This window comes from Pseudomonas sp. SC3(2021) (assembly GCF_019856535.1).
Classification (GTDB): Bacteria; Pseudomonadota; Gammaproteobacteria; order Pseudomonadales; family Pseudomonadaceae; genus Aquipseudomonas; species Aquipseudomonas monsensis.
Window position 1 is genome coordinate 2,165,064 of the sequence record NZ_CP082236.1, and the last position, 230,686, is coordinate 2,395,749.

At 59.6% G+C, this 230,686-nt stretch carries 187 protein-coding genes, 7 tRNA genes, 3 rRNA genes and 6 pseudogenes (2 of these 203 only partly in view); 108 read left to right on the forward strand and 95 right to left on the reverse strand.

Annotated features, from left to right (window positions below; translation table 11 throughout):
• Positions 1–320: the 5' portion of a methionine adenosyltransferase gene (metK, locus tag K5Y35_RS09595; RefSeq protein WP_123469475.1), read on the reverse strand. It extends 871 nt beyond the left edge of the window; the window shows 320 of its 1,191 coding nt (coding positions 1–320); the start codon lies at positions 318–320; its stop codon lies beyond the left edge, outside the window.
• Between the two features lie 18 nt (positions 321–338).
• The gene (locus K5Y35_RS09600) at positions 339–1,334 is read right to left on the reverse strand and encodes an ArsR/SmtB family transcription factor (protein ID WP_123469473.1); all 996 of its coding nucleotides are present in this window, start codon (positions 1,332–1,334) and stop codon (positions 339–341) included.
• A gap of 258 nt (positions 1,335–1,592) precedes the next feature.
• Here K5Y35_RS09600 and tkt point away from each other — a divergent pair, with 258 nt between their 5' ends.
• The 6 genes from tkt to fba all read left to right on the forward strand — a co-directional run bounded on the left by tkt (position 1,593) and on the right by fba (position 7,953).
• Positions 1,593–3,590, forward strand: coding sequence for a transketolase (gene tkt, locus K5Y35_RS09605; protein ID WP_123469471.1), 1,998 nt, complete (start codon positions 1,593–1,595; stop codon positions 3,588–3,590).
• A gap of 151 nt (positions 3,591–3,741) precedes the next feature.
• A complete protein-coding gene (gene epd / locus K5Y35_RS09610) occupies positions 3,742–4,794 on the forward strand; it encodes an erythrose-4-phosphate dehydrogenase (RefSeq protein WP_222834138.1) in 1,053 nt (350 codons plus the stop codon).
• 12 nt (positions 4,795–4,806) lie between these two features.
• Positions 4,807–5,970, forward strand: coding sequence for a phosphoglycerate kinase (locus K5Y35_RS09615; protein WP_123469465.1), 1,164 nt, complete (start codon positions 4,807–4,809; stop codon positions 5,968–5,970).
• A gap of 34 nt (positions 5,971–6,004) precedes the next feature.
• Positions 6,005–6,226, forward strand: coding sequence for a hypothetical protein (locus tag K5Y35_RS09620; RefSeq protein WP_025109191.1), 222 nt, complete (start codon positions 6,005–6,007; stop codon positions 6,224–6,226).
• Between the two features lie 57 nt (positions 6,227–6,283).
• On the forward strand, positions 6,284–6,616 hold the full coding sequence (locus tag K5Y35_RS09625; RefSeq protein ID WP_123469463.1) for an MliC family protein: 333 nt from the start codon (positions 6,284–6,286) through the stop codon (positions 6,614–6,616).
• Between the two features lie 272 nt (positions 6,617–6,888).
• Positions 6,889–7,953, forward strand: a complete 1,065-nt coding sequence (fba, locus tag K5Y35_RS09630; RefSeq protein WP_007913760.1) for a class II fructose-bisphosphate aldolase — start codon at positions 6,889–6,891, stop codon at positions 7,951–7,953.
• 63 nt (positions 7,954–8,016) lie between these two features.
• Here the strand turns inward: fba and K5Y35_RS28015 are convergent, their stop codons facing one another.
• From K5Y35_RS28015 to K5Y35_RS09650, 3 genes are all read right to left on the reverse strand, one after another.
• A complete protein-coding gene (locus K5Y35_RS28015; RefSeq protein ID WP_315985727.1) occupies positions 8,017–8,829 on the reverse strand; it encodes a hypothetical protein in 813 nt (270 codons plus the stop codon).
• A 603-nt stretch (positions 8,830–9,432) separates the two neighbouring features.
• Positions 9,433–9,795, reverse strand: coding sequence for a DUF6124 family protein (locus tag K5Y35_RS09645; RefSeq protein WP_186748650.1), 363 nt, complete (start codon positions 9,793–9,795; stop codon positions 9,433–9,435).
• Between the two features lie 521 nt (positions 9,796–10,316).
• Positions 10,317–10,985 (reverse strand): polysaccharide lyase family 7 protein, encoded by a 669-nt coding sequence (locus K5Y35_RS09650; RefSeq protein ID WP_123469457.1) that lies wholly within the window; start codon positions 10,983–10,985, stop codon positions 10,317–10,319.
• A 319-nt stretch (positions 10,986–11,304) separates the two neighbouring features.
• Here K5Y35_RS09650 and K5Y35_RS09655 point away from each other — a divergent pair, with 319 nt between their 5' ends.
• The 3 genes from K5Y35_RS09655 to K5Y35_RS09665 are packed head-to-tail and all read left to right on the forward strand — an operon-like array spanning position 11,305 to position 14,288.
• The gene (locus K5Y35_RS09655; RefSeq protein ID WP_123469455.1) at positions 11,305–13,428 is read left to right on the forward strand and encodes a putative bifunctional diguanylate cyclase/phosphodiesterase; all 2,124 of its coding nucleotides are present in this window, start codon (positions 11,305–11,307) and stop codon (positions 13,426–13,428) included.
• Between the two features lie 44 nt (positions 13,429–13,472).
• Entirely contained in the window at positions 13,473–13,967 is a 495-nt protein-coding gene (locus K5Y35_RS09660; RefSeq protein WP_123469453.1) for a M48 family metallopeptidase, read from the forward strand.
• Positions 13,968–13,991: 24 nt separating this feature from the next.
• Positions 13,992–14,288, forward strand: coding sequence for a helix-turn-helix domain-containing protein (locus K5Y35_RS09665; RefSeq protein WP_007913779.1), 297 nt, complete (start codon positions 13,992–13,994; stop codon positions 14,286–14,288).
• An 843-nt stretch (positions 14,289–15,131) separates the two neighbouring features.
• On the opposite strand, the gene K5Y35_RS09670 is transcribed toward K5Y35_RS09665, so the two are convergent.
• A complete protein-coding gene (locus K5Y35_RS09670; protein WP_128616479.1) occupies positions 15,132–15,584 on the reverse strand; it encodes a GNAT family N-acetyltransferase in 453 nt (150 codons plus the stop codon).
• 256 nt (positions 15,585–15,840) lie between these two features.
• On the opposite strand from K5Y35_RS09670, the gene K5Y35_RS09675 reads away from it, so the two are divergent.
• The gene (locus tag K5Y35_RS09675) at positions 15,841–16,578 is read left to right on the forward strand and encodes a substrate-binding periplasmic protein (RefSeq protein WP_128616480.1); all 738 of its coding nucleotides are present in this window, start codon (positions 15,841–15,843) and stop codon (positions 16,576–16,578) included.
• Between the two features lie 142 nt (positions 16,579–16,720).
• On the opposite strand, the gene yccS is transcribed toward K5Y35_RS09675, so the two are convergent.
• The 9 genes from yccS to betI form a co-directional block, all read right to left on the reverse strand.
• Positions 16,721–18,904, reverse strand: a complete 2,184-nt coding sequence (gene yccS / locus K5Y35_RS09680; protein ID WP_222834139.1) for a YccS family putative transporter — start codon at positions 18,902–18,904, stop codon at positions 16,721–16,723.
• A 223-nt stretch (positions 18,905–19,127) separates the two neighbouring features.
• A complete protein-coding gene (locus K5Y35_RS09685; RefSeq protein WP_186748750.1) occupies positions 19,128–20,306 on the reverse strand; it encodes an NAD(P)/FAD-dependent oxidoreductase in 1,179 nt (392 codons plus the stop codon).
• Between the two features lie 157 nt (positions 20,307–20,463).
• Positions 20,464–21,801, reverse strand: a complete 1,338-nt coding sequence (gene dbpA, locus K5Y35_RS09690; RefSeq protein WP_230679399.1) for an ATP-dependent RNA helicase DbpA — start codon at positions 21,799–21,801, stop codon at positions 20,464–20,466.
• A gap of 316 nt (positions 21,802–22,117) precedes the next feature.
• Positions 22,118–23,545, reverse strand: a complete 1,428-nt coding sequence (mdtD, locus tag K5Y35_RS09695) for a multidrug transporter subunit MdtD (protein ID WP_123469443.1) — start codon at positions 23,543–23,545, stop codon at positions 22,118–22,120.
• Between the two features lie 223 nt (positions 23,546–23,768).
• Positions 23,769–25,106 carry a TldD/PmbA family protein gene (locus K5Y35_RS09700; protein WP_123469441.1) on the reverse strand — a complete coding sequence of 446 codons (1,338 nt, stop codon included), beginning with the start codon at positions 25,104–25,106 and terminating at the stop codon, positions 23,769–23,771.
• Complete coding sequence (locus K5Y35_RS09705; protein WP_123469439.1) at positions 25,106–26,548, reverse strand: TldD/PmbA family protein; 1,443 nt, start codon at positions 26,546–26,548, stop codon at positions 25,106–25,108. Before K5Y35_RS09705 ends, K5Y35_RS09700 begins: the two co-directional genes overlap by 1 nt.
• Positions 26,549–26,830: 282 nt before the next feature.
• Entirely contained in the window at positions 26,831–28,534 is a 1,704-nt protein-coding gene (gene betA / locus K5Y35_RS09710; RefSeq protein WP_222834140.1) for a choline dehydrogenase, read from the reverse strand.
• Positions 28,535–28,741: 207 nt separating this feature from the next.
• Positions 28,742–30,214, reverse strand: a complete 1,473-nt coding sequence (betB, locus tag K5Y35_RS09715; RefSeq protein WP_123469433.1) for a betaine-aldehyde dehydrogenase — start codon at positions 30,212–30,214, stop codon at positions 28,742–28,744.
• A 108-nt stretch (positions 30,215–30,322) separates the two neighbouring features.
• Complete coding sequence (betI, locus tag K5Y35_RS09720) at positions 30,323–30,916, reverse strand: transcriptional regulator BetI (protein WP_077574838.1); 594 nt, start codon at positions 30,914–30,916, stop codon at positions 30,323–30,325.
• A gap of 482 nt (positions 30,917–31,398) precedes the next feature.
• On the opposite strand from betI, the gene K5Y35_RS09725 reads away from it, so the two are divergent.
• From K5Y35_RS09725 to K5Y35_RS28145, 3 genes and pseudogenes are all read left to right on the forward strand, one after another.
• On the forward strand, positions 31,399–33,339 hold the full coding sequence (locus K5Y35_RS09725; RefSeq protein WP_261991827.1) for a BCCT family transporter: 1,941 nt from the start codon (positions 31,399–31,401) through the stop codon (positions 33,337–33,339).
• A gap of 173 nt (positions 33,340–33,512) precedes the next feature.
• Positions 33,513–33,635: pseudogene (locus K5Y35_RS28140) on the forward strand (hypothetical protein); the annotation flags it as partial.
• A gap of 173 nt (positions 33,636–33,808) precedes the next feature.
• A pseudogene (locus K5Y35_RS28145) lies at positions 33,809–33,931 on the forward strand (hypothetical protein); the annotation flags it as partial.
• 367 nt (positions 33,932–34,298) lie between these two features.
• Here K5Y35_RS28145 and choV read toward each other — a convergent pair.
• From choV to K5Y35_RS09740, 3 genes are all read right to left on the reverse strand, one after another.
• Positions 34,299–35,477, reverse strand: coding sequence for a choline ABC transporter ATP-binding protein (gene choV, locus K5Y35_RS09730; RefSeq protein ID WP_123469427.1), 1,179 nt, complete (start codon positions 35,475–35,477; stop codon positions 34,299–34,301).
• Positions 35,474–36,319: a choline ABC transporter permease subunit gene (choW, locus tag K5Y35_RS09735; RefSeq protein ID WP_123469425.1), complete on the reverse strand. Its 846-nt coding sequence runs from the start codon at positions 36,317–36,319 to the stop codon at positions 35,474–35,476. Before choW ends, choV begins: the two co-directional genes overlap by 4 nt.
• Before the next feature lie 66 nt (positions 36,320–36,385).
• On the reverse strand, positions 36,386–37,330 hold the full coding sequence (locus tag K5Y35_RS09740) for a choline ABC transporter substrate-binding protein (protein WP_123469423.1): 945 nt from the start codon (positions 37,328–37,330) through the stop codon (positions 36,386–36,388).
• A 434-nt stretch (positions 37,331–37,764) separates the two neighbouring features.
• Here K5Y35_RS09740 and K5Y35_RS09745 point away from each other — a divergent pair, with 434 nt between their 5' ends.
• Entirely contained in the window at positions 37,765–39,141 is a 1,377-nt protein-coding gene (locus tag K5Y35_RS09745; RefSeq protein ID WP_222834141.1) for an L-serine ammonia-lyase, read from the forward strand.
• Between the two features lie 564 nt (positions 39,142–39,705).
• A complete protein-coding gene (locus tag K5Y35_RS09750; RefSeq protein ID WP_064589578.1) occupies positions 39,706–40,809 on the forward strand; it encodes a GlxA family transcriptional regulator in 1,104 nt (367 codons plus the stop codon).
• 114 nt (positions 40,810–40,923) lie between these two features.
• Here the strand turns inward: K5Y35_RS09750 and K5Y35_RS09755 are convergent, their stop codons facing one another.
• The 6 genes from K5Y35_RS09755 to K5Y35_RS09780 form a co-directional block, all read right to left on the reverse strand.
• A complete protein-coding gene (locus tag K5Y35_RS09755) occupies positions 40,924–41,187 on the reverse strand; it encodes a hypothetical protein (protein WP_008083190.1) in 264 nt (87 codons plus the stop codon).
• A 394-nt stretch (positions 41,188–41,581) separates the two neighbouring features.
• Positions 41,582–42,745, reverse strand: coding sequence for a gamma-butyrobetaine dioxygenase (locus K5Y35_RS09760; protein ID WP_222834142.1), 1,164 nt, complete (start codon positions 42,743–42,745; stop codon positions 41,582–41,584).
• Between the two features lie 23 nt (positions 42,746–42,768).
• Positions 42,769–43,245 (reverse strand): thioesterase family protein, encoded by a 477-nt coding sequence (locus tag K5Y35_RS09765; RefSeq protein ID WP_123469415.1) that lies wholly within the window; start codon positions 43,243–43,245, stop codon positions 42,769–42,771.
• A 538-nt stretch (positions 43,246–43,783) separates the two neighbouring features.
• Complete coding sequence (locus tag K5Y35_RS09770; RefSeq protein WP_222834143.1) at positions 43,784–44,749, reverse strand: L-carnitine dehydrogenase; 966 nt, start codon at positions 44,747–44,749, stop codon at positions 43,784–43,786.
• A gap of 90 nt (positions 44,750–44,839) precedes the next feature.
• Complete coding sequence (locus K5Y35_RS09775) at positions 44,840–45,727, reverse strand: 3-keto-5-aminohexanoate cleavage protein (RefSeq protein ID WP_016983621.1); 888 nt, start codon at positions 45,725–45,727, stop codon at positions 44,840–44,842.
• Between the two features lie 112 nt (positions 45,728–45,839).
• Positions 45,840–46,784, reverse strand: coding sequence for a choline ABC transporter substrate-binding protein (locus tag K5Y35_RS09780; protein ID WP_222834144.1), 945 nt, complete (start codon positions 46,782–46,784; stop codon positions 45,840–45,842).
• A gap of 207 nt (positions 46,785–46,991) precedes the next feature.
• On the opposite strand from K5Y35_RS09780, the gene K5Y35_RS09785 reads away from it, so the two are divergent.
• The gene (locus tag K5Y35_RS09785; protein ID WP_128614060.1) at positions 46,992–47,936 is read left to right on the forward strand and encodes a GlxA family transcriptional regulator; all 945 of its coding nucleotides are present in this window, start codon (positions 46,992–46,994) and stop codon (positions 47,934–47,936) included.
• 139 nt (positions 47,937–48,075) lie between these two features.
• Here the strand turns inward: K5Y35_RS09785 and K5Y35_RS09790 are convergent, their stop codons facing one another.
• From K5Y35_RS09790 to K5Y35_RS09805, 4 genes are all read right to left on the reverse strand, one after another.
• The gene (locus tag K5Y35_RS09790; protein WP_123469407.1) at positions 48,076–48,492 is read right to left on the reverse strand and encodes a DUF3010 family protein; all 417 of its coding nucleotides are present in this window, start codon (positions 48,490–48,492) and stop codon (positions 48,076–48,078) included.
• Between the two features lie 29 nt (positions 48,493–48,521).
• On the reverse strand, positions 48,522–48,845 hold the full coding sequence (locus K5Y35_RS09795; RefSeq protein WP_222834145.1) for a helix-turn-helix domain-containing protein: 324 nt from the start codon (positions 48,843–48,845) through the stop codon (positions 48,522–48,524).
• On the reverse strand, positions 48,829–49,041 hold the full coding sequence (locus K5Y35_RS09800; protein WP_261991469.1) for a type II toxin-antitoxin system RelE family toxin: 213 nt from the start codon (positions 49,039–49,041) through the stop codon (positions 48,829–48,831). The genes K5Y35_RS09795 and K5Y35_RS09800 overlap by 17 nt, the downstream gene beginning before the upstream one ends.
• 254 nt (positions 49,042–49,295) lie before the next feature.
• Positions 49,296–49,697 carry a lysozyme inhibitor LprI family protein gene (locus K5Y35_RS09805; RefSeq protein ID WP_222834146.1) on the reverse strand — a complete coding sequence of 134 codons (402 nt, stop codon included), beginning with the start codon at positions 49,695–49,697 and terminating at the stop codon, positions 49,296–49,298.
• 233 nt (positions 49,698–49,930) lie between these two features.
• On the opposite strand from K5Y35_RS09805, the gene K5Y35_RS09810 reads away from it, so the two are divergent.
• The 9 genes from K5Y35_RS09810 to K5Y35_RS09850 all read left to right on the forward strand — a co-directional run bounded on the left by K5Y35_RS09810 (position 49,931) and on the right by K5Y35_RS09850 (position 65,812).
• Complete coding sequence (locus K5Y35_RS09810; protein ID WP_027610650.1) at positions 49,931–50,908, forward strand: dipeptidase; 978 nt, start codon at positions 49,931–49,933, stop codon at positions 50,906–50,908.
• Positions 50,909–51,013: 105 nt separating this feature from the next.
• A complete protein-coding gene (locus tag K5Y35_RS09815) occupies positions 51,014–51,544 on the forward strand; it encodes a DUF5943 domain-containing protein (protein ID WP_008083165.1) in 531 nt (176 codons plus the stop codon).
• 15 nt (positions 51,545–51,559) lie between these two features.
• Complete coding sequence (gene dgcA, locus K5Y35_RS09820; protein ID WP_222834147.1) at positions 51,560–53,620, forward strand: dimethylglycine demethylation protein DgcA; 2,061 nt, start codon at positions 51,560–51,562, stop codon at positions 53,618–53,620.
• Between the two features lie 163 nt (positions 53,621–53,783).
• Positions 53,784–55,733, forward strand: a complete 1,950-nt coding sequence (gene dgcB, locus K5Y35_RS09825; RefSeq protein ID WP_222834148.1) for a dimethylglycine demethylation protein DgcB — start codon at positions 53,784–53,786, stop codon at positions 55,731–55,733.
• The gene (locus tag K5Y35_RS09830) at positions 55,733–56,953 is read left to right on the forward strand and encodes an electron transfer flavoprotein subunit alpha/FixB family protein (RefSeq protein WP_123469397.1); all 1,221 of its coding nucleotides are present in this window, start codon (positions 55,733–55,735) and stop codon (positions 56,951–56,953) included. Before dgcB ends, K5Y35_RS09830 begins: the two co-directional genes overlap by 1 nt.
• 15 nt (positions 56,954–56,968) lie before the next feature.
• Positions 56,969–57,739, forward strand: coding sequence for an electron transfer flavoprotein subunit beta (locus K5Y35_RS09835; RefSeq protein ID WP_123469395.1), 771 nt, complete (start codon positions 56,969–56,971; stop codon positions 57,737–57,739).
• A 1,273-nt stretch (positions 57,740–59,012) separates the two neighbouring features.
• Complete coding sequence (locus K5Y35_RS09840) at positions 59,013–62,465, forward strand: GMC family oxidoreductase (RefSeq protein ID WP_222834149.1); 3,453 nt, start codon at positions 59,013–59,015, stop codon at positions 62,463–62,465.
• Positions 62,466–62,673: 208 nt separating this feature from the next.
• Positions 62,674–64,542 carry a hypothetical protein gene (locus tag K5Y35_RS09845; protein ID WP_222834150.1) on the forward strand — a complete coding sequence of 623 codons (1,869 nt, stop codon included), beginning with the start codon at positions 62,674–62,676 and terminating at the stop codon, positions 64,540–64,542.
• Between the two features lie 25 nt (positions 64,543–64,567).
• Positions 64,568–65,812 (forward strand): metallophosphoesterase family protein, encoded by a 1,245-nt coding sequence (locus K5Y35_RS09850; protein ID WP_222834151.1) that lies wholly within the window; start codon positions 64,568–64,570, stop codon positions 65,810–65,812.
• Between the two features lie 122 nt (positions 65,813–65,934).
• On the opposite strand, the gene gbcA is transcribed toward K5Y35_RS09850, so the two are convergent.
• Positions 65,935–67,230: a glycine-betaine demethylase subunit GbcA gene (gbcA, locus tag K5Y35_RS09855; RefSeq protein WP_123469387.1), complete on the reverse strand. Its 1,296-nt coding sequence runs from the start codon at positions 67,228–67,230 to the stop codon at positions 65,935–65,937.
• Between the two features lie 284 nt (positions 67,231–67,514).
• Here gbcA and gbcB point away from each other — a divergent pair, with 284 nt between their 5' ends.
• Positions 67,515–68,615 (forward strand): glycine-betaine demethylase subunit GbcB, encoded by a 1,101-nt coding sequence (gene gbcB, locus K5Y35_RS09860; RefSeq protein WP_007962605.1) that lies wholly within the window; start codon positions 67,515–67,517, stop codon positions 68,613–68,615.
• Positions 68,616–68,803: 188 nt separating this feature from the next.
• Here the strand turns inward: gbcB and K5Y35_RS09865 are convergent, their stop codons facing one another.
• A complete protein-coding gene (locus K5Y35_RS09865) occupies positions 68,804–69,628 on the reverse strand; it encodes an SDR family oxidoreductase (protein WP_222834152.1) in 825 nt (274 codons plus the stop codon).
• 194 nt (positions 69,629–69,822) lie between these two features.
• Positions 69,823–70,863, reverse strand: a complete 1,041-nt coding sequence (locus K5Y35_RS09870; RefSeq protein ID WP_016986284.1) for a low specificity L-threonine aldolase — start codon at positions 70,861–70,863, stop codon at positions 69,823–69,825.
• 126 nt (positions 70,864–70,989) lie between these two features.
• Here K5Y35_RS09870 and K5Y35_RS09875 point away from each other — a divergent pair, with 126 nt between their 5' ends.
• From K5Y35_RS09875 to fdhA, 8 genes are all read left to right on the forward strand, one after another.
• Positions 70,990–71,700, forward strand: coding sequence for a TraX family protein (locus tag K5Y35_RS09875; protein ID WP_222834153.1), 711 nt, complete (start codon positions 70,990–70,992; stop codon positions 71,698–71,700).
• 284 nt (positions 71,701–71,984) lie between these two features.
• Positions 71,985–73,238: a serine hydroxymethyltransferase gene (glyA, locus tag K5Y35_RS09880; RefSeq protein ID WP_128615056.1), complete on the forward strand. Its 1,254-nt coding sequence runs from the start codon at positions 71,985–71,987 to the stop codon at positions 73,236–73,238.
• Between the two features lie 20 nt (positions 73,239–73,258).
• Positions 73,259–74,509, forward strand: a complete 1,251-nt coding sequence (locus tag K5Y35_RS09885) for a sarcosine oxidase subunit beta (protein WP_003206307.1) — start codon at positions 73,259–73,261, stop codon at positions 74,507–74,509.
• 14 nt (positions 74,510–74,523) lie between these two features.
• Entirely contained in the window at positions 74,524–74,853 is a 330-nt protein-coding gene (locus K5Y35_RS09890; protein ID WP_008086922.1) for a sarcosine oxidase subunit delta, read from the forward strand.
• Positions 74,850–77,867 carry a sarcosine oxidase subunit alpha gene (locus K5Y35_RS09895; RefSeq protein WP_123469378.1) on the forward strand — a complete coding sequence of 1,006 codons (3,018 nt, stop codon included), beginning with the start codon at positions 74,850–74,852 and terminating at the stop codon, positions 77,865–77,867. The genes K5Y35_RS09890 and K5Y35_RS09895 overlap by 4 nt, the downstream gene beginning before the upstream one ends.
• Positions 77,868–78,048: 181 nt before the next feature.
• Positions 78,049–78,681: a sarcosine oxidase subunit gamma gene (locus tag K5Y35_RS09900; RefSeq protein ID WP_123469376.1), complete on the forward strand. Its 633-nt coding sequence runs from the start codon at positions 78,049–78,051 to the stop codon at positions 78,679–78,681.
• Positions 78,682–78,929: 248 nt separating this feature from the next.
• The gene (gene purU / locus K5Y35_RS09905; protein ID WP_064589552.1) at positions 78,930–79,787 is read left to right on the forward strand and encodes a formyltetrahydrofolate deformylase; all 858 of its coding nucleotides are present in this window, start codon (positions 78,930–78,932) and stop codon (positions 79,785–79,787) included.
• Positions 79,788–79,987: 200 nt separating this feature from the next.
• The gene (gene fdhA / locus K5Y35_RS09910; protein ID WP_064589551.1) at positions 79,988–81,187 is read left to right on the forward strand and encodes a formaldehyde dehydrogenase, glutathione-independent; all 1,200 of its coding nucleotides are present in this window, start codon (positions 79,988–79,990) and stop codon (positions 81,185–81,187) included.
• A 73-nt stretch (positions 81,188–81,260) separates the two neighbouring features.
• On the opposite strand, the gene K5Y35_RS09915 is transcribed toward fdhA, so the two are convergent.
• On the reverse strand, positions 81,261–81,473 hold the full coding sequence (locus K5Y35_RS09915; protein WP_222834154.1) for a cold-shock protein: 213 nt from the start codon (positions 81,471–81,473) through the stop codon (positions 81,261–81,263).
• A 73-nt stretch (positions 81,474–81,546) separates the two neighbouring features.
• On the reverse strand, positions 81,547–81,735 hold the full coding sequence (locus K5Y35_RS09920) for a hypothetical protein (RefSeq protein WP_222834155.1): 189 nt from the start codon (positions 81,733–81,735) through the stop codon (positions 81,547–81,549).
• A 215-nt stretch (positions 81,736–81,950) separates the two neighbouring features.
• Between K5Y35_RS09920 and K5Y35_RS28150 the strand changes: the two are divergent.
• A pseudogene (locus tag K5Y35_RS28150) lies at positions 81,951–82,049 on the forward strand (hypothetical protein); the annotation flags it as partial.
• Between the two features lie 255 nt (positions 82,050–82,304).
• On the opposite strand, the gene K5Y35_RS09925 reads toward K5Y35_RS28150, so the two are convergent.
• A complete protein-coding gene (locus tag K5Y35_RS09925; RefSeq protein ID WP_222834156.1) occupies positions 82,305–82,979 on the reverse strand; it encodes an anti-sigma factor domain-containing protein in 675 nt (224 codons plus the stop codon).
• The gene (locus K5Y35_RS09930; protein WP_222834157.1) at positions 82,976–83,611 is read right to left on the reverse strand and encodes an RNA polymerase sigma factor; all 636 of its coding nucleotides are present in this window, start codon (positions 83,609–83,611) and stop codon (positions 82,976–82,978) included. Before K5Y35_RS09930 ends, K5Y35_RS09925 begins: the two co-directional genes overlap by 4 nt.
• A 147-nt stretch (positions 83,612–83,758) precedes the next feature.
• Here K5Y35_RS09930 and K5Y35_RS09935 point away from each other — a divergent pair, with 147 nt between their 5' ends.
• Entirely contained in the window at positions 83,759–84,316 is a 558-nt protein-coding gene (locus K5Y35_RS09935; protein WP_222834158.1) for a DUF2780 domain-containing protein, read from the forward strand.
• Here K5Y35_RS09935 and K5Y35_RS09940 read toward each other — a convergent pair whose 3' ends face one another.
• A complete protein-coding gene (locus K5Y35_RS09940) occupies positions 84,317–85,204 on the reverse strand; it encodes an acyltransferase (protein WP_222834159.1) in 888 nt (295 codons plus the stop codon).
• A 307-nt stretch (positions 85,205–85,511) separates the two neighbouring features.
• Here K5Y35_RS09940 and K5Y35_RS09945 point away from each other — a divergent pair, with 307 nt between their 5' ends.
• From K5Y35_RS09945 to creD, 4 genes are all read left to right on the forward strand, one after another.
• Positions 85,512–86,015 carry an ATP-dependent zinc protease gene (locus K5Y35_RS09945; RefSeq protein WP_095189559.1) on the forward strand — a complete coding sequence of 168 codons (504 nt, stop codon included), beginning with the start codon at positions 85,512–85,514 and terminating at the stop codon, positions 86,013–86,015.
• 73 nt (positions 86,016–86,088) lie between these two features.
• Positions 86,089–86,769, forward strand: a complete 681-nt coding sequence (creB, locus tag K5Y35_RS09950) for a two-component system response regulator CreB (RefSeq protein WP_123469366.1) — start codon at positions 86,089–86,091, stop codon at positions 86,767–86,769.
• A complete protein-coding gene (creC, locus tag K5Y35_RS09955) occupies positions 86,769–88,187 on the forward strand; it encodes a two-component system sensor histidine kinase CreC (RefSeq protein ID WP_128613986.1) in 1,419 nt (472 codons plus the stop codon). The genes creB and creC overlap by 1 nt, the downstream gene beginning before the upstream one ends.
• Positions 88,188–88,295: 108 nt before the next feature.
• Positions 88,296–89,666: a cell envelope integrity protein CreD gene (gene creD, locus K5Y35_RS09960; protein WP_186746501.1), complete on the forward strand. Its 1,371-nt coding sequence runs from the start codon at positions 88,296–88,298 to the stop codon at positions 89,664–89,666.
• A gap of 246 nt (positions 89,667–89,912) precedes the next feature.
• On the opposite strand, the gene K5Y35_RS09965 is transcribed toward creD, so the two are convergent.
• The 8 genes from K5Y35_RS09965 to K5Y35_RS10000 all read right to left on the reverse strand — a co-directional run bounded on the left by K5Y35_RS09965 (position 89,913) and on the right by K5Y35_RS10000 (position 99,333).
• Complete coding sequence (locus K5Y35_RS09965; RefSeq protein WP_186746503.1) at positions 89,913–90,542, reverse strand: glutathione S-transferase; 630 nt, start codon at positions 90,540–90,542, stop codon at positions 89,913–89,915.
• 209 nt (positions 90,543–90,751) lie between these two features.
• Positions 90,752–90,931 carry a hypothetical protein gene (locus K5Y35_RS09970; protein WP_222834160.1) on the reverse strand — a complete coding sequence of 60 codons (180 nt, stop codon included), beginning with the start codon at positions 90,929–90,931 and terminating at the stop codon, positions 90,752–90,754.
• Positions 90,928–92,052: a PepSY-associated TM helix domain-containing protein gene (locus K5Y35_RS09975; protein WP_222834161.1), complete on the reverse strand. Its 1,125-nt coding sequence runs from the start codon at positions 92,050–92,052 to the stop codon at positions 90,928–90,930. The genes K5Y35_RS09970 and K5Y35_RS09975 overlap by 4 nt, the downstream gene beginning before the upstream one ends.
• Before the next feature lie 74 nt (positions 92,053–92,126).
• The gene (locus tag K5Y35_RS09980; RefSeq protein WP_222834162.1) at positions 92,127–94,553 is read right to left on the reverse strand and encodes a TonB-dependent siderophore receptor; all 2,427 of its coding nucleotides are present in this window, start codon (positions 94,551–94,553) and stop codon (positions 92,127–92,129) included.
• A gap of 231 nt (positions 94,554–94,784) precedes the next feature.
• Positions 94,785–95,759 (reverse strand): FecR domain-containing protein, encoded by a 975-nt coding sequence (locus K5Y35_RS09985; RefSeq protein WP_222834163.1) that lies wholly within the window; start codon positions 95,757–95,759, stop codon positions 94,785–94,787.
• On the reverse strand, positions 95,756–96,232 hold the full coding sequence (locus tag K5Y35_RS09990) for an RNA polymerase sigma factor (RefSeq protein WP_256591901.1): 477 nt from the start codon (positions 96,230–96,232) through the stop codon (positions 95,756–95,758). Before K5Y35_RS09990 ends, K5Y35_RS09985 begins: the two co-directional genes overlap by 4 nt.
• 462 nt (positions 96,233–96,694) lie before the next feature.
• On the reverse strand, positions 96,695–97,402 hold the full coding sequence (locus K5Y35_RS09995; protein ID WP_123469350.1) for a PolC-type DNA polymerase III: 708 nt from the start codon (positions 97,400–97,402) through the stop codon (positions 96,695–96,697).
• Positions 97,399–99,333 carry a DUF294 nucleotidyltransferase-like domain-containing protein gene (locus K5Y35_RS10000; RefSeq protein WP_302467484.1) on the reverse strand — a complete coding sequence of 645 codons (1,935 nt, stop codon included), beginning with the start codon at positions 99,331–99,333 and terminating at the stop codon, positions 97,399–97,401. The genes K5Y35_RS09995 and K5Y35_RS10000 overlap by 4 nt, the downstream gene beginning before the upstream one ends.
• A 259-nt stretch (positions 99,334–99,592) precedes the next feature.
• Here K5Y35_RS10000 and K5Y35_RS10005 point away from each other — a divergent pair, with 259 nt between their 5' ends.
• Positions 99,593–100,039, forward strand: a complete 447-nt coding sequence (locus K5Y35_RS10005; RefSeq protein ID WP_123469346.1) for a response regulator — start codon at positions 99,593–99,595, stop codon at positions 100,037–100,039.
• Between the two features lie 466 nt (positions 100,040–100,505).
• On the opposite strand, the gene K5Y35_RS10010 is transcribed toward K5Y35_RS10005, so the two are convergent.
• Complete coding sequence (locus K5Y35_RS10010) at positions 100,506–102,683, reverse strand: malate synthase G (RefSeq protein WP_222834164.1); 2,178 nt, start codon at positions 102,681–102,683, stop codon at positions 100,506–100,508.
• A 497-nt stretch (positions 102,684–103,180) separates the two neighbouring features.
• On the opposite strand from K5Y35_RS10010, the gene K5Y35_RS10015 reads away from it, so the two are divergent.
• Complete coding sequence (locus tag K5Y35_RS10015) at positions 103,181–103,699, forward strand: glycine cleavage system protein R (protein WP_123469342.1); 519 nt, start codon at positions 103,181–103,183, stop codon at positions 103,697–103,699.
• Between the two features lie 223 nt (positions 103,700–103,922).
• On the opposite strand, the gene rarD is transcribed toward K5Y35_RS10015, so the two are convergent.
• The 5 genes from rarD to K5Y35_RS10040 form a co-directional block, all read right to left on the reverse strand.
• Positions 103,923–104,810, reverse strand: coding sequence for an EamA family transporter RarD (rarD, locus tag K5Y35_RS10020; RefSeq protein ID WP_123469340.1), 888 nt, complete (start codon positions 104,808–104,810; stop codon positions 103,923–103,925).
• Between the two features lie 204 nt (positions 104,811–105,014).
• Positions 105,015–105,989, reverse strand: coding sequence for a serine/threonine protein kinase (locus K5Y35_RS10025; protein WP_222834165.1), 975 nt, complete (start codon positions 105,987–105,989; stop codon positions 105,015–105,017).
• Between the two features lie 165 nt (positions 105,990–106,154).
• Positions 106,155–108,056, reverse strand: a complete 1,902-nt coding sequence (locus tag K5Y35_RS10030) for a PhoX family protein (protein ID WP_222834166.1) — start codon at positions 108,054–108,056, stop codon at positions 106,155–106,157.
• A 71-nt stretch (positions 108,057–108,127) separates the two neighbouring features.
• Positions 108,128–108,892 (reverse strand): TOBE domain-containing protein, encoded by a 765-nt coding sequence (locus tag K5Y35_RS10035; protein ID WP_123469334.1) that lies wholly within the window; start codon positions 108,890–108,892, stop codon positions 108,128–108,130.
• A gap of 187 nt (positions 108,893–109,079) precedes the next feature.
• Positions 109,080–109,814: a ComF family protein gene (locus K5Y35_RS10040; protein WP_222834167.1), complete on the reverse strand. Its 735-nt coding sequence runs from the start codon at positions 109,812–109,814 to the stop codon at positions 109,080–109,082.
• Positions 109,815–109,905: 91 nt separating this feature from the next.
• Between K5Y35_RS10040 and bioB the strand changes: the two genes are divergently transcribed.
• The 11 genes from bioB to K5Y35_RS10090 all read left to right on the forward strand — a co-directional run bounded on the left by bioB (position 109,906) and on the right by K5Y35_RS10090 (position 122,647).
• Entirely contained in the window at positions 109,906–110,961 is a 1,056-nt protein-coding gene (gene bioB / locus K5Y35_RS10045; RefSeq protein ID WP_128616182.1) for a biotin synthase BioB, read from the forward strand.
• Between the two features lie 161 nt (positions 110,962–111,122).
• A complete protein-coding gene (gene bioF, locus K5Y35_RS10050; RefSeq protein ID WP_123469328.1) occupies positions 111,123–112,301 on the forward strand; it encodes an 8-amino-7-oxononanoate synthase in 1,179 nt (392 codons plus the stop codon).
• On the forward strand, positions 112,294–113,025 hold the full coding sequence (locus tag K5Y35_RS10055) for an alpha/beta fold hydrolase (protein ID WP_222834168.1): 732 nt from the start codon (positions 112,294–112,296) through the stop codon (positions 113,023–113,025). The genes bioF and K5Y35_RS10055 overlap by 8 nt, the downstream gene beginning before the upstream one ends.
• Positions 113,018–113,827, forward strand: a complete 810-nt coding sequence (gene bioC, locus K5Y35_RS10060) for a malonyl-ACP O-methyltransferase BioC (protein WP_222834169.1) — start codon at positions 113,018–113,020, stop codon at positions 113,825–113,827. Before K5Y35_RS10055 ends, bioC begins: the two co-directional genes overlap by 8 nt.
• Entirely contained in the window at positions 113,824–114,504 is a 681-nt protein-coding gene (gene bioD, locus K5Y35_RS10065; RefSeq protein WP_123469322.1) for a dethiobiotin synthase, read from the forward strand. The genes bioC and bioD overlap by 4 nt, the downstream gene beginning before the upstream one ends.
• Positions 114,505–114,624: 120 nt before the next feature.
• Positions 114,625–114,921, forward strand: coding sequence for a pyrroloquinoline quinone biosynthesis protein PqqE (locus K5Y35_RS10070; protein ID WP_222834170.1), 297 nt, complete (start codon positions 114,625–114,627; stop codon positions 114,919–114,921).
• Positions 114,922–115,195: 274 nt separating this feature from the next.
• Positions 115,196–117,001: a phenylacyl-CoA dehydrogenase gene (locus K5Y35_RS10075; RefSeq protein ID WP_123469318.1), complete on the forward strand. Its 1,806-nt coding sequence runs from the start codon at positions 115,196–115,198 to the stop codon at positions 116,999–117,001.
• A 96-nt stretch (positions 117,002–117,097) separates the two neighbouring features.
• Positions 117,098–117,232 (forward strand): hypothetical protein, encoded by a 135-nt coding sequence (locus tag K5Y35_RS27860; protein WP_261991486.1) that lies wholly within the window; start codon positions 117,098–117,100, stop codon positions 117,230–117,232.
• 198 nt (positions 117,233–117,430) lie between these two features.
• Entirely contained in the window at positions 117,431–118,720 is a 1,290-nt protein-coding gene (locus K5Y35_RS10080; protein ID WP_123469314.1) for a GGDEF domain-containing protein, read from the forward strand.
• Positions 118,721–118,810: 90 nt separating this feature from the next.
• Positions 118,811–120,607, forward strand: a complete 1,797-nt coding sequence (locus tag K5Y35_RS10085) for an acyl-CoA dehydrogenase C-terminal domain-containing protein (RefSeq protein ID WP_222834171.1) — start codon at positions 118,811–118,813, stop codon at positions 120,605–120,607.
• 261 nt (positions 120,608–120,868) lie between these two features.
• Positions 120,869–122,647 (forward strand): acyl-CoA dehydrogenase C-terminal domain-containing protein, encoded by a 1,779-nt coding sequence (locus tag K5Y35_RS10090; RefSeq protein WP_123469308.1) that lies wholly within the window; start codon positions 120,869–120,871, stop codon positions 122,645–122,647.
• Between the two features lie 227 nt (positions 122,648–122,874).
• Here the strand turns inward: K5Y35_RS10090 and K5Y35_RS10095 are convergent, their stop codons facing one another.
• Positions 122,875–123,789: a LysR family transcriptional regulator gene (locus K5Y35_RS10095; RefSeq protein WP_123469306.1), complete on the reverse strand. Its 915-nt coding sequence runs from the start codon at positions 123,787–123,789 to the stop codon at positions 122,875–122,877.
• Positions 123,790–123,958: 169 nt separating this feature from the next.
• Here K5Y35_RS10095 and K5Y35_RS10100 point away from each other — a divergent pair, with 169 nt between their 5' ends.
• From K5Y35_RS10100 to K5Y35_RS10105, 3 genes and pseudogenes are all read left to right on the forward strand, one after another.
• Complete coding sequence (locus K5Y35_RS10100; RefSeq protein ID WP_222834172.1) at positions 123,959–125,242, forward strand: aspartate aminotransferase family protein; 1,284 nt, start codon at positions 123,959–123,961, stop codon at positions 125,240–125,242.
• A gap of 165 nt (positions 125,243–125,407) precedes the next feature.
• Positions 125,408–125,545: pseudogene (locus K5Y35_RS27865) on the forward strand (helix-turn-helix domain-containing protein); the annotation flags it as partial.
• Positions 125,546–125,654: 109 nt separating this feature from the next.
• Positions 125,655–125,813, forward strand: coding sequence for a YqaE/Pmp3 family membrane protein (locus K5Y35_RS10105; protein WP_003228885.1), 159 nt, complete (start codon positions 125,655–125,657; stop codon positions 125,811–125,813).
• 148 nt (positions 125,814–125,961) lie between these two features.
• Here K5Y35_RS10105 and K5Y35_RS10110 read toward each other — a convergent pair whose 3' ends face one another.
• The 13 genes and pseudogenes from K5Y35_RS10110 to K5Y35_RS10170 form a co-directional block, all read right to left on the reverse strand.
• Positions 125,962–127,773 carry an alpha/beta hydrolase family protein gene (locus K5Y35_RS10110; RefSeq protein WP_222834173.1) on the reverse strand — a complete coding sequence of 604 codons (1,812 nt, stop codon included), beginning with the start codon at positions 127,771–127,773 and terminating at the stop codon, positions 125,962–125,964.
• Positions 127,739–128,878: a pyrroloquinoline quinone biosynthesis protein PqqE gene (pqqE, locus tag K5Y35_RS10115; RefSeq protein WP_177490424.1), complete on the reverse strand. Its 1,140-nt coding sequence runs from the start codon at positions 128,876–128,878 to the stop codon at positions 127,739–127,741. Before pqqE ends, K5Y35_RS10110 begins: the two co-directional genes overlap by 35 nt.
• The gene (gene pqqD, locus K5Y35_RS10120; RefSeq protein WP_128613999.1) at positions 128,871–129,146 is read right to left on the reverse strand and encodes a pyrroloquinoline quinone biosynthesis peptide chaperone PqqD; all 276 of its coding nucleotides are present in this window, start codon (positions 129,144–129,146) and stop codon (positions 128,871–128,873) included. The genes pqqE and pqqD overlap by 8 nt, the downstream gene beginning before the upstream one ends.
• Positions 129,143–129,895, reverse strand: coding sequence for a pyrroloquinoline-quinone synthase PqqC (gene pqqC / locus K5Y35_RS10125; protein WP_123469296.1), 753 nt, complete (start codon positions 129,893–129,895; stop codon positions 129,143–129,145). The genes pqqD and pqqC overlap by 4 nt, the downstream gene beginning before the upstream one ends.
• A 134-nt stretch (positions 129,896–130,029) precedes the next feature.
• Positions 130,030–130,941 carry a pyrroloquinoline quinone biosynthesis protein PqqB gene (pqqB, locus tag K5Y35_RS10130; RefSeq protein WP_128613998.1) on the reverse strand — a complete coding sequence of 304 codons (912 nt, stop codon included), beginning with the start codon at positions 130,939–130,941 and terminating at the stop codon, positions 130,030–130,032.
• 81 nt (positions 130,942–131,022) lie between these two features.
• The gene (gene pqqA / locus K5Y35_RS10135) at positions 131,023–131,097 is read right to left on the reverse strand and encodes a pyrroloquinoline quinone precursor peptide PqqA (protein ID WP_003422658.1); all 75 of its coding nucleotides are present in this window, start codon (positions 131,095–131,097) and stop codon (positions 131,023–131,025) included.
• 156 nt (positions 131,098–131,253) lie between these two features.
• Entirely contained in the window at positions 131,254–133,671 is a 2,418-nt protein-coding gene (gene pqqF / locus K5Y35_RS10140) for a pyrroloquinoline quinone biosynthesis protein PqqF (protein ID WP_222834174.1), read from the reverse strand.
• A 38-nt stretch (positions 133,672–133,709) separates the two neighbouring features.
• Positions 133,710–134,504 carry a carbon-nitrogen hydrolase family protein gene (locus K5Y35_RS10145; RefSeq protein WP_123469290.1) on the reverse strand — a complete coding sequence of 265 codons (795 nt, stop codon included), beginning with the start codon at positions 134,502–134,504 and terminating at the stop codon, positions 133,710–133,712.
• A gap of 12 nt (positions 134,505–134,516) precedes the next feature.
• Entirely contained in the window at positions 134,517–136,199 is a 1,683-nt protein-coding gene (locus tag K5Y35_RS10150; RefSeq protein ID WP_123469288.1) for a flavin monoamine oxidase family protein, read from the reverse strand.
• 222 nt (positions 136,200–136,421) lie between these two features.
• On the reverse strand, positions 136,422–136,883 hold the full coding sequence (locus tag K5Y35_RS10155; RefSeq protein WP_007910086.1) for an Lrp/AsnC family transcriptional regulator: 462 nt from the start codon (positions 136,881–136,883) through the stop codon (positions 136,422–136,424).
• Between the two features lie 533 nt (positions 136,884–137,416).
• Positions 137,417–137,620 (reverse strand): annotated as a pseudogene (locus K5Y35_RS10160) (integrase core domain-containing protein); the annotation flags it as partial.
• Positions 137,621–137,632: 12 nt separating this feature from the next.
• Positions 137,633–138,682: an IS110 family transposase gene (locus tag K5Y35_RS10165; protein ID WP_222834175.1), complete on the reverse strand. Its 1,050-nt coding sequence runs from the start codon at positions 138,680–138,682 to the stop codon at positions 137,633–137,635.
• A gap of 226 nt (positions 138,683–138,908) precedes the next feature.
• Positions 138,909–139,867, reverse strand: a pseudogene (locus tag K5Y35_RS10170) (IS3 family transposase); the annotation flags it as partial.
• Between the two features lie 413 nt (positions 139,868–140,280).
• On the opposite strand from K5Y35_RS10170, the gene K5Y35_RS10175 reads away from it, so the two are divergent.
• Together K5Y35_RS10175 and K5Y35_RS27870 are read left to right on the forward strand one after the other, a co-directional pair.
• Positions 140,281–140,454 carry an antitoxin VbhA family protein gene (locus K5Y35_RS10175; protein ID WP_261991491.1) on the forward strand — a complete coding sequence of 58 codons (174 nt, stop codon included), beginning with the start codon at positions 140,281–140,283 and terminating at the stop codon, positions 140,452–140,454.
• A gap of 159 nt (positions 140,455–140,613) precedes the next feature.
• Positions 140,614–141,615: a hypothetical protein gene (locus K5Y35_RS27870; RefSeq protein ID WP_261991492.1), complete on the forward strand. Its 1,002-nt coding sequence runs from the start codon at positions 140,614–140,616 to the stop codon at positions 141,613–141,615.
• A gap of 250 nt (positions 141,616–141,865) precedes the next feature.
• Here the strand turns inward: K5Y35_RS27870 and K5Y35_RS10185 are convergent, their stop codons facing one another.
• From K5Y35_RS10185 to rpsU, 8 genes are all read right to left on the reverse strand, one after another.
• On the reverse strand, positions 141,866–142,123 hold the full coding sequence (locus K5Y35_RS10185; protein WP_222834177.1) for a hypothetical protein: 258 nt from the start codon (positions 142,121–142,123) through the stop codon (positions 141,866–141,868).
• Between the two features lie 15 nt (positions 142,124–142,138).
• Positions 142,139–142,633 carry a helix-turn-helix domain-containing protein gene (locus tag K5Y35_RS28155; protein WP_222834178.1) on the reverse strand — a complete coding sequence of 165 codons (495 nt, stop codon included), beginning with the start codon at positions 142,631–142,633 and terminating at the stop codon, positions 142,139–142,141.
• 362 nt (positions 142,634–142,995) lie between these two features.
• Positions 142,996–144,057, reverse strand: a complete 1,062-nt coding sequence (locus K5Y35_RS10195; RefSeq protein ID WP_222834179.1) for a tyrosine-type recombinase/integrase — start codon at positions 144,055–144,057, stop codon at positions 142,996–142,998.
• 127 nt (positions 144,058–144,184) lie between these two features.
• Positions 144,185–144,261: transfer RNA gene (locus K5Y35_RS10200), tRNA-Ile, on the reverse strand.
• Positions 144,262–144,276: 15 nt separating this feature from the next.
• Entirely contained in the window at positions 144,277–148,023 is a 3,747-nt protein-coding gene (locus K5Y35_RS10205; RefSeq protein WP_222834180.1) for a bifunctional diguanylate cyclase/phosphodiesterase, read from the reverse strand.
• 126 nt (positions 148,024–148,149) lie between these two features.
• On the reverse strand, positions 148,150–149,997 hold the full coding sequence (gene rpoD / locus K5Y35_RS10210) for an RNA polymerase sigma factor RpoD (protein WP_108592083.1): 1,848 nt from the start codon (positions 149,995–149,997) through the stop codon (positions 148,150–148,152).
• Positions 149,998–150,064: 67 nt separating this feature from the next.
• On the reverse strand, positions 150,065–152,029 hold the full coding sequence (gene dnaG / locus K5Y35_RS10215; RefSeq protein WP_123469284.1) for a DNA primase: 1,965 nt from the start codon (positions 152,027–152,029) through the stop codon (positions 150,065–150,067).
• Positions 152,030–152,510: 481 nt separating this feature from the next.
• Positions 152,511–152,726, reverse strand: coding sequence for a 30S ribosomal protein S21 (gene rpsU, locus K5Y35_RS10220; RefSeq protein ID WP_002551877.1), 216 nt, complete (start codon positions 152,724–152,726; stop codon positions 152,511–152,513).
• A 199-nt stretch (positions 152,727–152,925) separates the two neighbouring features.
• Here rpsU and tsaD point away from each other — a divergent pair, with 199 nt between their 5' ends.
• Positions 152,926–153,951, forward strand: coding sequence for a tRNA (adenosine(37)-N6)-threonylcarbamoyltransferase complex transferase subunit TsaD (tsaD, locus tag K5Y35_RS10225; RefSeq protein ID WP_123469282.1), 1,026 nt, complete (start codon positions 152,926–152,928; stop codon positions 153,949–153,951).
• A 23-nt stretch (positions 153,952–153,974) separates the two neighbouring features.
• Here tsaD and plsY read toward each other — a convergent pair whose 3' ends face one another.
• Positions 153,975–154,544 (reverse strand): glycerol-3-phosphate 1-O-acyltransferase PlsY, encoded by a 570-nt coding sequence (gene plsY, locus K5Y35_RS10230; RefSeq protein WP_123469280.1) that lies wholly within the window; start codon positions 154,542–154,544, stop codon positions 153,975–153,977.
• 74 nt (positions 154,545–154,618) lie between these two features.
• Here plsY and folB point away from each other — a divergent pair, with 74 nt between their 5' ends.
• Together folB and folK are read left to right on the forward strand one after the other, a co-directional pair.
• A complete protein-coding gene (gene folB, locus K5Y35_RS10235; RefSeq protein WP_064390789.1) occupies positions 154,619–154,975 on the forward strand; it encodes a dihydroneopterin aldolase in 357 nt (118 codons plus the stop codon).
• Positions 154,966–155,484 carry a 2-amino-4-hydroxy-6-hydroxymethyldihydropteridine diphosphokinase gene (gene folK, locus K5Y35_RS10240; RefSeq protein ID WP_123469278.1) on the forward strand — a complete coding sequence of 173 codons (519 nt, stop codon included), beginning with the start codon at positions 154,966–154,968 and terminating at the stop codon, positions 155,482–155,484. The genes folB and folK overlap by 10 nt, the downstream gene beginning before the upstream one ends.
• A gap of 81 nt (positions 155,485–155,565) precedes the next feature.
• On the opposite strand, the gene K5Y35_RS10245 is transcribed toward folK, so the two are convergent.
• From K5Y35_RS10245 to K5Y35_RS10295, 11 genes are all read right to left on the reverse strand, one after another.
• Complete coding sequence (locus tag K5Y35_RS10245; protein ID WP_222834181.1) at positions 155,566–156,795, reverse strand: multifunctional CCA addition/repair protein; 1,230 nt, start codon at positions 156,793–156,795, stop codon at positions 155,566–155,568.
• Positions 156,796–156,858: 63 nt separating this feature from the next.
• Positions 156,859–158,421 carry a SpoVR family protein gene (locus K5Y35_RS10250; RefSeq protein ID WP_123469274.1) on the reverse strand — a complete coding sequence of 521 codons (1,563 nt, stop codon included), beginning with the start codon at positions 158,419–158,421 and terminating at the stop codon, positions 156,859–156,861.
• Positions 158,418–159,689, reverse strand: coding sequence for a YeaH/YhbH family protein (locus K5Y35_RS10255; protein ID WP_007910114.1), 1,272 nt, complete (start codon positions 159,687–159,689; stop codon positions 158,418–158,420). The genes K5Y35_RS10250 and K5Y35_RS10255 overlap by 4 nt, the downstream gene beginning before the upstream one ends.
• Before the next feature lie 117 nt (positions 159,690–159,806).
• On the reverse strand, positions 159,807–161,729 hold the full coding sequence (locus K5Y35_RS10260; RefSeq protein ID WP_003228848.1) for a PrkA family serine protein kinase: 1,923 nt from the start codon (positions 161,727–161,729) through the stop codon (positions 159,807–159,809).
• 294 nt (positions 161,730–162,023) lie between these two features.
• Positions 162,024–162,353, reverse strand: a complete 330-nt coding sequence (glpE, locus tag K5Y35_RS10265; protein ID WP_123469272.1) for a thiosulfate sulfurtransferase GlpE — start codon at positions 162,351–162,353, stop codon at positions 162,024–162,026.
• A 33-nt stretch (positions 162,354–162,386) separates the two neighbouring features.
• Positions 162,387–163,268: a symmetrical bis(5'-nucleosyl)-tetraphosphatase gene (locus K5Y35_RS10270; RefSeq protein ID WP_222834182.1), complete on the reverse strand. Its 882-nt coding sequence runs from the start codon at positions 163,266–163,268 to the stop codon at positions 162,387–162,389.
• Positions 163,268–163,648 (reverse strand): Co2+/Mg2+ efflux protein ApaG, encoded by a 381-nt coding sequence (gene apaG, locus K5Y35_RS10275; protein WP_222834183.1) that lies wholly within the window; start codon positions 163,646–163,648, stop codon positions 163,268–163,270. The genes K5Y35_RS10270 and apaG overlap by 1 nt, the downstream gene beginning before the upstream one ends.
• Positions 163,649–163,760: 112 nt before the next feature.
• The gene (gene rsmA, locus K5Y35_RS10280) at positions 163,761–164,579 is read right to left on the reverse strand and encodes a 16S rRNA (adenine(1518)-N(6)/adenine(1519)-N(6))-dimethyltransferase RsmA (RefSeq protein ID WP_123469266.1); all 819 of its coding nucleotides are present in this window, start codon (positions 164,577–164,579) and stop codon (positions 163,761–163,763) included.
• Positions 164,576–165,565, reverse strand: coding sequence for a 4-hydroxythreonine-4-phosphate dehydrogenase PdxA (pdxA, locus tag K5Y35_RS10285; protein ID WP_123469264.1), 990 nt, complete (start codon positions 165,563–165,565; stop codon positions 164,576–164,578). Before pdxA ends, rsmA begins: the two co-directional genes overlap by 4 nt.
• Positions 165,562–166,884 (reverse strand): peptidylprolyl isomerase SurA, encoded by a 1,323-nt coding sequence (gene surA, locus K5Y35_RS10290; RefSeq protein ID WP_222834184.1) that lies wholly within the window; start codon positions 166,882–166,884, stop codon positions 165,562–165,564. Before surA ends, pdxA begins: the two co-directional genes overlap by 4 nt.
• The gene (locus K5Y35_RS10295) at positions 166,859–169,699 is read right to left on the reverse strand and encodes an LPS-assembly protein LptD (RefSeq protein ID WP_123469262.1); all 2,841 of its coding nucleotides are present in this window, start codon (positions 169,697–169,699) and stop codon (positions 166,859–166,861) included. The genes surA and K5Y35_RS10295 overlap by 26 nt, the downstream gene beginning before the upstream one ends.
• Before the next feature lie 130 nt (positions 169,700–169,829).
• Here K5Y35_RS10295 and K5Y35_RS10300 point away from each other — a divergent pair, with 130 nt between their 5' ends.
• The 3 genes from K5Y35_RS10300 to K5Y35_RS10310 are packed head-to-tail and all read left to right on the forward strand — an operon-like array spanning position 169,830 to position 172,286.
• A complete protein-coding gene (locus K5Y35_RS10300; protein WP_222834185.1) occupies positions 169,830–170,849 on the forward strand; it encodes an aminoglycoside phosphotransferase family protein in 1,020 nt (339 codons plus the stop codon).
• Positions 170,846–171,517 carry an N-acetylmuramate alpha-1-phosphate uridylyltransferase MurU gene (murU, locus tag K5Y35_RS10305; protein WP_222834186.1) on the forward strand — a complete coding sequence of 224 codons (672 nt, stop codon included), beginning with the start codon at positions 170,846–170,848 and terminating at the stop codon, positions 171,515–171,517. The genes K5Y35_RS10300 and murU overlap by 4 nt, the downstream gene beginning before the upstream one ends.
• 1 nt (position 171,518) lies before the next feature.
• Positions 171,519–172,286 carry a TerB family tellurite resistance protein gene (locus tag K5Y35_RS10310; RefSeq protein WP_123469256.1) on the forward strand — a complete coding sequence of 256 codons (768 nt, stop codon included), beginning with the start codon at positions 171,519–171,521 and terminating at the stop codon, positions 172,284–172,286.
• 136 nt (positions 172,287–172,422) lie between these two features.
• Here K5Y35_RS10310 and K5Y35_RS10315 read toward each other — a convergent pair whose 3' ends face one another.
• Positions 172,423–173,406 carry an alpha/beta hydrolase family protein gene (locus K5Y35_RS10315; protein WP_222834187.1) on the reverse strand — a complete coding sequence of 328 codons (984 nt, stop codon included), beginning with the start codon at positions 173,404–173,406 and terminating at the stop codon, positions 172,423–172,425.
• A 73-nt stretch (positions 173,407–173,479) separates the two neighbouring features.
• On the opposite strand from K5Y35_RS10315, the gene K5Y35_RS10320 reads away from it, so the two are divergent.
• From K5Y35_RS10320 to trpE, 10 genes are all read left to right on the forward strand, one after another.
• On the forward strand, positions 173,480–175,876 hold the full coding sequence (locus K5Y35_RS10320) for a PAS domain S-box protein (RefSeq protein ID WP_123469252.1): 2,397 nt from the start codon (positions 173,480–173,482) through the stop codon (positions 175,874–175,876).
• 85 nt (positions 175,877–175,961) lie between these two features.
• On the forward strand, positions 175,962–176,591 hold the full coding sequence (locus K5Y35_RS10325) for a response regulator transcription factor (RefSeq protein ID WP_123469250.1): 630 nt from the start codon (positions 175,962–175,964) through the stop codon (positions 176,589–176,591).
• A gap of 352 nt (positions 176,592–176,943) precedes the next feature.
• Positions 176,944–178,068: an ABC transporter ATP-binding protein gene (locus K5Y35_RS10330; protein WP_123469248.1), complete on the forward strand. Its 1,125-nt coding sequence runs from the start codon at positions 176,944–176,946 to the stop codon at positions 178,066–178,068.
• 48 nt (positions 178,069–178,116) lie between these two features.
• Complete coding sequence (locus K5Y35_RS10335; RefSeq protein WP_128616097.1) at positions 178,117–179,160, forward strand: ABC transporter substrate-binding protein; 1,044 nt, start codon at positions 178,117–178,119, stop codon at positions 179,158–179,160.
• 181 nt (positions 179,161–179,341) lie between these two features.
• Positions 179,342–180,589 (forward strand): ABC transporter permease, encoded by a 1,248-nt coding sequence (locus K5Y35_RS10340; RefSeq protein ID WP_123469244.1) that lies wholly within the window; start codon positions 179,342–179,344, stop codon positions 180,587–180,589.
• 12 nt (positions 180,590–180,601) lie between these two features.
• Positions 180,602–181,426, forward strand: a complete 825-nt coding sequence (locus tag K5Y35_RS10345) for an ABC transporter permease (RefSeq protein ID WP_123469242.1) — start codon at positions 180,602–180,604, stop codon at positions 181,424–181,426.
• 286 nt (positions 181,427–181,712) lie between these two features.
• A complete protein-coding gene (locus tag K5Y35_RS10350; RefSeq protein ID WP_222834188.1) occupies positions 181,713–182,861 on the forward strand; it encodes an iron-containing alcohol dehydrogenase in 1,149 nt (382 codons plus the stop codon).
• 113 nt (positions 182,862–182,974) lie between these two features.
• The gene (gene rpe / locus K5Y35_RS10355; RefSeq protein ID WP_003228808.1) at positions 182,975–183,649 is read left to right on the forward strand and encodes a ribulose-phosphate 3-epimerase; all 675 of its coding nucleotides are present in this window, start codon (positions 182,975–182,977) and stop codon (positions 183,647–183,649) included.
• The gene (locus K5Y35_RS10360; RefSeq protein WP_186746567.1) at positions 183,646–184,464 is read left to right on the forward strand and encodes a phosphoglycolate phosphatase; all 819 of its coding nucleotides are present in this window, start codon (positions 183,646–183,648) and stop codon (positions 184,462–184,464) included. The genes rpe and K5Y35_RS10360 overlap by 4 nt, the downstream gene beginning before the upstream one ends.
• Before the next feature lie 70 nt (positions 184,465–184,534).
• Positions 184,535–186,016: an anthranilate synthase component I gene (gene trpE, locus K5Y35_RS10365; RefSeq protein WP_222834189.1), complete on the forward strand. Its 1,482-nt coding sequence runs from the start codon at positions 184,535–184,537 to the stop codon at positions 186,014–186,016.
• Between the two features lie 172 nt (positions 186,017–186,188).
• Here trpE and estP read toward each other — a convergent pair whose 3' ends face one another.
• Complete coding sequence (gene estP, locus K5Y35_RS10370) at positions 186,189–188,099, reverse strand: esterase EstP (RefSeq protein ID WP_222834190.1); 1,911 nt, start codon at positions 188,097–188,099, stop codon at positions 186,189–186,191.
• A 407-nt stretch (positions 188,100–188,506) separates the two neighbouring features.
• Here estP and K5Y35_RS10375 point away from each other — a divergent pair, with 407 nt between their 5' ends.
• The 4 genes from K5Y35_RS10375 (at position 188,507) to K5Y35_RS10390 (ending at position 191,828) form a co-directional block, all read left to right on the forward strand.
• Positions 188,507–189,100: an aminodeoxychorismate/anthranilate synthase component II gene (locus K5Y35_RS10375; RefSeq protein ID WP_123469233.1), complete on the forward strand. Its 594-nt coding sequence runs from the start codon at positions 188,507–188,509 to the stop codon at positions 189,098–189,100.
• Positions 189,101–189,109: 9 nt separating this feature from the next.
• Positions 189,110–190,159, forward strand: a complete 1,050-nt coding sequence (gene trpD, locus K5Y35_RS10380) for an anthranilate phosphoribosyltransferase (protein WP_096817925.1) — start codon at positions 189,110–189,112, stop codon at positions 190,157–190,159.
• Entirely contained in the window at positions 190,156–190,995 is an 840-nt protein-coding gene (trpC, locus tag K5Y35_RS10385; protein ID WP_123469231.1) for an indole-3-glycerol phosphate synthase TrpC, read from the forward strand. The genes trpD and trpC overlap by 4 nt, the downstream gene beginning before the upstream one ends.
• 134 nt (positions 190,996–191,129) lie before the next feature.
• Complete coding sequence (locus tag K5Y35_RS10390) at positions 191,130–191,828, forward strand: biotin/lipoate A/B protein ligase family protein (protein WP_222834191.1); 699 nt, start codon at positions 191,130–191,132, stop codon at positions 191,826–191,828.
• A 10-nt stretch (positions 191,829–191,838) separates the two neighbouring features.
• Here the strand turns inward: K5Y35_RS10390 and crp are convergent, their stop codons facing one another.
• Complete coding sequence (gene crp / locus K5Y35_RS10395; RefSeq protein WP_008088598.1) at positions 191,839–192,483, reverse strand: cAMP-activated global transcriptional regulator CRP; 645 nt, start codon at positions 192,481–192,483, stop codon at positions 191,839–191,841.
• Positions 192,484–192,720: 237 nt separating this feature from the next.
• On the opposite strand from crp, the gene K5Y35_RS10400 reads away from it, so the two are divergent.
• Together K5Y35_RS10400 and speD are read left to right on the forward strand one after the other, a co-directional pair.
• Entirely contained in the window at positions 192,721–193,143 is a 423-nt protein-coding gene (locus K5Y35_RS10400) for an OsmC family protein (RefSeq protein ID WP_123469228.1), read from the forward strand.
• Between the two features lie 238 nt (positions 193,144–193,381).
• Entirely contained in the window at positions 193,382–194,176 is a 795-nt protein-coding gene (gene speD, locus K5Y35_RS10405) for an adenosylmethionine decarboxylase (RefSeq protein ID WP_123469226.1), read from the forward strand.
• 118 nt (positions 194,177–194,294) lie between these two features.
• Here speD and coq7 read toward each other — a convergent pair whose 3' ends face one another.
• The 6 genes from coq7 to hemJ form a co-directional block, all read right to left on the reverse strand.
• Complete coding sequence (coq7, locus tag K5Y35_RS10410) at positions 194,295–194,942, reverse strand: 2-polyprenyl-3-methyl-6-methoxy-1,4-benzoquinone monooxygenase (RefSeq protein ID WP_123469224.1); 648 nt, start codon at positions 194,940–194,942, stop codon at positions 194,295–194,297.
• 210 nt (positions 194,943–195,152) lie between these two features.
• On the reverse strand, positions 195,153–195,491 hold the full coding sequence (locus K5Y35_RS10415) for a histidine triad nucleotide-binding protein (protein WP_003228789.1): 339 nt from the start codon (positions 195,489–195,491) through the stop codon (positions 195,153–195,155).
• An 80-nt stretch (positions 195,492–195,571) separates the two neighbouring features.
• Positions 195,572–196,360 carry an SDR family NAD(P)-dependent oxidoreductase gene (locus K5Y35_RS10420; RefSeq protein ID WP_128616089.1) on the reverse strand — a complete coding sequence of 263 codons (789 nt, stop codon included), beginning with the start codon at positions 196,358–196,360 and terminating at the stop codon, positions 195,572–195,574.
• A gap of 61 nt (positions 196,361–196,421) precedes the next feature.
• A complete protein-coding gene (locus tag K5Y35_RS10425) occupies positions 196,422–197,372 on the reverse strand; it encodes a DUF805 domain-containing protein (RefSeq protein ID WP_123469219.1) in 951 nt (316 codons plus the stop codon).
• 75 nt (positions 197,373–197,447) lie between these two features.
• Complete coding sequence (locus tag K5Y35_RS10430; RefSeq protein ID WP_222834192.1) at positions 197,448–198,419, reverse strand: NAD(P)H-dependent flavin oxidoreductase; 972 nt, start codon at positions 198,417–198,419, stop codon at positions 197,448–197,450.
• A 33-nt stretch (positions 198,420–198,452) separates the two neighbouring features.
• Positions 198,453–198,881 carry a protoporphyrinogen oxidase HemJ gene (gene hemJ / locus K5Y35_RS10435; RefSeq protein ID WP_053124346.1) on the reverse strand — a complete coding sequence of 143 codons (429 nt, stop codon included), beginning with the start codon at positions 198,879–198,881 and terminating at the stop codon, positions 198,453–198,455.
• 134 nt (positions 198,882–199,015) lie between these two features.
• Here hemJ and argC point away from each other — a divergent pair, with 134 nt between their 5' ends.
• Both argC and erpA read left to right on the forward strand, forming a co-directional pair.
• On the forward strand, positions 199,016–200,050 hold the full coding sequence (argC, locus tag K5Y35_RS10440; RefSeq protein WP_123469215.1) for an N-acetyl-gamma-glutamyl-phosphate reductase: 1,035 nt from the start codon (positions 199,016–199,018) through the stop codon (positions 200,048–200,050).
• A 168-nt stretch (positions 200,051–200,218) separates the two neighbouring features.
• Complete coding sequence (gene erpA / locus K5Y35_RS10445; RefSeq protein ID WP_003228776.1) at positions 200,219–200,569, forward strand: iron-sulfur cluster insertion protein ErpA; 351 nt, start codon at positions 200,219–200,221, stop codon at positions 200,567–200,569.
• A 75-nt stretch (positions 200,570–200,644) separates the two neighbouring features.
• Here the strand turns inward: erpA and K5Y35_RS10450 are convergent, their stop codons facing one another.
• Together K5Y35_RS10450 and K5Y35_RS10455 are read right to left on the reverse strand one after the other, a co-directional pair.
• Positions 200,645–201,736, reverse strand: a complete 1,092-nt coding sequence (locus K5Y35_RS10450; protein WP_222834193.1) for an anhydro-N-acetylmuramic acid kinase — start codon at positions 201,734–201,736, stop codon at positions 200,645–200,647.
• 3 nt (positions 201,737–201,739) lie between these two features.
• The gene (locus K5Y35_RS10455; protein WP_222834194.1) at positions 201,740–203,164 is read right to left on the reverse strand and encodes a peptidoglycan DD-metalloendopeptidase family protein; all 1,425 of its coding nucleotides are present in this window, start codon (positions 203,162–203,164) and stop codon (positions 201,740–201,742) included.
• A gap of 212 nt (positions 203,165–203,376) precedes the next feature.
• On the opposite strand from K5Y35_RS10455, the gene tyrS reads away from it, so the two are divergent.
• The 26 genes from tyrS to tuf (K5Y35_RS10585) form a co-directional block, all read left to right on the forward strand.
• Positions 203,377–204,576: a tyrosine--tRNA ligase gene (tyrS, locus tag K5Y35_RS10460; RefSeq protein ID WP_123469209.1), complete on the forward strand. Its 1,200-nt coding sequence runs from the start codon at positions 203,377–203,379 to the stop codon at positions 204,574–204,576.
• 553 nt (positions 204,577–205,129) lie between these two features.
• Positions 205,130–206,666, forward strand: a 16S ribosomal RNA gene (locus K5Y35_RS10465).
• An 81-nt stretch (positions 206,667–206,747) separates the two neighbouring features.
• Positions 206,748–206,824, forward strand: a tRNA-Ile gene (locus K5Y35_RS10470).
• Positions 206,825–206,854: 30 nt separating this feature from the next.
• Positions 206,855–206,930: transfer RNA gene (locus K5Y35_RS10475), tRNA-Ala, on the forward strand.
• A gap of 246 nt (positions 206,931–207,176) precedes the next feature.
• Positions 207,177–210,067, forward strand: a 23S ribosomal RNA gene (locus K5Y35_RS10480).
• A 150-nt stretch (positions 210,068–210,217) separates the two neighbouring features.
• Positions 210,218–210,333: ribosomal RNA gene (gene rrf, locus K5Y35_RS10485) — 5S ribosomal RNA — on the forward strand.
• Together the 16S, 23S and 5S rRNA genes with 2 tRNA genes alongside form the textbook arrangement of a ribosomal RNA operon.
• A 132-nt stretch (positions 210,334–210,465) precedes the next feature.
• Positions 210,466–211,419: a bifunctional biotin--[acetyl-CoA-carboxylase] ligase/biotin operon repressor BirA gene (birA, locus tag K5Y35_RS10490; protein WP_222834195.1), complete on the forward strand. Its 954-nt coding sequence runs from the start codon at positions 210,466–210,468 to the stop codon at positions 211,417–211,419.
• On the forward strand, positions 211,409–212,158 hold the full coding sequence (locus K5Y35_RS10495; protein WP_222834196.1) for a pantothenate kinase: 750 nt from the start codon (positions 211,409–211,411) through the stop codon (positions 212,156–212,158). The genes birA and K5Y35_RS10495 overlap by 11 nt, the downstream gene beginning before the upstream one ends.
• 7 nt (positions 212,159–212,165) lie before the next feature.
• Complete coding sequence (locus K5Y35_RS10500; RefSeq protein ID WP_222834197.1) at positions 212,166–212,612, forward strand: hypothetical protein; 447 nt, start codon at positions 212,166–212,168, stop codon at positions 212,610–212,612.
• Between the two features lie 143 nt (positions 212,613–212,755).
• Positions 212,756–212,840 (forward strand) — tRNA-Tyr (locus tag K5Y35_RS10505).
• Positions 212,841–212,865: 25 nt separating this feature from the next.
• Positions 212,866–212,939 (forward strand) — tRNA-Gly (locus tag K5Y35_RS10510).
• 26 nt (positions 212,940–212,965) lie between these two features.
• Positions 212,966–213,041 (forward strand) — tRNA-Thr (locus tag K5Y35_RS10515).
• Between the two features lie 85 nt (positions 213,042–213,126).
• Positions 213,127–214,320, forward strand: a complete 1,194-nt coding sequence (tuf, locus tag K5Y35_RS10520) for an elongation factor Tu (protein WP_024164425.1) — start codon at positions 213,127–213,129, stop codon at positions 214,318–214,320.
• Positions 214,321–214,373: 53 nt separating this feature from the next.
• Positions 214,374–214,449: transfer RNA gene (locus K5Y35_RS10525), tRNA-Trp, on the forward strand.
• A gap of 45 nt (positions 214,450–214,494) precedes the next feature.
• Complete coding sequence (secE, locus tag K5Y35_RS10530) at positions 214,495–214,863, forward strand: preprotein translocase subunit SecE (RefSeq protein ID WP_064589465.1); 369 nt, start codon at positions 214,495–214,497, stop codon at positions 214,861–214,863.
• A 9-nt stretch (positions 214,864–214,872) separates the two neighbouring features.
• A complete protein-coding gene (gene nusG, locus K5Y35_RS10535) occupies positions 214,873–215,406 on the forward strand; it encodes a transcription termination/antitermination protein NusG (RefSeq protein ID WP_007957598.1) in 534 nt (177 codons plus the stop codon).
• 117 nt (positions 215,407–215,523) lie between these two features.
• Positions 215,524–215,955, forward strand: coding sequence for a 50S ribosomal protein L11 (gene rplK / locus K5Y35_RS10540; RefSeq protein ID WP_003228756.1), 432 nt, complete (start codon positions 215,524–215,526; stop codon positions 215,953–215,955).
• Positions 215,955–216,650, forward strand: coding sequence for a 50S ribosomal protein L1 (gene rplA / locus K5Y35_RS10545; RefSeq protein ID WP_024014523.1), 696 nt, complete (start codon positions 215,955–215,957; stop codon positions 216,648–216,650). The genes rplK and rplA overlap by 1 nt, the downstream gene beginning before the upstream one ends.
• Positions 216,651–216,849: 199 nt before the next feature.
• The gene (gene rplJ / locus K5Y35_RS10550; protein ID WP_003228752.1) at positions 216,850–217,350 is read left to right on the forward strand and encodes a 50S ribosomal protein L10; all 501 of its coding nucleotides are present in this window, start codon (positions 216,850–216,852) and stop codon (positions 217,348–217,350) included.
• Positions 217,351–217,424: 74 nt separating this feature from the next.
• Positions 217,425–217,790 (forward strand): 50S ribosomal protein L7/L12, encoded by a 366-nt coding sequence (gene rplL, locus K5Y35_RS10555; RefSeq protein WP_007962228.1) that lies wholly within the window; start codon positions 217,425–217,427, stop codon positions 217,788–217,790.
• A 221-nt stretch (positions 217,791–218,011) separates the two neighbouring features.
• Positions 218,012–222,085 (forward strand): DNA-directed RNA polymerase subunit beta, encoded by a 4,074-nt coding sequence (gene rpoB, locus K5Y35_RS10560; protein WP_123467463.1) that lies wholly within the window; start codon positions 218,012–218,014, stop codon positions 222,083–222,085.
• A 64-nt stretch (positions 222,086–222,149) separates the two neighbouring features.
• Positions 222,150–226,349: a DNA-directed RNA polymerase subunit beta' gene (rpoC, locus tag K5Y35_RS10565; RefSeq protein WP_007962225.1), complete on the forward strand. Its 4,200-nt coding sequence runs from the start codon at positions 222,150–222,152 to the stop codon at positions 226,347–226,349.
• Between the two features lie 215 nt (positions 226,350–226,564).
• The gene (gene rpsL, locus K5Y35_RS10570; protein WP_003186084.1) at positions 226,565–226,936 is read left to right on the forward strand and encodes a 30S ribosomal protein S12; all 372 of its coding nucleotides are present in this window, start codon (positions 226,565–226,567) and stop codon (positions 226,934–226,936) included.
• 107 nt (positions 226,937–227,043) lie between these two features.
• Positions 227,044–227,517: a 30S ribosomal protein S7 gene (rpsG, locus tag K5Y35_RS10575; protein ID WP_016772941.1), complete on the forward strand. Its 474-nt coding sequence runs from the start codon at positions 227,044–227,046 to the stop codon at positions 227,515–227,517.
• Between the two features lie 30 nt (positions 227,518–227,547).
• On the forward strand, positions 227,548–229,653 hold the full coding sequence (gene fusA / locus K5Y35_RS10580; RefSeq protein WP_064589462.1) for an elongation factor G: 2,106 nt from the start codon (positions 227,548–227,550) through the stop codon (positions 229,651–229,653).
• Positions 229,654–229,684: 31 nt separating this feature from the next.
• A protein-coding gene (gene tuf / locus K5Y35_RS10585) for an elongation factor Tu (protein ID WP_024164425.1) crosses the window boundary here: on the forward strand, positions 229,685–230,686 show its 5' portion. It continues 192 nt past the right edge of the window; the window shows 1,002 of its 1,194 coding nt (coding positions 1–1,002); the start codon lies at positions 229,685–229,687; its stop codon lies off the right edge, out of view.

The following is a 230,686-nucleotide window of genomic DNA, read 5'->3' on the forward strand; positions in this document are numbered from 1 at the left end:
CCCTGGTTGATGTCAGGGGACTGCTTGCCGATGATGTTCATCACGCCGCAGGTCGCGCCGTCGAAGCCGACGTCGGAGCTGGTGTAGCCGATGTCGCAGATCACGTCGCGAACGATCTGCTCCAGGTCGACCCAGGCGCTGGTGGTCACTTCACCGGCAACGATGGCAACGCCGGTCTTGACCAGCGTTTCCACAGCCACGCGTGCGTGTTTGTCCTGGGCAATAATGGCGTCCAGCACCGCATCGGAAATCTGGTCGGCGATTTTGTCCGGATGTCCTTCAGACACGGACTCGGAGGTGAAGAGGGAGTATTCGCTCATCTCGATGTTTTCCTGAATTTACCGATGGTGAGTGTCGCCAGCCGGTCGCAGAAAGTGGCGAACCTGGATCTGGAAACCATTACGTAAGCCTACATAGAGGCTGTCCCCGGGAACGAGCCCCGCAGCGGTGGCCCAACGGGCCAAATCGTCCTGTTCAAACCCCAACCACAGATCACCGCAGGCCTCCCTGGCCCAACTCTGGTTGTGGCTACATAACTCTGTCACGAGCAGGCTACCGCCCGGTTGCAGCAGGCCGGCCATGTGCTTGAGCGCTTCGGCCGGCGCGGCGAAATGGTGCAACACCATATTCAATACGACGCAATCGGCCTGAAGGCTGATGCCATTCAATGCATCGGCCAATTGCAGGCTGACGTTAGCCAGTTGTTCACGTTCACATACCTGACGCGCCAGTTCGAGCATCGCCGGGCTGTTGTCCAGCGCGGTGACGGTGCCGAAGCGGCGGGCCAGTTCCGGCAGGAAAGCACCGTCGCCGGGGCCGACTTCAATGGCCGTGGCAGCACCATTGAAGTTCAGTTTGTCGAGCAGGGCCAGCACGCTGTCACGGTATTGCGGCAGGCCTGCGATCAGGTCTTGCTGGGCGCGAAACTTCTCCGCCACACGTGCGAAAAAATCCTGGCTGGCGGCCTCACGTTGTCCGTGTACCTGAGCGATACGCGCCTGCACGTCATCCGGCAGTGCCAGATTGTCGACTTCTTCTAACAATGCCGCGTGCAGCTTGCCGCCGAGCAATTCGGGGTGGGGCAGGGCGCGGCGATAGAAAATCGCGTTGCCTTCGCGGCGTGTCGCCACCAGATCGGCCTGGGCCAGCACCTTGAGGTGGTGGCTCATGCCGGACTGACCGATGCCGAAAATCTGCGCCAGCTCCAGGACCCCGAACGAGTCGTTGGCCAGCGCGCGCAATACATTCAGGCGCAGCGGGTCGCCACCGGCCTTGCACAAGGCCGCCAGCTCGTCGCAATCGTCATGTCGAATGGAAGGCGCGCGTAAGTTCATGGGGCAGCAGTCTAGTGACGGGGCTAAATCCTCGCAAGAGCAATATCAAAAAGTTTTGATATTGCTCGATAGATGGCACTTCTCACCGGCTGGTTAACTCTACAAACGAACAGCGGAAAGGTTTCACCAGCGGAAACCGCCGTTAACCATGGGAAAAACGCCTCCGGATGACTATCTGTCATTGCCCCGAGGCGCTCCGGTGAGGGAAAATGCCCTCCTTTTTTCCGTTTCAATCTATTCACACCCAGGAGATCAGCGATGCCTAGCCGTCGTGAGCGTGCCAACGCCATTCGTGCCCTCAGCATGGATGCCGTGCAAAAAGCCAACAGCGGCCATCCCGGTGCCCCTATGGGTATGGCAGATATCGCCGAAGTGCTTTGGCGCGACTACCTCAAGCACAACCCGAGCAATCCATCGTTCGCCGACCGTGACCGCTTCGTGCTGTCCAACGGCCACGGCTCGATGTTGATCTACTCGCTGCTGCACCTGACCGGTTACGACCTGTCGATCGACGACCTCAAGCAGTTCCGTCAACTGCACAGTCGCACCCCGGGTCACCCGGAATTCGGCTACACCCCGGGCGTTGAAACCACCACCGGCCCGCTGGGTCAGGGTCTGGCCAACGCTGTCGGTTTCGCCCTGGCAGAAAAAGTCCTCGGCGCGCAGTTCAACCGTCCTGGCCACAACATCGTCGACCACCACACCTACGTGTTCCTGGGTGATGGCTGCATGATGGAAGGCATTTCCCACGAAGTCGCTTCCCTGGCCGGTACGCTGGGTCTGGGCAAGCTGATCGCCTTCTACGATGACAACGGTATCTCCATCGACGGCGAAGTCGAAGGCTGGTTCACCGATGACACCCCGAAGCGTTTTGAATCCTACAACTGGCAAGTGATCCGCAATGTTGACGGTCACGACCCGGAAGAGATCAAGACCGCCATCGAAACCGCGCGCAAGAGCCCGCTGCCGACCCTGATCTGCTGCAAGACCACCATCGGTTTCGGTTCGCCGAACAAGCAGGGCAAGGAAGACTGCCACGGTGCCCCGCTGGGTGACGCGGAAATCGCCCTGACCCGCCAGGCGCTGAACTGGAACTACGGCCCGTTCGAAATCCCGGCCGACATTTATGCCGAGTGGGATGCCAAGGAAAAAGGTCGCGCCGCCGAAGCCGAGTGGGATCAGCGTTTCGCGGCCTACTCCGCTGCGTTCCCGACCGAAGCCAACGAGCTGATCCGTCGTCTGAGCGGTGAGCTGCCGGCTGACTTCGCTGAAAAAGCCTCGGCGTACATCGCTGAAGTCGCGGCCAAGGGCGAAACCATCGCCAGCCGTAAAGCCAGCCAGAACACCCTGAACGCTTTCGGCCCGCTGCTGCCGGAAATGCTTGGCGGTTCGGCTGACCTGGCCGGTTCCAACCTGACCCTGTGGAAAGGTTGCAAAGGCGTCAGCGCTGAAGATGCCAGCGGTAACTACATGTACTACGGCGTGCGCGAGTTCGGCATGACCGCGATCATGAACGGCGTGTCCCTGCACGGCGGCCTTGTGCCTTATGGCGCGACCTTCCTGATGTTCATGGAATACGCCCGCAACGCGGTGCGCATGTCGGCGCTGATGAAGAAGCGCGTGATCCATGTCTACACCCACGACTCCATCGGTCTGGGCGAAGACGGCCCGACGCACCAGCCGATCGAACAACTGACCAGCCTGCGCACCACGCCGAACCTCGACACCTGGCGTCCAGCCGATGCCGTGGAATCGGCCGTGGCCTGGAAAAACGCTCTGGAGCGCAAGGACGGCCCATCGGCGCTGATCTTCTCGCGTCAGAACCTGCAACACCAGGAACGCGATGCCGGCCAGATTGCCGACATCAGCCGCGGTGGCTACGTGCTGAAGGACTGCGCAGGCGAGCCTGAGCTGATCCTGATCGCCACGGGTTCGGAAGTCGGTCTGGCCGTTCAGGCCTTCGACAAACTGACCGAGCAAGGTCGCAAGGTGCGTGTGGTGTCCATGCCGTGCACCAGCGTGTTCGATGCTCAGGACGCCGGCTACAAGCAATCGGTGCTGCCGTTGCAGGTCAGCGCACGTATCGCGATCGAAGCGGCACACGCCGACTTCTGGTTCAAGTACGTGGGCCTGGAAGGTCGCGTGATCGGCATGACCACCTACGGTGAGTCGGCGCCGGCTTCGGCATTGTTCGAAGAGTTCGGTTTTACCCTGGAAAACATCCTGGGTCAGGCTGAAGAGCTGCTGGAAGACTAAGTCCGACAGTTGTGTTGTCTGGGCTGACGCCTTCGCGAGCAAGCTCGCTCCCACATTGGAATGCATTTCCCTGTGGGAGCGAGCTTGCTCGCGAAAGCGTTGGTTCGGGCAACGTCGCACTGCCTGATTCACCACGGTAATCGAGAACCCCATGCCTCAACCGCGTCCCTACAAAGTTGCACTCAACGGCTACGGCCGGATTGGTCGTTGCGTCTTGCGTGCGTTGTTTGAGCGAGGCGAAAAAGCCGGGTTTGAAATTGTCGCAATCAACGATCTGGCGGACATGGCCAGCATCGAATACCTGACACGCTTCGACTCCACGCACGGCCGCTTTCCCGGCGAAGTGCGAGTAGATGGCGACTGTCTGCATATTAATGGCGACTGCGTGAAGGTTCTGCGCAGTGCCACCCCCGAAGGCATTGATTGGGCGTCGCTGGGCGTCGATCTGGTGCTCGAATGCTCCGGCGCTTACCACACCCGTGAAGACGGCCAGCGGTTCCTCGACGCCGGTGCGCCACGGGTATTGTTCTCGCAGCCGATGGCCAGCGAGGCGGATGTCGACGCCACCATCGTCTACGGCGTCAATCAGGACTGCCTGACCGGCGACGAACTGCTGGTGTCCAACGCCTCCTGCACCACCAACTGCGGCGTGCCGCTGTTGCGCCTGCTGGACAAGGCGATCGGCCTCGATTACGTGTCGATCACCACGATTCACTCGGCGATGAACGATCAACCAGTGATCGACGCCTATCACCACGAAGACCTGCGCCGCACCCGTTCGGCGTTCCAGTCGGTGATTCCGGTGTCCACCGGTCTGGCGCGTGGTATCGAGCGCCTGTTGCCGGAACTTGCCGGGCGAATTCAGGCCAAAGCCGTACGCGTGCCGACGGTCAACGTGTCCTGCCTCGACATCACGATGCAGACCGCCACGGCGACCGATGCCAATGAGGTCAACCGGATCCTGCGCGAAGCCGCCTCCAGCGGCCCGCTCAAAGGTCTGCTGGCTTACACCGAGCTTCCCCACGCAAGCTGTGATTTTAATCATGACCCACATTCGACCATCGTCGATGCCAGTCAGACCCGTGTTTCCGGCCCCAGGCTGGTGAACATCCTGGCCTGGTTCGACAACGAGTGGGGGTTTGCCAACCGAATGCTGGACGTTGCAGAACACTATCTGCAAACAGCAACTTCAAAAAAACCGTAGGAAGTGCGACCCATGACCGTGTTGAAGATGTCCGACCTCGATCTGCAAGGTAAGCGCGTATTGATCCGCGAAGACCTCAACGTCCCAGTCAAGGACGGTGTTGTCACCAGCGATGCGCGTATCCTGGCTTCGCTGCCGACCATCAAGCTGGCCCTGGAAAAAGGTGCGGCCGTGATGGTCTGCTCGCACCTGGGCCGTCCGACCGAAGGCGAGTTCTCCGCCGAGAACAGCCTCAAGCCAGTCGCTGACTACCTGAGCAAGGCCTTGGGCCGTGAAGTGCCGCTGGTGGCCGATTACCTGGGCGGTGTTGACGTCAAGGCCGGCGACATCGTGCTGTTCGAAAACGTGCGCTTCAACAAGGGCGAGAAAAAGAACGCCGACGACCTGGCCCAGCAATACGCCGCCCTGTGCGACGTGTTCGTGATGGATGCCTTCGGCACCGCACACCGCGCCGAAGGTTCGACCCACGGCGTGGCCAAGTTCGCCAAGGTGGCCGCTGCCGGCCCGCTGCTGGCCGCTGAACTGGACGCACTGGGCAAGGCGCTGGGCGCACCGGCCAAGCCGATGGCGGCCATCGTTGCCGGCTCCAAGGTCTCGACCAAACTCGACGTACTCAACAGCCTGAGCCAGATCTGCGATCAACTGATCGTTGGCGGCGGCATCGCCAACACTTTCCTCGCAGCGGCCGGTCACCCGGTCGGCAAGTCGCTGTACGAACCGGATCTGCTCGACACCGCGCGCGCCATCGCTGCCAAGGTCAGCGTGCCACTGCCGGTTGACGTAGTCGTTGCCAAAGAATTCGCGGAAAGCGCCGAAGCGACCGTGAAGCTGATCGCTGACGTCGCGGCTGACGACATGATCCTGGACATCGGCCCGCAAACCGCAGCCAACTTCGCCGAACTGCTGAAGTCGTCGAAAACCATCCTGTGGAACGGCCCGGTCGGCGTGTTCGAATTCGACCAGTTCGGCAACGGCACCAAAGTGCTGGCCCAGGCCATCGCTGAAAGCTCGGCATTCTCCATCGCGGGCGGTGGCGACACTCTGGCGGCGATTGATAAATATGGCGTGGCTGAGCAAATCTCCTACATTTCCACCGGGGGTGGCGCGTTCCTCGAATTCGTCGAAGGCAAGGTGCTGCCGGCCGTTGAAGTCCTGGAAAGCCGGGCCAAGGCCTGAGGCCGCCCGTTTGGCCAGGCAAAGGAGTGTTTTCATGGTCAAGTCGTTAGCGCTGTTGTTGCTGACCGGTACGCTGGCGGCCTGCGGGAGTAACCCGAAGGCCGAGGCGACGCCTGCGCCGGGTGCGGCGCAGAAAGGCTGCTATCAGGCCGACTGGCAGGCCGAAACCAACCCGGTGCTGAACAAGCGCTCGGGGCCGGACGGTCTGGACAAATACGAGACGCAAACCCCGGCCAAGGAACATGGTTGTCCTTGACCGGTCTGACTCTATAACTCAGGGCTGACGGCGTGCGCCTTCAGTCGAGGAACACGGATGAAAGGCTTGATCGCCATTGCGGCGTTGGCATTGTTGGGCGGTTGCGCGCAGATGAACCTGTTCCAGCCCTCCGCCCCGGCGGATAACTGGACCACCTGGACCTGCGACAGCCAGGCCAAAGTGCTGTGGCGCTACGCCGATGCCGGCCAGAAGGAAGTCGACGTTCGACTCGGCGGCGGTGATCAGGTCTATCGCCTGAAAGAAGAGCCGGGCGCCTCGGGTACGCTGTACAGCGACGGCATGCTGGCGTTTCACCTCAAGGGTGACGAAGGCCTGGTGTACTGGGTCGCCACCAATGACCTGATCGGCCGCGGCTGCAAGGCGCAGTAATTGACACACCACAGATCCAATGTGGAAACCGATCCAACTGTGGGAGCGAGCTTGCTCGCGAAAGCGGTGGATCAGCTTGCATCAATGTTGAATGCCAAGTCGCATTCGCGAGCAAGCTCGCTCCCACAGGTGTTCTGTGTCGTTCAGAAGATTTAGGTAACACCGAATCACCGGACCGGGCCTCGACCCCCGATCTGCAATCACTTGAATAGCCGCCGCCGCTCCGGCAGGCTGGCACGATTAACGACCCTCAACCGGGAGAGAGACACACAATGGCACTTATCAGCATGCGCCAGATGTTGGACCACGCAGCCGAGTTCGGCTACGGCGTTCCAGCCTTCAACGTCAACAACCTTGAGCAGATGCGCGCCATCATGGAAGCCGCTGACAAGACTGACTCCCCGGTGATCGTCCAGGCTTCGGCCGGCGCCCGCAAATACGCTGGTGCACCGTTCCTGCGTCACCTGATCCTGGCCGCGATCGAAGAATTCCCGCATATCCCGGTGTGCATGCACCAGGACCACGGCACCAGCCCTGACGTCTGCCAGCGCTCGATCCAGCTGGGCTTCAGCTCGGTGATGATGGACGGCTCGCTGGGCGAAGACGGCAAGACCCCGACCGATTACGACTACAACGTCCGCGTTACCCAACAAACCGTGGCCATGGCTCACGCCTGCGGCGTTTCGGTAGAAGGCGAGCTGGGCTGCCTGGGTTCGCTGGAAACCGGCATGGCCGGTGAAGAAGACGGCATCGGCGCCGAAGGTGTTCTGGATCACAGCCAAATGCTGACCGATCCGGAAGAAGCCGCTGATTTCGTAAAACGCACTCAGGTCGATGCCCTGGCCATCGCCATCGGCACCAGCCACGGCGCCTACAAGTTCACCAAGCCACCTACCGGCGACGTGCTGGCGATCGACCGCATCAAGGAAATCCACAAGCGCATCCCGAACACCCACCTGGTGATGCACGGTTCCTCGTCGGTGCCACAAGAGTGGCTGGCGATCATCAACCAGTACGGCGGCGACATCAAAGAAACCTACGGCGTACCGGTTGAAGAAATCGTCGAAGGCATCAAGTACGGCGTGCGCAAGGTCAACATCGACACCGACCTGCGCCTGGCGTCCACCGGTGCGATGCGTCGCCTGATGGCCACCAACCCGAGCGAATTCGACCCACGTAAGTTCTTCGGCGCCACCGTGACCGCAATGCGTGACGTGTGTATCGCTCGTTATGAAGCGTTCGGCACTGCCGGTAATGCTTCGAAGATCAAACCGATCTCGCTGGAAGCGATGTACCAGCGTTATCTGAAGGGTGAGTTGAACGCCAAGGTCAACTAAGCCTTTGGTTTCTCCTGTGTTATAAAAAAACCCGCCGTGAGGCGGGTTTTTTGTGCGCTGTTGTTACCCTTTTGTGAAGTTCATATTGTAGGTTTTACCCACATTCGGCCCGCCTGATACAACCTTGACAGTACCGCTCAACTTATTGTCGTTGGCGTCGGCCGATTTCAAGCTGATGGTGAGTGAGCTGTCGCCATGTCCATATTCATCTCCATCTGAGGCCTTTGCTTTGGCTTGAAGATTAAAGGACCTTGAGTTCTTCGCGGTATAGCTTCCAGTGACGGTAAAGTTAAGCCCGTAATATTGCATTTTGCCGTTATTTAACTGTCCATTTTGTTGGCTTGGTTCGTCAAATGTAAGCGTGGCGCAATTGCTTTCACCTGTATCAGAGACTGTACCTTGGTAAGTAGGCATTATGTTCACCATTCGTTCGCGATATTTAAGGTTCGGGCTACACGTCAGTCCGAAGTGGATTTTTTTTCGTATCACGTTGATGAGGTTAAGTTGATGGCGTTTTTTTGTAACCTGATAGAAGTGACAGTTTCTTATATCAATTCGCAATGCTTTGATCGGGGGATTAATAAAGTCGGTATAAGGTGTGGGCCAAAAAAAGCACAGATTTATTATTGTCATCTTCGATTTTGCGTAAGCGTGCGCACTATTTCGCAGGTCGCCTTCTAGAGTGCTGAGAAATCCGCATCCCGTGATGTTCTCAATGTCGTCTGTGAAACGCGAACTGCCCGTCAAATGCCCGCGTTGAGGCGTCCCTCCTATCAACTGCAATTCGGAAGGTGGCGTGTGACTTTCCCACAGGATGCCCGAGCGTCCTTCGCGCTTATTGCGATAGCGCGTCATGCGGCCTGCCAAGCCTTTCATCAGCGGTCCAAACGCGGAAGTTGAACTCTATATTCCATAGGTCGGATCGTGCGGTGGCTAATTCGAATTCGATATTGATACCTGTCAGGTTTGACAGTGGTCGTTTTTATTGTTTGCGCACAGGCTTGGGGTTTAACTTGGTAATGGAGGACTGACTCATGAGCGAAAATTTAAGTTTTTTAATATGTACTAAGACTGAGGCGGGTTATTCGAATTTTATTTGTTACACCTGTTACTTCTGACAGTGGTCAATGCTGAAAAGCTACGTGATTATATGAACTCATTCACGAGAGGGTTTCGAGATGGAAAAGTATGTGTTTGATCCGCAAGATGGGTTCCTGCAGAACGCGCAGGGTGAACAGTACGCACCTAATCAGAATCCAAATATGGGAAAAGTCCCAATGACAGCGCCAGTGTTGGATGAGCAATTCAACAAATGGCTCCATGCACCTGGAAATAGTTGCACTTGTGGGTGTAGTGGAGGTTGGAGCGCCTCGGCAGGCAGTCTTATTGAGTAAATTGAACAGCGCTTATGGGCGTCCCACTTTTTTATTGGATTTTCCCTGAAGAAACCCGCCTTGTGGCGGGTTTCTTCGTGGAGGGCTAGTGCTCCAACTCCACATGATCGAGTGCCTGATTCACCGCCAGTTCCCCCAGCATGACCACTTGTGCAATGCCCAGTGCAGTCTTGCGGTGCGAGGTATCGAGCGTTGCGGCGAAGTTGTTGAGCATTTCGCTGGCGGAGCCCAGGGTTTCGCTGGCGTTGGCCAGCAGGGATTCGGTGTTGTACTTCGGGTTGGCGAGGTACATGGGGTCGGGTTTATGCGTGCTCGCCATGATGAGGGCGGCGGGGTTGAGGTAATGGTCAAGGGCGCGTTCGGCGGCGTCGCTGAGTTTTTTTGAGTCGAGGGATTCGTAAGGGGAGGCCGGGTCGGTGACCGGCGGGTGAGGCGTTGATTTAGTCATAAGCTGAAAACTCCTGTTAGAGCCGCTTCGCCTTCTCTACTAAAAGAAGGGTGGCAGCTGTGCGCAGGTTAGTAGACCGGGGAGTATTCAGCATTTACCGGCGCGCCGAAGCGCCCTGCACACAGCCACCATCAAGTCGGACAGCAATCACCGACGGATGCGCTTTGCACATTACTGAAAACACCACGGGCTACTAAACCCGATCACTGGAAATCAGTGACGCGAATCAAGTTACCGACGGCCCGCCAGGCGCACAAGCCGGCGGATTCTGGCGTACCCGTAGGCATCGACGCAAGCTGTTGTAGGCATCCGGAAGTAACCGCATGAGCCTTTAAACAAAGGTGTTTAAGTGGCGTAGGCGAGGGCCTTGTGGCGAGGGGATTTATCCCCGATGGACTGCGCAGCAGGCCCCAGCTTTCAGTGCAGGGCGGGGGCCGCTGCGCGACCCAACGGGGATAAATCCCCTCGCCACAGGTTTTTACCAGACCCCGAGCATCGGGGGGGCAGTGCTAGTCATGTTGTTATTTGTCGTGGTCGATATCCAGTTTGGAGAAGGTCACCTGGCCACCTTCGCTGGTGTAGCCCGTGTTGTCCTGCACATACACGCCGGCCTTGAAGTACAGCGGCTTGTTGCGCCACGTGGCGCTGATTTGTGAATCCCACTGGTAACCCGCCGCACTCACACCCAGTGCGCCGCCGGGGCTCAAGTGGATGAGGTAGTTGAATTCGTTGTTCAGTTTGATCCCGGTGGCGAGGGTGATAACGCGGCTTTCGTCGTCATCGGGGTGCATGCGCACCTTGATCACCAGGTTGCCGGTCGCGGTTTTGGTCTTGTACTGGTATTCGAGTTTGACCATCGGCTTCTGGCTTTCGTAGGCGTGGATCTGGCCAATGACGATCTTGCCGGAACTGGGGACCTTGTTCACCGCGAGGGTGGCGCGCAGCAGGTTGTCGGCGTCGGGGTAGTACCAGTTGCGCAAGGTGCCGTTGCTGAAGGTTTCGCGCAGTTCGGTGCGCGGGTAGATGGCGTTTTCGGTTTTTGACCCGGTGACCGGTGACCAGAAAAACAAGGTGCCGGTGTCGGAATGGAAGTATTGATCTTTGAAGCCGTTCACCAGTTTGGAGGTTTCGACGGTGTATGGCGGGCTGCCAACGGGAACGCTGAGGTTCCAGGTTGCGAGATCGATCATGTCGGTTCTTCCACTCGGTTCATCCTGTACGCGGGTGCCAGAAGCTCTAGCTCGCGCCTTTTGGGGCGGCCTTTATAAGCGTAGAGAGATTTTTTGTTAATGCCCGCTTGGCGGATGATTGACGTCAACATCCTGTCGAAATGCCATCTCTGCCGGTTTCCGGGGGCTTCAGCGGTGACCGTTAGTCGGCAAACTCACGCTTTGGTTAAATGATGGCTTGATGACAGCTTCTGCTTTTTCGGATCCACGACTAGAGTGAAGGCTCGATGTGTGTACGGTTTTACCGGAATCGCCCTGAAGTCCCGACAAGAGAAGCAGCATGGAATGCGCGCAACCCCCGCCAGGTGAAGGCAGCTCTGTCCTTTTGATCGTTGATGATTACCCTGAAAACCTGATCAGCATGCGCGCGTTGCTGCAACGTCAGGATTGGCACGTCATCACCGCAGCCTCGGGTTTCGAAGCGCTCAATCTGCTGCTCACTCACGATGTCGATCTGGTGCTGCTGGACGTGCAGATGCCGGGCATGGACGGCTTTGAAGTGGCGCGATTGATGCGCGGCAGCCAGCGCACGCGCCTCACGCCGATTATTTTCCTGACCGCCAATGAACAATCCCAGGACGCCGTGATCAAGGGCTATGCCAGTGGTGCGGTGGATTACCTGTTCAAACCCTTCGACCCGCAGATCCTCAAGCCGAAAGTGCAGGCGTTGCTGGAACACCAGCGCAATCGCCGGGCCTTGCAGCGTTTGTCCCATGATCTGGAAGTGGCCAGGGCCTTCAATGCGTCGGTGCTGGACAACGCGGCCGAAGGCATTCTGGTGCTCGGCGAGGATGGCTTGATCCGCTTCGCCAACCCGGCGATTTCACGGTTGCTCAACGCGCCGGTGAAGGAGCTGGAGGGTAAGGAATTTCTCGATTACTTGCAGAAACCGCACATTCCGTTGTGGGCCGATTCTGAATTCAAGGGCAGCTACAAACGCGGCGAAACCCTGCGCCTGCATGACGCTTTGCTGCGTACTGCTCCGGGCCAGCAGGTGCCGGTGGCGCTGTCCTGTGCGCCGTTACCCGCCGAGCAGCAGGCGATGGTGGTCACGGTGCTGGATATGTCGGTGGTGCGTCATCTGCATCAGCAGCTGGAATTTCAGGCCGTCACCGATCCATTGACCGGGTTGCTCAATCGTCGCGGTTTTTATCAGACGGTGGAAAACCTGTTGTTGCGTGGCGAACGTAATGACAGCAGTTGGGTGTTGCTGTACCTGGACCTCGACGGTTTCAAACGCGTCAATGACTCGCTCGGGCATGATGCCGGTGACCGCGTACTGCGCTGGGTGTCCGAGCAATTGAAGGCGTGTTTGCGCCCGTTCGATATTCTTGCGCGCATGGGCGGCGACGAGTTCACGGCGCTGCTGGATCTGGAGTTTCCCGAGCAGGCGGCGAAGATTGCCGAGAAGCTCATCGAGCGTGTGTCGATCTGTCAGCAAATCGAAGGGCTGGACATCGCCCTCGGCGCCAGTATCGGCATCGCCACTTATCCCGATTGCGGATCGAATCTGGATGGCTTGCTGCGTGCCTCCGACATAGCCATGTACGAAGCCAAGCGCGCCGGGCGTCAGCAATATCGTTTTTACGATCACGAAATGAACGGCCGGGCCCGCTCACGACTGATGCTCGAAGAAAGCGTGCGCAGCGCCATTGAGAACCGCGACTTCAATCTGGTCTATCAGCCGCAAGTGGCGATCGACACCGGGCAGATTCGTGGCTTCGAGGCGCTATTGCGCTGGCAGCACCCGAGCGTCGGCGATGTGCCACCGGGCCTGTTCCTGCCGTTGCTGGAGGAGGCGCGGCTGATCAGCCGCCTCGGCAGCTGGATTTATCATCGTGGCGCCGGCCAGCGCAAAGCCTGGGAAACCCTGTTCGCCGAAGATCTGGTCCTGGGGGTGAGTTTGAGCAACACCCAGTTCAGCCTGCCGAATCTGGTCACCGAATTGCGTCAGGTCATGGAGCGACATGCCTTGCAGCCGCGGCAGCTGGAGGTCGAGGTGACCGAAGAAGCCTTGATGCAAAACCCCGATGAAACCCGCAAGCAACTGCGCCTGCTGCGTAATCTCGGGGTGCGTGTGGCACTCGATGACTTCGGCTCCGGACCCTGTTCGCTGGCGCATCTGCGTGATCTGGAACTGGATACGCTCAAGCTCGACCGCCATCTGATTGCGCGCTTGCCGGACTCCCAGCGCGATGCGTCGCTGGTCAGTACGGTGATCAATCTGTGCAAACAGTACGGTTTGCTGGTGATCGCCGAGGGGGTCGAAACCATTGAGCAGTACCAATGGCTGCAAGCTCATGGCTGTGAATACGTGCAGGGTTTTCTTGTGGCACGGCCATTGATCGCCGAAGACGCCGCCAGTTTCGCCGAGCCCTTCGACTGGAGCGCGCTGCCCGGTTGAATTCGCTACACTGGCGCACCTTTTTGCGAACCGTGTCGCCCGTCATGACTGTGTTGAAGTACCTCCAGGCCTATCCCGCGCCATTGCAGGACCAGGTGCGCCAACTGATTGCCGAAGGGCGTCTGGGCGATTACCTGAGCCAACGCTATCCGGGGCGCCACGATGTGCAGAGCGACAAAGCGTTGTACAGCTACGCGCTGGACCTGAAGCAGGAATACCTGCGCAACGCGCCCGCTATCGACAAGGTGCTGTTCGATAACCGCCTCGACCTGACTCACCGCGCCCTCGGCCTGCACACCACGGTGTCGCGGGTGCAGGGTGGCAAGCTCAAGGCGAAGAAAGAGATCCGTATCGCCTCGTTGTTCAAGGACGCCGCGCCGGACTTCCTGAAAATGATCGTGGTGCACGAACTGGCGCACTTCAAGGAATCGGATCACAACAAGGCGTTCTATAAATTGTGCGAGCACATGCTGCCGGGGTATCACCAGGTCGAGTTCGATCTGCGGGTGTATCTGACGTGGCGGGATATGCAGGCTTAACAGTACGCAACCAGGAAGGTGTGGATGGACGTCAGCAAGACCAAAAGCAGTTTCTACCGCCGCTTGTACGTGGCGTACCTGATCGACAGCGGTCTGGCGCCGAGTGTGCCGACACTGACCGAAGTGACTGGCATGCCCCGGCGCACGGCGCAGGACACGATTGCCGCGCTGGCGGATCTGGATATCGTCTGTGAATTCGAGCAGGAAGAGGGCGCGCGTAATCACGCCGGGCGCTATCGGATTCGTGAGTGGGGGGCGATTGATCGCGGGTGGATCGAGCGTAATTTGCGGCAGATCAAGGCTGTTCTGGAGTATCCCTGAAAAAAGCCCCTCACCCTAGCCCTCTCCCGGAGGGAGAGGGGACCGATTGGGGGATATTGGAGAGGTACGCCGACCTGAAATTGTCGCTGTGAATCCATAATCGACGCGGTTTTTCAGGTCGATGTCTGACGCAAGACAATAAGGTCAGTCCCCTCTCCCGGAGGGAGAGGGGACCGATTAGGGGATATTGGAGAGGTACGCCGACCTGAAATTGTCGCTGTGAATCCATAATCGACGCGGTTTTTCAGGTCGATGTCTGACGCAAGACAATAAGGTCAGTCCCCTCTCCCGGAGGGAGAGGGGACCGATTGGGGGATATTGGAGAGGTACGCCGACCTGAAATTGTCGCTGTGAATCCATAATCGACGCGGTTTTTCAGGTCGATGTCTGACGCAAGACAATAAGGTCAGTCCCCTCTCCCGGAGGGAGAGGGGATTGATTGGGGGATATTGGAGAGGTACGCCGACCTGAAGTTGTCGCCTGTGAATCCATCATCGACGTGGTTTTTCAGGTCGATGTCTGACGCAAGACAATAAGGTCAGTCCCCTCTCCCGGAGGGAGAGGGGATTGATTGGGGGATATTGGAGAGGTACGCCGATCTGAAATTGTCGCTGTGAATCCATAATCGACGCGGTTTTTCAGGTCGATGTCTGACGCAAGACAATAAGGTCAGTCCCCTCTCCCGGAGGGAGAGGGGACCGGTTGGGGGATATTGGAGAGGTACGCCGACCTGAAATTGTCGCTGTGAATCCATAATCGACGCGTTTTTTCAGGTCGATGTCTGACGCAAGACAATAAGGTCAGTCCCCTCTCCCTCTGGGAGAGGGCTAGGGTGAGGGCTGTTCAGGAACGACGCATCCCGATATGCGGAATGTCATCCTCCAGATACTCCTCACCCGCCACCACAAAGCCGTACTTGCCGTAATACCCCTGCAAATGTGCCTGTGCCGACAGGTAGATCGGCACCTGTGGCCAATGCTTCTCGGCCTGTTTCAGCGCCTGTTCCATCATTTCGTGGCCGAGCCCTTTGCCGCGCCCCTGCGGCGCCGTGACCACGCGGCCGATCACCACGTCACCGCCCTGGGATTCCGGGTCCAGCAGGCGCAGGTACGCCACCAACTGATCATTGTCCCAACCCATCAAATGGTAGGTGTCGCCCTCCAGATCCTGACCATCGAGATCCGGATACGCACATTTCTGTTCGACCACGAACACTTCCGAGCGCAATTTCAGAAGCGCGTACAGCTGCTCTTTACCCAGGTCGCTGTGATGTTTGCAGATCCACTCGATAGTCATTTGCCGATTCCTTGAACGTGTCGCCCGATACTAAGCGCACGCGCCAAAGATGTCTGTATGGCGTAAGAGTCTGTGACAAAGGTCAAAATGCCATCATTCCTTTCTCGCAGCCTTGTCTTCTTTGTGTAATCTGCTGGTGAGCGCTGTGCACTGGCTTCAATGAGCTAATGTTAGGGCCTGGGTTTCGCCGGTACGGGGCCTTGGGGTTTTGACTGAAAAACACGTCGGGCAGCCCGCCCGCTAAGGATTTTCAAGCATGCCGCGACTGCATCGAGCCGTTGCTCTGGTCGGATTGCTCTTGCTGGGCCAGAGCGCTGCAGCGGAAAAGCTGCGGCTGGTGTTTGATATCTGGCCACCCTTTACGGATGACACGCTGGTCAACGGCGGTCTGGCCACCGACATTGTCAGCACCGCGCTGGCCCGGGCCGGTTATGCCAGCGACTATGAACAAGTGCCGTGGGCACGGGCGCTGCTGGGCGTGGGCGAAGGGCGTTATGACGTGCTGGTCAACGCCTGGTACAACGACGAGCGCACCAAACTCGGCCAGTTCTCCGGTGAGTATCTGCTCAACCGTATCCGCTTTCTCAAACGCAAAGACACGCCGCTCGACTACAACAATCTGCAGCAACTGCACACGTATCCGATTGCGGTGGTGCGTGGTTACGCCTATTCGGCGCCGTTCGACGCCGACACGGCGCTGCAGAAAGTCCCTGTGCATAACTTCGCCATGGCCGTGCGCATGCTCGCGGCGGATCGGGTCAAACTGACGCTGGAAGACGAGTACGTCGCGCGCTATTACCTGGCCCGCGAATCACCGAAAGTGCGCAACGCCTTGGAGTTTCTGCCCAAGCCGTTGAGCGAGAACAGCCTGCATATTCTGGTGAGCCTGAAGAATCCGCAGCATGAGCAGATTGTGGCCGGGTTTGATAAGGCGATTGCGGCGATGAAGGCGGATGGCAGTTATGACAAGTTGTTGAGGCAGCATGGGATGTGAGAATCCAGGAATCGTGGTGCCTGTGCTGACGCCTTCGCGAGCAAGCTCGCTCCCACAGTGGTTAAGGTTGACCACAAAACGGTGGTTCACCAATTAACCTTGTGGGAGCGAGCTTGCTCGCGAAAGGGTCCGCCCGGCCACCTCAAACCTCACTGGTGTCCTTGATCAGGTGCGCCGCCAACGTCCGTAACGGCCCCAGCTGCCGGCAGATCAGCGCCAGTTGCGTCTGCACCAGTCGCTGTCCTTCATCAATCTCGTCCGGCATCTGCTCCAGCTCATTGGCCAGCGCTTCTTCTTCATCGCTTTGAATCGCCACTGGTTGCTTGTTCGCCAATCCCTGGGCGATTTCATCAATGCTGGCGGCCAGCTTCACCCCGGCGCCGTCGATCAGGTGTTCACGCACTTCCGCCGGTAGCTGAGTCTCGCGATGCGCACCCAGCCCTGACAAATAACTGAGCAAGGTGTGCGACAGCACCAGAAAACGGAAGCCAACGTCTGCTTCCTTGCGGAAATGCCCCGGCTCCATCAGCATGTTTGCCAGCGTGGTCGAGAGTGCCGCGTCGGCGTTGTGCGCGTTGCGTCGGGCCAGGCGATAGGCGAGGTCGTCGCTTTTGCCGGCGGCGTATTGCTGCATGATCTGGCGCAGATAGATGCTGTTGCAGGTCAGGGTGTTGGCCAGCACCTTGTTCAGGCGTCGACCCTGCCAGTCCGGGAGGAACAGGAACACCGTCAGGCCGGCGATCAGGCTGCCGAGCAAGGTATCGAACAGCCTCGGCAGGAACAGCCCGTAGCCGTCGCCAACCTGGTTGAAGCAGAACAGCACCATGATGGTGATTGCGGCGGTCGCCAGGGTGTAGCGGGTGGTGCGGTTGATAAAGAACACCACCCCGGCGGCAATCGCGAAGCACGACTGCACCAGCGGGCTGGGGAACAGATCGAACAGTGCCCACGCCACGGTCAGGCCGATGGCGGTGCCGAGAATCCGCTGCCCGAGTTTGCGTCGCGTCGCGCCGTAGTTCGGTTGGCAGACGAACAGCGTGGTGAGGATGATCCAGTAGCCTTGCGACGGGTGAATCAGGTGCACCATGCCGTAGCCGATACTCAACGCCAGTGGCAGGCGCAGGGCGTGGCGGAACAGCAAAGAGGTCGGTGTCAGTTGCGTGCGCAAGCGCACCCACACGTCCCTGAGGTTGCGTGGCGAGCGGTCGAGCAGGCTGCTGTCAGTCGCATCGGCCAGGGCATCCGGGTTGCTCGCATCGCTGAGCAAACGGTCGAGGGTGCCGAGGTTGGCCGCCAGTGCGCGCAGCGAACGCAGCAGGCCGCGCCACGCCGGGTTGCTCTGGATACGCAGGTGTTCAAGGGAGGCGTCGAGGTCGCTCAGGGCTTCGGCGAAGCTGGCATCGTAGATGAACGGCTGGCGCATCTGGATCGACTCGGCCAGGGCCCGGCAGGCTTTGCCCTGCTGGCGCAGCAGGCGCTGGCAGCGGAACAGCACGTCGCTGTGGAAGAACGCTTCGGCCAGCGCGTTGTACGGATAGTGCGAAGAACTGGCGCGTTCGTGGATGTCCTGGGCGAGGAAGTACAGCTTGAGGTAGCGGCTGACTTTCGAACCCGGACGACCATTGCCGACCCGGTGCAGGATGATTTCCTTGGCGCTGTTCAGTGCTGCCACGACGCGACCGTTTTGCTGTGCCAGTTCCAGGCGCCGGGCTTCGACGTCCATCTGCCGGATTGGCTCGAACAGCGATGATTTCAGCTTCAGGTAAAAGCCCAGTTCGCGGAACAGCCGCGCCAGACTTTGCTGCACCGGCTGGTTGGAAAACATCGCCTGCCACAGTACCGAGAGCAAGCCGTACCACGCGGCACCGGCCACCAGCAGCATCGGTTCGTGCCAGAAATCGGTGACCGCGCCGCCGCGCTGATCGACGCCGATCATCGTGTATACGGACAGAATCAACGTCGCCGAAGCAATCGCGCCATAGCGCTCACCGAGGGCGCCGAGCATGGTCAGGCCGAAGCTGGCCAAGGCCAGGGCGATGGCAAATACGACGGGGTAGGGGAAGAGCAATTCCACCGACAGCGCGGCGATGCTGAAACACACCAGCGTCACCGCCAAGGCGTTGAGGCGGCCCTGCCAACTGTCGTCGGTCTCGGCCAGGGCGCTGGCGATGATCCCCAGGAACAACGGGATCAGCAGGCCCATTTCATCCTGATACCAACACAGCGCCATGCTGCCGGTCAGGGCGATGAACACCCGCACGCTGTAGCTGAATTTATCCAGCGCCCACAGGCGCCGCAAAGACTGACGAAACGAGGTCGAGGACATGAAGTGCGAAGGCCTTCCGAGGCGATGCCGCTAAATTGAGCCAGTAATGACGCCGACGCAATGGCGCCGAGCACATCTGACAGCAAAAAGTGTTCCTTTTACATACACCACAAACCACTGTGGGAGCGAGCTTGCTCGCGAAGGCGATGTGTCAGTCACCACAAAGTTGACTGAAAGACCGCATTCGCGAGCAAGCTCGCTCCCACAGGGTTTTGTATTTGGATCAGGCGTACTGCGCGGCAGCGTAGCCAGAGGCCCAGGCCCACTGGAAGTTGAAGCCGCCCAGGTGGCCGGTGACGTCGAGCACTTCGCCGATGAAATACAGGCCAGGGCTTTTCAGTGATTCCATGGTCTTGGACGACACTTCGCGGGTGTCGACGCCGCCCAGCGTGACCTCGGCCGTGCGATAGCCTTCGGTGCCGGCCGGCACGACTTTCCAGCTGCCCAGCTTGTCGGCGATCTGCGCCAGTTCGGCGTGGGTGTACTGTTTCATCGGTTTGGAGACGAACCAGTTGTCCGCCAGCAGGTTGGCCATCTTCTTGGTGAAGATCTCGCCGAGCAGGGTTTTCAGTTCGCTGTTCGGGCGTTCGGCCACTTGCTGTTGCAGCCACGCGGCCGCGTCGTGGTCCGGCAGCAGATTGATCTCCACGGTGTCACCCGGCTCCCAGAACGACGAGATCTGCAGAATCGCCGGGCCGCTGAGGCCACGGTGGGTGAACAGGATGTTCTCGCGAAAGCTCTGGTCGTTGCAGCTGACCAGGCAATCCACCGATGTGCCGGACAGCTCGGTGCACAGTTCCTTGAGCTGATCGGTGATGGTGAACGGCACCAGCCCGGCGCGGGTCGGCAGCAGTTCATGGCCGAACTGTTTGGCCACCTGATAACCGAAACCGGTGGCGCCCAGTGTCGGGATCGACAGTCCGCCGGTGGCGATCACCAGCGACTGGCACTGCAACTGGCCGAGGGTGGTGTCGAGCAGGTAACCGCTCTCGACCTTCTCGATGGTCTGGATCGAGGTGTCCAGGTGCAGCTCGACGCCGACCTGATCGCACTCGTCGAGCAGCATGCCGAGGATGTCGCTGGATTTGTTATCGCAGAACAGCTGGCCGAGTTTTTTCTCGTGGTACGGCACACCGTGCTTGCCGACCATGCCGATGAAATCCCACTGGGTGTAACGCGCCAGTGCGGATTTGCAGAAATGCGGGTTGTGCGAGAGGAAATTGCCCGGTTCGGTGTACATGTTGGTGAAATTGCAGCGGCCACCGCCGGACATCAGGATTTTCTTGCCGGCCTTGTTCGCATGATCGAGCAGCAACACTTCACGCCCACGCCCGGCGGCGGTCAGTGCACACATCAACCCTGCGGCGCCAGCGCCAATGATCACGACTTCGGTAGAGCGCAAAACGGTGTCCTCACACAAATTTCAAAATCACCGGCGGCCCATGTGGGAGCGGGCTTGCCCGCGATGAGGCCTGCACATTCAACATGGATGTTGTCTGTCAGTCCGTCATCGCGGGCAAGCCCGCTCCCACAGGGACCTTCCTCGGATGGAAGATCGTTTACAAAACACGCACGCGCAGCGAACGGCCCTTGATCTTGCCGTTGTTCAAACGCTGCAGCGCCTGCATGACCACGGTGCGCTCAACCGCCACATACGACTGGAAGTCGAAGATCGCGATCTTGCCGACCTGGGCGCCCGGGATGCCGGCGTCGCCGGTCAGCGCGCCGAGGATGTCGCCCGGACGCACTTTGTCTTTACGGCCGCCGGCGATGCACAGGGTGCTCATCGGTGGCTGCAATGGCGCGCCGCCCTGGGACTTGAGGTTGTCCACCTGATCCCAGTTCAGCGGGGCTTTCTGCAGCTGTTCGATGGCTTGCGCGCGATGGGCTTCGGACGGTGCAACGAGGCTGACCGCGATGCCTTTCTCGCCAGCGCGACCGGTACGGCCAACGCGGTGAATGTGGATTTCCGAGTCGCGGGCCAGCTCGACGTTGATCACCATGTCCAGCGCGTCGATGTCCAGGCCACGGGCGGCGACGTCGGTGGCGACCAGAACCGAGGTGCTGCGGTTGGCGAACATCGCCAGCACCTGATCGCGATCACGCTGTTCCAGGTCGCCATGCAGGCCGACGGCGGAAATGCCTTTGGCGGTCAGGTGATCGACGGTTTCCTGCACCTGCTGCTTGGTGAAGCAGAACGCCACGCAGGAGGCCGGGCGGAAGTGGTGCAGGACTTTGGTCACCGCGCTCATGCGTTCTTCCGGAGAAATCTCGTAGAAGCGCTGTTCGATCTGCGTGTCGTCGTGGAACGCTTCGGCTTTCACCGTTTGCGGATCACGCATGAATTTCGACGCCAGTTGCTTGATGCCCACCGGGTACGTGGCGGAGAACAGCAGGGTCTGCCGGCGCGACGGGGTCTGTTCGATGATGTCTTCGATGGCGTCGTAGAAACCCATGTCGAGCATGCGGTCGGCTTCGTCGAGGATCAGCGTGTTCAGGCCGTCGAGCACCAGCGAACCCTTGCGCAGGTGTTGCTGGATACGCCCCGGGGTGCCGACGATGATGTGCGCGCCGTGCTCCAGCGAAGCGATCTGCGGGCCGAACGACACGCCGCCGCACAGGGTCAGGACCTTGATGTTGTCTTCGGCGCGGGCCAGACGTCGGACTTCCTTGGCGACCTGGTCGGCCAGCTCACGGGTCGGGCAGATCACCAGTGCCTGGCAACCGAAGTAACGCGGGTTGATCGGGTTGAGCAGGCCAATGCCGAACGCGGCGGTCTTGCCGCTGCCGGTCTTGGCCTGGGCGATCAGGTCCATCCCCTTGAGGATCACCGGCAAGCTCTGCGCCTGGATCGGCGTCATCTGGGCATAACCGAGGGATTCGAGGTTAGCCAGCATGGCGGCGGACAGCGGCAGAGTATTAAAAGCGGTGGCGATGGTGGTCACGGGACTGGCCTGCAAAACAAAATGTCGCGCAGTGTAGCAGCCCCGTGCCACTTTCTTCGAAAGTTCTGGACGAACAGTGTGCAATGCACATCAAACCCAGTGGCAAGCAGCATTCCTTGTGGCGAGGGGATTTATCCCCGCTGGGGTGCGCAGCAGCCCCGAAAAGGCTGAACTCAATCTGCCTGATGCACTGAGGCGGCAGGTTTTGGGGCTGCTGCGCACCCCAACGGGGATAAATCCCCTCGCCACAAAAGCCCTGCATCACACATCAGTGTTCGATGTGTTCTTCCGGACGCTTGGCCCGCCGGCCGTCTTCTTTCGACAGTTGCGAGAAAATCGTCGCGGCGAGCATCGCCATGATCCCGACGGTGACGAAGGTCAGTTGGAACGCGCCGAGCACGGTTTCCACGCCATCGTTGCCGATCTCTGCCGTAAAGCCACCGAGCAACGCACCGGCGCACGCCACCCCCAGACTCAACGACAATTGCGCCACCACCGACAGCAAACTGTTGCCGCTGCTGGCGCTGGCGTCGTCGAGGTCGATCAGGGTCACGGTGTTCATTGCAGTGAATTGCAGCGAGTTGATCGCGCCAAGCACGGCCAGCAGGCACAGCAGCAGCCAGTACGGCGTCTGCTCGCTGACCAGGCCCATGCTCGCCAGCATGATCCCCAGTGCCAGGGTGTTGCCGGTGAGCACGATGCGGTAGCCGAGGCGTTCGATCAGCGGGCGTGCCATCCACTTGGCAAACATCGCCGCAGCGGCCAGCGGTAACATGCTCATCCCGGCCTGGGACGGCGAATAACCCAGCGCCACTTGCAGCAGCAACGGCACCAGAAACGGCAGGGCACCGCTGCCCAGTCGGGCGAACAGGTTGCCGAGAATGCCAACGGCAAAGGTGCGGGTCTTGAACAGCGACGGGGCGAACAGCGGATTTTCCACGTGCCCGGCGCGCAGCCAGTACGCCGCCAGACAGGCCAGACCGGCGAACAGCAGCAGCATCACCCGCAAGTGCGGCAGGTGCAATTCGCCAAGGCCTTCCATGGCGATGGTGATGAGGATCATCGCCGCGCCGAACAGCAGGAAACCGAGACTATCAAACCGTGTGCGCTCGCTGCCGCGCAGGTCGGGAATGAACTTCCACACCGCGTAACAACCGATGACGCCGACCGGCAGGTTAATCAGGAAGATCCAGTGCCACGTCAGGTACTGCACCATCCAGCCGCCCATGGTCGGGCCGATCAACGGGCCGAGCAGGCCGGGAATGGTGATGAAGCCCATGATCCGCACCAGTTCCGAGCGTGGATAGGCGCGCAGCACCACCAGGCGTCCGACCGGCAGCATCAGCGCGCCGCCCAGGCCCTGAATGACCCGCGCGCCAATCAGCATGCTCAGGCTGCTCGACAGCGCGCAAAGCAGCGAGCCGAAGCTGAATAGCAGAATCGCGCCGAAGAAGATCTTCTTGGTGCCGAAGCGGTCGGCGATCCAGCCTGAGGCCGGTATCAGCAGGGCCACGGTGAGCATGTAGGCGATGATCACGCCTTGCATGCGCAAGGGGTCTTCGGCCAGATCCCGAGCCATGGCCGGCAGGGCGGTGTTGAGGATGGTCCCGTCGAGGGACTGCATGAAGAATGCAATGGCGACGACCCACGGCAACCAGCGTGCGGTGATGGCGTCGAGAGGCGGGCGGTTGGGCATGGAACCTCTTGTGGGTGTTATCCGAAATTTCTGTTCTGACTGAAACCCTGTGGCGAGGGGATTTATCCCCGTTGGGGTGCGCAGCGCCCCTTATATCCCCCACCTCGGTGAATCAGGTGGATCGCAACCCACCTTCTCAGGGCCGCTGCGCGACCCAACGGGGATAAATCCCCTCGCCACAGGGCCTTGTACTCAAGCCCCTGTGTATTGGGGAATAGCGTGTTTACAGGGTTAGGGTCAGGCGGCTCACCAGCGCCCCCGGCAGCAACGCCGACGAAGTATTGCGCTGGCTGTACGTACTCGCCGACAGCAACAACTCACGCTCGGCGGTCAACGCTTCCAGCTGCGAACCCAGCAGGCTGTAGGCGCTGTCGTCGAAACGCATGGTGCTGACCGGCGCCTGGATCTCGCCGTTCTCGACCCAGAAGGTGGCAAACCGGGTCATGCCGGTCAAACGCGCCGCTGGTTGATCGGAGAAGTTCAGGTACCACAGGTTGCTGATGTACAGCCCGGTGCCCAACTGCTTGAGAATCTCTGCCTGCGACAGGTTCCCCGCCGCCATGTTCAGCGCACTCGGTGATTCGCCGCCGCTGGCGCCATTGGCGGTCAGGCCGTATTCCGCCGCACTGCGCGAGCCGACCAGTTGATCGCCCGCCTTGCCGTCGACGATCAGCCGCAAATCACTGCGCGGATAACCCTCGCCGGAAAACGCCGGGCTCAACGATTCGCTGACTTTCTCGTCCAGCGACACCAGCGGACTGAACGTCTGATCGCCGACATACAGTTTTTGCAGCGGACTGCTTTTGCTGGCAATCGACTGCGCCGAGAAACCGCCCCAGCTCAACATGCCCATGATTTCTTCCAGCGCCGCCGGTGCCAGATACGCGCGGTACTGTCCCGGCGCCAGCGTGCGCAACGGGCGGCCGAGAAATGCCAGTTGCTCGCGGGCCTGCTGGAAGCGTCTGGCGAACCCTTCGCTGCTCCAGTCATGCCCGGCGTAGCTGGCCTTCACCGCTTCGCCATTGTCGTGAAACAGGCTGAAATCGAAGTTGAAGCTGTTGGCCTGGTGCCAGCCGAACGCCCCCGACGAACTGGCGAAACCGCGGCTGATGGGACCGGCGGCGTAGAAACCGACCAGATCCAGACCCTCAGCGGCGGTGCAGATTTCCTCGACCACCTGCTCGGTGTCCGGCAGCGGATGTTCCTGCACGTTCTCGCTCTGCCAACCGTTGTGGTTGAGCAACAAGTACGGATCCTGCGGCAGCAACGGCAACGTTTCGCGCAATTGATGCAGGCCCTCGGCGAGGCGTTGCAGGTCGGCTTCCTGATCGCCGGACAGGGTGATTTGCAGATCGGCGTGGCGGCCATCGTTGATCAGCTTCAGGACGATATTGGCCTGCTGCACTTGCCCGGCCTGCCGCACCTTGGCGTGATTGAAACGCACGAATGCCGAGGACTCGGCGGCGAAGCTGAGGGTGAATTGTTCCGGCTCGCGCACGCTGTCGCGCAGCCAATTGACCATGACCTTGAAGGCGTCGGACTGACTCTTCGAAATGCTCATCAGGCGTCTCCCCCAAACACATCAACGTTGCTGAATACGCAGGCCGGCGAAGCGTGGCCGACGCGAATCACCTGGTTCGGTTCACCCTTGCCGCAGTTCGGTGTGCCCAGCACCTTGACGGTGTTGGCATCGCCGACGGCGCGCAGGCTCTTCCAGAAATGCGCGGAAATCGCCCGGTAGTTCGGGTTTTTCACCACGCCTTTGAGTTCGCCGTTTTCGATCAACTGACCCCACTCGCAGCCGAACTGGAATTTGTTGCGCGCATCGTCGATCGACCAGGAGCGGTTGGTGCTCATCAGGATGCCGTGCTCGATGCCTTCGATCAGTTTGTTCAGTGGCTGATCGCCCGGCTCGATATTGAGGTTGGCCATGCGGTCGATCGGTGGCCGGTTCCAGCCACAGGCGCGGCTGTTGGCGACGCCGTCGAGACCGGCGCGAAATTGCGACAGTGCACCGCCCAGAGGACGCAGCAGCAAACCATCGCGAATCAGGAACTGTTTGCTTGCCGCCGTGCCGTCGTCGTCATGGCCGTAGCTGGCGAGTTCTTCGGGAATGCCCGGATCGAAGGTCACGTTAAGTAATTTCGAACCGTATTGCAGGCTGCCGAAGTCGCTGGTTTTGACGAAACTGGTGCCGGCGTAGTTGCGCTCGTCACCGAGGATGCGGTCCAGCTCCAGCGGGTGACCGATGGACTCGTGGATCTGCAGCATCATCTGATCCGGCATCAGCAACAGGTCGCGCGGGCCTTGCGGAGTGTTCGGCGCGAGCAGCAGTTGCAGGGCCTGATCCGCCACTTGCGGGCCGGCGCCGACCAGACCGCAACGGCTGATCACATCGGCGCCACCCTGCTGGCCGAAGTTCTCGCGGCCGAGGCTGCGGGTCTGGCTGTCGTTGCCGTCGTAGGCAGTGACATCGAGGCTCGGGTAGACGAAGCGCTGGGCCTGGCGCAATTCGGCACCGGCGCTGCTCAGGTAGATCTGCTCGACATGGGTAATGCCGATGCTCACTTGCCAGTTCACCAGGCGCTCATCCTTGGGCACCGAGGCGGATTCCGCGCCGAGCAGCTCGAAGCATTCGCTCAGGGACGGGAAGGGTTGTTCGAGATTGGGCGAGAAGTAGTCGGCGCGGTCGCTCGACACCGGCTGATCGCGCAGGTCGAGCAAGGCGTGGGGCTTGAGCCGCCGGGCCTGTTGCTCGGCGCGTTCAAGGGCGGCTTGCAGGCCTTGCTGCGACAGGTCGTTGGTGGCGGCATAGGCCTCGACCCCGTTGACGCGCACGGTGAGCATCGCGCCTTCGTCGCGGCTCAGGCTCGGCGGCTCGGCGACGTTCTTGCGCACCGACAGGTATTGGCCGGACTCGCGTACATACCGCAGGGAAAAGAACTCGGCGCCCGTGCGCAAGGCAGCGAAGCGCTGCTTGAGCTGGGGGTGGAAATCGAACATTCGGGAACCTCCTTGTTATGGAGTTGCGGGGTGCAGCGATTCGGCGGGGAGGGGTGAAACGATTGCGCGAGGTCTAGAGTAGGCCTGCGTGGGGGTAGGATCAAGTGAAGAGGGGGTGTAGGGGGATTTACTGTGCAGCGGGGGGATTTGTGCTGAATGGCCAGGCCTCATCGCTGGCAAGCCAGGCTCCCACAGGTTTTTGGTGAACACAATTTCTGTGAACGACACAAAACCCTGTGGGAGCTGGCTTGCCAGCGATCAGCCTTGACGCGGTATTACGACTTACTGAGCAACAGGCGTGATATCACGCATCGGCTTGCCCTTCACTGGCGCACCGCCCGCAACGTAGTACGGCGCGTTGCTGCGCGGCAGTGGTTTGCGGCCACGGATCTTGTCGGCGATTTTCTCGGCCATCATGATCGTCGGCGCGTTGAGGTTGCCGGTGGTAATGATCGGCATGATCGAGGCATCGACCACACGCAGGCTCTGCATGCCGTGCACGCGACCTTCGCCATCCACGACGGCCATGTCGTCGGTGCCCATCTTGCACGAGCAGGACGGGTGGAACGCGGTTTCGGCGTGCTCGCGGATGAACTTGTCGAGCTGCTCATCGGTTTGCACGTCGATGCCCGGGCTGATTTCGCGACCACGGAAGGCGTCCAGTGCCGGCTGCTGCATGATTTCGCGGGTCAGGCGGATGCCGTCACGGAATTCCTGCCAGTCCTGCTCGGTGGCCATGTAGTTGAACAGGATGCTCGGGTGCTGGCGCGGATCCTTGGATTTGACCTGGATGCGACCGCGGCTCGGCGAACGCATGGAACCCATGTGTGCCTGGAAACCGTGCTCTTTCACACCGTTGCTGCCGTTGTAGTTAATCGCCACCGGCAGGAAGTGGTACTGGATGTTTGGCCATTCGAACTCTTCGCGAGTACGGATGAAACCGCCGGCTTCGAACTGGTTGCTGGCGCCGATGCCGGTGCCGTTGAACAGCCACTCGGCACCGATGGCCGGCTGGTTGTACCAGAGCAGCGACGGGTACAGCGAAACCGGTTGAGTGCAAGCGTATTGCAGGTACAGCTCAAGGTGATCCTGCAGGTTTTCACCGACGCCTGGCAGGTCATGAACGACCGGGATGTCGAGGCTTTCCAGCAGTTTCGCCGGGCCGACGCCGGAACGCTGCAGAATCTGCGGCGAAGCGATGGCACCGGAGCACAGCAGGACTTCCTTGCGTGCTTTGGCTTCAACGCGTTCTTCAGCCGAACCGACCAGGTAACGCACGCCGACCGCACGCTTGCCTTCGAACAGGATCTTGTCGGTCAGGGCGTGGGTGACGATGGTCAGGGTCGAACGCTTCTTGGCGACGTCGAGGTAGCCACGGGCGGTGGAAGCACGACGGCCGTTCGGCGTCACGGTGCGGTCCATCGGGCCGAAGCCTTCCTGCTGGTAGCCGTTCAAGTCTTCGGTGCGCGGGTAACCGGCCTGCACGCCGGCTTCGACCATGGCGTGGAACAGCGGGTTGTTGCCGGCCTTCGGCGTGGTCACGCTGACCGGACCGTCGCCACCGTGGTAGTCGTTCGGGCCGATGTCGCGGGTTTCCGCTTTGCGGAAGTACGGCAGGCAGTCGAGGTACGACCAGTCTTCCAGGCCTGGCAGTTTCGCCCAGCCGTCGTAGTCCATCGCGTTGCCACGGATGTAGCACATGCCGTTGATCAGCGAGGAGCCGCCGAGGCCTTTGCCGCGACCGCATTCCATCCGGCGACCGTCCATGTGTGGCTCTGGATCGGTTTCGTAAGCCCAGTTGTAGCGACGACCCTGCAGCGGAAACGCCAGGGCAGCCGGCATTTGCGTGCGGAAGTCGAAACGATAGTCCGGGCCGCCGGCTTCGAGCAGCAGAACGGTGACGCCTGCGTCTTCAGTCAGACGGGTCGCCAGGGTGTTACCGGCCGAGCCGGCACCGATGATGATGTAGTCGAATTCTTGGGACATTGAATGCACCCTCTTTGATGTTGGTCAGGTGTACTGTGACCGCGCACCTGTGGCGAGGGGATTTATCCCCGTTCGGCTGCGCAGCAGTCGCAGAGTCAGCGACTGGGTTCTGTCTGGAGAATTGCAGTGTCTGGAGGGGGGCTGCTTTGCAGCCCAGCGGGGATGAATCCCCTCGCCACAAGGGCCCCATCCAGATTCTGCGTCAGATCAGAACACCGAGACGTAATCGCCCAGCTCGACCTGTACCGATTTGATGCGTGTGTAGTTGGTCAGCGAGCTGATGCCGTTTTCACGGCCCACGCCCGACTGCTTGTAACCGCCCACCGGCATTTTCGCGTCGGACTCGCCCCAGGCGTTGATCCAGCAGATACCGGCTTCCAGCTGATGAATCACGCGGTGCGCGCGGTTCAGGTCTTTGGTCACAATACCGGCGGCCAGGCCGAAGTCGGTGTCGTTGGCGCGGCGGATCACTTCTTCTTCGGTCTCGTAGGAGAGGATCGCCATCACCGGGCCAAAGATTTCTTCACGGACGATGGTCATCTCATCGGTGCAATCGGTGAACACGGTCGGTGCAACGAAAGCGCCTTTGGCGAACTCGCCGTCGGTCAGACGCTCGCCGCCGCACAGGACGCGGGCACCTTCTTCTTTACCCTTGGCGATGTAACCCAGCACGCTTTCCATGTGGGCGAAGCTGACCAGCGGGCCGAAGTTGGTGTTTTCGTCTTCCGGGTTGCCGATGCGGATGCGCGCTACGCGCTCGACGATCTTGGCTTCGAAAGCGGCTTTCAGGTGGCTCGGTACGAACACGCGAGTGCCGTTGGTGCAGACCTGACCGGAGCTGTAGAAGTTGGCCATCATTGCGGTGTCGGCGGCGCGATCCAGGTCGGCGTCGTCGCAGATGATCAACGGCGATTTGCCGCCCAGTTCCATGGTCACGTCTTTCAGCGACGAAGCCGAAGCGCTGGCCATGACTTTCTTGCCGGTGTCGGTGCCGCCGGTGAAGGAGACTTTCTCGATGCGCGGGTGCTCGGTCAGCCAGGTGCCGACTTCACGGCCGCTGCCGGTCAGCACGTTGAACACGCCATTGGGCAGGCCGGCTTCGGTGTAGATTTCGGCCAGTTTCAGGGTGGTCAGCGAGGTGACTTCGCTTGGCTTGAAGATCATCGCGTTACCGGCCGCCAGGGCTGGTGCGGATTTCCACAGAGCGATCTGGATCGGGTAGTTCCACGCGCCGATACCGGCGACCACGCCCAGCGGTTCGCGACGGGTGTAGACGAAGGAAGTGTCACGCAGCGGGATCTGCTCGCCTTCGATCGCTGGCACCAGGCCTGCGTAGTATTCCAGCACGTCGGCGCCGGTGACGATGTCGACGTATTTGGTTTCGGAGAAGGCTTTACCGGTGTCCAGGGTTTCCAGCGCGGCCAGTTCATCGTTGCGCTCGCGCAGGATGTCGACGGCGCGACGCAGGATGCGCGAACGCTCCATGGCGGTCATCGCTGCCCAGATTTTCTGGCCCTTTTCCGCGCTGACCACGGCACGCTCGACGTCTTCCTTGGTCGCACGTTGCACGTTGGCGAGGACTTCACCGTTCGCCGGGTTGATGGCTTCGAAGGTGGCATCGCTGCCAGCGTCGGAGTACGCGCCATCAATGTAGAGTTTTTGCAGTTCGAAACGGGCCATAGTGTCCTCGCAAGTGCATGAGTGGTTGGCGTTGGTCACCGGGTGAGCCATGTAGCTGTGGCATCGCTGGTCGGTAACAGTTCAGGGGCTGAGCGTTTTCTGTGTGCTCTAGCTCACCTTCTTGGCCAATTGGAAATCCATGTATTCGTAAGCGATCTGTTGCGCCTGCGCCGTGTCGAAAGCGTCTCCCGACAAAGCGCCGCGCAACCACAAACCGTCAATCAACGCTGCCAGTCCTCGCGCTGCGCTGCGCGCATCTTCGAGCGGCAACACACGGCGGAACTCGCAGCACAGGTTGGAATACAGACGGTGATCGTTGATCCGCTGCAACCTGTGCAAAGACGGCTGGTGCATGCTGGTGGCCCAGAAGGCCAGCCAGGTTTTCATTGCCGGGCCATTGACCTGGCTGGCGTCGAAGTTGCCTTCGATGATCACCTGCAGATGCGCCCGTGGGCTGCTGTCTGCCAGCGCCTGACGGCGTGCGGTGACGTTCTCGCTGAGGACATTCATCAGATACCGCATCGTGGCGGCAATCAGGCCATTCTTGTCCTGAAAGTAGTGACTGATGATGCCGTTCGAGACACCGGCCAAACGGGCGATCAGCGCAATGCTGGCGTCCCCCATCCCGACCTGATCGACCGCCTGCAACGTGGCTTCGATCAGTTGTTGGCGGCGGATGGGTTGCATACCGACCTTGGGCATCTTGCACATCTCCTTAGGCCTTCCGGCGGACGAAAAACGGCTACCGGATTGAGGGCCAGTCTATTTTGTTTTGATTGAACGTTCAATCAACAAAGAATAAGATCTGCGACAAATCGTCGCGATTTACATATTTTTCCTACGTGTAGATGGCGATAAACCGACATCCGAAAATGCTTGAAACCTGCGTGGGGCATGGCGCGGTTCGCGATTCGATGGACGTGTTGAAAGGGCAAGACGCTCAGGGCCAGGTTTCGGATGAACGTCCAGACCTCGGCCACGAAAGCGATTCGCAGCGCCATTTCGGCAGGTTCGGGCTGTTTTCGGGGTGTCTTTATATCACCCGCCGGTCGGCTGCCAACTAACCGATTGGTCGGGTTCCGTGTTGCCTTGTGTTCTTCTCTCGCACTGCCTGGAGCATTTGTGCCATGAGTTCTGCCTCGCTTATAAAGACCCCGCCCGAGAAGGTGACGGTCAACGGTTGGGTGTTCTACACCTCTACCGCGCTGATTCTGTTGTTGACCGCCATTCTGATCATCGCCCCGCAAGAGGCCGGCAGATTGTTGGGTATCGCTCAGGCCTGGTTGTCGCGCAGCTTCGGCTGGTACTACATGGTGGTGATCGCCGCCTACCTGGTGTTTGTGGTGGGCCTGGCGTTTTCTTCCTACGGCAAACTCAAACTGGGCAGCAAGGACGACACCCCGGATTTCAGTTACGGCGCCTGGGCGGGGATGCTGTTCTCGTCGGGTATCGGTATTTCGCTGCTGTACTTCGGCGCGTCCGAGCCGCTGGACCACTACTTCAATCCGCCGGAAGGCGCAGCGGCCACCAACATGGCCGCGCGTCAGGCGGTGCAATTGACGTTCCTGCACTGGGGCCTGCACGGCTGGGCGATCTACGCGCTGGTCGGTCTGGCCGTGGCGTACTTCGCTTACCGTCATAACCAGCCGTTGGCACTGCGTTCGGCGTTGTATCCGCTGGTGGGCGAGCGTTGGGTCAAAGGCGCGGCCGGTCACGCGGTGGACGGCTTCGGCATGTTCGTGACCCTGCTGGGTCTGGTGACCAACCTGGGGATCGGTTCACTGCAAGTGTCTTCCGGCCTGGAAAACCTGTTCGGCATGGAACACAGCAATACCAACCTGCTGATCGTGATCATCGTGATGAGCACCGTGGCGACCATCGCTGCGGTGTCGGGTGTGGAAAACGGCATCCGTCGTCTGTCCAACCTGAATATTGTGCTGTTCAGCGGTCTGCTGATTTTCGTGCTGTTGTTTGGCCCGACTTTGCACCTGCTCAACGGCTTCGTACAGAACATCGGCGATTACCTCAACGGCGTGGTGCTGAAGACTTTCGACCTGTACGTCTATGAAGGCGACAGCGCCAAGTCCGACCGCTGGTTGGGCCTGTGGACTCTGTTCTACTGGGCGTGGTGGATTTCCTGGGCACCATTCGTTGGCATGTTCATCGCGCGTATCTCCCGTGGCCGTACCGTGCGTGAACTGGTGGCCGGCGTGCTGCTGATTCCGCTGGGCTTCACCTTGGCCTGGCTGTCGATCTTCGGTAACTCGGCACTGGATCTGGTGATGAACCAGGGGGCGGTGGAGCTTGGCAAGACGGCGCTGGAACAGCCGTCGATGGCGATTTATCAATTGCTGGAACACTACCCGGCGTCGAAAGTCGTCATCGGTGTGTCGATCTTTGTCGGTTTCGTGCTGTTCCTGACCCCGGCCGACTCCGGCGCGGTGATGATGGCGAATCTGTCCTGCAAGGGCGGCAACGTCGACGAAGATGCGCCGCACTGGCTGCGGATCTTCTGGTCGGTGGTGATCACGCTGGTGACCATCGGTCTGCTGTTCGCCGGTAACTTCGAAGCCATGCAAACCATGGTGGTGCTGGCCGGTCTGCCGTTCTCGGTGGTGCTGGTGTTCTTCATGTTCGGCCTGCACAAGGCGATGCGCCAGGACGTGCAGATCGAACAGGAGCAGGCGCAACTGGCTGAGCGCGGTCGTCGTGGTTTCAGCGAGCGTCTGACGCAGCTGGATCTGCAGCCGAGCCAATCGGTGGTGCAACGCTTCATGGACAAGCAGGTCAGCCCGGCGCTGGAAGACGCGGCCGCTCAAATGCGTGTTCAGGGGCTGGAAGTGCAGACACTGCTGGGCAAATCCAAGCGCTGCATGGGCGTGCGTGTCGAGATGGAAGAGGGCAACCCTTTCGTCTACGAAGTGAGCCTGGACGGCTACCTCGCGACCCCGACCGAATCGGCTCAGTCCGATGAGGCGCGTCAGCGTTACTACCGCGCCGAGGTGTATCTGCACAACGGCAGCCAGGATTACGACCTGATGGGCTTCACGCAGGATCAGATCACACGCGATGTGCTTGATCAGTTTGAAAGCCATCGGCAGCTTCTTGGGCGGGTGTACAGCTAAGGTCAAAAGCTGACCCTCACCCCAACCCTCTCCCGAAGGGAGAGGGAGCTGACCGAGGTGTCTTGCGCTAAACGCCGACTTGAAAGATCGAGTCGATTCTGGATTGGCTGCAGCAGATCGGGGGCTTTTCAAGACCTGGGTTCGACTCGATTTCTCAGGTCGATGTAGCTTAGGTGTATCTGCACAACGGCAGCCAGGATTACGACCTGATGGGCTTCACGCAGGATCAGATCACACGCGATGTGCTTGATCAGTTTGAAAGCCATCGGCAGCTTCTTGGCCGGGTGTACAGCTAAGGTCAAAAGCTGACCCTCACCCCAACCCTCTCCCGAAGGGAGAGGGAGCTGACCGAGGTGTCTTGCGCTAAACGCCGACTTGAAAGATCGAGTCGATTCTGGATTGGCTGCAGCAGATCGGGGGCTTTTCAAGACCTGGGTTCGACTCGATTTCTCAGGTCGATGTAGCTTAGGTGTATCTGCACAACGGCAGCCAGGACTACGACCTGATGGGCTTCACGCAGGATCAGATCACACGCGATGTGCTTGATCAGTTTGAAAGCCATCGGCAGCTTCTTGGCCGGGTGTATAGCTAAAGCCAAAAGCCCCCCCTCACCCCAGCCCTCTCCCCAAGGGAGAGGGGGAAAGGGAGCAGATCGGGGGCTTTTCAAAGCCTGAGTTCGACTCGAAATTTCAATGCCAGTCAAAAGCCCCTCACCCCAACCCTCCCGAAACGTCGGACCGCCCGTAGGGTGAGGGAGCTGACCGAGGTGTCTGGCGTTGTACATCGACCTGAAAGATCGAGTCGATTATGGATTCGGTGAAGCAAGATCAGGTCGGTGTAGATCTGCAGCATCCCCCGGTCGGTCCCCTCTCCCTTTGGGAGAGGGCTAGGGTGAGGGGCTTTTCCCTGACCCAATAAAAAAGGGATCGCTCACCGCGATCCCTTTTTTTATCCCTGCCTTAACCGAGGTTCTTGCCCAGCAACGCGTGATACAACTCACTGTCGCCCAAGATCCCCACCACATGGTTGTTGTCGTGCAGCACCAGTTTGTTGCCGGTCTGGTAGCGAATCTGCAGCGCGTCACGCATACCGATGTTCGAATCCACCAATGTCGGCTTGCGCTCCAGAGCCTCCACGGCTTGGCCCGGTGCCCAGTTCTGCAGGTTCAGCACCGAACCGTTTTGCCGCGCGCCTTTGATGGTGTTGCCTTCGGCCAGGTCCAGCCACGAATCGCCGCCCGGATCGAGGCACACTGAGCCGTTGATGCGTTTGCAGTTGTCCAGCGTGCGCATCAGGCTGCGGCCGCAGAGCACGTTGAGCGGGTTGGTGTGGGCAACGAAGGTGCGCACGTAGTCGTCCGCCGGGTTCAGCACGATCTCTTCCGGCACGCTGTACTGGATGATCCGGCCGTCTTTCATGATCGCGATGCGGCTACCGAGTTTCAGCGCTTCATCAAGGTCATGGCTCACGAACACGATGGTCTTGCTCAGCTTGCGTTGCAGTTCCAGCAGTTCATCCTGCAGACCCTGACGGATCAGCGGGTCGAGTGCCGAGAACGGTTCGTCCATCAGCAGGATATCGGCGTCCATCGCCAGTGCCCGGGCCAGGCCTACACGCTGCTGCATACCGCCGGAGAGTTCGTCAGGCTTCTTGTTGCGCCATTGGGTCAGGCCAACCAGTTCGAGCTTTTCATCGACGAGCTTCTTGCGTTCCTTCTCCGGGCGACCCTGCATTTCCAGTCCGAAACTGATGTTCTCGCGCACCGTCAGCCACGGCATCAGGGCGAACTTCTGGAACACCATGGCGATGCGTTTGGTGCGCATCATTTTCAGCTCGGCCGGGGTGCAGGAGGCGATGTCGATCTGGCGGTTTTCATGCTCGACGAACAGCTTGCCGCGGCTCACGGTGTTGAGGCCGTTGATGCAGCGCAGCAGGCTCGATTTGCCGGAGCCGGACAGGCCCATCAGCACGCAGATCTCGCCCTTGTTGATGTCCAGCGTGGCTTTTTCCACACCGACAATCTGTCCGGTCTTTTTCAGGATCTCGTTGCGGGTCATGCCCTGATCCAGCAGCTTGAGTGCCTCGCGTGGATCCTTGGAGAAGATTACGTCGACGTCTTCGAAGCGAATTATGCTCATGCGTCACCCCCTACTTTGGCGTCGGGTTGTTTGCAGATACGGTCGAGCATGATCGCCAGCAGTACGATCGCCAGGCCCGCTTCGAAGCCCAGGGCGATATCAGCAGTGTTCAGTGCGTTGACCACCGGTTTGCCGAGTCCGTCGGCGCCCACCAGTGCCGCGATCACCACCATCGACAGCGACAGCATGATGCACTGGGTGATGCCGGCCGCGATGCTCGGCATGGCGTGAGGCAGTTCGATCCGTGAAAGCAATTGGCGACGCGAGCAGCCGAAGGCCTTGCCGGCGTCCATCAGTTCTTGCGGGACATCGCGGATGCCCAGGTAGGTCAGGCGGATCGGCGCAGCGATGGCGAACACCACTGTGGAGATCAGGCCCGGCACCACACCCAGCCCGAAGAGGGTCAGGGTAGGAATGAGGTAAACGAAGGTCGGTACGGTCTGCATCAGATCGAGTACCGGACGCATCAACGTGTAGAACATCGGTTTGTGCGCGGCGACGATGCCCAACGGCACGCCGATGACCACGCAGACCAGGGTCGCGAACATGACCTGGGCGAGGGTTTCCATGGTTTCCTGCCAGTACCCCAGGTTGAGGATCAGCAGGAACGAGGCGATTACAAAAGCAGTCAGTCCCCATTTGCGCTGGATGAAATGCGCGAGCAATGCAATGAGGCCGATCAAGACGAAGGGATTGAACCAGGTCAGCGCAAACGTCACGCCGTGGATCATCGTTTCCAGGGTCACGGCGATTGCGTCGAAGGTGTTGGCGCCGTGTTGCGTCAACCATTCAACGAAGCCCGCGATGTACTGGCCTAAAGGGATTTTCTGATCAATCAGCATGGTAGTGAACGTCCGCATGCAAGGAAATAAACAGCCCGGACGGCTTACGCCGTCCGGCATAAGCGATTACTGCAGTTTGGCTTTCACGGCCTCCAGGCCAGGTTTACCGTCAATGGTGGTCACGCCAGCGAGCCAGGTATCGAGCACCTGTGGATTCTTCTTCAGCCAGGCCTTGGCAGCCGCGTCAGGCTTCATCTTGTCGTCGAGGATGTTGCCCATCAGTTCACTTTCCATGTCGACGGTGAACTCCAGGTTCTTCAGCAACTGGCCGACGTTGCTGCATTCCTCGGCGTAGCCCTTGCGGGTGTTGGTTGCCACGGTCGCTGCACCGAAATCGGGGCCGAAGAAATCGTCGCCACCGGTCAGGTATTGAATCTTGAAGCGCTTGTTCATCGGGTGCGGTGCCCAGCCGAGGAAGACCACGGCGGTGTCGCGTTTCTGCGCCCGGTCGACCTGCGAGAGCATCCCCGCTTCGGACGATTCCACGACCTTGAAGCCGGCGTCCTTCAGGCCGAAGGCGTTCTTGTCGATCATGCTCTGGATCAGACGGTTGCCGTCGTTGCCTGGCTCAATGCCGTAAATCTTGCCGTCGAGTTCTTTCTTGAATTTGGCGATGTCGGCGAAGTCGTGCAGACCCTTGTCATACAGCGCCTGAGGAACGGCGAGGGTGTACTTGGCGCCCTTCAGGTTGGTGCGCACGGTTTCCACGGTGCCGGCATCGCGGTAGGCCTTGATGTCGTTTTCCATGGTCGGCATCCAGTTACCCAGGAACACGTCCATGTTCTTGCCGTCGGCCAGCGACTTGTAGGTCACGGGCACGGAGATCATGGTGGTCTTGGTCTTGTAGCCGAGGGCGTTGAGCACGACGCTGGTGGTCGCGGTAGTCGCGGTGATGTCGGTCCAGCCGACATCGGAGAAGTTAACGGTACTGCACTGCGCCGGTTCTGCGGCTTGAGCCAGTAACGGCAGACTCAGCATGGCGGCCAACAACAACGACGGGGAACCTTTCATGGATGGACTCCTTGGTGTTTTTTTTGGCAGTGTTCCGACTGGACCACCGCACTTATAGGTTGCGGTTGGATGGCGTTCTGGAGACAGCTCTACCACGGCGCCTTGCAATCGAGTCATAACGATCATGTACCAGTGAAAATCTGACGCCTACAGGGTGGGTCGTATCCAGTACAGGGATGGTCGCATCCAGTGTCAGTGACGTCGTTTACAGCTTTTTTCAGCCCCGTTTGGCCATCTGAACCGCATAAAAACGGCGAAAACCGGGGACGAAAGCGGCACGGCGTTGGTGGGCATGAGTGCGTCGGTGTCAGACGCCGTGCGCCCCGACAAAAGCCTGATGATGCGGGCATTCCGGCGGATCGCAGCTTGAGCGTAGCAGCTCCGCCAGCGGGCGCTTCAAGCCCGGGAACGGCATCCTCAGGAGCTCTGCAGCAATGGCTATCAGCGTTTTCGACCTGTTCAAAATCGGCATCGGCCCGTCCAGTTCCCACACCGTCGGGCCGATGCGCGCCGCGGCGTTGTTCGTCGAGTCGCTCAGGGACAAACACCTGCTGGAACAGGTGCGTCGTATAGAAGTGCAACTGTTCGGTTCGCTGTCGGCCACCGGTATCGGGCATGGCAGCGACAACGCGGTGATCATGGGCCTGATGGGCGAGTGGCCGGACGCAATCGACCCGTCGCAGATCGGCCCGCGCATCCAGGCCCTGCGTGAAACCCATACCCTGTTATTGGATGGGCGCTTGTCGGTGCCGTTTGTCTGGGCGCGCGACATGCGCCTGATCGACGAGAATCTGCCGTTCCACCCCAACGCGATGACCCTGATTGCCGAAGGCGATCACGGGGATATTCATCGCGACACCTACTATTCGGTCGGTGGCGGTTTTGTGGTGGATCAGGCGCAGGCCTCCAGCGGTGTGGTCGATCTGGATCGCACTGAATTACCGTATGACTTTTCCAGCGCGGTCGAGCTGCTGGAACTGTGCAAACAGAACAACCTGCGCGTCGCTGAACTGATGATGGCCAACGAAAAGGTCTGGCGCAGCGAAGAGGAAATTCGCGCCGGGCTGATGAAACTGTGGCGGGCGATGCAGGATTGCGTCGAGCAGGGCCTCAAGCACGAAGGCATCCTCCCCGGTGGTCTGAATGTGCGCCGGCGCGCGGCGAAGTTGCATCGCAGCCTGCAGGAATTGAACAAGCCCAACGTGATCGGCTCGACCCTCAGCGCCATGGAATGGGTCAACCTGTTTGCCCTCGCGGTCAATGAAGAGAACGCGGCCGGTGGGCGCATGGTCACCGCACCGACCAATGGTGCAGCGGGGATCATCCCGGCGGTGTTGCACTACTTTATGAAGTTCAGTGAAGCGGTGACTGACGCCAACGTCGTCGACTACTTTCTGGGTGCCGCGGCGGTGGGCATTCTGTGCAAGAAGAACGCCTCGATCTCCGGTGCCGAAGTCGGCTGCCAGGGCGAGGTCGGTTCGGCCTGCGCAATGGCGGCGGCGGGGCTGGCGGAGATTTTGGGCGCGACGCCGGAGCAACTGTGCAACGCGGCGGAGATTGGCCTGGAGCATAACCTCGGGCTGACCTGCGATCCGGTCGGCGGGCTGGTGCAGGTGCCGTGCATCGAGCGCAATGCGATTGCGGCGGTGAAGGCAATCAACGCGGCGCAGATGGCGCTGCGTGGGGACGGTCAGCACTTTATCTCGCTGGACCGGGTGATCCGCACCATGCGTGATACCGGTGCCGACATGCATGACAAATATAAAGAGACGTCGCGTGGTGGGCTGGCGGTCAGCGCGGTTGAGTGCTAAGTCAGCGCCACCGAGGTGAATTCTTCGCGAGCAAGCTCGCTCCCACAGGAGAACGCATTCCAAATGTGGGAGCAAGCTCGCTCCCACAGGTGAACGCATTCCAAATGTGGGAGCGAGCTTGCTCGCGAAGGCGTCAGACCAGTCAAAACTGCTCGCTAACGGAACACACATAACCGCAGGCGCCACCTTTTAGCGCGTCGCAATCAGATAAGAGTCTTTCCCAGCCACAGTGCGCCTTTTGCACCACGTACCGTCCGTCACCCGTGCCTGCGGTGACACTCACCGTAAACTGCGCGCAGGCCCGTTCCCACAAGTGCTACCGATTTGCTCACACGCCTCGGGGCAGGGCGCTCAGCGACACTAATGGCACTTCGAAACACCTTTCGTCGGACGTCTTGAATAGACGCGTCGCGACGTCGTTTTCAGGAGTTATTGAACAGCCATTCAATTTTAGGCATGGCAATTGCTCTGTCATAACAAAGCCCGTCTCCCACGCGAGAACGCTGGCAATAACAAGAGCCTCCGCCTGAGGCCATCACCCGCTTTGTGTGAGGAGATACCGCGATGACGTCGTTCAACTCCGGGGCTCAACCCCAGAACCGTGCGCCTCAATCCATCGGCTTTCTGCTGCTGGACAATTTCACGCTGATTTCCCTGGCCTCTGCGGTAGAGCCGCTACGCATGGCCAACCAATTGTCCGGTCGCGAGCTGTATCGTTGGAGCACCCTCACCGTCGATGGTGGTCAGGTGTGGGCCAGTGACGGTCTGCAAATCACCCCCGATGCCTCCATGCACAAAGCGCCACCGCTGGACACCGTGATTGTCTGCGGCGGGATCGGCATTCAACGCACCGTGACCCGTGAGCATGTGTCGTGGTTGCAAAGCCAGGCGCGCCAGTCCAAGCGTCTTGGCGCGGTGTGCACCGGCAGTTGGGCTCTGGCCTGCGCCGGCCTGCTCGACGGTTTTGATTGCAGCGTGCACTGGGAATGTCTGGCGGCGATGCAGGAAGCTTTCCCGCGCGTGGCGATGAGCACTCGCTTGTTCACCCTCGACCGTAACCGCTTCACCAGCTCTGGCGGTACTGCGCCACTGGACATGATGTTGCACCTGATCAGCCGCGATCACGGCCGTGAGCTGTCCGCCGCGATCTCGGAAATGTTTGTCTACGAACGCATCCGCAACGAACAGGATCACCAGCGTGTGCCGCTCAAGCACATGCTCGGCACCAACCAGCCGAAGCTGCAGGAAATCGTCGCGCTGATGGAAGCCAATCTGGAAGAGCCGATCGACCTCGACGAACTGGCGGTGTATGTCGCGGTGTCGCGTCGGCAGCTGGAGCGCCTGTTCCAGAAATACCTGCACTGCTCGCCGTCGCGCTACTACCTCAAGCTGCGCCTGATCCGCGCGCGGCAGTTGCTCAAGCAGACGCCGATGTCGATCATCGAAGTGGCTTCGGTGTGTGGTTTCGTTTCGACGCCGCACTTCTCCAAGTGCTACCGCGAATACTTCGGCATTCCGCCGCGTGACGAACGCGTAGGCTCCAACACCACCCAGCAAGTGGCGATGATGCCGCTGCCGCAGGCGATCGTGATGTCGCCGCTGTCGGGGCCGATGTCGGCGTTGAGTCAGGCGCGTAATGAGTCGACATTTGCCAGTGTGAGGCTGTAGACCGGGTCGCCCTTATCGCTGGCAAGCCAGCTCCCACAGGTTCTTTGGTGATACAGATATCTTGATCACACCGAACAGCCCTGTGGGAGCTGGCTTGCCAGCGATGGCGGCCTGTCAGGCGCTATGGCTTTGCTGGTAATCCGCCAATGCCGGCAACAACTGCTTGTCGATTGCCTGGCGCACCGCAGGCTGGATACTGGCGCCGCTGGTGTACATGTCCTTGACCATCTTGCGCAGTTCAAAGGCGCGAACGTTATCCAGACCACGCACCGCGCACTCGCAAGCCTGCTCGGCGGTAGTGCCACTGGGTACTTGAATACCCAACGCCTTGAGCTGGCCCAGCAAATCTTCCTGATCGATCAAATCGGCATACATCATGACGCGCATCCTTCTTCGGTAACGGAGGTCGTGGCTCGATTCTGGTAGCCATGCCGGAGCACGGCAAGGGCGATTTGTCGCAGTGGCTGCGACGGCTATGAACAGGTCGTTTTCGGCTAACTCAGTGCCAAGGGGAGTGGGCACACTGGCGCAAGCTCGCTACAGACGGTTTGGTCACCTTCGGCTGGCAGCTCCTCAACAGTACCCTCTGCCCCGATCCTGTCACGGCTTGTATCGGGGCTTTTTTTGGTCTGTGAATCAGAGATGTTCGCGTTGTTTTTGCTGACGCCATCGCTGGCAAGCCAGCTCCCACAGGTTTTGGGCCTTGTCACCTATCTGTTGTCGGCGCCGGCCCTGTGGGAGCGGGCTTGCCCGCGATGAACGATGACGCGGTTTACCTTTGCAGCACCAGAATGCGCGACAACAACTCATCCCGATCGACATAGCAACCCTGGAAATGCCGCGCCCCGGTGGCCGGGTCAAACGCATTGCGCGCATGCAGCGTGCGGCGGTTATCGAAGCACCACAGCTCCCCTGGATTAAGCCGCTGCATCAGCCGAAACCGTGGCTCGCGGGTCATCGCGATCAAGCGTCGATAGGCGCGATACAGCAGCGGCATCTGCTCCACCGATGTATCGAATGCCCCGCGCAGAAAGTTCGCCATGCGAATCTCCGCAACCCGCCCCAACGCATCCAGAGCAATGATCGGCGCCAGGCAGCGATAGTCGCTGTGGCGATCCTTGTTGCGGAATTCCACGGGGATTTCGCACAGCGCGTGAAACAGCTGCGGCGCTTCCTGACGCAAGGCGTCGGCAATCGCAAAACCATCGACAAAAATACTCTCGCCACCCGCGGCGTCATTCACCAGGCAATGCAGAAACTGCAGCCCCGGTTGCAGCTCGCGAGTCGGCAAGTCCGTGTGCAATGGCAGGTTGAAAGCGGTGTAGGCGTTGCTGTCGGCATCGGCCTTGGATTGCACGTTGAACAGCACGCCGAAATTGCTCTCGCGGATGAACGAAATACGCTGCGCGATCAGCTTCAGCGAGCCCGGTTCGGTGGGCACACCGCGCACCTGGGTCAGGCCGATGTCGCGCACCGCGATCAACCATTGCAGCAGGGCGCTGTTGTCATTCATCAGCGCGGCGTAGTCGAACACCGGCAACTGCAAATCGCTGCGCCACAGGCAGGCTTTGGGCTTGGCGGCCAGACGTTCGGCCCGGGACGTGTCATCGTAGGCGTGGGCGCGCAGCCACCCGGGGTCGAAGCGGCTGCGGTGGCCGTCCTGCCAGTCGATGCGCAGGCAGCCGTCGCTGTCGATGTGGGTACTGGCGGGGGTGAGGTCCGGCGCGGCGTCGATGATCTCGAACACTTGCTCGCGGGTAACACTGTAGACGCACTGCTCGCAGGGGCAGTTGTCCCGCAACCAGACATGATGAAACGGGCTGAAACGACCGTCAGCCCATTCGATGGCAACGCGATCCGCCAGGTTCTGCACGCCACCGAGCGCGCTGATCAACGGATAAGTACGGAAGTCGGCAACAGCGGCAGCGGTGTTCATGGCGGCTCCTTGCGATAGATGATTTACCGGGCAGGTGGCAGGGCGATGACCCGGCCGATGTAAGCGGGAGCGGGCAGGTCTTGTTGCTCGACGACGATGGCTTGCAGCCGGCTCAGGGTGTCCGGGGTGAACGGTGCCGAGCGCGGGCCAGCGAGGTCGACGTGCAGCAGCATCTGTTCGTTGCCGGCCAGTTCCTGGTCGCCGCCAACCAGGTGCAGGCTGTGATAAAGGTGCAGGCGTTTGCTGTCATGGCCGATGATTTGCGTGCGCACTTCGACTTCGGCGTCGAGCTTCACTTCGTGCAGGTAGTTGAGGTGCAGTTCGAGGGTGAACAGTGAATGGCCGCTGGCTTCGCGGTTGTTGCTGTCCATGCCGAGACGGTCCATCAGGGCGTCGGTCGCGTAGCTGAAAATCAGCAGGTAGAAGGCGTCGCGCAGGTGGCCGTTGTAGTCGACCCAGTCGGGGATGATGGTGGTTTGGTAGGTGGTGAGGGTGGGCATGATTGGGTTCCGGTAGTTGGCGAGTCGTCAAGATCAAGAGCTACCCCCTCACCCCAGCCCTCTCCCCCAGGGGGGAGAGGGGGAAAGGGAGCAGATCGGGGGCCTTTCAAAACTTGAGTTCGGCTCGGTGGTGCAAGTCGGCTTAGCTCGCATGAACACCTCGGTCAGTCCCCTCTTCCCCAGGGGAAAAGGGAGCAGATCGGGGGCCTTTCAAAACTTGAGTTCGGCTCGGTGGTGCAAGTCGGCTTAGCTCGCATGAACACCTCGGTCAGTCCCCTCTTCCCCAAGGGGAAAGGGAGCAGATCGGGGGCCTTTCAAAACTTGAGTTCGGCTCGGTGGTGCAAGTCGGCTTAGCTCGCATGAACACTTCGGTCAGTCCCCTCTTCCCCAGGGGGGAAAGGGAGCAGATCCGGGGGGCTTTCAAACTTGAGTTCGGCTCGATAGTTCAGGTCGGTGCAGCTCGCATGCACACCTCGGTCAGTCCCCTCTCCCTCCGGGAGAGGGCTAGGGTGAGGGCCGCGATGTCATGCCAGCCCCATCACTCGCTAAAACTCATCCCATGCTTTTCCTTGGTGCTCTTCACCGCCTCCAGCACCGCCAGCAGACAATCATCACGATAGCGCTCCAGCGCCGAAATGCTGTGCCGGCCCAACTGATCACTGGTGCCATCGACTACATCGTCGATCAGCCTGTCGGTCAGCTCAGGTGCTGGCAGATAGGTCCACGGCAACTGCAATGCCGGGCCGAATTGCGACATGAAGTGACGCATACCCGCGTCACCGCCGGCCAGGGTGTAAGTCAGGAAGGTGCCCATGAACGACCAGCGCAGACCGGCGCCGAATCGGATTGCATCGTCGATCTCGCCAGTGGTCGCCACGCCATCGTTGACCAGATGCAGTGCCTCACGCCACAGCGCTTCGAGCAGACGGTCAGCGATGAATCCCGGCACTTCCTTGCGCACGTGCAGCGGGCGCATGCCGAGGGATTCGTAGACTGTCATCGCCGCTTGCACGGCTTCGGGCGCGGTGTTCTTGCCGCCGACCACTTCCACCAGCGGCAACAGGTAAACCGGGTTGAACGGGTGGCCGACCACGCAACGCTCAGGGTGGGTCGAGCTCTCGTAGAACTCGCTCGGCAACAGGCCCGAAGTGCTCGAACCGATCAAGGCATTGGGTTTGGCCGCCGCGCTGATTTTGCTGTGCAGCTCGAGTTTCAGTTCCAGACGTTCCGGGGCGCTTTCCTGGATGAAGTCGGCATCACGCACGCATTCCTCGATGGTCGCGACAAAGCGCAGACGATCCTGCGAAGCGCCGGGCGCCAGGCCGTTTTTCTCCAGCGCGCCCCAGGCATTGGCCACGCGTTTGCGCAGTGCGGCCTCAGCGCCGGGCGCCGGGTCCCAGGCCACCACGTCGAGGCCGTGGGCGAGGGCGCGCGCAACCCAGCCGCTGCCGATGACACCGCTGCCAAGGGCGGCGAAGGTTTTGATGTCGGTGATAAAGCTCATGGTGATTTCCTGAGAAAGTTCGGTGATCCCTGTGGAAACTCTGTTCTTGTGGCGAGGGGATTTAAGTTCACAGGGGATAAAGGGTGAGGTTCAGCCGCGCTGGGTCAGGCCCATTTTCTTGCGGCCTTCGGCCGGGGTCAGCACCCGGGCGCCGAGGCGGCTGAGGATCTCGGTGGCGCGCTCGACCAGTTGGCCGTTGGTCGCCAGCACGCCCTTGTCCAGCCACAGGTTGTCTTCCAGCCCGACCCGCACGTTGCCGCCGAGCAACACCGCTTGCGCGGCCATCGGCATCTGCATCCGGCCGATGCCAAACCCGGCCCACACCGCGTCGGCGGGCAGGTTGTCGACCATGGCTTTCATGGTGGTGGTATCCGCCGGTGCGCCCCACGGGATGCCCAGGCACAATTGGAACAGTGGGTTATCGAGCAGGCCTTCCTTGATCATCTGCTTGGCAAACCACAGGTGACCGGTGTCGAAAATCTCCAGCTCGGCCTTCACCCCCAGTTCGGTGATGCGCTTGGCGCCGGCGCGCAGTTGTGCCGGTGTGGACACGTAAATGGTGTCGCCGTCGCCGAAGTTCAGGGTGCCGCAATCAAGGGTGCAGATTTCCGGCAGCAGCTCTTCAACGTGAGCCAGACGGGTCAGCGGGCCGACCAGATCGGTGTTCGGACCGAACTCCATCGGGTTCTCGCCCGCGCCGATTTCGAGGTCGCCGCCCATGCCGGCGGTGAGGTTGACGATGATGTCGACGTCGGCTTCGCGGATGCGCTCCATCACCTCGCGGTAGAGCGCCACGTCACGGCTGAACTTGCCGGTCTGCGGGTCGCGCACATGGCAGTGCACAACCGTGGCGCCGGCCTTGGCTGCTTCAACGGCAGCAGCGGCGATCTGTTTCGGGGTGACCGGCACGTGGGGGCTCTTGGCGGTCGTGTCGCCAGCACCGGTGAGTGCGCAGGTGATGATGACGTCGTGGTTCATGGTGCGGTTTCCTTCAGGCGTGATGGGTCTGTTCGCAGCGCTGTTTCGGGCTGCGAAGCGTCAGTCAGTCCCCTCTCCCCGGGGAGAGGGTGAGGGGCTGTTCAATCGAGGGTTATTTGCTGGTCAGTTGCAGGTTTTCAGCAGCCGGTTTGCCGTCGAAGGTGGTCACCCCGTCGAGCCAGCGCTGCTTGTCTTCCGGGTGATCCTTGAGCCACTGCCTGGCCGATTCGAAGGCGTCTTTGTGATCGAGCAGCGGTTGCATCATCCGGCTCTCGTCTTCGGCGGTGAACGTCAGGTTGCTCAGCAGACGGCCGACGTTCGGGCATTGTTCGGCGTATTTCGGCGCGGTGACGGTCCAGACGGTGGCCATGCCTTCGTTCGGGCCGAGGGCGTCGTCGCTGCCGGTGAGGTAAGTCATTTTTACGTTGACGTTCATCGGGTGCGGCGCCCAGCCGAAGAACACCACGGCCTCCTTGCGGCGCACGGCACGGTCAACGGCGGCGAGCATCCCGGCTTCGCTGGATTCGACCAGCTGGAATTTGCCGAGGCCGAACTGGTTCTTGGCGATCATTGCCTTGATCTGCGTGTTGGCGCCCGAACCCGGTTCGATGCCGTAGATCTTGCCACCCAGTTCTTTCTCGAATTTGGCGATGTCGGCGAAGGTTTTCAGGCCCTTGTCGGCCAGATAGGTCGGCACGGCGAGGGTGGCGCGGGCGTCCTTCAGGCTCGGCGCCGGCAAGACCTTGACCTGGTTGGCCTCGACGAACGGGGTGATGGTCTGGGTCATCAGCGGGTTCCAGTAGCCGAGGAACAGATCCAGGCGCTGATCGCGAATCCCGGCGAAGATGATTTGCTGGGAGGCGCTGGTTTGTTTGGTGCTGTAGCCGAGGCCGTCGAGCAGCACCTGGGTCATGGCACTGGTGGCGATCACGTCGGTCCAGTTGACCACGCCCATGCGCACGTTCTGGCACGAGGCGGGTTCGGCCGCCATGACGCTGGCGCTCAAGAAAGCGGTACCGCTGAGTGCAAGAACACAGCTGCTGATCAGTCGTTTCATGTCGGGTTCCTCGGCAGGTCGTTTATTGTGGTTCCCGGCGTCTGATGCGCCGGTGATGCCAAGTTACGCAGCTACGCTCCCGTAAAAACGCACTGCGGCGACTGGCATTTGCACTGTAGCGACCTGCGCGCTTGAACGCTGACGACAATCGGCGTATCAACGATCCACGCTCCCCTCCCTCTCGTTACCCGCGAATCGAGTGCGCCCATGTCCCAGGATTTCTACTTTCTGCTGATGCCGGGGTTCTCCGCCATCGGCTTTATCTCTGCGATCGAACCGCTGCGGGTGGCCAACCGCTTTCGTGGCGAGTTGTATCGCTGGCACGTGCTCAGTGCTGATGGCGGGGCGGTGCTGGCGAGCAATGGCATGTCGGTCAACGCCGATGCGGCGCTGGAACCGTTGAAGAAAGGTGCGACGTTGTTGGTGGTGGCCGGATTCGAACCGCTGAAGTTCGCCACGCCCACCCTCGAGCACTGGTTGCGACGGCTGGACAACGAAGGCGTGACCCTCGGCGCCATCGACACCGGCAGCTTCGTGCTCGCTGAGGCCGGTTTGCTCGATGGTCATCGCCTGACCCTGCACTGGGAGGCCATTGACGCGTTCAAGGAATCGTATCCACAGCTCAGCGTGACCCAGGAACTGTTCGAGATTGACCGCCGGCGCATTACCTCGGCCGGCGGCACCGCGTCTATCGACTTAATGCTCGATCTGATCGCCCAGGCCCACGGCCCGCAACTGGCGATTCAAGTCAGCGAGCAGTTCGTATTGGGGCGGATCCGCCCGCGCAAAGACCACCAGCGCATGGAAGTCGCTACGCGCTACGGCATCAGCAACAAGAAACTGGTGCAGGTGATTGGTGAGATGGAGCAGCACAGCGAGCCGCCACTGACCACGCTGCAATTGGCGGATTCGATCAAGGTGACGCGGCGGCAGCTGGAGCGTTTGTTTCGGCTGCACTTGAATGACACTCCGAGCAATTTCTACCTGCGCCTGCGCCTGGAAAAGGCCCGGCAGCTACTGCGCCAGACCGATATGAGCGTGCTTGAAGTCAGCATCGCCTGCGGGTTTGAATCTCCGTCCTACTTCACCCGCAGCTATCGCGCACGCTTTGCGCGCTGCCCCCGTGAAGACCGGCGTACCGCCCAGGCCTGATCTTGAGACCAGCAAATAAACCTGTGGGAGCGAGCTTGCTCGCGAACGCGGTAGATCATTCGAAAAAACTGTCGACTGACACTCCCTCTTCGCGAGCAAGCTCGCTCCCACATGGATTTACTGTGCTTGCGCGAACAGGTTACTTCTTCACCAGCGCCGAACACGCCGCTTTGTAAGCCTCATGCTGATACTTGTTCAGCGTCCCCGGCAGCTCGAAATTATGCTTCTTCGCCTGCGCGTTGATCGTCTGCGGCGACAACAACGTCACCTCACACCCGTCCAGCAGTTGAAACACACCCTCGATCTTGAACGTGGTCGGCCCACCGGCAAACTCGCCCTTCTTGCTGCGCTTCTTGATCGCAATCCGGTCAATCGAATGCTCGCGCACAAACGACGCGACCTGCGCCGCGAAGCGTTTGACGTTGGCCGCCTCGTCATCATCGTCGAGGGCGATTTTCTTGGTATTGAGCGCCACATGGCTCAGCGTTGCCCCGTCGAGAGCGGCCACGGCGATGATCGCTTCGCTGCCTTTGATTTCGATGCCGCAGATGTTCATGGGGAATTCCTTGAAGTGAAGAGGGCAGCTTACAGCTCAAGCTGATTGGCGGTGATGCCAAACGCCGCTGCAATTTTCTCGCGCGTGGCCTTGCGAGGCTTGGCGACTGTTTCCTGCTGAGCAAACGCCGGTTGTGAAATACCCATGCGTTTGGCGACTTCTTCTTGAGTCAGATTGAGGTGTTCGCGCCAGGCACGGATCGGTGTTGCCCCGTCGACCATGCGACTGACAACCTCATGGGGAATCAGGTCGGGCTGCATTTTTTGCGCAACGTACTGCGCGTACGGAATGACCACAAAGGCTGGTTTGCCCTCGGCGTCATTAATGATTTGGATGTCAGTAGGTGCGTTCATCGCGTTTTTTGACCTCTTGAATACTGACCACTTTGATTGCTCCGTCCCAGTCGAACATCACTCGATAATTGCCGACACGCAGGCGGTAGGAGTAGTCATGGCCAATCAGTGCTTTGACATTGCCCACATCAGGCATGTCGGCAAGCGCCGTAACAGCATCCCGAACCTTTACCTGATGCACAGAATGCAATTTCAAGAGTTACTTAACGGCCTTTCGTGTCCAGTGGATGCTGTTCATGGAAGAATATAAGTCTTTTATAAGATTCGCGAATATTTACTTATATTTTCAAGGCGACCAATCAAGAACTGTTGTCAGCATATTGCGTGAAAGGCCCGTAGATCGGAGCTTTCACGCAATAGGTGTAGGCGAAGTCGGCATGTGCCGTAAGAAGAAGAGTTTCACGAGGCAAATGCAAAAAGCAGTGCCAATTTTCCTTCAAATTTTGAGGACTATTCCTGCCCAATCGACTCCAAAAACTCCGACCGTTCATCACTCATCCGCGCCACGCAATCATTCTGCGCAATCGTGAACGCCTTGCTCCCCGCCGTAGCCGGAAACGCTTCCACCGCACAATCCGCGTCCCGCGTCTTCAACCACTGCTGCTGAGCAGTCTTCATCTTGGCGGTGATGTCGGCCAATTGCGTCGGGTTCTTGCCGTACGCGGTCTGCATGCGTTCGGTCAGGCTGGCGTAGTTGTCCTTGAGCAGGTCTTCGGCGGTGGTGCGGCTGTAGGCCGAGCATTCCAGGGTCTGGATGTCGTTTTCCACCGCGTCGCACGGGTTGTTGTCGGTCTCTTCGGCGGCGTGTACGCCGGTCGCAATCAGGGCCAGGGCCAGGAAGATCGATTTCATGTTGTCGCCGCTCTAATCCAGTGGTGTATCCAAGATGCGCCAGATTCTGGCTCAAGCTGGCGGGCTTGAACAGGTAGCTGATCGGAGCGTCCGGCGACCCTTTGTCGCGGATTGACGCTTTCGGCAATTCCCCTGTCGTTTTTGCACCCGGTCGCCCCTGCACCGAGGCATATGCTGGCCCCAAAGCGCCGGCAGACGATTCGGCGCATGAATCGCCAATAAGGGGACGCCTGATGAGCCCAGCCGAATTACACGCCGACAGCATCGTTATCGACGGTCTGATCATTGCCAAATGGAACCGCGAGCTGTTCGAAGACATGCGCAAGGGCGGTCTGACGGCGGCCAACTGCACTGTGTCGGTGTGGGAAGGCTTTCAGGCGACTGTGAACAATATTGCCGCCAGCCAGAAACTGATCCGCGAAAACAGCGACCTGGTGATGCCCGTGCGCACCACCGCCGATATCCGTCGCGCCAAGGAGCAGGGCAAGACCGGCATCCTCTTCGGCTTCCAGAACGCCCATGCGTTTGAAGACCAGATCGGCTATGTCGAGGTGTTCAAGCAGCTCGGCGTCGGCATTGTGCAGATGTGCTACAACACCCAGAACCTGGTCGGCACCGGTTGCTACGAGCGTGACGGCGGCCTGTCGGGCTTCGGTCGCGAAATCGTCGCCGAGATGAATCGCGTCGGCGTCATGTGCGACCTGTCCCACGTCGGTTCCAAGACTTCTGAAGAAGTCATCCTCGAATCGAAAAAACCGGTCTGCTATTCCCACTGCCTGCCGTCGGGTCTGAAAGAGCACCCGCGCAACAAGTCCGATGAAGAACTGAAGTTCATTGCCGACCACGGCGGTTTCGTCGGTGTGACCATGTTCGCGCCGTTCCTCGCCAAGGGCATCGACTCGACCATCGACGACTACGCCGAAGCCATCGAATACACCATGAACATCGTCGGCGAAGACGCCATCGGCATCGGCACCGACTTCACCCAGGGTCACGGCCAGGACTTCTTCGAATACCTGACCCACGACAAGGGCTACGCCCGGCGTCTGACCAGCTTCGGCAAGATCATCAACCCGCTGGGCATCCGCACCGTCGGCGAGTTCCCGAACCTGACCGAAACCCTGCTCAAGCGCGGCCACTCCGAGCGCGTGGTGCGCAAGATCATGGGCGAAAACTGGGTCAACGTCCTGAAGGACGTCTGGGGCGAGTAACGCTTACTCAAGACCGCCGCCGATCTGCCCCCTCTCCTGAGGGAGAGGGCTGGAGTAAGGGCTGCGGCCAACACTGAATCTAATTTTTTCTGGAGTTAAGTTTCCATGGCCAAGATCGCCCCGCAATTGCCAATCGAAGTCGACAGCGAAACCGGTGTCTGGACCTCCGACGCCCTGCCGATGCTGTACGTGCCACGCCACTTTTTCGTCAACAACCACATGGGCATCGAGGAAGTGCTGGGCGCCGAAGCCTATGCCGAAATCCTCTACAAGGCCGGCTACAAGTCCGCCTGGCACTGGTGTGAAAAAGAAGCTGAATGCCATGGCCTGGAAGGCGTCGCGGTGTTCGAGCACTACATGAAGCGCCTGTCGCAACGCGGCTGGGGCCTGTTCAAGATTCAGGACATCGACCTCGACAAAGGCACCGCCAGCGTCAAGCTCGAACACTCGGCGTTCGTCTACGTCTACGGCAAGGTCGGACGCAAGGTCGACTACATGTTCACCGGCTGGTTTGCCGGGGCCATGGATCAGATTCTTGAGGCGCGCGGCAGCAAGATTCGCACGGTTGCCGAGCAAGTCTACGGTGGCTCCGAAGAAGGCCACGACGACGGCCTGTTCACCGTCAAGCCGTTGTAAGTCGAGGAACCCGCCATGGCTTTCGAAGCAATGTTCCAGCCGATCCAGATCGGCAAACTGACCATCCGCAACCGCGTGCTCAGTACCGCGCACGCCGAGGTCTACGCGACCGACGGCGGCATGACCACCGACCGCTACGTCAAGTACTACGAAGAGAAAGCCAAGGGCGGCATCGGCCTGGCGATCTGCGGCGGTTCCTCCAGCGTAGCCATCGACAGCCCGCAAGGCTGGTGGAAATCGGTGAACCTGGCGGACGACCGGATCATCCCGCACTTCCAGAATCTGGCTGACGCCATGCACAAGCATGGCGCCAAGATCATGATCCAGATTACCCACATGGGCCGCCGCTCGCGCTGGGACGGTGAGCACTGGCCGACTCTGCTGTCGCCGTCGGGCATCCGTGAACCGGTACACCGCGCGACCTGCAAGACTATCGAGCCGGAAGAAATCTGGCGCGTCATCGGCAACTATGCCACCGCCGCTGCACGGGCCAAGGCCGGTGGTCTGGACGGTGTCGAACTGTCCGCCGTGCACCAGCACATGATCGACCAGTTCTGGAGCCCGCGCGTCAACAAGCGTACCGACGAGTGGGGCGGCAGCTTCGAAAACCGCATGCGTTTTGGCCTCGAAGTGCTCAAGGCTGTGCGCAAGGAAGTCGGCGACGATTTCTGCGTCGGCATCCGTCTGTGCGGTGATGAATTCCACCCGGACGGCTTGTCCCACGAGGACATGAAGCAGATCGCCAAGTACTACGATGACACCGGCATGATCGACTTCATCGGCGTGGTCGGCTCGGGTTGCGACACCCACAACACCCTGGCCAACGTTATCCCCAACATGAGTTATCCACCGGAGCCGTTCCTGCACCTGGCCGCCGGGATCAAGGAAGTGGTCAAGGCTCCGGTGCTGCACGCGCAGAACATCAAGGACCCGAACCAGGCCACGCGCATCCTTGAAGGCGGTTATGTCGACATGGTCGGCATGACGCGCGCGCACATCGCCGACCCGCACTTGATCGCCAAGATCAAGATGGGGCAGGTCGATCAGATCAAACAGTGCGTCGGCGCCAACTACTGCATCGACCGCCAGTACCAAGGGCTGGATGTGCTGTGCATCCAGAACGCCGCGACCTCCCGCGAATACATGGGCGTGCCGCACATCATCGAGAAATCCAACGGGCCGAAACGCAAAGTCGTGGTGGTTGGTGCCGGCCCTGCCGGGATGGAAGCTGCACGCGTGGCGGCCGAACGCGGCCACGACGTGACCCTGTTCGAGAAGAAAGAATTCATCGGCGGGCAGATCACTACCGCGTCGAAAGCGCCGCAACGAGACCAGATCGCCGGCATCACCCGCTGGTTCCAGCTGGAGCTGGCGCGGCTGAAAGTCGACCTGCGCCTGGGCACTGCTGCGGATGCGGCGACCATTCTCGACTTGCGTCCGGACGTGGTGGTGCTGGCGGTGGGCGGGCATCCGTTCCTTGAGCAGAACGAACACTGGGGCGCCGCCGAAGGGCTGGTGGTCAGCAGCTGGGACGTGCTCGACGGCAAGGTTGCGCCGGGCAAGAACGTGCTGGTCTACGACACCATCTGCGAGTTCACCGGGATGTCGGTGGCGGACTTCCTCGCCGACAAGGGCAGCCAGGTCGAGATCGTCACCGACGACATCAAGCCGGGTGTGGCCATCGGCGGTACGTCGTTCCCGACTTACTACCGCAGCATGTACCCGAAAGAAGTGATCATGACCGGCGACATGATGCTGGAGAAGGTCTACCGCGAAGGCGACAAGCTGGTGGCGGTGCTGGAGAACGAATACACCGGCGCCAAAGAGGAGCGGGTGGTCGATCAGGTGGTGGTGGAAAACGGCGTGCGTCCTGACGAAGAGCTGTATTACGGGCTCAAGGACGGTTCGCGCAACAAGGGCCAGATCGACATTGACGCGCTGTTTGCGATCAAGCCGCAGCCTTCGTTGAGCACCACCGGTGACGGCTACTTGCTGTTCCGCATCGGCGACTGCGTGGCGCAGCGTAATACCCATGCTGCGATCTATGACGCGCTCAGACTGTGTAAAGACTTCTAAAGGCTTGCACACAACCCTGTGGGAGCGAGCTTGCTCGCGAAAGCGGTGGATCAGTCGACATCGATGTTGAATGTCAGTCCGCCTTCGCGAGCAAGCTCGCTCCCACAGTGACCGAGTAAGGCATCTCGACCTGCAAGACCCGAGGTCTTTGGGAGCTTCACCTATGTTGAACACCCTTCTTCCAATCCTGTTGTTCGCAGCCATCGCCCTTGCGGTGCTGGGCGCGTTGCGGCGGGTGGCCATGTGGCGTCGGGGCCGAGCCTCGAAGGTCGATCTGATTGGCGGCCTGTTCGCCATGCCCAAGCGCTACATGGTCGACCTGCACCACGTGGTGGCGCGGGACAAATACATCGCCAACACCCACGTCGCCACGGCCGGCGGTGCGGTGGCGTCGATCGTGCTGGCGATTCTGGTGCACGGTTTCGGCCTGCATAACCGCATACTCGGTTACGCCTTGCTGCTGATGACGGCGGTGATGTTCGTCGGTGCGATCTTCGTTTATCTGCGTCGGCGCAACCCGCCGGCGCGGCTGTCGAAAGGCCCGTGGATGCGCCTGCCGAAAAGCCTGCTGGCGTTCTCTGCCTCGTTTTTCCTGGTGACGCTGCCGGTGGCCGGCATCCTCCCGGAAAACTTCGGCGGCTGGCTGCTGGCGGCGATTCTCGGGATTGGCGTGCTGTGGGGCGTGTCGGAATTGTTCTTCGGCATGACCTGGGGCGGGCCGATGAAGCACGCCTTCGCCGGTGCCCTGCATCTGGCCTGGCACCGTCGCGCCGAACGCTTTGGCGGCGGCCGTTCCACGGGCTTGAAACCGCTGGACCTCAACGATCCAAGCGCGCCGCTGGGCGTGGAAAAACCCAAGGATTTCACCTGGAACCAGTTGCTCGGTTTTGACGCCTGCGTGCAGTGCGGCAAGTGCGAAGCGGCGTGCCCGGCGTTCGCTGCCGGCCAGCCGCTGAACCCGAAGAAACTGATTCAGGACATGGTCGTCGGCCTCGCCGGCGGCACTGACGCGAAGTTCGCCGGCAGCCCGTATCCCGGCAAGCCGGTAGGCGAACACAGCGGCAATCCGCATCAACCGATCGTCAACGGTCTGGTCGATGCCGAAACCCTGTGGTCGTGCACCACCTGCCGCGCCTGCGTCGAGGAATGCCCGATGATGATCGAGCATGTCGACGCCATCGTCGACATGCGCCGTCACCTGACCCTGGAAAAAGGCGCGACCCCGAACAAGGGCGCCGAGGTCCTCGAAAACCTCATCGCCACCGACAACCCAGGCGGTTTCGCCCCGGGCGGGCGGATGAACTGGGCGGCGGACCTGAACCTCAATCTGCTCAGCGAGAAGAAGTCCACCGACGTGCTGTTCTGGGTTGGTGACGGCGCCTTCGACATGCGCAACCAGCGCACCTTGCGCGCGTTCGTCAAAGTGCTGAAAGCGGCCAAGATCGACTTCGCCGTACTCGGCCTGGAAGAGCGCGACAGCGGTGACGTGGCCCGCCGTTTGGGCGATGAAGCGACTTTCCAGTTGCTCGCCAAACGCAACATCCAGACCCTGGGCAAATACAGCTTCAACCGCATCGTCACTTGCGATCCGCACAGCTTCCACGTGCTGAAAAACGAGTACGGCGCGTTCGACGGCCACTACCTGGTGCAGCACCACAGCACCTACATGGCGGAAATCATTCAGGCCGGCGCGCTGAACCTCGGTCAGCACAAAGGCAACAGCGTGACCTATCACGACCCGTGCTACCTCGGCCGCTACAACGGCGAATACGAGGCGCCGCGTGAAGTGCTGCGCGCCCTCGGCATTGAGGTCAAAGAGATGCAACGTTCCGGGTTCCGCTCGCGCTGCTGTGGCGGTGGTGGCGGCGCGCCGATCACCGATATTCCGGGTAAGCAGCGGATTCCCGACATGCGCATGGAAGACATCCGCGAGACCGGCGCCGAGCTGGTAGCCGTGGGTTGTCCACAGTGCACGGCGATGCTCGAAGGCGTGGTCGAACCACGGCCGCTGATCAAGGACATCGCCGAACTGGTGGCCGACGCGCTGCTCGAAGACGCCGCGCCGGACAAGCCTGCGGCCCCGGCCAAACGTGAACCTGCGGAGGCCCACTGATGAGCGACATTATCCGCCGCGACCCACGCGCCGAATGGATTGCGCGTAACCGTCTGCACCCGCTGCACGCGGCCATGCAACCGGCGCAACACAGCTGGATGGGCCCCAACGGCATCATCCGCAAGAATTTGCACGGCATCGGTTTTATCGGCCCCAACGGCATCAAACGTATCGACCGCAGCGGCGCGCAGCAGGGCGGGGCGGTCAAACGCTCGGCCACCGTTGAAGTGCAATTGCCGCTGCATCAGGTGCCGGCGCCGGCGTTCTACATCAGTGTGGTGCCGGACATGGTCGGCGGCCGCCTGAGCAGCCACGACCGCGACTTGCTGGGCCTGGCTCATCAACTGGCGGGCAAGGACGGTGCAGTGTTGGCCGTGGTATTCGGCGAGCACAAGGAAAACGCTTTCGCTACCGCAGGCGTAGATCGCTTGCTGGTGCTGGAGGGCGAGGAATTCAGCGGTTATGCACCGGAGCAACGGGTGCAGGGTCTGCGGGCTGTGGATAACCAGTTCAACCCGCGTCACTGGTTGCTGCCGGACAGCCGCAGCGGTGGCGGTGAACTCGGCCGCCGTTTTGCCGCAGCATTGGGCGAACGCCCGGCGACGCGGGTCTGGCAGGTCAAGGATCAGGAGTGCATCGGCCGCGCCGGTGCGGGCCTGCAAGACCTGGCGCGGCCGGTCGCACGCTTGATCCTGGCCTCGGCCGAGTGCGCCGAACCGGTCAGCGAAACCCGTCACGAAGCACTGCCCGTGGAGTTATCCACAACGGTGGCGCGCAGCCTGTCGCGAATCGAAGATCTCGGGGCCGTGGCGGTGGACCCGGCGGCGATTCCGATGGCCGAAGCCGAGTTCATCTTCTCCGGCGGCAACGGGGTCAAGGACTGGCAGTTGTTCCACGAAACGGCTGCGGCGCTCGGCGCCACCGAAGGCGCGTCACGGGTGGCGGTGGACGATGGCTTCATGGCGCGGGATCGGCAGGTCGGCGCGTCCGGCACCTGGGTCACCGCGCGGGTCTACGTGGCTGTGGGTATCTCCGGGGCGATCCAGCATCTGCAGGGCATCGGTGCCTGCGACAAGGTGGTGGCGATCAACCTCGACCCCGGTTGCGACATGATTAAACGCGCCGACCTGTCGGTGATCGGCGAGAGCGCGGAGATTCTTCAAGCCTTGATCGCGGCGGTAGCGGCTTACCGCAACGACGCCAAGCGCGATGCGGCTTAAGGGAAGGACACAGTTATGAACACCAATGTCATCAGCCTGGTCTCCATCGGCGCCCACCCGACCTCGGGCCGGCCACGCCGTGCCGAACAGGACGCGCGCGCCGTGGAATTGGGCCTGCAACTGGCTGGGGATAACCTGCAAGTGCTGCATGCAGGCGATGTCGCGGAACCGGCACTGCGCGCCTATCTGGGCATGGGACTTACGCAGATGCATGTGCTGGAGCAACCCGCTGGCGCCGATGCTCTTCCGGCGCTGACCGCGTATCTGCGCGAGGCGGGCGCCCAGGTGGTGCTGACCGGCAGTCAGGCGGAAACCGGTGAAGGCTCCGGCATGCTGCCGTTTCTGCTCGCCGAAGGGCTGGGCTGGCCGCTGGTGGTGGGGCTGGCGCAGGTCGAGTCGATCAACGACGGTTCGGCGCTGGTGCTGCAAGCCTTGCCCCGTGGGCAGCGGCGGCGGTTGAAGGTGAAGCTGCCGTTTCTGGCGACGGTGGACAACGCCGCGCCAAAGCCTCGGCAGAGTGCCTACGGCCCGGCACGCCGTGGCGTACTGAACGCTGAAGACGTGGAAGTGCTGGACGATGAACTGCTGGCCGTCGCCACGCTGCAGCCGGCCAAGCCCCGGCCCAAGCGTCTGAAGGTAATCAAAGCCAAGAGCGGTGCGGACCGAATGAAGGCTGCGACGGCCAAGGCCAGTGGGGGCGGTGGGCAGGTGCTCAAGGGCGTTACCGCGCAAGCCGGCGCCGAAGCCATCCTCAAACTGCTGATCGAAGAGGGCGTTGTCCGCTGAAGAGCCCCTCACCCTCTCCCGGAGGGAGAGGGGACTGATCAGAGGGGATTGGCCATCTACATCGACCTGCGACTGCACAGTGACCTTGACTTAGCCAAGCTTGAGTTCACGTTAGTCCTTCAGGTCGATGTATCTCGAACAGGCGACTGTGTCGGCTCCCTCTCCCTCCGGAGGGAGCGGGGACTGATCAGAGGGGATTGACCATCTACACAGACCTGCGACTGCACAGTGACCTTGACTTAGCCAAGCTTGAGTTCACGTTAGTCATTCAGGTCGATCTATCTCGAGCAGGCGACTGTGTCGGCGCCTTCTCCCACCGGGAGAGGGCTGGGGTGAGGGGAGCGGAGCGGTTTACCCACAATCCCTGTTGGCGGATCTGTGGATAACGTGTTCGCCCCTCCCTGCATCCCGCGCCAATCAAGCCCTGCAGCCATCCGATCAAAAAACAACCAGCCTAAGTCGCGGTTTTTTCTGGGTTTTTCCGCTGAATGACTCGGCAAGTTGCCCCCAATCTCTGTTGGCGCTTCTGTGGATAAGATGTTCGCTATACGCTGCGAGCCTTATAGATCGTGGCTTGTAGAGGGTTGATTAAAAAATGATCAAGTGCCCGTGAAAGACCGGCGAATCTTCTCCAGACCCCCGGATTTTCCCACTCTGCAGCGCTTTTCCACAGACCCGCAAAACTTACCCCCGTTCTCTGTTGGTGCTTCTGTGGATAAGGTGTTCGCCATCCTCTACACGCCTTGCAAAACGTACGTTACAGGCTGTTGATCAAATACTGATCAATCGTTGGGGCAAAGCCTTCTTCTGCATAAGTCACGCTTTTTCTTCACAAATCAGCAGGTTATTTTCGGCGTCATCCACAGTTACCCCCATTTGCTGTGGGTGGCTATGTGGATAACTTGTTCGTCGAACCCTGCAAGCCGCGCCGGCCATAGTCCAAACGGCGATTGATCACATTTCATACAGTTCTAAATCGTCGCCTTGACTTCGAAACCTGCGCTGTCTTCACTGCAATGGCACAAGGACAGCCGTTACTTATCCACATCAGGTTCTGGGAGAACGCATGATGGATAGCCGCCCACGCCGCCATCCCCCCTCGCCACGCAAGCGCACGTTACGTCGTGCGGCCAATCAACACGCTCGTCTGTAGCGACTTCTGCTCCAACCGCTGTGCTGTCGCCGGGTTCGTCTCGGAGACCAGGTGCCCGTTCGCCCATTGATTGCAGGCAACCGCAGAGTTGCCCCATCTGCCTGAGAGAGGAACACCCTCATGACACGCATCGCAACGCCCATCAGCGAAATCAAGGAACACTACGACGTGATCGTCATCGGCTCCGGCTATGGCGGCGGCATTGCTGCGTCGCGCCTGTCCCGGGCCGGCAAGCAGGTGTGCCTGCTCGAACGCGGGCGGGAAATCCAGCCCGGCGAATACCCCAATACCATGATTGCCGCGACCGAAGAGCTGCAGGTGCATGACCCGGATGGTCATATCGGTTCGCGCACCGGGCTGTTTGATTTGCACGTCAATGCCCAGCAGAACGTGGTGGTCGGTTGTGGTCTCGGCGGTACGTCGTTGATCAACGCCAACGTGGCCCTGGAGCCTGAGCCCGGAGTGTTCGATGACCCGCGCTGGCCGCAGGCGGTGCGTGAACATCGCGATACCTTGCTCAAGGACGGTTATGCCCGTGCCCGGGAAATGCTCAAGCCCAATCCGTACCCGAATACCGCACCGAACCTGCCCAAGCTCGACGCCAACAAAAAGTCCGCGGACTACCTCAAGCAGGGCGCGCATTTCTACAAGCCGCCGATCAACGTGACCTTCGACAAACTGCCGAACAACCTCAACCACGTCGGCGTCGAACAGCTGCCGTGCAACCAGTGCGGCGACTGCGTCTCGGGCTGTAACAACAAGGCCAAGAACACCACGCTGATGAACTATTTGCCGGACGCCTGGAACCACGGCGCGGAGATTTTCTGTCAGGCCGAGGTACGTCATCTGGAGCGTGACGGCGATGGCTGGATCGTGCATTTCCAGTATCTCGACAGCGGGCGTGAGAAATTCGACGCGCCCACGTTGTTCGTGAAGGCTGACATCGTCGTGGTCTCTGCCGGCACCCTCGGCTCCACCGAGATTCTGCTGCGCTCGCGCGACAAGGGGCTGGTGATGTCCGGCCAGCTCGGCGAGAACATGAGCGGCAACGGCGACATCCTCGGCTTCGGCCACAACTGCGAGCAGACCATCAACGGCATCGGCTTCGGCGCGCATCCGGCCAAGGAAATGCAGCCAGTCGGCCCGTGCATCACCTCGGTCATCGACATGCGCACCGAAGGTGACTGGCGCAGCCGCATGGTTATCGAGGAGGGCTCGATCCCCGGCGCACTCGGCCGGCCGATGGTACCGGCCATGGCCGGGTTCGCCGAAATGATCGGCAAGGCCACCGATGACAGCTTCAGCGGCAAGGTGAGGTACAAGGAGCGCGAAGCCGAAAGCTTCCTGCGCGGCCCGTATTACGGCGCGCTGCACAACATGCAGACCTACCTGATCATGAGCCACGACAGCGGCCAGGGCCGGATGATTCTCGACAACAAGGACCAGTTGCGCATCGACTGGCCGGGCGTCGGCGAGCAGGAAAACTTCAAGCTCGGCAACGAACGTCTGTACCAGAGCACCAAGGCCTTGGGCGGGGTCTGGGTGAAGAACCCGATCTGGACCAAGCTGCTCAAGCACAGCATCGTCTCGGTGCATCCGCTGGGCGGTTGCGTGATGGGCGAGGACGCCGGGCAAGGGGTGGTCAATCACAAGGGCCAGGTGTTCAGCGGCGCGGCCGGCACTGATGTCTACGCCAGTCTGTACGTGACTGACGGCGCGGTGATCCCGACCTCGCTGGCGGTCAATCCGCTGTTGACCATCTCCGCGGTGAGCGAGCGCAACATGGGCCTGCTCGCCGCCGACCGTGGCTGGCACATCGACTACACGCTGCCGTCGGCACCGCGCAAACAGGTGGCACCACCGACCCTCGGCGTGCAGTTCACCGAAACCATGAAAGGCTATTTCTCCCGGGCTTTCACCGCCGCGCAAAGCACCGATCTGAAGGTCTACGAAGCCGCGGCCAAACGTGGCGAGGCGGACAATTCGCCGATCGACTTCACCCTGACCATCACCGCCAACGACCTCAACCGCATGATCAAGGAGCCGGAACACGCCGCGACCATCGTCGGCACGGTCAACGCCCCGGCGCTATCGCCGCAACCGCTGACGGCCAGCAATGGCGTGTTCAACCTGTTCGAGCAATTCGAGCAGCAGGTCGACACGCGGCACATGAAGTACGACATGAAACTCAGCGCCGAGGACGGCAGCGACTATTTCTTCAGCGCCTTCAAGACCGTGCCGGAAGACAACGGCGTGCTGAACATCTGGCACGACACCAGCACCTTGTACGTGACGCTGTATCGCGGGCCGGACAAGTCGGGCGAGGTGATCGGCTCCGGGGTGATGCACATTCATCCGACCGATTTCGCCAAGCAGATGACCACCATGAAAGTGCTCAACGCGCGCAACGAGCGTGAGCGTATCGAAGGCCTGGCGCGTTTCGGCAAGTTCTTCGCCGGGATTCTCTGGGAGAGTTACGGTGGGGTCTTCGTTGGCGATATCTACTTCAACCCCGACGCGCCGCCACGCTTGAAACGGCCGCTGGATGCGCCGACCCCGGCGGTGCATTTCTTCCCCACCGAGGACGGTGTCGAGCTGCGCCTGACCCGCTATCAGGCCGGCAGCAAGGGCCCGGTCATGCTGGTGCACGGCCTGGGAGTGGGGTCGAATATCTTTTCCACCGACACCATCCAGACCAACCTGCTGGAGTTCCTGTGCAAGCACGACTACGACGTCTGGCTGCTGGATTTTCGCGTGAGCATTCTGTTGCCGGCGAGCAAGAAGGAATGGAACGGCGACCAGATCGCCCAGTACGACTTCAAGGCTGCCATCGCGCAGATTCAGCAGCAAACCCAGGCCAAAGACGTGCAGTGCGTGGTGCATTGCTACGGCGCGACGACTTTCTTCATGTCACTGCTGGCGGGGCTGCAAGGCGTGCGTTCGGTGGTCTGCTCGCAGATTGCCGCTGACACCGTGGTCGCCACCGCCACTGGACTGAAGGCCGGGCTGCACCTGCCGGGGATGCTCGATGCAATCGGCATCAAGTCGATGACGGCCTACGCCGACAGCAAGGAAAACTGGTTCAACCGGCTCTACGACAAGGCCCTCAATGGCTATGCGCGGATCGAGGCGCAGGGTTATTGCACCAACCCGGTATGCCACCGCATCACCTTCATGTACGCCTCGCTGTATCGCCACGACACCCTCAACGAAACCCTGCACGACAACCTGCACGAGCTGTTCGGCGAGTCGAATATCGAGACCTTCGAGCACCTGGCGCTGATCGTGCGCAAAGGGCACCTGGTGGATTTCAAAGGCAACGATGTGTACATGCCGCACTTCGACCGGCTGACGATGCCGATCTGCTTCATCAGTGGCGCCGACAACCAGTGCTACCTGCCGGAAAGCACCCTGAAAACCTACCAGCGCGTCTGCGAAGTCCATGGGCCGCAGCGTTACAGCCGGCATGTGGTGCCGGGCTATGGCCATATCGACTGCATGTTCGGCAAGAACGCAGTGGTCGATGTCTATCCGATCATCCTTGAGCACCTGGAGAAAACCGCCCTCGGCTGACACCTGTCATTGATCTTTTGTGCAGAGAAAGTCCTTCGTGGCGAGGGGATTCATCCCCGATGGGTCGCGCAGCGGCCCCAAGTCAGGCCGCGCGGTGTTTCTGACAAACCGCAGGCGATAGTTTGCGACTGCTTCGCAGCCGATCGGGGATAAATCCCCTCGCCACAGGAATGGGTTCGATCCAGTTATGTAAAAGGAAATGGATGATATGGACAGCTACATCCGCTGGTTTCAACGCTTCATCTGGATCGGCATTGCGATGAACATGGTGTTCGCGATCCCCGCGCTGTTCGCGCCGGGGTTGCTGACATCGGTGGTCGGTCTGCCGCCGCAACTCTCCGACCCGTGGCTGGAAAACGCCGGGATGCTGCTGGTGGGCATCAGCGTGTTTTACATGCCGTCGGGCTTCAACGCGCCGCGCTACGTGGTGCATTCCTGGCTGTGCGTACTGACGCGACTGATCGCGGTGGTGTTCTGGATCTATCTGATCAACACCAGCAGCCAGGGCTCGGTGTTCGTGCCGATGTTGATGGGCGATCTGAGCTTCTTTCTGATCCTCGGCATTCTGTTGTACCTCGGCACCACGCCCGCGAACCGGCCATGGGCATTGCTCTGCGATGGCTGGCGCGAGTGGCGCGCAGCCTGGGCGCGGCAATGGCAAAGCCACAGCTTCAAGGTCGGCACTTTGGTTGTGCTGGCCGTCCTCGGTTTCATCGGTTACGAAACCTGGTACCAGATGCTGCGGGTGGTGCCGGAGCAGGAATACGCTTCCGACGAAGATCACTACAAATACGCTGCCATCGGCCTGGGCATCGAAGCACGGATCCCGTATTACCTGTTCGCCGTGCTGCCGCAAATGTGCCCGGAAAAGATGCCCAAACCCGGCGGCTGGGAAGTCTTCGGTTTTCTCTATGAGAACGGCAAGGACCTGCCGATCGGCATGGCCAAGCGGCAGATCGGCTACCCGACCGTCGAGCCGAACTGCGCGCTGTGCCACACCGGCTCGTACCGGGCCAATGCCAGCGACGTCGCGGTCAACGTGCCGAGCGCGCCGGCCAATACCCTGCAACTGCAGGCGTTCCAGTGGTACGCCTACGATTGCGCCAGCGATCCGAAATTCACCACCGACGCGGTGATGGCGGCGATCAACGGCAAGTTCCAGCTGGGCTTTTTCGAGAAGCTCTACAACCGCTACCTGATCATCCCGATGGCGAAAAGCGCCTTGCTCAAGCAGAAGCAGGCCTACGCCTGGCAGAAGCTGCGCCCGCAACAGGGCCCGGGCCGCACCGACACCTTCAACCCGACGAAAATGGTGGTGTTCGGCTTCCCGGATGACTCGACCATCGGCACCGTCGACCTGCCGCAAGTGTGGAACCAGAAACCACGGGAATCGATGTACCTGCACTGGGACGGCAATAACAACAAGATTCACGAACGCAACTACGCCGCCGCGATGGCCGTGGGCGCGACGCCGGAATCGGTGCTGCCGCCGAGCTTCAACCGGGTGACCAACTGGCTGCTCGGGCACAAGGCGCCGGCGTGGCCGTGGGCACTGGATCAGGCGAAAGTCGCCCAGGGCAAACCGGTCTGGGAGGCCAATTGCGCCGGTTGTCATGATTTCGGCCGCGCCGACACCGGGCAGGTCACCACCAACATCGACCAACTAGGCACCGATCCGCATCGGCTCGACTCGTTCACCACCGGTCTGGTGACGGCGTTCCACACCTTCAAGAAACCGCCGTTCGACTTCGGTGCGTATCGCAAGACCCAGAGCTACAGCAACACGCCGACTGACGGCATCTGGCTGCGCGCGCCGTACCTGCACAACGGGTCGGTGCCAACCCTGTGGGACCTGCTGCAACCGCCGGAAAAACGCCCGGTGGTGTTCTACACCGGCTCCGACGTCTACGACCCGGCCAACGTCGGTTTCGTCACCAGCGGCGCCCAGGCCAAAGCCTCGGCGGACTTCAAATACGACACCCGGCTGGAGGGCAACCACAACAGCGGTCACCTGTATGGCACGCAGCTGTCGGACGCCGACAAGCGTGCGTTGATCGAATTCATGAAAACCCTGTGAGCCCTTTTGGATAGAGGATTACGCCATGTCAGCGGTCGGTCATCTGAAACACGAATACGACAAGGTCAAAGTGCGCATTCACGGCTTGTTCACGCGCATGGAGATGGCCTGGATGAAGCTCGTCAGCGAACTGGAGCCGCACGAGTTTCAGGCCATCATCAAGCTGCTGCAGCGCGGGCACGATCAGGCACAGTACGTGCTGAAAAACGGCGAGTTGCCGGACGACGAACCGAGCGTACCCTGGGAGCTGTCCCACGGTTTGTCGATCCTGCGCATCGGCGGTGCCGCGCCCTTGCCGCAGTCGAGCGATCAACTGCAAACCCGTGTGCTCAAGGACGGCAGCCTGCTCGGGTGTCGCAAGTGGGAACTGCTGGATCTGCTGTGGAGCGAGGCGCTGCTCAAATGGATCGAAAACCTGCGCCATCACGCAACCTTCGGCACCGACCCGGCGGTGGTGCAAATGGAGCGCGACGTGACCCTGGCCATCGCCGGCGATTGGGGCACCGGTCCCTTCGACAGCCACGCACCGGCGGTGTCGGTGGCCAACCAGATGCAGCTGGCGCAGGCGGATTTCACCATTCATCTGGGCGACGTTTACTACGCCGGCAGTCACTCCCAGGAGGACGTCGACATGGCCGGTTGGCCGATGGGCAGCCATGGCTCGTTCACCCTCAACTCCAACCACGAGATGTACAGCGGCGCCCACGGCTACTTCAAGGAACTGGCCAAGCGTTTTCCGGGGCAGCAGGGCACCAGTTACTTCGCCTTGATCAATGACGACTGGCTGGTGGTCGGGCTGGATTCGGCGTATGCCTCGGATGCGATGAACCTGTACATGGACGGCACCCTCAACGAACCGCAGATCCAGTGGCTGAAAGGCCTGCCGAAACGCAAGAAAATCATGGTGCTCAGCCATCATCAGGGCTTCGATATTTCCGGGCACAACAAGACTGCGCTGTATCAACCGGTGTGCGATGCGCTGGGGCGGGAGCCGGATTATTGGTATTGGGGGCATCTGCATAACGGCATCGTCTATGCGCAGCAGGGCGGTTTGCATGCGCGCTGTGCCGGGCACGGGGCGATTCCCTATGGCAATGCCAGCGAGCTGAACGGACATTCGCGGGTGTTGTGGTCGGAGACGCAGGATGCCAACGATCCGGCGTATCCGCTGCGGGTGTTGAATGGCTACGCGAAAATCAGGTTGGTGGGGGAGGATATTTTTGAGGAGTTTATTGGCGAGGATGGGTCGGTGAGGTGGTCATCCAAATAAGGCGGTGACTCGGCCGGCCTCTTCGCGAGCAAGCTCGCTCCCACAGTGGTCTGCGGTGTTAACAGAATTTGTGTACACCGCCAGTCCCTGTGGGAGCGAGCTTGCTCGCGAAGCTTTTGCTTTTAGCCCTGGACAGGCACTCCTTTGAGGTACGGCGCCGGCTCGGCGCCGAGGTTGCTTAGCATCCGCTCGCTGTACCAGTCGACGAAGTTGACCACGCCAAACTCATAGGTCTTGGAATAAGGCCCAGGCTGGTAAGCGGTGGAGTTGATCCCGCGCTGGTTCTCTTCGGCCAGACGACGATCCTGATCGTTGGTCGCGTCCCACACCTGGCGCATGCGCTCTACGTCGTAATCCACGCCCTCGACCGCATCCTTGTGCACCAGCCATTTGGTGGTGACCATGGTTTCCTGGGCGCTGATCGGCCACACGGTGAAGACGATGATGTGGTCGCCCATGCAGTGGTTCCACGAGTGCGGCAGGTGCAGAATGCGCATCGAGCCGAGGTCGGGGTTCTTGATCCGGCCCATCAGTTTCGCGCAGCCCTGTTTGCCGTCCATGGTCATCGACACGGTGCCCTTGAGCAGCGGCATGCGCACGATGCGGTTGCGCAGGCCGAAACTGGCGTGGGCGTAAGGGATTTTCTCGGCTTCCCAGGCAGCGGCGGAGGCGGCGACGTGATCCTTGAACGCCTGATCGGCGCGCGGGTCAGTGACGTCGTCCCATTCCAGCAGGGTTTTCAGCAGTTCCGGGTGCGACGCGTTGCAGTGGTAGCACTCGCGGTTGTTTTCCAGCACCAGTTTCCAGTTGGCCTTTTCCATCAAGGTGGTGGTGATCGCCACCTTGGTGTTCTCCATGTCGTACGGTTCCATGTAGTGGTTCAGTGTCGACAGGAAGTCATCAATGGCCGGTGGATTGTCTGCCAGGCTGATGAAGATGTAGCCACCGGCGGTCTTCACGTTCACCGGTTTGAGGCCGTACTGCTTCATGTCGAAATCGGCGCCCATTTCGGTACCGGCAAACAGCAGGCGACCGTCCAGTTCATACGTCCACTGGTGGTAGTGGCAGACCAGTTTGGCGACCTTGCCTTTTTCACTGGTGCACAGGCGCGAGCCACGGTGGCGGCAGACGTTATGGAAGGCATGCACCACGCCGTCGCCGCCACGAATGACGATGATCGGGTTCTTGCCGACCTGCAGGGTCAGGTAATTGCCCTTGGCCGGGATCTCGCAGGTCATGCCGGCGATCAGCCATTCCTTCTGAAAGATCTCCTGCATGTCGATATCGAACAGGCGCTCGTCGCTGTAAAACGGCTGCGGCAGCGAAAAGGTGCGCTCGCGCTCCTGGAGCATTTGTGCGGTGGCCTTGCGTGCGGGTTCCAGCGGATCGCCCAGGCTGATTTTTGCGGTGACGTCCATCAATGTGATCCTCGAGGCCATTCTGTGTGGCCGATGAAAAGTGGCTGATCAGGGGTGCTACGCAAGGTGTAAAGGATTCGTCTTGGTGTGAGGCGAGTGTGGGGCCGGCGCTGCCCGGAACCTTATCCATGGGCGACATGGTGCAATCTGTTCCCGACGCGCAACCCCCGGCGGTTGGGGGCTGGTCGCGATAAGTATGCCGATGTCGCGGATAGGTAAACGGGCGGTCCGCGCTATACGCAGAATCGCCACATGAAGGCCGACAGTCGGCCGTGGAGAACAGCATGTCCAACAGCTTCCTGAATCCGGTCACCACCCAGACCTGGGCCAATGGCCGACACATCGTCCGTTGCGTCAAAGTCATCCAGGAAACCTGGGACGTGCGCACCTTCTGTTTCATGGCCGACCAGCCGATCCTGTTCTTCTTCAAGCCCGGGCAGTTCGTGACCCTGGAGCTGGAAATCGACGGTCAGCCGATCATGCGTTCGTACACCATTTCCAGTTCGCCGTCGGTGCCGTACAGCTTCTCGGTGACCATCAAGCGCGTGCCGGGCGGCAAGGTCTCCAACTGGCTGCACGACACGTTGCATGAAGGCCAGGAGCTGGCGGTGCACGGGCCGGTCGGGCTGTTCAACGCCATCGACTTCCCGAGCCCGAAAGTGCTTTACCTCAGCGGCGGCGTGGGGATCACCCCGTGCATGTCGATGGCGCGCTGGTTCTACGACACCAACGCCAACGTCGACATGACGTTTATCCACAGCGCCCGCTCGCCGAAAGACATCATTTACCACCGCGAGCTGGAACACATGGCCTCGCGGATCGACAACTTCAGCCTGCACCTGATCTGCGAGAAGCATGGTCTGGGTGAGCCGTGGGCCGGCTATCGCGGCTACCTCAATCACAAAATGCTCGAACTGATGGTGCCGGACTTCCTCGAGCGCGAAGTGTTCTGCTGCGGTCCGACGCCGTACATGACCGCGGTCAAGCGCCTGCTCGAAGCCGCCGGCTACGACATGTCGCGCTATCACGAGGAGTCCTTCGGCGCCACGCCACCGGAAGCCCGCGCCGATGCAGTGGAGCAAGCCGAACAGGCCGCCGAGGCGCCGGAAATAGATGCGGCGGATCTGCATCAGGTCGAATTCACCGCGTCCGGCAAAAGCATTCGCGTGGCCCCGGGCGAAACCGTGCATGCGGCGGCGGCCAAGCTGGGTTTGATGATCCCGAAAGCCTGCGGCATGGGCATTTGCGGCACGTGCAAGGTGATGAAGCTGGGCGGCGAGGTGGAGATGGAGCACAACGGCGGGATCACCGAGGACGATGAGGCGGAAGGGTTTATTCTTTCGTGCTGCAGCGTGCCTAAAGGCGACGTGCGTATCGAATTCTGATCGGTAACCCTCACCCCAGCCCTCTCCCGGAGGGAGAGGGGGCCGACCGAGGTGTCTGGCGTTCTACATCGACCTGAAAGACCTTATCGAATATGGATTCGGTAAAGCAGTTTCACGTCGGCGTAATTCTCAAATATCCCCCAATCAGTCCCCTCTCCCTTTGGGAGACGGCTAGGGTGAGGTGCTTTTCAGTCGATAAACAAATCCGGCATCAGTGCCGCGGCGCTTTCTCGATCAAAGCGATATTGATCGAACTCAGCCACGCCGCTCTCACGCAAAATCTCTTCATCAATCAACAATCGCCCAGTGATCTGCCGCCCGCTGCTGCTCAGAATCACATGCGCCGCATCCGCCATGATCGCAGGCGTGCGCGCCTGTTTGAACGACTCGCGATTGCCCAGCTGAAACTCGATTGCCGCTGTGGCAATCATCGTCTGCGGCCACAGCGAATTGACGCTGATCCCGTAACTGGCGAATTCCTCGCTCATGCCTACGGTCAGCATGCTCATGCCGTACTTGGTCACGGTGTAGGGGCTGAACTGCGCAAACCATTTGCTCGCCAGGTTCAGCGGTGGTGACAGGTTGAGGATGTGCCCGGCCGTTTTTTTCAGATAGGGCAGGGCCGCCTGGCTGCACAGCAACACGGCGCGGGTGTTGATCTGGTGCATCAGGTCGAAGCGCTTGAGTTCGATGTGTTGCACGCCAGTCAGCTTGATCGCCCCGGCGTTGTTCACCAGCGCATCAATGCCGCCGAAATGCTCGTTGGCCTGGGCCAGTGCCTGACGCACGGCGTCTTCATCACGCACATCCACTTGCAGCGCCAGGGCCTTGCCGCCGGCGGCTTCGACTTCGGCGGCGACGCTGTGGATGGTGCCGGGCAGCTTGGCGTGGGGTTCGGCGCTTTTAGCGGCGATGACGATATTGGCCCCGTCCTTCGCGGCGCGCAGCGCAATCTCACGCCCGATGCCACGGCTGGCGCCGGTGATGAACAGGGTTTTGCCTTGTAACGACATGCCGATGCTCCTGCTTATTGTTAGGTGAGCGGAGGCTCGACAGACACTGTAGACCAAGTCTTTCTGGGCACGAGGAAGGAGGATTGAGGATGCTTGGAGGAGTGGCGGTTGTGGCAAGGGGATAAATCCCCTTGCCACAGGGGGCTCCCCTCATGACAGGGAGTCCCTCACAGGGAGTTCATTTGCTCAAAAAATCAGGCGGACATGACTTCGCGGATGTCGCGGGCCAGTTCGCGTACGCGTTCTTCTTCGGTGTCCCACGAGCACATGAAGCGCGCGCCGCCCTTGCCGATGAAGGTGTAGAAGCGCCAGTTCTTTGCAGTCAGGGCGGCGATGGCCGGTTCCGAGAGTTGCAGGAACACGCCGTTGGCCTGGACCGGGAACATCAGTTCCACGCCCGGGATGTCGCTGACCAGTTCGGCCAGCAATTGCGCGCAATGGTTGGCGTGGCGGGCATATTTGAGCCAGGCGTCGTTTTCGAGGATGCCGACCCACGGTGCCGAGAGGAAGCGCATTTTCGACGCCAGTTGCCCGGCCTGTTTGCAGCGATAATCGAAGTCTTCGGCCAGTTTGTGGTTGAAGAACAGGATCGCTTCACCCACCGCCATGCCGTTCTTGGTGCCGCCGAAGCACAGTACATCGACGCCGGCCTTCCAGGTCAGGTCGGCCGGCGAGCAGCCGAGGAACGCGCAGGCGTTGGAGAAACGTGCGCCGTCCATGTGCAGGTGCAGGCCCAGTTCCTTGCAGGTGGCGCTGATGGCGCGGACTTCTTCAGGGGTGTAGACGCTGCCGACTTCGGTGGCCTGGGTCAGGGTCACGACGCGCGGTTTCGGGTAATGGATGTCCTGGCGCTTGAGCGCGACTTCTCGGATCGACTGCGGGGTGATCTTGCCGTTTTCAGTGCCGGCGATCAGCAGTTTCGAGCCGTTGGAGAAAAATTCCGGGGCGCCGCACTCGTCGGTTTCGACGTGGGCGGTTTCCGAGCAGATCACGCTGTGGTAACTCTGGCACAGCGACGACAGCGCCAGCGAGTTGGCGGCGGTGCCGTTGAAGGCGAAGAACACTTCGCAGTCGGTTTCGAACAGGTTGCGGAAATGGTCGGCCGCGCGTGCGGTCCATTCATCGTCGCCATAAGCGCGCTGGTGGCCGTGGTTGGCCTGTTCCATGGCAGCCCAGGCTTCAGGGCAGATACCGGAGTAGTTGTCGCTGGCGAATTGTTGGCTCTTGTCGGTCATGGCCGGCTTCCGTGGTCGAGACTCTTGTGAAGGCTCGTGGTCAATGATGATGCGCACTTTACCGAAGATCTTCCGGGGAGCACACGGGATGTCGCTATCAGAAAATTACCAGTTTGTGGCCCGATTATGCACGTGACTAAACGCGACGGCGCGCTGGATCTACTCAAGTGGCTGGCGCTGCTGAGCATGCTGCTCGATCACCTGCGATATGTCGGGATCAGCGTCGATTGGCTGTATGTGCCGGGGCGGATGGCGTTTCCGTGGTTCTGCCTGGCGATGGCGGCGAATCTTGCCCGCGCCAGTGCGCAGAAGACCGAGTGGCGCTATCTGGGCTGGTTGTTGCTGTTCAGCGCAGTGAGTGAAATTCCCTACCGTCTGTACATTCCAGATCCCGACACCTTGAACGTGATGCCGACCCTGGCGCTGGGTTTGTTGGTAGCGCGGGGCTGGCAGGATCCCTCGATCATGTCGCGATTACTGGGTGTTGCTGCGCTGGTACTGGCTGCTGTGTTTCCGGAGCGACTGATGTTCGGGTTCTTCGGCGTTCTGTTGCCGTTGGCGTTGCTGATGGTGTTTCGCCGTCCGTGGTATTTCAGCCTGCTGCCGGGATTGTTCTGTCTCGCCGCCAACCAGTGGCAAGTACTGTACGACTCGGCGAGGTTCGGCAGTAGCGTTGCGATCCTTGGGATTGCCATTTGTCTGTTTGCGCCAATGCTCGGGCTGTTCCTGTTGCGACATGGGCGACATCTGCAGCCACCGCCAATGCGGCGCTGGGCGTACGCGCTCTATCCCGCGCATTTCCTCCTGCTGCTCGCCGTCCGCCAACTCTTTACATAACCCTGTGGGAGCGAGCTTGCTCGCGAAAGCGGAGTGTCAGCCAGCACTGATGCTGACTGACACCGCCTCTTCGCGAGCAAGCTCGCTCCCACAGGGTTCTTCGTCATATTGAGGATTGTGTTTGTCAGGGCATTTCCGGCCATGTCGTAAACGCACCTTTGCGTGGCGTCCGTAGGCATTTGAGCTGTCTGCGCCGGTCATACCATCGGCATCAAAGGGCACTGCCGTGATTGCCGGTGCCTTACCGAGACGAATGGCGCACAGATGCCGCTGGGAGAGACGCGATGTTCAGCAAGCAAGACCAGATCCAGGGTTACGACGATGCACTGCTGGCGGCGATGAATGCCGAGGAGCAACGTCAGGAAGATCACATCGAGCTGATCGCGTCAGAAAACTACACCAGCAAACGTGTCATGCAAGCCCAGGGCAGCGGTCTCACCAACAAATACGCCGAAGGCTATCCGGGCAAGCGCTACTACGGCGGCTGCGAGCATGTGGATAAGGTCGAAGCGCTGGCCATCGAGCGCGCCAAGCAAGTGTTCGGCGCCGATTACGCCAACGTCCAGCCGCACTCCGGTTCGTCGGCCAACAGCGCCGTGTACCTAGCGCTGATCCAGCCGGGCGACACCATCCTCGGCATGAGCCTGGCCCACGGCGGTCACCTGACCCACGGCGCCAAAGTGTCGTCCTCGGGCAAGCTCTACAACGCTGTGCAGTACGGTATCAACACTGACACCGGGCTGATTGATTACGACGAAGTCGAGCGTCTGGCCGTCGAGTGCAAGCCGAAGATGATCGTCGCCGGGTTCTCCGCGTACTCCAAGACCCTCGACTTCCCGCGCTTCCGGCAGATTGCTGACAAGGTCGGCGCGCTGCTGTTCGTCGACATGGCCCACGTCGCCGGTCTGGTCGCCGCCGGTCTGTACCCGAACCCGCTGCCGTACGCCGACGTGGTCACCACCACCACGCACAAAACCCTGCGCGGTCCGCGTGGCGGGCTGATCCTGGCCAAGTCCAACGAAGAAATCGAGAAGAAGCTCAACGCTGCGGTATTCCCTGGCGCCCAGGGCGGCCCGCTGATGCACGTGATCGCCGGTAAAGCGGTGTGCTTCAAGGAAGCGCTGGAGCCAGGCTTCAAGGCCTATCAACAGCAAGTGATCGACAACGCCAAAGCGATGGCCAGCGTGTTTATCAAACGTGGCTACGATGTAGTGTCCGGCGGCACTGATAACCACCTGTTCCTGGTCAGCCTGATCCGTCAGGGCCTGACCGGCAAAGATGCGGACGCCGCCCTCGGCCGCGCCCACATCACCGTCAACAAGAACGCGGTGCCGAACGACCCGCAATCGCCGTTCGTGACCTCGGGCCTGCGCATCGGCACCCCGGCGGTCACCACGCGTGGCTTCAAGGTCGCCCAGTGCGAAGTGCTGGCCGGCTGGATCTGCGACATCCTCGACAACCTCGGTGACGCCGACGTTGAAGCGAATGTGGCCAAGAACGTCGCGGCACTGTGCGCCGACTACCCGGTTTATCGCTGAGCGGTTTGGAGTAAATGACTATGCAACGCTATTCGGGCTTCGGCCTCTTCAAACACTCCCTCAGCCACCACGAAAACTGGCAGCGCATGTGGCGCACGCCGACGCCGAAGAAGGTCTACGACGTGGTCATCGTCGGTGGCGGCGGGCACGGTCTGGCGACTGCCTATTACTTGGCGAAAGAGCACGGCATCACCAACGTGGCCGTGGTCGAGAAGGGCTGGCTGGGCGGCGGGAACACCGCACGCAACACCACTATCGTTCGCTCCAACTACCTGTGGGACGAGTCGGCGCACCTGTACGAACACGCGATGAAATTGTGGGAAGGCCTGTCCCAGGACCTGAACTACAACGTGATGTTCTCCCAGCGTGGCGTCTACAACCTGTGCCACACCCTGCAGGACATCCGTGATTCCGAGCGTCGGGTCAGCGCCAACCGCCTCAACGGCGTCGACGGCGAGCTGCTCAATGCCAAGCAAGTGGCGGACGAGATCCCGTACCTCGACTGCTCGAAAAACACCCGCTACCCGGTGATGGGCGCGACCGTTCAGCGTCGTGGTGGCGTCGCTCGTCACGATGCCGTGGCCTGGGGCTTTGCCCGTGCCGCCGACGCCTTGGGCGTGGACTTGATCCAGCAGACCGAAGTGATCGGTTTCCGCAAGGAAAACGGCGTGTGCATCGGCGTTGAAACCAACAAGGGTTTCATCGGCGCCAAGCGCGTCGGTGTGGTGACTGCCGGTAACTCCGGGCACATGGCCAAGCTCGCCGGTTTCCGTCTGCCGATCGAGTCCCACCCGCTGCAAGCGCTGGTGTCCGAGCCGATCAAACCGATTATCGACAGCGTGATCATGTCCAACGCCGTACACGGTTACATCAGCCAGTCCGACAAGGGCGATCTGGTGATCGGCGCCGGTATCGACGGCTACAACGGCTACGGCCAGCGCGGTTCGTACCCGGTGATCGAGCACACCATCCAGGCCATCGTCGAGATGTTCCCGGTGCTGTCGCGGGTGCGCATGAACCGCCAGTGGGGCGGTATCGTCGACACCACGCCGGACGCTTGCCCGATCATTTCGAAAACCCCGGTGCCGAACATGTTCTTCAACTGCGGTTGGGGCACCGGCGGCTTCAAGGCCACACCTGGCTCGGGCAACGTGTTTGCCGCCAGTCTGGCCAAGGGTGAAATGCACCCGTTGGCCGCCCCGTTTTCCATCGACCGTTTCCACAACGGCGCTCTCATCGACGAACACGGCGCTGCTGCCGTCGCCCACTAACAGGAGAAATCCCCATGTTGCATATCTTCTGTCCTCACTGCGGCGAACTGCGCTCCGAAGAGGAATTCCACGCATCCGGCCAGGCGCACATTCCGCGCCCACTGGATCCTGCCGCCTGCACTGATGAAGAGTGGGGCGACTACATGTTCTTCCGCGATAACCCGCGTGGTCTGCACCACGAACTGTGGGATCACGTCGCCGGTTGCCGCCAGTACTTCAACGTCACCCGCGACACCGTGACCTACGAGATTCTCGAAACCTACAAGATCGGCACCAAGCCGCAATTCACCGACAAGGCTGATTCGGCAAAAACAGCCACGACGGCGCTGGGAGAGAAGGTATGAGCCAGACCAATCGCCTGTCCAACGGTGGACGGATCGACCGCAACAAAGTGCTGAGCTTCACCTTCAACGGCCAGACTTATAAAGGCTTCGAGGGCGACTCGCTGGCCTCGGCGCTGATCGCCAATGGCGTCGACATCATCGGTCGCAGCTTCAAGTATTCACGGCCACGCGGGATCTTCGCCGCCGGTGCCGAAGAGCCGAACGCCGTGCTGCAGATCGGTGCCACCGAAGCCACGCAAATTCCCAACGTGCGCGCCACGCAACAGGCGTTGTACCAAGGCCTGGTCGCCACCAGCACCAACGGCTGGCCGAGCGTCAACAACGACATGATGGGGATTCTCGGCAAGGTCGGCGGCAAGCTGATGCCGCCGGGTTTCTACTACAAAACCTTCATGTACCCGCAATCGTTCTGGATGACTTACGAGAAGTACATTCGCAAGGCTGCCGGCCTGGGCCGTTCGCCGACTGAAGTCGATCCGGACACCTACGACTACATGAACCAGCACTGCGACGTGCTGATTGTCGGCGCCGGCCCTGCCGGTCTCGCCGCCGCCCTGGCCGCCGCACGCAGCGGTGCCCGGGTGATTCTCGCCGATGAGCAGGAAGAGTTCGGCGGCAGCCTGCTCGATTCCCGCGAGAGCCTCGACGGCAAACCGGCGATCGAGTGGGTGGCCAGTGTCATCGCTGAATTGAAGAACACCCCGGACGTGCTGCTGTTGCCGCGCGCCACGGTCAACGGCTACCACGACCACAATTTCCTGACCATTCACGAACGCCTCACCGACCACCTCGGTGATCGTGCGCCGATCGGTCAGGTGCGTCAGCGCATCCACCGCGTTCGCGCCAAACGTGTGGTGCTGGCGACCGGCGCTCACGAGCGTCCACTGGTCTACGGCAACAACGACGTGCCGGGCAACATGCTCGCCGGCGCGGTCTCGACTTACGTGCGCCGTTACGGCGTGGCACCGGGCAAGAAGCTGGTGCTGACCACCAACAACGATCACGCTTACCGCGTCGCTCTGGACTGGCTCGACGCCAGCCTGCAAGTGGTGGCCATCGCCGATGCGCGCAGCAACCCGCGTGGTGCGCTGGTGGAAGAAGCCCGTGCCAAAGGCATCCGCATCCTCACCGGCAGCGCCGTGATCGAGGCCCGTGGCAGCAAGCGCGTGACCGCTGCCCGTGTGGCGGCGATCGACGTTAAAGCGCACACCGTGACCAGCCCGGGCGAATGGCTCGACTGCGACGTGATTGCCAGTTCCGGCGGTTACAGCCCGGTTGTGCACTTGGCTTCGCACCTCGGTGGCAAGCCGATCTGGCGTGAAGATATCCTCGGTTTCGTACCGGGCGAAGCACCGCAGAAGCGTGTGTGCGTCGGCGGCATCAACGGCGTGTATGGCCTCGGCGATTCGTTGGCCGACGGCTTCGAAGGTGGCGTGCGCGCTGCGGCCGAAGCCGGGTTCCAGACTGTCGAAGGCGTGCTGCCCAAAGCCCTGAGCCGTGTTGAAGAACCGACCCTGGCGCTGTTCCAGGTGCCGCATGAGAAGGGCACCGCGCGCGCGCCGAAGCAATTCGTCGACCTGCAGAACGACGTCACCGCCGCCGCCATCGAACTGGCGACCCGCGAAGGTTTCGAGTCGGTCGAACACGTCAAACGTTATACCGCGCTGGGCTTCGGCACCGATCAGGGCAAGCTTGGCAACGTCAACGGCCTGGCGATTGCCGCCCGTTCGCTGAACGTGACCATCCCGCAGATGGGCACCACGATGTTCCGTCCGAACTACACGCCGGTCACCTTCGGCGCCGTGGCCGGTCGTCACTGTGGGCACATCTTCGAACCGGTGCGCTACACCGCGCTGCATGCCTGGCATGTGAAGAACGGTGCCGAATTTGAAGACGTTGGTCAGTGGAAGCGTCCGTGGTATTTCCCGAAAAACGGTGAAGACCTGCACGCCGCTGTGAAGCGCGAATGCAAAGCCGTGCGCGACAGCGTCGGCCTGCTCGACGCCTCGACCCTGGGCAAGATCGACATCCAGGGCCCGGATGCCCGCGAGTTCCTCAACCGCGTGTACACCAACGCCTGGACCAAGCTCGATGTGGGCAAGGCCCGTTACGGCCTGATGTGCAAAGAAGACGGCATGGTCTTCGATGACGGTGTAACGGCGTGCCTGGCGGACAACCATTTCGTCATGACCACCACCACCGGCGGCGCGGCGCGCGTACTGCAATGGCTGGAGCTGTACCACCAGACCGAATGGCCGGACATGAAGGTCTACTTCACCTCCGTCACCGACCACTGGGCGACCATGACCCTGTCCGGACCGAACAGCCGCAAGCTGCTCAGCGCCGTGACCGACATTGATCTGAGCAACGAAGCGTTCCCGTTCATGACCTGGAAAGAAGGTCTGGTCGGCGGCGTGCCGGCGCGGGTGTTCCGTATCTCGTTCACCGGTGAGCTGTCGTACGAAGTCAACGTGCAGGCCGACTACGCGATGGGCGTGCTGGAGAAAATCGTCGAGGCCGGCAAGCAGTACAACCTGACCCCGTATGGCACTGAAACCATGCACGTGCTGCGGGCCGAGAAAGGTTTCATCATCGTCGGTCAGGACACTGACGGCTCGATGACCCCGGACGACCTGAACATGGGCTGGTGCGTGGGTCGCACCAAACCGTTCTCGTGGATCGGCCAGCGTGGGATGAACCGTGAAGACTGCGTGCGTGATCAGCGCAAACAACTGGTGGGCCTGAAGCCGATTGATCCGAACGTCTGGCTGCCGGAAGGTGCGCAACTGGTGTTCAACACCAAGCAGGCGATCCCGATGACCATGGTCGGCCACGTGACCTCCAGTTACGCGCACAACTCCCTCGGCTATTCGTTTGCCATGGGCGTGGTCAAGGGCGGTCTGAAGCGCATGGGTGAGCGGGTGTTTGCACCGCTGGCCGATGGCAGCGTGATCGAGGCGGAAATCGTTTCTTCGGTGTTCTTCGATCCGAAGGGTGATCGGCAGAACATCTGATGCTCTGGAATCCTGTGGGGTGGCGGATATCGCCTTCGCGAGCAAGCTCGCTCCCACAGGTTTCGGGTTGTTAATGGGATTTGTGTCAGGCATCAGTCCAGTGTGGGAGCGAGCTTGCTCGCGAAGGCGGAGTAACAGCCACCACAGGGGCCGGAACCAACAGAATTGATATAGGTGCTTTATGACCACAGCCAACGTGTACCAACAACGCCCGACCACCGGTGCCCGTGCCGAGTCGTCGCTGCACCATGCCGACCTCGCCAGCCTGGTCGGCAAGGGTCGCAAGAATGCCGGCGTCACCGTGCGTGAAAAGAAACTCCTCGGCCACCTGACCATCCGTGGCGATGGCCACGATGCAGCCTTCGCCGCTGGCGTGCACAAGGCCTTGGGCATCGAATTGCCCGGCGCCCTGAGCGTGATCGTCAAAGGCGAATCCAGCCTGCAATGGATGGGCCCGGACGAGTGGCTGTTGATCGTGCCGAGCGGTGAAGAATTCGCCGCCGAGCAGAAACTGCGCGAAGCGCTGGGTGATCTGCACATCGCGATCGTCAACGTCAGCGGCGGCCAGCAAGTGCTCGAACTGAGCGGGCCGAACGTGCGTCAGGTGCTGATGAAATCCACCAGCTACGACGTGCACCCGAACAACTTCCCGGTCGGTAAAGCGGTTGGCACGGTGTTCGCCAAGTCGCAGCTGATGATTCGCCACACCGCTGAAGACACCTGGGAGCTGCTGATCCGTCGCAGCTTTTCGGATTACTGGTGGTTGTGGTTGCAGGATGCATCGGCTGAGTACGGGTTGAGCGTTCAGGCTTGAAGTGAATTGCGTTGAGCGTGCTTGCGTGTAGGGCTGGAGATTTTTTCCCCCTCACCCCAGCCCTCTCCCCCAAGGGGGAGAGGGGAAAGGGAGCCGATCTCGGGTGTTTTTGCGATCTGTATTCACCCGCGAGATTCCAGGTCGATGTAACTCGACAGACACTTAGGTCAGTCCCCTCTCCCTCCGGGAGAGGGCCAGGGTGAGGGGGAAACCTGACACCCCGCACAAAGAACAGGAGTCACCGCACCATGAGCCGCGCCCCAGACACATGGATTCTGACCGCCGACTGCCCCAGCGTCCTCGGCACTGTGGACGCGGTGACGCGTTTTCTGTTCGAGCAGGGTTGCTACGTTACCGAGCACCACTCGTTCGATGACCGCCTCTCCGGCCGTTTCTTCATTCGCGTGGAATTCCGTCAGCCCGACGGTTTCGACGAACAGTCCTTCCGCGCCGGCTTAGCCGAGCGTGGTCAGGCCTTTGGCATGGTTTTCGAACTGACCGCGCCAAACTACCGGCCAAAAGTGGTGATCATGGTCTCCAAGGCCGATCACTGCCTCAACGACTTGCTCTACCGGCAGCGCATCGGCCAGTTGTCGATGGACGTCGCGGCGGTGGTGTCCAACCATCCGGACCTCAAGCCGCTGGCCGACTGGCACCAGATTCCCTACTACCATTTCCCCCTCGACCCCAACGACAAGCCGTCGCAGGAGCGTCAGGTGTGGCAGGTGATCGAAGAGTCCGGTGCCGAGCTGGTGATCCTCGCCCGCTACATGCAGGTGTTGTCGCCGGAGCTGTGCCGCAAGCTCGATGGCAAGGCGATCAATATTCACCACTCGCTGCTGCCGGGGTTCAAGGGCGCCAAGCCGTATCACCAGGCCTACAACAAAGGCGTGAAACTGGTGGGCGCCACGGCGCATTACATCAACAACGACCTCGACGAGGGGCCGATCATCGCCCAGGGCGTCGAGGCGGTGGATCACAGTCATTACCCTGAGGACTTGATTGCCAAGGGGCGGGATATCGAGGGCCTGACGCTGGCGCGGGCCGTTGGGTATCACATCGAAAGAAGGGTGTTTCTCAACGCCAATCGCACGGTCGTTCTCTAGATCGCCATCGCTGGCAAGCCAGCTCCCACAGGGATTTGTGTCGTATACAAAATCTGAATCCAACCCGAATCCTGTGGGAGCTGGCTTGCCAGCGATGAGGCCATAACAGGCAACACAACAATCAGCATCTGTACCCGAGCACTTAACGCGCTGCCTGCCTGGGCAACGCGGTTCCATAAAAACAACAGCGAGGTGAAAGCATGTCTGGCAATCGTGGTGTGGTGTATCTCGGCGCTGGCAAGGTCGAAGTACAGAAAATCGACTATCCGAAAATGCAGGACCCACGCGGTCGCAAGATCGAGCACGGGGTCATTCTCAAAGTGGTTTCCACCAACATTTGTGGCTCCGACCAGCACATGGTGCGCGGCCGTACCACGGCGCAGACCGGTCTGGTGCTGGGCCACGAAATCACCGGCGAAGTGATCGAAAAGGGTTCCGACGTCGAGAACCTGAAAATCGGCGACCTGGTTTCCGTACCGTTCAACGTGGCTTGCGGGCGCTGCCGTTCCTGCAAGGAGCAACACACCGGCGTCTGCCTGACCGTCAACCCGGCCCGTGCCGGCGGCGCTTACGGTTACGTCGACATGGGCGACTGGACCGGTGGCCAGGCCGAGTACGTGTTGGTGCCGTACGCCGACTTCAACCTGCTGAAACTGCCGGATCGCGACAAGGCCATGGAGAAAATCCGCGATCTGACCTGCCTCTCCGACATCCTCCCGACCGGCTACCACGGTGCCGTTACCGCTGGCGTTGGTCCGGGCAGCACCGTTTACATCGCGGGCGCCGGCCCGGTCGGCCTGGCCGCTGCCGCTTCGGCGCGCTTGCTGGGTGCGGCGGTGGTGATCATCGGCGACGTCAACACCATCCGTCTGGCCCACGCCAAGGCGCAGGGTTTTGAAGTGGTCGACCTGTCGCAAGACACGCCACTGCACGAACAGATCGCTGCACTGCTGGGCGAGCCGGAAGTCGATTGCGCGGTGGACTGTGTGGGCTTCGAAGCCCGCGGCCACGGCCACGACGGGGTGAAAGCCGAAGCCCCGGCCACCGTGCTCAACTCGCTGATGGGCGTGGTGCGTGTGGCGGGCAAGATCGGTATCCCGGGCCTGTACGTCACCGAAGATCCGGGTGCCGTGGACGCCGCCGCGAAAATGGGCAGCCTGAGCATCCGCTTCGGCCTCGGCTGGGCAAAATCCCACAGCTTCCACACCGGCCAGACCCCGGTGATGAAGTACAACCGCCAACTGATGCAGGCGATCATGTGGGATCGCATTAACATTGCCGAAGTGGTGGGTGTGCAGGTGATCAGTCTGGATCAGGCGCCAGAAGGTTATGGCGAGTTCGATGCCGGTGTGCCGAAGAAGTTTGTGATTGATCCGCATAAGTTGTTTAGTGCGGCGTAACAATACCAACCAAAAAAACGGCGCCTTCGAGCGCCGTTTTTTTAAGTAAATGCCGAGCTTCCATACGACATTTCTACTCGATTCTTACCTCTGCCGCTTGCATACCTTTCTGCCCAGGTTCAGCTACATAACTTACGATCTGCCCCTCTTTTAAGCTTTTGAAACCGTCGGATTCGATTGCCTTGAAGTGAACAAACAGATCCGCTCCTCCATCAAGCGGAGTGATGAACCCAAAACCTTTCTCATCGTTGAACCACTTAACTGTTCCCTTTGTTCTGTTTGACATTTTTTGCTTTCCGTTTTGATTGATTTTGTGAAACTCACGAAGTAGCCGAACTACGAAATCATCTAAGTGGCTTTCATTCGTGATGAGCCAATCTGATGTCCACGGCGTAGTACTGACCGTTATCACCCCGCATAAGGTCATAAGTAACCTTCTGCCCCGCTTTGATGTATTTGATGATCGGATCGTCCGGGCTGATGCAAAAGATGATCGGCGGGACATCTGATTCGAGCAGTTGATCGCGCGGACTGAGTTGCTTCTCCATCACCGTATCTCCCGTTGAATGACCGTTAGTTGCACCTCGCTTTCTTCGAACAATTGACACACCAGCAGCCTATTCCAGCCCGGATAGCTAGACACCTGTCAGATCTGACAGGGGTCTAGTTCTTTTTGAAATATTGATTTTCACGACAAGTAATTAACGACCTAAAAAGATCGCTGCCTTCGGTTGTTTCGCGGGTTTGAGGTCCTGCGCGGGAGATCAGCCTCGATCAGGCACCGGAAGGGCATGGCGAGTTCGATGCGGGCGTGCCGAAGAAGTTTGTGATTGATCCGCATAAGTTGTTTAGTGCGGCGTAAGGCTTGAGCGCAATACAAAACGGCGACCTCGGGGTCGCCGTTTTTTGTTGCAAGCCCAGGTCAAAAGCTACCCTCACCCCAGCCCTCTCCCAGAGGGAGAGGGGGCCGACCGAGGGATGCTCACAATTTACGCCGACCTGAAAATACCGCTGTGAATCCATAATCGGCTCGGTATTTCAGGTCGATAAAACTCGAGAGAACACCACGGTCAGTCCCCTCTCCCTCTGGGAGAGGGCCAGGGTGAGGGGTTTTGCTTTACAGCGCTGCCAAAGCACCCTGATAAAGCACCGGCCCCGTCGGCTGCCCGGTCGGTGAACCCCCTTTAGGCTCAAGACTTACCGCCAGCGCAATCGGTTTGCCGATCAAGGCTTTCTGCGCCTCGTTCAACTCAACCTTGCCTTTGCCTCCCGCCGGGATCACACCCAGCGAAATCGGCTTGCCATCCGCCGGAATCGCCCACAGCTCCAGGCTGCGGCCCGGATCGACTGCCGCCAATGTCAGCGGCTCGACTTGCAGATAATCCGCATGCGCCTCGACCTTCAACGCCGGTTGCGCATTGGCGGTCAGCAGGGTGGCGCGGTAGCGGGCGTCGTCGCGGTTGTACAGGGAGCCGAGGAAGACCAGCACCACGATTGAACACAGTGCAGCGGTGACGCGCAGCCAGTTCCAGAACGGCCGCTTCTCGGGAACATGCAGCACTTGCGGTTCGATGCGCGCGGTGACGCCTTGCCATACGCGCTCCGGCACCGGAACTTGCGGCAGCGTTTCGGTGAGGCTGGCGAGGCTTTCCTGCCAATGTGCCAGTTCGACCCTTAATGCCGCGTCGTCCAGCAGCAATTGCTCGAAGCGTCGACGCGCCGCCGGGGCCATCAGGCCGATGGCGTAATCGGCAGCGAGGGCGCGGCGCAGGGCTGGGGTCTGGTAGTTCATGATTCAAGGCACCTGCGCAGACGTTCCATGCCACGGCGAATCCACGATTTCACCGAACCCAGCGGCGCGGCCAGGTGTTCGGCCAGTTCCGAACAGGACAGGCCCTGAAAGTAAGCCACCGTGATCGACTGGCGTTGCTGGCCGTCGAGGGTGTCCAGGCAGCGGTGCAGCGCGTTGGCTTCCCGGCTGCTGTTCAACAGTTCATGCGCCGAAGGGCCTTCGTCGGCGAGGGTGTCCTGTTCGACATCGGTCAGTGGCCGGTCGCGATGTTTGCGCAATTGGTCGATGGCCTGATTGCGGGTGATGTTGATCATCCAGGTCATCGGCGCCGACAAATGGGCCTGGAAGCGCGAGGCGTTGTTCCAGATGCGCACGAAGCTTTCCTGCAGCACTTCCTCGGCCAGATCGGTGCGGCCCATAAAACGCAGGGCCACGCCGTGCAGGCGCGGGCCGACGCTGCGATAAAGGGTTTCGAAGGCACGCCGGTCACCCAGTGAGCACTGGGCCAACAGCTGGCGCAACTGATCGGTGTCGGCGGTGGAAATGACGTTTCTCCAGGCAATGGTCGCACGACGAGGTCTGATCTCGAGCTGTCCACAGGCTAGTTCAGCAACAGCGCTTGTGCCATTCATGACAGGTGTCCGCAGTTTCACGTTTTATATACGTGGCTATCCTGAAAATGGATGCGCCGGCGAGGAACATGCCGGCCGAAACCCGGTCAAACCGGCAGTTTTGCCGCCCATTGAAGGGCGGTTACCACAGCGCAAGAGGATGTCTGAATGAAGATTTCACGCGGTATTGCCTTGGCTTCACTGATGACCCTTGCAGCGAGCCCGGTGTTCGCCGGTTTCAGCCTGGACGACGTGACCAAGGCGGCTTCAAGCATGCAGGGCGGCAACGCTGCCACCGCCGCCGCGCCGACTTCGGAAACCGCCGGTCTGCTGCAAGCCGTCACCGGTCTGGGGGTCACGCCGCAACAAGCCGTGGGTGGCACCAGCGCGATGCTGGGCCTGGCCAAGAACCAATTGAGCAGCGCCGATTATTCGCAGTTGGCCAAAGAAGTGCCGGGCATCGACAAGTTGTCGGGCGGTGGCGGCAATCTGGCGGCGTTGAGCGGTTTGCTCGGTCAGTCCGGCAAATCCGCTGGCCTGGAAAATGCGCTGGGCAACGTCAAGGACACCAATGACCTGAACAACGCCTTCGGCGCACTGGGCATGGACAGCGGCATGGTCGGCCAGTTTGCCCCGATACTGCTCAAGTACCTGGGTGATCAAGGCGTCGGCGGCCCTCTGCTGCAAAGCCTGGGCAGCATCTGGGGCGCCGGCACCGGTAGCTGATCAGCCGCGCTCGCCGCGCAGTTCGGCAATGCGCTGGTCTTTCTCGGTCCAGAGCTGGTTGACCCAGTTCTGGACCGTCTGGCGAAACGCCGGATCATTCTCGTAATCGCCCTGCCACAACGCCGGGTCGAGTTCGCGGGTCTTGATATCGACGATCACCCGCGGCACGTTGCCGCTGATCAAATCCCAGAAGCCCGGGATGTTCGCCTGTGGATAAACCACTGTCACATCGAGCATCGCATCCAGCTGTTCACCCATCGCCGCCAGTACAAACGCCACGCCGCCGGCCTTGGGCTTGAGCAAGTGGTTGAACGGCGACTGTTGCTGCGCACTTTTCGCCGCGGTGTAGCGGGTACCTTCCAGATAATTCACCACGGTCACCGGCTGGCGCTTGAACAGCTCGCAGGCCTGCCGGGTGATCTCCAGATCCTTGCCGGCCAGTTCCGGGTGTTTGGCCAGAAAGGCCTTGGTGTAGCGCTTCATGAACGGGTAATCCAGCGCCCACCACGCCAGCCCCAGGAACGGCACCCAGATCAGCTCCTTCTTGAGGAAGAACTTGAAGAACGGCGTGCGCCGGTTCAGGGTCTGGATCAGTGCCGGAATGTCGACCCACGACTGGTGGTTGCTGACCACCAGATAGGAGGTGTCACCGCGCAGGTTTTCGCCGCCGCGAATATCCCATCGGGTGGGGATGCACAGGCGGAAAATCAGCTTGTCGATCTCGGCCCAGGTCTCGGCGATCCACATCACCGCCCCCGACGCATAGTCACGCCAGCGCCCGGGCGCCACCAGTTTGAGCAGGGCAAAGACCATCAACGGCCCGATCAGGATCAGGGTGTTGAGCAACAGCAGCAGGGTGACGAAACAGCCGGTGAGCAGGCGGCGCATAGGCAACTCTATGACGTTGGATGGGCGCGCCATGATAAGTGGCTTCGGACGACAGGCCAAATCGCGGGTGACAAATGTTTCACTTTTGGCTGGGTATGCTTGGGCCAGATATTGTGTTGAACGGGCTGGCCGCATCGCTGGCAAGCCAGCTCCCACAGGCTTATCGGGTGTGCGCAAGAATTACATTCGCTGAAGCTCCTTGTGGGCGCTGGCTTGCCAGTGATGCGGTCTCAGCGGCGAACGAATTGCTTGCTGGCTGTCTAAAATCTCGCGTCTGACGCCCTCATTTTCCAAGGAAGCCCTCTACGTGAAATCCCTCCTTGCACTGTTTGCCCTCGTCGCCCTGCCGGTCATGGCCGCCGAGCCGACCCTGTACGGGCGTTATGAATACATCGCGCTGCCGGAAATCGGCGGCGAAGTGCTCAAGGCCAAGATGGACACCGGAGCACTGACCGCATCGCTGTCGGCCAAGGACATCGAAACCTTCACCCGCGATGGCGATGAATGGGTGCGCTTCCGCCTCGGCACCAAGGACGCGAGCAACAAGGTCTACGAACACAAAGTGGCGCGGATCAGCAAGATCAAAAGCCGTTCCGATGAAGAAGACGAGGGCGACAGCACCGAAGTCGCCAAGCGCCCGGTGGTCGATCTGGAACTGTGCCTGGGCAACGTCAAGCGCACCGTTGAGGTCAACCTGACCGACCGCAGCAACTTCAACTACCCGCTGCTGATCGGTGCCAAGGCCCTGCGCGAATTTGGCGCAGCGGTAAACCCGGCGCGGCGCTTCACGGCGGACAAGCCAGACTGCTGAGCCAAGTGGTCTCATTGACGTAACGTCAGGCTTGGGGCACCGTTCGCGCACCTAACCCACGGGCTCGGACGCCATGCCTCATATCCTGATTGTCGAAGACGAAGCGGCGATTGCCGACACGCTGATTTTTGCCCTGCAGGGCGAGGGGTTCACCACCACGTGGCTGAGCCTCGGCGCGGCGGCGCTGGAGCATCAGCGGCAGACCCCGGCCGATCTGATCATTCTCGACATCGGCCTGCCGGACATCAGTGGCTTCGAGACCTGCAAACAGCTGCGGCGCTTCACTGAAGTGCCGGTGCTGTTCCTCAGCGCCCGGGATGCCGAGATCGACCGTGTGGTGGGCCTGGAGATCGGCGCCGACGACTACGTGGTCAAGCCGTTCAGCCCCCGGGAAGTCGCCGCCCGGGTGCGGGCGATTCTCAAGCGCATGGCGCCGCGACCGCTGATCGAAGCCACCTCGACGCTGTTTCGCATCGACCTCGAACGTGTGTTGATCACTTACCGTGGCCAGCCACTCAGCCTGACCCGCCACGAATTCCGTCTGCTGCAATGCCTGCTCGACCAACCGCAGCGAGTCTTCAGTCGCGAGCAATTGCTCGACGCGCTGGGCGTTGCCGCCGACGCCGGTTACGAGCGCAGCATCGACAGCCATATCAAAAGCGTGCGCGCCAAACTGCGGCTGGTGCAGGCCGATGCCGAGCCGATCCAGACCCATCGCGGCCTCGGTTACAGCTACAGCCCGGGGCACAGCTGATGTCGCTGGGGCTGCGGATCTTCCTGGTGTATGTGCTGTTTGTCGGCCTGACCGGTTATTTCGTGCTCAACACGGTGATGGAAGAAATCCGCCCGGGCGTGCGTCAGTCCACCGAAGAAACCCTGGTCGACACCGCCAACCTGATGGCGGAAATCCTGCGCGACGATTTCAAGGCCGGCACCCTCAGTGAGAATCGCTGGCCGCAGTTGCTGCGCGCCTATGGCGAACGCCAGCCGCAAGCGACCATCTGGGGCTTGCCGAAGAATCAGGTCAACCACCGCATCTACGTCACCGACGCCAAGGGCATCGTCGTGCTCGATTCCAGCGGCGTGGCGGTCGGTCAGGATTACTCGCGCTGGAACGACGTTTACCTGACCCTGCGTGGCGAATATGGCGCGCGCTCCAGTCGCAGTGATCCGAATGACGCCAGTTCCTCGGTGATGCACGTCGGCGCGCCGATCCGCGATAACGGCAAGATCATCGGCGTGGTCACCGTGGCCAAACCCAACAGCTCGTTGCAGCCGTATGTCGATCGCACCGAGCGCCGCTTGCTGTTTTACGGCGCCGGGTTGATCGGGCTCGGCCTGCTGTTTGGCGCCTTGTTGTCGTGGTGGCTGAGCCGTGCGTTGCACCGTTTGACCGGTTACGCCCAGGCGGTGAGCGAGGGCCGGCGGGTAGAAGTCCCGCATTACCGCGGGGGTGAGCTGGAACAGCTGGCGACCGCTGTGGAACAGATGCGCACCCAACTGGAAGGCAAGGCCTACGTCGAGCGCTATGTGCACACCCTGACCCATGAATTGAAGAGTCCGCTGGCGGCGATTCGTGGCGCGGCGGAGTTGCTGCAGGGCGACATGCCGCCGGTTCAGCGCCTGCGTTTTGTCGGCAACATCGACAGCGAAAGTGCGCGGATGCAGCAGTTGATCGAACGATTGCTCAATCTGGCGCAGGTCGAGCAGCGGCAGGGTCTGGAAGAACGCGTCGCCGTGCCGTTGGCGGCACTGGTCGATGAATTGTTGCGGGCGCAGACGGCGCGGATTGAAGGCAAGCAACTGCGGGTCGAGCAGACGATTGCGGCGGATCTGCTATTGATCGGCGAGCCGTTTCTGCTGCGTCAGGCGTTGGGCAACTTGCTGGAGAATGCGCTGGATTTCACCCCGTCGCAGGGGTTGTTGCGCTTCACCGGCGAGCGGGTTGGCGAGCAGATCGAATGCCGGTTGTTCAATGAGTCGGCAGCGATTCCTGACTACGCTTTGCCGCGTTTGACCGAGCGTTTTTATTCGCTGCCGCGTCCGGACAGTGGGCGAAAAAGCACGGGGTTGGGGCTTAACTTCGTTGAAGAAGTGGTCAAGTTGCATGGTGGGTCGATGCAGATTCGCAATGTCGAGAACGGGGTTGAGGTGACATTGCGCCTGCCTTGATACCGAGTTGCGACCATCGCGAGCAGGCTCCACACAATCTCCATATTTCCCCCACATTCCCCTCATACAGCACCAGCAGACTCTGCCCATCCAAACAGGGAGAGTCCCATGAACAAGAATCTGACGATCAAGCTCGGCGCCATCGCCCTGCTGATCCTGCTGTTGTTGATCCCGCTGCTGATGATCGACGGCGTCATCGACGACCGCCAGCAGTTGCGCGACGGCGTGCTCGAAGACATTGCCCGCAGCTCCAGCTACAGCCAGCAACTGCGCGGGCCGGTGATGGTAGTGCCGTATCGCAAGGTGGTTCACAACTGGAAGCTCAACGACAAAACCAATCAGCGCTACGACGAACCAGGCGAGGAACGCGGGCGGTTGTACTTTTTGCCGGAGCGTTTCGAACTCGACGGCCAGGTGCAGACCGAACTGCGTGCCCGGGGGATTTACGAGGCGCGGCTGTTCCACGCCGATAACCGTATCAACGGCCATTTCTCGTTGCCGGCACAGCTGGGCATCAAGGAAGACTTCAGCGATTACCAGTTCGATGCGCCGTTTCTCGCGGTCGGCATCAGCGACATTCGCGGCATCGAAAATGCGCTGAAACTGGAACTCGATGGCCAGCGCCTGGACTTCGTTCCCGGTACTCAAGTCGGTTGGCTCGGCGAAGGTGTGCGGGTCACGCTGCCGCTGCTTGATACCCGTAAAACCACGGAGCTGGGTTTCGCCTTCGATTTGCGTCTGCAAGGCACTGGTTCGTTGCAGGTGTTGCCAGTGGGCAAGAGCAGCAGCGTCAGCCTTGCCGCCAACTGGCCGCATCCAAGCTTCATCGGCAACTTTTTGCCGGCCAAACGGGAAATCAATGACGCCGGTTTCAGCGCCGACTGGCAGACCACCTTCTTCTCGACCAACCTGCAAGACGCCATGAGCCGGTGCGTCAGCGGCAATGATTGCGAGGCGTTCAACGGTCGCAGCTTCGGCGTGAGCTTCATCGACCCGGTGGATCAGTATCTGAAGAGTGACCGGGCGATCAAATATGCGCTGCTGTTCATTGTCCTGACGTTTGCCGGTTTCTTCCTGTTCGAAGTGCTCAAAAGCCTGGCGGTGCACCCGGTGCAATACGCATTGGTGGGTGTGGCGCTGGCGTTCTTTTATCTGTTGCTGCTGTCGCTGTCGGAGCACATCGGGTTTGCCCTGGCGTATCTGTTGTCGGCCAGCGCTTGTGTGTTGTTGATCGGGTTTTATGTCTGCCACGTGCTGCGCAGTGTGCGTCACGGTCTGAGTTTTTCGGCAGGACTGGCGGCGTTGTATGGCCTGCTCTACGGATTGCTGAGCGCCGAGGATTACGCGTTGTTGATGGGCTCGTTGTTGCTGTTCGGCCTGCTGGGGGTGTTCATGGTGCTGACGCGCAAACTGGACTGGTACGGGATCGGGCAGAAATCGGCCAGGCCGTTGGAGTTTGATGTGGGGGCGATGCAATGAGCGGGTTGCGTGAGGAACAGCGAGAAGTGCAAGTATTGGTGACGCTGATATTTGCGTCACTGCCGCCGGCACCGCGTGGGTGCCACCGCTGGCAAGCCAGCTCCCACAGGATTTGTGTTGAATCAGAATCCTCTGTCATACCCAAATCCAGTGTTGGAGCTTTGCTGAGTCAGGCGTCTCTGCCATAGCCACAACCCCTGTGGGAGTTGGCTAGCCAACGATGAGGCCGGAGCAGGCTCCGCCTATTCAGGGCTTGGGCATCGTCGCGATCATGGACGGTCGCTGACTCACTTCAAAGAACCAGTTGGCCAGTTGCGGGTTGGCATCTCGCCAGCCCAGGTCCGGGAAGCGCAGGTCGAGGTAGCCCAGCGCGCACGCCACGCTGATCGCCGCCACATCAAAGTGGCTGGTCAGCTCGGCAATTGCGTCGCGCTCCAGCACGGCGAGGGCGCGGCGGATCTTGTCGCGCTGGGCTTCGAGCCATTCGTCCCAGTGTTTTTCCGGAGCACGCAGGACCAACTCATAACGCACCATCACCGACGCATCCATGATCCCGTCGGCCATCGAGGCCAGAGTCAGGCGGCGCCAGCGGGCCGCGCCTTCGCGGGGAATCAGTGGGTTGCCGACGTGCTGCTGGTCGAGGTATTCGAGGATCACCCGGCTGTCATGGATGACGTTGCCATCGGCCAGACGCAGGGCGGGGATCTTGCCCAGCGGATTGTCGATATTGAGCTCGGTGCTCGGGCTGACGGGGCTGAGCACGCAGTCTTGCAAGGCGACGCGATCCTGCTGGCCGGTCTCGTGCAGCAACACCATCACTTTGCGCACGAACGGGGAGAGCGTGTTGTGGTACAGGGTCATGCTGGGGGCGGACATTGGCAAACCTCGGTGATCGTCGAAGAACAGGAGGTTAGCCTAGCCACAAGCCGCGAGGCTGGCGAGGGAATTTAGGGTGCCTTGAAGGTCGCCATCGCTGGCAAGCCAGCTCCCACAGGTTTTTGCAGTGAACACACATTTCGGCTTCACCAGAAGTCCCTGTGGGAGCTGGCTTGCCAGCGATGAGGCCATCACCGACAACACAAAAACTACCCGCGCTGCAGCAATCCCCTGATCGCCAAAAATGCAGGAACACCGAGTCCGACCCAGCTCAACGCATCCCAAACCCCGTCCCCCAACAACGCCGCAAACAATCCCGCCGCACTGAGCAACGCGATCACGATCGGCGTGCTGAACACTTTCCAGAAACTCGACTGACGCGGCTTCATGCACAAGCCCCCAACTGCAGTGGTTTCGCCGCTTTACGCCGCACCACCCAGAGGTACACCCCGCTGCCGAGGACGATGATGGTCAGCACATCGAGCGTGGCCCAGAGGATCTTCATCGGCATGCCGCCGTAGTCACCGAAGTGCAGCGGCTGCGACATGCCCATGGCGTCCATGTACCACGGGCGTTCGGCCACGGCGGTGACTTGCAGCGTCGTGGCGTCGATCAACACCGGCGTCAGCAGGTGCGAAGTCAGGTGCGTGCCGCCCTTCATGAACACCGAGTAATGATGCTCGCTGGAAAAACGCGTGCCGGGAAAGGCAATGAAGTCTGGTTTCATCCCCGGCGCGACGTCGCCGGCGATGTCGAGCAAGCGTGTGGCGGGGGCCAGCTGCGTCAGGGGCGGCGCATCGCGATACGGCGCGATCAGGGTGTTCAAGGTGTCCTCGCGCCACGCCGCGATTATCAGGTCGGCGCAGGCACTGATTACCCCGGTCACGCCCACCACCAGCGCCCAGGTCAGGGTGACCACGCCGATCAGGTTATGCAGGTCGAGCCAGCGCAGGCGGGTGGATTTGTCCTGGCGCACGGTGCCGAATTTCAACCGACGCATGAACGGCAGGTACAGCACCGTCCCCGAGACAATCGCCACCACAAACAGCAGCCCCATGAACGCCAGCAGCAACTTGCCCGGCAACCCGGCGAACATGTCCACATGCAGACGGAGGATGAACAGCATCAAGCCACCGTTGGCCGACGGTGTTTCCAGTGCTTCGCCGGTGCGTGCATCGAGCATGAAGGTGTGCGATGAGTTCGGTTCGGTGCCGGCGGTTTTCGCCATGATCGTCAGCACGGCGTTCGGCTCATCGTCGTCGAAACCGAAATACTGCACCACGTCATCCGGGCGATGTTTTTCGGCGGCTTGCACCAGTTGCGCCAGATTCAGGCGTGGCGTGTCGGCCGGCATCTCGCGCACTTGGGGCGCATCGCCGAGCAGGTGCTCGATCTCGTGGTGGAAGATCAACGGCAGACCGGTCAGTGCCAGCATCAGCAAAAACACCGTGCAGATCAGACTGGTCCAGGTGTGGATGAACGACCAGCGGCGAATTGTTTTACTTTTCATTTCATGACCTTCAAAAACACCAAAGCCGTCCACGGAGGACGGCCTGGTCACAGGGCCTGTTTCAGCTCAGACGCTTACCACTTGTAAGTGGCGCTGGCGACGACACTGCGCGTGTCGCCGTAGTAGCAGTAGAAGCTGTCGCAGGTGGAAATGTATTCCTTGTCGAACAGGTTGGTCGCGTTGAGTGCCAGCGACGCGCCTTTGAGGCTGTTGTCCAGACGACCGAGGTCGTAATGCACGCTCGCGTCGAACACGGTGTAGGCGTCCGCCTTGCCCAGCCAGGTATTGGCCTTGTCGCCGTAAGTGTTGCCGGTGTAACGCACGCCGCCGCCAATGCCGAAGCCGTCGAGTACGCCGGCGTGCCAGGTGTAGTCGGTCCACAGCGACGCTTGCTGATTGGGCATCAGTTGCAGGCGATTGCCCTTGTCGACGCCGTTCTGCACTTCGGACTTGGCCAGGGTGTAGGCGGCAATGACTTTGAGGTTTTCGGTCACGTCCGAGGTCGCCTCCAGCTCCAGGCCTTTGACTTTCACTTCGCCGGTCTGGCTGGTGACCGACACGTTGTTGACGAAGGTGTTCACCGAAACGTTTTTCTGGGTCAGGTCATACACCGCTGCGCTCAGCAATGTCTTGCTGCCCGGTGGCTGGTACTTGATGCCCAGTTCCCATTGCTTGCCTTCGGTCGGCTTGAGCGAACCGGTGGAGGTGGCATCGGCGCCGGAGGTTGGCTGGAAGGATTCGGCATACGACAGGTACGGCACAAACCCGTTGTCGAAGACATAGCTGAGCGCTGCGTTGCCGCTGAATGCCTTGTCGCGCTGGGTGTTGGTGGCATCGCCCTTGTTGATGAATCGGGTGCCGGTATGCACCCAGTCTTCACGGCCGCCGAGGGTCAGGCGCCACTGGTCGAGGGCCATCTGATCCTGGATGTACAGGCCGGTCTGGTAGGTCTTCTGGTCGTAATCGTAAAACGCGGTGGAGCGCGCTGGGCGCACGATTGGCTGACCGTAGATCGGGGTGATCACGTTGGTGGCCAGGCCGTCACCGAAGATCGAGGTGTAGTTGGTGTTGCTGCGCTGGTGATCAAGGCCCAGCAGCAAGGTGTGGCGGATATCGCCGGTGGCGAAGTCGGCCTGGAAGTTGTTGTCCACGGCGAACTGGCTGATGTCTTCGTCGACGCTGGTGCTGGTGCGATTGACGTTGCCCTGATCATCCACTTGCGCGAACGGATAAGAGCCCGGCGTCAGCGACTGGAACGACAGGTCCGACTTGGTGTAGCGCAGGTTCTGCTTGAACTGCCAGACGTCGTTCAGGCGATGTTCGAAGGCGTAGCCCAGCGCGTAGTAGGTGCGGTCGTAATATTCCCAGTCCGGATCGCCGAGGTTTTTGTGGTGGGAAATATCACCGAACGGCGATTTGATCTTGGTGCCCTGCACCGGCAGGAACTGGCTGGTGATGCCGGTATCGTCGCGAGTGAACTGGCTCAGCAGAGTGAACTTGGTGTCGTCGTCGATGTTCCAGGTCAGGCTCGGCGCGATGTTGTAGCGCTTGTTGTCGACGTGATCGACCTGGGTGCCACTGTCGCGTACGACACCGCTGACGCCATAGAGGAACTGGCCGGCGTCGTCGATCTTGCCGGTGCTGGCGAAGTTGATCTGGCGATGGTTGTCGCTGCCGTATTGCAGTTGGATTTCGTTGCTGGCGATGTCACTTGGACGGCGGCTGACCATGTCCAGCAGACCGCCCGGCGGGGTCTGGCCGTAAACCGAGGAGGCCGGGCCGCGCAGCAGGGCGAGGCGGTCGAGGTTCCAGGTTTCCTGTTTCGGGTTGGCGTACACGCCCTTCGGCAGCGGCAGGCCGTCGAGGAACTGGGTCGGTTCGAAGCCGCGCACACGCAGCCAGTCGGCGCGGGTATCGCTGCCGTAGCTGCTGGCGGTGATGCCCGGCATGTAACGCACGGCGTCGTCGAGGCTGTGTACGCTGCGGTCGTCCATTTGCTGGCGGGTCGCGACGGAGATCGAGCGCGGTGCCTCGACCAGCGCGGTGTCGGTCTTGGTGCCGGCGGCGGTGCGCGTGGCGGTGTAGCCCTCGACCGGACCCCAGGCGCTTTCGAGGTTTTCCACGCCGATGACCGAGGTTTCCGGCAGGGCCAATGTCCCTTCGGGCACGGCCACCAGGCTATAGGTGCCGGCGCTGCTTTGTTCCAGCTGCAGGCCGGTGCCACGCAGGGCTGCACGCAGCGCACCGGCGGCGTCGTACTGACCATTGACCGGCGCCGAGGTCTTGCCCGCTGCCAGCGCCGGATTCAGCGACAGGGCGAGACCGCCCTGGCTAGCGATCTGGTTCAGGGTGGCCGACAGCGGCGCCGCCGGCAGGTTGTAGGCGCGCACGCTGGACGCTTGTTCAGCGGCGAGCAGCGGGCTGCTGATCAGCGGGGCGCCGAGGGCAATGGCGACGGCCAACAGACTTGGGCGCAACAAGGTGTCTAGCGAACGGGACATGCGAAGGCTCCTGAATGGAAATATTTCTCAATTGCCTGTGTGCCGAACGAGAATCGAAAAGTGATAGGGCTGGATGAAAATAATTTCGATTAACTGAAAGTGGAGGCTGTAGGGGCCCCATCGCTGGCAAGCCAGCTCCCACAGTTTTCAGTGCTGTTCACAAAATTGATGCTCACTGCCGATCCCTGTGGGAGCTGGCTTGCCAACGATGGCGGCGGCTCGGGCACCGCGTTACTCAGGCTTGGTATCGGCCTTCGCCACGGTGACCCAATACGGCGTGTGCTGCTCGATCTGCACCGGCAGGGTCGGCAGCAGGGCGCTCAAGGCCTTGTCGGTGTCATGCAGCGGGAAGCTGCCGGTGATCCGCAAGTCCGCCACTTCCGGTGCCACGCCCAAGTGTCCGCGCCGATAACGACTCAGTTCCTGCACCAGGTCGCCGAGTCGCGCGTTGTCCACCACCAGCATGCCGCGGGTCCAGGCATCGGCGCCGGGGTTGAGTGCGACAATCGAATCCAGCCCGTCACGGCGCAACAGCACTTGCTGGCCTTCGCGCAGAATCTGTTCTTCGGGGTTCGCTTGCGCATGCGCCGCCACCGCCGACTGCAACACGCTCAGGCGTGTGCCGCTGTTCTCGCGCTTGACCAGGAACCGCGTCCCCAGTGCGCGCATGCTGCCCTCGCGGGTTTCGACGATGAACGGACGCGCATCACCATGACCGGTTTCGACGAGGATTTCGCCTTCCTGCAACACGATCAACCGGCGCTGCTCATCGAAGCGCACATCCACCGCACTGTGGGTGTTGAGGTTAAGCACGGTGCCGTCGGCCAGGCGCACGGTGCGCTGTTCGCCGGTGGCGGTGCGTTGATCGGCGAGCCAGTAATCCAGCGGCAGATAACGCTCGCTGGCGAACAGACCGAGACCGATGAGCACCATCACGCTGGCCAGTCCGCTGCCCAGTCTGCGCACCCGGCGGCGAATGCCTTCGCGCGATTGCAACAATGCGCTGCGGGCCGGGCCTTTGGCGGCACTGAAACGCTGATCGAGCATGCCCAACTGGCGCCAGGCCCGGGCGTGTTCTTCGTTGGCCGCGTGCCATTTGGCGAACTCTTCGCGCTCCAGCGCAGTGCTCGAATCGAGCGTCAGTTGCCAGGCAATTGCCGCATCCAGCACATGGGCCGGCACCGGTCTGGAACTGGCCGGGCTCATGTCGGCTCACCGTACAGGGCGATGTAACACTGACGAATGCCTTGAGCCAGATATTGCCGCACGCGCGGCACCGAGACGCCCAGCTTGTCGGCGATCTCGGCATGGCTGAGGCCGTCGAGGCGGTTATACAGGAAAGCGGCGCGCGCCTTGGTCGACAAGGTGCCGAGCAGGCGGTCGATGGCCTTGAGGTCTTCGAGGATCAATTGCTGTTCTTCCACCGAAGGTTGTTCGCCTTCGGGGATCAGCATCAGTTCGGTGAGGTAGGCCTGTTCCAGTGCGGCGCGACGGAAGTAGTCGAACAACAGCCCTTTGGCGATAGCCAGCAGAAACGCCCGGGGTTCGCGGGGCGTCAGCAGCCCGTCGCGACCGAGCAGGCGCACGAAGGTGTCCTGGCTCAGGTCTTCGGCACGCTGCGGACAGGCCACATTGCGCCGCAACCATGCCAGCAGCCAACCGCGATGGTCGCGATACATCGCACCGACGAGTTCACTGTGAGGGCTTGGGACTGACGACACCAGACGCACCGATTGGGAAATATTAACCAACGAGAATTGTTCGCGATTCTGGCAGAGGTGGGAATGGTTAGCAATTGGCCACTGGTCAGGTGGGTGTTTAAAAGGCAGACCCTCACCCTGGCCCTCTCCCGGCGGGAGAGGTGACCGATCGGGGGATACTCTGGAGGTCTACCGACCTGAACGCTTTTCGGTGAATCCACAATCGACTCTGTCTTTCAGGTCGATGCAAGGCTGCAGACACCACAGTCGGCTCCCTCTCCCGGCGTGAGAGGGGGCTGATCGAGGGATATTCTGGAGGTCTACCGACTGAACGCCTTTCGGTGAATCCACAATCGACTCGGTCTTTCAGGTCGATGCAAGGCTGCAGGCACCACGGTCGGCCCCCTCTCCCTCCGGGAGAGGGCTGGGGTGAGGGTGTTGTTAAAAAGACGGCGCCTGTTGCCGCCGCTTCCACTGGCTCAGCCGCTGCTGCAAATTCAACGGACTGTGAATCTGTTGCTGGCGCGCCCGGCTGAACAGAATCAACGCCAGTTCCGCCGTCGCCAACGCATCGGCACTCGCGTTGTGCCGCTCGAACACTTCGAGCCTGAACCACTCGATCCACTCATCCAGTCCGGCTTCGCGGATGTTCGCCTGCGGGCACAGCAGCGGCGCCATGTCGGCTACATCCAGAAACACGTTCTGCAGCTTGTAGCCCAAGTGCTCCTTCAACGCGCGCCCGAGCATGTGCTGATCGAACGGCGCGTGAAACGCCAGCACCGGGCTGTCGCCGACAAACGCCATGAATTCCAGCAACGCCTCGGCGGGATCGCTGCCCGCCGCAATCGCATTCGGCCCCAGACCATGAATCAACACACTGGGGCTGAGCTTCAGCTCCCGGCATTGCAACGTGCGTTCGAACTGTTGGCTGAAGTCGATCGCGCCGTCCTCGATCACCACCGCACCGATCGACAAGACGCGATCCTTGTTCAGGTTCAGCCCGGTGGTCTCCAGGTCGAGCACCACCCAGCGCTGTTCGCGCAGGCTGCATTCGCTCAGTTCGCCGATCGTCGGCAACTGCGCCAGGCGTTGCTGCACATCCGTCGTCAGGGCAGGGCCGGCTGGACGCAGCCACGAGAACAGGCTCATAGCTGATACCGCAAGGCCAGGCTGCTTTGCAGGCGTTGCGCCTGGCGCAGGGATTCACGCAGGATGCGCCGGTCCAGATGATTGAGGCTGTCGGGATCGACGCGGTTGGAATACGGCAGATTCTCCCGGGTCTGGATCTGATGCTGTTGCATGCGCGTCTGCTGGATGAAGTGATAGGCCTCTTCATACGCCGCGCCATCCAGTGGTTCGATGACGTGCTTATCCACCAGTTGGCGAAAACGTTCGAGGGTGTTGTTGGTGTCGATGCCGTTGGCCAGCGCCAACAGTCGAGCACCATCGACAAACGGCGTCAGGCCCTGGATCTTCAGGTCCAGCGTGGCTTTTTCACCGTTCTTGCGTGCCAGCACAAACTCGCGGAAACGTCCCACCGGCGGGCGATTGCGCAGGGCATTCTCGGCCAGCATGCGCTGGAACAAACGGTTGTCGCCGACCTGCTCGAGAATGCCGCGGCGCAACTGCTCGCAGCTTTTTTCATCGCCCCAGACCACCCGCAGGTCGAAGTAGATGCTCGAACCCAGCAGGTTTTCCGGCGTGGCCTCGCGGATGAACGCTGCAAAACGCCGCGCCCATTCCGCCCGCGACAGACACAGTTCGGGGTTGCCGGCCATGATGTTGCCCTTGCACAGAGTGAAGCCACACTGCGCCAGGCTTTGATTGATCTGCTGGGCAATCGGCAGCAACTTGCCGCGAATCTGCGCCGCATCCGCGGCATCGCGGGCGTCGAACAGAATGCCGTTGTCCTGATCGGTGTGCAGCGTCTGCTCGCGGCGGCCTTCGCTGCCGAAACACAGCCAGCTGAACGGCACGCCGGGGTCGCCTTTTTCCGCGAGGGTCAACTCGATCACCCGGCACACGGTGTGGTCGTTGAGCAGGGTAATGATGTGGGTGATCTGCGTCGAAGACGCGCCGTGGGCGAGCATGCGCTCGACCAGTTGGCCGATCTCGCCGCGCAGGGTTATCAGTTGTTCGACGCGCTGGGCGCTGCGGATGGTCCGGGCCAGGTGCACCAGATCAACCCGTTGCAGCGAGAATAGATCGCGCTCGGAGACTACGCCGCACAGGCGCTGATCCTTGACCAGGCAAACGTGGGCGATGTGCCGCTCGGTCATGGCAATCGCCGCGTCGAAGGCGCTGTGATCCGGCGACAGATAGAACGGCGACGGGGTCATGTGCCGCGCGAGCGCTTCGCTGAAATCGCCAATCCCTTCAGCCACCACATGGCGCAGATCGCGCAGGGTGAAGATCCCCAGCGGCGCCTTGTGTTCATCCACCGCGACGATGCTGCCGACCTGCTGGTCGTGCATCAGCTTGACCGCTTCACGCAGCGGCGTGTCGGGACTGCAGGTCACCGGATGACGCATGGCCAGCTCGCCGAGGCGGGTGTTCAGCGAATACTGGGTGCCGAGGGTTTCCACGGCTTTCTGCTGGACTTGCTGGTTGACCTGATCGAGCAGGCTGCTGACCCCGCGCAAGGCGAAGTCGCGGAAGGTGTTGGAGAGCGCGAACAGTTTGATGAATGCCGGTTTGTTCAATTGCAGGCAGAAGGTGTCTTCGCTCGCCAGGTGCGCCGTGCGGGTCGCCCGTTCGCCTATCAGTGCGGCCAGCGGGAAGCATTCCCCGGTGGTGATCTCGAAAGTGGTTTCGGTGCCGGGCTTGGTGATGTGCTGACGCTCGCCGACCACACGGCCCTGTTTGACGATGTAGAAATATTCGACCGGCCCGTCGGCGGGCTTGATGATGCTCTCGCCCTGAGCGTAGAAACGCAGCTGACATTGCTCCACCAGATAAGCCAGGTGGGCATGTTCCATCTGATTGAAGGGCGGGAAGCGCTGGAGGAATTGCAGGGTTCCCTGAATGTTCTGCAACACCGCGGTTTTCCCTGCCTGGGTGAAGGCGTCCGCTTTACTCATAACCATTACCGCAGTCTTTTTTGAATTGTTGTTGTCGGATCGTTGCCGTCATGGTCGGCCCCTGCGAACGGGGTGCCCATTGGACGTAAGTCTAGGTTTGAGCTGCCGTTGGGCACATTTGGGAAGTGCCCTACAAAAACAGTCGGAAATTCGCCCGCCGGCCTCTTGGAAAAAAATCCGACGAAGTGCACATTGAAGCTCTGCTTAGCGATGTCTGACGACTGTGCCAGGTGATTGATTTGAACACGTAGAGAACGCTATGTCCGACCACGATATTTTGAGCGATGCCGAGCGAGAAGCGCTCAGTGCAGTCATGCTCGAGCCTGACTTGCCACCGCAGCGTGTGCTGATCGTCGATGACGACAAGGACGCCCGGGAGCTGTTGTCGGAGATTCTCGCGTTGGATGGCATTCGTTGCATGACCGCCGCCAGTGGCGAGACGGCGCTGAAGATGCTCGAGGAAAAACCTTCGATCGGGCTGGTGATTACCGATCTGCGCATGGGCCATGTCGGTGGGCTTGAGCTGGTCCGTCAGGTGCGAGAGTCGGTAAGGGCGGCGATGCCGATCATCATCGTGTCCGGCGATGCCGATGTGAAAGACGCAATTGCGGCGATGCATTTGAGCGTGGTGGATTTTTTGCTCAAGCCGATTGATACGGGCCAGTTGTTGGCGTTGGTGAAACATGAATTGGGGATCGAGCCTTAGAAGCCCCTCACCCTAGCCCTCTCCCGGAGGGAGAGGGGACTGACCGCGGTGAATGTTTGAGGTACACCGACCTGAGATTCCCGAGTCGAACTCCGGTTTTGAAAGCACAAAGATCGGCTCCCTTTCCCTTCTACCCTTGGCAACTCCTGAGCCGAGCTCAGATTTTGAAAAGCACAAAGATCGGCTCCCTTTCCCTTCTACCCTTGGCAACTCCTGAGCCGAGCTCAGATTTTGAAAAGCACAGAGATCGGCTCCCTTTCCCCTCTACCCTTGGCAATTCCTGAGCCGAGCTCAGATTTTGAAAAGCACATAGGTCTGCTCCCTTTCCCCCCTCTACCCCTTGGGGGAGAGGGCTGGGGTGAGGGGGATGGATCTCAAGGCCACCACAAAAATCCAATCCACAGCACAAACAAAAAAGCCCTGATCTTTCGATCAGGGCTTTTCCATGTCCGGCATTCAGCGCAAGTTACAGGCCGTTGGCCTTCTTGAACTCGCGACGACGACGGTGCAGCACCGGCTCGGTATAGCCGTTGGGCTGCTTGGTGCCTTCGATCACCAGTTCGACCGCCGCCTGGAAGGCGATGTTGCTGTCGAAGTCCGGCGCCAGCGGACGGTACAGCGGGTCGTTGGCGTTCTGACGGTCGACCACCGGCGCCATGCGCTTGAGGCTTTCCATCACTTGCGCTTCGGTGACGATACCGTGGCGCAGCCAGTTGGCGATGTGCTGGCTGGAAATACGCAGCGTGGCACGGTCTTCCATCAGGCCGACGTCATTGATGTCCGGCACTTTCGAGCAACCGACACCCTGGTCGATCCAGCGCACCACGTAACCGAGAATGCCCTGGGCGTTATTGTCCAGTTCGTTCTTGATTTGCTCCGGCGTCCAGCTCGGGTTGACCGCCAGCGGAATGGTCAGGATGTCGTCCACCGAGGCGCGGGCGCGTTTGGCCAGTTCGGCCTGACGGGCGAACACGTCGACCTTGTGGTAGTGCAGCGCATGCAGCGCAGCAGCCGTTGGCGACGGAACCCAGGCGGTGTTGGCACCGGCCAGCGGGTGCGCGATTTTCTGCTCGAGCATCGCGGCCATCAGGTCGGGCATCGCCCACATGCCTTTACCGATTTGCGCGCGACCTTGCAGGCCAGTGCTCAGACCGATATCGACGTTCCAGTTTTCGTAGGCGCCGATCCACTTCTCGGCCTTCATGTCGGCCTTGCGCACCATCGGGCCGGCTTCCATGGAGGTGTGGATTTCGTCGCCGGTGCGGTCGAGGAAACCGGTGTTGATGAACACCACGCGCTCGCTGGCGGCCTTGATGCAGGCCTTGAGGTTGACCGTGGTGCGGCGCTCCTCGTCCATGATCCCGACTTTCAGCGTATTGCGCTTCAAGCCCAGCACGTCTTCGATGCGACCGAACAGCTCGTTGGTGAACGCCGCTTCTTCCGGGCCGTGCATCTTCGGTTTCACGATGTAGATGGAACCGGTTCGAGTGTTCTTGCGCGAGGTATTGCCGTTGAGGTTGTGCATCGCCGCGAGGCAAGTGACCAGACCGTCGAGGATGCCTTCCGGCACTTCGTTACCGTGTTTGTCGAGGATCGCGTCGATGGTCATCAAGTGGCCAACGTTACGCACGAACAACAACGAACGGCCGTGCAGGGTCACTTCAGCGCCATTCGGCGTGGTGTAGCTGCGATCCGGGTTCATGGTGCGGGTGAAGGTCTGGCCGCCCTTGGCGACTTCTTCGGACAGGTCGCCCTTCATCAGGCCGAGCCAGTTGCGGTAGATCACCACTTTGTCGTCGGCATCGACGGCGGCCACGGAGTCTTCGCAGTCCATGATGGTGGTCAGTGCCGCTTCCATCAGGACGTCTTTGACGCCGGCGGCATCGGTCTGGCCGACCGGGGTGCTGGCGTCGATCTGGATTTCGAAGTGCAGACCGTTGTGTTTCAGCAGGATCGCGATGGGCGCGTTGGTGTCGCCCTGGAAGCCGATCAGCTGAGCATCGTTACGCAGGCCGGTGTTGCTGCCGCCCTTGAGGGAGACCAGCAGTTTGCCGTCAACGATCTTGTAACCGGTGGAGTCGACGTGGGAGCCGGCAGCCAGTGGCGCGGCTTCGTCGAGGAACGCACGGGCGAAGGCAATGACTTTGTCGCCACGCACCTTGTTGTAGCCTTTGCCTTTTTCCGCGCCACCGTCTTCGCTGATCGCGTCGGTGCCGTAGAGGGCGTCGTACAACGAGCCCCAGCGGGCGTTCGAGGCATTGAGAGCGAAGCGGGCATTCATCACCGGCACCACGAGTTGCGGACCGGCAGTACGGGCGATTTCATCATCGACATTTTGCGTCGTTGCCTGGAAATCAGCCGCTTCTGGCAGCAGATAACCGATCTCTTGCAGGAAGGCTTTGTAGGCTACAGCGTCGTGCGCTTTGCCGGCACGTTCCTGATGCCAGGCATCAATGCGAGCCTGGAAGTCATCGCGTTTGGCGAGTAGGGCTTTGTTCTTCGGTGCCAGGTCGTGAATGACCTTGTCGGCACCTTCCCAGAATTGTTCGGCGGTGAGGCCGGTACCGGGAATGGCTTCGTTGTTCACGAAGTCGAACAGGACTTTGGCGACCTGCAGGCCACCGACTTGAACGTGTTCAGTCATTGCTTGCCTCACTCTGCTCAGCTATTTCGCTTTTCAGCTCTTCAATTTGACAATGAAGCCTCTGGCCATTTAAACCACAAACCTTCCGACCAGTACATGCCATTGCTGGCGGCTGGGCTGGGACCAATCAACGGCTTGGGGCCTTGCTGACGGGGCTTTCAAGGTTGCGAACGTGCCTTGGGCAGACATCGATCCAGCGTTATGTAGTGCGCGCTGCGGCATACTACATGATGAGTTGCGCTTGTGAAAATCAGACTAATAACGTCGTTCTGCGACCTCATGTCGCATTGCGGTCACATCGCGGAACGGGATGTTCTCAAAAAACCATTGGATTGTTCCAGTTAAATATCAAAAGTTGTACACATAAATACGGTTCGCCTGCCAGGGCACCGCTAGGCACGCACCCTCGCCACAAGTACACCGCACTGCAAGCCGATTTGGGCCCCTTGCCTATACTTGCCTTTCTATAACAAAAGTCATGACAAGAGGGCTGCGCCATGGACCATCTCGTACTCACTGTTTTCGCCCCGGACAAGCCCGGGCAGGTCGAGCGCATCGCCCAATGCATCGCCGAGCACGGTGGTAACTGGCTGGAAAGCCGCATGTCACGCATGGCCGGGCAGTTCGCCGGAATTTTGCGGGTGGGCGTGCCGGCGGAGGCTTACGACGAATTAGTCGATTCCCTACAAGCACTGTCGGCGCAGGGCATTCGCGTGCTGATTGCCGAAAGCGGCATCGAGCAATCCTGCACCTGGAAACCGATCGCCATGGAGCTGGTAGGCAATGATCGCCCCGGGATCGTGCGTGACATCACCCGGCTGCTGAGCGAGCAGGGCGTCAACCTTGAACGTTTGGTGACCGAAGTGCGCCCTGCACCGATGAGCAGCGAACCGCTGTTCCACGCCGAGGCGATTCTGGCGGTGCCGCTGACCCTGTCCCTGGACGTGCTGCAATCGCGTCTGGAAACCCTGGCCGATGATCTGATGGTCGAACTGGTGTTACGCACAGAGGTTTAAGGCGTATTCGGGTTATCCAGTTTTAACGTGCACCTGCCTGTGGATAACCTGTAGAGACCGGGCGCAGCGCCAGGCCGGCCGGGGCTTGCGGAGAACTGATCAAAAAACCGCCAGCATTCAGTGACTTGCGCACAAACGGCGGGGATCACGCTGTGGATAACCTTGGGAAGGAATGTTGCAGGCCACGATAACCGTGGCCTGCAAAGCTTTGTGCGTTTTTTGATCAACTGCGTCGACGCAAACTGATCACGGCGTCGACGCTGTAAACGGCCAGACCCGCCCAGATAAAGATGAACGCGACCAGAGTGCTCGACGACAAGTGCTCGCCGAATAGCAATACCGCTTGCAGCAGCACCAGGGTTGGCGCCAGGTATTGCAGGAAGCCGATGGTGGTGTAGGGCAAATGGCGGGTGGCGGCGTTGAAACACACCAGTGGTACCAGCGTGACCGGCCCGGCGGCGACCAGCCACCAAGCGGCCGAGGTGGTCCAGAACTCGGGTTGCGCGCTGGTCGCGGTCTGGTTGAACAACAGCCAGGCCACGGCGATGGGCACCAGCATCCAGGTTTCCACCACCAGCCCCGGCAGCGCCTTGACCGGCGCCTGCTTGCGGATCAACCCGTAGAAACCGAAGGTCAGCGCCAGCACCAGCGACACCCACGGCAAGCTGCCGACCTGCCACACCTGCTGCGCCACGCCGACCGCTGCCAGGCCGACGGCGATCCACTGCATGCGCCGCAGGCGTTCGCCGAGAATCAGCATCCCCAGCAGCACGTTGACCAACGGGTTGATGTAGTAACCGAGGCTCGCTTCCAGCATGCGGCCGTTGTTCACCGACCACACGTAAGTCAGCCAGTTGGCCGCGATCAGCGTGCCGCTCAGGGCCAGGATCGCTAGACGCTTGGGGTTGTCCAGCAACTCGCGCAACCAGCCGGGATGCTTCCACACCATCAGCAACAAGGCGCCAAACAGCGCCGACCACAGCACCCGGTGAATGATGATCTCGACCGCCGGGACTTCGGCGATGGCTTTGAAATAGATCGGGAACAGGCCCCAGATGATGTAGGCACTGAGGCCCAGAATGTACCCGCGACGCGGGTTGGCGGCTTGCATGCAGAGTCCTTGCTTAGGCAGCTATCAAAGCAGGGATTGTAAGGAGATTTGTCGACGAATGCCTGAGCTGATTGGTCAGAAAAGTGTGAACACAGAACCCTGCAGGAGTGAGCCCGCTCGCGACAGCAGTCTGACATTCAACATTTACGTCGACTGATAAAACGCTATCGCGAGCAGGCTCGCTCCTGCAGAGACGGTGGTGGGTCAGAACAGTTTCAACGGCTCTTCGTTGAGCGCCGACAGCTGTTCACGCAACGCCAACACCTGGTCGCCCCAATAACGCTCGGTGCCGAACCACGGAAAGCTGTGCGGGAACGCCGGGTCATCCCAACGCCGCGCCAGCCAGGCGCTGTAGTGCATCAGGCGCAGGGCGCGCAGCGGTTCGATCAGCGGCAGTTCACGCGGGTCGAAGTCGTGGAATTCGTTGTAGCCGTCCATCAGTTCCGACAGTTGGCCGAGGCATTCCTGACGGTCGCCGGCCAGCATCATCCAGATGTCCTGCACCGCTGGCCCCATACGGCAGTCGTCGAGGTCGACGATGTGGAACATCTCGTCGCGGCACATCATGTTGCCGGGGTGGCAGTCGCCGTGCATGCGGATGTTCTGGTGCGGCGTGGCGGCGTACACATCTTCCACGCGTTTGAGCAGGTCGCGGGCGACGGACTCGTAGGCGGGCAACAGGCTCTTGGGAATGAAGTTGCCTTCGAGCAGCGTACTCAGCGAATCATGGCCGAAGTTTTTTACTCCCAGCGCTTCACGGTGCTCGAACGGCTTGGTTGCGCCGACCGCATGAATCCGTCCGAGCAACTGGCCGAGGCGATACAGCTGATCGAGATTGCCCGGCTCCGGGGCACGGCCGCCGCGACGGGGAAACAGGGTGAAACGGAAACCGGCGTGTTCGTGCAGGGTCTGGCCGTTGTGGATAAGTGGCGCAACCACCGGGATCTCGACGTCGGCCAGTTCGAAGGTGAACTGGTGTTCTTCGAGGATGGCTTCGTTGGTCCAGCGCTGCGGACGGTAGAACTTGGCGATCAGCGGTTCGGAGTCTTCGATACCGACCTGATAGACACGGTTTTCGTAGCTGTTTAGCGCGAGGATGCGCGCATCGCTCAGGAACCCGATGCTTTCGACGGCATCGAGGACAAGGTCGGGAGTGAGGGTTTCAAACGGGTGGGCCATGCTGACTCCTGCGCGCAGCAGGCTGCTGCGTCCGGCCCGGCATGGTAGCGCAGATGGCAGCGGGGTAGTTGGTTGGTGTCTGATCGGTCCTTTCGCGAGCAAGCTCGCTCCCACAGTGGATTGCATTCCAAATGTGGGAGCGAGCTTGCTCGCGAAGGCGATGGATCAGGCGCCGACTATTCCGCCGTCCTCACGGGTAATCGCCATCACCGAAGACCGCGGCTTGCCATTCGGCAAATGCTCGGGGAAGGTCGAACCGCCGTTCTCGCCCGGATGCTGAATTCCGACAAACAAAGTCTTCTGATCCGGCGAGAAGCTGATCCCGGTCACTTCACAACCAATCGGCCCGACCATGAAGCGGCGAATCTCGCCGGTTGCCGGATCGGCGCAAAGCATCTGGTTGTTGCCCATCCCGGCGAAGTCCCCGGCGTTGCTCGAGTCGCCGTCGGTAAGAATCCACAAGCGCCCGGCCTTGTCGAAACCCAGGCCGTCGGGGCTGTTGAACATGTTCTGCGGGGTGATGTTGGAGGAGCCACCCTTCGGCGTCCCGGCATGCACGCCCGGGTTGCCGGCGACCACGAACAGGTCCCAGGCAAACGTCTTCGACGCGTGATCGTCGCGGTCGGTGCGCCAGCGCAGGATCTGCCCGTAGACGTTCTTCTCGCGCGGGTTCGGGCCGCCCACCGGCTGGCCGTCTTCGCCGCGTTTGGCGTTGTTGGTCAGGGTGCAATAGACCTGGCCGTCCTTCGGACTGACGACGATCCATTCCGGGCGGTCCATGCGCGTCGCGCCAACGACACTGGCAGCGAGGCGGGCGTGGATCAGCACTTCGGCCTGATCGGCGAAACCGCTGCTGGCGTCGATGCCGTTCTTGCCGTGGGTCAGTTCGATCCACTGGCCCTGGCCTTTCGGGTGATCGGGATTGCCGTCGCCGGCATCGAACTTTGCCACGTAGAGTGTGCCGTGGTCGAGGATGTCGCGGTTAGCCTTGGCGTTGCGGTGGTTGATGCGATCGCGGCTGACGAATTTGTAGATGAACTCGCCACGCTCGTCGTCGCCCATGTACACCACGGCGCGACCGTCGTCGGTCTCGGCCAGGGCGGCGTTTTCATGTTTGAAGCGGCCCAGCGCGGTGCGTTTGACCGGGGTCGATTGCGGGTCGAACGGGTCGATCTCGACCACCCAGCCGTGACGGTTGAGTTCGTTGGGGTTCTTCGCCATGTCGAAACGCGGGTCAAACGGGTGCCAGTTGATCTCGCGGCTGGCGGCCGACACGCCGTAGCGTTTCTGCGCCGGGTCGAACTGCTGCTGGGCGTTGCTGCTGCCGAAGCAGTCGGTGAAGTTCTCTTCGCAGGTCAGGTAGGTGCCCCACGGCGTCTTGCCGTTGGCGCAGTTCTGGAACGTGCCGAGGACTTTTTTGCCGTGCTTGTCGGCGGCGGTTTTCATCAGCTCGTGACCCGCGGCCGGGCCAGTGATGCGCAGCGGTGAATTACCGTGAATCCGGCGGTTGTAACGCGAGCCCTGGACGAACTGCCACTGGCCGTTCTTGCGCTGCACTTCGATCACCGACACACCTTCGCAGGCCAGCGCCTTGCGCACGTCTTCGGCCGATTGCGGCATGCCGCCGTGCGGGTAGAGGTAGCGGTAGTTGGTGTATTCGTTGTTGATTGCCATCAACGCGCGGTTTTTGTCGTCGGGGAAGGCGAACAGACTCATGCCGTCATTGTTGTCACCGAACTGCACTTCCTGTGCGGCAGCGGTGCCATTGCCGCTCGGGTCGAAGGCCGGCCCGTTCTTGTGCAGCGGCTGTCCCCAACTGATCAGCACCGAAGATTTGTAGCCCTTGGGCAGGCTGATAACGTCGGTGGTCGCGGCGGGAATGCTCTCGAAACCGAGCAGGCGACTGTTGCCGGCGCTGACGCTGGCTGCCATGACGCTGCGGCTCAGCAAGTTGCCGCCGAGGAACATCGCGGCACCGCACAAGGCCCCGGCGCTGATGAAACCGCGACGGCTGAGGCCGACCATTTTTTCCAGATCGGTGGATTGGTTTTCTTCTAATAGGCTCACATCAGGCTCCCTGCATGGTTTTGGCAGCAACCTTAATGGGGGGCGATGAAGCTTTTGTGGCAGAGGGTCCGTTACAGCGGCGTGCCGATCAAGACATTGGACGGCGAGAACTGCACCTGCACCGGTTGCTCGATACCCAGCCCGCATGTGCGAAGGTGCAGCGGCTCAGCCAGCGCGCAGAGGGTGTGGCCGTTGGGCAGGGTGATGCGCACTTCGCTGGGGCCGTCCTCGGCGTCGAGAATGGCTTCGAGGGTGCCGCTCAGAAGATTGTGTCCAGATGTTGCAGCTTGATCCGGCGCGAGCAATTCAAGCCAGCCGGCCTTGATCAGTGCTACCACCTCCGTGCCCGGTTGCAGTTCCAGGTGCACAGTGCTGTCGTGGGTGATCTGTGCGTTGATCCACAGGCCTTCGGCCAGTTCCAGGCGAACCAGGTCGTTGCGGCCCTGCGCCTCGATCGCCACGACTTTGCCGTGCAACTGGTTGCGGGCGCTGGTACGCAGCATCAGCCGACCGAGCAGATCGAGATCGCTGGCGTCTTCCGCCGCTTCCAGAACCTGTGCCTGCAAGGCTTGCAGTTTCTGGTAAAGGCGCAGCACGCGTTCGCCTTCACTGGACAGTTTCGCGCCGCCACCGCCCTTGCCACCGACGACGCGTTCGACCAGCGGTTTCTGCGCCAGGTTGTTCAGTTCATCAATGGCGTCCCACGCCGCTTTGTAACTCAGCCCGGCGCTTTTTGCGGCGCGGGTGATCGAACCCTGTTCGGCAATGTGTTGCAGCAGGGCGATGCGCTGCGGACGGCGGACGATGTGCTGGGACAACAGGGAAGGCATGGACATGAAAGGGCGCTTTTTTTGCTGTGGCGGTGAGGGGGGAAGTTGGTCGCTTGCAACGCCGGAGTCAAGTCGAGCCGAGAGCCCTTGTAGAAGTGAGCCTGCTCGCGATTGCGGTGGATCAGTCAGCATAAATGTTGGCAATGATGAAGCTATCGCGAGCAGGCTCACTCCTACAGGGATTGTGCTGGCTTCAGCTTCCGGGTTTCGGCGTGCGGGCCAGGCAATAGACATCGACCCGCGCAGCGCCTGCGTTGATCAGCAGACGCGCAAGCGTTTGAGCCGTCGCGCCAGTAGTCAGCACATCATCAACCAACGCCAAATGCCGGCCTTGTACCTGCGAATCTGGCACGAGTTCGAACGCATTGCGCAGATTACCTTTACGCGCCTTGGCGTCGAGACCCTGCTGGGCGTCGGTGTCCTTGATGCGGCGCAGAGCCGTTTCTTCACACGGCAGCCCCAGTGACTGACTCAACCAGCGCGCCAACATCGCAGCCTGGTTGAACCCGCGTTGACGCAGACGTTTGTTCGCCAGCGGCACTGGCAACAACACATCCGGACGCGGCAACCCCTCATCGAAACGATGTTGCAGGTATTGTCCGGCAACGTCGGCGAGCAGGTGACCAAACGGCCATTTCGCGTTGTGTTTAAAGCGCGTAATCAAACTGTCGACCGGGAAGCCATAGCGCCACGGCACCACCACCTGTTCGAACGCCGGAGGCTCTAGCAGGCACTCGCCACAGGTCAGGTCGGCGGCGGAGAGTGGCAGGGCGCAGCGCTGGCAATGGTCGCCGAGCCATGGCAGTTCGGTTTCGCAGGCCACGCAGAGGGGCGTTTTTTCGTCTGCAGGCTCATCGCACAGTAAGCAGGTCTGTACGTTTTTTAAACAGATGTAAACCTGTCCTTTGTATCGTGGTTGACAGCGCATGACTCTTCCTTAAATATGCCGAACATCCGTGTAGCGCCTGTGGGTATTCCGTTTCCCCGGTCGCGAGCCAAGCATAACCAAGGAACTACCCATGAGCGCGAGCACTACTGCCACCCTGCGTCACGACTGGTCTCTGGCCGAAGTCAAAGCCCTCTTCGTACAGCCATTCAACGACTTGCTGTTCCAGGCGCAGACCGTGCACCGCGCACACTTCAACGCCAACCGCGTGCAGGTTTCGACCCTGCTGTCGATCAAGACCGGCGCCTGCCCGGAAGACTGCAAGTACTGCCCACAGTCCGGTCACTACAACACCGGTCTGGAAAAAGAAAAGCTGATGGAAGTGCAGAAGGTTCTCGAAGAGGCCGCTCGCGCCAAAGCCATCGGCTCGACGCGCTTCTGCATGGGCGCGGCGTGGAAACACCCGTCGGCCAAAGACATGCCGTACGTGCTGAAGATGGTCGAAGGCGTGAAAGCCATGGGCCTGGAAACCTGCATGACCCTCGGTCGTCTCGATCAGGAGCAGACCGCAGCGCTGGCCAAGGCCGGCCTCGATTACTACAACCACAACCTCGATACCTCGCCTGAGTTCTACGGCAGCATCATCACCACCCGTACTTACAGCGAGCGCCTGCAGACCCTGGCCTACGTGCGTGAGTCGGGAATGAAGATCTGCTCCGGCGGTATTCTCGGCATGGGCGAGTCGCTGGACGACCGCGCCAATCTGCTGATCCAGTTGGCCAACCTGCCGGAGCATCCGGAATCGGTGCCGATCAACATGCTGGTGAAGGTCGCCGGCACGCCGCTGGAAAACGCCGACGATGTTGATCCGTTCGACTTCATCCGTATGCTCGCCGTAGCGCGCATCCTCATGCCGCAATCCCATGTGCGCCTGTCCGCCGGCCGCGAAGCGATGAACGAGCAGATGCAGGCCCTGGCGTTCTTCGCCGGCGCCAACTCGATTTTCTACGGCGACAAGTTGCTGACGACGGCCAACCCGCAGGCCGACAAGGACATGCAACTGTTCGCACGTCTGGGCATTCAACCGGAAGCGCGCGAAGAGCATTCCGATGAAGTGCACCAGGCGGCGATCGAACAGGCGCTGGTGGAGCAGAAGAGCAGCGAGCAGTTCTATAACGCCGCGGTCTGATTTTTTTGATGCGATACAAAACCCTGTGGAAGCTGGCGCGCCAGCGATAGCGGACTGAATGGCGACATCTATGTCGGATGTGCCGCCGCCATCGCTGGCGAGCCAGCTCCCACAGGCGCCGTGTCCATCGTGATTCATGTGATCTGACTGTCGAGGCCTGCATGTCTTTCGATCTCGCCGCACGCCTTGCTGCCCGTCGTGCCGAAAATCTCTATCGCCAGCGACCGCTGCTCGAGTCCCCGCAAGGGCCTGAAGTGGTGGTCGACGGCCAGCCGTTGCTGGCGTTCTGTAACAACGATTACCTGGGCCTGGCCAATCACCCGCAGGTGATCGAAGCCTGGCGTGCCGGCGCCGCGCGTTGGGGCGTGGGTGGCGGGGCGTCGCATCTGGTGATCGGCCATAGCGCCCCGCACCATGCCCTCGAAGAAGCACTCGCCGATCTCACCGGTCGCCCGCGTGCGCTGCTGTTCACCACCGGTTACATGGCCAACCTCGGCGCGGTCACGGCGCTGGTCGGGCAGGGTGATACGGTGCTGGAAGACCGCCTCAACCACGCCTCGTTGCTGGATGCGGGGCTGTTGTCCGGCGCGCGCTTCAATCGTTATCTGCACAACGATGCCGACAGCCTGGCCAAGCGTCTGGAGAAAGCCACCGGCAATACGCTGGTGGTTACCGATGGCGTGTTCAGCATGGACGGTGATATTGCCGACCTGCCCGCACTGGCCCGTGAAGCCAAAGCCAAAGGCGCGTGGTTGATGGTCGATGATGCCCACGGTTTCGGGCCGCTGGGCGCGAACGGCGGCGGCATCGTCGAGCATTTCGGTTTGAGCCAGGAGGATGTGCCGGTATTGGTCGGCACCCTCGGCAAAGCCTTCGGCACCGCCGGCGCCTTTGTCGCCGGCAGCGCGGAGCTGATCGAAAGCCTGATCCAGTTCGCCCGGCCCTACATTTACACCACCAGCCAGCCGCCCGCGCTGGCCTGCGCCACGCTGAAAAGTCTGGAGCTGCTGCGCACCGAGCATTGGCGCCGCGAGCATCTTCAAACGTTGATCCGCCAGTTCCGCCACGGTGCCGGGCAGATCGGCCTGCAACTGATGGACAGTTTTACCCCGATCCAGCCGATTCTGATCGGCGATGCCGGTCGCGCCGTGCGCCTGTCGCAGATGTTGCGCGAACGTGGACTGATGGTCACCGCCATTCGTCCACCGACCGTGCCTGCTGGCAGCGCTCGGCTGCGCGTCACCCTGACCGCCGCCCACAGCGAGGCGCAGGTGCAGCTATTGTTAGAAGGACTGGCGGATTGCTTTGCCCAATTGTCGTCGGAGCCAAGCCATGCGTAATCGCCTGATTCTGTTGCCCGGCTGGGGCCTCGGCGTTTCGCCGCTGGAACCTTTGGCGGCGGCGTTGCAGGGCCTCGATGAACATTTGCATGTCGAGATCGAACCGTTGCCAGAGCTGGACTCCAGTGACCCGCAAGACTGGCTCGACGAACTCGATGAGCGCATCGCGCAAGACGTCTGGCTCGGCGGTTGGTCGCTGGGCGGCATGCTTGCGTCCGAACTGGCGGCGCGCCGTGGCGAACGGTGCTGCGGGTTGCTGACGCTGGCGAGCAATCCATGCTTCGTTGTCCATGAGCAATGGTCGAGCGCAATGCCGGGCAAGACGTTCGATGCCTTTCTCGCCGGCTGTAATGCCGACCCGCGCACCACCCTCAAACGTTTCTCGCTGTTGTGTGCCCAAGGCGCGCAGGACTCGCGCGGTCTGTCCCGGTTGATGCTCGGTGGCGCGCCGCACACCGCTGTGCCTGCACTAATGGCCGGGCTGGAATTGCTCGCGCAACTGGACACCCGCGAAGCGTTGCAAAGCTTTCGCGGGCCGCAGTTTCATCTGTTTGCCGGTCTCGATGCATTGGTGCCGGCCGAGGCGGCGGGCGCATTGTTCGCCCTGCTGCCGGATATCGAAATTGGTCTGATCGAACAGGCCAGCCACGGATTTCTGCTGGAAGACCCGCACGGAGTAGCGGGTGCGATCCAGGCGTTTTTACATGAGTGCGCCGATGACTGATCTGTCTCTTGTGCTGCCGGGTGGCTTGCCTGACAAGCGCCAGGTTGCAGCCTCCTTTTCCCGTGCAGCGGCCAGTTACGACAGCGTCGCCGAGTTGCAACGGGATGTCGGTGCGCAGTTGCTGCGGCGCTTGCCGGTAAATTTTGTCCCATCGCGCTGGCTGGATGTGGGCTGTGGTACCGGGTATTTCACTCGCGCACTGGCCGAGCGCTTTGTCGCCGGTCACGGCGTGGCGCTGGACATTGCCGAGGGCATGCTCACTCACGCACGGCCGTTGGGTGGCGCTCAGCACTTCATTGCCGGTGATGCGGAGCGTCTGCCGCTGCACGATGAAACCTGCGATCTGATCTTCTCCAGCCTCGCCGTGCAGTGGTGTGCGGATTTTGAAGCAGTACTCGGCGAAGCGTTTCGCGTGCTCAAGCCCGGCGGGATTTTTGCGTTTGCTAGTCTTTGTGTCGGGACGCTGTTTGAGTTGCGCGACAGCTGGCGTCAGGTCGATGGCCTGGTGCACGTCAACCGCTTCCGCGAGTTCGCCCAATATGAGCAGTTGTGCGCAGCCAGTGGTTTGCGCACGGCGAGTCTGCAGACTCAGGCGCACGTGCTGCATTACCCGGATGTGCGCAGCCTGACCCATGAGCTCAAGGCGTTGGGTGCGCACAATCTGAATCCCGGCCGGCCGGGCGGTTTGACCGGGCGGGCGCGGATTCTCGGACTGGTCGAGGCTTACGAGCAGTACCGTCAGGCACAGGGATTGCCGGCGACCTATCAAGTGGTTTACGCCGTGTTGGAGAAACCCTTATGAGCGCAGCCTATTTCATCACCGGAACGGACACGGATGTGGGCAAGACCACCGTGGCTGCCGGGTTGCTGCATGCGGCGCGGTCAGCAGGGTTGAGTACGGCGGCGGGCAAACCGGTGGCGTCCGGCTGCGAGGTGACGCCGAAGGGGTTGCGTAATGCCGACGCCCTGGCGCTGCTCGCCGAGTGTTCGGTGCCGCTGAGTTATCAACAGGTCAATCCGGTCGCGTTCGAGCCGGCCATTGCTCCGCATCTGGCGGCGCGCGAGGCGGGCGTTGCGCTGACGGTGCAGTCGTTGCTGACGCCGATGCGCGCCATTCTGGCCATGAACGCCGACTTCACCTTGATCGAAGGTGCGGGCGGCTGGCGGGTGCCGTTGGCTGATCAGGACAATCTGTCCGATCTGGCGATTGCATTGAAGTTGCCGGTGATTCTGGTGGTCGGCGTGCGGTTGGGGTGCATCAGCCATGCGTTGCTGACGGCCGAGGCGATTGCCCGCGATGGTCTGCAACTGGCGGGGTGGGTGGCGAATATCATCGACCCGAAGACTTCCCGGCTGGAGGAGAACCTTGCCACGTTGGCCGAGCGGATTCCGGCGCCGTGCCTGGGGCGCGTGCCCAAGCTCAAGGCGTTGAGTGCCGAAGCAGTGGCGGAGCATTTGCAACTGGATCTGCTCGACTAGGCTTAGCCCATGAAGGCTGGCTATGAGCAGGCACTGTGCCATTAGTGTTTTTGACGGGTGTTTTTCTGGCGCGTCTGATTCAATGGCGCCTATTGATCCTTCCCAAGGATGAGCGCTTTCATGGAAATCTCCGGTAACACAGCTTTTTATGCAGGTTTGAGCTCGATTCAGACCGGGCAGAATCGTGTCGATCAGGCAGCCAGCCAGATCGCCAGCAGCACCATTGAGCGCTCGGTGACCAGCCAGTCGTCCGAAGTTCAGGTCGATCGCCTGCGTGGTGTCGATCGTGCGCAGCAGTCGGATCTGGCCAGCAATATGGTCGAGATGTCACAAGGCAAGATTCAGGCGGAGCTGGGCGTCAAAGTCGCCAAGGCTTCCGATGAAATGCTCGGTACGATCATCGATACGTTTGCCTGATTTTTTGCTGCATGCCTGAACAACGCCGCGCCTTGTCGCGGCGTTTTGCGTTGTAAGTCCTTCTTCCTCAACTAATCTTTTTTCAGTACCTGTGGCGCGTTGGCGTCCATGGCGGTTTGCTGTGTCTGGCGTTTGAAAGAAGGGAAGACGAACGGCAAAAGATCGACGCTTGACAAGATTTCGGCGTAAACGTATGTTTCAAACAACTGTTTGACCGTCACAACAAATCAACACGGTCGTTCATTCCCGGTTACATCAGCAGAGGTTTATCGCTATGCCTGACTACAAGGCCCCCTTGCGTGATATTCGCTTCGTTCGTGACGAACTGCTCGGCTACGAAGCGCACTATCAGAGCCTTCCGGCTTGCGCAGACGCAACTCCAGACATGGTTGACGCCATTCTCGAAGAAGGCGCCAAGTTTTGTGAGCAGGTACTGGCACCGCTGAACCGTGTGGGCGACCTCGAAGGTTGCACCTGGAGCGAGTCCGGCGTGAAAACCCCGACGGGCTTCAAAGAGGCGTACAAGCAATTCGTCGAAGGCGGCTGGCCAAGCCTGGCGCACGATGTCGAGCACGGTGGTCAAGGCCTGCCGGAGTCGCTGGGTCTGGCCGTCAGCGAAATGGTCGGTGAAGCCAACTGGTCGTGGGGCATGTACCCAGGCCTGTCGCACGGTGCGATGAACACCATCTCCGAGCACGGCACCCCTGAGCAGCAAGAAGCCTATCTGACCAAACTGGTTTCCGGCGAATGGACCGGCACCATGTGCCTGACCGAACCGCACTGCGGCACCGACCTGGGCATGCTGCGCACCAAGGCCGAACCTCAGGCCGACGGTTCCTACAAAGTTTCCGGCACCAAGATTTTCATCTCGGCCGGCGAACACGACATGGCCGACAACATCGTCCACATCGTGCTGGCTCGTCTGCCGGATGCACCGGCTGGCACCAAAGGTATTTCCCTGTTCATCGTTCCAAAGTTCCTGCCGAATGCCGATGGCACCCTCGGTGCGCGTAACGCCGTGAGCTGCGGTTCGCTGGAACACAAGATGGGCATCCACGGCAACGCCACTTGCGTGATGAACTTCGACGGCGCCACCGGTTTCCTGATCGGCCCGGCGAACAAAGGCCTGAACTGCATGTTCACCTTTATGAACACCGCACGTCTGGGGACCGCGCTGCAAGGTCTGGCCCACGCCGAAATCGGCTTCCAGGGTGGTCTGAAATACGCTCGCGATCGTTTGCAAATGCGCTCCCTGACTGGCCCGAAAGCGCCGGACAAAGCTGCCGACCCGATCATCGTGCACCCTGACGTACGTCGCATGCTGTTGACCATGAAGGCATTCGCCGAAGGCAACCGCGCGATGGTGTACTTCACCGCCAAACAGGTCGACATCGTCAAATACGGCGTCGATGAAGAAGAGAAGAAGAAGGCCGATGCGCTGCTGGCGTTCATGACGCCAATCGCCAAGGCGTTCATGACCGAAGTCGGTTTCGAAGCAGCCAACCACGGCGTGCAGATCTACGGCGGTCACGGTTTCATCGCCGAGTGGGGCATGGAGCAGAACGTTCGCGACAGCCGCATTTCGATGCTGTACGAAGGCACCACCGGTATCCAGGCACTCGACCTGCTGGGCCGTAAAGTGCTGATGACCCAAGGCGAGGCTCTGAAAGGCTTCACCAAGATCGTCCACAAGTTCTGCCAGAACAACGAAGGCAACGAAGCCGTTAAAGAATTCGTTGCACCGCTGGCTGCACTGAACAAAGAGTGGGGCGAGCTGACCATGAAGGTCGGTATGGCCGCCATGAAAGATCGCGAAGAAGTCGGCGCGGCCTCCGTGGACTACCTGATGTACTCCGGTTACGCCTGCCTGGCCTACTTCTGGGCCGACATGGCGCGTCTGGCAGCCGAGAAGCTGGCAGAAGGCACTGGCGACGCAGCGTTCTACACCGCCAAGCTGCAAACCGCGCGCTTCTACTTCCAGCGCATCCTGCCACGTACCCGTACTCACGTGGCCACCATGCTGTCGGGCGCCAACAACCTGATGGACATGAAAGAAGAAGACTTCGCACTGGGCTACTAAGCCTTAACGCGGTCGCTTGAAAAACCGCTGCTCCTTTAGGGGCAGCGGTTTTTTTTTGCGCTCCTGCCACAAGGCGAAATCGGTGACGAAAATGCCGTGACCCAACGGCCAGCCAGCCCGAAAGTCACCACCCGCCAAGCTTCGGACGCGTTGTTCTCGCTCAAGCCCTATGGCGCCGAAGGACGCAGCCCGGCGGAGGGGCCGCTACTGCCGTTCTACAACGATCTTTGAGGAGTAATTCCAGGCCTGGCCATCAGTCATGATGGCCATCGGCTCGCTGGAGGCAAAAAACTTGGCAAATCGCTCAGATAGTCAGGTTTTCTGCCGTTAAAGAGACTGCATGTGATCTGGATCACAATGCGTGTGCTTAACTGGCCACATTGCAGGCACAATGCCATCTCTTTGATATGACGGGTCGGAGCTTTACCCTTGCCGCGTTCTTCCGCTGTACGTTTCAGTCATTTCCTGCCATCACTGCTGTTGTTACTTGCGGGGTTGGCGGCTGCGTACGTCAAAGACCTCAACGTGTTCTTCACTTCCCTGTTCAACGTGTTGCCGACGTTGGTGCTGTTGCTGGGCGGCGCGTATTGCGCGGTTTACCGCCGTCAGCGCGAACTGTTTCTGATGCTCACGGTGTACATCGCCTACTTTCTGCTCGACACCCAGACCGACTATTACCGCGACAACGGCAAGGTGCGCGACGACGCCGCCGTGGTGTTCCACCTGGTCTGCCTGCTGCTGCCCTTGCTGTTCGGTCTGTTTGCGGCGTGGCAAGAACGCACCCACCTGTTTCAGGACATGGTCGCGCGGTTCGCGGTGTTGCTCGCTTTTGGCAGTGTCGCCCTCGGTCTTGAGCAGAGTTATCCACAGGCGCTGCTGATGTGGCTCTCGGAGATCCGCTGGCCAGCGCTGCACGGCGCGTGGATGAGCCTGATCCAGATGTCCTATCCGGTATTCCTCTCGGCATTCCTGCTGTTGGCCTGGCAATACTGGCGTAACCCGCGTCCGCTGCATGCGGCGCAACTGGTCGGCTTGCTCGGTGTGTTCTGGATGCTGCCGAAAACCTTCATCCTGCCGTTCACCCTGAACATCATGTGCAGCCAGGTGATGCTGATGATTGCTGCCGCCGTGGCGCACGAAGCCTATCAAATGGCCTTCCGCGATGAGCTCACCGGTCTGCCGGGTCGGCGCGCACTCAACGAACGTATGCAACGCCTCGGCCGTAACTATGTGCTGGCGATGAGCGACGTCGATCACTTCAAGAAATTCAACGACACCCACGGCCACGATGTCGGTGACCAGGTGTTGCGTCTGGTCGCCAGCAAGCTGTCGAAAATCAGCGGTGGCGGTAGGGCATATCGCTATGGTGGTGAGGAATTTGCCCTGGTGTTCGCAGGCAAAACCCTCGAGGAATGCATGCCGCACCTGGAAGTTATCCGCGAGTCGATTGCGTCCTACAACATTCAACTGCGCAATCAGGAAAACCGTCCGCAGGATGACCAGCAAGGTCGCCAGCGCCGCAGTGGCGCCGGTGCGTCCAGTGTTTCGGTGACGGTCAGCATTGGCGTCGCCGAACGCGTCGAGCAGCGCACGCCGGAAGAAGTGCTCAAATCCGCCGACCAGGCGCTGTACAGCGCCAAAGGTGCGGGGCGTAACTGCGTGATGGCGTTCGGGCAGAACCGCCGTGGCGCGGTGCGTATGGACAACGCTGCAGGTTGAGTGATGACCGCGCATTCAGCGCCTGGACAGTGATTGTGGGGCGTAGTGGCCAGCAGTAGGTTGAAACCATCTGCTGACGGAGAAGCCACCATGCCCGAGTACAAAGCTCCCCTGCGCGACATGCGCTTTCTGATCGACCACGTCTTCGATTTCCACACCCAATACGCCGCGCTCGGCGCCCACGACGCCAGCCCGGACATGATCAACGCGATCCTCGAAGAAGGCGCGAAGTTCTGCGAGAACGTTCTGGCGCCACTCAATCGCAGCGGCGACGAAGAGGGCTGCCACTTCGACAGCGGCGTGGTGACAACGCCTGCAGGTTTCAAAGACGCGTTCGCGCAATACGTCGAGGGCGGCTGGCACGGTCTGGCGGCAGATCCGGCTTACGGTGGCCAGGGCCTGCCGAGTTCGCTGGGGCTGGTGATCAGCGAAATGGTCGGCTCCAGCAATACGTCCTGGGGCATGTACCCGGGCCTGACTCATGGCGCGATGTCGGCCATCCACGCCCACGGCACCGCCGAACAGAAAGACACGTACCTGAGCAAGCTCACCGCCGGCCAGTGGACCGGCACCATGTGCCTGACCGAAGCGCATTGCGGCACCGACCTGGGCATCATCAAGACCCGCGCCGTGCCCCAGGCCGATGGCAGTTATGCAGTTACCGGCAGCAAGATTTTCATCTCTGCCGGCGAACACGACATGAGTGACAACATCATCCATCTGGTGTTGGCCAAACTGCCGGATGCGCCCGCCGGGACCAAGGGCATTTCGCTGTTTATCGTGCCCAAGTTTCTGCCGGACGCAGCGGGCGAAGCGGGCGAGCGCAACGGCGTTTCCTGCGGTTCGATCGAACACAAGATGGGCATCAAGGCCTCGGCCACGTGCGTGCTGAACTTCGACGGCGCCAAGGGCTTTCTGATCGGCGAGCCGAACAAGGGCCTCAACTGCATGTTCACCATGATGAACCATGCACGCCTCGGCACCGGGATGCAGGGCTTGTGCCTGGGCGAGGCGAGTTTCCAGGGCGCGGTCAAATACGCCAACGACCGCTTGCAGATGCGCGCCCTGACCGGCGCCAAGGCCCCGGACAAACCGGCCGACCCGATCATTGTTCATCCAGACGTGCGGCGCATGCTGTTGACCATGAAAGCCTTCAACGAGGGCAATCGTGCGCTGACCTATTTCACCGCGCAGCTGCTCGATGTCGCGCACCTGGGCAGCGACGCCGAGGCGCGGCAGGAGGCCGAAGACCTGTTGGCGTTCCTCACACCGATCTGCAAGGCGTTCATGACCGACACCGGGCTGGAAGTGACCAACCACGGCATGCAGGTGTTCGGCGGTCATGGCTTCATTCGTGAATGGGGCATGGAGCAGTTGGTTCGCGATTGCCGGATTGCGCCGATCTATGAAGGCACCAACGGCATTCAGGCGCTGGATCTGCTCGGTCGCAAGGTGCTGGGCAGTCAGGGCAAGTTGTTGCGCGGCTTCACCAGAATCGTCCACAAGTTCTGCGCGGCCAACGCGGGGCATCCTCAGTTGGGCAGCTTTGTCGCGCAGCTCAATGAACTCAACCAGCAGTGGGGCGAGCTGACCATGCAGGTCGGTATGGCGGCGATGAAAAACCCGGACGAAGTCGGCGCCGCATCGGTGGATTACCTGATGTACAGCGGTTACATCATTCTGGGTTATCTGTGGTTGCGCATGGCGCTGGTGGCGCAGGCGCAGTTGGAGGCGGGTGAGGGGGACGGGGATTTCTGTCGAGGTAAATTGGCGACCAGCGAGTTCTATTTCAAGCGCTTGTTGCCGCGCACGGCTGCGCATCGGGCGGCGATCGAAGCGGGGAGTGAGTGTTTGATGAAGCTGCCGGCGGCGTTGTTTGCACTCTGATACCACTTTCTGTGGCGAGGGCGCTTGCTCCCGCTTGAGTGCGCAGTGCTCACCGATCGGGGGGCGGCTTCGCACTCTAGCGGGAGCAAGCGCCCTCGCCACAGTTTTTTGCGTTCTTTGAATGTCGGCTCAAGCTGGTGACTAAAAATAACAAAACAGTCACCGGTTGACCCTATGTGTCGCAAAAGTTGTTGGGGTACACTCCAGCTCAACGAAAACATCATTCCACGAATCACCTGTTTAGATCTTGCGAGGTTTGCCATGGCTGACTACAAAGCGCCGCTGCGCGATATGCGCTTCGTCCTCAATGAAGTGTTCGAGGTCTCGAAACTGTGGGCCGAACTGCCGGCACTGGCCGAGACCGTCGACGCCGAAACTGTTGAAGCCATCCTCGAAGAAGCCGGCAAGGTCACCAGCAAAAGCATCGCCCCTCTGAGCCGTGCCGCCGACGAAGAAGGCTGCCACTGGGCGGACGGCGCTGTCACCACCCCGGCCGGTTTCCCACAGGCTTATCAGACTTATGCCGAAGGCGGTTGGGTTGGTGTGGGTGGCGATCCGGCCTACGGCGGCATGGGTATGCCCAAAGCCGTGTCGGCCCAGGTCGAAGAAATGGTCAACTCCGCCAGTCTGTCCTTCGGTCTGTACCCGATGCTGACGGCCGGCGCCTGCCTGTCGATCAACGCCCACGCCAGCGAAGAGCTGAAAGCGGCGTACCTGCCGAACATGTACGCCGGCGTCTGGGCCGGTTCCATGTGCCTGACCGAGCCGCACGCCGGCACCGACCTGGGCATCATCCGCACCAAGGCCGAACCTCAGGCCGACGGTTCCTACAAGGTCAGCGGCACCAAGATTTTCATCACCGGCGGTGAGCACGACCTGACCGAAAACATTATTCACCTGGTGCTGGCCAAGTTGCCGGACGCCCCGGCCGGCCCGAAAGGCATTTCGCTGTTCCTGGTGCCAAAGTTCATGGTCAATGCCGATGGCAGCCTCGGCGCTCGCAACCCGGCGAACTGCGGTTCGATCGAACACAAGATGGGCATCCAGGCCTCCGCGACCTGCGTGATGAACTTCGATGAAGCTGTCGGTTATCTGGTCGGCGAGCCGAACAAAGGTCTGGCGGCGATGTTCACCATGATGAACTACGAGCGTCTGGGCGTCGGCATCCAGGGCCTGGCCACTGGCGAGCGCTCGTACCAGAACGCCATTGAATATGCCCGCGATCGGCTGCAAAGCCGTTCACCGACCGGCGCGCAGAATAAGGACAAGGTCGCCGACCCGATCATCGTCCACCCGGACGTGCGTCGCATGCTGCTGACCATGAAGGCGTCCAACGAGGGCGGCCGTGCGTTCTCCACCTACGTGGCGATGCAACTCGACACTGCCAAGTTCAGCGAGGACGCGACGACGCGTAAGCGCGCTGAAGATCTGGTGGCGCTGCTGACGCCGGTGGCCAAGGCGTTCCTGACCGACCTGGGCCTGGAAACCACTGTCCACGGCCAGCAGATTTTCGGCGGCCACGGCTATATCCGCGAGTGGGGCCAGGAACAACTGGTGCGTGACGTGCGCATCACCCAGATCTACGAAGGCACCAACGGCATTCAGGCGCTGGACCTGGTCGGGCGCAAGATCGTGGGTAGCGGCGGGGCGTTCTACAAGCTGTTCGCTGACGAGATCCGTCATTTCACCGCGACTGCCAGCGCTGACCTGGGCGAATTCACCAAGCCGCTGAACGACGCCGTCGATACCCTCGACGAGTTGACCGCATGGCTGCTGGATCGGGCGAAAACCAATCCGAACGAAATCGGCGCGGCTTCGGTCGAATATTTGCAAGCGTTCGGTTACACGGCTTATGCCTACATGTGGGCACTGATGGCCAAGGCCGCGCTGGGTAAGGAAGCGCAGGATGATTTCTATGCCAGCAAACTAGGTACCGCGCGTTTCTATTTCGCCCGTCTGCTGCCACGCATTCACTCGTTGAGCGCGTCGGTGAAGGCCGGTAGCGAGTCGCTGTTCCTGCTGGATGCGGCGCAGTTCTGATGCGATGACGTCATGTAAGCATTCTCTTACATGACGTGCTGCTGTTCTCCCATAGGCGTAGATTGGATCCAGAGCTAATCTACATTTCATGGACGTCGCGCAGGAAGCGCAAAGCAACAACACGGACACGTAGGATTCTGCCAGGGTGGCGGAGTGAAATGGATGTCAGGGAAACAGTCTGCAAAGCCCCGCTTCGGCGGGGTTTTCTTTTGCCTGTAGAAAAGTGTTCAGGCGATCGGATCCAGCGGTGACTTCACTTCACGCTCCATCACTTCCTCAAGCAATGTCCGCAGCAGCGCCAGTGACGCCTGCTGGCGTTGTACGTCGCGACACACCAGCCCAACCTTCAGCGGCACCCGTGGTTCGCTCAGCGGTTTCCACAGCAGTTCCTGGTCGTCGTACTCCTTCTGCGAACGCCCGGGCAGCACCGTCGCCAATTTGGTGTGCGGCAGACTGTCGAGAATCCCCACCATATTGTTCAGTTCAGCCTGTACCTGCGGGCGACGGCCAAGGCTGGTCAGCTGCGCTTGCCAGATCTGACGTATCTGAAACTCTTCGCCAAGCAGCAGCATCGGTAACTCTGCGGCTTGTCGTATCGAGACTTTCTTGAATTCACGCAGCGGGTGATCCGCAGGGATTACAAGCGTCAGTTCATCTTCGTACAGCATCACGCCATGCAACCCTGGCTGACGTGGTGGCAAATAGCTGATGCCGATATCCAGCGAACCGTTCAGCAGACGCCGTTCAATCTCCATCCCGCTCAATTCATAAATCTGCACCACCAGATGCGGTTGCGCCTTGCGCACGCGCTCCAGCATTTGCGGCACCAGGCTGGTGTGCACGGTTTGCAGCACGCCAATTGCCAGGGTGCGCAATGCCTGTCCCTTGAAGTTGCCCAACGCCTCGCGCGCCCGTTGCAGACCATCGAGCAAGGGCAGGGCGTGGTTGTACAAGGTATGTGCAGCCAGAGTCGGTAGCAGGCGTTTGCTGCTGCGTTCGAACAGCGTGACGTCGAGGTTTTGTTCAAGCTGGCGAATCTGTTGCGACAACGCCGGCTGCGAGATCGACAGCCGTTCAGCGGCGCGGCCGACATGGCCTTCTTCGTAGACCGCGACGAAATAACGCAGTTGTTTGAAATCCATAAGTAATTCTTATCGAAAATGCTGGGAAATCGAAATGGCCCGCAGGCCTCGGCGAGCTTAGTCTAACCGCATTCACAAGGCTTACAGGGCCAGAAAGCGCGATGAATAGCGTTTGCTTCGACAGTGTTTGCATAGGCAGTTCAAAACACCTCAAACGAGGTGTTTTTCAATGAATCTGTTCAGTTTGCGGCGCCAGGCGCCGAGTCTCGACGACCTCGCCTTTGCGGCCGATTCTGCTGAAATCAACGAAAATCTGAGCACCGAGCGGCTGATGCCCAGTGTCGAGCGACCGCAACAGGTGTTCGTTCGCGGTCAGGGTTCCTGGCTGTGGGACAGTAATGATCGCGCTTATCTCGACTTCTCTCAGGCCGGTGGCGCCAACAGTCTTGGGCACAGTCCGTCGGCACTGGTCAAAGCCATTGCCAGTCAGGCTCAGGCACTGATCAACCCCGGTTTCAATCTGCACAATCGCGGCATGCTCAGCCTCACCGAGCGCCTGTGCGCAAGTACTTCCAGCGATCAGGCCTACCTGCTCAACAGTGGCAGCGAAGCCTGTGAAGCGGCGATCAAACTGGCACGCAAGTGGGGGCAACTGCATCGTGGTGGCGCTTCGCGGATCATCGTGGCGCAGCAGGGGTGTCACGGTCGTAGTCTGGCGACGATCTCGGCATCGGACAGTTGTAACCTGCACAACCGTTTCGCGCCATTGCTGCCCGGTTTCGATCCGGTGCCGTTTAACGATTTACCGGCGCTGCATGCGGCAGTCGATGCGCAGACCGTGGCGATCATGCTCGAGCCGATCCAGAGCGATGCCGGGGTGATTCCAGCCACCGGGCATTACCTTAAGGGCGTTGAGCGTCTGTGCCGCGAGCTGGGAATTTTGCTGATTCTCGACGAAGTGCAGACCGGCATGGGGCGCTGCGGCAGCTTGCTTGCCGAACAGTCCTATGGCGTACGCGCCGATATCGTCGTGCTCGGCAAAGGCCTTGGCGGCGGTGTGCCCCTGGCGGCGCTGCTGGCGCGAGGCAAGGCGTGTTGTTTTGACGCGGGTGAACTGGGCGGCACGCATCACGGCAATGCGCTGATGACAGCGGCTGGCCTGGTGGTGCTCGACAGCGTGTACGACCGCAGCTTCCTGCAGCAGGTCAACGATAATGGCCAGCATCTGCGCGAAGGCCTCGCACGATTGGCACACCGCTACGACCACGGCGAACTGCGCGGCCAAGGCCTGTTCTACGGACTGACCCTGTCGGGCGATTCCGCCGAGGCCGTGGTCCATGCCGCGCTGCATGAGGGCCTGCTGCTCAACGCCCCGCAAGCCAACTGTCTGCGCTTCACCCCGGCGCTCACAGTGAGTAAAACCAATATCGACGAAATGCTCCTGCGCCTGGGCCGCGCATTCTCGCGAGTGCGCACCGCGCAACTGCAATGTCGCAAAGGGATTGCCGTCTGAGCTGAAGTTTCCTACCCGATTTCCAGAACCGTCTCGCGGTATAACGCACGCCCTACGCCTGATTCTTTTGGCGTGGGGCGTTTTTTTGTGGCCGGGTTTTGCAGATAGCGTTGAGTGCTTGAGCGTTCGTCCTGCGAATGGTTTTTTAGAAAGCCCCAGCAGGGCCAGCCGGTATTCGCTCGCTACTTGAACACTAGCGCGTCGACAGTCAAGCAATGGGAGTCGGGAGACAAACACCCCAGCGGCATGGCGCTGAAGTTACTGAGCATCGTGCAGAAGCAGGGACTGCAAATTCTTAGCTGAGCTATCAGTTTGATACCGATACCGTGATTAGCACTGAACCCTGACGAGCGGCAAAGGTCGATTAGCTTGTATGGCTCATGTGAGCCAACCCCCATTCAGGAGCTGACCCATGGACTTCATTCGCATCATCATCGCCATTCTGTTGCCGCCACTGGGTGTGTTTCTGCAGGTCGGGTTCGGCGGGGCGTTCTGGTTGAACATTCTGCTGACGCTGTGTGGCTACATTCCGGGGATCGTGCATGCGGTGTACATCATCGCCAAGCGCTGAGTTCAGCGGTGCCAGATAGATAGCTATCGCGGGCAAGCCTGCTCCCCCAGTGTTTTAGGTTGGTCACAAGTTTTGTGTAAACCAGCGAAACTGTGGGAGCGAGCTTGCCCGCGATTGGGTCGACGCTATTTTTAAACAGGCGTGGTGCTCAGTCAGCCAGCCCCATCACCCGCCGATAAAACTTCCACTCCTGTTCCAGCGCATGCGCCTGATTGGCGGCGCGGCGGAAGCCGTGGCGTTCTTCGGGGTAATAATGCGCCTCGACCGGGATGCCGTTCTGTTCCAGTGCCGTGACCATGTCGCGGGTCTGTTGCGGAACAACCACGGCGTCCAGTTCTCCCTGAAAGAAAATCACCGGCACACGAATGTTGCTCGCGTGCAGCAAGGGTGTGCGGGCAGCGTAGCGTTCGGCGTCCTGCTCGGGATCGCCGATCAGCCAGTCCAGATAATCACCTTCGAACTTGTGGGTCGCCCGGGCGAGTGCCACCGGGTCGCTGACGCCATAGAGGCTGGCGCCAGCGCGGAACACCTGCTGAAACGCCAGCGCACACAACGTGGTGTAGCCACCGGCGCTGCCTCCGCGGATAAATGCGCGCTCGCCGTCGATCAAACCTTGTCTGGCCAGATACGCCACCACCGCGCAGGCATCCTCGACATCCACCTCACCCCAACTCAGATGCAACGCCTGACGGTATTCGCGGCCATAGCCGCTGCTGCCGCGATAGTTGAGATCGGCAACGGCGAAGCCGCGTTGCGTCCAGTACTGAATGCGCGGGTCGAGCATCGGGTAGCAGGCCGAGGTCGGTCCGCCGTGGATGAACACCACCAGCGCTGGTTTTGTCTCGCTGCTCATGGCCGGATAAAAGAACCCGTGGGCTTCGCCGGAACCGCTTGGGTAGCGCAGGGTTTGCGGACGGCTGATGCGTTCTGCAGGCAAAGGCGCCACGCCGCCGGCCAACACGTTCACTTTGCGCGTCGCCCGATCAATGGCGATGACCGCCGAAGGACTGATCGGCGAGGCGGCAATGCAGTAGATAAATTGTGCGTCTAAAGCGAGATGACGGAAGCGGCTGTAGTCGCCAGTGAAGTCGTCGTCGCCAAGGGTCAGGCGACCAAAACCACCTTCGCTCCAGCTCGCCAAAAACGAACGCTCGACAGGGCGCCAGGTGCAGCCGCCCAGTTGCCACGGCGCGGGTGCATGATCGGCCGGCGCAGCGGGCAATGATCTCAAGCCGTCGGCAGTTTCTACCCACGGTTGCCAGAATCCAGCACGATCGGTCAGGCAATACAGGCGTCCTTCGGCATCGAAGCGCGGTTGTTGAATGGACTCTTCAATCTCGGCGCCGGCAATGCATTGCGGTGCTCCGAATGTGCCATCGGTCAAACGCTCAGCCACCTTCAACCGCGTCGACGTCCAAGGCTGATGCGGGCGGCTCCACTCGATCCAGGCCAGGCGCTGGCCATCCGCACTGATGATCGGCGCCGCATAAAAATCCGCGCCCTCAGCCAGCACATGCCGCGTGCCGTCAGCCAGATCAATCGCTACCAGCCGATGTTGATCACGCCACTCTTCAACCGCCAGAACCTGGCCAAAAGCAAAATGCAGATCGCCATAACGACACTCGCCTGACGTCAGCGCCTCAGGCGCGCCATCCAGGGTCTGTCGATACAACTGCTGGTCCGCCTCATTGACGAAAACCACCCCGTCCAGTGTCAGACAAAACGCGCCACCGCCATATTCGTACACCCGACTGCGCACGCTGAAGCCATCCGGCGTCAGACATTTCGCCACGCCATCGTGCCGCTGCCAGATCCGGCACGCGGCGTCCTGCGGGCGATATTCATTCCAGAACAAACCGTGGACGCCGAGTTGCAGTTCGGCGAAGTCCATTCCGGCGGCGACGGCCTGGGCGGCGCTGAAAGGCTCAGCCCTTGGCGATGAGGCGTGAGTTTCGTTCATTGCGAAAGGCCAGTTGTTCGATGGTCTGAGTGGCGGTCTCGGCTTCTTCGCGGGCCTTGAGGATCACGCCGTGATGTTCGGATTTGCTGCACACCGGGTCGGCGTTGCTTGCGTCACCCGTGAGCATGAATGCCTGACAGCGGCAGCCGCCGAAGTCCTGTTCCTTCTCGTCGCAGGAGCGGCACGGCTCGGGCATCCAGTCATAACCGCGAAAGCGATTGAAGCCGAACGAGTCGTACCAGATGTGCTGCATGCTGTGATCGCGCACGTTGGGAAATTGCACCGGCAGCTGTCGGGCGCCATGACAAGGCAGGGCGGTGCCGTCCGGGGTGACTGTCAGAAAGAGGCTGCCCCAGCCGTTCATGCAGGCTTTCGGGCGTTCTTCGTAGTAGTCCGGGGTCACGAATATCAGTTTGCACGGATGCCCTTCGGCCTCCAGTTTCGCCCGATATTCGTTGGTGATGCGTTCGGCGCGCACCAGTTGTTCCTTGGTTGGCAATAGGCCGACACGGTTGAGCTGCGCCCAGCCGTAGAACTGGCAGGTGGCGAGTTCGACAAAGTCGGCCTCGAGCGCGATGCACAGCTCGATGATGCGGTCGATCTTGTCGATGTTGTGCCGATGGGTGACGAAGTTCAGCACCATCGGATAGCCGTGGGCCTTCACCGCACGGGCCATTTCCAGCTTCTGCGCGAAGGCTTTTTTCGAGCCGGCGAGCAGGTTGTTCACTTGCTCGTCACTGGCCTGGAAGCTGATCTGGATGTGATCGAGACCGGCCTTCTTGAAATCGCTGATTTTTTGCTCGGTCAGGCCGATGCCGGAGGTGATCAGATTGGTATAGAAACCCAACTGCCGCGCTTCACGAATCAGCTCGGCCAGGTCCTGGCGCACCAGTGGCTCGCCACCGGAAAAGCCCAGTTGCGCCGCGCCCATCTCCCGCGCCTCGCGGAACACCTTGATCCACTGCTCGGTGCTCAGCTCTTTGCCCTGCTCGGCGAAATCCAGCGGATTGGAGCAGTACGGGCATTGCAGCGGGCAGCGGTAGGTCAGCTCGGCGAGCAGCCACAGCGGCAGGCCGACCTCCGGCTTGGGCGGCAGATCAGTCAAGGGTGATCCAGTGCTGTGCACGGGCAACCTCCATGAATTGCTCGATGTCGTCACCGAGCTCAGGCACGCCGGGGAACTGCTCATCGAGTGTGGCGATGATCGCTGCGACATCGCGTTCACCGTCGATCAAACCACCGATCAGCGCGGCGCTGTCGTTGAGTTTGATCATGCCTTCGGGGTAGAGCAGCACGTGGCCTTTTTGCGCCGGTTCGTACTGGAAACGGTAGCCGGGACGCCAGGTCGGGGTCTTGCTGCGATCGAAACTCATAAGGTGATTCCTTTGTGCCAGACCCGTTGCTCGGTGACGCTGTGATACGGCGGGCGGTTCAGTTCGTAAGCCATGCTCATGGCATCGAGCATGCTCCAAAGAATGTCCAGTTTGAACTGGAGAATTTCCAGCATGCGCTCCTGGCCTTCGCGGGTCTTGTAGTGCTCGAGCGTGATCGCCAGACCGTGCTCGACATCGCGCCGCGCCTGACCGAGGCGGGTGCGGAAATATTCGTAACCGGCCGGGTCGATCCACGGGTAATGCTGCGGCCAGCTGTCGAGGCGCGACTGGTGGATCTGCGGCGCGAACAGTTCGGTCAGCGAGCTGCTGGCGGCTTCCTGCCAACTGGCGCGGCGGGCGAAGTTGACGTAGGCGTCGACCGCGAAACGCACACCGGGCAGCACCAGTTCCTGGGAGCGCAGTTGATCGGGGTCGAGGCCGACCGCCTGACCAAGGCGCAGCCACGCTTCGATACCGCCGTCTTCGCCGGGGGCGCCGTCGTGGTCGAGCAGGCGTTGAATCCACTCGCGGCGGATCTCGCGATCCGGGCAATTGGCGAGGATCGCCGCGTCTTTCAGGGGGATGTTCACCTGATAGTAGAAGCGGTTGGCGACCCAGCCCTGAATCTGTTCGCGGGTGGCGCGGCCTTCATACATCGCCACGTGGTACGGGTGGTAGATGTGGTAATAGGCGCCTTTGGCGCGCAGGGCCGCTTCGAATTCGCTGGGGGACATAGGAGTGTCAGTCATATCTGTTCTCCGGGAACAAGCATTGGGATCTCAGGCGTCTGGTCTTCAGTCATCGCTGGCAAGCCAGCTCCCACAGGGTTTTGCGGTGTTCACAACACCGGTGGGAGCTGGCTTGCCAGCGTTGGGGCCATCAGTTACAGCACAATACTCATGCCATCGAACGCCACTTCAACATTACGCCGCGCCAACTCCGCACGCTCCGCCGAATCCTCATCGAGAATCGGGTTGGTGTTGTTGATGTGGATAAGCACCTTGCGCTGCTCGGGCAACTGCTCCAGCACTTCGAGCATGCCGCCGGCGCCGTTCTGTGCCAGGTGGCCCATCTCGCGACCGGTGCGGGTGCCGACGCCACGGCGCTGCATTTCATCGTCGTCCCACAGCGTGCCATCCACCAGCAGGCAATCGCTGCCAGCCATGATTTCCAGCAGCGGCGCATCAACCTTGCCCAGGCCCGGGGCGTAGAACAGTTTGCCGCCGGTATTCAGGTCTTCGACGATCAGGCCAATGTTGTCGCCCGGGTGCGGGTCGAAGCGGTGCGGCGAGTACGGCGGCGCAGCGCTGCGCAACGGCAGCGGGGTGAAGCGCAGGTTCGGGCACGCGGCGACGGTGAAGCTCTGGTCGAGTTCGATGCGGTTCCAGTTCAACCCGCCGTTCCAGTGGGTGAGCATCTTGAACAGCGGGAAACCGGTGCTCAAGTCTTCGTGAACCATGTCTGTACACCAGACCTGATGCGGGCAGCCTTCGCGCAGGCTGAGCAGACCGGTGGTGTGGTCGATCTGGCTGTCCATCAGGATGATTGCGCTGATGCCGGTGTCACGCAGGGCGCGGCCCGGTTGCATCGGGGCGAAGCTTTGCAGTTGTGCGCGGATGTCCGGCGAGGCGTTGCACAGCACCCAGTTCACGCCATCATCGGAAATCGCAATGGACGATTGGGTGCGGGCCTTGGCGTTCAGGCTGCCGTCGCGAAAGCCTGCGCAGTTGACGCAGTTGCAGTTCCACTGCGGAAAACCGCCACCGGCGGCCGAACCCAGAATCTGGACGAACATGAACGCTCCCATCTTTCAACGCTGAAAATAAAACGCCCCGGCGAGCCGAGGCGTTGCACTGCAAGTCTGCGTAGGCAGAACTCAGCGGCTGGCGAAGTACATGGTGACTTCGAAGCCGATACGCAGGTCGGTGTAAGCCGGTTTTGTCCAGGACATGGGTGTCTCCTTCAGGGTGGGTGGGATAGCGCTGTCCATAGTTATAGTCCACGGCAGCGCAGGGATGTTCCAAATAGTTAGGCTGCTATGTTACTCAAAATTTCCAGGTGATTGCCCGTGAATCTTTGAGAAAGCTCCTTGCAGCCTGAGTAATGATCAATTTCCCGCTTGCCACGGCATGCCCGGTGCCGCGCTGCTGGCCAGACAGTGCCAGCCGCCTTCGGCCTGGATCAGTCGCTGTGCCGCCGCCAGCAGGAAAGGGCGATCGAGCTGACCAATGGCGTCGATCAACTGCGCACGATAATCCGATGAGTGGCCGGCGAGTTTCGCTTGCCACAGCAGCTCGGCCGCGTTGGTGAACGACATTGAGGTCTCGTCGAACTGCTCGGCCAGAGACTGGCGCAGTTGCTCAAGGTTGGCGTCATCGAAGGTTTCGATCAGCGCGGGAATGCTTTGAAGAAACTGCCGGATGTGGTCGAGCAGCGCAACCGGGTCGGACGTCGGTGATTGCACGCCAAACAGCAAGCCGGTCTGGCCGTGCAACTGGCGCAAGGCGCTGAACACCGCGTAACCCAGCTGCAATTCGACCCGCAGACGCTGATAGAACGGTGTCTGGCAGAGCTGCGCGAGCAGGCGCCAGGCGGCTTCGTCGGCGATCTCGTGGCTTGCGGTCGGGCAGAACAACAGCAGCGCATGTTCGCTGGAGGCGCTGTCGATGTGGCTCCAGATCTGTCGAGTATTGCTCGCTGGCGGGGCGGGGAGTTGATTGTCCGGGATCCCGGGGATGCGACTCAGAGCCAGGCCCATGGCGGATTGGGTCTGTGCGCTGAGGCCAAGGGCCAGTCCGTCCCAGCGGGAAGCTGTCCACAGCTGCTTGATGTCGTCCGAGCGCGGCGCCGCTGGCAGGCAACTTTCCGGCAATGCCTTGAGCAACTGGCGGATCGGTATCAACGGTGCTTCTGCCTCGGCGCTCGCAGTATCGGCGTCAACTTGCGTCAGACATTTCAGCGCATGCTCCAGGACACTGGGCATCGGTTCTTGCAGGCCGGTCAGTTTCAGCAGCCATTGAGCACCGCTGGTACTCAACGACAGCTCAACCCCGGCCTGACGTGCGTCTTCCCGGGTTTCGCGCAGACTGCGTTGCAGCTTCCCGTGCAGCTCGGCCGTTGCCGCGGCTTCCAGTTGCCAGCGCAGGTAAATCGCACCTTCTTCACCCGTGTCCGCCAAGGCCTGGCTGAATTGCATCGGCGAGCGTTCGCGGCGGCTGCGTGAGCGATCCTGAGCGAACGTGCGCAGGCCTCGGTGGGCGCTGGTTTGACCGCGAATCAGCCCGGCGTTGGCCAGTGGTTCGCTGGAGCCGAGGAAAGGATTGGCGGCAGGCAGGTGCCAATGCGCGCTGAAGTTATCCACAACACCGATGTCGTGCAGGATCTGTTTGAGGGCGACGACGCCGTGTTCCGACAAGCCGTGTTCGAGCTGTTCGCAGTCGAGCCGTGCCAGGTGCAGTGCGCCGCCGACCTGCTGCTGACGTTCAAGCAGCCTGGCGTATTCGTCACGCAACGCTGGCCAGTCCTGTTGCGCGGCGAAGAAGCTCAGCCAATCCAGCACATGCTCGCGAATAACATTCAGGCATTCGGCGGTCGCGGTGAGTTGCAGGTGCAGCAAGGCCTGTCCGGCAAAGTGGTACAGCGGCGTGGCTTTCAGGCTGTCCGCGAGCTTCTGTTGCTGCAGATGGGCGAGCAGGCCGCCGGGTTTGGTGTTGTTCAAGCAGTGGCAGAGGAACGCCAGCGCTTCGGCGCAGGTGTCGGGTAGCGCTTCGAAGGCAAACAGCAGATTGCAGTGCTGTTCGCCGACCTGTTGATAACTTTTCGCCTGCAACGGCTGGGTTGCCGTTTGCGCAACATTATCCCCAACCGGCAGCGCCGCGGCGAACTGCTGAGCCAGTGCGCGCAACGCCTCCAGGTTCTGCGGCCCGACCAGACTCAAGGTCATTTGGCCGGTGCGATAGAAGCGCTGATGGAAGTCCTTCAACGCCTGTTGAAACGCCGGTTGCTCGACCTTCAGGCTGTCGCGATTACCTGCATGAAATCCGCGCAATGGATGCTCTGGCGGCAAACCCTCGTACAAGGACAGTGCCTGCTGCGCTGTGGGGTCCTGCGACCACGCGACAAATTCCGCCTCCAGCACTTCGCGTTCACGCAACTGATCGTCCTTATTCATACGCGGCTGGGCGAGCATGTCTGACAGTCGCTCCAGCCCGGCGCTGAAGGCCGTAGTCGGCAGTTCAAAGAAGAAATCGGTCGCGCGCTCGCGGGTGCTGGCATTCACTTGGCCGCCATGTCTTTGCACGTAGGCCATCAGTGCCTGATCGGCAGGAAAACGTGCGGTCCCGAGAAACAGCAAATGCTCAAGAAAATGCGCCAGCCCCGGCCATTCGAGCGGCACATCATGGCTGCCGGCAGCCACCCGCAACGCAGCCGCGCTGCGCTTGAGGTCAGGCACCTGACGCAGGGTCACGCGCAAGCCGTTGGCCAGGGTTTCAGTGTGAAGGCGGGGGTGAGTCGGCGCAGGCATGGGCACTTCCAGAACAGTGAAGTGCCAATGCTAGCGGATTAACGCTTGTTCAGCGCGCCGTAAAGCTCCGGACGGCGGTCACTGAGGTAGCGATTGGCGGCGCGGGAATCGACCATCAATTGCCGGTCCAGCTCCCCGACGATCAGCGCTTCATCCAGGCCAGCCTGGGCGATACGACTGCCGTCCGGCGCGGCGATGCTGCTTTGTCCGCAATAGTGGATTTCGCCTTCCTGCCCGCAATAGTTGGCGTAGGCCACGTAGCACTGGTTTTCGAAGGCGCGGGAACGCACGGTGACGTCGGCGACGAAATCGAATGGAATCATGTTCGCCGTCGGCACCAGAATCAGCTCGGCGCCGGCCAGGGCCAGACGCCGCGCGTTCTCCGGAAACTCCAGGTCGTAGCAGATCAGGAAACCGAGCTTCCAGCCGTTGAGCTCGACCACAGGAAATGCATCGTCGCCGGGGCTGAACATCGACCGGTCCAGATCACCGAACAGGTGGGTCTTGCGGTAATTGCACAGACGCTCGCCGTGCGAGTCGATCAACTGCACGGCGTTGTAGATCTGCCCGTCGGCAGTACGCTCCGGGTAACCGTAGACAATCGCCAGACCGGCAGCCTTGGCGATGCGGCCGATCTGTTGCGCCCATTCACCGTTGTAGACCTCGGCCAATGTGCTGACCGCCTCGGCACCAATGTTGTAGCCGGTCAGAAACATCTCCGGCAACACCAGCAAGTCGGCGCCCTTGGCTTCCATCGCCACTTGGTGCAAGCGGTGCAGGTTGGCGGCGGGGTCCAGGGGCAGCGGTGGACATTGGTAAAGGGCTACACGCATCTCGGATTCCTCTTACTCGGGCAGGGCGATAGGGCCGATGTCTTTGAACACATCACCCGGGCCCGGGTTCGCTTTATGTGTCGAGCCACCGAAGTGCTTCATGATGCCCCACACCGCGTTGAGCGAGGTCTGCACCGCGCCTTCGACCCACGCCGGGGTCCACGATACGTCGTCACCGGCGATGAAAATCCCGCGCTGCTCGGCGGGCATGTCGTCCTGCATGAAGTGCGCGTACATGCGCTGGTTGTAGCGATAGTGGCCGGGCAGGGCGCCCTTGAACGCACCGAGGAAATACGGGTCGGCTTCCCACGACACGGTGATCGGGTCGCCGATGATGCGCGCGGCGATGTCGACTTTCGGGTAGATCTTCTTCAGTGCGTTCAGCGCCAGTTCCACACGTTTTTCCACCGGGTGCGGCAGCATCTTCAGTGCGTCGCTCATCCACGAGTACGACAGGCAGATCACGCCGGGCTTGTCGTCGCCGTTGTCGAACAGGTAGGTGCCACGGGTCAGGCGATCGGTGAGGGTCATGCTCATCAGGTCGCGGCCGGTTTCCGGATCCTTGTCCTTCCAGAACGGGCGGTCGACCATCACGAAGGTCTTCGACGACTGCATGTAGCGCGTGCGATCCAGCGCCATCCACATCTTTTGCGAGAACAGGCTTTCGTCGCATTCGATCTGGGTGGTCAGCAGCCAGCTCTGGCAAGTGGTCAACACGGCGGCATACTCGCGGGTGTCGCCGTTGTTGTCGGTGACGGCGAAACGGCCATCCGGTGCGTGGGCGATTTTCTTCACGCCGGAACGCGGTGCGCCACGGTGCAGGGATTTCAGGCTGGTGCCTTCCGGCCAGTGCACGCAACGCTCCGGCACATGGCGCCAGATGCCTTGTGGCACTTGTTCCACGCCGCCGACCACCAGATGCTGGTGATCGTCGCAGTTGGTCATCACCACGCGGAAGATTTCCAGCATCGAGTTGGGGAAGTCCGAGTCCCAGCCGCCGGTGCCGAAACCGACCTGACCGAACACTTCGCGGTGATGGAACGACAGTTTGGCAAACGCCTTGGACGTGGCCACGAAGTCGTAGAAGGTGCGGTCGTCCCACAGCGGCACGAGTTTGTTCCACAGTTCCTTGAGGCGTGGCACGTCGCGGTCGCGGATCGCTTGCTGGATATCGGCGAACTGCGAGCCGGCCTCCAATGCATCCGCCCAGGCGTCTGCCACTTCCTGGAACAGTGCAGGAAGATCCTTCAGGCTTTGTGCGTAATGGGTTTTGCCTTCCAGGTCGATCACCGTGCTGCCGGAGGCCGGCGTCAACGGGTTCGGGAACGGTTTGGTCTCGAGGCCGAGCTTGTCGACGTAGTGGTAGAACGCGGTGGAGGACACCGGGAAGCGCATGCCGCCGAGTTCCGCGACGATGCCGTCAGTGCCGTTGAACGCTTGCGAGCGCAGGCGCCCGCCGAGCTTCGAAGCCTCGTAGACCACCGGTTTCAAGCCGAGCTTCATCAGTTCGTAAGCGGCCACCAGGCCGGCGATACCCGCGCCGACAATCGCCACTTCCGCGCCGTGATGGTGTTCAGGAATGCTGCCGAGACCTGCCGGGTGTTCGATCCAGTCGTCGAAAGCGAAGGGAAAGTCCGGACCGAAAATGGTGACTGGCTTTTTACCGTCTGCAGGATGGCGATTGTTCTTGTTCATGGCTGACCTTGCTGGCGACCCGACGCTGAGTGCGCGTCTGAGTATAGGAAAAGATGCCAGCCATTCTAGGGAGCGTAGAACACGTTAATAAGACGCAAAGTGTCGTCGTTTTGCTAATTAACTGAACAATATGACGATTGGAGACTACACACCGACCAAAATATAGGAGCGAGCCTGCTCGCGAAGAGGCCTGTAATCCACCCGGGAAGTCCGGACACGACCTTAAACCGGCTGCCCCCGATCAATCTTGCTACTCAAGATAATCGACGTCGTGGTCTTCTCCACCCCATCCACACTGCCAATTTGATCCAGCAACTGATCCAGCTGCTCCGGCGAATCCGTGCGCAACCACGCCACATAGTCAAATTCGCCACTCACCGCACACAACTGCTGCACCTGCGCCATCGCACTCAAGCGCCGCAACACCTCTTTGCCGGAACGCGGCTGCACCTTGATCCCGACATACGCCTGCAACCCGCCATCGACCACCCGCTGCCCCAGGCGCACGCCATACCCGGTGATCACCTTGGCCTTTTCCAGCCGCGCCAGCCGCGAAGTCACGGTGGTGCGCGCAATACCCAACTGCCGGGCGAGCATGGCCACGCTCTCGCGGGCGTTGATCTGCAGGGCGGCGATTAGCTGGCGGTCGATTTCATCAAGCACGGGCGGGCGGATGTCGGGCAAGGGAGGCTCCATGGGGCGCGGATCTTGGTGGAGCATGTTACAGCGTCAACCGGCTGGATATGTAAGCGCCTTATCGTTGTCGGGGGCTGAACGCGGAAACGAAAAAGCCGCGCAATGCGCGGCTTTCAAATGTGGTGGGCCCACACGGACTTGAACCGTGGACCAAAGGATTATGAGTTGCCGCCTGATGCACCGAGGCTATTAAAGTCTAGGCTAGGCAAGTGAAGGGTACAACAGCATTAACCAGTTGATTACATATAGGTTTGGCTAGTTTCCCATAGGGTGGTGGAGCTGGGCACTGTACCGCTGCTGTACTCGCCCATTCGACATCGGTAGAGAACGGCCGGTAGCGTTCACGGCGCCTGGCCGGAAAAATAGAGGTGCTTTACCTTCAGGCAATCCTTAAATGAATATGACTTTGCGGCTTAGGGCAGGGGCAAGTTCAATTGACGCTCAGAGTCTATTTCAGACGCTTCTTCATTAGAGAAAAACGGGTAAAAATCGAGATTTTCTTTGGCTACTATGTGTAGTGGTCAACTAATCCCGGACACGACGTTAAGTTTTTTCTCGGCCTGAGCCGGGGCCAGCCCATTATTGAACTGATGCGGTCTAATCCAGTTGTACCGATGCATCAGGTAATGGCTGATGTCGCGATTCGCCTCTTGAGCTGTCATGTAGCCCACAGTCGGTATCCATTCAGTTTTCAAGCTGCGAAACACACGCTCCATCGGCGCATTGACGCTCCTATGTCAACAAGATCGAGCTGAATCGGCTAAATCTGCCAGGATCAAAGGGTATAGCTCCCTGACGATATAGCGCTTTAAACAGCGCTGGATTTCTTTGGAAGACAAACCTTCAGCACTACGACGGGCGACGTAGCTTTGGGTTTTGGGATCACCTCGCATGCGTACCATCGCAATGGTCCATAGGGCGTTGTTCGCAGACCGATTCCCACCTCTGTTTAAACGATGTCGCACCGTTTTACCCGAGGATGCCGGTAAAGGACTGACCCCACAGAGGGCGGCGAGAGCTGCTTCACTTTTTAACCGCTCCGGGTTATCACCTGCTGTCGAAAGCAGCACGGCCGCCGTTTGAGGGCCGACGCCGAATTGTTCACGTAAACGGCGAGCATGATGGCGAGTCAGGTTTTCTAGAATGACATCGAGCTTTTCAACTTCCTCTGCCAATGCCAGCCAGCGCTTGCCCAATAGACACAGGGAGGTCGTTAAGATGTTCAGGAATTCAGTCGCGCTCCGTGAGCGAAGACGTGCACATCCCTTGGCGCAGTCGCCAGGTTTGGTTTTCCAGAGCCGTTCACGAATGTCTTGCGGGGCACTGACGAGCAAGGCTCTCAATTGATTGATCGCTTGGGTTTTCGCTCTGACTGCGCTGCGCCGAGCAACCGAAACCACCCGCATCGCCTCGGCCACACCCGATTGGGTCTTGGCGATCGCCGTGGCGTTTCCTGAAAGAACGGATCGAGCCGCGCTCTCGGCGTCGGTGGGATCGGATTTCCCCTGGAGCCGGCGTTTGGAGCGATCAGGGCGGTTAACCTCCAGCACCTCGATGCCATGATCACGCAGGACACGGGCTAAACCCGCGCCATAAGTTCCGGTGCCTTCCACGCCGGCACGCTTCAACATACCGAAGGAGTTGGCCCAGATAACGAGCTTGAGATATCCGCTGGTATCGGTTGTTACCGCCAAGCAGCCAAGCAGGTTTCCATTCGTGTTGATCAAGACCCCTACGTGGGTATCCAGATGTGTATCAACTCCCAAGATGACTTCGTTTTCGTCCATGGGGCTGTTCATGACTAATGCCTCCGATGAGAACGCATTACCAACCCCATACGCAGGACAGGACACTCAAGATGCAGGACAAGGCTCCTATCAGGTCACAGACGCTGGGCCCGGCAATGCCAGGGAACGTCAGCGTCCAATCGACAGGTCAACGCAAAGGCACTCTATTGGCCAATCCCAGCACGGGTCAGATTGGGCCGACGCTCTTGAGCATAGTGAACTGAGTATCCCAACAGTTTCCACGACGGCTCATGCTTTGGCGCATGCGGTAACGCCAGAGCCGTTGGCGAAACTGACGGCTGCCATATTGCGAGCCCTGATCCGAGTGAAACATTAGCCCTTGAGGCCTGCCACGCTGTTCGTAAGCCATGTCCAACGCCTTGATGACCAGATCCGCATCCGGCTTGTTCGACAGCGCCCAGCTCACTACTCGGCGCGCGTAAAGATCCATAACCACAGCCAGGTAATGCCATTTCCCTTGAGCCCAGATGTAGGTGATGTCGCCACACCAGACCTGGTTGGGTGCCGGAACATCAAACTCTCGATTCAAGATATTCGGAATGTCAGGCCGCTCGACCGTCGCTTGTTTGTAGGCATGTGATCCAAGTTGTTTGCTGACTAGCGCCAGTTCCCGCATCAGGCCTCGCACCTTAAACCGCCCGATCTGCTCGCCGTCTTCCTGCATCATCGACACGATACTGCGGCTACCGGCAGCGCTTCGACTTTGCGTGAAAAGTTCGTTGACCCGACTGCGCAACCGAAGCCGCTCAACGTCGGGACTTCGGCGCCTGAGGCGGTGGGCGTAGTAACACGAAGGAGTGACATCAAAGACTGCGCAAAGCCAATCGACCGGCTCTTGGGTACTTAACTGATCAATCAGCGTGTGCGCTCGTGCTCTTCCGACATCAAGAGCGCGGTAGCCTTTTTTAAAATGGATTTCTCCCGCTCAAGTCGAGCGATTCGAGCTTCCAGTTCCTGGATTTTCTGTTGCTCTGGCGTCAGCGCTTTACTCTGCGGAGTAACGCCGGTGCGCTCCTGCTGAAGCTGATTAACCCAGCGGCGCAACGCGGACTCAACCACACCAAGCGAGCGGCTGGCTTCGATATGGCTATAGCCTTGATCGAGCACGAGGCCTGCGGCCTCGCGTTTGAATTCAGCGGAAAAGGAACGACGTTGTTTGGTCATCAGACACCTCTATCTGGCGAGCATTCTCGCCTAAATGGGTGTCCGGTTTCATTAGACCACTACACCTGGGCAAGAACTGGGGTAGAGCGAGAGGAGGGAGGGTCGGTAGTTAGCGACCATATGTCAGAATCATGGACCCTGCTGCGCGCCCTGACGGGCTTGCCCAAAGGGGCTCTGCCCCTCTGACTTCCCGCCCTCGCCGGTAGCAGGGGCCGCTGGAAAAGGCATCTAGCAGCCCCCGCATATAGGATTGGAGGTGCGCAGCGTCAAGGGTTCGCTTCGCCGTCATCCTCGCCCGGTCCAATTGCACGGGCTGCGGCCTACGGTGGCGCCCTTGACACTCCCTGAGCACGTTAGCGCTGAAACTGTCTTGCTATCAGCATTGATGAACAGAGGAACTCATGGAACATTCGGTGAGCATCGATACTTCCGATGCTGAGCGTACACGTCGTAAAAATGCGGTAGATTACGCTCGTGCATTTTTGGCGTTAGAGCGGCTGTTTCTGAGTCCTGCTGAGGAGCAGCGTGCCAAAGACTTTATAAGCGGGGAGTTCACTTTAGCTGAGTTGATCGGTCATGATGATTAAAACTAGCTCCTTGATATCTTTGATTAACTGAGTTTGTGTCTTGTTGAGAGTACAAAACAGCTCCTTTTGGTCAGGGGTTAGATGGGGTTCGCGCCCTTCGTTAGATGATGGTAGCTGAAGTAGAGTTTTTTGTTAAATAATTCGCACACGAGAACTTGAATGCTTGGTATGGAATTGTATTTTTTATTTCTATTTTTGACTGGGTTGGTGCTTTGGTACAGGAAGTGGTATGTAATTGATCATTCCTCCTTGCTGAGGCAAGGTTTTTTTTGGTGGGCAATTATAGTTCCAGTGCTTTCTTTTTTTTATTTTGGTTGCTTTGCTTGGAGTGGTTACTCGGTCTCGTTAGATTCTGAAGGCTTCAATGAGTTTGTATCAATAAGTAAATTGCCTATGGGTTTGCTTTCGTTGTCAATCCCATTTGTCGCTATTGTTGTTGGTGTTCATAGGTCTATTCAGACTCGTGAGCAGATAGAGGCCACAACAAATCAAATAGCGATCACAAAAAAGAAGAATTCACTTGATGAATATTATGCGCGGGAAAAAAACTTTCTTGATAAATGTGTTTTCGTAGAGAAGCGAGTGGGGGGCTTGCCAGTTTCCATGAGTTCTGGGTCGGAGGAACACCCCTTCTCTCTTTCAGCCCCACATAAGTTGTTTAAGAAAATATACTTGGATGCCAAGCCAGAAGAAGTGTCCATCTATGAGTCATCTGATGTTTTGTATTGGCAGATAGTGAATGAAATTGAGATGATAAATATTAATCTTAAGTCTTATATGGATAGAGTCGAAGCTAAGGAGGACTTGGGGGGGGAGGAAGGGGCTGTAATACTATTTATTATTCAGAAGGCTATCTGTAAGGTCTTCGATTTGCTAAATGTTGAGTTGTTCCCGGTCCCATACTTTTATATAAAAAGCCCCAAAGGAAGTTTTCAGCTGTGCGTAGCTACGGAGGCTGATCTCAAAGTCTGGTTGAGAAAATTTTTGATACTTGTCGAGTCTTTCGTCGGTTCAGTTTGGCCAGAGCGTAAGCTCGAGGTTTTTCCTATTAGACGTTACGTTTTTCTGGGAGCGTATTTTTTCAGGTGTTATGAATTTGGCGAGATTACTCAGAAGTACGACGCACTGAACTGGGAACAGACGGTAAATCCGTTTAAATAATGTCGACCAATATTCACTTCCCACACACATGTGAGCTTTCAGTTGGGTCAAGGGCATCACCGCAAGCCGCAGCGGAGCGCAGCCCAGGGCGAGCACCGAACGGGTGAGTATGATGAGAGTAGCCGTACCCTTCAGGGGGAGGAACAAGGCGAAGCCGCCGGACCTGTCCCTGCCGCCCGTCCGGCAAGGATAGGACGCGGGATGCAACCGAAGGGGGTGCCCAAGCGGAGTGTTCGGAACCATGATGCTCTCATTGGTTAGGCCGGTTTCGCTGCAGCTTGGCAAGGAACTTGTTTCCAATCTCACGATTGATTTCGAGCACTTGTGCGTTCTGGCGCTTTTGGGTAGGCATCGCGGATTTTCTTTTTCTGTCCCTGGCGATTTCGAGTCCTAGGTTTGCTCTGAACTGCCCCGCCCGGTACTTCATCGCGACTCCTGAAAGCCAATACTCAGGAGCTTTCCTGATAAGGCCGTTGGCTATCGCTCCTGCCAGCTCATCAAGGAGCATTTGCGCATCATCAAGCTAAATGCCTTTGAGTATCCGATCAACCGAGTTTTTCGAGTGCATAGACAACCCACCGGGGTAGGCCAACTGCAAGACGTTTGCTGGAACTTCCTGTAGTGGTGTCTTTGATTTTGTTTTCTTTGGTAGTTCTTGGACCGTCACCTTATCGACAGTGGGTGGTGACCCTATGCTGCCACTCCTCCCTGCCACATCGATGTCATGGGGGGGTGACACAGCTGTGTCGTTCTCTATCACGTTGACTGTGTAGAAATTGCTCGTTTGCGAGCCGTCGCTCCTGAAGCGCGGGGTGGAGGTGACGTATCCGGCACTGCACAATTTTTTAAGAACTCTCTGGATGGTGCGCGTGGATACCCCGCATTTATTGGTTAGGTGTTTTACACTTGCAAAACACGGCTCGTTCGGGTTTTCGCACTTTGCGATGTATACCAATATCAGCTTTTCCTGCGCAGACAGCTTCTGGTTGTACACCCAGTCAATTGTGCTGTAGCTCATAGTTAGGCTCGCAAAGCAGGTGCGTCGAGAGATAGTGCCTGGTTGACTTGTAGCGTGCGGAAATACAATCGTCGCCCCACACGGACTGCGGCAGGCTTCAGCTTACGTGAAAGCTCTGAATCGCTGTACATGGCAACTCTGAAGCCGTCTGGTGATCTATCCAGCAGGCTTGCGACCTGTGCCATGCTCATCAAAGGGCCGAATCGGTCTAGAAGGTACTCTTCAGCCCAATTAAGTTTGGTGACAGTAAAGGCGGTGGAGTGTCGTCGAGTTTTCACCAAACTTAGCTCTAAGAATTGCTAGAAAACAGGTTGACAACAATTTAACAACGGAAAGAAAACAATGAGAAAACAAAAGGGCGGTTATTTGGTTTCTAGTCTATCTAGTTTGTGAACTAAATCTTCAGCCCGCAGATGAGTATAGCGCTTCAGCATCCGCATCGATTTATGCCCGCTAATTGCCGAAACTTCTTGATCAGAAAGGCCGCCCTCAACCAGCCTGCTCACGGCTTCGTAGCGCAGATCGTGAAAACGGAAGTCCGGCACGCCAGCCTTTTTCTTGATGCCCCCCCAGATCTTTGTGAACGTATAGGGGCGACGCTTTCCATCACGCCCAGGCTCATCAAAAAAAACCAGATCGCAGTCAATTGGCCGCACCGGACTCGCCAAGGCTGCCCGGAAAACCTCGGTAGCGAGTTTCGTCAACGGAACGGTGCGGGCACTGTCATTTTTTGTATCCGACAGCCGGACGATCCGTTTTGGGACGTCTATCTGTGATCGCCGCAGGCCTGCGATCTCCGATGCACGCATACCTGTCGCCAAAGCTATCTGGACGATCCAGCCCAGCATTGGATTGCTGTGATTGCCCACAGCGGCCATAAGACGCTTTTCTTCATCAGCCATCAGGTGCCTGTTACGACCTTCACCGGGGCTCGGTTTTCGAATGTTGAGCACGGGGTTAGAGGTGAGGCCAAGTCCCCATTCCTGGATTGCGACTGTGTACAAGTGGCTGAGTAGGGCAAGCTCCAGCCGCACAGTGTTATTGCTCGTGGGTTGGCCGCAGTTGGTCAGCGAGCCCAGGCGTGTATCGCGATAGTTGGCGATGACCTCGGATGACAGAGCTGCAAGCGAATATTTTCCCAAGTGCTGGATCAGTTGCTGCGCCTTGGTGGCCTCGGCCTTTTGCGTGGTGGGTTTTTTGGCGGGGCTGATTTCGCGCAGATATCGCTGCAGAGCGTTTTCGAGTGTCAGTCGCTCGGATCCGCTGCACTGGATATACACGCCCCGGACCATTTCATCTTCGGTGCGCCGTGACCAATCCTCGGCGTCGCGTTTGGTTCGTAAGGTTTTGGCGTTGGTCGGCCATCCGGTCTTGCGGATGACGGCCTTCCAGGTGCCGGCAGGGGTTTTGACGATTGTGGCCATCTGAAGGACTCTAAAGGCGTGCAAGCGAAGCCGCACTGTACCTAATTTGTACCTTCGGACTATTGGACTGATCCGGTTGCCACCAGCTCAAAACGCCGAAAGCCGCGCAATGCGCGGCTTTCAAATGTGGTGGGCCCACACGGACTTGAACCGTGGACCAAAGGATTATGAGTCCTCTGCTCTAACCAACTGAGCTATAGGCCCTCAGTAGGTCGCGGATTATAGCGACGGTTTCTCTGCTGTGCTATCCGAATAATCCGATACGGTTGCACGAAGAAACGTCGCGGCGAATTCTTCCGGTGGCAGCGGCAGGCTGACGATGTAGCCCTGGATCTGTTCGCAGCCTTCGGCGGCGAGGAATTGTTGCTGGGCCTGGGTTTCGACGCCTTCGGCGATCACGGTGAATTGCATGCTCCGGCCCAGGGCGATGATCGCCCGCACAATCGCCGCGTCGTGGGGATCGTCCGGCAGACCGCGGACGAACGACTGGTCGATCTTGAGGATGTCCAGCGGCAGGCGCTTGAGGTAGCTGAGTGAGGAATAGCCGGTGCCGAAGTCGTCGATGGCCAGTTGTACGCCGAGGCGTTTGAGTTGGTGCAGCACGGCCAGGGCCTCCTCGGCCTGACTCATGATGAAGTTCTCGGTAATCTCCAGTTGCAGTAAATCCGGCATCAGACGGTTGTCTTTGAGCAGTTGCTCAATGCGTCCGAGCAGATTTGGCTGGCGCAGCTGCGCACCGGCGAGGTTGACCGAGAGCGGGCCGAGGCTGTCGTAGACCTGGTTCCACTCGAACATCTGCCGGCACGCGGTCTCCAAGACCCAGTCGCCGATCTGCAGGATCATGCCGTTCTCTTCGGCCAGCGGGATGAAGTGCTCGGGCGGCACCTCGCCAAAGGTCGGGTGGCGCCAGCGAATCAGCGCTTCGGCGCCGACCAGTCGATGATCGTCGAGGCTGATTTTCGGCTGGTAGTAGAGGAGTAATTCATCGCGCTCGATGGCCCGGCGCAACTCGTGTTCCAGCGCCACGCGCTCGCTGGCCTGGGCGGTGAGGTCGCGGGTGTAGCTTTCGACGCGGTTGCGGCCCTTGGCCTTGGAGCGGTACATCGCCGCATCGGCGTTTTTCACCAGGGTGGCGACATCGCAACCGTCGCGCGGATACAGGCTGGTGCCGATGCTGGCGCTGATGAAGAACTCGTGTTCGCCGGCCTGGAACGGTGCGCCGAAGCAGTTGAGCAGTTTGGTGGCGATATGGTCGGCATCGCTGGCCTGGTGCAGGCCAGGCAGCAGGATGATGAATTCATCGCCCCCCAGACGGGCGACGGTGTCGATGTCGCGCAGCTGTTCTTTCAAACGCACCGCGATGCCCTTGAGCAGCAGGTCGCCGACCGGGTGACCGAGGCTGTCATTGATGTGCTTGAAGCGGTCGAGATCGAGAAACAGCACCGCGCCCTGACCGCCGTTTTCCTGCTGGTTGTTCAACGCGGTGAGCAGGCGACTTTCAAACAGGGTGCGGTTCGGCAGGCCGGTCAGCGGGTCGTGATGCGCCTGGTAATCGAGCTTGGCCTGGGCGTGCTTGAGGCTGGAAATATCGGCAAACACCGCGACGAAGTGGGTGATGAATTTGTCGCGATTGCGCACGGCACTGATGGTCAGCCAGCTAGGATACAGCTCGCCGTTTTTACGCCGGTTGGAGATTTCGCCTTGCCAGTGTCCCTCGTCGGTCAACTGGTGCCACATCGCTGCATAAAACGCGCTGTCGTGCAGGCCGGAGGCGAGCAGGCGCGGTGTATGGCCGAGGGCTTCGCTTTCGCTGTAGCCAGTGATTTCGGTGAAGGCGCGATTGACTGCGCTGATGTGTTGCTGGGTGTCGGTGATCAACACGCCTTCGGCGGTGCTCTCGAACACGGTCGCAGCCTGTTGCAGTTTTTCCTGCATCAAATGACGTTCGGTGATATCGCGGGCGATGGTCAGCATGCAGTCTTCTTCGCCAATCGGCAGCGGTCGGCTGGACACTTCGCACAGGCGAATCTGCCCGTCGCTGCGGCGGATATGGCAGGTGAAGTCGCGAACGAAGCCGTCGCGGTGCAGCAGGTCGAGCATCTGCTTGCGTTCGTTGAGGTTGACCCAGATGCCCAGATCCAGCGCCGAGCGATCCACCGACATGGCGCTATTGAAACCGGTGATGCGACTGAAGCCTTCGTTGACCTCCAGCAGCAAGCCGTCGCTCTGGCGCGACAGCAGCAAACCGTCCGGCGAGGCATGGAAGGCCTTGGCGAACTTCTCTTCGGAAGTTTGCAGTTGTTGCTGGGTTTCCTTGAGCTGGGTGATGTCGCGCACCACGACCACGAGCGCCGGCGTGGTGTCGAGGTCGAACGGCTCGGCAGAGATCAGGCCGGTGAACACCTGGCCATTGTGGCGGCGAAAGGGCATCTCCAGGTTGCGGATGCTGCCGGCCTGCAATCGCTGCAACAACCCCGGCCCGACGCCGGGAATGCCCCAGATGTTGAGCTCGGTGGCGGTCTGGCCGATGACCTCTTCGGCTTTCAGGCCGATCTGTTCTTCAAAGGCTTCGTTGACCTCCAGCAGGCAGCCGTCCGACAGCCGTGCAATCACCAGAATGTCCGGGCATTGCTGGAACACCGAGGCGAACTTCTGCTCCGACAGGCGCAGGGCTTCTTCCGTGCGCTTGGTTTCGCTGATATCAATCATCAGGCCGCGCATCACGGGTTCATGGCCGTGCTCGATCAGGCTGACGATATCGCGTACCCACAGGCAGCGGCCGTCGGCGGTGATCACCCGGTAATCGAGGCTGTGATCGCGGCCGGCCAACACTTCGTGGTCGCAGAACGCTTGTGCGCGGGTCAGGTCCGCCGGGTGAATGATGTTGCGCCAGAACCCCGGGATCAGCCAATGGGACAGGGGATAACCGAGCAAATCTTCAGCGTGGGGCGACACATAGCTGTAGGTGAAGTCGCTCATCCGCGCTTCCCAGGCAATCGCCGACAAACTCTCTACCAGTCCGCGATAGTGGTATTCGCTGCTGCGCAGCTCCTGTTCGAGGTCGATGCGGCGAGCGATTTCCGAGCTCAGGCGGCGGTTGATGCGGATCACCACGGCCAGCACGATGATCAACAGCGCCAGGCCGGGCAAACCGTAGACCAGTAGATCTGACCAGAATGTCCGATGATCGAGGACGTTGCCGACCCAATGTTCCTGAATGCTGCTGATTTCGGCAGGACTCATGTCGGCGAGCACTTTGTCGAGAATGCCCACCAGCATCTTGTTTTCGCGTGGCACGGCCATCGCCAGTTGATAGCGATACGGCGTTTCGCCGCTGACGTACAGGCCGTCGAGTTTCAGTTGGCGCAGGCTCCAGACACTGGAGGCGAGGTCGCCGACGACGGCATCCACCTCGTCGGTCGCCAGCGCCTGCAACGCCGAACTGACGTTGGGCATGGCCACCAGGTTCAGATCCGGATGGTGGGTGCGCAGGAGCTCATGGGGCGCGTAGTTTTCCACCACAGCAATCTTCAGCCCGTACAGGTCTTCGAGTTTGCGTGGTTGCGCGCCGCCGACGTGGGCGAGGATGACGATCGGGAAGTCGAGATAGGGCCGGGTGAACGACAAATAGGTCTGGCGCTCCGGCGTGGACATGATGCCCGGCAGCAGGTCGATCTTGCCTTGCTTGACCTGCTCCAGCACCACGGTCCAGCTCACGGGCTCGATGGGCGTGAGTTTGACCGCCAGGCGCTGGCGGATCACATCAATATAGTCCGCCGCCAGCCCCTGATAGCGGGACTGATCGTCGCGAAACTCAAAGGGCGGCCACGACGCATCTACACCCAGGCGCAAGTCCGGGTGAGCCGCCAGCCAGCTACGTTCTTCATCGGTCAGAGTCAGCGCGTCAGCCGTTGCGGTCCAGATCATCAGTGACAGCAAAAAAAGCACGGACGCCAGTCTGGGCATAACGCTCTCGTTATGGCACGGGGGTGATTGTTTCGAGTGTAGACGGGCTATGCGGGGGAGGGGCGGTGCGCGGAATTTAATCTGACCGGAAAACAAAACCCCCGGCCTGGGCCGGGGGTTCTGGTATCACTCGTCGAGGAAGGAGCGCAGATGCTCGCTTCGCGTCGGGTGGCGCAGCTTGCGCAGCGCCTTGGCTTCGATCTGACGGATCCGCTCACGCGTTACGTCAAACTGTTTACCCACTTCTTCGAGTGTGTGGTCGGTGTTCATGTCGATACCGAAACGCATGCGCAGTACCTTGGCTTCACGGGCAGTGAGGCCGGACAGCACTTCGCGGGTCGCTTCTTTCAGGCTTTCAACGGTTGCAACATCGATTGGCGACTGCATGGTCGAGTCTTCGATGAAGTCACCCAGATGAGAGTCTTCGTCATCACCGATCGGGGTTTCCATGGAGATCGGCTCTTTAGCGATCTTCAACACCTTGCGGATCTTGTCCTCAGGCATTTCCATGCGTTCGCCCAGCTCTTCCGGAGTCGGTTCGCGACCCATTTCCTGCAGCATCTGGCGGGAAATACGGTTGAGCTTGTTGATCGTCTCGATCATGTGCACCGGAATACGGATGGTGCGGGCCTGGTCGGCGATCGAGCGAGTGATCGCCTGACGGATCCACCAGGTGGCATAAGTCGAGAACTTGTAACCACGACGGTATTCGAACTTGTCCACCGCTTTCATCAGACCGATGTTGCCTTCCTGGATCAGATCGAGGAATTGCAGGCCGCGGTTGGTGTACTTCTTGGCGATCGAGATCACCAGACGCAAGTTCGCTTCAACCATCTCTTTCTTCGCGCGGCGGGCCTTGGCCTCACCGATCGACATGCGACGGTTGATGTCCTTGATTTCAGCGATGGTCAGGCCGGTCTCGGTTTCCAGCGCAATCAGCTTCTGCTGGCAACGGATGATGTCCGGCTGTACGCGACCAATGGCTTCGGCGTATTTGCTCTTGCCTTTGGCCAGTGCGTCGGACCAGCTTTCGTCGACTTCATTGCCCGGGAACTGACGCAGGAAATCGGCGCGTGGCATACGTGCATCACGTACGCACAGTTGCATGATCGCGCGCTCTTGCTGACGCAGACGATCCAGGGCACTGCGAACACGCTCGACCAGGGCTTCGAATTGCTTCGGCACGAGTTTGATCGGCATGAACAGCTCGGCCAGGGCCAGCAACTCGGCAACCGCTGCCTTGTTGTGACGACCGTGCTTTTTCAGGGCCTTGCGGGTGATTTCCATCTGATCGGCCACAGCGCCGAAACGCTGGGCAGCGATGACCGGATCCGGACCGCTTTCGGCTTCTTCTTCGTCATCCGAAGCTTCGGCGTCATCGTCGTCGGTGTCGTCGTCAGCCTTGGCGGCTTTCGCGTCGATCGGCGGCGGCACTTCGGCCGCCGGCGGCGCAATGCCGTCGTCCGGGTCGATGTAACCGCTCAGTACGTCGGACAGGCGACCACCTTCGGTGGTGACGCGGGTGTACTCGGAGAGAATGTGGTCAACCGTGCCAGGGAAGTGCGCGATAGCGCTCATCACTTCACGGATGCCTTCTTCGATACGTTTGGCGATTTCGATTTCGCCTTCACGAGTCAGAAGCTCGACCGTACCCATTTCACGCATGTACATGCGCACTGGGTCGGTGGTGCGACCGATATCGGTCTCCACCGCTGCCAACGCGGCGGCTGCTTCTTCCGCAGCGGCCTCGTCGGTATCGGCGTCGGCCAACATAAGGGCGTCCGCATCCGGAGCACTCTCGTGTACGGGGATCCCCATGTCGTTAATCATGCGGATGATGTCTTCCACCTGCTCCGGATCTGAAATATCCTCGGGCAGGTGGTCGTTGACCTCGGCGTAAGTCAGATACTTCTGCTCACGACCCAGTTTGATCAACTCAATAATACGAGACTGCTGTTGCGCTTTTCCGGACATAACACCCTATCCACTGAAGGTCTTGGCGGGCAAAAAACAAGCCGAGGATTATACCTGAGCTATGACCTCACGCGCCAGTTGAGGTCGGGTTTGATGCGGAAACATTGCGACTTAAAAGGTCGCGCAGTTGATTTTTCTCTTCGGCACTCAGTTCGCTTTGACGCGCTTTCCTGAGCAACTGTTCCAGATTTCGCTCGCGTTGGCGGGCTGACAAGCTAGTAATGGTGTCGAAAAACTGTTGTTCAAGGTTATCTCCGTCAATCAACCATTCCTTTTCAGCCAGTGCCTTGAGCAAACGCCCCTGTTCAGTGCCGTGCCATCGCGCGATCAACTGAAATGAGTTTAGCTTGGGATTCTTCTGTACGGCTTCGAGCAAGGCCACAAGCAACTGGGCATTGGTCTGGTTTTCGTCCGCAATGTGCCCGGCGTCTTCAACGCGCTCGGCCAGTTGCGGGTGATGAAGCAAGGTGCGCAGGGCGGTCAGGGTCGGCGATTCGACGCCAATCGGCGTGCGCTGACGCTGCGGTTGATCGCGATCGCCACGCTTGCCGTTCTTGTCCCAGGGCTTTTTGTCCCATTTCTTGCCGCCAGCGCCGGGTTTCTTCGGCGTCCACTCCTGCTGCGGCACGTACATGTCCTGTGCCTGCGGCTGATGGTAGTCGCTGTAATCCGGCATTGCGTCGTAGTCGATGCCCGGATCGTAGGCGGGCGGCGCTTCCTGCGGCGCACTTTGCGCCAGCTGGCTGACAGTTTCGCTGCTCAGGCCGGTGATTTCGGTCAGGCGCTGCCGCATCAGGATGCGCAAGTTCGCGCCCGGCACTTTGTCGATCAACGGTGCGGCGAGGGTGGCCATGTGCGCCTTGCCCTCGAGCGAGCGCGGATCGGCTTCTTCGGTCAATTGCTGGAAGAAATAATCCGCCAGTGGCTGCGCATGCTGATTGATTCGCGCCTTGAAGGCGTCGGTGCCTTCGGCGCGGACCAGAGTGTCCGGGTCTTCGCCCTCCGGCAGAAACAGAAAGCGCGCGCGGCGTCCGTCCTGCAGGCACGGAAGGGTCGCTTCCAGTGCGCGCCAGGCGGCATTGCGGCCGGCCTGGTCACCGTCGAAGCAAAACAATACGTTCGGCACCACGCGAAACAGGCGTTTCAAGTGTTCTTCGCTGGTCGCGGTACCCAGCGTCGCCACGGCATTGCGCAGGCCTTGCTGGGCGAGTGCGATGACATCCATATAACCTTCGACGACGATGATTTCGTCGAGGTTGCGGTTGTTTTTGCGCGCTTCATAAAGGCCGTAGAGCTCCTGGCCTTTATGGAATACCGGGGTTTCCGGTGAGTTCAGGTACTTCGGCTTGTCGTCGCCAAGCACCCGGCCACCGAAAGCGATGATTCGGCCACGGGTGTCGCGGATCGGAAACATCACGCGATCGCGGAAGCGGTCATAGCGTTTGCCGGTTTCGGCGTTCTCGATCAGCAGGCCGGCGTCGATCATGGCCTTCTGTTGCAAGGTGTCGCTGCTCAGGTGCTTGAACAGGTTGTCCCAGCCCGGCGGTGCAAAACCGAGGCCGAAATCCCGGGCGATTTCGCCGGTCAGGCCGCGGCCCTTGAGGTAGTCGACTGCGGCTTTGCGTGCCGGGTGGCTCTTGAGCGCCTGCCGGTAAAAATCGGCGGCGGCGGTGAGCAGCGGGTACAGCGGCGAATCCGTCGGTTGACGCGGTTTGTGCGGGCGACCGCTTTCTTCGCGGGGGATTTCCATGCCGGCGGCTTTGGCCAGATCCTCGACGGCCTGGGGGAAGTCCAGGTTGTCGTGATCCATGAGAAAACCGAGGGCATTACCGCCGGCGCCGCAGCCGAAGCAGTAATAGAACTGCTTGTCGGGGCTGACGCTGAACGACGGGGTTTTCTCTTTGTGAAACGGGCAACAGGCGGTGTAATTCTTGCCGGCCTTCTTCAATTGCACGCGCGAGCTCACCACATCGACGATGTCGGTGCGGTTCAGCAGGTCGTCAATGAAGCTCTGGGGAATCAGCCCGGCCATGGCGTTCTCGTCTGCGCTGTAATGAGTCCGATGCGAAGGGCGGCCGGACGCAGGTCTTGAGTGAAACGCACACAATGGGCGGTTCGACCGGGTTCGGTTGCGTAATCGCTGTCGGGAAGTGTATCTGCCGAAAATCCACTGACGTTAGTAACAATCAGCCTTCGACTATTTGAAAGTGTTGCGCTGAATCCGCTGACGGCCGGTCAAGGGCCTCGGATAGCTCAATAAAGCGGGCACGCATGCAGGTGCCTTGGGCTGATCGTCGTGAGAGGAATCAGTGGGTGTGCTCGTCAGTAGCCTTGAAAGGCTCGTCAGAAAAGACGTGCACCGCTGGCAAAAGAGCCAGGCCTGACGCGGTGAAGCGGGTTTGTCTAGGTCGCGTGTGCGGCTTCGACGGTGAAGCATCAAGCGTTTTTACGCAAATGCCATTAGCCCGGCTGAGGGCCGGGCTTGGCAGAAGCTTGCTACGATCGTCTGCGTATTAGTACAGACGAACGGCGCGGCGCTGTTCGCGCTGAACTTTCTTGGCGTGACGCTTAACAGCGGCTGCTGCTTTGCGCTTACGCTCAGAAGTTGGCTTCTCGTAAAATTCGCGGCTACGAACTTCAGCCAGTACACCGGCTTTTTCGCAGGAGCGCTTGAAACGACGCAGAGCTACGTCGAAGGGTTCGTTCTCTTTAACTTTGACGGCTGGCATCCAGAGCTACCTTCATTCATTACCGGGGTCAACATCCTCGCGGCAAAAGAGCACTTGAAGACGTCGGTTTTTAAGGGTTGCGGATGTTAACCCCTCATCGCTCGGAATGCAAAGCCTCTGATCGAAAACCGCTAGTCGGGGCATCGCGTGGCGACTATTATGCGCGCCTTCGAATTCAGCCTAAACAAGGCGCAAACCCATGCTAGTACTGGGATTAGAAACCTCCTGCGACGAAACCGGCGTCGCATTATATGACAGTGAACGCGGTCTGCTGGCCGATGCGCTGTTCAGTCAGATCGACCTGCACCGCGTCTACGGCGGTGTAGTGCCGGAGCTGGCCTCGCGTGACCACGTCAAGCGCATGCTGCCCTTGATTCGTCAGGTGTTGGCCGAGGCTGACTGCGTGCCGACCGAGATCGACGCCATCGCCTATACCGCGGGTCCTGGCCTGGTCGGCGCGCTGCTGGTGGGTGCTTCCTGCGCGCAGGCACTGGCGTTTGCCTGGGGCATTCCGGCACTCGGTGTGCACCATATGGAAGGCCACTTGCTGGCGCCGATGCTGGAGCCAAAACCGCCGGAATTTCCGTTCGTCGCTTTGTTGGTCTCCGGCGGTCATACGCAGCTGGTTCAGGTCGATGGCATCGGCCAATACAGCCTGCTCGGCGAAACGCTCGACGATGCCGCCGGCGAAGCGTTCGACAAGACCGCAAAAATGATGGGCCTCAATTATCCGGGCGGACCGGAAATCGCCAAGCTGGCCGAGAAGGGCGTCGCAGGACGTTTTACCTTTCCGCGTCCGATGTGTGATCGCCCGGGCCTGGATTTCAGCTTCAGCGGCCTGAAAACCTTTGCTCTCAACACCTGGCAGCAATGCGTCAGCGCCGGGGACGACGGCGAGCAAGCCCGTTGCGACATCGCGCTGGCGTTCCAGCAGGCCGTGGTGGAGACTTTGACCATCAAGTGCAAGCGTGCCCTGAAACAGGCCGGGATGAAGCGTCTGGTGATCGCTGGCGGCGTCAGTGCCAACAAGGCGTTGCGTGTTTCGCTGGAAAAGATGCTCGGCGATATGAAGGGCGATGTGTTTTATGCCCGTCCCGAGTTCTGCACCGACAATGGCGCGATGATCGCATTTGCCGGTTGCCAGCGTTTGCAGGCCGGTCAGCAGGAAAGTCTGGCGATCAGCGTGCAGGCGCGCTGGCCGATGGAGCAGTTGTCGGCGCTGTGATGAGCGGCGTTCACGGGCGGTATTTAAAAATGCCGTTCGCGCCCGGCAAACAGGTCGCGTAGATTGCCGCGGTGGCGCCAGACGATCAGTAGCGTCAACGCGCTCATCGGCAATAGCGCTTCCGGTTCCTGCCAGGCCAGCAAGGGCAGGGTCAGCGGCGTGGCGATCAGCGCCGCCAGCGAGCTGGTGCGGGTCAGGTAGAACGTCAGCAGCCAGGCACACACCGCCAGCAGCGCGGCGGGCGGATACAGGCCCAGCAGCATGCCGGCAGCCGTGGCGACGCCTTTGCCGCCGCGAAAGCGGAAGTACAGCGGGAACAGGTGACCGATCACGGCGCACACGCCGATCCAGGCCTGATCCTGCAGCGAAAGGCCCATGGCCGCTGCAATCAGCACCGGCACCAGGCCTTTGCACAGATCACCCAGCAGGGTCAGGATCGCCAGTTTGCGACCGGCCAGGCGCAGCATGTTGGTGGCGCCGGCATTGCCCGAGCCACTCATTCGCGGATCCGGGTTTCCGGTGAGGCGGCTGAGCAAAATGGCGAAGGACAGAGAGCCGAGCAGGTAGGCGAGAGTCGCCAGTAACCAAAACATGCTAACTATTCCGGGCGAGGACGCCCTGATTCTAACGGCGCATTGCGCCCTTGTCGTGCAGCGGAGAGAAGTGCTTGGACAGAGTGTTTATCGAGGGCCTGGAAGTCGACACCGTGATCGGTGCCTACGACTGGGAGCGCGGCATCCGCCAGTGTCTGCGTCTTGACCTGAGCTTCGCCTGGGACAATCGTCCGGCGGCGGCCGGTGACGACCTGACCCTGGCGCTCGATTACGCCAGCGTCTCCACGCGCATCCAGGCCTTTGCCGAACAGGCACAGTTTCAACTGGTCGAGACGTTCGCCGAGCGTCTGGTGGAAGTGCTGATGAGTGAATTCAAGATCACTTGGGTGCGTCTGAAATTGACCAAGCCCGGCGCCGTGCCGGCGGCCAAGGGTGGCGTGGGCGTGGAGATCGAGCGCGGATGTCGCTGACTCAGATTTATCTCGGGCTCGGTAGCAATATCGAGCGTGAAACCCATTTGCGTGCAGGTCTCGACGCATTGGCGACGTTCTTGGTCGATATCCGCTGTTCGGCGGTATTCGAAAGCCAGCCGGTGGGAATCAAGAGTGGGCCGTTCTTCAACTTCGTGGTGTCGGCCTATACCGATCTGTCGCTGATGGAGCTGGATCGCCGCTTGAAGTTCATCGAGGCTGACAACGGCCGTTACGCGCCGGATCGCAAGGGTTTGCCATTGGATATCGACGTGCTGTTGTACGGCGATCTGGTGGGGAATTTCGATGGATTGACGCTGCCGCGCGCCGAAATCCTGAAAAACGCCTTTGTGCTGTGGCCGCTGTCGCTGATTGCGCCGGATCGCGTGCATCCGGGCGTGGGAAAAAGCTTCGCGACAGTGTGGGCCGAGGCGCAGATTGATCAGGTACTGGCGCCAGTGGCATTCGAGTGGCGGGGCGAGCAGCTCACGCCTGCTGATTTGATGTGAGCTGACCGACGCCTTCACGAGTTAGCCCGCCCCACAGAGAAGTGCATTGCAATGTGGGGACTGGCTTGCTCGCGAAGCCTTTCAGGCTGACGCCGCTTCTTTGTAAGCTTTCAATGCCTTGAGCCGCTCGCGCTTGAGCGCCCCACCCAGCTCCGGGCCTTTGAACCCTTTCTCCAGCAACGGCTGTACTGCCACGCCACGCGCTACCTTGGCCGCGCCGCGCAAATAATCCGCTTGTGGATAACTACGCTGCTCCAGCCCTTTGCGTCCGCGCGCATCCATTTCGCAGGCGACGATGAATTCTTCGAAACGCTGCGGCCGGCGATACACATCGAAACTGTGCAGCAGCTCCAGCAGCGTCGATGCTTTCAGTTCCAGGGCGCGATGGCCGTGGGTGTGATACTGGCCCACCAGCAACGCCAGTTCCTGGCAATCCTTCGGCGCCTTGAAGCGCTCGTTGACTGCTTTGATCAGCCGCAGGCCTTTATGCTCATGGGCAATGTGCCGAGGCCACTCGTCTTCCGGTGTCAGGCCTTTACCGAGATCGTGCAGCAGGCAAGCCCAGCGCACGGTCAGCGGTTGCTTGTGCAGGGCTGATTGCTCCAGCACGCTCAGGGTGTGAACACCGCTGTCGATTTCCGGATGATGAGCCTCGGGTTGCGGTACGCCGAACAGCGCGTCAACTTCCGGCATCAACACTTTCAGTGCGCCGCAGTTGCGCAGCACCTGGATGAATACCTGCGGCTGATCTTCCATCAAAGCCCGAGAGATTTCTTTCCAGCTGCGTTCAGCCGTCAACGCTTGCAGTTCGCCGGAGTCGCTGAGCTGACGCATCAACGCGAGTGTCTCGGGGGCGATCGTGAAACCCAGTCCGGCATAGCGGGCGGCGAAGCGCGCCACACGCAGTACCCGCAGAGGATCTTCGGCAAACGCCGGGGAAACGTGGCGCAAAATCCGGTTCTCGAGATCACGTTGCCCCTGATACGGATCAGTCAGATGCTGCTGATCGTCTTCGGCCATCGCATTGATGGTCAAGTCGCGGCGGATCAGGTCTTCTTCAAGCGTGACGTCGGGGCTGGCGTGAAAAGTGAAACCACCATAGCCGCGACCGCTTTTGCGTTCGGTGCGGGCGAGGGCGTACTCCTCGCCGCTTTTGGGATGGAGAAACACCGGAAAATCCGCACCGACCGGGCGATAACCCTGGGCGAGCATTTCTTCCGTGGTTGCACCGACCACCACCCAATCGACATCGGTAACCGGGATACCCAGCAAGCGATCGCGAACCGCGCCGCCAACCTTGAAAATCTGCATAAAAAACCTCCGTTAGCCTGACAGGATAACCCTTGTGTCAGGCTTTCGGAGGCCGCAAGCGGATCAAAGATGAATGACGGCGAGGTCAAGTCGGCCGTAATCCCCTTCGCTGTGTTCACTGCGTGGCGGAACGTGATGGGTTTTCATGATCTGGTCGCCTTGCAGGGTTTCCAGATGAATGTCGAAGCCCCACAGGCGATGCAGGTGTTTGAGCACCTCGTCGGTGGAGTCGCCCAGCGGTTTGCGGTCGTGCTGCTGATGGCGCAGGGTCAGCGAGCGGTCGCCACGGCGGTCGATGCTGTAGATCTGCACGTTCGGTTCGCGATTGCCGAGGTTGTACTGCGCAGCGAGGGTTTCGCGAATGATTCGGTAGCCACCTTCGTCGTGGATCGCCGGTACCAGCAGATCATCCTTCTGATCATCATCGAGAATGCTGAACAGTTTCAGGTCGCGGATCACCTTCGGTGACAGGTATTGCAGGATGAAACTCTCGTCCTTGAAGCTGCTCATGGCGAACTTGATGGATGACAACCAGTCAGTGCCCGCCAGGTCCGGGAACCAGCGCCGGTCCTCTTCAGTCGGCTCTTCGCACATGCGCCGAATGTCGCGGTACATGGCAAAGCCCAAGGCATACGGGTTGATCCCGCTGTAGTAGGGGCTGTCGAAACCTGGCTGGAATACCACGCTGGTGTGCGAGGTGAGAAACTCCATCATGAACCCATCCGTGACCAGGCCCTCGTCATACAGGTCGTTCATCAGCGTGTAATGCCAGAACGTCGCCCAGCCTTCGTTCATCACCTGGGTCTGGCGCTGTGGATAGAAATACTGGGCGATCTTGCGCACGATCCGCACGATCTCGCGCTGCCAGGGCTCCAGCAGCGGCGCGTGCTTCTCGATGAAATACAGAATGTTTTCCTGCGGTTCGGCCGGAAAGCGTGCGTTGTCCTTGTCGCTGTATTTGTCTGCGCCTTTGGGAATGGTGCGCCACAGATCGTTGATCTGCTTCTGCATGTGCTCTTCGCGGTCCTTCTGCCGACGGCGTTCCTCTTCGGCGGAAATCGGATACGGACGCTTGTAGCGGTCGACACCGTAGTTCATCAGCGCATGGCAGGAGTCGAGCAGGTCTTCCACCGCGTCGATGCCGTGGCGTTCCTCGCACTGCATGATGTACTGCTTGGCGAACACCAGGTAATCAATGATCGAGCTGGCGTCGGTCCAGGTGCGGAACAGGTAGTTGCCCTTGAAGAAGCTGTTGTGGCCGTAGCACGCGTGCGCTACCACCAGTGCCTGCATGCAGATGGTGTTTTCTTCCATCAGGTAGGCGATGCACGGGTCCGAGTTGATCACGATCTCGTAGGCCAAACCCATCTGCCCTCGGCTGTAGGATTTTTCGGTGCTGAGGAAATGCTTGCCGTAGGACCAGTGGTGATAACCCAGTGGCATGCCCACCGAGGCATACGCATCCATCATCTGCTCGGCGGTGATCACTTCGATCTGGTTGGGATAGGTATCCAGCGCATAACCGGCCGCGATACGGGCGATTTCGCGGTCATAGGTCTGGATCAGCTCGAACGTCCATTCGGAGCCGGTGGAAATGGGTTGGCGCTTCTGCTCTTTGGCGGTCATGTCACTAACCTGCGCTGGAAGAGTTCACGGAAGACCGGATAGATATCCCCGGCCGAGACCAGTTGCTGCTGGGCAAACGTGTCGGAAAAGGCTTCGGCGATGCGTTCGTACTCGTACCACAAGGCCTGATGTTCGCGCGGGGTGATCTCCACATAAGTGTAGTACTGCACAAACGGCATGATCTGGTTGATCAGGATATCGCGGCAGATCGGCGAGTCGTCGTTCCAGTTGTCGCCGTCGGAGGCTTGGGCGGCGTAGATATTCCACTCGTTGCTCGGATAACGCTCGGCCATGATCTCCTGCATCAGCTTCAGGGCGCTGGAAACGATGGTGCCGCCGGTTTCCCGTGAGTAGAAAAACTCCTCCTCATCGACTTCTCGGGCGCTGGTGTGATGGCGGATGAACACCACGTCGATCTTGTCGTAGTTCCGCTTGAGAAACAGGTACAGCAGGATGAAGAAGCGTTTGGCGATGTCCTTGGTGGCCTGGGTCATGGAGCCGGAGACATCCATCAGGCAGAACATCACCGCTTTCGAACTGGGGTTGGGCTGCTTGATCAGCAGGTTGTATTTCAGGTCGAACGTATCGAGGAACGGAACGCGATGGATACGCGCGCTGAGTTTCTCGATTTCTGCCTCAAGCTCCTGAATATCGCCGAAGTTGTCTGGTTCTTCGCGTCTCAGACGCTCAAGTTCTTCTTTGACTTCCCGCAGTTTTGCCCGGCTGCTGCCGGACAGCGCGATGCGCCGCGCGTGAGCCGAACGCAGTGTGCGGATGATATTGATGCGAGAAGGGTTGCCTTCGTTGCTGATCCCGGCGCGCACGGTCTTGAAGGTGTCGGTACCGCTCAGGTTGCGTTTGACCAGATTCGGCAGTTCGAGGTCTTCGAACATGAATTCGAGAAATTCTTCCTGAGTGATCTGGAAGACGAACTCGTCCATGCCCTCGCCGGAATTGCCGGCCTTGCCCGGCCCGCGTCCGCCGCCGCCTCCCGGTGGACGGGCGATGTGTTCGCCGGCGGTGAACTCCTTGTTGCCGGGATGCACCACGGTCTGCTTGCCGCCGCGGCCATGATGAAGCACCGGTTCGTCGATGTCGCGACCGGGAATACTGATTTGCTCGCCGTGCTCCATATCGGTAATGGAGCGGCGGCTGACCGCCTCTTCGACAGCCTTCTTGATGTGATCACGGTAACGCCGCAGGAAACGTTGGCGGTTCACCGTGCTCTTGTTCTTGCCATTGAGACGTCGGTCGATCACATAGCTCATAGACCCCTCCGGGGAGCTTCAAGTCATAAGCCCCAAGCTGCAAGTGAAAGCTCTCCCGTTCCCGAAACCGGTCTCTGCTGTTCTCTTGCAGCTTGTCGCTAGAAGCTTGCAGCTGCTTTATTGCGATTTGCGGACCCGTAGGTACCATTCGGAAAGAAGCCGTACCTGTTTGTCGGTGTAGCCGCGTTCGACCATTCGTGTAACGAAGTCGTTGTGTTTCTGTTGATCCTCTTTGCTGGCCTTGGCGTTGAAGCTGATGACTGGCAGCAGGTCCTCGGTGTTCGAGAACATTTTCTTCTCGATGACCACCCGCAGTTTTTCGTAGCTGAGCCAGGTCGGGTTCTTGCCGTTGTTGTTGGCCCGGGCGCGCAGGACGAAGTTGACGATCTCGTTGCGGAAATCCTTCGGATTGCTGATGCCCGCCGGTTTCTCGATTTTCTCCAGTTCTTCGTTCAGTGCCACACGGTTGAGGATCTCGCCGGTTTCCGGATCGCGGTATTCCTGATCCTGAATCCAGAAGTCCGCATACAGCACGTAGCGGTCGAAGATGTTCTGCCCGTATTCGCTGTAAGACTCGAGGTACGCGGTCTGGATCTCCTTGCCGATGAATTCGATGTAGCGCGGCGCCAGGTATTCCTTGAGGTAGCGCAGATAGCGCTCGCGGGTTTCGGCCTGGAACTGCTCCTGTTCGATCTGCTGTTCCAGCACGTAGAGCAGGTGCACCGGGTTGGCGGCGATTTCATGCGGGTCGAAGTTGAACACCTTGGACAGGATCTTGAACGCAAACCGGGTCGACAGACCGTTCATGCCCTCGTCGACGCCTGCCGAGTCGCGGTATTCCTGAATCGACTTGGCCTTCGGATCGGTGTCCTTGAGGTTTTCGCCGTCGTAGACGCGCATCTTCGAATAGATGTTGGAGTTTTCCGGCTCCTTGAGGCGTGACAGCACAGTGAACTGCGCCAGCATCTTCAGGGTGTCGGGTGCGCAGTGGGCCTTGGCCAGGGAGCTGTTGAACAACAACTTGTCGTAGATCTTCACCTCGTCGCTGACGCGCAGGCAGTACGGCACTTTGACGATGTAGATCCGGTCGATGAAGGCTTCGTTGTTCTTGTTGTTGCGGAAGGTGTGCCACTCCGATTCGTTGGAGTGCGCGAGCAGGATCCCGGTGAAGGGGATCGCGCCCAGACCTTCGGTACTGTTGTAGTTACCTTCCTGGGTGGCGGTCAGCAATGGGTGCAGCACCTTGATCGGTGCCTTGAACATTTCGACGAATTCCATCAGGCCCTGGTTGGCCCGGCACAGCGCACCGGAATAGCTGTAGGCGTCGGCGTCGTTCTGTGGGTATTCCTCGAGTTTGCGGATATCGACCTTGCCCACCAGTGCCGAGATGTCCTGGTTGTTCTCGTCGCCCGGTTCGGTCTTGGCCACGGCGATCTGGTTGAGGATCGACGGGTACAGCTTCACCACGCGGAACTGACTGATGTCGCCGCCGAATTCGGCCAGGCGCTTGGTCGCCCATGGCGACATGATGGTGTTCAGGTAGCGCCGTGGAATGCCGAAGTCTTCCTCAAGGATCGCGCCATCTTCGGTAGCGTTGAACAGACCCAGGGGCGATTCGAATACCGGCGAGCCCTTGATCGCGTAGAAGGGCACTTTTTCCATCAGTTGTTTCAGCTTCTCGGCCAGGGACGATTTACCGCCGCCGACGGGGCCGAGCAGATAGAGGATCTGTTTCTTCTCTTCCAGGCCTTGGGCGGCGTGGCGGAAATACGAAACAATCTGGTCGATGCATTCTTCCATCCCGTGGAAGTCTTCAAAGGCCGGATAGCGCCGGATCACCTTGTTGGAGAAGATGCGCGACAGCCTCGAGTTGGTCGAGGTGTCGAGCAGTTCCGGTTCGCCGATAGCCATTAACAGACGCTCGGCGGCGGAAACGTAGGCGCTGCGATCCTTTTTGCACAGTTCCAGGTACTCCTGCAGCGAGAGTTCTTCCTGGCGTGTGGACTCGAAGCGTTGTTGGAAGTGGCTAAAGATACTCATGACGTCACCTCGCTCGATACGTGGAGCCGACGCCGGATCAGTCAGTCGATGCTGGCAAGCAGCCGCGGTGGCCGCTTGTTTACCCCCCAGAACACTTTCGCGGTCGACAACCTTGAAAGTCACTCCCGATGACCCGTGCGCCGGTGTACCGGCTCTCCCCTGTTTTGGATGGCCTGGGCTTAAGGATAGTTGGGAATTCGCGAGGTAAAGGCGAGATACGTAATTATGTGTGGCAGACCGTTCGTCTGCCCCGCGCAGGCCCACGGCAGCCGGGGCCTGCACGTGACAAAAAAATTATTCGGCGGTGCCTTGCGCGGTTTCCGACGGATAAGTCGTACGCCACAGCTCGAAGCCGCCGTCCATGCTGTAGACGTCGGAGAAGCCTTGGCTGACCAGATAGGCCGCAGCGCCCTGACTGGAATTGCCGTGGTAGCAGACGACAACCGTCGGTGCGTCGAGATCGGCACCTTGGATGAAGGCGTGCAGCGAGTGGTTGTCCAAGTGCTTTGAACCGCTGATATGCAGGGCGGCATAAGTCGCAGGGTCGCGGACATCGACCACCACGGCGCCTTGCTCGCGCAGGGCCTGGGCCTGTTCCGGGGGGATTCGTTTGAATTCGCTCATGGCGGGTTCCTGTTGCTCGGCTGAAAGCGCAGTCTAACGCGGCGCGCTGACTGGTGAAGGTTCGGGGATAAGTGGTGCGACGGTTGGCGCAAGACCGCCGTGTGCATCGCATTTGCACGACACGCGCTCGCCGCTGTCGACGTTCATCAGGGTCAGGCTGCCACCCCAGACACAACCGGTATCCAGCGCCGAGATACCCGGTTCATGGACATCGCCTTCCAGCGCCGCCCAGTGGCCAAAGATGATACGCAGGCCACGGGTTTTGCGCTCTTTATGCTGAAACCAGGGTTTGTAGCCTGGCGGGGCGGTGTCGAGGCCTTCCTTGCTCTTGAGATCAAGCTTGCCGTCGGCGGTGCAAAAGCGCATGCGGGTGAAATAGTTGGTGATGACACGCAGGCGGGTCACGCCGGTGAGATCGCTGTCCCATTTCGCCGGTTCGTTGCCGTACATGCCGTCGAGGTACAACGGAAGCAGGTTGTCGTCACGCAGTGCGGCTTCGGCTTCGGCGGCATACTTCAAGGCCTTGCGCAGGGACCATTGCGGGGGAATGCCGGCGTGGACCATGGCGACGTCGCGCTGCTCGTCGTAGTGCATGAGTTTCTGCTGGCGCAGCCACTCGAGCAGGTCGGTCGCGTCCGGCGCTTCGAGAATCTCGCGCAGGGTGTCGGACTTCTTCAGGCGCTCGATGTTGTTAGCGGCGGCGAGCAGGTGCAGATCGTGATTGCCGAGGACGCAGACCAGCGATTCACGCATGCCATAGAGAAAGCGCAGGGTCTCCAGCGATTGCGGGCCACGGTTGACCAGATCGCCGACCAGCCACAGCCGATCGTGTGCCGGGTTGAACGCTACTTGCTTGAGCAGGCATTTGAGCGGTTCGAGGCAGCCTTGCAGGTCGCCGACGGCGTACGTCGTCATCAGTGCAGGGCTCCGGGCACGGCAAGGCGGAAGGGCTTGATGACTGCGTCGAAATGTTTGCCGTCATTGGCGACCATTTCATAGGTGCCCTGCATGGTGCCGACCTTGGTGGTCATGACCGTGCCGCTGCTGTAGGTGTGACTTTGGCCTGCATCGATCAACGGTTGCTGGCCAACGACACCGGCGCCGCGGACTTCCTCGACATGGCCGTCGCCATCGGTAATCACCCAGTGCCGGGACATCAGGCGCGCGGGCTGCTCGCCATTGTTCTGCACGGTGATGGTGTAGGCGAAGGCGAAGCGGTCGTGCTCGGGTTGCGATTGGTCTGCCAGATAGCGGGTAACGACGCTGACATCGACCTGGTAACGGGAATCGGACATGCAAAAGGCCTTAACGAAGCGGAACGCGGGGCGTAGCTGATGGGGATTCAGTCTAGGCAAGTATCGGGCAGTAAACCAGAGTGGCGTCCTGCCCGATAGCGTTCATCGCCAGTCAGTCGGCGACGGGAGAGGCCGGAACCTGTTCGGCGAGCTGGTCGGCCAGGCGCACGAATGCGGCCAGGTCCAGTTGCTCGGGGCGTAGACTGCCGTCAACACCGGCGGCCTCGATCTCGGCAGCGGTCATTAATTGCTTGAGGGTGTTGCGCAGGGTCTTGCGACGCTGGTTGAACGCTTCGCGGACGACGCGCTCCAGCAGGCGATGATCCTTGGCCGGGTGTGGCAGTACCGTATGCGGCACCAGGCGGACAATGGCCGAGTCGACCTTCGGCGGCGGGTTGAATGCGCCCGGACCAACGTTGAACAGGTGTTCCACGCGGCAGTGGTACTGAACCATGATCGACAGGCGACCCCAGTCACCGCCACCCGGGCCGGCCGCCAGACGCTCGACCACTTCTTTCTGCAGCATGAAGTGCATGTCGCGAATGATGCCGGCGTTGTTCAGCAGGTGAAAGATCAGCGGCGTGGAGATGTTGTACGGCAGGTTGCCGACCACTCGCAGGCTGTTCGGCGCGGCATTCAACGTATTGAAGTCGAACTTCAGCGCATCGCCCTGATGCAGGTTGAAGTTGCTCTTGCCGGCGAACTGCTGGTTGAGGATCGGAATCAGGTCCTTGTCCAGTTCCACCACATCGAGTTGCGCGCCGGAGCTGAGCAGGCCGGCCGTCAGTGCGCCCTGGCCCGGGCCGATTTCCAGCATGCGGTCGTCAGGTTTGGCGCTGATGGAGCGCAGGATGCGGTCGATGACGCCGGCATCGTGCAGGAAGTTCTGGCCAAAGCGTTTGCGCGCCTTGTGTTGGTATTGCTCGGTCATAAACGGGTCTCGGCCATCTGGTAGGCGGTTTCCAGGGCGACCTGCAGGCTGCCGGTGTCGATCTTGCCGCTGCCGGCCAGATCCAGGGCGGTGCCGTGGTCGACCGATGTACGGATGATCGGCAAGCCAAGGGTCACGTTGACGGCGGCGCCGAAGCCTTTGTACTTCAGCACGGGCAGGCCCTGGTCGTGGTACATCGCCAGCACTGCGTCGCAGTGCTCCAGATATTTGGGGGTAAACAGAGTGTCGGCAGGCAGCGGGCCACGAAGGTCCATGCCCTCGCCGCGCAGGCGCTCCAGAGTGGGTTCGATGATGTCGATTTCTTCATGGCCCAGGTGTCCGCCTTCGCCGGCGTGCGGGTTGAGCCCGCAGACCAGGATGCGTGGCCGGGCGATGCCGAATTTTTCTTGCAGGTCGCTGTGCAGGATCCGCGTGACTCGCTCCAGCCGCTGCGGCGTGATCGCATCGGCAATCTCGCGCAGGGGCAGGTGCGTGGTGACCAGTGCCACACGCAAACCGCGGGTGGCGAGCATCATCACGACCTGCGCGGTGTGGGTCAGGTCGGCGAGGAATTCCGTGTGCCCGGAGAACGCGATGCCCGACTCGTTGATCACACCCTTGTGCACCGGAGCGGTGATCATCCCCGCAAAGTCGCCGTTCAGGCAGCCGTTGCCGGCGCGGGTCAGGGTTTCGAGAACGAAAGCGGCGTTGGCCTTGTCCAGTTGCCCGGCAACCACGGGGGCGCTGAGCGGAGTATCCCAGACGTAAAGGCTGTTGGCGGGTGCAGGAACATCCGGCCACTGGTCAGGCGCAACGTCCAGCAAATTGACGACCAGCCCCAGTTGCGCGGCCCGCTCGGAGAGCAGGTCGCGGCTGGTAATGGCAATCAGGGGATGTGGCTGGGCTTGCGAGGCGAGCAGCAGGCACAGGTCGGGACCGATGCCGGCTGGTTCGCCGGGTGTCAGCGCAAAACGCTTGGGTTTCACTGCGCTGCCTGGTCTGCACCAGGGAGTTTGATCTCTACGTACGCTTCGTCACGGATCTGACGCAGCCAGGTTTGCAGCTCTTCGTCGTACTTCTTGTTACGCAGAACCGTCATCGCCTGTTGCTCGCGAGCCTGCTCGGTGCTGTCGGTGGCGCGACGGCCAAGGACTTCCAGCACGTGCCAGCCGTACTGGGTCTGGAACGGCTTGGACAGCTGACCTTGCGGGGTCTTGGCCATCACTTCGCGGAATTCCGGTACCAGTGCGTTCGGGTCGATCCAGTTCAGGTCGCCGCCGTTGAGCGCGGAACCCGGGTCTTCGGAGTAGTTCTTCGCCAGTTCAGCGAAATCTTCACCGGCCAGGATGCGCTCGTACAGCGATTGCACCAGGGCTTTGGTCTTGACTTCGTCGCGGATCGGGCTTGGCTTGACCAGGATATGGCGCACATGCACTTCATCACGCATCTGCGCTTCGCCACCGCGTTTTGCCAGCAGCTTGAGGATGATGAAACCACCCGGAGTACGTGCAGGTTGGGTGATGTCGCCAACGGCCATGCTGCTCAACTCGCGGTCGAACGGCGGTGGCAGTTGCGCGGCTTTACGCCAGCCCATGTCGCCGCCTTCCAGCGCGTTGTCGCTGCCCGACTTGGCAACGGCCATCTGACCGAAGTCAGCGCCTTGCTTGAGTTGCTGGTAAACCTCCATCGCCTGACGTGCAGCGCTCTGAATGGCTTCAGAGTTGGCGCTTTCCGGGGTCGGGATCAGGATGTTGGCCAAGTGCAGTTCTTCGGACAGTTGCATCTTGCCGAGGTCGGAAGCGAGGAAGTTCTTCACTTCCTGCTCGGAGACCTGAATGCGCTCTGCCACGCGGCGTTGACGCACGCGGCTGATGATCATCTCGCGCTTGATCTGGTCACGGGCGTCGTCGTAGTTCAGACCGTCGTGAGCCAAGGCTGCGCGGAATTGCTCCACAGTCATGTTGTTGCGCTGGGCAATGGTGCCGACAGCCTGATTCAGCTCTTCATCGGTAATGCGGATACCGGAACGCTCGCCGATCTGCAGTTGCAGGTTTTCGACGATCAGACGCTCCAGCACCTGCTGGTCCAGCACGCCCGGAGGCGGCAGACCGCCGCCACGCTTGGCGATGGTCTGTTGAACTTCATGGACGCGTTGATCCAGTTGGCTCTGCATGACCACGTCGTTATCGACGATGGCGACCACTTTATCAATGGATTGCACGGCGGCGTTGGCCGCCGTGCCCAGGAACAGCGCGCCCAGCATCAGCGGGCGCAGACAATCAGAAAGCTTGGTCTTCACGTTCACGATAACCTTGAATGCCTTTGTCGAGGAAGCTCTCTACCTTGGCGCCAGTCAGGCCGCCGAGTCCCTTCAGAACAATTTGGAGGAAGACGCCATGGTCGCCTTTTTCGTTTTGCGGAGCTTCCTGACTGAATTCGTCGTAGGAAACCCAGTAACGGTTGATCAGGCGCAGTTTCCAGCAGCAGTTGTCGTACTCGAAACCACCAAAGGCTTCCAGGGTACGGTTACGGTTGTAGTCGTACTGCCAGCGGCTGATCGCGTTCCACTGCGGAACGATCGGCCAGATGACCGAGAAGTCATGCTGCTTGATCTTGTAGTAGTCCTTGATGTAACCAGCCTGGCCCGGGGTGCCGTAGTCGCCGCCGCCCACAGTCCATTTACCGGTGTTCTGATCGTAGCGAACCTGGTCGTTGCGATAGCGATAACCGGCGTTGATAACCTTGTTCGGGTTGTCTTCAGGCTGGTAATGGAACATCGCGCTGCCCGAACGAGGGCTGCGGCTGTCCGGATCCCAGTTGTAGTCGGCCGTGGTGCGCCAGTCGCGGTTCCAGCGGTATTCGTACTCCAGTGCGTATGGCGAAACATTGGACTGCGCATCCGAACGGGTTTTCGGATCGATACCCGGCAATTGAACTTCGCGGTCCTTGAAGTAATAAGCCTGACCCACGCTGACGCGTTGACGCTCGAACCCGTTATCTTCGATCCAGCGGCTGGTCACGCCCAACGACAGTTTGTTCTCGTCACCGACACGGTCGGAGCCGGTGAAGCGGTTGTCACGGAACAACGACGAGTAGTTGAACGTGGTCTCGCTTGTATCAAACACAGGAATGTCTTCCTGGTCGACCTCTGGGACATAGAGGTAGAACAGGCGCGGCTCCAGCGTCTGGCGGTAGTTCTTGCCGAAATAGGAAGTATCGCGGTCGAAGTAAAGTCCGCTGTCGATGCTCGCAATCGGTACGCCGCGATTCTGGTTGCTGCTGAAATCGCCGCTGACGTATCGGGTGCCGAACGCTGCTGCGTTTTTCTTTTGATCGATGATGTCCTGTTTGCCGCTGCCATCCAGATCCAGTTGATACTGGGTGTACTGGTACTTGAGTGTCGGTTTGAAGAAGCCGTAACTCCAGTTCAACGGCAGGCTTACGGATGGCGCGAGGTTCAAGCGGTCGCCGTTGGCGCGCGCCAGGCCGGTTACGTTTTCATCGAGCCGTGGTTTGCCGTAAAGGCCGGTGGCCGGATCAAATGGCCCGCCGTTCTCGTCCAGGTACCTGCCGGTTCTGAGGTCGCGGTCAAACCGTACAAGCTCGGTGTTGTACGAGAAGTCCAGGCCACCCGGGTGATACGGCAGCGAGCCAATGAAAGTAATCTGTGGCAAGCGGTCATAAGGCGTGATGGCCGAGACGGTAGCCAGCTGGTATGACTGCGCGTTGATGGCAGCGGTGTAGCTGTCGCCGCGATACGTCACCATCCCTTGCTGGTTTACGAAGTCCGCGCTCTTTACACCGATCTGATCGGTTTGCAGATCCTGGAAGTAATACGGATCACTGATCTTGGTGTAGTCAACCGTGGTCAGCACGCGGGAGTCGAGTCCACCCTTGTGTTGCCAGTTGTACATGTAGCGCGTGCTCTTGGAGTCGGTCTGCAAGTCGCGATCGCTGCTCTCGTCGTTGAGGTACGCCGCACCGAACTGACCTTCGCTGGACTTGGTGAGGTAGCGGAATTCGCCTTCCATCAACAGCCCGTGCTTGGCCATGTAACGCGGGTACAACGTGGCATCGTAGTTCGGCGCCAGGTTGAAGTAGTACGGGGTCACCAGCATGAAGCCGGTATCGCTGCCGGTGCCGATGGTCGGCGGCAGGAAGCCCGACTGGCGACGATCGTCGATCGGGAAGTAGATGTACGGCGTGTACAGAATCGGAATGTCTTTTACGCGCAGCGTCACGTTGGTCGCGGTACCGAAGCCGGTGGCCGGGTTCAGGGTGATGTTGTTGCCCTTGAGCTGCCACGCGTTGCTGTTCGGTTCGCACGTGGTGTACGTGCCGTCCTTCAAACGGATGATCGCGTTTTCGGCACGCTTGGCGTACAGCGCGTTACCGCGGATGCGCGATTTGTGCATCACGTATTCGGCGTTGTCGACCTTGGCTTCACCGGTGTCGAGCTGCACATCGGCATGGTCGCCGACGATCAGCGCGCCGTTGTCACGGATACGCACGTCGCCATTGAGTTCGGCGCGGCTTTCGGCCTGATACAGGCTGGCCTCGTCGGACTCGACCTGCATGCTGCCCTGACGCAGGACGACATCGCCGGCCAGCGTACCGACTTGATCATCGGTGTTATAGCGCGAGGCTTTCGCGCCGATAAAGGTCGGGGCGTCACTTTTATTCGTCTTGTCATTCATGCCAGGACGAATCGGTTCGATATAGGCACCAGAGCAGTAAGGTCCGGTCTCGGCCAATTGGGCGGCGGTGAGCTTCTCGCGCGGAACCCAGTCGAGGTGACTGAAGTCTTCGCTACGGGATTTCAGGCCACGGCCCTTGGCTTCGGTGACGAGGACCGGTTTGGCGCCAGTGTCGGCAACCGAACCGTTCTCGGCCGGGGCTTCGCCGGTGGCGCTGACGGCACTGCCGTCATGCACCGGACGCGGTGGCAATGCAGCCGCCGGCGTCTTGGGCGAACAGTCCCAGCCACCCGTAGCCGAGACGGAGCAGTCATACTGCTCGGCGGCAACAACGAATTGACTGGCCAGAGGTTGCATAGCCAGCAGACTGCCGGTTACCAACAACGGAAATTTTTTACGAAACGCGGGGGATTTCAATGCCATCTTATTAGTCCGGGCTTCCTGCGTGCCATCTGCCCGCGGTGTGGGCCGCACGCCTCTCGATGGTCTGAAAAAGATGCTGGATAATAAAGCATGACCCGCTTGACGGCTAGCGCCGTCGGAGACCCTTGTAATGCCTGACCAAGATGTACGCTTGCAACACCTGAAAGTTTGGCTCGATGAACAGCTGGAAAACCTGTTTGCAGATCAAGGCTGGGGCGCCGTGCCCCCGGCCACGTTGACTGCGGCCAGCAGTGACGCGAGTTTCCGCCGCTATTTCCGTTGGGAAGGTGCGGGTCGCAGCTTCGTCGTGATGGACGCGCCGCCGCCCCAGGAAAACTGCAAACCGTTCGTGGACATCGCCTTTTTGCTGGCGAAATCCGGCATAAACGTGCCGAAAATTTATGCCGAAGACCTCGAACGCGGATTTCTTTTGCTCAATGACCTGGGCAACAAGACCTATCTCGACGTGATCGACAGCGGAAATGCCGACGCGTTGTTCAGCGATGCCCTGCAATCTCTGTTGGCTTTTCAGCAATTGCCGATGGTGGCACCGCTGCCGAGCTATGACGTCGCGCTGCTGCGCCGTGAGCTGGAACTGTTCCCGGAGTGGTACGTGAAGCGTGAACTGGGCATCGAGTTCGATGCGACTCAACAGCAGCAGTGGCAGCGCATCAGTGATCTGCTGATTGACAGCGCTCTGGCGCAACCGAAGGTGTTGGTGCACCGCGACTACATGCCGCGCAACCTGATGATCAGCGAACCGAATCCGGGGGTGCTGGATTTTCAGGATGCGGTCTATGGTCCGGTGACCTATGACGTGACCTGCCTGTTCAAGGACGCCTTCCTCAGCTGGCCTGAAGAGCGCGTACGCGGCTGGCTGGAAAGCTACTGGCAGCAAGCCGCTGCACTGAACATCCCGGTGCAGCCGGATTTTCAAGATTTCCTGCGCGCCAGCGACCTGATGGGCGTGCAGCGTCACCTGAAAGTCATCGGCATCTTCGCCCGCATCTGCCACCGCGATGGCAAGCCGCGCTATCTGGCCGACGTGCCGCGCTTCTTCTCTTATATAGAAGCGGTGATTGCCCGGCGTCCTGAACTGGCAGAGCTGCAAGCGCTGTTTACCCGCCTGCGAGGTGGAGCAACGGCATGAAGGCAATGATTCTGGCGGCAGGCAAAGGCGAGCGTATGCGCCCGCTGACCCTGACCACACCGAAACCGCTGGTGCGTGCCGGTGGCGTGCCGTTGATCGAGTATCACCTGCGTGCCCTGGCGGCCGCCGGTTTCAACGAAATCGTGATCAATCACGCCTGGCTCGGTCAGCAGATCGAGGATTACCTGGGGGACGGCACTCAATTTGGCCTGAGCATTCAGTACTCGCCGGAAGGCGAGCCGCTGGAAACCGGTGGCGGGATTTTCCGTGCGTTGCCGTTGCTTGGCGACGATGCGTTCCTGGTGGTCAATGGCGACATCTGGACCGATTACGACTTCAGCGTCCTGCATCAGCCGATCACCGGTCTGGCGCATCTGGTCCTGGCGGACAATCCGGCGCATCACCCGGCCGGGGATTTCTCGCTGGTCGATGGGCGTGTGAGTGATGGTCAGGCGGATGCCGCGACGCTGACCTATAGCGGTATCGCTGTCCTCCATCCGCAGCTGTTCGACGGCTGCGCCGACGGTGCCTTCAAACTGGCACCGCTGTTGCGCAAAGCCATGGCGGCAGGCGAGGTGACCGGCGAGCGGCTGAAAGGTCATTGGGTGGATGTCGGGACGCACGAGCGTCTGGCTGAGGCCGAAACCTTGATAGAAGCGAGTCGCTGATATGTTGTGGCCAGGGACTCTGATTGGAGCCGGAGCGGGTTTTGCGATCGCCAGCATTCCGGGGGCCATGCTTGGGGCGTTGCTGGGACAGGCGCTGGATCGGCGTCTGCATTTGCAGAGCTGGGGGCACTTGCGGGAAAAGCTCGGCGGCCGACCGATGCTGCGCAACGACGAATTGTTGTTCGTGTTGCTCGGGCGTCTGGCCAAGAGCGACGGGCGCGTGACCGACGGCCATATCCAGCAGGCACGCAACGAAATGCGCGCCCTGGAAATGAGCGAGCCGGCCACGCGTCGGGCCATTGCGGCGTTCAACCGTGGCAAGTCCGGCAGCGATAACCTGCGCGGTTATCTACGGCGCCTGGGCGGCCAGCCCCATGCGGCCGAAGGTGTATTGCGCGCCTGTTGGCGGATGGTCTGGGCCGATGGCCGTGCCGGCGTCAGCGAGCGTGAACTGTTGGCGCAATGGGGCAAGTGGCTGGGCTGGACGACGCATCAGGTGCAGGCGCTGGCCAGTGATTACGAACCGGGCAAGCGGCCAATTGTCAGCGCGGCGGTAAGCTACCAGGAGGCGATGCGTTTACTGGGCGTGTCGGCGACCAGCGAACCGGCGCAGATCAAACGGGCGTACCGGCGTCTGCTCAGCCGTCATCATCCGGACAAAGTGGCGGGTAGCGGAGCGACGCCGGCGCAGGTGCACGAGGCGACCGAAAGGACGCGCGAGTTGCACAATGCCTATACGTTGATTCGTCAGCGGCGCGACTTTCGCTAGGCGTTAGCGGTTTGCTGTTTGTGAGGGCCTCTTCGCGAGCAGGCTCGCTCCCGGACTGGATCGTGTTTCTGCAGTTGGAATGCGATCGAGTGTGGGAGCGAGCCTGCTCGCGATTGGGGGCTATTGGGTTTTGCGGTCAATCCACGTTCTGCGGATTCAACCAGCCACGCACCCGCCGGAACAACTGCTCCTGCTCCGCCTTGTTATCCGGCAGCGCCTTGAGCGCCACCTGGCTGAAAGCCGAGGTCTTCAAACGCTTGCTCGCCTGCATGCGCTGCAGCGCCGCGTGACGATCCAGTGGCTTGTCCATGTAGAAAATGTCCGCCGTCGGCAGTTTCAAGGCAGGCGTCAGTTCCACCAGTTGTGGCTTGGCCTTGGTCGGTGCCTGCGCGTCGATCATGATGAATTTCTCCACCTGCGCCGTTTGTTTTTCGCTCAGGTAACGGGCGGCCCAATAGGCGCCGGTACCGTGACCGAGTACGACAATACTGCGGACACTTTGCTGTTCGGCGTAGGCAATCGCCGCGTCGATACGCGCGAAGATTCGTTCGGCGTCCGCCTTGGAGTGTTCTTCAGTCGTTTCGGCGACCACCTGATCGGCCACGTCCGCTTCGCCGCCGGCAGCCTGTTCGATGGGTTGCGCGGTGGTCGAGTCCTTGCTGCCGGACTCCGCGGCTTTCGGCGTCACCGGTGTTTCGACGACGCGCGGTGCAATGGCATCGCTTTGCAGGTCGGGCAGCGTGATACTCAGGCTGCTCCACTGCGCGTCCGGCAATTTCTGCCGCAACGGGCCGATTGCTTGCGGCCAGTCAGCTGTTTCGCCAGCGCCGGGGATGATAATCACCGCACCTTTGGGATCGGCGGTGTTGGCCGGTTTCCACAGGGCCAGAAAGGTGTCGCTGCCGGCCTGTAATTGTTGCTGTTCCTGCGCCGGCACTTGACGTTCCAGTGCGGCGGCCTCTTCCTGACTACGCTCAAGCAGTGGCTGGCGTTCGACCGGTTTTTCTTCGGCCGGTTTCTCGGCCGCTGGAGCAGGGTCGGCGGCGTTGACGGAAAACGCACAAGGCAGGATCAGCGACAGGCACAATGCTGGCATTGCCAGGCGGTAAACAGAGGGCATCGGTTATTCCAGGCCAGAAAGTATCCCGGCAGCCTAATGGGTTGGTCAGAATTTGTCAGTGTACGAGACTTCAATGAAGCGATTTTGCTGCCTGTGGGTTATCGGCTGTTTGTGGTTTCCCTTGATGGGCTGGGCGGCGCCTGCGTCCCCGGCGCACGTTGCGCAATTGTCCGCGAGTCAGCAGCAGTGGCTGGCACAACATAATGAATTGCGGGTCGGGCTGGTGCTGCAGGCGCCGTACGCGCAATACGACCGGCGTTTGCAGAAGCTCTCCGGGGCCAACGTCGAGTTGATGAAGTGGCTGGCCCAAGCCCTTAATGTCGAATTGAGCTGGCGCAATTTTCCCGATCTGGGACGACTGGAGAGCGCCTTGCGCGAAGGCGAAATCGACGTCGCCCCGGGCCTGAGCCAGACCCCGAGTGCGCTGCGCCTGTGGCAGTTTTCCGACCCGTATATGCGCGTGCCGCAACTGGTAGTCAGTGATCAGAAGGCCAGCGGTGTGGTGGATCTGGAGAAACTCGACAGCCAGACCCGTGTCGCGGTGCGCATGCCCAGTACCACCGCGGATTATTTGCGCGGCACCTATCCCCATCTGAATCTGCAAGGCGTGCCGCTGGAACGTCAGGCGTTGCAGCTACTGTTGAGTCAGCAGGCGTCCTACGCGGTGGTCGATGAGGCGCAGCTCGGGCGGCTGTCAGCCGAGCCAGAGTTCGCCGAGCTGGTAGTGGTCGGTGACATTGGCCTGCCGCAATTGCTGCGGGTCGGTACGCGTCGTGACTGGCCGGAGCTGGCCGGTATCGTCCAGAGTGCCTTGCGCGCGATCCCGGCCAAGGATCTGGAGCGCCTGCACAGCCAATGGTTGCAACCCAAGTACCCGCGACTGTCGGAGTCACCGGGGTTCTGGCAGAACCTCAGTCTGTTGTTCGCGGTCATGTTGCTCAGCTGCGTGGCGATCGTGTTCTGGCAACGGCGCCAGCAGCACAGCCTCGAGCAGCGCTTGCTCGCCGCACGGGAAGACATCGCCCTGCGCGCGGCCAGCGAAGAAGCGCTGCGGCTCACGCAGTTTTCCATTGATCAAAGCACGGTCGGCATTCTCTGGGTCAACTGGGACAGCCATGTGCGCTACGCCAACCGGGCGGCGGAAGTCATGCTTGGTTATCCCGTCGGCGGTCTGATCGAGCGACCGCTGATCGACTTCGAGCCGGGCCTGCACATGGACCGATGGCTCAACCTGTGGAAGCGCGCGCGGGCCAGTGAAGAAGGGCCGCTGAGCTTTGAAACCAGCTGCGTGCGCGCCGATGGCGGCATCCTGCCGGCGGACGTGTCACTGAGTTTTCTGCGCTTTCGCGACAGCGAATACCTGGTGGTTTATCTCACCGACGTCACCGAGCGCCGCCGCGCACTCGCCGCGTTGCAGGAAAGCGAGGCGCGCCTGCAAGGCATTGCCGCCAACGTCCCGGGTCTGGTGTTCCGCCTGGAGCGGGCACCGGTGACCGGGCAGATCGACTTTGCCTACATCAGCGAGGGCAGTGAAAGCCTGGTCGGTTACGCGCCGGCCACCATCGCCCATCGCGACATGGGCTTGCGCAGCCTGGTGCACCCGGACGATAAAGCCAGTTACCACCGGACCCAGGATCAGGCGCTGGACACCGACAGCGACTGGTCGTGGCAGGGCCGCATCCTCACGCGTCAGGGCCAGCAGCGCTGGGCCGAGATCAAGGCGATCACCCGGCAACTGGAGGACGGCGCTTATGTCTGGGACGGCATCGTCTGGGACATCACCGAAAGCAAGCGCATCGAACTGGAACTGGCCGCCTCCCGCGAGCAATTGCGCGAACTGTCGGCGCACCTTGAGAGCGTGCGTGAAGAAGAGAAGGCGCGCATTGCCCGGGAGGTGCACGATGAGCTGGGGCAAATGCTCACGGTGCTGAAACTGGAAACGTCGATGTGCGAATTGGCCTACGCGCAGCTCGATCCTGGTCTGAACGAACGGCTGAACAGCATGAAGCGCCTGATCGCCCAGTTGTTCCAGTTGGTGCGGGATGTGGCGACGGCGCTGCGCCCACCGATTCTCGATGCCGGGATTGCCTCGGCGATTGAATGGCAGGCGCGGCGCTTCGAGGCGCGCACGCAGATTCCGTGTCTGGTGCAGGTGCCGGACAATCTGCCGGCGCTCAGCGATGCCAAGGCGATCGGGCTGTTCCGGATTCTGCAGGAGGCACTGACCAATGTGATGCGGCATGCCCAGGCGCATACTGTGGAACTGACGCTGGCGCTGGAAGGCGATGAATTGCGTCTGACCGTCAGCGATGATGGCGTAGGATTCGTCGCCGCTACCGGTCGGCCGACTTCGTTCGGGCTGGTGGGCATGCGCGAGCGGGTGCTGATCATGGGCGGGCGGCTAGTGCTGGAGAGTGAGCCGGGGGAGGGCACCAGCCTGACTGTGTGGGTGCCGGTGAGTGAGGTTTGAAGGTGTGTGGTGTTTGCGCTGACGCTATCGCGAGCAGGCTCGCGCCCACAGGGTTTGGTGTGTGCCTGAAATCTGGAGAAAAAACTTGATCCGTGTACTGGTAGCCGAAGACCACACCATCGTCCGCGAAGGCATCAAGCAATTGATCGGCCTGGCCAAGGATCTGCAAGTGGTGGGGGAGGCGAGTAATGGCGAGCAGTTGCTGGAAACCCTGCGCAGTGTGCCGTGCGAGGTGGTGTTGCTGGATATCTCCATGCCCGGGGTCAATGGCCTGGAAGCGATTCCGCGGATTCGCGCGCTGAACAACCCGCCCGCCATTCTGGTGCTGTCGATGCACGATGAAGCGCAGATGGCCGCCCGTGCCCTCAAGATCGGTGCGGCCGGGTATGCAACCAAGGACAGTGATCCGGCCCTGTTGCTGACCGCCATCCGCAAAGTGGCGGCGGGCGGCCGCTACATTGATCCGGAACTGGCCGATCGCATGGTCTTTGAAGTCGGCCTGACCGATACGCGGCCATTGCACTCGCTATTGTCCGAGCGCGAATTCTCGGTGTTCGAACGCCTGGCCCAGGGCGCCAATGTCAATGACATCGCCCAGCAACTGGCCCTGAGCAGCAAAACCATCAGCACCCACAAGGCGCGGCTGATGCAGAAGCTCAACATCACCTCACTGGCCGAGCTGGTCAAATACGCGATGGAACACAAGCTCCTCTAACTGTCACCGCGATCAAACCTGTGAGAGCGAGCTTGCTCGCGAATGCGGTGTATCAGTCACAGAATGAGTTGAATGACCCACCGCTTTCGCGAGCAAGCTCGCTCCCACAGGTTTCTTCATCGATCCTGCGAGATTGGGCATATCTGTTAGCGACACGCGCTTTTGCTTGTTCTTGCAGCTTGCAGCTCAACCCTCGCCACTGTCTTATCCATTAGCGCCATCCTTGTAGGGCAATCCCTACCCCCAACCTTCCATCCGGCTGAGGCGATTCTCTCCTGCGCCCCGATTTGCGCGCCTGTCAGCAGCCACTAGGCTTAACCCACAAGCAGTCATCAACAACAAAGGTGTGGGTATGAGCCAGGTCGATTCAAACGCAGGGGCCAGTGATGTGCTGGTCAGCTTTCGTGGAGTGCAGAAGAGCTACGACGGCGAGAACCTGATCGTCAAAGACCTCAACCTGGACATTCGCAAAGGCGAGTTCCTGACCCTGCTCGGGCCGTCCGGTTCGGGCAAGACCACCAGCCTGATGATGCTCGCCGGCTTCGAAACACCGACCGCCGGAGAAATCCTGCTGGCCGGGCGCGCAATCAACAACGTGCCACCGCACAAGCGCGACATCGGCATGGTGTTTCAGAACTACGCGCTGTTCCCGCACATGACCGTGGCGGAAAACCTCGCCTTCCCGCTGACCGTGCGCGGCCTGAACAAGAGCGACGTCAGTGACAAGGTGAAGAAAGTCCTCAGCATGGTCCAGCTCGACGCTTTCGCCTCGCGCTACCCGGCGCAACTGTCCGGTGGTCAGCAGCAGCGGGTAGCACTGGCTCGGGCGCTGGTGTTCGAACCGCAACTGGTGTTGATGGACGAACCGCTGGGCGCACTCGACAAACAGCTGCGCGAACATATGCAGATGGAGATCAAGCACCTGCATCAGCGCCTCGGCGTGACCGTGGTCTACGTGACCCACGACCAGGGTGAAGCGCTGACCATGTCCGATCGCGTGGCGGTCTTCCACCAGGGCGAAATCCAGCAGATCGCTCCGCCGCGCACCCTCTACGAAGAGCCGAAAAATACCTTCGTCGCCAACTTCATCGGCGAGAACAACCGCCTCAACGGTCGCCTGCTCAGCCAGAGCGGCGAGCGCTGCGTGGTCGAGCTGGGCCGTGGCGAGAAGGTCGAGGCACTGGCGGTCAACGTCGGCCAGACCGGCGAACCGGTGACCCTGTCGATCCGTCCGGAGCGCGTCAGCCTCAACGGCTCGAGCGATCAATGTGTCAACCGCTTCTCAGGGAGGGTGGCGGAATTCATCTATCTGGGCGACCACGTCCGGGTGCGCCTGGAAGTCTGCGGCAAGACCGACTTCTTCGTGAAACAACCGATTGCCGAGCTCGATCCAGCGCTCGCGGTCGGGGACGTGGTTCCGCTTGGCTGGCAGATCGAGCACGTGCGCGCGCTTGATCCTCTTCTAGAGGCGAACTGATCGCCCCGGCAATACCAACACCAACCCTGCACGTGGAGAGAACAATAAATGTTGAGATCCCTGAAGTTCACCGCCCTGACCCTGGGCCTGATGGGTGCGGCCAGCGCGATGGCGGCTGGCCCGGATTTGACCGTGGTGTCGTTTGGCGGGGCGAACAAGGCCGCGCAAGTCAAAGCCTTCTACGCACCGTGGGAAGCGGCGGGCCATGGCAAGATCGTCGCCGGCGAGTACAACGGCGAAATGGCCAAGGTCAAAGCCATGGTCGATACCAAGAGTGTGTCGTGGGATCTGGTCGAAGTTGAATCGCCGGAACTGTCCCGTGGCTGTGACGAAGACATGTTCGAGCAACTCGACCCTGCGCTGTTCGGCAAATCCGAAGACTACGTCAAAGGCGCTATCCAGCCGTGCGGCGTGGGCTTCTTCGTCTGGTCGACCGTCCTTGCGTACAACGCCGACAAGCTGAAAACCGCACCGACCAGTTGGGCCGATTTCTGGGACACCAAGAAATTCCCGGGCAAGCGTGGCCTGCGCAAAGGCGCCAAGTACACCCTCGAGTTCGCACTGATGGCCGATGGCGTAGCGCCGAAAGACGTCTACAAAGTGCTGGCCGGCAAGGATGGTCAGGACCGTGCGTTCAAGAAGCTCGATGAACTGAAGCCGAGCATCCAGTGGTGGGAAGCCGGCGCGCAACCGCCGCAGTACCTCGCTTCCGGTGACGTGGTCATGAGCTCGGCCTACAACGGTCGTATCGCTGCGGTGCAGAAGGAATCCAACCTGAAAGTGGTGTGGAACGGCGGCATCTACGACTTCGACGCGTGGGCCATCCCGAAAGGTCTGGACGCCAAACGCGCGGAAGCCGCGAAGAAGTTCATCGCCTTCTCGGTCCAGCCGCAACAGCAGAAGACCTACTCGGAAAACATCGCCTATGGCCCGGCCAACACCCAAGCCGTGCCGCTACTGGCCAAGGATGTCCTGAAAGACATGCCGACCACTCCGGAAAACATCGCCAACCAGGTGCAGATCGACGTCAGCTTCTGGGCTGACAACGGCGAGCAACTGGAACAGCGCTTCAATTCCTGGGCTGCGAAATAACCGAGGGCTCGCTCTCCTGTGGGAGCGAGCTTGCTCGCGAAAGCGCCAGTACATTCAACATTGATGTCGACTGATGCGCCGCCTTCGCAAGCAAGCTCGCTCCCACATTTGGATCTGTGTGCATCAATCGATCGAGGTGGTTCGCCACCTCTGTAACGATCAAAGATTTGCGGAGTACGTCATGGCCATCGCCGTTCCCCTGAACGAGGGCACCAGCCCCACCTTGAAGCAGAAGCTCAAGCGCGCCGAGCGAGTCAACCGCTGGAAGGCCCAGGCGTTGATTGCGCCGCTGGTGCTGTTTCTGTTGCTGGTGTTCTTGGTGCCGATCGTGGCGCTGCTCTACAAAAGCGTCGGCAACCCGGAAGTGGTCGGCGGCATGCCGCGCACCGTGGCGGCCATCGCCAGTTGGGACGGCCGCGGCCTGCCCGCTGAGCCGGTGTACAAAGCCGCTGGCGAAGACCTCGCCGAAGCCCGGAAAAACCAGACGCTGGGCGATTTGTCCAAGCGCTTGAACATGGAATTGGCCGGCTATCGCAGCCTGCTGACCAAAACCGCCCGTGCGCTGCCCTTTGCCAGCGAACCGGCCTCTTATAAAGAAGCACTTGAAGGCCTCGACGAGCGCTGGGGCGATCCGGCCTACTGGCAAGCGGTCAAGCGCAACACCAGCAGCATCACCCCGTATTACCTGCTGGCGGCGGTCGATCACCGCATCGACGACCTCGGCGAACTGGCCCCGGCCACCCCGGATCAGGCGATCTACCTCGACATCTTCGCCCGCACGTTCTGGATGGGCCTGGTGATCACTGTGATCTGCTTGCTGCTCGCCTATCCACTGGCTTATCTGCTGGCCAACCTGCCATCGCGCCAGAGCAACCTGCTGATGATTCTGGTGCTGCTGCCGTTCTGGACCTCGATTCTGGTGCGAGTCGCGGCGTGGATCGTGTTGCTGCAATCGGGCGGGCTGATCAACAGCGCGCTGATGGCAATGGGCATCATTGATAAGCCGCTGGAGCTGGTGTTCAACCGCACCGGGGTCTACATCTCGATGGTGCACATCCTGCTGCCGTTCATGATCCTGCCGATCTACAGCGTGATGAAAGGCATCTCACCGACTTACATGCGTGCCGCGATTTCGCTGGGCTGCCATCCGTTCGCCAGTTTCTGGCGGGTGTACTTCCCGCAGACCTACGCTGGCGTCGGCGCCGGTTGCCTGTTGGTGTTCATCCTCGCCATCGGCTACTACATCACCCCGGCGCTGCTCGGCAGCCCGAACGATCAAATGGTCAGCTACTTCGTCGCGTTCTACACCAACACCAGCATCAACTGGGGCATGGCCACGGCGTTGGGCGGCTTGCTGCTGCTGGCAACCGTGGTGCTTTATCTGATCTACAGCTGGCTGGTGGGCGCCAGTCGCCTGCGCCTGAGCTAAGGGGAATTTGAAATGCTGAGTCCTTACATGTCGCCCATCGAACGGGTGTGGTTCTACAGCTTGCGGATTCTCTGCGGCCTGATCCTGTTGTTCCTGATTCTGCCGGTGCTGGTGATCGTGCCGCTGTCGTTCAACTCGGGGAGTTTTCTGGTCTATCCGCTGCAGGGCTTCTCGCTGCAGTGGTACCACGACTTCTTCGCCTCGGCGGAATGGATGCGCGCGCTGAAGAACAGCATCATCGTCGCCCCGGCAGCGACGGTGCTGGCGATGATCTTTGGCACGCTGGCGGCAATCGGTCTCACTCGCGGTGACTTCCCCGGCAAAGCGCTGGTGATGGCGCTGGTGATTTCGCCGATGGTGGTGCCAGTGGTGATCATCGGTGTGGCGAGTTATCTGTTTTTCGCACCGCTGGGCTTGGGTAACAGTTTCTTCTCGCTGATCGTGGTGCACGCGGTGCTCGGTGTGCCATTCGTGATCATCACCGTGTCGGCGACGTTGCAGGGTTTCAACCATAACCTTGTACGGGCGGCGGCCAGCCTCGGCGCTTCGCCACTGACCACGTTCCGCCGGGTGACCTTGCCGCTGATTGCGCCGGGGGTCATTTCCGGGGCGCTGTTCGCCTTCGCGACGTCGTTCGATGAGGTGGTGGTGACGCTGTTCCTCGCCGGCCCGGAGCAAGCGACCTTGCCACGGCAAATGTTCAGCGGGATCCGCGAGAACCTCAGTCCGACTATCGCTGCCGCCGCTACGTTGCTGATCGCCTTCTCGGTGATTCTGCTGCTGACCCTGGAATGGCTGCGTGGGCGCAGCGAGAAACTGCGTACTGCTCAGGTTTAAGGGCCAGATCAAAGGCTTACCCCCTGACCCCAGCCCTCTCCCCCCAGGGGGCGAGGGGGAATGGGAGCAGATCTTCATGGTCTTCAAAACTTGTGTTCGACCGGTATCGCGCGTCGATGTACTCCGAGAGAACGGCTCGGTCAGTCCCCTCTCCCTCTGGGAGAGGGCTAGGGTGAGGGTTCTTGCTCTGGCCCTCGATGGCTCATTCACCACCTGAATACCAGACAACCCCAAACCCTCGACTACGCTTGTGCTCAGCTCCCACACCTATAAGAGGCTGCGCACGATGAGTCTGTCCCAGTTCAAAATCGCTCACAAACTGATCACCGGCGCTGCGGCCATCGAGCAACTGGCGGCGGAACTCACGCGCCTGGATATCGACAACCCGCTGATCGTCACCGACGCCGCACTGGTCAAATCCGGCACCGTGGAGCTGGCGCTGTGCCAATTGGGTGGGCGCGAATACGAGATTTTCGACCGAGTGCTACCGGACCCGGAAATTGCCATCGTCGAAGACTGCATGCGCGTTTACCGCGAGGGCGGACATGACGGCTTGATCGGCCTCGGTGGCGGTAGTGCCATCGACATCGCCAAAAGCGTCGCGGCGTATGCCGGTTACCACGGCGCGCTGGAAGATCTGTTCGGCGTCGAGCAGGTGCCGCGCAAAGGCCCGCCGCTGATCGCCATCCCGACCACCGCCGGCACCGGTTCGGAAGTGACCAACGTGGCGATTCTTTCCGACAAGGTCGCGCAACTGAAGAAAGGCATCGTCAGCGACTACCTGTTGCCAGACGTCGCGCTGGTCAGCCCGCAAATGACCCTGACCTGTCCGCGCAGTGTCACTGCCGCCAGTGGAGTCGATGCGTTGGTGCATGCCATCGAATCCTATCTGTCGGTCAACGCCTCGCCGATTACCGACTCGCTGGCCATCGGCGCAATCAAACTGATCGCCCGGGCGCTGCCCAAGGCCTACGCCAATGGCGCCAATCTGCAGGCCCGCGAAGACATGGCCACCGCCAGCCTGATGGCCGGCATGGCGTTCGGCAATGCCGGGGTCGGCGCGGTGCATGCGTTGGCGTATCCACTGGGCGGTCGCTTCAACATCGCCCATGGCGTGAGTAACGCCTTGCTGCTGCCGTACGTCATGACCTGGAACAAGATGGCCTGCGTCGAACGCATGCAGGATATCGCCGAAGCCATGGGGGTGAAGACGGCTCATCTGAGCGCCACGGAGGCGGCGGATAAAGCCGTGCAGGCCATGACCGATTTGTGTGCGGCGGTAGATATTCCGCCGGGCCTGCGCAGTTTCGGTGTGCCCGAAGACGCGATCCCGGCGATGGCAGTGGAAGCCGCAGGGATCGAGCGTTTGATGCGCAACAACCCGCGCAGGCTCAGCGCTGCGGACATCGAAAAGATCTACCGCGCGGCGTACTGAGTCGCGATCGGTCTCGCTCATGGCATAACCCAATCATCGTGGTCACGGTGCGCGCGCGGAAACTTGAGGTATACAATGCGCGCCATCGTGATTTAGCTCAGAAAAGGTGCGTCATGCAGCCCTTCGTAATTGCTCCGTCGATTCTCTCCGCCGACTTCGCCCGCCTCGGCGAAGAAGTGGACAACGTTCTGGCCGCCGGTGCCGACTTCGTCCACTTCGATGTCATGGACAACCACTACGTGCCGAACCTGACCATCGGGCCGATGGTCTGCGCGGCACTGCGCAAGTACGGCATCACCGCGCCGATCGACGCGCACTTGATGGTCAGCCCGGTGGATCGCATCGTCGGCGACTTCATCGAGGCCGGCGCCACCTACATCACCTTCCACCCGGAAGCCACGCTGCACGTCGATCGCTCGCTGCAACTGATCCGTGAAGGCGGCTGCAAATCCGGCCTGGTGTTCAACCCGGCGACCCCGCTGGACGTGCTCAAGTACGTGATCGACAAGGTCGACATGGTCTTGCTGATGAGCGTCAACCCGGGCTTCGGCGGGCAGAAGTTCATTCCCGGCACCCTCGACAAACTGCGCGAAGCGCGGGCGATCATTGATGCTTCGGGCCGCGACATCCGTCTGGAAATCGACGGCGGCGTCAACGTCAACAACATCCGTGAAATCGCCGCGGCCGGTGCGGACACCTTCGTCGCCGGCTCGGCGATCTTCAATGCGCCGAACTATCAGGAAGTCATCGACAAGATGCGTTCCGAACTGGCGCTGGCGCGTCCATGAGCGGTTTTGAGCAGCTGTTCCCGGGGCAACTGCCACGGTTGGTGATGTTCGATCTGGATGGCACGCTGATCGACTCGGTTCCCGACCTGGCGGCGGCGGTGGACACCATGCTGCTCTCCCTCGGGCGCAAGCCTGCCGGCATCGAGTCGGTGCGCGAGTGGGTCGGCAATGGCGCACCGGTGCTGGTGCGCCGGGCGCTGGCCGGTGGCATCGATCATTCGGCGGTGGATGACGTCGAGGCCGAGCACGCGCTGGAAGTGTTCATGGAAGCTTACGGCGCCAGCCATGAGCTGACCGTGGTCTATCCGGGTGTGCGCGACACCCTCAAATGGCTGAACAAGCAAGGCGTGGCGATGGCGCTGATCACCAACAAGCCGGAGCGTTTTGTCGCGCCGCTGCTGGATCAGATGAAGATCGGCCGCTACTTCAAATGGATCATCGGCGGCGACACCCTGCCGCAGAAGAAACCCGACCCGGCCGCACTGTTCTTCGTGATGAAAATGGCCAACATCCCGGCCTCGCAATCGCTGTTCGTCGGCGACTCGCGCAGCGACGTGCTGGCGGCGAAAGCGGCGGGGGTCAAATGCGTGGCGCTCAGCTACGGCTACAACCACGGCCGACCGATTGCCGAGGAAGCCCCGGCGCTGGTGATCGACGATCTGCGCAAGCTAATTCCCGGTTGCCTCGGTACAGCCGCTGAGATAACGTTGCCCGACGCTGCTCAATCCCATTCTGGAAACGCCATCGTGGTGGTCACTCGCAAACTCTGGATGAAAGTCATCAAGGCCCTGGCCCGCTGGCGTTGGCGCGCCTGACTGTTTCCTGGCCGGCCCGCCGGCGCGTTTGCACACCTGACTGTTAGCACCTCACACCACGAGGCACCTCATGATCCGCGAAGAATTCCTGCGCTTGGCCGCCGACGGCTACAACCGCATTCCGCTGGCCTGCGAAACCCTGGCCGACTTCGACACGCCGCTGTCGATCTACCTGAAACTGGCCGACCAGCCCAACTCCTACCTGCTCGAATCAGTGCAGGGCGGCGAGAAATGGGGCCGTTACTCGATCATCGGCCTGCCGTGCCGCACCGTGCTGCGGGTTCACGATCATCATGTGAGCATCACCGTCGACGGCGTCGAGACCGAAAGCCATGACGTCGAAGACCCGCTGGCCTTCGTCGAAACCTTCAAGGCCCGCTACAACGTGCCGACCATCGCCGGTCTGCCGCGTTTCAACGGTGGCCTGGTCGGATACTTCGGTTATGACTGCGTGCGTTATGTCGAGAAACGCTTGGGCAAATGCCCGAACCCGGATCCGCTGGGTGTGCCGGACATTCTGTTGATGGTTTCCGATGCGGTGGTGGTGTTCGACAACCTCGCCGGCAAGATGCACGCGATCGTCCTCGCCGACCCGGCGCAAGCCGACGCTTACGAGCAGGGGCAGGCGCAATTGCAGGCACTGCTGGAAAAACTGCGTCAGCCGATCACCCCGCGCCGAGGCCTGGACTTCAGCAAGCAGCAGTCGGCTGATCCGGTGTTCCGTTCGAGTTTCACCCAGGACGATTACGAAAAAGCCGTCGACACCATCAAGGAATACATCCTTGCCGGTGACTGCATGCAGGTCGTGCCGTCGCAGCGCATGTCGATCGACTTCAAGGCTGCGCCGATTGATCTCTATCGCGCCCTGCGGTGCTTCAACCCGACGCCGTACATGTATTTCTTCAACTTTGGCGACTTCCACGTCGTCGGCAGTTCGCCGGAAGTACTGGTGCGGGTTGAAGACAACCTGATCACCGTGCGCCCGATTGCCGGTACGCGTCCGCGTGGTGCTACCGAAGAAGCGGACGTGGCGCTGGAAGAAGACCTGTTGTCGGACGACAAGGAGATTGCCGAGCACTTGATGCTGATCGACCTCGGGCGTAACGACACCGGGCGGGTTTCGGAAATCGGCTCGGTGAAACTCACCGAGAAAATGGTCATCGAGCGTTATTCCAACGTGATGCACATCGTTTCCAACGTCACCGGCCAGTTGAAGGCCGGGCTGACGGCGATGGACGCACTGCGGGCGATTCTGCCGGCCGGCACCTTGTCCGGTGCACCGAAGATTCGCGCGATGGAAATCATCGACGAACTGGAGCCGGTCAAACGTGGTGTGTACGGCGGCGCGGTCGGTTACTTTGCCTGGAACGGCAACATGGACACCGCGATTGCCATTCGCACGGCGGTGATCAAGAACGGCGAACTGCACGTGCAGGCCGGCGGCGGCATCGTTGCCGACTCGGTGCCGGCGCTGGAATGGGAAGAAACCCTGAACAAGCGCCGCGCGATGTTCCGTGCTGTGGCCCTGGCTGAGCAGACACCGGACGCCTGAGCCACGCAAAACACTGGTAGGCCTTCGCCTGCTCGCGATTTCGGCCTGACATTCACCTTTAATGTTGGCTGATCCACCGCCATCGCGAGCAGGCGCAGGCCTGCATTGAGTTGTGCTCGGACCTAAAAAAACGCGGCGCCTGTGAGGGCGCCGCGTTTTTTATGCCGGCAAATCAGAAATCGAGGCTGACCCCGACGTTCACCCCTTGCTGGGTAAAGTCGTCATCCTTGCGCACGTTGTAGCTGGCGCGCAACGCCAGATCCTGAGTGAGCTTGTGGCTCACGCCCAGGTTCAGGCGATTGAGGTTGGTCTGCGGCTCGTAGCCTTCGAGGGTGAAACGATTGTTCGGCAGGCTGTTGAGGTTGATGGTCAGGTCTTGCCGGTCGTCGTTGTACTCACGCTCGTGAGCGAGCTCGCCGAACACTTGGGTCTGTGCAGTGATCTGGTACTTGCCCTGGATGCCCAGGCCCAGACGCCGCGAGTTGCGCGACTGGTCATCGAAGGTCAGCGCGGTGGAATCCGCGCCTTTTTCCGAGTAACCATCCACTTCGGTCTTGCCGAAATCGGCGCTGACGAACGGCGACAGGTGCCATGGACTGCTGGCCTGCTGCGCGATGTCGTAGCCGATGCGGCCGCTGATCGCCAGGACGTAGCCGTCGGTATCGCCTTTCTCTCCGCGCTCGTTGACCCCGAGCTGGAATTTACGCTTGAGGCTGTCGTAGTCGAGTTTGCCGGCGGTCATCGCCAGATCGCCCCACCAGCGGTTTTGCTGGTACTGGGCGAATGCGGTGCCCATGTAGGCGTTGAGTTTGTATTCCGAGTCGGCGTCGCCGGCTTCGAGTTTCTGGTTATAGAAACCCGCGGCCACACCGACACGCCAGGCTTCGTTGACGCGATAGCTGCCGCCGATGTTCAGGTTATAGCCGTTGCCGTCGGCACTGGCAGCGCTTTGCTGGCCGTCGAAATCCTGATGTTGACCGCCGCCGGCAACGATGGCGCGCCATTGGCCGATGCCCTGCCAGTTTTCCCAATCGGCCAGCCATTGGTTACGCAGTTCATCCTGATGCGCACGCAACGAACCCTGGGCCATTTCCGGCAGCAGGGTCAGTTCCCACGGTGCTGCCAGCAGTGAGTAGGCGTAGTCGGCAATCAGCCGCTGGCCGGTTTCGGTCGGGTGCACCGCGTCGTTGTAAATCAGCTTGGTCGGATCCGGGGTGGCGCTGTTGATGCCGTATCGGGCGTTTTCTGTGCAACTGTTGCCGCTGAAGCAGGTGGCCGTGAGGTTCTGGTCCGTCGCGAGGCCGAACTGCGCCGGGTTGGCGAAGGCCTCTTTGAGCAGCACCGGAATGTTCAGGGGAATGATTTCAGCGTTGATGCCCTGCAGCTGGCTGACCAGCTCGGTGTTGAACTGGGCGCTGAGCTGCGAGGTGAAAGCCTGCAGCGGCGAGCCATTGACCGCCGGGGTCAGGCCGATGTCTGGCAGCAGCCAGACCATGATGTATTTGGCGCCGGCACCTTGCAGCGTACGTACGCTATCGGCCAGACGATCGGCCGCCGAGTTGGCCTGGTCAAGACTGAGCACGCGTCCCTGGAGGAAGTCGTTCCCGCCGCCGGACAGGTAATACAGCGCGTTCGGGTCGGCGCGGAAGCCGTTCGAGGGCAGGTAACCGGCGCGGGTGCGCTCACCGGTAGCCGATTGTGTGGTGATCGAGTCGAGAATCTGGTCGGTACGGTATCCGCCCACCGCCCAGTTGTTGCCATCCGCCAGCCCTTCGCCAGCACGCACCGCCGAGGACGAAGACGCGGTTTGATCAGGGCTGAAACCCAGTTTGCCGCCGATGATCTGGGTGGAGTTGAGGTTACGGTTTTCGCCAGTGCCATCCTGGTACAGCGGGCCGGTGCGGTTGGTGTAGCGCTGCGTGGCGCCGGCCGGGCCGCCGGTGTCGCTGAAGGTCCCGGCATCGTTCAGGCTGTCGCCGAAGACGATGAAACTGGAATAAGGATTGGGTGCCGCATTGGCCTGGGCGCAAGCCAGAGCCAGCAGGCATCCGGCGAGCGGTACAAACAACGTCTGTTTGATCATGAGCAAGTCCGTTTATTTATTGTTTTAGGTGAACGAAACGACAGTACCAAAAACTCCCGGCATTTTGCCATCGGTCGCGAAGCCTCCCTTAGTTTTGTCCCCCGTCAGCACCGCCATATTGCACGCTCTGCCCAGCTAAGTTACTGTGCCGGAACGTATGAACGAGACCTTCCCCGTGTTGATCGTCAGCAAACTACTGGATCAAGTCATCAAGGCACACGCCCGTTGGCGTTGGCGCGCCTGAATCTTTTTTGCCGGCCCGGCCGGATCTGTATCGCTTTGCCTTCCTTGCCCGTTTGAAATGCCGCTGTGCCGACGCCCTCTGCGCGTCCGACATCGTGCAGCGCCCTGCGGGCAAGTCATTCGAAGGCTGTCTTCAAGTCAGAATTCAAGAGGTTCGAAACGCCATGTTGCTGATGATCGACAACTACGACTCCTTTACTTACAACGTTGTGCAATACCTCGGCGAGCTGGGTGCCGAGGTCAAGGTCGTGCGCAACGACGAACTGACCATCGCCGAAATCGAAGCGCTCAACCCCGAGCGCATCGTTGTATCCCCCGGCCCCTGCACACCGACCGAAGCCGGCATCTCCATCGAAGCCATCAAGCACTTTGCCGGCAAACTGCCAATCCTCGGCGTTTGTCTGGGCCACCAGTCCATCGGCCAGGCCTTTGGCGGTGACGTGGTGCGTGCCCGGCAGGTGATGCACGGTAAGACTAGCCCGGTATTCCACGAGGACAAGGGCGTTTTTACCGGTCTGAATCATCCGCTGACGGTTACCCGCTACCACTCGCTGATCGTCAAGCACGAGACCTTGCCCGATTGCCTGGAGCTGACCGCGTGGACGCAACACGATGACGGCAGCGTCGACGAAATCATGGGCCTGCGTCACAAGACCCTGAACATTGAGGGCGTACAGTTTCACCCCGAGTCGATCCTGACCGAACAGGGCCATGAACTGTTTGCCAACTTCCTCAAACAAACCGGCGGCACGCGCTAAGGACTTCCCATGAATATCAAGACAGCCCTGAGCCGTATCGTCGATCACCTCGACCTCAGCACCGATGAAATGCGCGACGTGATGCGCGAAATCATGACCGGCCAATGCACTGACGCACAGATCGGCGCGTTCATGATGGCCATGCGCATGAAGAGCGAGAGCATCGACGAGATCGTCGGCGCCGTGTCGGTGATGCGCGAGCTGGCCGACCAGGTCGAACTCAAGACCCTCGACGGCGTGGTCGATGTGGTCGGCACCGGCGGTGACGGTGCCAATATCTTCAACGTGTCGACGGCGTCTTCGTTTGTCGTCGCGGCCGCCGGTTGCACCGTGGCCAAGCACGGTAATCGTGCAGTCTCGGGCAAGAGCGGCAGCGCCGACTTGCTGGAAGCCGCCGGCATTTACCTGAACCTGACACCGGTCCAGGTGGCCCGTTGCATCGACAACGTCGGCATCGGTTTCATGTTTGCCCAGACCCACCACAAAGCCATGAAGTACGCCGCCGGCCCGCGCCGCGATCTCGGCTTGCGTACGCTGTTCAACATGCTCGGCCCGCTTACGAATCCGGCCGGAGTGAAACATCAGGTGGTGGGCGTCTTCACTCAGGCGCTGTGCCGGCCATTGGCCGAGGTCTTGCAACGTCTGGGCAGCAAACATGTGCTGGTGGTGCATTCGAAGGATGGTCTGGACGAATTCAGCCTCGCCGCGCCGACCTTTGTTGCCGAGCTGAAAAACAACGAGATCACCGAATATTGGGTCGAGCCCGAGGACTTGGGCATGAAGAGCCAGAGCCTGCACGGGCTGTCGGTCGAAGGACCGGAGGCGTCGCTGGCGCTGATCCGCGATGCACTGGGCAAGCGCAAAACCGAAAACGGCCAGAAAGCCGCTGAAATGATTGTGCTCAATGCCGGTGCAGCGCTGTACGCCGCCGATCTGGCCACGAGTTTGAAAGAAGGCGTGGCGCTTGCGCACGACGCTCTGCACACCGGCCTCGCTCGGGAAAAACTCGAGGAGTTGGGTGCCTTTACCGCGGTATTCAAAGTGGAGAATGAGGGATGAGTGTACCGACGGTTCTGGAAAACATTCTGGCGCGCAAAGTCCAGGAAGTCGCCGAGCGCAGCGCTCGCGTCAGCCTGAGCGAGCTGGAAGGTCTGGCCAAGGCGGCCGATGCACCCCGTGGTTTTGCCCAGGCATTGCTGGCGCAGGCGAAGAAGAAGCAACCGGCGGTGATCGCCGAGATCAAGAAGGCTTCGCCGAGCAAAGGCGTGATCCGCGAAAACTTCGTGCCTGCCGACATCGCCAAAAGCTACGAGAAGGGCGGGGCGACCTGTCTGTCGGTGCTGACCGACATCGATTACTTCCAGGGCGCCGATGCTTACCTGCAACAGGCCCGTGCCGCGTGCAGCCTGCCGGTGATCCGCAAGGATTTCATGATCGACCCCTACCAGATTGTCGAAGCCCGTGCCCTCGGCGCCGACTGCGTGCTGTTGATCGTCTCCGCACTGGATGACGTGAAAATGGCCGAACTGGCGTCGGTGGCCAAAGGCGTTGGTCTTGATGTGTTGGTGGAAGTGCACGACGGCGATGAACTGGAGCGTGCGTTGAAAACCCTCGACACGCCACTGGTCGGGATCAACAACCGCAACCTGCACACCTTTGACGTCAGCCTCGAAACCACCCTTGACCTGTTGCCGCGCATTCCGCGCGATCGACTGGTGATCACCGAGAGCGGCATCCTCAACCGTGCCGATGTCGAGCTGATGGAAATCAGCGACGTCTATGCGTTCCTGGTCGGTGAAGCATTCATGCGCGCCGAAAGCCCAGGCACCGAACTGCAGCGTCTGTTCTTCCCGGAGCGTGGTGGCCCGGTAGTCAGTGGTTCGACCCTCGACTGATTCAGTCAGTCCGAGTAGACGCCATCGCGTGCAGGCTCACTCCTACACTTGGAATGCGTTCCCCCTGTAGGAGCGAGCCTGCTCGCGATGACGGCATAAGATTCACCTCAGACTGAACGTCCTACGGAAACCTTATGATCCCGACCTCCCTCACCATCGAAGCCGGCCTGCAAGCCGAACAAGACTTGTTGGCTTCGGTCTGCGCCGGCGACGCCGAATTCGGCCTGTTGTTCTGGCGGCCTGGCGATCGCGCGCTGGTCATGCCGCGCCGCCTCAACCGTCTGCCGGGTTTCGATCACGCCTGTGCAGTCTCCGCCGCTGCCGGCTGGCCCGTCTTGTTGCGTGAGACCGGCGGTGAGCCCGTTCCGCAATCTGCCGCAACCCTCAACATCGCACTGGTCTACGCACCGCCGCGCAGCCAAGGCGATCTGAACCGGATCGAAACCGGCTACCGCCGCCTCTGCGATCCGATCTGTGAGTTACTGGACGAATTGGGGGGCACGTCGTCCCTGGGGGAAATCGACGGCGCGTTCTGCGACGGTCGTTTCAACGTCAATCTCGATGGGCGCAAGATGGTCGGCACGGCTCAGCGCTGGCGCCAGAGTCAGGGCGGACAACGCCCGGTCGGTCTGGTACACGGTGCGATGCTGATGGATAACGAGCGCGAGTCGATGGTGGCGGCCGTCAATCGCTTCAATGAAGCCTGCGGTCTGGAGCAGCGGGTGCGGGCTGAAAGCCACATTGCCCTGCACGAGAAGTTCGCCGCGCCAAATGCATTGGCGCGTCTTGATGAGCTGTTTCGTCTGATGCTGGCGCAGGTCTACAGCGCCTGACGTTACGCGCTTAGCGGGTGCCGAAGACCACCATGGTCTTGCCTTTCACATCGACCAGGTTGCGTTCTTCAAGATCCTTGAGCACGCGACCGACCATCTCCCGCGAACACCCGACAATCCGCCCGATTTCCTGACGGGTCACCTTGATCTGCATGCCGTCCGGGTGAGTCATGGCGTCCGGTTGCTTGCACAGCTCCAGCAGGCAGCGGGCCACACGACCGGTGACGTCGAAGAACGCCAGGTCGCCGACCTTACGCGTGGTGTTGCGCAGACGTTGTGCGATTTGTCCGCTGAGGACGTAAAGAATGTCCGGGTCCTGTTGGGACAGTTCGCGAAACTTGGCGTAACTGATTTCGGCGGTTTCGCATTCGACCTTCGCCCGCACCCAGGCACTGCGTTCCTGTTCCTGGCCCGCCTGTTCGAACAGGCCCAGTTCACCGAAGAAGTCTCCGGCGTTCAGGTAGGCGATGATCATCTCGCGGCCGTCGTCATCCTCGATCAGGATCGTCACCGAGCCCTTGATAATGAAATACAGCGTGTCCGAGCGATCACCCGCACAAATGATATTGCTCTTGGCCGCATGGCGACGGCGCTGGCAATGCATCAACAGCTTGTCGAGGTTCTTGATTTTGGGTGTGGGGGTAATAGCAACCATGGTTGTATCCCGAAAAGACTGCACGGTGATGTTTGATTTTTTATGAGGCGCTGAAGGCGGTCGCTACACAGGCTGACAATTGGCGCCAGCGAATTGGCGCCAGCTTACCAGACACTTCGTCGAAAATTCGAGAAATTACCTACGCCGTAGACGCATGCGTCCCACGATCGGCGCCCACTGTCAGAATGAATCCCTGTGCTAAGCTGGCGACCCTTTTTTTACAGTGGAGTCTTGGCGATGAAGGCACGCATCCAATGGGCTGGCGAAGCCATGTTCCTCGGCGAATCCGGTAGCGGTCATGTCGTGGTGATGGACGGTCCGCCGGACGCCGGTGGTCGCAATCTAGGGGTTCGGCCGATGGAAATGCTCCTGCTGGGTGTTGGCGGTTGCAGCAACTTCGACGTGGTCAGCATTCTGAAGAAATCCCGTCAGGCCGTTGAAAGCTGTGAAGCCTTTCTCGATGCCGAGCGTGCGACCGAAGATCCGAAGGTGTTCACCAAGATCCACATGAAGTTCGTGGTCAAGGGCCGGGGCTTGAAAGAAGCCCAGGTCAAACGCGCCGTCGAGCTGTCTGCGGAAAAGTACTGCTCGGCCTCGATCATGCTCGGCGCTGCGGGCGTGGACATTACCCACGAGTACGAAATCGTCGAACTCGGTTGAACCGACATTCAACTATCATAAAAGCAGTGCAGACTCTGGCGATCCCCCCGCTGACGTCTGCATGATGCGCCACTTTTTTCAGGGCAGTGACCGGTCAGCCGACGGGTCATCCGCCTGTACATATAACCAGAATCGCCATCGTGAAGAGGTGTTAACCGTCCTACGCAAGTGCGTTGTTCGCACTTGACGGGCATGCTTGATCACGCGGCTGCGCCGCAAGCACAGAGAGTTTCCAACGGTGAAAAGCAAACTCAAGCTCCACGGGTTCAATAACCTGACCAAGACCTTGAGCTTCAACATCTATGACATCTGTTATGCGGAAACCCCGCAAGACCAGCAGGCCTACGTCGAGTACATCAATCAAGAGTACAACGCGAAACGCCTGACGCAGATTCTCACGGAAGTTGTCGAGATCATTGGTGCCAACATCCTGAACATTGCCAGTCAGGACTACGAGCCTCAGGGCGCCAGTGTCACGATTCTGATTTCTGAAGAACCAGTGACCCCGACCGAAAGTCAGATCGAAGAGTCTCCGGGCCCCTTGCCCGAAATCATCCTTGCCCACCTCGACAAGAGCCACATTACGGTGCACACCTACCCGGAAATCCATCCGGACGACGGTATTGCGACGTTCCGTGTGGACATCGACGTGTCGACGTGTGGTGTGATTTCACCGCTCAAGGCGCTCAACTTTCTCATTCACCAGTTCGATTCGGACATCGTCACCGTGGATTATCGTGTGCGCGGCTTCACCCGTGATGTTGAAGGCAACAAGCACTTCATCGACCACGAGATCAATTCAATCCAGAACTACCTGTCCGAAGACACCCGAGACGCTTACCAGATGACCGACGTGAACGTGTATCAGGAAAACCTGTTCCACACCAAAATGCTGCTGAAGGACTTCGAACTGGACAATTACCTGTTCGGCGACGCCACCAGTAACCTGTCCGCTGAACAGCGTGCTCAGGTGACCGACCGGGTGAAACACGAAATGCTGGAGATCTTCTACGCGCGCAATATGTCAGCGTAAGATCTTCGGGCACAAAAAAGGCGACTACTTTGCGGTAGTCGCCTTTTTTATTGCCAAAGTACCGGGCCCTGTGGGAGCAGGCCTGCCAGCGATGAGGCCCTTACAGGCATCTGAGCCATCAGATCCGATAAGTGCTCTTGGTCATAACCTTGGCCAACAGACTCATCCCGAACTTCACCGGCGCCGGAAAACGGAAACCACCTGCATCCAGCGCACTCTCCGCATGATGTTCTTCGTCGATGCGCATCTGCTCCAGAATCGCCCGGGACTTTTCATCCTCGGCCGGCAACTGCTCCAGATGCTCGTTCAAATGCTTGCACACCTGATGCTCGGTCGCCGCGACGAACCCGAGGCTGACCTTGTCGCTGATCAACCCGGCCACGGCACCAATCCCGAACGACATGCCATAAAACAATGGATTGAGCACGCTGGTATGACTGCCCAACTGGTGAAGGCGCTGTTCGCACCACACCAGATGATCAATCTCTTCTTCGGCCGCATGTTCCATGGCTTCGCGCACCTGGGGCAACTTGGCGGTCAGCGCCTGCCCTTGATACAGCGCCTGGGCACAGACTTCACCGGTATGGTTGATGCGCATCAGGCCCGCGACGTGGCGCGTGTCTTCATCGCTCATTTGCGTGTCCGGCTGCAGAATCGCTGGCGACGGACGGTACGGCTGGCCACTGAAGGGCAGCAGGGTGCGCATCGCGGCATCGGCTTGTAGCAGCAGACGGTCAATTGGCGAGTAGTGACGTTGGGTAGTCATGCTGACCTCCGGGAAGAATCTCGGCGGCCAGTTTAACCGAATCGGCCGGGGAACGTTTGCGCTGGGTCATTTGCCGTACGGTACGGGATTTGTGCGTTCATGCTTTGAGTGGGAGCTGGCTTGCTCGCGAAGACGTCGGTACATGCAAAGCATTCATGGCAGATACTCCGCTTTCGCGAGCAGGCCCGCTTCCACGGGATGTCCGGTGAATCAGCCCGGCGGCCAGTTCATCTGGCGCTGACCGAGCACATGCATATGAATGTGATAGACGGTCTGCCCACCCTTTTCATTGCAGTTCATCACCACCCGGAAGCCTTCCTCGCAGCCCAGCTCCAGGGCCAGGCGCTGGGCAGTGAACAGAATGTGCCCGGCCAGTGCCTTGTCGTCTTCGGTCAGGTCATTGAGGGTGCGCACCGGTTTCTTCGGGATCACCAGGAAATGCACCGGTGCCTGAGGGGCGATGTCGTGGAACGCCAGAACCTGGTCGTCCTCGTAGATGATCTTGGCCGGAATCTCCCGGTTGATGATCTTGGTGAACAGAGTATCCACTGCTGTTTTCTCCGTTGTGGGGGCTGGCCTGAGTGTACTCATGGGAAATGACCGCGCCCAGTGTTTTGCCGTAGGACCGTTCAGCGCGGGCAGTAAGCCTTGTTGACCATGCCGACGATGGTGCGGTTGAGCCAGCGCGAACCAAGGCGCGGCAGAAAGGCGAACCAGCGGTTGCGCCGTCCGGGAATGATGATTGCGCGGTTTTTCTCCAGTGCGCGCACGGTGTACAGCGCGACTTCCTCGGGACTCATCAGCAGCTTGCTGTTCTTGAGTTTGTCGTCGTTGAGCTGTGCGGTGCGGAAGAACCCGGTGCGGGTCGGTCCGGGACAAAGGACCGACACTTTGACCGCGCTCTGTTTGAGTTCAACCCGCAGCGCTTCGGAGAAGTGCAGTACGTACGCTTTGCTGGCGTAGTAGGTGCTCATCCACGGACCGGGATTGAACGCCGCCACTGAGGCGACATTGAGAATCTGCCCGCCACCCTGCAGGGCCATGCTGTTGCCGATGGCGTGACACAAGCGGGTGAGGGCGAGGATGTTCACTTCGATCAGATCCTGCTCGGTCATCCAGTCCTGGGCCAGAAACGGGCCGCAGGTACCGATGCCGGCGCAGTTGACCAACAGGTCGATCTGCCGGTCGCCTTCTTCCAGCTCCAGCAGGAAACCGGACAGGCGCAAAGGCTCGCCGAGGTCGCAGGCACGGAATAAAACCTCCACGCCAAACCGTTGGGTCAGTTCGATCGCGATACTTTCCAGCTGATCACGCTGTCGGGCCACCAGGATCAGGCTGCGGCCGCGCCGGGCCAGCGCTTCGGCCATGGCCAGACCGATGCCGCTGGAGGCGCCAGTGATCAGTGCGTAACGGGTCATGCAATTCTCCATCGCAACAGCTCCGCGCCGGCGACGCGGGTGTCACGGCGGGGAGCGCTGTTCATTCTTTCGCAGAGTCTACAGGGGCCTGCGCCGCTTCGGCTGCATCGTCAACGGAATTCGCTGCCGGCTCGACCTCCACGTCGACCTCGTCGGTGGTCACCGAGCCACTTTCGTAGCTGCTTTCCAGAGTGGTTTCGTATTCCTGCTGGATGGCCGAGATGCCGCCCAGCATGCCACCCACGAAAAACAAGCCGATAAAGACGATCCACAGAGAGCACAGCACTTTGACGGCCGTGGTGTTCGGCGGCGGCGGCGGCCCATAGCGATTGGCGTGGGTGTTGCCCGGCATGACCATGATCACCAGCGGGAAGAAACTGCCCACGAACGGTACAAGGGTCAGTAGCCATAGCCAGCCTGACCAGCCGATATCGTGCAGACGCTGAACGCTGAACAGGATGCCGACAATCATGAAAGCCAGGAACAGGAAGAAGGCGAAGATGCCACCGATGATCAGGCCGGTGGTCGAGTCAGTGCTCACCAGGCCCAGACCGATCAGAGCGAATACGCTGACGATTGGCAGGGTCACCAGGCTCAGCACCATCGACCAGGCGAGGTAGCGCAGCCGTCCGATCCGCCCTTCGACGCTGAAGGGTTTGAGTGTGGCGAACGCCGGCAGGTTTTCCCCGACGCTGGCGCGGGGCGGTGCATAGGGTGAATCCGGCTCTGCGACGGCAGAGGCGTGATCCTGCACGTCCGACAGATTAAGCTCGATCGCCGTTTCGGCTTCGATTCGTGCGTCGATCCCGGTCTTGCTCAGCGCCTGCAAATAAGCTTGCGCATCGTTGTGCGACAAATCGCGCTTGAGTGCCACGGTGCGGCCATTGAACAGGCGTTCGATGGCGGCCACGTCGCTTTTGAACAGGTTGGCCAGATTGAGCTTGGCCGTGGTGATATCGACACCGGGCTGCAGAGCACCGTCGAAAACGATCTTGTAACGGGGGTCGCTCATTACCGAGGCATCCTTGTCGCGAATGGTTTGAAAAGGTCATCAGTGTAAGGCCAGTTCCTGAGGCTGGCCTGATTTTTACCCACGTGGCCAGTGTTTCGCCAACTGGGTCGTGCGTCCCTGGGCCTGACGGTATTCAGCATCGAGGCGCGCGATCAGTTGATCAACGCTCGGCAGATCACTGATGTCGCCAACGCCCTGGCCCGCAGACCATACGGTTTTCCAGGCTTTGGCTTCATCGTTGATCGGCTTGAGCTTGTCGCCGAAATTAACTTCGCCCTTGCCTTGCAGCGCAGCCAGATCGAAACCGGCGGCTTGCAGACTCTGGCGCATGAAGCTCGCCGGAACCCCCGACACGGCGGGAGTATGGATGATGTCCGCCGCTTTGGCAGTCAGCAGCATGTCTTTGTAGGCGTCAGGTGCATGACTTTCGGTGGTGCCGATAAATCGCGTACCGAGGTAGGCCAAATCCGCGCCCAGCAACTGAGCGGCCAGAATCTCGTGGCCGTGGTTCAGACAACCTGCCAGCAACAACGTTTTATCGAAGAACTGGCGGATTTCGGCGATCAGCGCAAACGGACTCCAGGTGCCGGCGTGGCCCCCGGCGCCAGCCGCCACCGCAATCAAACCGTCGACACCGGCCTCGGCCGCCTTTTCGGCATGGCGGCGGGTGGTCACGTCATGGAACACCAGGCCTCCGTAGCTGTGCACTGCGTCGACCAGTTCCTTTACTGCGCCGAGGCTGGTGATGACGATCGGCACCTTGTGCTCGACGCAAATGTTCAGATCCGCCTGCAGGCGCGGGTTGCTGTTGTGGACGATCAGGTTCACTGCATAAGGGGCCGGATTATCCAGTGTTGCCAGCCCCGCTTCGATCTGTTCCAGCCAGGCTTTGAACCCGCTGCTTTCACGCTGGTTCAGCGCCGGAAAACTGCCGACCACGCCATTGCGGCAGCAGGCGAGCACCAGTTCCGGGTTGGAAATCAGGAACATCGGCGCTGCTACTACAGGCAGGCGCAGACGTTGTTCGAGCAGAGCGGGCAGCGACATTATGAACACCCCAAGGATCTGTACTTGTTGAAGTTAGAACGGCTTGACCACGACCAGAATTACGATAGCCAGCAATATCAGAACCGGCACTTCATTGAACCAGCGATAAAAGACATGGCTGCGGGTGTTCTCGCCACGGGCAAAACGTTTTACCTGAGCGCCGCACATGTGGTGGTAGCCGATCAGCAACACGACCAGAGTCAGTTTGGCGTGAATCCAGCCACCCATGCTGAAAATGCTCGGGTTCAGGTAAATCAGCCAGCCGCCGAAGATCAGCGTGGCGATCATCGCCGGGCCCATGATGCCGCGATACAGCTTGCGTTCCATGACGCTGAAGCGTTCTTTGCTGATCGTGTCTTCGCTTTGCGCGTGATAAACGAACAGCCGCGGCAAGTAGAACAGCCCGGCAAACCAGCACACGACGCTGACGATATGAAACGCTTTGATCCATAGATAGAGCATTTTTGGTTATTCCCAGGTTCACGGTAGCCCGGATAGTAGAGGCTTGAGCGTCCGCACGTCACCTTGACGGTTGTCGCAGGGGCGCGCGGCCCCTATTATCGACGGCTTTCCAGTGGGTTCTTTGAGGGCAGGTTATGGTCAAGGTCGGTATCGTCGGCGGCACGGGTTACACCGGTGTCGAACTGCTGCGTCTGTTGGCGCAGCATCCGCAGGCAGAAGTGGTTGTGATCACTTCCCGATCCGAGGCCGGTCTGGCCGTGGCTGATATGTACCCGAACCTGCGCGGCCACTATGACGGTCTGGCGTTCAGTGTGCCGGACATCAAGACGCTGGGCGCGTGTGACGTGGTGTTCTTCGCGACGCCGCACGGAGTCGCGCATGCATTGGCCGGTGAATTGCTGGCAGCGGGCACCAAGGTGATCGACCTGTCCGCAGACTTCCGTCTGCAGGACGCCGATGAATGGGCCAAGTGGTACGGCCAGCCGCACGGCGCGCCGGCGCTGCTCGACGAAGCCGTCTACGGGCTGCCGGAAGTCAATCGCGAGCAGATCAAGAAAGCCCGTCTGATCGCGGTGCCGGGTTGCTACCCGACCGCTACGCAGCTGGGTTTCCTGCCGTTGCTTGAAGCCGGTCTGGCTGACGCTTCGCGTCTGATCGCTGACTGCAAGTCCGGCGTCAGCGGTGCCGGTCGTGGCGCCGCTGTAGGCTCTTTGTACTCCGAGACGTCGGAAAGCATGAAAGCCTATGCGGTGAAAGGTCACCGTCACCTGCCGGAAATTCGTCAGGGCCTGCGCCGCGCCGCCGGTAAAGACGTCGGTCTGACCTTCGTGCCGCACCTGACCCCGATGATCCGTGGCATTCACTCCACGCTCTACGCGACTGTTGTTGATCGCTCGGTGGATCTGCAGGCGCTGTTTGAAAAGCGTTATGCCAACGAGCCGTTCGTCGATGTGATGCCGGCCGGCAGCCATCCGGAAACCCGTAGTGTGCGCGGCGCCAACGTCTGCCGCATTGCGGTGCATCGTCCGCAGGATGGCGACCTGGTGGTGGTGTTGTCGGTGATCGACAATCTGGTCAAAGGTGCGTCGGGTCAGGCTGTTCAGAACATGAACATCCTGTTCGGGCTGGACGAGCGCTTCGGTTTGTCCCACGCCGGCATGCTGCCGTAACACGTTAAGCCGCACAGCAAAAAGGCCCGTCAAACGGGCCTTTTTGCATTCTGGGCAGTTGGTCGGGTTTATTGATATACCGTAACAATAGTTGACCGATTTTCTAGGACAAGCGGATAATGCGCGTCATCACGCATTATGGCGGCGTAACGCCGGGAGATAGTTAGCATGAGCGTCGAATCCTTCACCCCCACGGCTTTGCAATTCACCCAAGGTGCTGCGCACAAGGTGAAGAGCCTGGTCGATGAAGAGGGGAATGATCGCTTGAAGCTGCGCGTATTCGTTACGGGCGGCGGTTGTTCAGGGTTTCAGTACGGTTTCACCTTCGATGAAGATGTGGCCGAGGACGACACCATCGTCGAGCGCGAAGGCGTGAGCCTGGTGGTTGATCCGATGAGCTTCCAGTACCTGGCCGGTGCCGAAGTCGACTACCAGGAAGGTCTGGAAGGTTCGCGCTTCGTGATCAAGAACCCGAACGCCACCACGACCTGTGGTTGCGGTTCTTCATTTTCGATCTGATCGCACTGCGCTACACACAACAAAACGCCACAGAACCTTACGGTTCTGCGGCGTTTTTTGTTGTCTGCGTTTTGCTTAGTTAGGGTAGATCGCACCGAGTACGCGCAGGCCTTTTGCGCCGGTGACACTCGGGCGGTTGGCGGCTATGCCTTCGAGGCAGCAATGGGCCAGCCAGGCGAAGGCCATGGCCTCGACCCAATCTGGATCGACGCCGTGGCTGGCAGTGCTGGCGACAATTGCATTCGGCAGTAGATCCGCCAGGCGTTTCATCAGCGTGGCATTGTGTGCGCCGCCGCCGCAAACCAACAACTCTTGCGTGTCCGATTGAGCGCTCTGCAGCGATTCGACGATGCTCAGCGCCGTCAATTCGAGCAGCGTGGCCTGGACGTTCTCTGCGGCGAAGGTCGGCAGTTTCGAGAGCTGTCGCTCCAGCCAAGGCAGGTTGAACACTTCCCGGCCGGTGCTTTTCGGGCCTTTGGTAATAAAGAACGGGTCACTGAGCAGAGCTTTCAGCAGGGCCGGTTCGACGCGGCCAGTGGCTGCCCATTGGCCGTTGCGATCGTAGTTTTCACCCCGTTGCTGATGAATCCAGGCGTCCATCAGCACATTTCCCGGGCCACAGTCGAAACCGGCTACCGGCTTGCTCGCCTCAATCAGGCTGAGATTACTGAAACCGCCGACATTCAAGACGGCCTGGTTGCCGCTACGCTCTTCGAACAACGCCTCATGAAAGGCCGGCACCAGCGGTGCGCCCTGGCCGCCGGCTGCGACGTCGCGGCTACGGAAGTCGCTGACAACGGTGATACCGGACAATTCAGTCAGCAGGGCCGGGTTGCCAATCTGCACGGTAAAGCCCCGTGCCGGCTCATGGCGAATGGTCTGCCCGTGGCTGCCGATGGCGCGAATGGCTTGCGGTTTGAGTTGCTGTTGTTCAAGGAGGGTGTGAATACCTTGCGCGGCGAGTTTCACCCAGTGTTGCTGGGCAATCGCCGAGCGGGCGATCTCGTCGGGGCCGCTGGCGCACAGGCTCAAGAGCTCAGTGCGCAGGGAGTCAGGCATGGGAATGTAGTGGGTGGCGATCAGTTTGATCGCCGAGGTTTGCTCGATCAGGGCGATGTCCAGCCCGTCGAGACTGGTTCCGGACATCACGCCGATATACAGGGCCATGACTTAGCGCTTGCTCGAGGCCAGCATGGTGGCCTTTTCCTGATCCATGCGCGCCATCAGTGGCTGGCTCTGCGCCAGGAAGCGGGCACGTTCGGACTTGGCGATCGGGTCGGCCATCGGCAGCTTCTGGCCCAGTGGATCGACGTGTACGCCGTTGACCTGGAATTCATAGTGCAGGTGCGGACCGGTGGACAGGCCCGTGGTGCCGATGTAACCGATCACCTGGCCCTGCTTGACGGTACCGCCGGTTTTCACGCCTTTGGCGAAACCTTGCATGTGGCCGTACAGCGTGCGGTAGGTATTGCCGTGCTGGATGATCACGGTATTGCCATAGCCACCACGGCGACCGGCCAACAACACTTTTCCGTCACCGGCAGCCTTGATTGGCGTACCGCGCGGAGCGGCGTAATCGACGCCTTTATGGGCGCGGATCTTGTTGAGGATCGGATGTTTGCGGCCCATGGAAAACTTCGAGCTGATGCGGGCGAAGTCCACCGGCGTGCGGATGAACGCCTTGCGCATGCTGTTGCCATCGGCGGTGTAGTAACTGCTGTTGCCTTGTTTGTTGGTGTAACGCACGGCGGTGTAGGTTTTACCGCGGTTGGTGAAGCGTGCAGACAGGATGGGACCGGTTCCGACTGCCTTGCCGTTGACCACTTTCTGCTCGTAGATGACGTCGAATTCGTCGCCCTGGCGGATGTCCTGAGCGAAGTCGACGTCGTAGCCGAAGACGCTGGCCATATCCATGGTCAGGCTGTGGGAGAGGCCTGCACGGGCGGCGGACTGCGACAGCGAGCTGTTGATGACACCGTGTACGTAAGCGGTGCGAACCGTAGGTTTTGCGGTGACCCGGTTAAACGCGTAACCCTTGTCGTTCTTGGTCAGGGAAATGGTTTCGACGTCGCTGACCTTGCTGTGCAGGCTGGCCAACTGGCCTTCAGGCGTCAGTTCAAACTCCAGCTTCTGGCCGTGTTTCAACTGACTGAACTGCTTGGCTTGCTTGTCGCTGGCGAGTACTTCGTGCACTGCGGCAGCCGGAAGGCCGACCTTTTCGAACAGCGTGGACAGGGTGTCGCCCTTCGACACGACGACTTCCCGATGGCCGGGAGCTTTTGGTTTTTCGGCGACCTTGGCTGGCTCTGGCGCGGCTTCAGCGGTTTCCGAGGCGGTTTCGTCAGGGTTTTCGATCTGGGCAAACGGCGAGGCTGTTGGCTCATTTGTGGCTTGAACCGCGTCAGCAGCGTCTTGATCTTGTGTCAGTTGTTCAGCAGGACTTTCCAGTTCAAGGCTCAGGGTCGTCTTTTTGGCTTCAACATCACTGGAAGGGAATACCAGGAGTGCCAGGCTGAGAAGGGCGGCGATACCACTTGCTGCGAGCAGGTGGGTCTTCGGGTAAAGCGGTGGCGCTTTAGACGGTTCTGTGGTCATAAGTAATTTTGACTTTGAAAAAAGATGAATTGGAAAAGATGAATGACATGATGAAGATGAAATAACTGTATAAAATATAACCAAATCATCTCTGAAGCAAGTCTACAGACAGTCTGTCTGTGGATTGGTGTCCGTGCGCCGGGCAAAACTTGTAATTGGTGCGCGATCTTGTATGGTTGGTTCCCTTTGAATCTGAGCCTTGCGGGTCTGTTATGAAGTCGGTTGAAGAGCAGCTAGCGCTGATTAAACGTGGTGCGGAAGAACTATTGGTCGAGTCCGAGCTGATCGAGAAGCTCAAGCGCGGCCAACCGCTGCGTATCAAGGCTGGTTTCGATCCGACAGCGCCGGATCTGCACTTGGGTCATACCGTGCTTATTAATAAGCTGCGCCAGTTCCAGGAGCTGGGGCATCAGGTGATCTTCCTTATAGGTGACTTCACCGGAATGATCGGTGACCCGAGTGGAAAGAGCGCCACGCGTCCTCCGCTGACTCGCGAGCAGGTTCTGGAAAACGCCGAGACTTACAAGACTCAGGTGTTCAAGATTCTCGATCCGGCGAAAACCGAAGTCGCGTTCAACTCCACCTGGATGGACCAGATGGGGCCTGCAGACTTCATTCGCCTGACGTCGCAGTACACTGTTGCGCGGATGCTTGAGCGCGATGACTTCGACAAGCGCTACACCACCAATCAGCCAATCGCTATTCACGAATTCCTCTATCCGCTGGTGCAGGGTTACGACTCGGTTGCTCTGCGCGCCGATGTTGAGCTGGGCGGTACCGACCAGAAGTTCAACTTGTTGATGGGGCGTGAGCTGCAGCGTGGATATGGTCAGGAGGCTCAGTGCATTCTGACCATGCCGTTGCTTGAAGGTCTGGATGGCGTGAAGAAGATGTCCAAGTCGTTGGGCAACTACGTCGGCATTCAGGAAGCACCGGGCGTCATGTACAGCAAGTTGGTGTCGATTCCGGATGCGCTGATGTGGCGCTACTTCGAGCTGCTCAGTTTCCGCTCGATGGATGAGATCAATGCGTTGCGTGCCGATGTCGAGGCAGGCGCCAATCCGCGCGATGTGAAAATCAAGTTGGCTGAGGAGATCGTGGCGCGCTTCCATGGTGAAGAGGCAGCGGCCAATGCTCACCGCGCGGCGGGCAACCGTATGAAGGATGGCGAGCTGCCGGATGATTTGCCTGAAATCGAGCTTGCGTCTACTGAGGACATGCCGATCGCGGCTGTCCTTAATAAAGCGGGCCTGGTGAAGAACTCGGCAGCGGCGCGTGATTTGTTGTCGTCGGGTGGGGTGCGTGTAGATGGTGAAGTGGTTGATCGCTCCTTTATATGTGTACTGGGCGCTACCCACGTTTGCCAGGCCGGAAAGAAGGCATTTGCACGTATTACGCTGAAATCTGAATAAAATTGAAATTAGGGATTGACGGCGAATTCTAGAAGTCTATAATTCGCCCCACTTCCGGCGCAGTCGAAACGGAAAACTCCTTGAGATTCAATGAGTTACGCAATTTTCGACAGCGGCTTGCTTCAGCTCATCGAAGCCTGGAAGGAGTTGGAAATGCCGGTTGATCTGGTGCTTTCAACGGTTCGATCTTCTCGGTCGAAAGCGGAGAAAAAGAGGTGTTGACAACAGCGAGTAACGCTGTAGAATTCGCCTCCCGCTAACGAGAGATCGGAAGCGCAAGTGGTTGAAGTTGTTGAGGAATTCTTCGAAAACTTCTGAAAATAATCACTTGACAGCAAATGGGGCTGCTGTAGAATGCGCGCCTCGGTTGAGACGAAAGATCTTAACCAACCGCTCTTTAACAACTGAATCAAGCAATTCGTGTGGGTGCTTGTGGAGTCAGACTGATAGTCAACAAGATTATCAGCATCACAAGTTACTCCGCGAGAAATCAAAGATGTAACCAACGATTGCTGAGCCAAGTTTAGGGTTTCTTAAAAACCCAAAGATGTTTGAACTGAAGAGTTTGATCATGGCTCAGATTGAACGCTGGCGGCAGGCCTAACACATGCAAGTCGAGCGGATGAAGTGAGCTTGCTCATGGATTCAGCGGCGGACGGGTGAGTAATGCCTAGGAATCTGCCTGGTAGAGGGGGACAACGTTTCGAAAGGAACGCTAATACCGCATACGTCCTACGGGAGAAAGCAGGGGACCTTCGGGCCTTGCGCTATCAGATGAGCCTAGGTCGGATTAGCTAGTTGGTGAGGTAATGGCTCACCAAGGCTACGATCCGTAACTGGTCTGAGAGGATGATCAGTCACACTGGAACTGAGACACGGTCCAGACTCCTACGGGAGGCAGCAGTGGGGAATATTGGACAATGGGCGAAAGCCTGATCCAGCCATGCCGCGTGTGTGAAGAAGGTCTTCGGATTGTAAAGCACTTTAAGTTGGGAGGAAGGGTTGTAGATTAATACTCTGCAATTTTGACGTTACCGACAGAATAAGCACCGGCTAACTCTGTGCCAGCAGCCGCGGTAATACAGAGGGTGCAAGCGTTAATCGGAATTACTGGGCGTAAAGCGCGCGTAGGTGGTTCGTTAAGTTGGATGTGAAATCCCCGGGCTCAACCTGGGAACTGCATCCAAAACTGGCGAGCTAGAGTATGGTAGAGGGTGGTGGAATTTCCTGTGTAGCGGTGAAATGCGTAGATATAGGAAGGAACACCAGTGGCGAAGGCGACCACCTGGACTGATACTGACACTGAGGTGCGAAAGCGTGGGGAGCAAACAGGATTAGATACCCTGGTAGTCCACGCCGTAAACGATGTCAACTAGCCGTTGGGAGCCTTGAGCTCTTAGTGGCGCAGCTAACGCATTAAGTTGACCGCCTGGGGAGTACGGCCGCAAGGTTAAAACTCAAATGAATTGACGGGGGCCCGCACAAGCGGTGGAGCATGTGGTTTAATTCGAAGCAACGCGAAGAACCTTACCAGGCCTTGACATCCAATGAACTTTCCAGAGATGGATTGGTGCCTTCGGGAACATTGAGACAGGTGCTGCATGGCTGTCGTCAGCTCGTGTCGTGAGATGTTGGGTTAAGTCCCGTAACGAGCGCAACCCTTGTCCTTAGTTACCAGCACGTAATGGTGGGCACTCTAAGGAGACTGCCGGTGACAAACCGGAGGAAGGTGGGGATGACGTCAAGTCATCATGGCCCTTACGGCCTGGGCTACACACGTGCTACAATGGTCGGTACAAAGGGTTGCCAAGCCGCGAGGTGGAGCTAATCCCATAAAACCGATCGTAGTCCGGATCGCAGTCTGCAACTCGACTGCGTGAAGTCGGAATCGCTAGTAATCGCGAATCAGAATGTCGCGGTGAATACGTTCCCGGGCCTTGTACACACCGCCCGTCACACCATGGGAGTGGGTTGCACCAGAAGTAGCTAGTCTAACCTTCGGGAGGACGGTTACCACGGTGTGATTCATGACTGGGGTGAAGTCGTAACAAGGTAGCCGTAGGGGAACCTGCGGCTGGATCACCTCCTTAATCGACGACATCAGCTGCTCCATAAGTTCCCACACGAATTGCTTGATTCATTGAAGAAGACGATAGAAGCAGCCCGAAATTGGGTCTGTAGCTCAGTTGGTTAGAGCGCACCCCTGATAAGGGTGAGGTCGGCAGTTCGAATCTGCCCAGACCCACCAATTTTGTGTGGGAAACGCCTGTAGAAATACGGGGCCATAGCTCAGCTGGGAGAGCGCCTGCCTTGCACGCAGGAGGTCAGCGGTTCGATCCCGCTTGGCTCCACCACTACTGCTTCTGAAGTTTGAAAGCTTAGAAATGAGCATTCCATCAGTGTGATGATGAATGTTGATTTCTAGTCTTTGACTAGCTCGTTCTTTAAAAATTTGGGTATGTGATAGAAAGATAGACTGAACGTTACTTTCACTGGTAACGGATCAGGCTAAGGTAAAATTTGTGAGTGACTCTTAAGAGTTTTGCGAATTTTCGGCGAATGTCGTCTTCACAGTATAACCAGATTGCTTGGGGTTATATGGTCAAGTGAAGAAGCGCATACGGTGGATGCCTTGGCAGTCAGAGGCGATGAAAGACGTGGTAGCCTGCGAAAAGCTTCGGGGAGTCGGCAAACAGACTTTGATCCGGAGATGTCTGAATGGGGGAACCCAGCCATCATAAGATGGTTATCTTGTACTGAATACATAGGTGCAAGAGGCGAACCAGGGGAACTGAAACATCTAAGTACCCTGAGGAAAAGAAATCAACCGAGATTCCCTTAGTAGTGGCGAGCGAACGGGGACTAGCCCTTAAGTGGCTTTGAGATTAGCGGAACGCTCTGGAAAGTGCGGCCATAGTGGGTGATAGCCCTGTACGCGAAAATCTCTTAGTCATGAAATCGAGTAGGACGGAGCACGAGAAACTTTGTCTGAATATGGGGGGACCATCCTCCAAGGCTAAATACTACTGACTGACCGATAGTGAACTAGTACCGTGAGGGAAAGGCGAAAAGAACCCCGGAGAGGGGAGTGAAATAGATCCTGAAACCGTATGCGTACAAGCAGTGGGAGCAGACTTTGTTCTGTGACTGCGTACCTTTTGTATAATGGGTCAGCGACTTATTTTCAGTGGCGAGCTTAACCGAATAGGGGAGGCGTAGCGAAAGCGAGTCTTAATAGGGCGTCTAGTCGCTGGGAATAGACCCGAAACCGGGCGATCTATCCATGGGCAGGTTGAAGGTTAGGTAACACTGACTGGAGGACCGAACCGACTACCGTTGAAAAGTTAGCGGATGACCTGTGGATCGGAGTGAAAGGCTAATCAAGCTCGGAGATAGCTGGTTCTCCTCGAAAGCTATTTAGGTAGCGCCTCATGTATCACTGTAGGGGGTAGAGCACTGTTTCGGCTAGGGGGTCATCCCGACTTACCAAACCGATGCAAACTCCGAATACCTACAAGTGCCGAGCATGGGAGACACACGGCGGGTGCTAACGTCCGTCGTGAAAAGGGAAACAACCCAGACCGTCAGCTAAGGTCCCAAAGTTATGGTTAAGTGGGAAACGATGTGGGAAGGCTTAGACAGCTAGGAGGTTGGCTTAGAAGCAGCCACCCTTTAAAGAAAGCGTAATAGCTCACTAGTCGAGTCGGCCTGCGCGGAAGATGTAACGGGGCTCAAACCATACACCGAAGCTACGGGTATCACCTTCGGGTGATGCGGTAGAGGAGCGTTCTGTAAGCCTGTGAAGGTGAGTTGAGAAGCTTGCTGGAGGTATCAGAAGTGCGAATGCTGACATGAGTAACGACAATGGTGTGAAAACACCCACGCCGAAAGACCAAGGTTTCCTGCGCAACGTTAATCGACGCAGGGTTAGTCGGTCCCTAAGGCGAGGCTGAAAAGCGTAGTCGATGGAAAACAGGTTAATATTCCTGTACTTCTGGTTATTGCGATGGAGGGACGGAGAAGGCTAGGCCAGCTTGGCGTTGGTTGTCCAAGTTTAAGGTGGTAGGCTGGAATCTTAGGTAAATCCGGGATTCTAAGGCCGAGAGCTGATGACGAGTTACCTTTCAGGTGACGAAGTGGTTGATGCCATGCTTCCAAGAAAAGCTTCTAAGCTTCAGATAACCAGGAACCGTACCCCAAACCGACACAGGTGGTTGGGTAGAGAATACCAAGGCGCTTGAGAGAACTCGGGTGAAGGAACTAGGCAAAATGGCACCGTAACTTCGGGAGAAGGTGCGCCGGTGAGGGTGAAGGACTTGCTCCGTAAGCTCATGCCGGTCGAAGATACCAGGCCGCTGCGACTGTTTATTAAAACACAGCACTCTGCAAACACGAAAGTGGACGTATAGGGTGTGACGCCTGCCCGGTGCCGGAAGGTTAATTGATGGGGTTAGCTAACGCGAAGCTCTTGATCGAAGCCCCGGTAAACGGCGGCCGTAACTATAACGGTCCTAAGGTAGCGAAATTCCTTGTCGGGTAAGTTCCGACCTGCACGAATGGCGTAACGATGGCGGCGCTGTCTCCACCCGAGACTCAGTGAAATTGAAATCGCTGTGAAGATGCAGTGTATCCGCGGCTAGACGGAAAGACCCCGTGAACCTTTACTATAGCTTTGCACTGGACTTTGAATTTGCTTGTGTAGGATAGGTGGGAGGCTTTGAAGCGTGGACGCCAGTTCGCGTGGAGCCATCCTTGAAATACCACCCTGGCAACTTTGAGGTTCTAACTCAGGTCCGTTATCCGGATCGAGGACAGTGTATGGTGGGTAGTTTGACTGGGGCGGTCTCCTCCTAAAGAGTAACGGAGGAGTACGAAGGTGCGCTCAGACCGGTCGGAAATCGGTCGTAGAGTATAAAGGCAAAAGCGCGCTTGACTGCGAGACAGACACGTCGAGCAGGTACGAAAGTAGGTCTTAGTGATCCGGTGGTTCTGTATGGAAGGGCCATCGCTCAACGGATAAAAGGTACTCCGGGGATAACAGGCTGATACCGCCCAAGAGTTCATATCGACGGCGGTGTTTGGCACCTCGATGTCGGCTCATCACATCCTGGGGCTGAAGCCGGTCCCAAGGGTATGGCTGTTCGCCATTTAAAGTGGTACGCGAGCTGGGTTTAGAACGTCGTGAGACAGTTCGGTCCCTATCTGCCGTGGACGTTTGAGATTTGAGAGGGGCTGCTCCTAGTACGAGAGGACCGGAGTGGACGAACCTCTGGTGTTCCGGTTGTCACGCCAGTGGCATTGCCGGGTAGCTATGTTCGGGAAAGATAACCGCTGAAAGCATCTAAGCGGGAAACTTGCCTCAAGATGAGATCTCACTGGAACCTTGAGTTCCCTGAAGGGCCGTCGAAGACTACGACGTTGATAGGTTGGGTGTGTAAGCGCTGTGAGGCGTTGAGCTAACCAATACTAATTGCCCGTGAGGCTTGACCATATAACACCCAAGCAATTTGCGTCGAAGAGACCAGATTGCGGTGTGTGAAGACGAAACGAACCGAAAGTTCGCGCAACTCACAAGACACCTGTATCACATACCCGATTTGCTGAAGCGAGGCCAGATGGTCACGAGTCAGTACCCGAATTTCTTGACGACCATAGAGCGTTGGAACCACCTGATCCCATCCCGAACTCAGAAGTGAAACGATGCATCGCCGATGGTAGTGTGGGGTTTCCCCATGTGAGAGTAGGTCATCGTCAAGATTAAATTCCGAAACCCCAATTGCGAAAGCAGTTGGGGTTTTGTTTTGTCCGCAGGAAATGCGTCTGCTTGATTTCTATGCAACGGCGCGGGTCATGGATATTATTCGGGCCTCATTGTGAGGCGAGATCTGCATGCTGACGTTGTTGAACCTTCTGAAGGATGGCCGATTCCATTCTGGTCAGGACTTGGGCGAGGCCCTGGGAATTAGTCGAAGTGCGGTGTGGAAGCAGCTTCAGCATCTTGAGGCGGAGCTTGGGCTGTCCATTCATAAGGTTCGGGGGCGAGGCTATCAGTTGGCTACCCCCTTGATGTTGCTGGATCCCCTTGGCATGGCAGGAATGTCGCCAAGCTGGCCAGTAACGGTTTTTGACTCCATTGACTCTACTAATGCCCAGGCGCTGCGGGCCATTGGGCAAGGTCAGGTTGCACCATTTTTGGTAGTCGCGGAGCGGCAGATTGCCGGTCGAGGGCGTAGGGGGCGCAAATGGGTAAGTCCCTTTGCCGAGAATCTCTATTACAGCCTTGTACTGCGCATTGATGGTGGTATGCGTCAGCTTGAGGGTCTGAGCCTGGTCGTTGGGCTCGCGGTTATGCAAACCCTCAGAAAGCTGGGAGTGGCTGACGTGGGACTGAAATGGCCGAATGATGTTCTCGTCGACAGTAAAAAAATCGCCGGGATATTGCTCGAGCTCGTCGGAGATCCGGCAGATGTATGTCATGTAGTGCTAGGGATCGGCATTAACGTGAATATGCAGGCGGCTGATGAGGTTGATCAGCAATGGACCTCGATGAGGTTGGAGTCAGGTAAAAGCTTTGATCGAAATGCGCTGGTCGTCGAGTTGAGTAACCAATTACAGGCATACATACAGCGTCACCAGGTCGGTGGTTTTTCTGTTCTTCAGACTGAGTGGGAAGAAAACCATCTTTGGCAGGGGCGGATGGTTTCCCTGATAGCGGGTGTCAATCAGATAGATGGCGTAGTGCTTGGGATCGATAACCAGGGCGCGCTGCGATTGAAGGTGAATGGCATGGAAAAAGTCTTTAGTGGCGGCGAGCTTAGCCTGAGGTTGCGTGATGATTCTTGAGCTGGACTGCGGCAACAGCTTCATTAAATGGCGAGTGCTGAAGGCGAAGGCGGTAGCCTTGATGGCAGAGGGTGTGGTCGATTCAGATCAGGCGCTGTTGGAAGGCCTTCGAGGCCTGGATGGACTTGCATTAAGTAACTGCCGTTTGGTGAGTGTGCGTACTGTTGAGGAAACTGTTGCGCTAACCGCGATGCTTGAGCGGGAGTTCGGCGTAACGGTCGTCTGTGCGAAATCTGCTAGAGAGATGTCTGGCGTAAAAAATGGATACGAGGATTACGAGCGACTGGGGCTGGATCGTTGGCTTGCAATGCTTGGTGGCTTTCATCTGGCGAATGGCGCGTGCCTGGTTCTGGATTTCGGCACTGCGGTCACTGCGGATTTTATTGCTGCAGACGGTGAGCATCTTGGTGGCTTCATTTGTCCCGGTATGCCGTTGATGCGTAATCAGCTGCGAACCCATACCAGGAAAATTCGATATGGGGATCTGGCTGCCGAGCGTGCCTTGGCTGGCCAGGCTCCAGGCCGTACCACGGTCGAGGCTGTAGAGCGCGGATGTTCGCTGATGTTGAAGGGGTTTGTGCTCACTCAGTTGGAGATGGCGCGAGCCTATTGGGGGCAGGACTTCACTGTTTTTATCACTGGTGGAGATGCCGAACTGGTTGCAGGCGCTGCGCCTGATGCTCGAATCGTTCCCGATCTGGTGTTTGTGGGCTTGGCTATGGCGTGTCCTTTTTCCTGAGGTTCGTATGCGTTGGTTGTTCCTGCTGCTGGTTGTTCTCAATGTGTTCTATTACGTCTGGCATCAGCAGGAGGCTCCTTTGCGAGCCAAAGATGTCACTCCCCTCAGTTTGTATCGGGGGACGCAACAAGATATTCACTTGCTGAGTGAGAGTGGTGGCTCTCCTGCACAGAAAGCCGGGGCGTCGCGCACGGAGGCGGAAGGTGAACAGTGCCTTTACGTCGGTGGGTTTGCCCGCGCGGAGTCACTGCAGGCTCTCGATCGGCGTCTTGTTCAGATGGAGGTGAAGACTCAGTCTTCGCAAAAAGACTTTCCTGACTCAGGATATTGGTTGCGGATTTCACCTGAAAGCCAGCGTTTGCTGGGAGATGAGCAGTTGAAGAACCTTTCCAAGGAATTCAATGAGTTAAAACATAAAATAATGCTGTGTGGAGGGGTTGCACCGGCTGAATAGTTTGCATAGAATGGCGCCCGCTCCACAGTGAAGGCCTGAACAGGCGGTTGCAGTAGAGCGGTGTCAATGCAGCTAACCTCAGGTTTTTAAATGAGAAAATGCTTGACAGGGGTTTGGCATAGTATAGAATGCCGGCCTGATTAGGAGGGGTTCCCGAGCGGCCAAAGGGATCAGACTGTAAATCTGACGTCTACGACTTCGAAGGTTCGAATCCTTCTCCCTCCACCAGATTTTAGCGTGAGCTGCAGGCTCCGCGGGTATAGTTTAGTGGTAGAACCTCAGCCTTCCAAGCTGATGATGCGGGTTCGATTCCCGCTACCCGCTCCAAGTTTGCAGGTTGTGCAAAGTGTTTCGCTCTTGTAGCTCAGTTGGTAGAGCACACCCTTGGTAAGGGTGAGGTCAGCGGTTCAAATCCGCTCAAGAGCTCCATATAACAAGGCAGATATGAAAATATCTGCCTTTGTTTTAATGGTAGATATTGTTTGTCTAATTCTTCTGTTTGAGGGTGTTATCGATGGCTAAGGAAAAATTTGATCGTTCCCTGCCCCACGTCAACGTAGGGACCATTGGTCACGTTGACCACGGTAAAACCACTCTGACCGCTGCTCTGACTCGCGTCTGCTCCGAAGTTTTCGGTTCGGCCGTAGTTGAATTCGACAAGATCGACAGCGCTCCAGAAGAAAAAGCTCGCGGTATCACCATCAACACCGCGCACGTTGAGTACAACTCGCTGATCCGTCACTACGCTCACGTTGACTGCCCAGGTCACGCTGACTATGTGAAGAACATGATCACCGGTGCTGCTCAAATGGACGGCGCTATCCTGGTTTGCTCGGCCGCTGATGGTCCGATGCCACAAACCCGTGAGCACATCCTGCTGTCCCGTCAGGTAGGCGTTCCGTACATCGTGGTTTTCCTGAACAAGGCTGACCTGGTAGACGACGCTGAGCTGCTGGAACTGGTTGAGATGGAAGTTCGCGACCTGCTGTCCACCTACGACTTCCCGGGCGATGACACTCCAATCATCATCGGTTCGGCTCGTATGGCGCTGGAAGGCAAAGACGACAACGAGATGGGCACCACTGCCGTCAAGAAGCTGGTTGAAACTCTGGACAGCTACATCCCAGAACCAGTTCGTATGATCGACAAGCCATTCCTGATGCCAATCGAAGACGTATTCTCGATCTCGGGTCGCGGTACTGTTGTGACTGGTCGTATCGAGCGCGGTATCGTTCGCGTTCAAGATGCACTGGAAATCGTTGGTCTGCGTGACACCACCACCACCACCTGCACCGGTGTTGAGATGTTCCGCAAGCTGCTCGACGAAGGTCGTGCTGGCGAGAACTGCGGCGTTCTGCTGCGTGGTACCAAGCGTGACGACGTTGAGCGTGGTCAGGTTCTGGTTAAGCCAGGTTCGGTTAAGCCGCACACCAAGTTCACCGCAGAAGTTTACGTTCTGAGCAAGGAAGAAGGCGGTCGTCACACTCCGTTCTTCAAAGGCTACCGTCCACAGTTCTACTTCCGTACTACTGACGTGACTGGTAACTGCGAGCTGCCAGAAGGCGTTGAAATGGTAATGCCAGGTGACAACATTCAGATGACTGTTACCCTGATCAAAACCATCGCGATGGAAGACGGTCTGCGTTTCGCTATCCGTGAAGGCGGTCGTACCGTCGGCGCTGGCGTCGTAGCCAAAATCATCGAATAAACGGTTGTAATGTATTTTTCGGGCCGGCATAATGGTCGGCCTGATTTTGTTTTAGGTCAGTAGCTCAATTGGCAGAGCGACGGTCTCCAAAACCGTAGGTTGGGGGTTCGATTCCCTCCTGACCTGCCAGATTCACTCGGTGTGTCTGGCTTTCTTTTCACAGGATCTTCATAGATGACTCCTAAGGCTGAAGCTCAAGGCTCTCGCTTCGATCTGCTCAAGTGGCTTGTAGTAGTCGCTTTGGTGGTTGTTGGCGTTGTTGGCAATCAGTATTACGCTGCTTCGCCGATCCTGTACCGTGTACTTGCTTTGCTTGTCATTGCTGCTGTAGCTGCCTTTGTAGGCCTGCAGACTGCTAAGGGCAAGTCTTTCTTTGTACTGGTTAAGGAAGCTCGCACCGAGATTCGTAAAGTCGTGTGGCCAACTCGCCAAGAAACCACGCAGACCACGCTTATTGTCGTGGCTGTTGTTCTGGTTATGGCGTTGCTGTTGTGGGGGCTTGATTCCCTGCTCGGTTGGCTTGTTTCCTTGATTGTCGGCTAAGGGTGTCCCGTGGCTAAGCGTTGGTATGTTGTGCATGCTTACTCGGGTTACGAGAAGCATGTGATGCGCTCGCTGATCGAGCGCGTAAAGCTAGCTGGCATGGAAGATGGCTTCGGCGAGATTCTAGTTCCCACTGAAGAAGTGGTTGAGATGCGCAATGGCCAGAAGCGCAAAAGCGAGCGAAAGTTCTTTCCAGGCTACGTGCTGGTTCAGATGGATATGAATGAGGGTACTTGGCACTTGGTCAAGGACACTCCTCGCGTGATGGGTTTTATCGGCGGTACTGCTGATAAGCCAGCGCCTATTACGGATAAAGAGGCGGAAGCAATTCTGCGTCGCGTTGCTGATGGTAGCGACAAGCCTAAGCCGAAGACGTTGTTCGAGCCAGGTGAGACGGTACGTGTCAACGACGGTCCATTCGCCGATTTCAACGGCGTTGTTGAAGAAGTTAACTACGAAAAGAGCCGGATCCAAGTGGCGGTGCTCATTTTCGGTCGCTCTACTCCGGTGGAGCTGGAGTTCAGTCAGGTCGAAAAGGTCTAACTGGGCAAGCATCCCAACCCCACAGCCCAAGGCTGTGGGGTTTTGTCGTCACTGGGATAAACGCGCAAGTAACCGGGGAGCCTTTCGAGGCGTTCGAACCCGTAATTGGAGTGCCTCATGGCCAAGAAGATTACCGCTTACATCAAGCTGCAAGTGAAGGCCGCTCAGGCTAACCCAAGTCCACCTGTTGGTCCTGCTCTGGGTCAGCACGGCGTGAACATCATGGAATTCTGCAAGGCCTTCAACGCCCGTACTCAGGGTCTTGAAGCAGGTCTGCCGACTCCAGTGATCATCACTGTCTACAGCGACCGTAGCTTCACTTTCGAAACCAAATCCACCCCTGCTTCGGTTCTGCTGAAGAAGGCGGCAGGTCTGACCAGCGGTTCCGCTCGTCCGAACACCGTTAAGGTCGGCACTGTTACCCGTGCTCAGCTGGAAGAAATCGCGAAAACCAAAAACGCGGATCTGACTGCAGCTGATATGGATGCAGCCGTGCGTACTATCGCCGGTTCTGCTCGTAGCATGGGCCTTAACGTGGAGGGTGTGTAATGGCTAAGCTGACCAAGCGTCAAAAGGCTATCGCCGGCAAAATCGAAGCAGGCAAGGCCTACAACATTGTAGACGCTGCTGCTCTGCTGGCTGAGCTGTCGACTGTCAAGTTCAGCGAGTCGTTCGACGTTGCTGTAAACCTGGGTGTAGACCCACGTAAATCCGACCAGGTTGTTCGTAGCGCTACTGTGCTGCCACACGGCACTGGCAAGACCGTTCGCGTAGCCGTGTTCACCCAGGGTCCAGCTGCCGAGGCCGCTCTGGCTGCCGGCGCTGACCGTGTAGGTATGGACGATCTGGCTGCCGAAATGAAAGGCGGCGACCTGAACTATGACGTAGTGATTGCATCCCCGGATGCCATGCGCGTTGTAGGTCAACTGGGTCAGATCCTCGGTCCACGTGGCCTGATGCCTAACCCGAAAGTCGGCACCGTAACTCCAGACGTCGCTAACGCGGTTAAAAACGCCAAGGCTGGTCAGGTTCGTTATCGCACCGACAAAAACGGCATCATCCACACTTCCGTTGGCAAGATCGGCTTCGATGCCGTCAAGCTGAAGGAAAACGTTGAAGCCCTGATCGCTGATCTGAAGCGTATCAAGCCAGCTTCCTCGAAAGGCATTTACGTCAAGCGCGTTACCCTGAGCACCACCATGGGCCCAGGTCTGGTTATCGACCAAAGCTCGCTCGACGCGTAAGACAAAAATTGGCGCGATTTGATCGCGCCAGTTGAAAGATTGGGGTCCCTGCCTGGCGGGGGCTATCCAAGACCGTAGGCGGCGCAAGCCTTAAACCACAAGCCTACGCAGATGGTGCTCCCGGTTCCTTACCGAATCAGACACCAAAACGACATTCGGTTTCGACCGAGTGAAACGGTAACAAGCAGGAGTTAAACCCGTGGCAATTAATCTCGAAGACAAGAAGGCCATCGTCGCTGAAGTCAACGAGGCTGCCAAAGTCGCTCTGTCCGCTGTCGTGGTTGATGCCCGTGGCGTAACAGTAGGCGCAATGACCGGACTCCGTAAAGAGGCTCGTGAAGCTGGCGTTTACGTACGTGTTGTACGTAACACCCTGCTCAAGCGCGCTGTTGCTGACACTGAATACAGTGTCCTCAACGACGTGTTCACCGGCCCGACCCTGATTGCATTCTCGAACGAACATCCGGGCGCTGCTGCCCGTATCTTCAAAGAGTTTGCCAAGGGTCAGGACAAGTTCGAGATCAAGGCAGCTGCGTTCGAGGGCAAGTTCCTCGCAGCTAATCAGATCGACGTACTGGCAACTCTGCCGACCCGTGACGAAGCAATTTCTCAGCTGATGAGCGTGATTCAAGGCGCTACCAGCAAATTGGCTCGTACTCTGGCGGCAATTCGCGACCAGAAAGAAGCTGCCGCAGCCTAAGGCTCGTCAACTTCTCGCGTTTTTTGTTTATTTCGATGGTCGCGTAGGCCGTCCCCCAATTCAGGAATTGAGTCATGTCTCTGACTAACGAACAAATCATCGAAGCAATCGGCCAGAAATCCGTAGTGGAAATCGTTGAGCTGATCAAAGCGATGGAAGAAACCTTCGGTGTTACCGCTGCTGCTGCTTCGGCTGGCCCAGCTGTAGCTGCTGCTGCTGTTGAAGAGCAAACCGAGTTCAACGTTGTTCTGCTGGAAGCTGGCGAGAAGAAGGTTAACGTGATCAAGGCAGTTCGTGAACTGACCGGTCTGGGCCTGAAAGAAGCCAAAGAGAAAGTAGACGGCGCTCCTCAGGTTGTAGCTGAAGGCGTTTCGAAAGAAGCTGCTGAAGACGCTAAGAAGAAGCTGGAAGAAGCAGGCGCTAAAGTCGAACTGAAATAAGTATCGACTTTGCTCCTCCAGCCCGAGCGTCAAGCGACAGGCTGATGGCTGGTGGCTCTTGCCACCGGCCTTTTTCCGTTATTGGCAGCCGACTGGGTCGGTGCTGATAAAGGCGCTGTAACCACCCGATGCGGTGGCGCAAACCATGGGGTTTGCACGATTTTCTGGCTGCTCCCGTCGGGAGGGGCCAAACAAGCAGGTGACCAAGCTGGGGAACGCTGATGGCTTACTCATATACTGAGAAAAAACGTATCCGCAAGGACTTTAGCAAGTTGCCGGACGTCATGGATGTGCCGTACCTCCTGGCCATCCAGCTGGATTCGTATCGTGAATTCTTGCAAGCGGGAGCGACTAAAGATCAGTTCCGCGACGTGGGCCTGCATGCGGCCTTCAAATCCGTTTTCCCGATCATCAGCTACTCCGGCAATGCTGCGCTGGAGTACGTCGGTTATCGCCTGGGCGAACCGGCATTTGATGTCAAAGAATGCGTATTGCGCGGTGTAACTTTCGCCGTACCTTTGCGGGTAAAAGTGCGCCTGATCATTTTCGACAAAGAATCGTCGAACAAAGCGATCAAGGACATCAAAGAGCAAGAAGTCTACATGGGCGAAATCCCATTGATGACTGAGAACGGTACCTTCGTAATCAACGGTACCGAGCGTGTTATCGTTTCCCAGCTGCACCGTTCCCCGGGCGTGTTCTTCGACCACGACCGCGGCAAGACGCACAGCTCCGGCAAACTGTTGTACTCCGCTCGCATCATTCCTTACCGCGGTTCGTGGCTGGACTTCGAGTTCGACCCGAAAGACTGCGTCTTCGTGCGTATCGACCGTCGTCGCAAGCTGCCGGCCTCGGTACTGCTGCGCGCGCTCGGTTACACCACCGAAGAAGTGCTGGACGCGTTCTACACCACCAACGTATTCCACGTTAAAGGCGAAGGCCTGAGCCTGGAGCTGGTGCCTCAGCGCCTGCGCGGTGAAGTCGCTGTCCTCGACATTCAGGACGACAAAGGCAAGGTGATTGTTGAGCAGGGCCGTCGTATTACTGCCCGCCACATCAACCAGCTGGAAAAAGCCGGGATCAAAGAGCTGGATGTGCCTCTGGACTACGTCCTGGGTCGCACGACCGCCAAGGTCATCGTGCATCCGGCTACCGGCGAAATCCTGGCAGAGTGCAACACCGAGCTGTCGACCGAAGTCCTGGCGAAAATTGCCAAGGCCGGTGTCGTTCGCATCGAAACTCTGTACACCAACGACATCGACTGCGGTCCGTTCGTCTCCGACACGCTGAAGATCGACTCCACCAGCAACCAATTGGAAGCGCTGGTCGAGATCTATCGCATGATGCGTCCAGGCGAGCCGCCAACCAAGGACGCTGCCGAAACCCTGTTCAACAACCTGTTCTTCAGCCCTGAGCGCTATGACCTGTCTGCGGTCGGCCGGATGAAGTTCAACCGTCGTATCGGTCGCACCGAGATCGAAGGTTCGGGCGTGCTGTGCAAGGAAGACATCGTCGCGGTACTGAAGACTCTGGTCGACATCCGTAACGGTAAAGGCATCGTCGACGACATCGACCACCTGGGTAACCGTCGCGTTCGTTGCGTCGGCGAGATGGCCGAGAACCAGTTCCGCGTTGGCCTGGTGCGTGTTGAGCGTGCGGTCAAAGAGCGTCTGTCGATGGCAGAAAGCGAAGGCCTGATGCCGCAAGACCTGATCAACGCCAAGCCAGTGGCTGCGGCGGTGAAAGAGTTCTTCGGTTCCAGCCAGCTGTCTCAGTTCATGGACCAGAACAACCCGCTGTCCGAGATCACCCACAAGCGTCGTGTTTCTGCACTCGGCCCTGGTGGTCTGACTCGTGAGCGCGCAGGCTTTGAAGTTCGTGACGTACACCCGACTCACTACGGCCGTGTATGCCCGATCGAAACGCCGGAAGGTCCGAACATCGGTCTGATCAACTCCCTGGCGGCTTACGCTCGCACCAACCAGTACGGTTTCCTGGAAAGCCCGTACCGAGTGGTGAAAGAGGGTGTGGTCACCGACGAGATCGTGTTCCTGTCCGCCATTGAAGAAGCCGATCACGTGATCGCGCAGGCTTCGGCGACCATGAACGACCAGAAAGTCCTGATCGACGAACTGGTAGCCGTACGTCACCTGAACGAATTCACCGTCAAGGCGCCGGAAGACGTCACTTTGATGGACGTTTCGCCGAAGCAGGTAGTTTCGGTCGCAGCGTCGCTGATTCCGTTCCTCGAGCACGACGACGCCAACCGTGCGTTGATGGGTTCGAACATGCAGCGTCAAGCTGTACCAACCCTGCGCGCTGACAAGCCGCTGGTAGGTACCGGCATGGAGCGTAACGTAGCCCGTGACTCCGGCGTTTGCGTCGTGGCTCGTCGTGGCGGCGTGATCGATTCCGTCGACGCCAGCCGTATCGTGGTTCGTGTTGCTGATGATGAAGTCGAAACCGGTGAAGCGGGTGTCGACATCTACAACCTGACCAAATACACCCGCTCGAACCAGAACACCTGCATCAACCAGCGTCCGCTGGTGAGCAAGGGTGATCGCGTTCAGCGTAGCGACATCATGGCCGACGGCCCGTCCACCGACATGGGTGAACTGGCGCTGGGTCAGAACATGCGCATCGCGTTCATGGCATGGAACGGCTTCAACTTCGAAGACTCCATCTGCCTGTCCGAGCGTGTTGTTCAGGAAGACCGTTTCACCACGATCCACATTCAGGAACTGACCTGTGTGGCCCGTGACACCAAGCTTGGCCCAGAAGAAATCACTGCGGACATCCCGAACGTGGGTGAAGCTGCACTGAACAAGCTGGACGAAGCCGGTATCGTTTACGTAGGTGCTGAAGTAGGCGCAGGCGACATCCTGGTGGGCAAGGTCACTCCGAAAGGCGAGACCCAGCTGACTCCGGAAGAAAAACTGCTGCGTGCGATCTTCGGTGAAAAAGCCAGCGACGTTAAAGACACCTCCCTGCGCGTGCCAACCGGCACCAAAGGTACTGTCATCGACGTACAGGTCTTCACCCGTGACGGCGTTGAGCGTGATGCTCGTGCACTGTCGATCGAGAAGTCCCAGCTGGACGAGATCCGCAAGGATCTGAACGAAGAGTTCCGTATCGTTGAAGGCGCGACCTTCGAACGTCTGCGCTCCGCTCTGGTAGGCCACAAGGCTGAAGGCGGTGCCGGTCTGAAGAAGGGTCAGGACATCACCGACGAAGTACTCGACGGTCTTGAGCATGGTCAGTGGTTCAAGCTGCGCATGGCTGAAGATGCTCTGAACGAGCAGCTCGAGAAGGCTCAGGCCTACATCGTTGATCGCCGCCGTCTGCTCGACGACAAGTTCGAAGACAAGAAGCGCAAACTGCAGCAGGGCGATGACCTGGCTCCAGGCGTGCTGAAAATCGTCAAGGTTTACCTGGCAATCCGTCGTCGCATCCAGCCGGGCGACAAGATGGCCGGTCGTCACGGTAACAAAGGTGTGGTCTCCGTGATCATGCCGGTTGAAGACATGCCGCACGATGCCAATGGCACCCCGGTCGACGTCGTCCTCAACCCGCTGGGCGTACCTTCGCGTATGAACGTTGGTCAGATCCTTGAAACCCACCTGGGCCTCGCGGCCAAAGGTCTGGGCGAGAAGATCAACCGGATGGTCGAAGAGCAGCGTAAAGTCGCTGAGCTGCGTACCTTCCTGGACGAGATCTACAACCAGATCGGCGGTCGTAACGAAGATCTGGACAGCTTCTCCGATCAGGAAATCCTGGATCTGGCGAAGAACCTGCGTGGCGGTGTTCCAATGGCCACCCCAGTGTTCGACGGCGCCAAGGAAAGCGAAATCAAGGCCATGCTGAAACTGGCAGACCTGCCGGAAAGCGGCCAGATGCAGCTGACTGACGGCCGTACCGGCAACAAGTTTGAGCGTCCAGTTACCGTTGGCTACATGTACATGCTGAAGCTGAACCACTTGGTAGACGACAAGATGCACGCGCGTTCTACCGGTTCGTACAGCCTGGTTACCCAGCAGCCGCTGGGTGGTAAGGCGCAGTTCGGTGGTCAGCGTTTCGGGGAGATGGAGGTCTGGGCACTGGAAGCATACGGTGCTGCTTACACTCTGCAAGAAATGCTCACAGTGAAGTCGGACGATGTGAACGGCCGTACCAAGATGTACAAAAACATCGTGGATGGCGATCACCGTATGGAGCCGGGCATGCCCGAGTCCTTCAACGTGTTGATCAAGGAAATTCGTTCCCTCGGCATCGATATCGATCTGGAAACCGAATAACACGTGACGCGAATCGAGAGCGGGGCAGGATTGCCCGCTCTCTGCTCCGCCAGGAGGAAAGGCCTTGAAAGACCTACTGAATTTGCTGAAAAACCAGGGTCAAGTCGAAGAGTTCGACGCCATCCGTATCGGATTGGCCTCGCCTGAGATGATCCGCTCGTGGTCGTTCGGTGAAGTTAAAAAGCCGGAAACCATCAACTACCGTACGTTCAAACCTGAGCGTGACGGTCTGTTCTGCGCCAAGATCTTTGGCCCGGTAAAGGATTACGAGTGCCTGTGCGGTAAGTACAAGCGCTTGAAGCACCGTGGTGTGATCTGCGAGAAGTGCGGCGTTGAAGTTGCACTGGCCAAGGTTCGTCGTGAGCGCATGGCGCACATCGAACTGGCTTCGCCGGTAGCCCACATCTGGTTCCTGAAATCGCTGCCGTCCCGTATCGGCCTGCTGATGGACATGACCCTGCGTGATATCGAACGCGTTCTCTACTTCGAGAGCTATGTCGTTATCGATCCAGGCATGACCACCCTTGAAAAAGGTCAGCTGCTGAACGACGAGCAGTACTTCGAAGCGCTGGAAGAGTTCGGTGACGACTTCGACGCCCGCATGGGTGCAGAAGCTGTCCGTGAACTGCTGCACGCTATCGACCTGGAACACGAGATTGGCCGTCTGCGTGAAGAAATTCCGCAAACCAACTCCGAAACCAAGATCAAGAAGCTGTCCAAGCGTCTGAAGTTGATGGAAGCCTTCCAGGGTTCCGGCAACCTGCCAGAGTGGATGGTCCTGACCGTTCTGCCGGTTCTGCCGCCAGATCTGCGTCCACTGGTCCCGCTGGATGGCGGTCGCTTCGCGACTTCCGACCTCAACGATCTGTATCGTCGAGTGATCAACCGTAACAACCGTTTGAAGCGTCTGCTGGATCTGTCCGCTCCGGACATCATCGTGCGCAACGAAAAGCGTATGTTGCAGGAAGCGGTCGATGCACTGCTCGACAACGGTCGTCGTGGCCGCGCTATCACCGGTTCGAACAAGCGTCCTCTGAAATCCCTGGCTGACATGATCAAGGGTAAGCAGGGTCGTTTCCGTCAGAACTTGCTCGGTAAGCGTGTTGACTACTCCGGCCGTTCGGTAATTACCGTAGGCCCGACCCTGCGTCTGCATCAGTGCGGTCTGCCGAAGAAGATGGCTCTCGAGCTGTTCAAACCGTTCATTTTCGGCAAGCTGGAAATGCGTGGTCTGGCGACCACCATCAAAGCGGCCAAGAAAATGGTCGAGCGCGAACTGCCAGAGGTTTGGGACGTTCTCGCTGAAGTGATTCGCGAACACCCGGTTCTTCTCAACCGTGCACCGACCCTTCACCGTCTGGGTATCCAGGCGTTTGAACCGGTACTGATCGAAGGTAAGGCTATTCAGCTGCACCCGCTGGTCTGCGCCGCGTACAACGCCGACTTCGACGGCGACCAAATGGCCGTGCACGTACCGCTGACGCTGGAAGCCCAGCTTGAAGCGCGTGCGTTGATGATGTCGACCAACAACATTCTGTCGCCAGCCAACGGTGAGCCAATCATCGTTCCGTCGCAGGACGTTGTATTGGGTCTGTACTACATGACTCGTGAAGCGATCAACGCCAAGGGCGAAGGTCGTGTATTCGCGGATCTGCAGGAAGTTGACCGTGTGTTCCGTGCTGGCGAAGCCGCACTGCACGCCAAGGTTAAAGTCCGTATCAACGAAACCGTCAACGACCGTGACGGCAACAGCGTGAGCGGTACCCGTATCGTCGACACCACTGTCGGCCGTGCGCTGCTGTTCCAGGTTGTGCCAAAAGGTCTGTCGTACGACGTCGTCAACCTGCCAATGAAGAAAAAGGCGATCTCCAAGCTGATCAACCAGTGCTACCGCGTGGTTGGTTTGAAAGAGACCGTGATCTTCGCTGACCAGTTGATGTACACCGGTTTCGCTTACTCGACCATCTCCGGCGTTTCCATCGGTGTTAACGACTTCGTTATCCCGGACGAAAAAGCCCGCATCATCGGTGCAGCCACCGACGAAGTGAAAGAGATCGAGAGCCAGTACGCCTCCGGCCTGGTAACCCAGGGCGAGAAGTACAACAAAGTGATCGACCTTTGGTCGAAAGCGAACGATGAAGTTTCCAAGGCGATGATGGCCAACCTCTCGAAAGAGAAAGTCATCGACCGTCACGGCGACGAAGTCGACCAAGAGTCTTTCAACTCGATGTACATGATGGCCGACTCGGGTGCGCGGGGTTCCGCAGCACAGATTCGTCAGCTGGCCGGTATGCGTGGTCTGATGGCCAAGCCGGACGGTTCCATCATTGAAACGCCGATTACTGCGAACTTCCGTGAAGGTCTGAGCGTACTCCAGTACTTCATCTCGACTCACGGTGCTCGTAAAGGTCTGGCGGATACCGCGTTGAAAACTGCGAACTCCGGTTACCTGACTCGTCGTCTGGTAGACGTGGCGCAGGATCTGGTTGTAACCGAGATCGATTGCGGCACCGAACACGGTCTGCTGATGACTCCGCACATTGAAGGCGGTGACGTTGTAGAGCCGTTGGGTGAGCGCGTATTGGGTCGTGTTATTGCCCGGGACGTATTCAAGCCAGGCACCGAGGACGTTATCGTTCCTGCCGGTACTCTGGTAGACGAGAAGTGGGTTGAATTCATCGAGCTGAACAGCATCGACGAAGTGATCGTGCGTTCGCCGATCAGCTGCGAAACCCGCTATGGCATTTGCGCCAAGTGCTACGGCCGTGATCTGGCTCGCGGTCACCAGGTGAACATCGGTGAGGCGGTCGGCGTTATCGCTGCCCAGTCCATCGGTGAGCCGGGTACCCAGCTGACGATGCGTACGTTCCACATCGGTGGTGCGGCAAGCCGTACTTCCGCAGCCGACAGCGTTCAGGTGAAGAATGGCGGTACTGTCCGTCTGCACAACCTGAAACACGTTGAGCGTGTGGATGGTCACCTGGTTGCTGTGTCCCGTTCCGGTGAGCTGGCAATCGCTGATGACTTCGGTCGTGAGCGCGAGCGTTACAAGCTGCCGTACGGTGCCGTGATTTCGGTTAAAGAAGGTGACAAGGTCGACGCTGGCGCAATCGTGGCCAAGTGGGATCCGCACACTCACCCGATCGTTACCGAAATGAAAGGTACCGTGACCTACGTGGGCATGGAAGAAGGCATCACGATCAAGCGTCAGACTGACGAATTGACCGGTATGACCAACATTGAAGTACTCGACGCGAAAGATCGTCCAGCTGCGGGCAAGGAAATCCGTCCTGCAGTGAAGATGGTCGACGACAACGGCAAGGATCTGTTGCTGCCAGGCACTGACGTTATCGCTCAGTACTTCCTGCCAGCCAACGCCCTGGTCGGTGTGGCGGATGGTGCGAAGATCGCGATCGGTGATGTTATCGCGCGTATCCCGCAAGAAACTTCGAAGACCCGTGACATCACCGGTGGTCTGCCGCGTGTTGCCGACCTGTTCGAAGCTCGTCGTCCGAAAGAAGCGTCGATTCTGGCTGAAGTCAGCGGCACCATCGCGTTCGGTAAAGAGACCAAAGGCAAGCGCCGTCTGGTTATCACCCCGAACGACGGTAGCGATCCGTATGAAGAGCTGATTCCGAAGTGGCGTCACCTGAACGTGTTCGAAGGCGAACAGGTAAACCGCGGCGAAGTTATCTCCGACGGTCCGAGCGATCCGCACGACATCCTGCGTCTGCTGGGTGTGAGCGCGCTGGCCAAGTACATCGTTAACGAGATCCAGGACGTTTATCGTCTGCAAGGCGTGAAGATCAACGACAAGCACATCGAGACCATTCTGCGTCAGATGCTGCGTAAAGTTGAGATCTCCGAGTCCGGCGATTCCAGCTTCATCAAGGGCGACCAGATGGAACTGACTCACGTACTGGTAGAGAACGAGCGTCTGAACGCGGAAGACAAGTTTGTCTCCAAGTTCACTCGCGTTCTGCTGGGTATTACCAAGGCGTCGTTGTCGACCGAATCGTTCATCTCCGCGGCTTCCTTCCAGGAAACCACCCGCGTACTGACCGAAGCGGCAGTCACCGGCAAGCGCGATTATCTGCGCGGCCTGAAAGAAAACGTGGTCGTGGGTCGTCTGATCCCGGCCGGTACCGGTCTGGCTTATCACAGCGAGCGCAAACGCCGCCGTGATGCTGACAAACCGTTGCGCGTAAGCGCCAGTGAAGTGGAAGCTGCACTGACCGAAGCGCTGAACTCGAGCGGTAACTGAGTTCTGCGATAAATGAGCTGAGGCCCTGATCGCTCCGTTCGTCGAATCGAGACAAATTGTCAAGGTTCGACGGGCGGGGAGGTCGGGGCCTTGCCTTGACTGGGGGCAAGATCCTCTTTAGACTCTTGATCCCCTAAATTTGGCGGGAATTCGTTCCTGCCATTTTGCTTTTCTTGCAAGACAATAGCGTCGCAAGACAACAGTGGAGCTAGTAGATGGCAACTATCAACCAGCTGGTACGTCAGCCGCGTAAGCGTATCGTCGAGAAATCCGACGTACCTGCGCTGCAGAACTGCCCGCAACGTCGTGGCGTGTGCACCCGTGTGTACACCACTACGCCGAAAAAACCTAACTCGGCACTGCGTAAAGTATGCCGTGTGCGTCTGACCAACGGTTTCGAGGTTTCCTCGTACATCGGTGGTGAAGGCCACAACCTGCAAGAGCACAGCGTGGTACTGATCCGCGGCGGTCGTGTAAAAGACTTGCCAGGTGTTCGTTACCACACCGTTCGCGGCTCCTTGGATACTTCCGGCGTTAAAGGCCGTAACCAGGGTCGTTCGAAGTACGGTACCAAGCGTCCGAAGTAATCGGTCGTTTTGCAGATTTTTATTTTATTGAGTCGATAAGAGTAAGGTCGGGCACGCATCCATCGGATCTGTCCCGAGCTAACCTGAAGACCGCTTGAGGGCTTATCATGCCAAGACGTCGCGTAGCAGCAAAGCGTGAGATTCTGGACGATCCGAAATACGGAAGCCAGATCCTCGCCAAATTCATGAACCACGTTATGGAAAGCGGCAAGAAAGCCGTTGCCGAGCGTATCGTTTATGGTGCCCTGGAAACCGTTGCGGCTCGTAAGGCCGGCACCGATCCCCTGGAACTCTTCGAAAAAGCACTCGACGCCATCGCTCCGCTGGTCGAAGTGAAGTCGCGCCGCGTTGGTGGTGCTACTTACCAGGTTCCGGTCGAGGTTCGTCCTTCCCGTCGTAACGCTCTGGCAATGCGCTGGTTGGTAGACTTCGCCCGTAAGCGCGGCGAGAAGTCTATGGCTCTGCGCTTGGCTGGCGAGCTGCTGGATGCTGCTGAAGGTAAAGGTGCTGCTGTTAAGAAGCGTGAAGACGTGCACCGTATGGCCGAAGCTAACAAAGCTTTCTCGCACTACCGCTTCTAATTTTAGCTTCACTAATTTTGCGAGGGCTTTATGGCTCGTACTACTCCGATTAGCCGCTACCGTAACATCGGTATCGTCGCTCACGTGGATGCTGGTAAAACCACCACCACCGAGCGCGTTCTGTTTTACACCGGCAAAAGTCACAAAATGGGCGAGGTGCATGACGGCGCCGCGACCACAGACTGGATGGTTCAGGAGCAGGAGCGTGGTATTACCATTACTTCTGCTGCTATTACCGCCTTCTGGAAAGGTTCCGAGAAGCAGTACCCGCACGAGCATCGCTTCAACGTAATCGATACCCCGGGCCACGTAGACTTCACTATTGAAGTAGAGCGTTCCCTGCGCGTACTCGACGGCGCTGTCGTTGTGTTCTGCGGTACTTCGGGTGTTGAGCCTCAGTCGGAAACCGTATGGCGTCAAGCCAACAAGTACGGCGTTCCACGTCTTGTTTACGTAAACAAGATGGACCGTGCTGGCGCTAACTTCCTGCGCGTGATCGGTCAGATCAAGCAGCGTCTGGGTCACACTCCGGTGCCAATCCAGTTGGCAATCGGCTCCGAAGACAACTTCCAGGGTCAGATCGATCTGATCAACATGCAAGCTGTCTACTGGAATGACTCCGACAAGGGTATGGTCCCTGTTCGCAAGGACATTCCTGCCGAGCTGCAAGAGCTGGCTGAAGAGTGGCGCAACAACATGGTTGAAGCTGCTGCCGAAGCCAACGAAGAGCTGATGAACAAGTACCTGGAAGGCGAAGAGCTGTCGATCGAAGAGATCAAAGCTGCTTTGCGTCAGCGTACTATCGCCGGCGAAATCGTTCTGGCTGTTTGCGGTTCTTCGTTCAAGAACAAGGGCGTTCCCCTGGTTCTCGACGCCGTTATCGACTTCCTGCCTGCTCCTACCGATATTCCTGCTATCAAGGGTTCCAACCCTGATAACGAGGAAGAGGAAATGGAGCGTCACGCAAGTGATGACGAGCCGTTTGCTGCTCTGGCGTTCAAAATCGCTACCGACCCATTCGTGGGTACCTTGACCTTCGTCCGTGTTTACTCGGGCGTGTTGAACTCCGGCGACGGCGTGATCAACTCGGTTAAAGGCAAGAAAGAGCGCGTGGGTCGTATGGTGCAAATGCACGCAAACGCCCGTGAAGAGATCAAGGAAGTACGCGCTGGCGACATCGCGGCCCTGATCGGCATGAAGGACGTCACCACTGGTGAAACCCTCTGCAACGCTGACAAGCCAATCATCCTGGTTCGCATGGACTTCCCGGAGCCGGTTATTTCGGTTGCCGTAGAGCCTAAGACCAAGGATGACCAGGAAAAAATGGGTATCGCTCTGGGCAAACTTGCTCAGGAAGACCCGTCTTTCCGCGTTAAGACTGATGAAGAGACTGGTCAAACGATCATCTCCGGCATGGGCGAGCTGCACCTGGACATCCTGGTTGACCGGATGCGCCGTGAGTTCAACGTCGAAGCCAACATCGGCAAGCCTCAGGTTTCGTATCGTGAGCGCATCACGAAGAACTGTGAAATCGAAGGCAAGTTCGTTCGTCAATCCGGTGGTCGTGGTCAGTTCGGTCACTGCTGGATCCGTTTTGCTCCTGCTGACGAAGGTCAGGAAGGTCTGCAATTCGTGAACGAAGTAGTAGGTGGTGTGGTTCCTAAGGAATACATCCCGGCTATCCAGAAGGGTATCGAAGAGCAGATGAAGAACGGCGTTGTTGCCGGCTATCCGCTGATCGGCCTGAAGGCTACCGTGTTCGATGGTTCTTACCACGACGTCGACTCCAACGAGATGGCGTTTAAGGTGGCTGCTTCCATGGCGACCAAGCAACTGGCCCAGAAGGGCGGTGGTGAGTTGCTTGAGCCGATCATGGCGGTAGAGGTTGTTACGCCTGAAGACTATATGGGTGATGTGATGGGCGACCTTAACCGTCGTCGCGGCATGATCCAGGGTATGGAAGACACAGTGTCCGGCAAGGTTATCCGTGCCGAGGTTCCGCTGGGTGAGATGTTCGGTTATGCGACCGACGTTCGTTCCATGTCTCAGGGTCGCGCAAGCTACTCTATGGAATTCAAAAAATACGATACGGCTCCGTCGCACATCGTCGAATCCGTAACCAAAAAACAAGGCTGATTCAGCCCCTTTAGGCTAGGAGTTAATTGTCGTGGCTAAAGAAAAATTTGATCGTTCCCTACCGCACGTCAACGTTGGCACCATCGGTCACGTTGACCACGGTAAAACCACTCTGACCGCTGCTCTGACTCGCGTCTGCTCCGAAGTTTTCGGTTCGGCCGTAGTTGAATTCGACAAGATCGACAGCGCTCCAGAAGAAAAAGCTCGCGGTATCACCATCAACACCGCGCACGTTGAGTACAACTCGCTGATCCGTCACTACGCTCACGTTGACTGCCCAGGTCACGCTGACTATGTGAAGAACATGATCACCGGTGCTGCTCAAATGGACGGCGCTATCCTGGTTTGCTCGGCCGCTGATGGTCCGATGCCACAAACCCGTGAGCACATCCTGCTGTCCCGTCAGGTAGGCGTTCCGTACATCGTGGTTTTCCTGAACAAGGCTGACCTGGTAGACGACGCTGAGCTGCTGGAACTGGTTGAGATGGAAGTTCGCGACCTGCTGTCCACCTACGACTTCCCGGGCGATGACACTCCAATCATCATCGGTTCGGCTCGTATGGCGCTGGAAGGCAAAGACGACAACGAGATGGGCACCACTGCCGTCAAGAAGCTGGTTGAAACTCTGGACAGCTACATCCCAGAACCAGTTCGTATGATCGACAAGCCATTCCTGATGCCAATCGAAGACGTATTCTCGATCTCGGGTCGCGGTACTGTTGTGACTGGTCGTATCGAGCGCGGTATCGTTCGCGTTCAAGATGCACTGGAAATCGTTGGTCTGCGTGACACCACCACCACCACCTGCACCGGTGTTGAGATGTTCCGCAAGCTGCTCGACGAAGGTCGTGCTGGCGAGAACTGCGGCGTTCTGCTGCGTGGTACCAAGCGTGACGACGTTGAGCGTGGTCAGGTTCTGGTTAAGCCAGGTTCGGTTAAGCCGCACACCAAGTTCACCGCAGAAGTTTACGTTCTGAGCAAGGAAGAAGGCGGTCGTCACACTCCGTTCTTCAAAGGCTACCGTCCACAGTTC

Coding starts and splice junctions, on each gene's coding strand:
- K5Y35_RS09600 (WP_123469473.1), bottom strand. CDS start 1,334: ATGAACTTACGCGCGCCTTCCATTCGACATGACGATTGCGACGAGCTG.
- tkt (WP_123469471.1), top strand. CDS start 1,593: ATGCCTAGCCGTCGTGAGCGTGCCAACGCCATTCGTGCCCTCAGCATG.
- epd (WP_222834138.1), top strand. CDS start 3,742: ATGCCTCAACCGCGTCCCTACAAAGTTGCACTCAACGGCTACGGCCGG.
- K5Y35_RS09615 (WP_123469465.1), top strand. CDS start 4,807: ATGACCGTGTTGAAGATGTCCGACCTCGATCTGCAAGGTAAGCGCGTA.
- K5Y35_RS09620 (WP_025109191.1), top strand. CDS start 6,005: ATGGTCAAGTCGTTAGCGCTGTTGTTGCTGACCGGTACGCTGGCGGCC.
- K5Y35_RS09625 (WP_123469463.1), top strand. CDS start 6,284: ATGAAAGGCTTGATCGCCATTGCGGCGTTGGCATTGTTGGGCGGTTGC.
- fba (WP_007913760.1), top strand. CDS start 6,889: ATGGCACTTATCAGCATGCGCCAGATGTTGGACCACGCAGCCGAGTTC.
- K5Y35_RS28015 (WP_315985727.1), bottom strand. CDS start 8,829: ATGAAAGGCTTGGCAGGCCGCATGACGCGCTATCGCAATAAGCGCGAA.
- K5Y35_RS09645 (WP_186748650.1), bottom strand. CDS start 9,795: ATGACTAAATCAACGCCTCACCCGCCGGTCACCGACCCGGCCTCCCCT.
- K5Y35_RS09650 (WP_123469457.1), bottom strand. CDS start 10,985: ATGATCGATCTCGCAACCTGGAACCTCAGCGTTCCCGTTGGCAGCCCG.
- K5Y35_RS09655 (WP_123469455.1), top strand. CDS start 11,305: ATGGAATGCGCGCAACCCCCGCCAGGTGAAGGCAGCTCTGTCCTTTTG.
- K5Y35_RS09660 (WP_123469453.1), top strand. CDS start 13,473: ATGACTGTGTTGAAGTACCTCCAGGCCTATCCCGCGCCATTGCAGGAC.
- K5Y35_RS09665 (WP_007913779.1), top strand. CDS start 13,992: ATGGACGTCAGCAAGACCAAAAGCAGTTTCTACCGCCGCTTGTACGTG.
- K5Y35_RS09670 (WP_128616479.1), bottom strand. CDS start 15,584: ATGACTATCGAGTGGATCTGCAAACATCACAGCGACCTGGGTAAAGAG.
- K5Y35_RS09675 (WP_128616480.1), top strand. CDS start 15,841: ATGCCGCGACTGCATCGAGCCGTTGCTCTGGTCGGATTGCTCTTGCTG.
- yccS (WP_222834139.1), bottom strand. CDS start 18,904: ATGTCCTCGACCTCGTTTCGTCAGTCTTTGCGGCGCCTGTGGGCGCTG.
- dbpA (WP_230679399.1), bottom strand. CDS start 21,801: ATGCTGGCTAACCTCGAATCCCTCGGTTATGCCCAGATGACGCCGATC.
- mdtD (WP_123469443.1), bottom strand. CDS start 23,545: ATGCCCAACCGCCCGCCTCTCGACGCCATCACCGCACGCTGGTTGCCG.
- K5Y35_RS09700 (WP_123469441.1), bottom strand. CDS start 25,106: ATGAGCATTTCGAAGAGTCAGTCCGACGCCTTCAAGGTCATGGTCAAT.
- K5Y35_RS09705 (WP_123469439.1), bottom strand. CDS start 26,548: ATGTTCGATTTCCACCCCCAGCTCAAGCAGCGCTTCGCTGCCTTGCGC.
- betA (WP_222834140.1), bottom strand. CDS start 28,534: ATGTCCCAAGAATTCGACTACATCATCATCGGTGCCGGCTCGGCCGGT.
- betB (WP_123469433.1), bottom strand. CDS start 30,214: ATGGCCCGTTTCGAACTGCAAAAACTCTACATTGATGGCGCGTACTCC.
- betI (WP_077574838.1), bottom strand. CDS start 30,916: ATGCCCAAGGTCGGTATGCAACCCATCCGCCGCCAACAACTGATCGAA.
- choV (WP_123469427.1), bottom strand. CDS start 35,477: ATGAGCATAATTCGCTTCGAAGACGTCGACGTAATCTTCTCCAAGGAT.
- choW (WP_123469425.1), bottom strand. CDS start 36,319: ATGCTGATTGATCAGAAAATCCCTTTAGGCCAGTACATCGCGGGCTTC.
- K5Y35_RS09740 (WP_123469423.1), bottom strand. CDS start 37,330: ATGAAAGGTTCCCCGTCGTTGTTGTTGGCCGCCATGCTGAGTCTGCCG.
- K5Y35_RS09745 (WP_222834141.1), top strand. CDS start 37,765: ATGGCTATCAGCGTTTTCGACCTGTTCAAAATCGGCATCGGCCCGTCC.
- K5Y35_RS09750 (WP_064589578.1), top strand. CDS start 39,706: ATGACGTCGTTCAACTCCGGGGCTCAACCCCAGAACCGTGCGCCTCAA.
- K5Y35_RS09755 (WP_008083190.1), bottom strand. CDS start 41,187: ATGATGTATGCCGATTTGATCGATCAGGAAGATTTGCTGGGCCAGCTC.
- K5Y35_RS09760 (WP_222834142.1), bottom strand. CDS start 42,745: ATGAACACCGCTGCCGCTGTTGCCGACTTCCGTACTTATCCGTTGATC.
- K5Y35_RS09765 (WP_123469415.1), bottom strand. CDS start 43,245: ATGCCCACCCTCACCACCTACCAAACCACCATCATCCCCGACTGGGTC.
- K5Y35_RS09770 (WP_222834143.1), bottom strand. CDS start 44,749: ATGAGCTTTATCACCGACATCAAAACCTTCGCCGCCCTTGGCAGCGGT.
- K5Y35_RS09775 (WP_016983621.1), bottom strand. CDS start 45,727: ATGAACCACGACGTCATCATCACCTGCGCACTCACCGGTGCTGGCGAC.
- K5Y35_RS09780 (WP_222834144.1), bottom strand. CDS start 46,784: ATGAAACGACTGATCAGCAGCTGTGTTCTTGCACTCAGCGGTACCGCT.
- K5Y35_RS09785 (WP_128614060.1), top strand. CDS start 46,992: ATGTCCCAGGATTTCTACTTTCTGCTGATGCCGGGGTTCTCCGCCATC.
- K5Y35_RS09790 (WP_123469407.1), bottom strand. CDS start 48,492: ATGAACATCTGCGGCATCGAAATCAAAGGCAGCGAAGCGATCATCGCC.
- K5Y35_RS09795 (WP_222834145.1), bottom strand. CDS start 48,845: ATGAACGCACCTACTGACATCCAAATCATTAATGACGCCGAGGGCAAA.
- K5Y35_RS09805 (WP_222834146.1), bottom strand. CDS start 49,697: ATGAAATCGATCTTCCTGGCCCTGGCCCTGATTGCGACCGGCGTACAC.
- K5Y35_RS09810 (WP_027610650.1), top strand. CDS start 49,931: ATGAGCCCAGCCGAATTACACGCCGACAGCATCGTTATCGACGGTCTG.
- K5Y35_RS09815 (WP_008083165.1), top strand. CDS start 51,014: ATGGCCAAGATCGCCCCGCAATTGCCAATCGAAGTCGACAGCGAAACC.
- dgcA (WP_222834147.1), top strand. CDS start 51,560: ATGGCTTTCGAAGCAATGTTCCAGCCGATCCAGATCGGCAAACTGACC.
- dgcB (WP_222834148.1), top strand. CDS start 53,784: ATGTTGAACACCCTTCTTCCAATCCTGTTGTTCGCAGCCATCGCCCTT.
- K5Y35_RS09830 (WP_123469397.1), top strand. CDS start 55,733: ATGAGCGACATTATCCGCCGCGACCCACGCGCCGAATGGATTGCGCGT.
- K5Y35_RS09835 (WP_123469395.1), top strand. CDS start 56,969: ATGAACACCAATGTCATCAGCCTGGTCTCCATCGGCGCCCACCCGACC.
- K5Y35_RS09840 (WP_222834149.1), top strand. CDS start 59,013: ATGACACGCATCGCAACGCCCATCAGCGAAATCAAGGAACACTACGAC.
- K5Y35_RS09845 (WP_222834150.1), top strand. CDS start 62,674: ATGGACAGCTACATCCGCTGGTTTCAACGCTTCATCTGGATCGGCATT.
- K5Y35_RS09850 (WP_222834151.1), top strand. CDS start 64,568: ATGTCAGCGGTCGGTCATCTGAAACACGAATACGACAAGGTCAAAGTG.
- gbcA (WP_123469387.1), bottom strand. CDS start 67,230: ATGGACGTCACCGCAAAAATCAGCCTGGGCGATCCGCTGGAACCCGCA.
- gbcB (WP_007962605.1), top strand. CDS start 67,515: ATGTCCAACAGCTTCCTGAATCCGGTCACCACCCAGACCTGGGCCAAT.
- K5Y35_RS09865 (WP_222834152.1), bottom strand. CDS start 69,628: ATGTCGTTACAAGGCAAAACCCTGTTCATCACCGGCGCCAGCCGTGGC.
- K5Y35_RS09870 (WP_016986284.1), bottom strand. CDS start 70,863: ATGACCGACAAGAGCCAACAATTCGCCAGCGACAACTACTCCGGTATC.
- K5Y35_RS09875 (WP_222834153.1), top strand. CDS start 70,990: ATGCACGTGACTAAACGCGACGGCGCGCTGGATCTACTCAAGTGGCTG.
- glyA (WP_128615056.1), top strand. CDS start 71,985: ATGTTCAGCAAGCAAGACCAGATCCAGGGTTACGACGATGCACTGCTG.
- K5Y35_RS09885 (WP_003206307.1), top strand. CDS start 73,259: ATGCAACGCTATTCGGGCTTCGGCCTCTTCAAACACTCCCTCAGCCAC.
- K5Y35_RS09890 (WP_008086922.1), top strand. CDS start 74,524: ATGTTGCATATCTTCTGTCCTCACTGCGGCGAACTGCGCTCCGAAGAG.
- K5Y35_RS09895 (WP_123469378.1), top strand. CDS start 74,850: ATGAGCCAGACCAATCGCCTGTCCAACGGTGGACGGATCGACCGCAAC.
- K5Y35_RS09900 (WP_123469376.1), top strand. CDS start 78,049: ATGACCACAGCCAACGTGTACCAACAACGCCCGACCACCGGTGCCCGT.
- purU (WP_064589552.1), top strand. CDS start 78,930: ATGAGCCGCGCCCCAGACACATGGATTCTGACCGCCGACTGCCCCAGC.
- fdhA (WP_064589551.1), top strand. CDS start 79,988: ATGTCTGGCAATCGTGGTGTGGTGTATCTCGGCGCTGGCAAGGTCGAA.
- K5Y35_RS09915 (WP_222834154.1), bottom strand. CDS start 81,473: ATGTCAAACAGAACAAAGGGAACAGTTAAGTGGTTCAACGATGAGAAA.
- K5Y35_RS09920 (WP_222834155.1), bottom strand. CDS start 81,735: ATGGAGAAGCAACTCAGTCCGCGCGATCAACTGCTCGAATCAGATGTC.
- K5Y35_RS09925 (WP_222834156.1), bottom strand. CDS start 82,979: ATGAACTACCAGACCCCAGCCCTGCGCCGCGCCCTCGCTGCCGATTAC.
- K5Y35_RS09930 (WP_222834157.1), bottom strand. CDS start 83,611: ATGAATGGCACAAGCGCTGTTGCTGAACTAGCCTGTGGACAGCTCGAG.
- K5Y35_RS09935 (WP_222834158.1), top strand. CDS start 83,759: ATGAAGATTTCACGCGGTATTGCCTTGGCTTCACTGATGACCCTTGCA.
- K5Y35_RS09940 (WP_222834159.1), bottom strand. CDS start 85,204: ATGCGCCGCCTGCTCACCGGCTGTTTCGTCACCCTGCTGCTGTTGCTC.
- creB (WP_123469366.1), top strand. CDS start 86,089: ATGCCTCATATCCTGATTGTCGAAGACGAAGCGGCGATTGCCGACACG.
- creC (WP_128613986.1), top strand. CDS start 86,769: ATGTCGCTGGGGCTGCGGATCTTCCTGGTGTATGTGCTGTTTGTCGGC.
- creD (WP_186746501.1), top strand. CDS start 88,296: ATGAACAAGAATCTGACGATCAAGCTCGGCGCCATCGCCCTGCTGATC.
- K5Y35_RS09965 (WP_186746503.1), bottom strand. CDS start 90,542: ATGTCCGCCCCCAGCATGACCCTGTACCACAACACGCTCTCCCCGTTC.
- K5Y35_RS09970 (WP_222834160.1), bottom strand. CDS start 90,931: ATGAAGCCGCGTCAGTCGAGTTTCTGGAAAGTGTTCAGCACGCCGATC.
- K5Y35_RS09975 (WP_222834161.1), bottom strand. CDS start 92,052: ATGAAAAGTAAAACAATTCGCCGCTGGTCGTTCATCCACACCTGGACC.
- K5Y35_RS09980 (WP_222834162.1), bottom strand. CDS start 94,553: ATGTCCCGTTCGCTAGACACCTTGTTGCGCCCAAGTCTGTTGGCCGTC.
- K5Y35_RS09985 (WP_222834163.1), bottom strand. CDS start 95,759: ATGAGCCCGGCCAGTTCCAGACCGGTGCCGGCCCATGTGCTGGATGCG.
- K5Y35_RS09990 (WP_256591901.1), bottom strand. CDS start 96,232: ATGTATCGCGACCATCGCGGTTGGCTGCTGGCATGGTTGCGGCGCAAT.
- K5Y35_RS09995 (WP_123469350.1), bottom strand. CDS start 97,402: ATGAGCCTGTTCTCGTGGCTGCGTCCAGCCGGCCCTGCCCTGACGACG.
- K5Y35_RS10000 (WP_302467484.1), bottom strand. CDS start 99,333: ATGAGTAAAGCGGACGCCTTCACCCAGGCAGGGAAAACCGCGGTGTTG.
- K5Y35_RS10005 (WP_123469346.1), top strand. CDS start 99,593: ATGTCCGACCACGATATTTTGAGCGATGCCGAGCGAGAAGCGCTCAGT.
- K5Y35_RS10010 (WP_222834164.1), bottom strand. CDS start 102,683: ATGACTGAACACGTTCAAGTCGGTGGCCTGCAGGTCGCCAAAGTCCTG.
- K5Y35_RS10015 (WP_123469342.1), top strand. CDS start 103,181: ATGGACCATCTCGTACTCACTGTTTTCGCCCCGGACAAGCCCGGGCAG.
- rarD (WP_123469340.1), bottom strand. CDS start 104,810: ATGCAAGCCGCCAACCCGCGTCGCGGGTACATTCTGGGCCTCAGTGCC.
- K5Y35_RS10025 (WP_222834165.1), bottom strand. CDS start 105,989: ATGGCCCACCCGTTTGAAACCCTCACTCCCGACCTTGTCCTCGATGCC.
- K5Y35_RS10035 (WP_123469334.1), bottom strand. CDS start 108,892: ATGTCCATGCCTTCCCTGTTGTCCCAGCACATCGTCCGCCGTCCGCAG.
- K5Y35_RS10040 (WP_222834167.1), bottom strand. CDS start 109,814: ATGCGCTGTCAACCACGATACAAAGGACAGGTTTACATCTGTTTAAAA.
- bioB (WP_128616182.1), top strand. CDS start 109,906: ATGAGCGCGAGCACTACTGCCACCCTGCGTCACGACTGGTCTCTGGCC.
- bioF (WP_123469328.1), top strand. CDS start 111,123: ATGTCTTTCGATCTCGCCGCACGCCTTGCTGCCCGTCGTGCCGAAAAT.
- K5Y35_RS10055 (WP_222834168.1), top strand. CDS start 112,294: ATGCGTAATCGCCTGATTCTGTTGCCCGGCTGGGGCCTCGGCGTTTCG.
- bioC (WP_222834169.1), top strand. CDS start 113,018: ATGACTGATCTGTCTCTTGTGCTGCCGGGTGGCTTGCCTGACAAGCGC.
- bioD (WP_123469322.1), top strand. CDS start 113,824: ATGAGCGCAGCCTATTTCATCACCGGAACGGACACGGATGTGGGCAAG.
- K5Y35_RS10070 (WP_222834170.1), top strand. CDS start 114,625: ATGGAAATCTCCGGTAACACAGCTTTTTATGCAGGTTTGAGCTCGATT.
- K5Y35_RS10075 (WP_123469318.1), top strand. CDS start 115,196: ATGCCTGACTACAAGGCCCCCTTGCGTGATATTCGCTTCGTTCGTGAC.
- K5Y35_RS10085 (WP_222834171.1), top strand. CDS start 118,811: ATGCCCGAGTACAAAGCTCCCCTGCGCGACATGCGCTTTCTGATCGAC.
- K5Y35_RS10090 (WP_123469308.1), top strand. CDS start 120,869: ATGGCTGACTACAAAGCGCCGCTGCGCGATATGCGCTTCGTCCTCAAT.
- K5Y35_RS10095 (WP_123469306.1), bottom strand. CDS start 123,789: ATGGATTTCAAACAACTGCGTTATTTCGTCGCGGTCTACGAAGAAGGC.
- K5Y35_RS10100 (WP_222834172.1), top strand. CDS start 123,959: ATGAATCTGTTCAGTTTGCGGCGCCAGGCGCCGAGTCTCGACGACCTC.
- K5Y35_RS10105 (WP_003228885.1), top strand. CDS start 125,655: ATGGACTTCATTCGCATCATCATCGCCATTCTGTTGCCGCCACTGGGT.
- K5Y35_RS10110 (WP_222834173.1), bottom strand. CDS start 127,773: ATGAACGAAACTCACGCCTCATCGCCAAGGGCTGAGCCTTTCAGCGCC.
- pqqD (WP_128613999.1), bottom strand. CDS start 129,146: ATGAGTTTCGATCGCAGCAAGACCCCGACCTGGCGTCCCGGCTACCGT.
- pqqC (WP_123469296.1), bottom strand. CDS start 129,895: ATGACTGACACTCCTATGTCCCCCAGCGAATTCGAAGCGGCCCTGCGC.
- pqqB (WP_128613998.1), bottom strand. CDS start 130,941: ATGTTCGTCCAGATTCTGGGTTCGGCCGCCGGTGGCGGTTTTCCGCAG.
- pqqF (WP_222834174.1), bottom strand. CDS start 133,671: ATGCCTGCGCCGACTCACCCCCGCCTTCACACTGAAACCCTGGCCAAC.
- K5Y35_RS10145 (WP_123469290.1), bottom strand. CDS start 134,504: ATGCGTGTAGCCCTTTACCAATGTCCACCGCTGCCCCTGGACCCCGCC.
- K5Y35_RS10150 (WP_123469288.1), bottom strand. CDS start 136,199: ATGAACAAGAACAATCGCCATCCTGCAGACGGTAAAAAGCCAGTCACC.
- K5Y35_RS10165 (WP_222834175.1), bottom strand. CDS start 138,682: ATGGACGAAAACGAAGTCATCTTGGGAGTTGATACACATCTGGATACC.
- K5Y35_RS27870 (WP_261991492.1), top strand. CDS start 140,614: ATGCTTGGTATGGAATTGTATTTTTTATTTCTATTTTTGACTGGGTTG.
- K5Y35_RS10185 (WP_222834177.1), bottom strand. CDS start 142,123: ATGCTCCTTGATGAGCTGGCAGGAGCGATAGCCAACGGCCTTATCAGG.
- K5Y35_RS28155 (WP_222834178.1), bottom strand. CDS start 142,633: ATGAGCTACAGCACAATTGACTGGGTGTACAACCAGAAGCTGTCTGCG.
- K5Y35_RS10195 (WP_222834179.1), bottom strand. CDS start 144,057: ATGGCCACAATCGTCAAAACCCCTGCCGGCACCTGGAAGGCCGTCATC.
- K5Y35_RS10205 (WP_222834180.1), bottom strand. CDS start 148,023: ATGCCCAGACTGGCGTCCGTGCTTTTTTTGCTGTCACTGATGATCTGG.
- rpoD (WP_108592083.1), bottom strand. CDS start 149,997: ATGTCCGGAAAAGCGCAACAGCAGTCTCGTATTATTGAGTTGATCAAA.
- dnaG (WP_123469284.1), bottom strand. CDS start 152,029: ATGGCCGGGCTGATTCCCCAGAGCTTCATTGACGACCTGCTGAACCGC.
- rpsU (WP_002551877.1), bottom strand. CDS start 152,726: ATGCCAGCCGTCAAAGTTAAAGAGAACGAACCCTTCGACGTAGCTCTG.
- tsaD (WP_123469282.1), top strand. CDS start 152,926: ATGCTAGTACTGGGATTAGAAACCTCCTGCGACGAAACCGGCGTCGCA.
- plsY (WP_123469280.1), bottom strand. CDS start 154,544: ATGTTTTGGTTACTGGCGACTCTCGCCTACCTGCTCGGCTCTCTGTCC.
- folK (WP_123469278.1), top strand. CDS start 154,966: ATGTCGCTGACTCAGATTTATCTCGGGCTCGGTAGCAATATCGAGCGT.
- K5Y35_RS10245 (WP_222834181.1), bottom strand. CDS start 156,795: ATGCAGATTTTCAAGGTTGGCGGCGCGGTTCGCGATCGCTTGCTGGGT.
- K5Y35_RS10250 (WP_123469274.1), bottom strand. CDS start 158,421: ATGACCGCCAAAGAGCAGAAGCGCCAACCCATTTCCACCGGCTCCGAA.
- K5Y35_RS10255 (WP_007910114.1), bottom strand. CDS start 159,689: ATGAGCTATGTGATCGACCGACGTCTCAATGGCAAGAACAAGAGCACG.
- K5Y35_RS10260 (WP_003228848.1), bottom strand. CDS start 161,729: ATGAGTATCTTTAGCCACTTCCAACAACGCTTCGAGTCCACACGCCAG.
- glpE (WP_123469272.1), bottom strand. CDS start 162,353: ATGAGCGAATTCAAACGAATCCCCCCGGAACAGGCCCAGGCCCTGCGC.
- K5Y35_RS10270 (WP_222834182.1), bottom strand. CDS start 163,268: ATGACGACGTACGCCGTCGGCGACCTGCAAGGCTGCCTCGAACCGCTC.
- apaG (WP_222834183.1), bottom strand. CDS start 163,648: ATGTCCGATTCCCGTTACCAGGTCGATGTCAGCGTCGTTACCCGCTAT.
- rsmA (WP_123469266.1), bottom strand. CDS start 164,579: ATGACCGAGCAATACCAACACAAGGCGCGCAAACGCTTTGGCCAGAAC.
- K5Y35_RS10295 (WP_123469262.1), bottom strand. CDS start 169,699: ATGGCATTGAAATCCCCCGCGTTTCGTAAAAAATTTCCGTTGTTGGTA.
- K5Y35_RS10300 (WP_222834185.1), top strand. CDS start 169,830: ATGCCTGACCAAGATGTACGCTTGCAACACCTGAAAGTTTGGCTCGAT.
- murU (WP_222834186.1), top strand. CDS start 170,846: ATGAAGGCAATGATTCTGGCGGCAGGCAAAGGCGAGCGTATGCGCCCG.
- K5Y35_RS10310 (WP_123469256.1), top strand. CDS start 171,519: ATGTTGTGGCCAGGGACTCTGATTGGAGCCGGAGCGGGTTTTGCGATC.
- K5Y35_RS10315 (WP_222834187.1), bottom strand. CDS start 173,406: ATGCCCTCTGTTTACCGCCTGGCAATGCCAGCATTGTGCCTGTCGCTG.
- K5Y35_RS10320 (WP_123469252.1), top strand. CDS start 173,480: ATGAAGCGATTTTGCTGCCTGTGGGTTATCGGCTGTTTGTGGTTTCCC.
- K5Y35_RS10330 (WP_123469248.1), top strand. CDS start 176,944: ATGAGCCAGGTCGATTCAAACGCAGGGGCCAGTGATGTGCTGGTCAGC.
- K5Y35_RS10335 (WP_128616097.1), top strand. CDS start 178,117: ATGTTGAGATCCCTGAAGTTCACCGCCCTGACCCTGGGCCTGATGGGT.
- K5Y35_RS10340 (WP_123469244.1), top strand. CDS start 179,342: ATGGCCATCGCCGTTCCCCTGAACGAGGGCACCAGCCCCACCTTGAAG.
- K5Y35_RS10345 (WP_123469242.1), top strand. CDS start 180,602: ATGCTGAGTCCTTACATGTCGCCCATCGAACGGGTGTGGTTCTACAGC.
- K5Y35_RS10350 (WP_222834188.1), top strand. CDS start 181,713: ATGAGTCTGTCCCAGTTCAAAATCGCTCACAAACTGATCACCGGCGCT.
- rpe (WP_003228808.1), top strand. CDS start 182,975: ATGCAGCCCTTCGTAATTGCTCCGTCGATTCTCTCCGCCGACTTCGCC.
- K5Y35_RS10360 (WP_186746567.1), top strand. CDS start 183,646: ATGAGCGGTTTTGAGCAGCTGTTCCCGGGGCAACTGCCACGGTTGGTG.
- trpE (WP_222834189.1), top strand. CDS start 184,535: ATGATCCGCGAAGAATTCCTGCGCTTGGCCGCCGACGGCTACAACCGC.
- estP (WP_222834190.1), bottom strand. CDS start 188,099: ATGATCAAACAGACGTTGTTTGTACCGCTCGCCGGATGCCTGCTGGCT.
- K5Y35_RS10375 (WP_123469233.1), top strand. CDS start 188,507: ATGTTGCTGATGATCGACAACTACGACTCCTTTACTTACAACGTTGTG.
- trpD (WP_096817925.1), top strand. CDS start 189,110: ATGAATATCAAGACAGCCCTGAGCCGTATCGTCGATCACCTCGACCTC.
- trpC (WP_123469231.1), top strand. CDS start 190,156: ATGAGTGTACCGACGGTTCTGGAAAACATTCTGGCGCGCAAAGTCCAG.
- K5Y35_RS10390 (WP_222834191.1), top strand. CDS start 191,130: ATGATCCCGACCTCCCTCACCATCGAAGCCGGCCTGCAAGCCGAACAA.
- crp (WP_008088598.1), bottom strand. CDS start 192,483: ATGGTTGCTATTACCCCCACACCCAAAATCAAGAACCTCGACAAGCTG.
- K5Y35_RS10400 (WP_123469228.1), top strand. CDS start 192,721: ATGAAGGCACGCATCCAATGGGCTGGCGAAGCCATGTTCCTCGGCGAA.
- coq7 (WP_123469224.1), bottom strand. CDS start 194,942: ATGACTACCCAACGTCACTACTCGCCAATTGACCGTCTGCTGCTACAA.
- K5Y35_RS10420 (WP_128616089.1), bottom strand. CDS start 196,360: ATGACCCGTTACGCACTGATCACTGGCGCCTCCAGCGGCATCGGTCTG.
- K5Y35_RS10425 (WP_123469219.1), bottom strand. CDS start 197,372: ATGAGCGACCCCCGTTACAAGATCGTTTTCGACGGTGCTCTGCAGCCC.
- K5Y35_RS10430 (WP_222834192.1), bottom strand. CDS start 198,419: ATGTCGCTGCCCGCTCTGCTCGAACAACGTCTGCGCCTGCCTGTAGTA.
- hemJ (WP_053124346.1), bottom strand. CDS start 198,881: ATGCTCTATCTATGGATCAAAGCGTTTCATATCGTCAGCGTCGTGTGC.
- argC (WP_123469215.1), top strand. CDS start 199,016: ATGGTCAAGGTCGGTATCGTCGGCGGCACGGGTTACACCGGTGTCGAA.
- erpA (WP_003228776.1), top strand. CDS start 200,219: ATGAGCGTCGAATCCTTCACCCCCACGGCTTTGCAATTCACCCAAGGT.
- K5Y35_RS10450 (WP_222834193.1), bottom strand. CDS start 201,736: ATGGCCCTGTATATCGGCGTGATGTCCGGAACCAGTCTCGACGGGCTG.
- K5Y35_RS10455 (WP_222834194.1), bottom strand. CDS start 203,164: ATGACCACAGAACCGTCTAAAGCGCCACCGCTTTACCCGAAGACCCAC.
- tyrS (WP_123469209.1), top strand. CDS start 203,377: ATGAAGTCGGTTGAAGAGCAGCTAGCGCTGATTAAACGTGGTGCGGAA.
- birA (WP_222834195.1), top strand. CDS start 210,466: ATGCTGACGTTGTTGAACCTTCTGAAGGATGGCCGATTCCATTCTGGT.
- K5Y35_RS10495 (WP_222834196.1), top strand. CDS start 211,409: ATGATTCTTGAGCTGGACTGCGGCAACAGCTTCATTAAATGGCGAGTG.
- K5Y35_RS10500 (WP_222834197.1), top strand. CDS start 212,166: ATGCGTTGGTTGTTCCTGCTGCTGGTTGTTCTCAATGTGTTCTATTAC.
- tuf (WP_024164425.1), top strand. CDS start 213,127: ATGGCTAAGGAAAAATTTGATCGTTCCCTGCCCCACGTCAACGTAGGG.
- secE (WP_064589465.1), top strand. CDS start 214,495: ATGACTCCTAAGGCTGAAGCTCAAGGCTCTCGCTTCGATCTGCTCAAG.
- rplK (WP_003228756.1), top strand. CDS start 215,524: ATGGCCAAGAAGATTACCGCTTACATCAAGCTGCAAGTGAAGGCCGCT.
- rplA (WP_024014523.1), top strand. CDS start 215,955: ATGGCTAAGCTGACCAAGCGTCAAAAGGCTATCGCCGGCAAAATCGAA.
- rplL (WP_007962228.1), top strand. CDS start 217,425: ATGTCTCTGACTAACGAACAAATCATCGAAGCAATCGGCCAGAAATCC.
- rpoB (WP_123467463.1), top strand. CDS start 218,012: ATGGCTTACTCATATACTGAGAAAAAACGTATCCGCAAGGACTTTAGC.
- rpsL (WP_003186084.1), top strand. CDS start 226,565: ATGGCAACTATCAACCAGCTGGTACGTCAGCCGCGTAAGCGTATCGTC.
- rpsG (WP_016772941.1), top strand. CDS start 227,044: ATGCCAAGACGTCGCGTAGCAGCAAAGCGTGAGATTCTGGACGATCCG.
- fusA (WP_064589462.1), top strand. CDS start 227,548: ATGGCTCGTACTACTCCGATTAGCCGCTACCGTAACATCGGTATCGTC.